The organism is Paenibacillus sp. LRG-1, from assembly GCF_057220305.1.
In genome coordinates, this window is sequence record NZ_CM170126.1 from 1,079,388 (window position 1) to 1,310,073 (window position 230,686).

Here is a 230,686-nt window from a genome sequence, read left to right on the forward strand (position 1 = left end):
CTTGCATTGAAAAAACAACAGGCAGAGGGCTATCAGTATATCAGCATCAGCTCGGAGGATATCCAGAGCATTGCGGATGAAGAACGATTATTCATGGACCTCTGATTTTTAAAGCATTAGCCCGGATTTTTGAACAAAAAGGACGTATTCGTCCCTTTACATTTATGTAAGCGCTATCATAAAATTTAAATAACAATAACTTATCAGTAACATAAAATAAATCTATTGAAAATACAAACCATGAAAGGAGCTAATGATTCAGATGAACAAAAGGTTTCGGTATACTGCGTTGCTCTGTCTCGGTGTAATGTTGAGTGGAGTGGTCACCCCGATGGATAGCCAGGTCTCTGCTGCCTCTACGAGGCAAATGGAAAAGCTAAGCCGGGGAGCTGTCGCTGTAAAGGTGCCTGAGGGTGTACTGGTGAGCTGGCGCTTGCTGGGCACGGAAGCGGATTCGGTCGGCTTTAATTTGTACAGAGGGACAAGTAAGGTAAACGATGCGCCGATTACATCGAGAACCAACTTTTTGGACAAGGCAGGTACGACCTCATCTTCGTATACCGTTCGTGCCGTGGTCAATGGAGCAGAGCAGGCTGCTTCTCCTGCGGTGAAGGTATGGAACAACAACTACCTGGATGTTCCGATCCAGCAGCCCGCAGGAGGCACAACTCCGGATAATGTGAACTACACATACCATGCCAATGATGCCAGCGTAGGGGATCTGGATGGGGATGGCGAGTATGAGATTGTGTTAAAATGGGACCCTTCCAATGCCAAGGATAATTCGCAATCCGGTTATACGGGAAATGTATTTTTGGATGGCTACGAGCTGGATGGAACACGCAAATGGCGGATCGACCTGGGACGGAACATACGGGCTGGAGCTCACTACACGCAATTTCTCGTCTACGATTTTGATGGAGATGGTAAAGCAGAGATCGTATGTAAAACAGCAGACGGCACGGTAGATGGTGTAGGTGTAAAGATTGGGGACGCTTCGGCTGATCATCGAAACACGAGCGGATATATTTTGAAAGGTCCTGAGTTTCTAACTGTGTTCTCAGGTGATACAGGCAAGGCTCTTAGTACGATTGACTACGTGCCACCGCGCGGAACGGTATCGAGCTGGGGAGATAATTATGGTAACCGTGTGGATCGTTTTCTCGCCGGGGTTGCTTATCTGGATGGCGTGAGACCCAGCATAGTGATGGCACGTGGTTATTACACCCGCACCGTTCTGGTCGCATATGATTGGCGGAACGGTAACCTGAGCCGACGCTGGACCTTTGACAGCAACAGCTCCACCAATGCGGGGACGGCTGGACAGGGGAACCACAGTTTGAGCGTGGCGGATGTGGATGGAGATGATAAGGATGAGATCGTGTATGGCTCGCTGGTTGTAGACGATAACGGAGCGAAGCTGGCTAACACGGGGATGGGACATGGAGATGCACTTCATGTTGGCGATCTGGACCCCGACCGTTCAGGTTATGAAGTGTTCAAGGTGAACGAGGACAAAAATGCCACCTACGGAGCTGCCATGTACGACCCGCGTAATGGAAATATTTTATGGGGCGTAAAAACAGGCAAGGATACCGGAAGAGGCATGTCAGCAGACATTGACCCGCGGACCAAAGGGAACGAGCAGTGGGCACCGGGTATTGGTTTGCGTTCAGCCAAGGGGCAGCTCATCACCAACACGCTACCGTCTTCCATTAATTTTGGCATCTGGTGGGATGGGGATCTCCTCCGTGAACTGCTGGATCATACCTCATCAAGCGCTGGGAAAATAGACAAGTGGAACTATACGAACTCGACTACTTCCAACTTGCTTACGGCAACAGGAACGAGTTCCAATAACGGAACCAAAGGAACGCCGTCCTTGCAGGCCGATCTGTTCGGTGACTGGCGTGAGGAAGTCATTTGGCGCAAAAGTGATAATTCGGCGCTGCGGATCTACACAACACCATACGAGTCAGAACATCGATTCTATACGCTTATGCATGATCCAGTGTATCGCCTGAGTGTTGCCTGGCAGAACGTAGCTTATAATCAGCCGCCGCACACCGGGTTTTATCTCGGAGAAGGGATGTCCAAGCCCCAGCAGCCGAATATATATACTCCTTGATATGTCGTTCGACAGTGGTCTGAAAGCAGGTAGAATGAACAAAAACAGAGAGGGCTCCTGGCTAATTGGAGCTCTTTTTGTCATGAGAGCCCAAAAGATAACGTATGATTTTCATAAAAATGGGAACATTAGTTCTTATCGATGGAACATATGTATGAAAAAGGAGGCAGAATCTGTGAGTTCTTTAACGACTGAAGGCATGATCGAGCTCGTAACTAATGTCGGATTCCCTGCTGCATTGAGTCTGATTCTGTTAAAATACATCCTCGTCACTTTGAGTCGCAGATTGGAGGAGCTGGACCGATCTGTTAAGCAACTGTCGCTATCCTTGGAAGAGATGGAGGCAAAGCAGTTGAAACAATCAGAACAGCCGTCCCCGGCAAATACGGACAAACTTCGTGCAGAATGAACAAAAAAAGGCAAATAGAAACAATTTAGCAACCCAATCGAGAAGCGAAATTCTTATAATAGAAACGTGTGCAGTTTATGCAGACATATGATTATGGAGGTGTATATGAGTATGAAAATAAATACGAAGCTATCCGCGCTGTGCATTGCGGCCACACTTATGAGCGTGGCACAGGCCGCCGCTGCCGCGCCCGCCGTGACCGCTCCAGCGGAAGCGACGCAACCGAGCGTGGCCAATCCGGCTGCAGCCGTCCCAGCCCAGGTGCCAGCACCAGCAGCGTCTGCATCGGCTACGATGCCAGCCCCGGCGCAAGCGCCATCGGTTCCAGCAGCCTCGACCCCGGCTGCAGCCGCAGGTTCTGCTAAAGCCGCTACACCAGTAGCTCCGTCTGCACCAGCACAGCGTCCATCTACATCGGTAGCACCAGCGGCTGCTCCGTCCGTACCGTCGACTGTGAAGCCGTCTAAGCCGCAACAGCCGTCCACTTCGGCGCCAGCAGCCGCGGCTACCAGCGTGAAACCGACGCAGCTGGACAAGCTGAACCACGAGAGTGCGGTTCCGCTAGTGCTGGAGGCGCAGTCTCGTTATCAGTATGCGATTAGTGGTGGCAGCCCGGTAGGTGAGTCGTTCCAGTTGAACGGTAAAAGCTACCGCTATCTGTCCGAGGACATCGGCACGAAGACCAAATTGATCAGCTATCTGACGCAGGCTTACACAAAGCAGGCCAGTGAGCAATTTGTCGGTAAATTTTTCGTTGAAGTTAACGGCAGATTAGCTCAGTTGAACGCAGATGGTGGCAATTTGCTAGAGTTCAGCCGGGCTACGGCGAAAATGGTAACCATGACTCCGGTGAAGCGCAGCTACCTGCTAACCGTGCCTTATCCGGCAGAAACCAAGCAGCCGAATGCGAAAATCACCGTGAATTTTGAAAAGGTCGGCAGCTACTGGAAAATCAGCTCCGCGCCGCATGTCATTTTCTAAATTAGGATTTTGCAACAGGCTTCATATGGGGTAAAGTGATGTTAAGGCTTGTTTCGTAAGCCCCAATTCAATACAGGGGAGTGCTGTGCAATGATGACACCCATCAAGGTAAAAGACGTGAAGGATATTGAAAAAATCAATCAAATCGTTTCGAATTATACCTATGACATCTGGATTCATGGCAAAAGCGGCATGGCAGATGCCAAATCCATTTTAGGCATGTATGTGCTGAAGCTGGATGAGCCGCTAACTCTGGTTGTACCTGACAATGTTAATCCCAAGAAGCTGTTCAAGGAGTTGGAGGAGTTTATCCATTTTCCTGCTCAAGAAGGATAAAAGGCAAGAAAGCATCTGCTCTATTACTAAAATAACGCAAAGAAGCCGTGGAACCTAAGTCCCACGGCTTCTTTTTTTAGTGTTCTTCCTCGTCCAAAAACGGGAGATTCACCGAATAGTACATAACCCCCATAAGCAGCACGCCACCAACCAGATTTCCGAGCGTAACCGGAACGAGATTATGGATCACACCAGCGATAGAAACCGTACCCGGATGATCCAACACGAGCGCAATGGCGAAAGTACACATATTAGCCACACTATGCTCATATCCCGAAATGAAAAAGCAGAACACAAACAGCATCATGGCAAACATCTTTGCGCCATTTTCCTTCATAAACATTGGAACAAAAAAGGCAAGACAGACCAGCCAATTACACAAAATAGCTCGGAAGAATAGCTGCATTGCAGGCGCTTCCATTTTATGCTCAACCACGTTCAGTAGAAAGCTGTTCACGCTGGAGGAGTCAAACAGCCCGGTCAAGTAAATAAGGAGTGCAAATACCCCTGCACCCAGCAAATTACCTCCATAGCTGGCAGCCCATAATCGAAGCACCTGCCCCCAGCGCAGCTTTTTACGGAGAGCAGCATACGTGTAATAGAAGGTGTTACCTGTAAACAAATCCCCGCCGCCGTAAGCGATCAGAATGATGGCCGCTCCGAACGTGAGTGCCGCCATGGGATAAGTGAATGGAGAATGCTCCATGTAAAAAAAGTTGCCCGTCTTGAAGGCTACAATAACGCCGAACCCGATGAACATACTCGCCAGCATGGAACGTGCCAAATACCGGAGTAGGCTCTGCTTATAAATTTTGTACTTCTTCATGGCTAGCTGTTCGACATTGCGTAAGCCTTCCGTCTCCATATTTAAGGACAACCTCCTATTTTCTCATATGTAAGTCTTTAAACAGACTTTATTTTTCCCGAAACATGCCCAGTCTATCAGCAATCCTACTAGCTTAACAAGCCAAGCTTTTGCAGTCCGTACAAAATACCGTCTTCATCTGCGCGTTTTGTGACCATTTTAGCTGCGGCTTTGGCTTCATCACAGCCGTTGCCCATCGCGACGCTGTTATGTATAGCTGTCAGCATCTCCACATCATTTAAGCCATCGCCAAAGGCGTATTGATTTTCATCGGCAATGCCCAGTCTGGATGTAATTTCGCGAATGCCCTTCGCTTTGGAGCCAGCATGAGGAACAACGTCCACAGAACTCGGATGCCAGCGCACAAAGTCAAACGCCTTGAATACCGCTTCATAGAAAGGCTCTTCTTCTGCTGTACACATCAACAGCGTCTGATAAATATCTCTTCCCTGGAAATAGAGCGGGTCGTATCCAACTGAAATCTTGGCCTTAAGCGTTTGGACTGATCTCTCCACAAGCTCATCGTTAGGAATATTGGCCTTCATGTCCATATGATCCATATATACGAGAGCATGATTATGTGTGAGGGCCAGATCGGTCATCGCTTGCAAGGCTTCTCTGTTCAACGGATTGGTAGCGACCACTTCCCCGCGAAGCACGACATATTGCCCATTAAAGCTGACGTAGGAGTCAATTTCCAACTGCTCGCGGATATCTTTGAACATAAAAGGCGCACGGCCTGTTGCGATGGCCACCTCATGTCCCAGCTCTTTCAAAGCAAAGACGGCCTTTTCTGCCGTTAACGGCATTTTCTTGTCATCGTCCAGTAATGTACCGTCGATATCGAAAAAGATAATTTTTTTGTCTGACATGTCCCTACACCTGACTTTCAATAATGTATTGTCGAAATAAACTCATATGGATTCATTATATCAAAGGAACTGCTTCTGAATACACAAATACGTATAAATCCTCATGAATGTCCGACCTCTATAGCTTACAATATGAAATAAGGATTACTGTAAAATATAATTTCTATCTCCTATTTTCATAGATGGGATGTGATCACCATGACAAAAATCCAAGTCACACCGGAGCAGCTGGACAGCGTGGCCTCCCAATTTGCCAATGCCCACGGCACACTGTATAACCAGTTAAACGGCCTGGATAGCACAATGAACCGCCTTCACAGCCAGTGGGATGGTATGGAGAGGAATCGTTTTTATAATGACTATCGTACGGCTAAATATACACTTTCTTCTGTATTAAATAAGGTTCAATCCATTGAAATTGAGCTGAAAAGCATCGCTTCGAAGTTTAGAAATGCGGATGGTGAAAGCACACGTGGCTTCTGGACAGCCCTAGCAGCGGCAATGAACGCTAGTGCAGCGCTGGCAGGCAGTGGAGAGGCTGGAGATGCTGGTGGAGAAATTGCCAAGCAGCCCAAAAACATAGATGAATGGGATCAGGCAGACGCGGATAAATATCATCAATATGAGGAACTGCTGAAAAACGCCGAGGCCATCGGCGACAAGCAGGTTATGCAGAAAATTCACGACCAGATGAATGTCCTGCGGCTGCAATATGAGGACTCAGTTCCCCGTACAGATTACAATACAGGAGAGACCTCCAAGATCACATCCGATTCCCTTGTCGCCGTCACCGAACTGACAGGTAAAGACGGAAGCAAAACGGATATATCTATCGATAAAAAAGGGAATGTTGTGAGTTATGAGCAAAATACGGATAAATACGATTACTGGGTCCAAAAGCATACCCAATCAGCCGGAGAGCACGCTCTAGGTAAAACGGCCCAGACCGTCACCGGATATGGAATAGGTCTTATTTTGTCGCGCGGGGCTGGAGTTAGTGGGGCAGGTTCGGGCATCGGTTCTGGCGCAGCCTCCGGGTGGGGGGAACACGTCGTCGGCATTGGTGGCGGCATGCTCAGTGACAAAGTACTCTTCTCTGTACCCGATGAGGGCGAAACCCGTACCATGATCTACCGAACGAATAAAGAAACCGGACATATTGAAAATATGATCATCGTCACCAAAGGTGAGAATGAAATGGAGTATCGCTATTGGGAGGATTATAACTAGGTCTTGAGCTGTGAACGATAATAGCGTGAATAGGAGTATCTATAAAATCTACAGTCTTTTTTTCTGGAACAGGTGAGCAGCAGGTGGAAACTGTAAACTCGCTAGCTGGAGAAGTCTGTAGATTTTTTGGTTACCAATTTTTTCGGAAAACCGATATATTAAATAGATAGAATACATATCCAAAGAGAAGTGAAAATTAAGTAGAACTAAATTTATAGATGGATAAACCGTGGATTATGGTCAAAGGCACAGTGCTTCTGTTGAAATTGGAAGGCTGTGCCTTTCTATCAACTCTACCATTTCACAGACTTGCAATTGGGGTACCAAATGATGGATGATGGAAGAGAGGGTTTTATGTAGAAATAGGGCTAAAGATAGAGAGGATACCAATAATAAATAGATCGGATTTACCGTATTTTTGTATATTATTGTAGAAAAAGATCGTAATTCAGGTTATAGTAAAGGAAGAAATTAACTAGGATACCTTTACCCAAATACGTAATTGTGGAGGGAAACATGAGTACATTTAAAAATTGGTTGAATACAACTAAAAAAGGACTTGGAGACCAAGTTAAGAAGTTTAAGAATAAAGATTTTATGGAAGCTGTTGTTGCAGGCTGTGCGTTAGTAGCATTTGCTGACGGTACGATTAGTCCGGAAGAGAAAACAAAAATGGCCGGATACATAAATATCAGTGAAGAGTTGAAAGTGTTTGATATGGGTGAGGTCATCAACCGTTTCAATCACTATGTAGCGAACTTTGAATTTTCACCTGAAATCGGTAAACAGGAAGCACTGAAGGCGATTGGTAAATTGAAAGGTAAGCCTGAAGTAGGCCGAATCGTCGTTGGCGTATGTAGCGCTATTGGCGCAGCTGATGGTGACTTTGATGCAAATGAGCAGCGAATTGTGGCTGAGATTTGCGGCGCGCTTGGTTTGAATCCGTCTGAATTTAGTCTGTAAATTTTACGGAAGGGAGGTGTGTTAATCAGTGGCTGTAATTAATCTGGTCAAGGGCCAGAAAATTGATTTGACCAAGGGAAACACAGGACTAACCAAGGTTATAGCAGGATTGGGATGGGACCCTGTACAGTCCAAAGGATTTTTTGGCTTCAAGAAGCAACCCAATATTGATTGTGACGCTTCTGCCATTTTGCTGGACGCCAACGGAAAACTGACTCAGTCAGATAACGTAGTGTGTTTCCACAATAAAAAAAGTCCATGTGGCTCTGTCGTGCATTCCGGTGATAATTTGACCGGACAAGGCGACGGTGATGATGAACAAATTGCGATTGACCTGGCACGTATTCCTGCCAATGTCGACAAAGTGCTTGTTGTTGTGAATATATATGATTGCGTAAACCGGAAACAGGACTTCGGCATGATCGAGAAAGCGTATATCCGCATTCTGGACGGTGCTAATTCCAAGGAACTGGTGACGTTTAATTTATCTGATAATTATGAAGGGCTGACCGCACTGGTCTGTGGAGAACTCTATCGTCATAACAACGAATGGAAGTTTGCTGCAATCGGTGAAGGAACCCATGCCGTACATATTGATGTGCTGGCTCAGCGTTATATGTAATTTTAGGTTGCTCATACAAAACTTAATGTGAAAAGGGGTTCTTACTCATGGCAATTAACTTATCCAAAGGTCAAAAAATCGATTTGACGAAAACAAATCCAGGTTTGTCCAAAATCACAGTTGGTCTCGGTTGGGACACAAACAAATACGATGGCGGTAAAGATTTTGACTTGGACGTATCCGTATTTTTGGCTAATGCGGAAGGTAAAGTAGAATCCGATAAGAACTTTGTCTTTTTTAATAACCCACAAAATGAGAACGGCTCTGTCGTTCATACAGGGGATAACCGCACAGGTGATGGCGACGGAGATGACGAGCAAATTAAAATTGATCTGGGTAGCGTGCCAGCTAACGTTGAAAAGATCGCTTTTACGATTACAATCTATGAAGCACAAGAACGCAGCCAAAACTTTGGACAAGTGTCCCGTGCTTACGCTCGTATCGTAAACGAAGCAAACAATGAAGAATTGGTCCGCTTTGATCTGGGAGAAGATTTCTCGATCGAAACAGGCGTTGTTGTAGGCGAACTGTATCGTCATAGCGGTGAGTGGAAGTTCAATGCCATTGGTAGCGGCTACCAAGATGGTCTTGCAGGATTGACGCGCGATTACGGTTTGGCGTAAAAAATCTATACAAAGAAAGCAGGTATGCGGAATGACCATTAGCCTTTCCAAAGGACAGCGTATTGATCTGACCAAAACGAATCCCGGCTTGACTCGTGTCGTTGTAGGTCTTGGATGGGATACGAATAAATACAGTGGTGGCGCGGACTTTGACCTGGATGCTTCGGCTTTCCTACTTTATGAAGACGGTAAAGCCAAAGCTGCGGATGATTTTGTATTTTACAACAACCCGACAGGCGGAGCAGGATCGGTTACTCATACAGGCGATAACCGTACAGGTGAGGGCGATGGGGATGACGAGCAAATCATCGTTGATTTCTCGAAGATTCCTGCGAACATCCACCGTATCGGGATCACGGTTACCATTTATGATTACGAGGCACGCGCGCAAAACTTTGGTCAAGTGTCCAATGCTTTTGTACGTGTGGTAGATGCGGCAACGGATCGTGAAGTGCTGCGCTACGATTTGGGAGAAGATTTTTCTACCGAAACGGCCGTCGTATTCTGTGAATTTTACCGTCAGAATGCAGACTGGAAATTCCAGGCTATCGGTAGTGGCTTTGCTGGTGGATTGGGTGCGCTTGCTAAAAACTATGGCTTGGACGCTCAATAATATCCACTTGGGGTGGTGTCCATAGGGCGCTACCCTTTCTTTTTAAGCTATTACATTAGCGTACGCTGACACATGACAAACGGACAGAAAGGTGACACAATCATGGCTGTTATCGTAGTAAAGGGACAGAAGGCGGATTTGACGAAAACAAATCCGGGCCTGACCCATGTCAACGTAGGGATTGGCTGGGAGTCGCCAGCGTCTCTGGAGCTGGATACTTCGGCATTTTTGCTGGGTCCTGGAGGAAAAGTATCGGGCGATGAGGACTTAATTTTTTATAACAATCCGACCACGCCCTTTATCACCTATTCAGACGGACAACAGTCCGGTGACAAAAAGCAATTTGCCCTTGATCTGACGCGAATTCCTGCAAACATCGAGAAGATTGCGTTTACGCTGACGATTTATGATGCGGATCAGAAACGGCAAAATTTTGGACAGGTTCAAGGTGGGTTCATTCGTTTTGCTCATCCGGTTAGCGGAGAGGTTTTGCGGTTTAATTTGGACAGTGGATTTACAGTGGAAACGGCGATTGTCATTGGGGAACTGTATCGTCATAACGGGGAATGGAAATTCAACGCGATTGGCGCAGGTTTTTCCGGTGGATTGGATGCGTTGTGCGTTAATTTTGGGATTGAAGTGGAAAACAATCCGGCTCCTCCCACGCCAGTGCCTACACCTCCGTCTCCAGCGCCTCGACCAGCACCAACGCCGCCACCAGTACCACCTGCTCCGAAGCCAGAGCCATCTGCAACACCGGTGAATCTGAATCTGCGGAAAATTGAGCTGAAGAAGAAGGGCGACACCATCAACCTGAAAAAAGGCTCAGGCGGATTGGGTGAAATCCTGATCAATCTGAACTGGAATCAGGTGCAGCAAAGCAAGGGCTTTTTCAATCGCGGCTCCAAGGGTGTCGATCTGGATCTGGGCTGCTTGTATGAGATGAAGAACGGAGATAAAGGCGTTGTGCAGGCGCTCGGGGAAGTTTTCGGTTCTCTAAATCGCTTCCCGTACATTGCTCTGGATGGCGACGACCGTACAGGCTCTGTGAAAACAGGGGAAAATCTTCGCATTAATGGTGCTAAAATTTCTGAAATTAAGCGAATTTTGGTGTTCACCTTCATCTATGAAGGAGTCACGAACTGGTCACAAGCGGACGGGGTAGTCACGCTGTACCAGAAGGATGGGCCGGACATTATCGTTCACATGAATGAACATGACAATCGCAAAGGGATGTGTGCGATTGCCATGATTCAAAATGTAAACGATGAAACGTTCAGCATTGAAAGACTCGTGCAGTTCTATGGCGGTCATCGTGAGTTGGATCGGGCCTATAACTGGGGCATGCGCTGGTCGCAGGGTAGCAAATAAATTGAATTATCGGAGGCACTCTTTTCATGTTGAATGATTTGTTTAAAAATATCAGCGAAAACTATGGCCATTTCTTTTCATGGAGTGATGTTGTAGCTACGCTTACTGATCCAGTGAGTTGGGGGATTATAGGAACTCTCATTTTGCTGGAAGGACTTTTATCGGCGGATAACGCCTTGGTTCTCGCAGTTATGGTTAAACACTTACCCAAGGAACAACAGAAGAGAGCCTTATTTTACGGGATTTTGGGTGCGTATATATTCAGGTTCCTGGCTATCGGCTTGGGTACATTCCTGATTAAGTTCACACTGATTAAGGTACTGGGTGCGGCTTATCTGCTCTATATCGCTTATAAGGGCTTATTCAAGTCCGAAGGTGATGGAGAAGTGAAAAACAAACCTACTTCTTTTTGGAAAACCGTATTAATGGTCGAACTAATGGATATTGCCTTCAGTATTGACAGCGTCATTGCTGCTTTCGGTGTGAGCGAGAAAGTATGGGTTCTGTTCCTGGGTGGTATTCTCGGCGTTCTGATGATGCGTGGTGTTGCTCAAGTGTTCCTCAAGCTCATTGATAAATTTCCGGAACTGGAACAGACAGCCTTTATTATGATCGCCATTATCGGGGGTAAAATGCTGGCTGCTGCTTTTGGCTTTCATATGTCGCAGGTTTTATTCTTCGGCATTTTGATTGCTGTCTTTGTAGGCACAATGGTTATCAGCTCGGCGAAAAGAAAGAAAAAGGCCGACAAAGAGGCTTAATGTACAAAGTATAGCGAAATCCCTCCTGAAACTAAGGGGGGATTTCTTTTATACCCGAAGCACAGGGCTTCAGTCAGGCAAGAAAGAGCAAGAGGAGGGGAAGGGCCCTGAAATATTTTAATGATTTAACCTCTGAGGAAGTAGAAGCGATCTTTTATACTCCACCGTTGGAGTTTCATAACCGTTCTCCCAAAAGTATATTGGCTTATGCAATAGGAGCAGCTTTGTACATGCCTGCTACCCGCTCGGAGGTAGCGGAAGAGATCAAAAATGGAAAACATGAAGGACTAACAACGGTCATTTTGGATTTGGAGGATGCTATAGGGGATCACCAGGTCGGACAGGCAGAACAATCGCTGGCACAGCAGCTGCTTCAACTACTATCCTATGTACGGACGGGGATGATGAGTGAACAGCAATTACCTTTGTTATTTGTGCGTGTGCGCTCTGTAGAGCAGTTGGAACGACTACTGAACGGTTTGGGTGAATCTTTGTCGCTACTCACGGGCTTTGTCTTACCTAAGTTCTCTTCTGATAATGGACGGGCGTATTTTTCACTCATTGCTGAATTTAATCGAAATATGCATACAGGGGCAGGAAACGCAAGCGACATGCCTGTGCTGTACGGATTACCGATTCTTGAAAGCTCCAAAATCATATATCGGGAAACTCGCTGGAAAGAGCTGCTGTCGATTAAAGAAATTTTAGACGAGTACCAGGAATATGTGCTGAATGTACGAATTGGGGCAACCGATTTCTCCAGTCTATATGGCTTGAGACGCAGCCCGGATATTACGATTTATGAAATTGCCGTCATTCGGGATTGCATCGCAGATATTATTAACTTGTTTGGACGCGTGGGCTCAAATTATGTCATTTCCGGTCCTGTATGGGAATATTTCTCTCACCGAGAACGTGTCTTTAAACCTCAATTAAGAGTGTCTCCTTTCGAAGATGCACTTGGAAAGCCGGGAAGACACTTGCGGATGGACTTCATCTCAGATGCCGTAGACGGACTGATTCGAGAAGTCATGATGGACAAAGAGAATGGGATTATCGGCAAAACAATTATTCATCCCTCCCATATTAAACCGGTACAGGCCATGTATGCGGTGACACATGAAGAGTATATGGATGCACTTGAAATCGTTGAGCGTAACGACGGTAGTCTGGGTGTATTCAAAAGTACCTATGCCAACAAAATGAATGAAATTAAGCCGCATTTGAATTGGGCTCATCGTATTATCAATAGATCAAAAGTATACGGGGTGTTACATGAACAACAACATTTTGTCAGTCTCTTACCCAACCACGAAAACACATCTGCTGCCAATCCTGGAGCAGTTCAGCGTTAAAATTACGGAGACGCATAATCCATTCCGCCTTCCTGTGGACAAGCTGTTTGCGATGGCGGCACGGGTCAATAAAAAGCGTTCGTTTTTGTTTGTCAGCAAGGTGCTGGGTAAGCATATTCCGGTAAACCCATACACTTCTCTGCTCAGTGGTGCGGCGCTGGCGATTCTACTATATAAGGAGCTTGTCCCGCAGGCAGGACAACAAATGGATGAACTGATTGGAGAGGCCGTGAGAGGACTTCTTGACCCGGACTATGCGAAAGAGGCCTACCGAAAGCTGATGGATGAACGTTTAGCTTTTGCTTTTACGGAGCCGATCAAGTTTGTTGGTTTTGCCGAGACGGCTACAGCATTGGGACACAGCATGTATCGGTTGTTTGACGACGGAGCCTCGTATATTCATACGACGCGCGAGGATATTCCGGGCCTTCGGCCTATTATTCGGTTTGAAGAAGAGCATTCGCACGCTGTTGATCATCGTTGCTATGCACTGGATGAAGATGCTTTTGCGGGAGATGGCCCGATTGTGCTGGTAGATGATGAAATTACGACGGGAAAAACAACCCTTAATATCATACGGGATATTCAGGAGCATTTTCCGCGTAAACAGTATGTGATTGCTTCGTTACTGGATTGGCGGACAGACAGCGATGAGCAGGCTTTCACTGATCTGGAGGCAGAGCTAGGCATTACGATTACGCCTTTAAGCTTGCTCAAAGGAAAGATTGAGGTACAGGGAGTACCCATATTGGATCACGCAGAATATGCTGGACAGGCTGGGCACCCAGAACATGCAGCCACTAGCATGGCAGAGGTTAATAAAGACGCTTCTGGGATAATTGACCACCGTTTTGAAAAGGATACTTCCGGTTTTGAGCGGGTAGTACACAGTTCCATGTCAACGGACGGATACGCCAATACAGCTCCTTATCTAAAATATACAGGCCGTTTTGGTCTACAATCCGCTGACAATTCAGCGTTGGATGAAGAAATCACGCGTACAGCTGAACGACTGAACCAACTTCGTTCTGGGCAACGCACGCTGGTTATGGGCACAGGCGAATTCATGTACATTCCAATGCGGATTGCAGCAGAGTTAGGCCCGGATGTATATTTTCAATCGACGACACGCAGTCCAGTGTATCCCCACCGAGAAGAAGGGTATGGTGTCGCCTATGGTGTGACATACCCATCACCTGAGGATAGTACGGTACGCAATTTTATTTATAATGTAGATCCCGGTCAGTATGACGAAATATTCGTTTTGATGGAAAGGGAGTCAGACCCAGAGCGGATGAACCCCATGCTGGAGGCTTTGGCCCGTCTGGGTTGCGATAAAGTGCATGTTGTTTATTTTAATGGTTTAACTAGACAGGAGAGTAAAGGAGCGCGGATATGAAGCAAGCACTCATGGAGCAAATACAGCAGAAGAACATTCATCCGCCCGAACCGCTGGGCAGTTATCCTGCCTCGGATGTCACTTTTTTATTGAAGGATTTGAGCCGGGTTACGTTGGAAAAAGGGACGGAGGATCGTGAAGAGGCGATTCAGTCGGGAGTCCATTATTCAGAAATGCTGCCAGTGGAATACGAGCCCACAGCAGAGTATATTGCACTGTTTCACGAAACGCTTGCCCAATCTGCCAAAAAGGTTGCATTAGCGGCAGCTTCTGTGGCTGAGATGATTGTGAGAAAAAGAGGCCTGAACACGGCGATTGTTTCTCTTGCCAGAGCAGGGACGCCCATTGGTATCCTGATCAAGCGTTATATTGATTGGAAGTATGGCGTATCCTTGCCGCATTACAGCATTTCTATTATTCGTGGCAAAGGCATTGACCGGAATGCGATTTTATACATTTTACAGCAGCATGGACTGGAGATTGAACTTCAGTTTGTCGATGGCTGGACGGGGAAAGGGGCGATTCGCCAGGTATTGATTGAGGCCTGTCGTGAGATGAACGCGGATTACGGGTTGCGTCTAAATGATGATCTGGCGGTGCTGGCCGATCCGGGCAGATGTTCGGAAACCTTTGGTACACGAGAAGATTATTTGATTCCAAGTGCTTGTCTGAATTCGACTGTATCAGGTTTGATGAGTCGGACGGTATTACGCGACGATCTCATAGGCCCTGACGATTTCCATGGGGCCAAATTTTATGAATCCTGGCGGTCAGTGGATCAGTCCAATACGTTTGTGGATACGGTATCCGGGTACTTTCAAGACGTGGCTGAAACGGCCGTTGCATACGCTGAACAAATGACATTGAATCCGCCTGCGGTGACATGGCAGGGCTTACGGGATATTGAGGCGATTCAGCAGGCATTTGGTATTCGGGATATCAATTTGGTCAAGCCCGGAGTGGGGGAGACGACTCGTGTACTGCTGCGCAGAGTGCCGTGGAAAATTCTGATTGACCGCGAAGATAATCCGAATCTTCAGCATATTATGCTGCTGGCAAAGGATCGTGGAGTGCCTGTAGAGGTATTTGAAGGATTGACTTATTCCTGCTGCGGAATTATCAAGCCGCTCAAGGGGGGACAAGAATGATCTACGCAAGTGATCTGGATCAGACACTGATTTACTCCAAACGTTCGCTTGGCGTACCGCTGGAATCCCCTGGTCTGTTGCCTGCGGAACAGATAGACGGGGCGACGTCGGCTTTTATTTCTGAACAAGCCCTGCAATTGCTAAGGACACTGCCTGAAGATGTGATGTTTATGCCCGTGACGACTCGGACGATAGAACAGTATAGACGAATCACTGTGTTTCAGACGGAGTTGGTTCCCGCATATGCCGTGACGAGTAATGGTGGAAACATCATCGTCGGAGGCGAGGTGGATCGAGAGTGGAATCGGCGTATTCATGAACAAGTACGCCGTGATGGTGCTCATGCGGAAGAAGCTCGTCAGGTGTTCGGACAGGTGCTGGATGAAGACTGGGTCGTAAACGAACGCTTTTGCGACGAGTTATTCTATGCTTTCATGATTGAACGGGATCGTATGCCGCTGGAACAGGTGCTGGAGAAGGCACGAATCATGCGTGAAATGGGCTGGGAGGTATCCATTCAAGGTCGTAAGATATATCTGGTGCCTGCGGCTGTGAATAAACAGGCAGCCGTGGAGCATATCCGTAATCTCACGAATGGAGGGGCTGTGGTTGCGTCCGGTGACTCTTTGCTGGACCGTTGTCTGCTGGACTATGCCGATTATGCGATTGCTCCCCGTCATGGTGAATTGTATCGGGAACAGCTGCGGGATAAGCTGGAGGTCAATTACCGTTTTACAGAAGTGTCGGGGGTGTATGCAGCGGACGAAATCATGGCGTATGTTCATGCAATACACCGGAGTGTATTCGCAGCTCAAACTTCATTTTCAGAATAGATAGGGGACGTGGCTCTGTGAAGAAGGTTAAGGTGTATTTTAACCGCTGGTTTTCAGTGGCGTATCATTATATGAATGCTATTCGTAACAATGAGGACGGTATTCCGTTCGAGATCTATGCGACACACTCAGATCCGCAGCACATGGCGCTACAGGCCAGTGATGTGGCTGAAGTAGAGCCTCGCACCAATGGTGTGGAGTACGCACAATTTTGCGCTGATTTTTGCAAGCGGCACGGAATTGATGTCTTTATCCCACGGTGGAATATGCTTGATATTAGCAAGCATCTTTATTTGTTCGATGATATTGGGACAAAAGTGATGGTATGCCAAGATACCGAACTGCTGGAGCAACTGATGGAAAAGGATTTGTTTTATGAATCCATTCGTCAAAAGGACATTGTCACGATTCCCGATTATGCCATTGCCAGCAATGCCGAGCAGTTTAAACAGGCATATGAGTCGTTAATAGCACGTGGGCATAAGGTATGCTTCAAGCCATGTAATGCAGAAGGCGGAATGGGCTTTCGTATCATCGACAATGAACGTAATCCGCTGGAGGAACTGTTCGGTCATGCGCTGAATCATATTTCGTTCGAGGAAGCACACCGAGTATTGTCATCCACAGAATCATTTCCCAATCTGATGGTGATGGAGCTGCTGGAGGGATACGAATACAGTATTGACTGCCTGGCTGACCGGAACGGAAAGCTGCTAGCGGCAGTTCCGCGTAGGAAGGCAGGAGGACGATTACGGCTGCTGGAGCAGCATCCCGAGCTGTTGGAGGTGGCACAGAAGGTCGCTGAGGCGTATCACATTCCGTACAATTATAACATTCAGGTAAAATATAACGGCGAGCATGCCAAGCTGCTAGAGATCAATCCGCGGATGTCCGGAGGACTTCATGTATCATGTTTGTCTGGTATCAATTTTCCTTATCTAGCGGTGAAATCGGCTTTGGGTCATGAGATCGGTTCACTTCATCCGCAATACGACATTTTAGCCAGTCATATCGAGCAGCCAATCACCATACGTAAATCCGTACATTGACACACATAAATATTGTTTTCTACAATATGGTAAGGGTTTACGTCAGGAGGTACAAGCTATGACGTCAAAAATGTGGGGTGCCACGATTGCTGTGGTTAGCTACCTGATTGCGCTTTTACTAAGTTTTTGGTTGCCACTGTTTGTGTGTTTGGCGATTCCGATCATTGGTTTGGGAGGATACAGCGCCATCATGGCTGTTCGCCATCCTCGCCCCAATCTGACCGGTTCCGTGATTCCGGTGGTGCAGGAGCAGGTCGCTGAGACACATCAGCATGAAAAGGAAGCTGCTGTTCGACCGGAGTCTATGACAGGACAAGTACGTCAACCAGATCAGGTGAGCAGTGAATTTGCTCAGGTGATGGAGTATTTGGAGGTACTGGAGGATATGGTGATCTCCGAGGGACAGAAGGATGCGCTTGATAACGAGATTGTCGAGAAGGCGCTGGCTCTATTTGCACGTTTGCAGCGGGTCATTCCACTTTTGCATGAACTGAACAACAGCGAAGTGAATCATACGGTTCGGAGATTGATTTTGAAGGATTTGAACGGACTGATTAATCCGTTTCTTCGGCTCAGCGGCGATGCGAAGCGGACTAACCGGAGGACGTTATTAAACGGATTACGGGATGTGGACAGCAAAATATCGGTAATTGTATCTACGGTGGAGCATAAGGATCTGTTGGAATTACAGAGCAAAGCGGAGCTTATTCACCAGCGATATAGCAGTTCCGAATTGTAGGCGATTTTTTGGGAAAATAAAAAAAGTAGCAGTATAGCTGCTCTGAATAACAACGATTAGACTTGGGTAACAGTTGTTTTCAGAATAGGAGGTAGCGTATGGCGACCCCATGGGCTGAATTGAAAAAAGAAGATGAACAAAAGGTGACTGAGGAGGCTTCACAGCTGATTCAGAAGGTATCACAAAGCGATGTCATGAGCCTGGATACCTTAATGGATGATATCGGTAAGTTGGGGGTTAAAACGCAGGAACGTGCGGGGCAGACCCTTAAAATGCTGGATCGTCCGGTAAACGACCTCATGTCCGGTGATCGGGCTGAGGTATCCAATATGATCTTAAAGCTGCGTGATGAATGCGAAACGCTCCAGCAGAGCAAAAATATGAGCTTTTTTGGCAAGCTCCTGCGTAAAAGCCCGTTAAAGAACTACATTTACAAGTATCAGTCGGTGAAGATGAACATCGAGAAAATCATTACTGCCTTGAGAGATGGTAAGGATAATCTGGAAGAAAACATCGTCAGCATGAGACAGTTGAAGAAGGCTTCCATTGAAGAAATCTACAATTTACAGACGAAGATTGCCTTTGGTAATCGCTTGAAAGAACTGTTTGAGACCGAGATTGCCAAGCCGGAAAACGAAAACCGTAAGCCACATCTGGAGCGGGGATTGCGCAAGGTGGTTACTCGTACACAGTCGATGACAGAAATGATTTTGTTATACAATCAGGCGATTGCGGCAACGGATATTATTAATGATAACAATGATAAACTGATTGATTCTGTAAATAACGCGATTGATAAAACATCGAATCTGATCACTGTATCGGCTATGATCGCGATGGCGCTGGCGGATCAGGATAAAATCATTTCAGCCGTCGATGCGACCAACCGTACCATTGAAGATCAATTCAAGGAAAATGCGAAGCTTCTCAAAACGACGACCGAGAGAACGACAGATCTGCTTAGCAAGCCTTCTATGTCACTGGAAGCTGTGAATCAGGCGATTGGTGATTTGGTATCTGCTTTGGATCTGTCTGAAAAATCGAATCGCCAAATTATTGAAAGTTGTCATGATTATACAAGTAAAATGACAGCAATCAATGCCAACCTAAGCCAACGTTTGGGGATCGAAGGGAAAGAATCATCCAAACCGCTGAAGGATAGCAATTCTTCTGAGGGTCTAAGTTCGTTTTTGAACTGATGACAGTGTAGAATAATAGACCCAATCTATGAAAAAGACGCCGGAGTGACTCCAAAAGGCGTCTTTTTTGGTTTGGCAGCAGCCAATAAAGGACATGATGAACATACATAGCATTCTCGTGCATAAACTCTTAAAAAGCGAATGACAAAAGGAGAGAGCGAGCGTATGATGTCCTTTATTTTAGGGTGTGTGATTGTCTATTTACTCGTGGCTGTCAGCAGCGAAAAAGCAGATTCAATTGTGGAGTTAAATGATTCTGTGAAATAAAATTTTTTATTGAAAATCATGCATTTTCTGATAGGATAGAGTTAAATATTGGAATCCCAAAGGAGAATGCATGCTGGAATTTTCATTTGAAATCATCGACGAATCGAAAATCAACATTGTATATCAGTATGGAAGCAGCAACTTCAATTTTAATTTATTTTTTAACTACGGTGTGTGGACGCTGCATCCTTTTGACGGGATTCTGCTGCAGAACAAGGAAATGTGCCGTCTGATCGTTACGGATCTGTTTAAGAACAAAGATTTTCATGTCATGCTGGCGCGCGAAAATATTTTATTGTCAACCCTGCGTACCTCTATTGATCTCAATCCCGAAACTCGGGGAGAGCGATATCAGGAACAGGAGTTTGATGAGCTGTCTGATTTTGCTGAGACACACAGCTTTGAAGAGGTACTGCAAATCGAGCAGGATTCTGTCCGCGAGCGTATGGATTTCTTCCAAAACATCATTCAAAAAATGTATATGGAAGGATTCGGTCCGGAAGACAATGATTTTAACAAGGTACAAGCTATTCTTCGCATTTATAAGGCTGCACATGACCAACTCGGAGAATTGAGCGACTTTCCCCTGAGAGGCGACGAACGACGCAGATGGTAGAGTAGGCGTACAAACGCAAACATCATAGAGGAGCGTGGGGAACATGAGCGGTATTTCTTTACTTAAAAAGAATGCGCAACTGGTACTGACTAAAAAGAATCTAACAAATGTGACTGCGAGAGTTGGATTGGTGCTCGATATTTCAGGATCTATGAGAAGTTTGTACAAAAATGGTACCGTTCAAAAGGTGTTGGAACGAATTGTTGCAGTAGCGAGTTCTTTGGATGATGATGGTGTACTGGACGTATGGGTGTATGATCACCGTTTTTCACGTTTGCCGTCCGTTACCGAAAATGACGTTGACAACTATGTTGAAAGACATATTCTGTCCAATGATTATTTGCCCAAGTTCGGTCGCAATGATGAGCCGCCTGTGATGCGCGATGTCATCGCCAAATACACCAAGGAAGAACCCTCTTCTGATCCGGCCTTTGTTATTTTTATTAATGATGGCGGTGTGAAGCGTGGAAAAGGAGATAATATCGATAACGCAGTCATTGATTCGTCAGGAGAGCCGATTTTCTGGCAATTTATCGGTGTGGGTGAGTCCGATTTTGGCGTATTAAAGAAGCTGGACAACATAGAAGGCCGTGTGGTAGATAACGCTAACTTCTTTCAAATTCAAGATATCGAATCTATGGAAGACAATGAATTGTACGAACTATTGCTTAACGAGTTCCCGTTATGGCTGCAAGAAGCCAAGGAAAAGCATATTTATTAAGGCTACTAAGTATTGTAATATGCGATCCTATAAAGCTTCATATAAAAAATACAAAAAGAGAGAGTTACGCTAGCAAAAGCTTTGCGAAACTCTCTTTTTTCTTTACACACCTCTAAAACGTGTAGAAGCTCTACGGCGGTTTGCCAGCGGAGCGGGCAGAATTGTTCTGAAGAAGCGAAGCGTTCGCCTTTATCCCCGGATTTTACCCTTACAGGTTCTATTCAATAGAAATCCGGGGATAACAGCGATCGGAAGAACAATCTGCACGCGCAGCGCCCACCAACCAACCAAAGGCTTCTAATCGTTTTAACCTAACTCATCCCCATTAATATCATCGAGCAAAGTATAAGCCCTGTCCCGCACCCCGAAGTGTATACCTTGAGATGGCGGAACATGGATGTTTTCCAGGCTGACAGAGATTCATCGGAACGCAAACGCTCATTTTCCTCTCGTAATGCCTTGGATTGACGAATGAACAACTGTCTGATGTCGGCAAATCCCCGCAGGAAGAGGGTTAGAAAACCGCTTTGCAGAACGTGGAAGATTGCACCGATCACCAAGCCCAGCAACCCCAACAGGAATAGCAGATTTGCAGTAGCCATGTTTTCACGACCATACAAGAGATGGGGTGTGGCGTACAGAATTCCTAAAGTACCGACAATCAGGGCAGAGATCCCGAAACGTAAAATCATTATTTTTCGACCCGTTTCGCAAAGCGCAGGTCTGGGTTCGAACGAGCATCAAATACGATACCTTGAATCTTAGGACTGATTAATGCCGTGTCCGCAGAGAACTGGATCGGAATAATCGGCAGATCTTCCATCAATACGTCTTCTGCCTGATGGAGCTGTTCAAAGCGTTTTGCCGGATCAAGCTCAAAGGTTGAGGATTCGATCAGTTTGTCATACTCCGGGTTGCTCCAGTTGGTAAAGTTGTTCGAATTTTTGGAAGTATAATGCCCCAATACGCCGAGTGGATCCAGGAAGTTTCCTTCCCAGCCCATACGGGCGATCTGGAAGTTCTTTTGTTTAAAGGTATCAATGTACGTTTTCCACTCCTGATTCTCCAGCGTCACTTCAACACCCAGGTTTGTTTTCAGCATTTCCTGAATCGCTTCAGCTACTTTTTTATGCTTGTCCGAAGTGTTGTATTTGAAGGTGATCGGTGGTAGCTTGGTCAAACCTTCTTCTTTCAGACCTTCGGCCAGCAATTGTTTCGCTTTCGCAGCGTCAAACTCATAGTATTTTTTCGGTGCTTCATCACGGAAGTCCTTGCCGGATGGCGTTGTTGTTCCGTATGGAACATAACCGTAAGCCGGAGTTTCGCCACCTTTGGTTACGCTGGTAGCCAGTGCTTCGCGGTCAATCGCGTAGGCGATGGCCTGTCTGATTTTTTTATTGTCAAACGGCTTTTGTTTTACGTTAAAAGAATAGGTGTACACACTGAAAGATGGATGCGACAGGAATTCCTTGTTGCTCTTTTCCTGATCCAGTGTATCCACGGGAAGGCTCAAAATCAGATCCAGATCGCCCGTTTTATACATTTGATAATAAGTTGTGGAGTCTTGAACCATTTTAAAATTAATCGTTGCCATCGTAATGGCATCTTTGTTCCAGAATTGATCGTTTTTAGCCAGCGTAATTTGCTCGTTATGTTTCCATTCCTTGGCTACATACGCACCGTTGCCGACAATTGTGCCCGCTTCTGCTGCCCATTTGTCATTTTTCTCAACAACCGATTGGTTTACCGGCAGATAGGCATGACCCACAGCGATCGTTGGGAAAAAGCTCAGCGGTGATTTCAGCTCAACTACAAGAGTTTTATCATCTTTGGCTGTAACACCCACGTCTTCAATTTTACCTTTGCCTGTGTTGTACGCTTCGGCACCTTTGATGTAGTAGAGGGCAGAAGGATCGTAGGCAGCTGTTTTCGGATTCAGTACCCGTTTCCAAGAGTATTCAAAATCCTTAGCTGTCAGTGGGTCACCATTCGACCATTTTGCACCATCACGGATAGTAAAGGTGTAGGTTTTGCCGTCAGGAGATACATCTACTTTGCTGGCAGCGCCTTCTACGATTTTACCGGCCTTATCGTATGTATACAGCCCTTCATACAAGTTATCAATCACAAAGTAGGACGTTGTATCTGATGCGAAAGCAGGGTCTAGCGTATAAGGCTCCCCACCTGCCAGATTGGCAGTAATTTCTTGCGGGATATCTGCTTGAGGCGTAGCGGACGGGTCGTTGCTTGCTGTTTTGTCCGAAGTACCCGAGCATCCAGCTAAAGCCGTTACGGCCAAAAGTAAGATGATCGTCATCCAATGCATTTTTTTCATCGTGGTTTTCCTCCATTACTGTGATTAGTTATGCCAAAAATAAGGTACACCGTACCGGGATTTATTCATCCTCCTTTCCCGCAGGTATGCCGCGTGTGCGCACTTCGATAAAGGAACTGCCGTTTTTCCTGCGGTTAGGCGAGAAGCTGCGGATCATGGTGACACCCCTCCTTGTCCAATTTGGATCTCTCTGTTGTTAATGTTGTGAGCGCGGGTCAAGTGCATCTTGAAGCCCGTCTCCAAGTGTATTGAACGCCAGCATGGTGAGCGATATCATCAGCCCGGGGAAAAATAGGCGCCACCATTGACCGCTTAAAATAACGCCAAGTGAATCGTTAGCCATCGTCCCCCAGCTGGCCGAAGGAGACTGAATCCCCAGACCGAGAAAGCTCAGGAACGATTCGGCAAAAATAGCCGACGGAATAGTGAACGTCAAATTTACAATAATGATTGCCGCTGCGTTCGGTAGCAAATGTCTGAAGATAATACGCGAATGAGATGTCCCCAAGCTACGGGCTGCTAACACATATTCCTGCTGCTTCAGCTGTAAGATTTGCCCACGCACTACACGGGCCATACCGACCCAGCCAGTAATAGATAATGCAATAATCATCGTGAGTAGGCCTGGCTTCATAATGACGAGCAGCAGAATGATGACCAGCAGATAAGGAATACTATACAAAATTTCAATAATACGCATGAGAATGCTGTCGATCCGGTCGCCCGTTTTACCGTGCCCAGCACAATAGCCAGCAACACAGCCGACGAGAATGCCAAGCACCAAATCAATGGCGGCAGCGGCAAAGCCGATCATGAGTGAAATTCTAGCCCCGGCCCATGTCCGTGCCCATACGTCCCTCCCCAGATCATCCGTGCCAAACCAGTGCTCTCCCGAAGGAGAAAGATTCGTCTTCAAAAGGGATTGATCACTGGGTGCATAAGGAACCATGGAAGGTCCAACAATCGCCAGCACAATAATAATGATAAGTAGGGAAAGCCCCAACAGAGCAAGCTTGTTGTTAAAAAGTCTGCGTAGCCGATCCCGCCAGGGTGATTCTTTGGGTCTGGTCAACGTGGGGGTGGGGATCTGGCTACGGTCTACAAGACTAAACAGGCTGTCCTTTTCGACAGTAGGTGCTGCTTTCATGTTAATCTCCTTTGCTGTCTAATTTGATTCGCGGATCGACAAGGCGATAGGATATATCAATTAAAAATAAAGTAACGACCAGAATGGCACTATAGAAAATGGTCGTCCCCATAATCACTGGATAATCCCGGTTAAAGATACTGTCTACGAAGTATTTACCGATGCCGGGAATGGCGAATATTTTTTCAACGACAAAGGTACCTGTAATAACGGAAGCGAATAACGGTCCGATAAAGGACAGCACCGGAATCAACGCGTTGCGTAATCCGTGACGAATGACTACTGCCCAAGAGGACAACCCTTTTGCTTTGGCAGTGCGTATGTACTCCTCATGCATAACTTCCAGCATACTCGTCCGCATAAAGCGGGCGATAACGGCAAGCGGTGAAACAGCGAGAGCCAGCGACGGAAGCACCGTATGCTGCCAGGTTCCCCATGAGGCGACCGGAAGCAGGTGCCATTGGACGGCAACATACTTGATTAACAGCGGTGCCAATATGAAGCTGGGTACGGAAATACCAACAATGGCGATAAACATCGAGATATAATCCAGTGGTCGATTATGGTGTAGAGCAGCCAGCGTTCCGAGCGAAATACCGGCAATAATCGCGACCACGATGGATTGAATACCCAGCAATGCAGAAGGTGGAAAACCTCGGGCGATAAGCATATTGACGTCCGTCGTTTTCGATTGAATAGACGGGCCCATATCCAGCACTAGCAGATTTTTTAGATACAGCACATACTGCACAGCGAGCGGCTTGTCCAGATTGTACCTGGCACGCATGTTTTGCAATACCGCTTCCGGAATCGTTTTGGAATCGTTCGAGAATGGATCACCCGGAATGATGTGCATGATGATAAACGTTAAAGTGACGATAATCCACAACGTTATGAACATCGTAAAAAGACGCTTTAAAATGTACATGGGGCTTTATTTCTCCTGTCTATCAAGCTGATTTACATACTATTGCTGCTGAAATTTTAAAATAAATAAAAGTATATAAGAATACTAGGAAATAATAAGACGGTTTAGGTGACATGTCAAGGTAAGGTTTTACATTATAGAACACAGGTCAAATTTTCGTCACAGGTTTTCCATTTATATGAGGCTAAGATTCCGCTCATTCCTCTCGACGAGTATCCTGCGGTGTGTTATGATGATACTCTGATAACGTGTTAACGAACTAAAGCGTTTGCCACCTGTTCTTGGATACGGGGGTCACCATTGTTGGAGGGGAATAAGATGAGAAAAGCAGCCATGTTTACGATGTTAATTGGATTGATGATGATCGTGTTGGCCGGATGTTCCGGCGGTAAGGATGACAGTAAATTGATTATTGGAATTGATGATAAATTCGCCCCGATGGGCTTTAGAGATGAAAATAACGAGCTGACCGGCTTTGATATTGATTATGCGAAAGCGGCCGGGGAACAAATGGGTAAACAGGTGGAATTTCAGCCGATTGACTGGTCTGCCAAAGAATCCGAGCTGAACAGCGGACGTATTGATCTCATTTGGAATGGATACACCATTACGGATGAGCGTAAGGAAAAAGTGCTGTTCACGAAGCCATATCTGAAAAACAGTCAGGTGATTGTCATTCCGACTACTTCCAGTCTTTCCAAGCTGGCTGATCTGACGGGCAAAACGGTCGGACTCCAGACGCTGTCTTCAGCAGCCGATGCATTGGATGCAAATCCGATCAAAAGTAAATTGAAGCAAGTGTCCGAGTTCCCGGATAATGTTCTCGCTTTGACAGACTTGAAAACCGGACGTCTGGATGCGGTGGTCATTGATGAAGTTGTTGCCAAGTACTATATGTCGAAGGAACAAGGGACGTATAAGCTGCTTGATGAATCACTGGCCCCTGAGGAATACGGCATCGGTGTGAAAAAAGGGAATGAAGAGCTGTTGACGCAGCTGCAATCCGCTTTGGATGAGCTGCACAAGAACGGAAAAGCTGCTGAAATTTCGAAAAAGTGGTTTGGTGAAGATAAAGTATTAAATTAATACGTAGTGTATCGAACTAAGGGTTTAGGAGTCGAAGGTTATGAGTATGGAATATATTTTACGAATTATGAAGCCTATGCTTGAAGGGGCACAGATGACGGTTATTTTATTTTTCATCACGCTCATCTTGTCTATTCCATTGGGTTTTATCGTTACTTTACTGGCCAAAAGCCGGATTAAGCCAATCGCCTGGCTGATGCATACGTACATTTATGTTATACGCGGCACGCCGCTTTTGCTGCAATTATTGTTCTTTTGTTTTGGTCTGCCGATGTTGCCTGTCATTGGGGAGTATCTGGTATTGGACCGGACAACGGCTGCGGTACTGGCATTTGTACTGAATTATGCAGCTTATTTTGCAGAAATTTTCAGAGGCGGGATGTTGTCGATTGATAAAGGGCAATACGAGGCTTCGCAAGTGCTTGGCTTGAGCAAGTCGCAGACGCTGATTAGAGTCATTGTGCCGCAAATGGTACGGATTGCTTTGCCTGCGGTAACGAATGAGGCGACAACACTGGTAAAAGATACGGCACTACTGTATGCAGTAGCGGTACCGGAACTGCTGCATTTTGCCAATACGGCTGTAAACCGTGATTTCTCGATTGTACCTTATGTTGTAGCGGCGGTTATTTATTTGTTATTAGCTTTGGTGCTGACGCTATTCTTCAGGGCGCTGGAAAAACGTTTTAAATTCGAGTAAAAGGAATGTCGAGATATGAATACTAATGCAATAGAAGTTACCGATTTGAAAAAATCGTTCGGCAAGCTCGACGTTCTGAAAAGAGTGAGCTTTAACGTTAAAGCGGGCGAGGTTGTAGCCGTCATCGGTCCTTCAGGTTCAGGAAAAAGTACCATGCTCCGTAGTTTGGTGCACCTGGAAGATGTGACGGGCGGGACGATCCGCATTCATGATAAAGCACTGGTGGAAAACGGTCAGTACGCTCCAGCAGGTGATATTAAGGGCATTACCACCGGGATGGGCATGGTGTTCCAGCATTTTAATCTGTTCCCTCACTTGACGGTGCAGGATAATCTGGAGCTGGCTCCGAAGCTGGTGAAAAAGGTGAGCAAGGCTGAACTGCGTCGCCAAAGCGCTGAGTTGCTGGCTAAAGTCGGATTGGCAGATAAAGCAGATGCGTATCCATCCCGACTGTCGGGGGGACAGAAGCAGCGTGTGGCGATTGCCCGGGCAATGATGATGAACCCTGATATTTTACTGTTCGACGAGCCGACCTCGGCCCTTGATCCCGAGCTGACGGGTGAGGTGCTGCGAGTTATCAAAAAGCTGGCTGAGGAACATATGACGATGGTCATCGTGACCCACGAGATGAATTTTGCGAGAGATGTGGCGGATCGTGTCATTTTTATGGATAATGGAGAAATCGCGGAATCCGGTACACCAGAGCAGATTTTTGGAAATCCGCAGCTGGAGCGGACGAAGGTATTTTTGAATCGGGTGGAGGCTTAAAAAAATAGTTGCTTGTTAGAGTGTGTGTCGGGGAGGCGCTGCGCGTGCAGATTGTTCTTTCGAACGCACATGCTTCTTCAGAACAATTCTGCCCGCTCCGCTCACCGACCACCTTTGCCGCAACAAGTTTTTAAGCAGGAAGTGTGGGAGAAGAATAAAAGCAAGGGAGATGGCAAGCGCCATCTCCTTTTTTTTGTAGTTGTAGGGTATGCGAAACGTGTAGCAACATGAGGAAATATAGAATGTAAGCTCTCAAAAAGCTGGTTTAACAAGGAGTAAAAAACCTTAATGATTCTTATGTAAAAAGTCATGACGTTAGGTATTATTATTTTTTAATCTTTACATACCTACCGAAGGTATGTAAAATAAAAGATACCTACCGAAGGTAGGTTTTAAATGATGAGAGGATGAGTCGATCATGAATAAATCTCGCAACGAAATCATCTTTACGTTAATCATCAATCTTGTATTGCCTTATTTGACTTATCGCCTGCTAATTCCGTATACGAGCAGTGTGGTGGCTCTGTCTATCGCTGCTCTTGTACCACTATGCGACTCGATCTACAGCCTTATACGGACCCGTAAAGCAGATGTGTTCTCTGGCTTTATTTTTCTTGGTCTGATTCTTGGCGTCGTGGCCGTTCTCTTGGGCGGTGATGAACGCTTTATTTTGCTACGGGAGTCTTATGTGACCGGTATTATGGGGGTGGTGTTTCTAGGTTCGCTGCTCTTTGGTCGACCATTAATTTATTATTTTGCGGAAAGATTCACAGGCCATAATCCTCAGATGAACGATAAATGGGAGAAACTTCCCCGCTATCGCTTTAATTTCCGCCTGATAACGGCGGTGTGGGGACTCAGCCTGCTGCTGGAAGCCTTCATCAAAGTAGTGCTGGTATACTCGTTGTCCATACCGACCTTTCTGGCCGTATCCTCGTTCTTCACTTACGTGATTATTGGTTTGACGATCTGGTGGAATATTGGTTTCATTAAACGAATAAAAAGACAGACAACCGGGAGGTAAAAGATTATGCAAGACAAAGCGATGAACGACAGTCTAAAAAAGCTGCTTGAGATTGCCGAAGAGATGATTATGGAGAAAGGCTGTCGGGCGACGACACTACAGGATATTGCGGATCGCAGCGGACTGACTAAAGGAGCCATTTACCATTATGTCAAAAGCAAAGATGAATTGTTCGGTATGATTCTGGAGGCGGGAATGGAGAAAACCAATCAGCGTTTTTTTGAATCTGTCGCCCGGACTCCCGCAGGACCAGAAGGAATCAAGTCCCCGCTTAACACCTTAACTGAACGGCTTCGTAACATCGGCAGTGGGGACAGCGCTACCAGCCTGATTTTTATCTATCTACTCAGCCAACAGGATAAGCCCGCCGTGGCAGGAATTCTGAAACGTTATCATGAAGCATCTATCCTCACTGCCAAAACGTGGATCGAAGTCGGACAGCAGAATGGAGCTATCCCTATTTCAATCGATGCGGACAGGACAGCTCGGATGTTCACCGTGTTCAAGAACGGACTGCAAGTTCAGCATAACATAGTGACCGATGGCGATAAAATCAACGAACTGGAAATTTACGAGTTCTTGATGAATGCGCTGGGGGGCGCAGGCAGAGGCTAGTGAGCCCCTCCATTCGTTTTGTTATCCCCGGATATTACCTTTAAATTTATATTTATTGAGGAAAAATCTAGGGATAACAGCGATCGGAACGGGTAATTTGCATGCGTAGCGGGTTCACCACCATAACTCCTCCATCATCTATCTATTACGATCAACAATTTCTTTGTCCTCGCTAAATACTTCAATCATCGTTAATGCCCCCGCCCGGTACCCGTGAATGAATGCTGCTGCGGAGTGCAGGGAAGTTGACTCGCTTAATAAATCAAACATGACTTCAATTGACTCAAACTCGACTGCTGGTAATTTGCTTTTCAACATCTCCATGAGATCACTAATTTTTTGATTCACTTTTTGAGATTCAGGGTCGGTTGAATTTATCTGTTCACTGGGACGCCAATTCCCATAATACATATCCTCCAAAATCATTTTCATCATGCCTCCTTATGAATACTGATTATTTATATAAGTTGAGCTAAAGATGTACATACGGCGCCACTACGCGGTCGGATGGTGCTTCCCATCGCTGTTGTGCCCGGATTTCTTAATCAAGCTAAGAAGGTTGAAATCCGGCCACAAAGGCGAACGCTATCGCTTGTACAGCACCATTCCGCCCACTCCGTTCTTATTCCACTTGTTATACTCTTTAAATAAATTTATGCGAAAAACGCATAAAAATCAATATGCAGTTTTCGCATGGAGTAAACTTTGCTTGGGTGATGAGCAATGTATAAGAGAATTCGCGATTTACGTGAGGACAAAGACTTAACACAACAGACCATGGCTGAATTATTACATATCTCACAAACGACCTACTCTCGATATGAAAATGGGACCTTGGACGTTCCCAGTGTCGTCTTAATCAAATTGGCAGATTTCCACAAGGTAAGTATCGACTTTATTCTTGGTCAGACAGATGATCCTGAACGTTGTACCGGTAAAAAGAATAGCATGCAAAATAAAGCTCTATGATGACCGCAGGAGCTATATTTCAATATTCTGTTATATGCTTCGTTGGGAAATATACACTTTAATAAAACGAATTTAGGAGAATCCGTCTGTCCCCATTAAGAGCTTTTGCATATGAAGGGACAACTCAAGATTTCAAGGTAAAGTTGAAGATAAATAAATTTTATGCGAAAAACGCATAAAAATCAATATGCAGTTTTCGCATGGAGTAAACTTTGCTTGGGTGATGAGCAGTGTATAAGAGAATTCGCAATTTACGTGAGGACAAAGACTTAACACAACAGAGCATGGCCGACTTTTTAGGTATCTCACAAACAACCTATTCCCGATATGAAAATGGGAATCTGGACGTCCCAAGTGTGGTCTTAATCAAATTGGCAGATTTCCACAAGGTGAGTATCGACTTTATTCTTGATCAGACAGATAATCCTAAACGTTACAGGTAAAAAGGCATAACATGCACAGCAAAAAAAGCTCCCGTGATGATTCACAGGAGGTTTTTTGCTGGAATTATTCATTAAGTCGTCCCATCATAACTGTGTTGAGGTAATTACCATCGGACAGAATTTTGTCCTTTTTTAATATGCCTTCGCTCTCAAACCCCAGTTTTTTTATACTGAATTGCACTCCTTAAAATTGACATTGGAAAAACTCCATATGGGAAACCGACGGGACTGACCCCAGTTGCCATTGGCAGCTTTTTGGTTTTAACGATATAAGTTCTTGTCTTCAGCTTGGGACAAGAACTTATATTGTTTCCGATTAGATGAATATCTAAAAAATCCGACATAAAAATAGATTCGCATATTGCTCGAATAATTAAAAGCAGCGAAGACCTTCTTCCAACGTTACGAAACTCGATTACCCTTCAACGGCTTCTATAAAATTCAAAGAGAGCTAAACATAATAGAGTTAAAGCTTTAATTTGCTAGGTTTATATGCAAACGCTATCATTCTATAATTTACACATAAGGGAGGTAAAAGTAAAAAAACGGGATATGCACAGATAAGAGATGTGTTACAAACAGAATCAACTAACAAGCAGGTGTATGGGACAAACACAAAAATTTTAGGAGGTAGATTATGTTTAATTTTAGTAAGAAAATGATGACAGTAGTTCTTGCAGCTTCCATGAGTTTTGGGTTGTTTGCAACAACCTCAAGTGCAGCGACAGACTATTGGCAAAATTGGACCGATGGCGGTGGGACGGTCAATGCTGTTAATGGATCAGGCGGTAATTACAGCGTAACATGGAAGGATACCGGGAATTTTGTTGTCGGGAAAGGCTGGACTACTGGATCACCAAACAGAACGATTAACTACAATGCCGGTGTCTGGGCGCCGTCCGGTAATGGATACTTGGCTCTCTACGGGTGGACGAAAAACTCACTCATCGAATATTATGTCGTTGATAGCTGGGGGACTTATCGACCTACCGGAACGTATAAAGGTACGGTGACCAGTGATGGGGGCACATATGACATCTACACAACAATGCGATACGACGCCCCTTCCATTGAAGGCGAAAAAACGACGTTTATTCAGTACTGGAGTGTTCGACAGTCGAAGAGACCGACCGGGGGTAACTCCACGATCACTTTCAGCAACCACGTGAAAGCATGGGCGAGCAAAGGAATGAATCTGGGGAATAGCTGGTCTTACCAGGTGTTAGCAACAGAGGGGTATCAAAGTAGTGGGAGTTCTGACGTAACGGTGTGGTAATCACTCAACCACAAGCTGTTCAACGAACAGGCGCGGTTGGGACTGTCTCACGGGATAAGCGGGTTTTGAGAGCTGTCTGATAGATAGGGTTTAAATGAATCGATCATAAGTGATTTGACTTGGTAAATTAAGCGCAAAAAAGGCACGTTTTCAGTTTTGAAAATGTGCCTTTTTTGCCATTAATTTAAAGTCGAAATGGCAAACGTAACAATGCGTGTCATCTGCTTAATTTGCGCCCTTCTTTGTCGAGAAACAACAGTTCGTAGTATTTTTTTGGTCGCCCTTTACTGTTGTCTCGTTTTTCAAATACCGTTTGTACGTATTTACTTTCTTCAATTTTGTTAAGGATACGGTTTGCACCTCTGACGGTCATGGACAGGCATTGAGCAACATCCTCAGAGGATAATTTATTTGTTCTCATGATTTCTGCGTAGGACATGATTTTTTGCAAGTTAATGTTGTTTATTCCGATAGTTTTGGCTAACGCGATGATTTCCGGGTCCCCCTGTTCAGAGAACTGTATGACATTCATGCTCCGCATTGGGCCGATAACCTTCTGATCCTCGTTTATAAAAAAGCTGCAGCTGCCCGTAAAGGCTTCCGCCTGTCTGTGAGCTTTGGTGGCGTTAATGTTAGCTTGAAAATATTCATGCCCTGAGCCCCACCCGATCTTCACCTTGTCGCTTATGCGCTCTTCCAGATACTCCAGCAGGGTGCAGTTATGCGCGTTAGAGGTGATTTTCATGAAATTTCCATAGGTGGTGTATAGTCTGACAAAGCCTTCCGAAATTTGGGCCGTGTCTGCCAGATTCACGCTGCGCAGAAATCTGCCGACAAGGACCTTTAGCTCATGAAGCTGCTCTTCAGATGGCGGTTCCGCCGTTTTGGTCGATAAGCATGCGACAACTGCCCTCTGACTCTTAAGCTTGAGGATGGTAATCTCGTTGATGATCTCTCTTATGGTCTCTTTAACGTTTTCCAAAGTGGGCCGGATTAAGATATATCTGACTCCGTGCTTTTTGAGTTCTGGAACAAAGTGGCCGAACGCCGTGATGGACAGGTCTATTTTCTTATCTTCCCACAGAGTGATATGGTTTTCGAGCATTGTTTCCACCCGTTCGAGCAGATCGTCGTTGTTAATGGGCTTTCCCTCATGAGTCAGGTATTGTTGGAATTCACTGAAAGAATCGATAATATACGCATAATCCACATAGATCCTAGATATATCAAGCTCAGGATATGTAACCAGTAGCCGGAAAAGTTCCCTATATAGAAGGTTTTCATTATCCTGCAAAATGTGAATAGGTACTTTTTCATCCAAGCATTCCTTATCAATTGACTCGTAAAGCATCCTGCCACTGATAACAAATCCATCTACCGAACCTAAGTTTTTAAGATATATGTCTTTTGTTTCCCGGAAGTTGTTGATCGTAAGAAAACGGAACTGACATACCGACCGCATTTCTTCTTCAATGGCGCGGAAATAGTCCATATGGGTCTCAGGCGTGATAATACCCAGCTTGATTTTCATGGTAGATTCCTTTCATAAACAGTTCAATCAAAAGAGTTATATCACAATAAATGTGATATTTCAATGTTCCGGTAGCCTCCAAAAAAAAGCGTTCTTAAAATGTCTTATTTTCTCTTTACATTTAATAAATTTAAAAGTACGATAAAATTGTTCTTAAAAAGTCTTAAAATAAGAAGGGGGGGATGTTTACTCTGTTCTTACGTTCATTCAATTTGTGTTTTGGGAGATGTTCATTGTGATTGAAGAAGCTGGAGACTTTTTGAGTATGGCCCATCAGCTGCAGGAAAAATTGGTCATGTACAGGCATCATCTGCATGCGATTCCGGAACTTGATTTAAGTTTGCCCAGGACAACTGCCTACGTAAAAGAGGTGTTGGAGTCGATGAGTCTTAAGCCCACTCCCGTAGGAGAATCAGGTCTAACGGTTACGATCGGCGGACAACATGCCGGGAAGGTGATTCTTATTCGTGCGGATATGGATGGGCTGCCCATTCAAGAAGAAACGGATATTTCTTTTGCGTCGTTGAATGGAAACATGCATGCATGCGGTCATGACTTGCATACTTCCATGCTGTTGGGAGCTGCGGAGATCCTGAAGGCAAACGAAGAGCAGCTTCGCGGGACGGTTAAGCTTATGTTTCAGCCGGGTGAAGAGACTCTGCACGGGGCAAAGATGATGCTTGAGAATGGGATTCTCGAAAATCCTAAAGTGGATGCAGCCATGATGCTTCACGTGTTGACTGGAATGCCAATTCATGCCGGGCAATTTGTAGTGCCTGAGGCCGGAGAAGCGATTTCAGCTTCTTCTGATTGGTTCGAAGTAATCATCCGCGGAAGGGGCGCACATGGAGCGATGCCTAGTGCCGCAGTAGACCCATTAAATGTAGCTGCTCATCTTCATCTGGCGCTGCAGGGGATCGTAAGCCGTGAAATTTCGCCAATGGAGAGTGCAGTTCTTACAATTGGAGTGATGGAAGGTGGAAGTACAAACAACGTGATTCCCGATACTGCCAGAATGAAAGGCAGCGTACGCACATTTAACGCCGCATTGCGGGATGAAATGGAAACCCGTATCCACGAAATTTCTGCAGGTATTGGAGTAACTTTTCATGCAAAGGTGGATGTGATTTATACCAGGGGCTGTCCTGAGGTGAAAACGGAAAGCGGGCTGAACCATCAAATGAGAACTACTATTGCCAACACTTTTGGCGCCAGTTCCTTTATCGGTATAACACAATTGATACCCGGTGGTAAATTAATGGGATCAGAAGACTTCGCATTTGTATCACAAGCGGTGCCAAGTACCTCAGTGTTTATTAACGCAGGCAATACCGAAGAAGGTTATGGTTACCCTATGCACCATCCAAAGACGATGTTCTCGGATGAGGTACTTTATAAAGGGGCTGCGGCATACGCTGCTTTCGCCAGAGATTGGCTTGAAAGTAATAGATAATATCTAAACAAAACTAGGAGGAATTGAAATGACTGAGCGACGTATGATTGGACCAACAAAATTTGAAGAGTACTCGGTGAAGTACAAAGACTTTCTATTAATGACCCGTCGTGACGGAATAATTGAAGTGCGGTTGCACACCGACGGAGGGCCGTATCAACATTCTTGGGAAGCCCATACTGCATGGTCCCATGCATGGTCAGATATTGGCCGTGACCCTGAAAACGAGGTAATGATCATTTCTGGAACAGGGGATAAATGGGTAATAGGGAACCCTGATGTCTGGAATACAAAATTTATGGACTGGCCGAAGCAAAAGAAGCTCGAACAGTATCATGAATCGCTGAGACTGCTTGAAAATTTGATATTCTGCATTGACATCCCCACAATAGGGGCGATCAATGGGCCGGGAACGCATTGTGAACTCGCAACTCTCTGTGATATTACTATTTGTACAGAAGACGCGGACTTTTTTGATCCTCATTTTCTGGGAGGCACACCTCCCGGAGATGGAATGTTACTCACGCTGCAGAACATGATAGGTTTCAAGAAAGCAGCATATTACGCTTACACTGGCAAGAATATCAATGGTCAAACCGCATTGGACCTAGGCATAGTTAGTGAAGTCCTCCCCCGCGAAAAGCTCCTTCCACGTGCTTGGGAACTTGCGGAGATGATCATGCAGGCACCACGTTCAACGAGACATCTCTCACATTCAATTATATCCCGTCCATGGAAACAAGCCTTGGTCAGTGATCAAGGGTTCCAGCTTGCTCACCAAATGTTCGATATGGCTATTGATGAAGAAGGTGCTCTTGAGAGACTGATGAAGATGCAAGGACGTCTAATGGGCAACGAAGTTCAATAGAGATATGGCGGGACCTACAAGATTCGAAAAATATTCGGAGAAGTACAAGGACTTGTTCTTCATGACTCGCCGTGACGGCATACTCGAAGTGCGTATGCACACTCGCGGGGGACCTCTTCAATTTGACTGGGCGACCCAAACTGCATATGGCAATGTATGGTCAGATGTTGGCCGTGACCCTGAAAATGAGGTGATGATCCTTACAGGGACAGGAGATTTGTGGCAAATAGGCAATCCTGAAGTCTGGACAACAAAATTCATGGATTGGCCGAATAACCGGAAACTGGAATTATATCATGAATCGTTGAGAATGATTGAAAATATGATCTATTGCATCGACATCCCCACAATTGGGGTGATCAATGGTACAGGCTCACACTGGCAAATGGGAACGCTTTGTGATATTACCATTTGTGCTGAAGGCACAGAGTTTTTCGATGCTCATTACCTAGGCGGTGTACCGCCTGGAGATGGAATCGTCTTAGCACTTCAAAATATACTGGGAATCAAGAAAGCGGCATTTTGCGCATACACGGGTATGAATATTAATGCACAAGCGGCATTAGACCTCGGTCTGGTTAGTGAGGTACTGCCTCGTGAAAAGCTTCTTCCACGTGCGTGGGAACTGGCAGAGATGATCATGCAGGCACCTCGCTTTGTAAGACATCTTACTCATTCGATTGTGTCGCACACATGGAAAAAAGCCCTTGCCAACGATCAAGGTCTCCAGCTTACTCACCAATTGTATGACATGGCCATTGATGAAGAGGGTGTTCTTGAGAGGCTGATGAAAATCAAGGAACGTTTTCAGAGGAACGAGCGATAGTTTAAACGATGCCGAACGTTTATATTGGTCAAGCAGTAGGAAGATCTTATGCCAAAGAAAACTGAAAACTGAGAAAGGATGTAAGGGTGCTATGAAATCTTTGACAGAACTCTATAAGGTTGGCAGTGGACCATTCAGCCCCCATACAATGGGGCCGGAGAAAGCCGCCAGAATCTTCAAATCAGAAAATGAGGATGCCGAACGATTCAAGGCATTGATTTATGGTTCCCTTGCAAAAACAGGCAAAGGCCATATGACGGACAAGGCCATTATTAAAGCACTGTCACCATTTCCAACGGAGATTGAATTTGTTCCACACGCAGATTTTATTCTGCCCCATCCCAATACCATTGATTTTTTTGCTTACAAAGACGGGCGGCAAACAACATCCATGCGTGCTGTAAGTATCGGCGGCGGGGACATCGTTATTGAGGGACGGGAGGAGATGCTGGCGCCCGATGTCTATAGGGAGAATAGTTTTGTATAAATTAGTAAAATTTGTAAAGATAACAATATCCGCCTAAGCGATTACGTCGAGCAGTGTGAAGGCAAACAGATATGGGATTTTTTCTATGGGATTTGGGAAGCGATGAAGCATTCGGTCAACGAGGGGCTTTCAGTCACAGGTATTCTGGAAGGCGGTCTCCATGAGAACGCAAGGCGCAATTTCTTTATAATCAGCGGCATATTGATGAGAGCCCGGAGACGCGGGAAAACAGGATTGTCAGCGCATATGCTTTCGCGGTCAGCGAACAAAATGCCGCCGCCGGTGCAATCGTAACGGCCCCGACCTGTGGGGCCAGTGGTGTCATGCCGGCCGCGCTCCTTTATATGCAGCAAAAGAAGCATGTCTCGGACGAACAGATCCCCCGGGCTCTGGCAGTAGGCGGGCTCATTGGCAATCTGGTCAAGCAGAACGCCTCCATCAGCGGTGCTAAATGCGGCTGCCAGGGGGAGGTTGGCACTGCTTGCTCTATGGCATCGGCTGCACTGGCAGATCTGTCTGATATGGGTATCGACCAGATTGAGTATGCAGCGGAGGTTGCGTTGGAGCACCATTTGAGGTTGACCTGTGATCCTATTAGCGGACTTGTTCAGATCCCTTGCATCGAGCGGAACGCCGTGTGGCTGAAAAGCCTGTGCAAACATTGGGCCGCAAGCGAGATCACACGCGGGATGATAAAATCCTTGAGGCGACAATCGACATCCTCGCCGATACGAGTTTCGATGGTATGACAATGGACATGGTCGCGGCTCGAGCAAAGGCTGGGAAGGCGACGGTTTACCGCCGCTGGTCTTCCAAGGCGGAGTTAGTCCGAAACGCCTTGGCCTGGATGAATCGAAATCATCTTGAGCTCGAAAGCTTGCCTGATACAGGAACCTTGCGCGAAGATCTCCTCGTGCTTTTGAAGCCGCAATCGATCGCGGAAGAAGAACGAAAATTTCGAGTCTTAGCGGGTCTAGGCTCCTTTTTGCAGCATCCGGAATTTGCCGAAGCAGGAACAGCCGGGATTTTCGAGCCATGGGTTGTTGTGAACCGCGAGCTTATGAACCGAGCCGTCGTCCGCGGTGAAATTCCCGCTCACGCGGACATTGAGATGGCTTGCCAGGTCATTACTTCAATGGCTTCCTTTCGCGGACTCATCCAGCGCAAACCGTTCGACAAGCCTTTCTTCACAGCGCTAATCGATGGCATTCTACTGCCTGCACTCAAAAACCCGCAAACAGCTCCAAATATCATGGACAGATGATGACGAGGCGCTTACCAGAAGAATCTACAAGGTGGATCAATCACAGAAATGATTCAACTAACGGGAAACAATATTTGAATTTAGAACAGGGTTTGAAAAGTGAAATATAAGGGATTAGGAGGCACGGGTTTGCTCGTTTCGAAGTTTGCGCTGGGAACGATGATCTTCAGAGGTAAGAACTTTCCGATGAGTGTGGCGATGGGGGCGCTGAATAAGCAAGATCGTGCAGGTAGGGGGCATTTTCCTTTTTTAAATGACAATTGCCCTTATTCCCCGTCCACGTACCTAAAAAAGGCAGGATCGGGGAGTGTCCTTATCCTGCCTTCTTGGGTGTTATATGTTTTCTACTGTACTAACTTATCCAATTCTGGCTGCAATTTGGTCCGCAAAACATACAACATGATGGCACCAACAAGGAATGCGACCGCATCCGCAATGACAAGCGACCAGACCACCCCGTGGAAGCCGTTCATTTGATTGGCGATAAACAACACAGGAATCAGAGTAATCCCTTGAATAATTGACATAATAAACGCGGCAGTTCCTTGCGCTGATGCTTGGAAGATCCCGGTAAACAATGTGGTCATTCCTGTAATGAACAAGGATAGGAACGTCACATGTAGAATGTAGCTGCCCATTCCAATTAATTGCGAGTCATTTGTAAATAAACCAATTAAGTGGTCGGAAATCAAATAGACGATAATGCCGAATACGACTGCTAACGCCACAATCACTTTGATCGTAAATCCAATGGTATTCTTCATGCGTAATTTATTCGCTGTGAAAGAGAAGGCAATCAACGGCACGACTCCCTCGCATAAGCCCATCAGAATAAACTCAGGAAATTGCAATAAACGTGATGAAATTCCGTAAGCCGCTACGGCCTGATCCCCGTATTCGACAAGAAAATGGTTAAAGATGAGCGACATTGCACCCAAAAAGATACTCATAATAAAGACGGGAACTCCGATTTTGAATACATTGCTCAGAATGTCCTTGGTAGCCTTGAACCATTTTACGGAGACGGTTAAGAATTGGCTCTTATATCCCATATGGAAGGCGTAGAATGCACTCGCAACCAAGTTAGAAATGACCGTAGCAGACGCAACGCCGATCACATCCCAATGGAGCACGAAGATGACTAACGCGTCGAGAATAATATTTATAACAACACTGAGAATCATACCGATCATCGACGTGATTGCTGCACCCTCCGAACGCACGATATTCTCCAGTGTGAAGAATAATACGACGAATGGTGAGCCAATAAGCATAATCGTGACATAGTCCTTCGTGAATCCGAAGGAGCCAGACGTTGCTCCCAGGCCATGAACGATTGGATTGATCAACGGGAGACCTACGGCCATCACGATAAGACCGAGAACTAAACTGCTGTAAAAGGCGAATGAAGACACATGCTTTACCTCATCATATTTTTTCTCACCTAGCAAACGGGAGATGAATGTACCGCTACCCATGCCAATCAAATTGCCTAGCGCCATAATGATTGCGAATAACGGCAGGGTTAGTGCAAGTGCGGTTAACATAGCAGTATTGTGAAGTGTACCAAGAAAATAGGCATTCAAGATGGAATAAATGACGCTCATTGACGTGCCTAGCATCATTGGTATAGCGAAATGAGCTACGGCTTTTGCGATCGGTGCTTTTTCAAAGTAATGGAGGTTTTCTGCATCCATGCGGATCACTACTTTCTTTATTTATTTTGCCTTTCAGTCTAACACTGTTAGGTTGTACCTTACAGTGTTAGATGGTATCATGAACCAATGAACCTGTAAAGCATAAACTTACACTGTTAGATAAAAGGGCGGATGACATGAAAAAGCAGCAACCTCAGATTTCGGAGGATAAGATTTTGGAAACCTCGTGGGAGCTTCTTGGAGAGGAGGGCATCGAGAAATTAAGCATGAGACGATTGGCCGACAGGTTAGGGATTCAGGCTCCCTCTCTGTACTGGTACTTCAAGAGCAAACAGCATCTCTACCAGCGTCTGGCCAACCAGGTATCGAAAATGATTCTGGAAGAGTTCCACTCCGAGGGGGAATGGAAGGAGCAGCTGACGGGGCTTGCGGTAACGGTACGGAGCGTGCTCAGCCGATATCCCTGCTCCACGCAGCTCATGATGATGACGCTGCCCCACGAACCGGACATCATCCGGTTCACCAACCGTATGCTGCTCTGCGTGGAATCGACGCCGCTTGAGCAAGAGCAGAAAATGCAAGTGGTTACTACGCTTGTGAACTATGTCTTCTATTTCGTTCTAGACGATTATCAGCATGAGCGTAATGTCTCCGCTATCTTTAAGGACCAGAAAGCGCATCCGGGTGAGGAGATGATTCGCCTTCTGGACTCCATGAGCGAGACGGATGTGGGACTGTTTCGGAGGATGTTCACGAACGGGCTGTTCAATCTGATGGGAACCGACGGGGCGTTTGAGTTCGGCTTGAAGCTGATTCTGTTGGGGATTGAGCAGGTGATAAAGGAGCAGGAAAGTAGTATGTAAAAACCGCCCATCCGGTTATTGGATGGGCGGTTTCAATTAGGTTATGTTTACCCTAAATTGTTAGTGAATTTATAATCTTCTGCCTGTCTTTTTTCCTTTGTAAACGTGATTTACTTGTATTAATCATCAAGACAGGAAATATGTATCTTCAACTCAATTACTAAGCATAAAACCAAACGAGTACGTTATTTATACAAGGAACCATAGAATGGCCGGATATGTATAATATCGCCGAGCACTTCAAGCGTGTACCTGCGATTAGGTTTGCCGAAATCAAAGGAGCTGATCATATGCTTGTCCTTACTCATGCGGAAGAACTAGCAACTAGCATCCGACAGTTTTGTCACAGGTGAGAACCATCCGTGAATAGATTGGGTATCTCTTGAATCAAAGTATTATAATGAGGTGATAAGAAGTTTTGAACCTTAAGAGCAACCCGGAAGAAACATCTTGGTGCTTGGAAGCGGCGGATGAGTGAAAAGCGTTTGTTTACAGATAACATCAACACGATGTCTCTTAAGCATGTCTATACCAAGACCTTACATTCGGAGCAGTTGAATTGACGTACCGCCCATCAAAAGAAGATTAACGCTTTTCACCAAAAATCAGGAAGTGTTTATTGAATTAAAGGGACACGTTAGTTCAATAAAACAGCGGCAGGCTCAGACTGATAAAAATAAAGTCCGAGCCTGCCGCTGTTTTATATTGGAGCCAGTCATATAATTATAATCCGGAGCCTGACGGTAAACTATACCCAGCTACCTTGTATCCCACAGACGGTTCTTGCGAGCTGTTACTCTGAAAATAAAGCATCCGTTGCAACCGGATGAAGGATAGGCAGTGGCTGAAGGGAGATGGTCCGGTCGAGATGAACAAACGCATCATAACGATCCGTCATGCTGGAAGGCACATAATTGCCGAAGCTTTATTGGCTTACTAACACAATCGGGTCGTCAACGCGGATATATTATGAAAATTCACATTCTCTGCCACCATTAGGCTATATAAAAGTACCAACTGGGGTTGCACTATTCCGTGTTTCCTTTTAAAAGATATCCGTCGACAATGAAACCCGAACCAGGGAAATTATCTTTAGGAAAGGTCACGATCGCGCATGTTTGATCTTCATCATAATTTTGCGTTACTCTCGCCCAGAAGGTTGACGATCCTGTACGTAAGAGAATGGAGGCCTCCTTCTGTTTTCACATATAAGCAGATAACATACGAATGGTTGGCATTGTACTTATAACGTCTGGCCGGCCACCGTGAGATTCAACCATTTCTACTTCAATGATTTCTCCGGTTTGTACAAGAGATTTGATGACGTTTCCGCAAGTCGCCACGCTTAAACCGGTAATGTTAGAGACCGATGAAGTTGTTCCATGCTGCATCGACTTTAACTTGTTTTTACCAATTATACATTAAATTGTTAACTCTAATCGAGTTGCGTGGTAGATTTGGCAACTTGATCCTCATTTTTATATAAGTTATTATAAGTCATATAATATTAGATAATAAAAAGAATGTTAGGTATAAAGTCAGACGAAAGGGAGTGCTTGAGTGACTTTAAAAGAGCAATTGAGAAGCGGAGAAATGTACAACGATTATTCGGAGGCGTGTAGTGCTGCAAGACACAAAGCGTCTAAATTAACCAAGCTGTACAATAACAGCGATGATAAGCAGGAAAGAAAAGAAATCTTAGACAAGCTGCTAGAGAAATGCGGAGAAGACGTCCATTTTGCGAATGATTTTCGCTGTGAATTTGGGTTCAACATTACGATTGGCAATCACTTTTTCGCAAATTATGATTGCGTGATTTTGGATTGCGCGGAAGTTATGATTGGTAATGATGTTTTGTTCGGGCCTCGAGTTGGAATCTATTGCGCGAATCATGCAAAAGATGCCGTTGAACGCAGAAATGGTGGTTGTTATGCGAAACCAGTAACCATAGGAGACGATGTATGGATCGGCGCCGGTGTTCATATTAATCCTGGAGTCTCAATCGGTAGCAATTCGATCATTGGTTCCGGGAGTGTCGTAACTAAAAACATCCCGGCTAATGTTATAGCTGCCGGTAATCCCTGCCGAGTGATTCGAGCTATTACCGAAGCCGATAAAACCGGATTTATGGATGCATGACAAAACCGATAGGTGGGATCATAAAAGAAGACTGCTGAAGTAAGCTTCAGGCAGTCTTCTTTGTGTTTTCTTTTCGAGGCGGCCCAAGGATATTTAAAAATAAGGAGAGGAATGCGAGTTTTTTCTACTTAAAATGATACCCGCTAAAATTTCGCATAACGTCGTTATGCCTTCACGAAGCAATTCCTGACTGACGAACGAAAAACTTAATCGGATATGATGATTCTCATGTTCAACAGAGAAGCAGGAGGATCCCGGCAAAAAGGAAATTCCCTTTTTATTGGCTTCTGCTAGAACAAGATGCGATTGTACCCATTCCGGAAGGCTAAGCCATAGATTAAGTCCTCCTTGTGGCACCATCCAAGACACTTCTTTCGGGCAGCGCTCTGACAGAATTTCAAGCGCTAAATCGCGTCTTATTTTCAGTGTCGTTCTTAAGTTTTGCATATGACTTTCTACAATCGAAGGCTCGAGAAAAGGAAGCAGTATTTTTTGAGTCACCAATGGAGTACCTAAATCCGCGTTAGCTTTTGCAGCTAACAGTCGCTTGAAAATAGAACCTGAAGCCGATAAAACGCCGATCCTACAGCCGGGTGCTAATATTTTACTCAATCCTTTTAAATAAATAACATGTCCATATTCATCCATGCTTTTAATTGGAGCAGGGGGGTGCTGATCATAATAGATTTCGGCCCAAGGATCGTCTTCGATAATAAGTGTTTGTGTATTTTGCGCCATTTCCAGAAGTTTCCTTCTTCGCTTATGGCTCATTAAGACACCGGTCGGATTATGAAAATTTGGAATCGTATAAATAAGTTTAGGATGATGCTTATCAAATAATTGCTGCAAAATATCCAAACGCATTCCTTCTTGGTCGAGAGGAACGGTTAGAATCGTAACGCCTCGATTTCGGAAAATATCGATGGCTCCGGGATATGTCGGAGCTTCAAGAATCACAACGTCCCCAGGACCTACGAATGTTCGAGCAATTAAGTCAATTCCTTGCTGCGAACCGTTCGTGACCAACAAATTTTCAATTTGCGTGTAAACGCCTAGACCGCTTAAATATTGCTGCATAGCGAGCCTAAGTTGTTGATCGCCCTGAGTATGACCGTATCGCGATAAAAAGGTTCCATCTTCTTGAATCAAGTGTTCAAACGCCGTTTTCAAATGTCGGTTAGGAAGCAATTCGGGATCGACCATGGAAGAAGCCAAGTGAATTTTTTGCGGCACATGATGAAATTGAGCGAGTTGGGAGCGCGGTAAATAATCCGGAACCGACAATTGCCAGTCCTGAGTTAATGGTTCTTCGATGCAGGCAGTCTCAATATCATTGTTTTTTTTACGGACAAATGTCCCGCTGCCTTGTACGGAATAAAGAAAATTTTGCTGCTCTAATTCGCGATATGCTTTGACTACTGTTAATAAACTGACATTAAGCTGCTTGGAGAGTACTCGAACAGAAGGCAATTTTTCACCTTCCTGCAGGAAACCGGATAAAATTTGATCAATCACAGCCAGCACAATTTGCCGAGTAATTGAAATCCCATTGTTTCGCTGAATATAGATGTGCATACGAAACCACCTCAAGTGTTATATCATCTAGTTGATTGTTATACATATAAGTCCTTTATAATGTCTACATTGTTTCATCATAACATAACACTTTAAGTGTTATTAGCGAAAAAAGGAGGAGAAGGATGAGATACTATGTAGTAGATGCTTTTGCGGAAAAGGTATTCGAAGGGAACCCTGCGGGCGTATGTATTTTGGAAGAATGGCTTCCGGAAGCAACGATGCAAAGCATCGCAACCGAAAATAATCTTTCTGAAACAGCATTCGCTGTTAAAGAAGGTGAAGATTATCGGTTAAGATGGTTCACACCGGCAGCAGAGATTGAGCTATGTGGACATGGGACTTTGGCTACTGCTTTTATTCTCGCTCAGTTTTATGAGCCAAACAGCAACAGGTTTGTTTTTCATACGTTAAGCGGGATCCTGACTGTTTTGAAAAAACAAAATCTGTTTGAATTGGATTTCCCGAATCGGCTTCCGGAATCTTTTGCTTTGACTCAGGATATGGTCGATGCGCTCGGAGTCACTCCTATAGAAACCTATTTAGGTCGTGATCTGATGTTTCTATTAGAAAACGAGGATCAAGTTCGTCAGTTAACCCCGGATTTTTCGAAGCTTAAACAGCTGCCAGATGGGCTAGGGGTCAATGTGACATCTCAAGGCAGTCAGTTCGACTTTGTCTCGCGAAGCTTTTTCCCAAAACTTAATGTCAACGAAGATCCGGTATGCGGTTCGGCTCATTGTAATTTGATTCCATTCTGGGCAGGACGATTAGGGAAGAACGAATTGGTGGCTCGGCAGGCGTCCCCTAGACGAGGCACTTTGTATTGTCGTCTGGAAGGCGACAGAGTCGTGATGGGCGGTACAGCAGTTCTCTATGCTACATCTGAACTGCATCTCGATCACCTATAAAAAAGCCTGAACGGACTAAAATAGCAGTTCAGACCTTTTTTATTCGTATGTATTGAGTAAAGGAGTATCCTGAAATGAAATTGCATTATGGATGGATTGTACTATTTGCCACGTTCTTTGCGCTGTTTGCTGTCCAAGGCGTGCGATTGGCTTTTGGCGCATTTATTATTCCTTGGGAGAACGAATTTTCCCTGGACCGAAGTATGACTTCTTTGATTTCGACCGTCAGTTTTATCGTGTATGGCCTTTCTCAACCTGTTGTGGGACGACTAATCGATCGATATGGCGCGAGAATGATTGTGATAGGGAGCACGGCTTTAGTCGGAGTAAGCGTCATATTGACTGCTATGACTCAGCAATCATGGCAGTTATTTTTATTGTATGGTTTCTTTGTTTCCTTAGGCGTAGGGGGAGCTTCCAATGTAGCAGCTGCAGCAATCGTGACGAAATGGTTTACAGCTAAGCGCGGTTTTGCTTTGGGGATCGTGGAAGCGGGTTTCGGAGTCGGGCAAATGATCATGGTTCCGGGCTCTCTTTTGCTCATTCAAGTTATGGGCTGGCGAGGGACGGTTGTCGTACTGGGATTGTTTTTATTGCTTTTAGTCGTGCCGGTGGTTGTTTTTTTATTACGAAATCAACCTGCTGATAAAAATCTTTCGCCGTATGGCGGCGTCAATGAACAAGGCGATACCGTAGCTGAAAACAAAAATTCTTCCCTATGGAGTGTTTTTGCCGATTATAAGTTTTGGTTCATTATTATGCCATTCGTCATCTGCGGTTTTACAACTACGGGATTAATGGATACCCACTTGATTCCTTTCGCACATGACCATGGGTTCTCAACTCAAGTCACCGGGAGTGCGGTCAGTATCTTAGCCGCTTTTAACATTGCCGGCATCATACTGTCAGGATATTTGGCCGATCGCTGGAGCAGTCGTCGAATGCTGATTTTCTTTTATAGTGTTCGCAGTCTGTCTTTAATTCTTTTACTGGTCAGTCACGAACCGGTATTGCTGCTTATATTCGCGGCAGTATTTGGATTAGTCGATTTTGCAACAGTAGCGCCTACTCAACTGCTGGTTACCAAGCATTTCAACAAACATCGGGTAGGATTTATTATTGGATGGTTATTTTTGGGGCATCAGGTAGGTTCAGCTTTAGGGTCGTATATTCCAGGGTTACTATATTCTCATCATAACAGCTATTCCAGCGCATTTTACGCGGCTATTTTTCTTCTGGTTTTGGCCGTTATAATGACTTATCTATTACCCAAGAAAGAACTTGCTTCCTAACTTCAATACTTCATTTTCAGGAGAATATTCATGAAGCAAACCGTGGATTTTATAAACATGAAGCAGCGCGAAGAAAAAATCGTTGTGCTGACTGCCTATGATTATCCTTCTGCTAAGCACGCAGAACAGGGTAGCGTAGATATCATTTTGGTTGGCGATTCTCTCGAGATGGTGGTACTGGGTTACGATTCCACCGTCCCGGTTACGCTTGAAGATATGATTCATCATACTAAAGCAGTTAAACGAGGGGCAAAGAACACATTTATTATGGCGGACATGCCCTTTCTAAGTTATCACCTTACGGTGAAGGACACCTTAATCCATGCCGGCCAATTGGTCCAAGAAGCCGGTGCCCATGCTGTAAAACTGGAAGGAGCCGGTGAGGTTATCGAACATATTGCTGCATTGACGAGAGCCGGAATTCCTGTCTGTGCCCATTTGGGCCTGACGCCGCAGTCTGTCGGTGTCTTAGGTGGCTATAAAGTGCAGGGGAAAGATGCCCGATCTGCTCAACGTCTTCTGGAAGATGCGAGAAAGTGCGAAGCTGCCGGTGCCTTTGCTTTATTGTTGGAATGCGTGCCGAAGCAGCTGGCTGAAAAGGTTGCCAAGTCCTTGACTATACCTGTAATCGGGATCGGAGCTGGCTTGAATGTGGATGCTCAAGTTCTCGTTTACCATGATATTTTAGGCTACGGTGTTGAACGTGTGGCCAAGTTTGTGAAGTCTTATCAAAAACTAGATGCTTCTATATCAGAATCCATTCAGGCCTATGCAGCAGATGTGCGAACCAAACAATTTCCTGAAGAAATCCATTCGTTCAACATGAAGGAAGAGGAATTAAAAAGAGTTTATGGAGGCAAGGAATAAAACAAGCAGTGATTTGTGAAGGGTAACCGGTTTTGAAATTGAAAAATGAGAAGTTAAGGAACAGCAGTGCCAAACAGGCACTGCTGTTGTTAGTTTCACCTGTTCTAAAAAGTATACTTTTAGGAACGGTTCTAAATTAGTTTATTTCACGTTCCAAAATGTTTGTAAATTATTATTGGAACGTTTCAATATTAATCCCCCCTTTTGGAACTGAAAGGGGGAGGCATCATAGAGTAGAAATGAAGAATAGCAAATTCGAAAGTATGAGCAGTAAAGTAATAGAACTGATTTTGATAACTTGGTTATTAATTGGTGTAATTTTCATGTAGTAATCAGCAAATCTAAATGATATATTATTTATCCGGCCGTAAGATAGGCTGTGATGTAATATTTAGATGGACTTCAAAAATTCAAAGGATCACCTGTAAGGTATTATTTACCAGTAGTATGAATCGCCAAAGTATGATATATTAATATTCCGGGTGTTGATATGTCCGGAAATGCTTGATCTTTGAAAACTGAACAACGAGTGAGTAAAACGATTTTGTTCGCAAAATCAAACAAGAGATATTTTTATCTCGTCAGTTTCAAAATGAGCTTATCGCTCTTTCTATAAACCAGCTTCGGTTGGTCTTTAATGGAGAGTTTGATCCTGGCTCAGGACGAACGCTGGCGGCGTGCCTAATACATGCAAGTCGAGCGGGGTTGTTTAGAAGCTTGCTTCTAAACAACCTAGCGGCGGACGGGTGAGTAACACGTAGGCAACCTGCCCACAAGACAGGGATAACTACCGGAAACGGTAGCTAATACCCGATACATCCTTTTCCTGCATGGGAGAAGGAGGAAAGACGGAGCAATCTGTCACTTGTGGATGGGCCTGCGGCGCATTAGCTAGTTGGTGGGGTAAAGGCCTACCAAGGCGACGATGCGTAGCCGACCTGAGAGGGTGATCGGCCACACTGGGACTGAGACACGGCCCAGACTCCTACGGGAGGCAGCAGTAGGGAATCTTCCGCAATGGGCGAAAGCCTGACGGAGCAACGCCGCGTGAGTGATGAAGGTTTTCGGATCGTAAAGCTCTGTTGCCAGGGAAGAACGTCTTGTAGAGTAACTGCTACAAGAGTGACGGTACCTGAGAAGAAAGCCCCGGCTAACTACGTGCCAGCAGCCGCGGTAATACGTAGGGGGCAAGCGTTGTCCGGAATTATTGGGCGTAAAGCGCGCGCAGGCGGCTCTTTAAGTCTGGTGTTTAATCCCGAGGCTCAACTTCGGGTCGCACTGGAAACTGGGGAGCTTGAGTGCAGAAGAGGAGAGTGGAATTCCACGTGTAGCGGTGAAATGCGTAGATATGTGGAGGAACACCAGTGGCGAAGGCGACTCTCTGGGCTGTAACTGACGCTGAGGCGCGAAAGCGTGGGGAGCAAACAGGATTAGATACCCTGGTAGTCCACGCCGTAAACGATGAATGCTAGGTGTTAGGGGTTTCGATACCCTTGGTGCCGAAGTTAACACATTAAGCATTCCGCCTGGGGAGTACGGTCGCAAGACTGAAACTCAAAGGAATTGACGGGGACCCGCACAAGCAGTGGAGTATGTGGTTTAATTCGAAGCAACGCGAAGAACCTTACCAGGTCTTGACATCCCTCTGACCGGTCTAGAGATAGACCTTTCCTTCGGGACAGAGGAGACAGGTGGTGCATGGTTGTCGTCAGCTCGTGTCGTGAGATGTTGGGTTAAGTCCCGCAACGAGCGCAACCCTTATGCTTAGTTGCCAGCAGGTCAAGCTGGGCACTCTAAGCAGACTGCCGGTGACAAACCGGAGGAAGGTGGGGATGACGTCAAATCATCATGCCCCTTATGACCTGGGCTACACACGTACTACAATGGCCGGTACAACGGGAAGCGAAATCGCGAGGTGGAGCCAATCCTAGAAAAGCCGGTCTCAGTTCGGATTGTAGGCTGCAACTCGCCTACATGAAGTCGGAATTGCTAGTAATCGCGGATCAGCATGCCGCGGTGAATACGTTCCCGGGTCTTGTACACACCGCCCGTCACACCACGAGAGTTTACAACACCCGAAGTCGGTGGGGTAACCCGCAAGGGAGCCAGCCGCCGAAGGTGGGGTAGATGATTGGGGTGAAGTCGTAACAAGGTAGCCGTATCGGAAGGTGCGGCTGGATCACCTCCTTTCTATGGAGAATCGTTTCCTGCAATGGAAACATTCAAATCAGCAGGTACATGTACCTGCGACCGGGTATTCAATTTGGTTCATCACGTTCGTGTGAATGAAATGAATATCCTTAACTTACTCACTCGTTGCTCAGTTTTGAGAGCTCAAACTCTCAACATACTGCATGAATATCATCTACTCGTTTGAGTTAGACCGATATTCACACAGGCTACAGTTTCGATGAAACTGTATTGCACCTTGAAAACTGGATACCGAAACGAAATTGCGTTTTAGAATATTCCTTTAAGCTGATCTTGTGTAAACAAGTGAAATAAAGGTAGCTGCCTTGAATTTCATTCACACGTAAGTGTTGAACCGAAATTCAAAGCGAATCGTATTTACGATGTAAATACTAGGTTAAGCTACAAAGAGCACACGGAGGATGCCTAGGCGCCAGGAGCCGACGAAGGACGTGGCGAACAACGATAAAGCCTCGGGGAGCTGTAAGCAAGCTTTGATCCGGGGATGTCCGAATGGGGAAACCCGGCTGTCTTCATCGACAGTCACTTTCTGCTGAATACATAGGCAGAATAGAGGCAGACCAGGGGAACTGAAACATCTAAGTACCCTGAGGAAGAGAAAACAATAGTGATTCCGTCAGTAGCGGCGAGCGAACGCGGATTAGCCCAAACCAAGGAGCTTGCTCCTTGGGGTTGTGGGACGTCTCACATGGAGTTACAAAGGAACCGGTTAGATGAAGAGGTCTGGAAAGGCCCGCCAGAGAAGGTAAAAGCCCTGTAGTTCAAAACTTGTTCTCTCCGAGACGGATCCCGAGTAGTGCGGGGCACGTGAAACCCCGTATGAATCCGGCAGGACCATCTGCCAAGGCTAAATACTCCCTGGCGACCGATAGTGAAGCAGTACCGTGAGGGAAAGGTGAAAAGCACCCCGGAAGGGGAGTGAAATAGATCCTGAAACCGTGTGCTTACAAGAAGTCAGAGCCCGATCTATGGGTGATGGCGTGCCTTTTGTAGAATGAACCGGCGAGTTACGTTCCCGTGCAAGGTTAAGGTGAAGAGCTGAAGCCGCAGCGAAAGCGAGTCTGAATAGGGCGACTTGAGTACGTGGACGTAGACCCGAAACCGGGTGATCTACCCCTGTCCAGGGTGAAGGTGCGGTAACACGCACTGGAGGCCCGAACCCACGCATGTTGAAAAATGCGGGGATGAGGTGGGGGTAGCGGAGAAATTCCAATCGAACCCGGAGATAGCTGGTTCTCCCCGAAATAGCTTTAGGGCTAGCCTCGGAAAAAAGAATCGTGGAGGTAGAGCACTGATTGGGTGCGGGGCCCGCAAGGGTTACCAAGCTCAGTCAAACTCCGAATGCCATAGATTTAGTTCCGGGAGTCAGACAGTGAGTGCTAAGATCCATTGTCGAAAGGGAAACAGCCCAGACCATCAGCTAAGGTCCCCAAGTGTGTGTTAAGTGGGAAAGGATGTGGAGTTGCACAGACAACCAGGATGTTGGCTTAGAAGCAGCCACCATTGAAAGAGTGCGTAATAGCTCACTGGTCGAGTGACTCTGCGCCGAAAATGTAACGGGGCTAAACACACCACCGAAGCTATGGCTTGATGCTTGCATCAGGGGTAGGGGAGCGTTGAATGCGGGTTGAAGGTGTACCGTAAGGAGCGCTGGACTGCATTCAAGTGAGAATGCCGGTATGAGTAACGAAAAGATCTGTGAGAATCAGATCCGCCGAAAGCCTAAGGGTTCCTGAGGAAGGTTCGTCCGCTCAGGGTAAGTCGGGACCTAAGGCGAGGCCGATAGGCGTAGTCGAAGGACAACAGGTCGAAATTCCTGTACCACCGTAATCCGTTATGAGCGATGGGGTGACGCAGTAGGGTAGTGACGCGGACTGATGGATGTCCGTCTAAGCAGTGAGGCTGGTGTGTAGGCAAATCCGCACATCGTAAGGCTGGGCTGTGATGGGGAGCGAAAATTGTAGTAGCGAAGGTCATGATCTCAGACTGCCAAGAAAAGCCTCTAGCCAGGAGAAGGTGCCCGTACCGCAAACCGACACAGGTAGGCGAGAAGAGAATTCTAAGGCGCGCGGAAGAACTCTCGTTAAGGAACTCGGCAAAATGACCCCGTAACTTCGGGAGAAGGGGTGCCTCGGTAGGGTGAATAGCCCGAGGGGGCCGCAGTGAAAAGGCCCAAGCGACTGTTTAGCAAAAACACAGGTCTGTGCGAAGCCGCAAGGCGAAGTATACGGGCTGACGCCTGCCCGGTGCTGGAAGGTTAAGGGGAGTGGTAAGCCTTCGGGCGAAGCTATGAACCGAAGCCCCAGTAAACGGCGGCCGTAACTATAACGGTCCTAAGGTAGCGAAATTCCTTGTCAGGTAAATTCTGACCCGCACGAATGGCGTAACGACTTGGGCGCTGTCTCAACGAGAGATCCGGTGAAATTTTAATACCTGTGAAGATGCAGGTTACCCGCGACAAGACGGAAAGACCCCATGGAGCTTTACTGCAGCTTGATATTGAATTTGGGTACGATCTGTACAGGATAGGTGGGAGCCGTAGAACTTTGAGCGCCAGCTTGAAGGGAGGCATCCTTGGGATACCACCCTGATCGTATCTAGGTTCTAACTTGGTACCGTAATCCGGTGCGAGGACAGTGTCAGGTGGGCAGTTTGACTGGGGCGGTCGCCTCCTAAAGAGTAACGGAGGCGCCCCAAGGTTCCCTCAGAATGGTTGGAAATCATTCGAAGAGTGCAAAGGCAGAAGGGAGCTTGACTGCGAGACCTACAAGTCGAGCAGGGACGAAAGTCGGGCTTAGTGATCCGGTGGTACCGCATGGAAGGGCCATCGCTCAACGGATAAAAGCTACCCTGGGGATAACAGGCTTATCTCCCCCAAGAGTCCACATCGACGGGGAGGTTTGGCACCTCGATGTCGGCTCATCGCATCCTGGGGCTGAAGTAGGTCCCAAGGGTTGGGCTGTTCGCCCATTAAAGCGGTACGCGAGCTGGGTTCAGAACGTCGTGAGACAGTTCGGTCCCTATCTGTCGTGGGCGTAGGAAATTTGAGAGGAGCTGTCCTTAGTACGAGAGGACCGGGATGGACGTACCGCTGGTGTACCAGTTGTTCCGCCAGGAGCACCGCTGGGTAGCTATGTACGGAAGGGATAAGCGCTGAAAGCATCTAAGCGTGAAGCCCCCCTCAAGATGAGATTTCCCAGTATGTAAGACCCCTTGAAGACGACGAGGTAGATAGGTTGGGGGTGGAAGTGCAGTAATGCATGGAGCTGACCAATACTAATCGGTCGAGGGCTTATCCTAAGAATAAAACGCAATGAGTTTCGGATCCAGTTTTCAGGGTGTAACCTTGAAGGTGTGTAGAAATACATACATACAAGCGCGTGGCTATTCATTCACACAAAAGTGATGAACCGAATAACCACACGGTAGAATTTACGATGTGAATTCATGTTTGGTGGCGATAGCGGAGGGGTACCACACGTACCCATCCCGAACACGACCGTTAAGCCCTCCAGCGCCGATGGTACTTGGACCGCAGGGTCCTGGGAGAGTAGGACGCCGCCAAGCAACCCCATAATGGGGATTTTTTTTCGCCTATCAGGCTATTGATTATACATACAAAATTAAATTTTTAGATGGGGCTATAGCTCAGTCGGTAGAGCACCTGACTTTTAATCAGGGTGTCGAAGGTTCGAGTCCTTCATGGCTCCCATTGTATTCATGCGCGTGTGGCGGAATTGGCAGACGCACTAGACTTAGGATCTAGCGTCATTGACGTGGGGGTTCAAGTCCCTCCACGCGCATCTTGTTTTTGCGGACGTGGCTCAGCGGTAGAGCATCGCCTTGCCAAGGCGAGGGTCGCGGGTTCGATTCCCGTCGTCCGCTCCACTTATTAGTCCCCTTAGCTCAGCTGGATAGAGCGTTTGACTACGAATCAAAAGGTCGGGAGTTCGAATCTCTCAGGGGACGCCATTAACTTCATAAGCCGGTGTGGCGGAATTGGCAGACGCGCGCGACTCAAAATCGTGAGGGAAACCGTGGAGGTTCGAGTCCTCTCACCGGCATCTATTTCGGGATGTAGCTCAGCTTGGTAGAGCACCTGGTTTGGGACCAGGGGGTCGTGTATTCAAATCGTGTCGTCCCGATAAATTAATGGCGGGTGTAGTTCAATGTAGAACTCCAGCCTTCCAAGCTGGTAGCGTGGGTTCGATTCCCATAACCCGCTTTATATAGATGAAAAAGAAGAGATGGCTTATTTTTATGCCATCTCTTCTTTTTTACTTTTAAACTATTCCTATCCACATGACAATCAGTAGAAACTCCAAGGCAATCTCCTCCGTTCCTTTGCGTTATTAACATACATAGGCAACTTCCAGAATTCTTATTTTCTGATCTCCTCCATATACTTAAGTTTCAGTTCGCAGTTCAGTTCTTGAAGGAAATATCAGCATGCAGACAGAAAATCTCATCAGAAATTGCCCCACCTCCTGCACCCCGCAACCTAACTTTGTTATCGGCGAGAGAAGCAACCGCTCCAGATCCAGACCTTCAATCTGCTTAACTATCGGTCAATGGGCTTTGAGCGAAGCGCTGACCGAGTCATCTTCGTCTGAGAAGCAGCCAGTACACCCCGCTCTGATCCCGGACCTCGAACAGGGTCACTACTTCAACAGTTGAAGATATCCGATCCGGGTAACGAAGAAGTCTGTCGGGTGGTGCCGAGCACATAGGCTTCGTACTCATTTGGTTTACGTATGCGGGTATTCCCCTTCCATGCAGAGGGGCTTTCCCAAACAAACATGGCCTAACGGCCACCATCATGAATGAAAATGTCTTGGCTTGTGAATCTGAACCTCCTTAATGGAAGTACAGGGCACAGGCCGAGATTTTTTTGGTAGGACATACTCTGAGTCCTTAATTTCCCGACCTCAAGGAACTATAGGCAGCATCGTATTGTCTCGCTGGTCGAATATTTAAAGCGGTGTTGGTGAATACCAGTCTATGTGAACACTATTTAACAAACTAACTAACAAATTCGCCATTCAAATCTTCTCTTGAATCGATTTTGGTGAAATGTGGACTCCTGCTGTTAGGGCGTAAAGAGAGAAGAGGAGGAATAGAAATTGTCGTATCTGGTTGATTTTAAAGATGTGTCTACGGTTGGTTTAGAGTCTTCACCTGTAGCAGAAGCGCTTGCGGGTTTACGTGCTAATGAAGCCCGTTATTTTATGAATAAATACAAGTATGAATTTACGGTTGTACCCGCTAGCGAAAGCCAGGAGAGCCTTGATTATGTGAACCGAATTTTGATAGAAGAACGTGATAATGCGTTTGCGGCTAAACCTTTAGAAACGTCGCGTTTTCAAGTGGAAAATATCCAATTCACCTACGTTTTTTATGAGGATGGTCTTGCAATCAATGTCATGTATACGGTGGATGACTCTAAAAAGCGGGCCGTTGGTTTTAAGCTTTCTGAGGGGATGGAGGTACCAAAAGAGTTAGAAGAGAAGTTTAAGTTTGCTAGGCAGGAGTCTAAACTAGCTGGAACAATCCGGGGCTTCTTTTGTAATTAAAGGACAATATTAAAGTAAGCAAAAGCGCAAACGGAGGAATCCATCCCCTTATTCTCTTTGCAAAAAAATGTGAAATCAAAGAAAGGGCTATCCCGCAAAAGGATGGCCCTTTCTTTGAAGGAATGATGAAAAGCAATTTTGATTGAGAAAATGCTAGAAATAATAGGGAAAGATACCGCTTATCATATGATTATCATACAGGAAGATCGCGGGTAGTCTCTGATAAGGAGGCTATTTTTCGAGAACTTGCCCTTCAGCCAACGTGGTGAACCATACCATAAGTAAAGACGAAAAATTTTCTTGGGGGAAGTGACCTAACAATACGATTAGCCAGAATAGTTCGATGCGAATGAAGATAACAACACTCAGTGTGGTATACATTCGTGTTGATCTCGTGTTTTAATATCCAAACTTCTATTTCATACATGTTGTTGCTAGTCTATGTCTTGCTTCGCTTTTCTCAAGTGCTTTATTAAGCGGCCCATGATCGATTCTCGGTCTCGCCTCCAATCAGTTGTTGAAGTAGTGAGACTGTTCGAGGTCGTGGATTAGTGCAGGCTGCACAGGCCGCCATCCCAGAAGTTCCTGAGTTGCAACGCTTGATCTTGGGATATCGAGCGCTGCAAGTGTACTGAGGAAGCCGAAGTGGATGTCTGCTTCTTCACGGGAAATGCTGACTACAGGCACGTTCAGGTGTTTACCGATAACACTTGCGATGTCGCGAAATGGCACTCCTTCATCTGCGACCCCATTTAGTCGTGAACCTGCGGGCGCCTTTTCTAACGCAAGGCGGTATATTACCACGCGATGGGTCCATCCTCATCTGAGAACGTTCCTGTTGGACCGTCCGCACCAATCATCGCAAGCCGGACCGCTTCACGCGCCCCTTGTTCAACACTACGAGTGCCAGCAAAATTATTGAGCGCAGTCGATGTAAAGCCTGGACATGCCGCATTGACCTTGATGTTTGTCGATTCAAGCGCAAAGGCAAAGGCAAGTGTCACCGCATGAACAGCCGATTTTGACGCCGAATAGGCCCCAAACATCGCACGATGTGAGTTTTCCGGAATGGAGTTCCAGCTAAGGGAGCCGCCGGTGCTGCCCATGTTGACGATGCGTGCTGCCGGAGCCTCACGTAAAAGTGGCAACATGGCCTGGGTGACAGCAATGACACCAAAAACATTAGTTTCATAAACCGAACGAATGTCTTCGAGCGAAGCAACGGTCAAAAGACCGCTCGTCGCGCCACTGCTCGGAAACGGATCGCTCGGTTTACCTGCGTGTGATATGGCCGCATTGTTCACAAGGACATCGAGACGACCAAATTCGTTCCGAATACGCTCTGCTGCAGCAACAATGGAGTCCTGATCGGTAACGTCGAGCTGTAGAGCGTGCGCATCCGAACCGATGCTTTTGGAGGCAGTTTCTCCTTTCTCGAGGCTGCGTGATCCGACGAGCACGGTGAAGCCGTTTTCCGCTAGATCCTTGGCAATTTGTAAACCTATTCCTTTATTGGCGCCGGTGATCAAGGCTACGGGTTTGTCCTGCATGGTCGTAATCTCCTTTTTGGTATGGGATACCACCTATATATTTCCGGTTGGATGTGGGATAATGATATTAAATCACACAAAAACGAAACTGTAAAGTTCCGGAACTAAGCAGTTTCTTAATATATATTTTAAAAGGAGCTAAGTTTATGAGTAAAATAAAAAAGGAAATGTCTGAGAGGGCCGAATTATCTGAGGTTGTGGCAGAAAAGCCTGCACAAAAATTGGGCCGCAAGCGAGATCACACGCGGGATGATAAAATCCTTGAGGCGACAATCGACATCCTCGCCGATACGAGTTTCGATGGTATGACAATGGACATGGTCGCGGCTCGAGCAAAGGCTGGGAAGGCGACGGTTTACCGCCGCTGGTCTTCCAAGGCGGAGTTAGTCCGAGACGCCTTGGCCTGGATGAATCGAAATCATCTTGAGCTCGAAAGCTTGCCTGATACAGGAACCTTGCGCGAAGATCTCCTCGTGCTTTTGAAGCCGCAATCGATCGCGGAAGAAGAACGAAAATTTCGAGTCCTAGCGGGCCTAGGCTCCTTTTTGCAGCATCCGGAATTTGCCGAAGCAGGAACAGCCGGGATTTTCGAGCCATGGGTTGTTGTGAACCGCGAGCTTATGAACCGAGCCGTCGTCCGCGGTGAAATTCCCGCTCACGCGGACATTGAGATGGCTTGTCAGGTCATTACTTCAATGGCTTCCTTTCGCGGACTCATCCAGCGCAAACCGTTCGACAAGCCTTTCTTCACAGTGCTAATCGATGGCATTCTACTGCCTGCACTCAAAAACCCGCAAACAGCTCCAAATATCATGGACAGATGATGACCAGGCGCTTACCAGAAGAATCTACAAGGTGGATCAATCACAGAAATGATTCAACTAACGGGAAACGATATTTGAATTTAGAACAGGGAGCACACTGCCACTGTGAGGTACAAAAAGAGACCCAAATGTGATTTTGGTTGACGCAGTGAAGGATGATTAAATTTTGTAATCATACTGAAAGAGTGTTGTGGTTTGTGAAATAACAGCACCCTACTAAACACCCAATATTCTAAAAATGGTTTTTAGTCTAGCGAATAACCGGCTATTCGTCCATGCCTAAAATAAACAACTCACGTACACTAAACTATCTTTATAGGGAGGTGTCGTTGTTGAGTTGTCCGGATAAAAAAAATCGTGCAAAAAGAAAACCGCAATTGTTTGCCATCCAAAAGAAAAGAAAAAAGAAACTGTTGAGTTTTCTGTATAAAAAAAAATCGTGCAAAAAGAAAACCGCAATTGTTTGCCATCCAAAAGGGAAAAAAAAGAAACGACGTCTTCTAGTTATTAAAAAAATAGTGCGGGTACCGTGTCCCCCACCTAAAGGTCAGCAATTACTTCAAGGACTTGCGGGAGCAATTGCAGAAGCAGGACCTCAAGGACTTGCAGGAGCACTTGGCCCCCAAGGATTGGCAGGACTTGCAGGAGCGATAGGAGCACTTGGTCCCGAAGGACTTGCAGGAGCACTTGGCCCCCAAGGATTGGCAGGGATTGCAGGAGCGATAGGCGCACTTGGCCCCGAAGGACTTGCAGGAGCACTTGGCCCCCAAGGATTGGCAGGGATTGCAGGAGCGATAGGCGCACTTGGCCCCGAAGGACTTGCAGGAGCACTTGGTCCCCAAGGACTGGCAGGGATTGCAGGAGCACTTGGGGCGCTTGGCCCTCAAGGACTTGCAGGAGCACTTGGTCCCCAAGGACTTGCAGGGATTGCAGGAGCGATAGGTGCACTTGGCCCCGAAGGACTTGCAGGAGCACTTGGCCCACAGGGACTTGCAGGGATTGCAGGAGCAATTGGCGCAGCTGGATTGGCAGGACCAGCAGGACCAGCAGGGCCAGCAGGGCCAGCGGGACCAGCAGGAGCAGCAGGACCAGCAGGACCAGCAGGGCCAGCGGGACCAGCAGGAGCAGCAGGGCTAACAGGTCCAGCAGGAGCAACAGGAGCAACAGGAGCAGCAGGAGCAACAGGAGCAGCAGGACCAGCAGGTGGAGTATTAGGCTTTGCAGATTTCTTTGCCTTGATGCCTCCTGATAATGCAGCAACTGTTGCTCCCGACACGGACGTGAGTTTTCCGCAAGATGGTCCAATCAGTGGGACTGCAATTACCCGTATAAATGCGAGTTCTTTTAACTTGGCTACAATTGGCACTTATCAGGTTTTGTTTCAGGTAGGTGTAAACGAACCGGGTCAACTCATTTTAACACTCAACGGCGCTGACCTGGCTTATACGGTGGTCGGGCGTGCAACAGGTACTTCTCAAATAGTAGGAATGGCTCTTGTACAAACAACGGTCATTAATTCAGTACTCACAGTGCGAAATCCTGCTGGCAATGCCGCGGCACTCACGATCACTCCATTAGCTGGAGGAACAAGACCAGTTTCCGCGCACCTTGTTATTACGCAGGTTGCATAGAGGGAAAGAAATGCAGTATTTTTCGATAATAATGCCAATATCAAATAGAGGCCGCCCTCAATATTTCTGCGGTGCAATAATTTGGTAAGGGGACATTGTGCTCCTACGACATAAATGTATTGCTTTGTAGCGATCACCGCCGACAGGCGAACAGGAGCGGAAATTGTGGAATGAGCAAGGAATCAGGCACATCCGTCCGGCCGCCATATGCACCAGACGGAAAGGCAAGAGATAGGGGCGTTTCTCCAGACATCTGTGATGGGGGACGTCCCTTCTTTGATAAATGTATTAAACTAAGCGTACACGATAGTTCAATAAATACATTGATACCGTAAACGAAAAAAGAGGAGTAGATTTCCTTAGGGCATCTACTCCATACTTCTAACGGTTATTGTTAAATTGTTGGTTCTTTTGGCGTAATCAAAACCTACGGGTGATCTTTTGAAAGAGGGTTAGATATCGAGTTTACGGCTACCGATCCATTTCACCATGTCAGGATCGCGATGTGAAAAGAACAGGCTCTGTTTCGTATCTAACGTAGTAATCGACTCCATATCCTCTTGGCTTAACTCAAAGTCAAAGATATCGAAGTTTTCGATAATTCTTTCTTTACGAACAGACTTTGGAATCACAACAACTTCTCTTTGTGTCAACCAGCGTAAAACCACCTGAGCAACGGATTTATTATACTTTTCAGCTATGGCTGCCAATATCTCATGCTGGAACAAGTTATTTTTCCCTTCAGCAAAAGGCGCCCAGGATTCGATCTGAACGTTATTCTCTTTCATGAATTTTGCATTTTCAATTTGCTGATTGAATGGGTGCGTTTCAACCTGGTTTACGGCAGGAACTACTTCATTATGAATAATCAAATCGATCAGGCGATCCTCATGGAAGTTACTAACGCCGATTGCACGGACCTTTCCTTCACGATACAATTCCTCCATAGCGCGCCAAGAACCAAATACATCTCCATATGGCTGGTGAATTAAATACAAATCCAAATAATCCAACTGCAATCTTTCCAGTGATTTTTCAAATGCCTTTTTTGTACGCTCATAACCAGTATCCTGAACCCAAAGTTTCGTAGTGATAAATAACTCCTCTCTTGTCACGCCACTTCGATTAATCGCTCTGCCAACTGCTTCTTCATTTAAATAAGAGGCAGCGGTATCTATCAACCGATAGCCTGCCATAATAGCGTCATAAACACTTTGTTCACATTCATTTGCATCTTGGATCTGATAAACACCAAAACCGAGTATAGGCATCTCAACACCATTGTTCAAAGTTACTTTTTGCATATAAAATCCTCCAGTATTTTTAATTATTATGTGTAAATCAACTACAATCCATATTCATAACAGACACCCACTTCACATCCTTATTATGCACCAGATGACAAAGCGATCGTTATCCCGTTCGTGCCAAATGTTTGCCTAATCCTCTCACTACCACCTACAACTTAATTTAATTCGGGGTTCAACTAACGGAAAACGATAGTTAAATTTAGAACAGGGAGCACACTGCCGCGGCGAATGCTCCCTCTTTCATTGAAGTAACAGGCAGATTGGTGCAATATCCGTCAAAATTAAATACACAAAAAAATTGACTTCGAGTGTACTCGAAGCCGTAGACTATCTTCTAAGATCAAGCATGAACTTTTGACGCTGATTTGATATGTTCCGGTATATCGTACTTTTCTCCACATTCTGGGTTATTGTTAACTGGATTCCAGGTATCGTCTAATTGACCAGCCAAAACACTTTCGTAGTAAGCCTTCTTCTCTTTTATGTGCATTAATTGAAGGTTGTACTCATGGATCTTCGCTTCTAGTTCTTTTTCTTGTTTTACAACAAGCTCAGCCCTTTCAGGGATCGTCTCATCACCTTGCAAACACATAGCAATGTAATGTTTGACTTCTGAAATCGGCAATCCTGAAATACGAAAGCAATGCACCATTCGCAACCAATCCAGATCATGTTCAGAGAATAAGCGATTGTTTCTGCCGTCTCTCGAAACGAAAGGTATTAATTGTTGGTCATCATAGTAACGGATCGTATGTTTTGTAAGGCCAGTTATTTCAGATACATCTTTTACCGTATATTTTGGTTCATGTAATGTCTGATTCAAAATTTCGAACCTCCTTGCTATTGACTTCGAGTTACTCGAATACTTTATGATGTCATTGTACCAATGTTGTGAGCGCTCATCAACTGGTAATCTCCTCTGGGAATGCGAATAAATGCTTTAACTTAAGACAACAATTACTACAGTTTATAAATGAATAACTAGAAAGAGGTTAGAAAATGAACGCAAAATATAACAAACTATTTGAATCCTTTACACTCAAAAATGGAATCGACCTTAGAAATCGAGTCATTATGGCGCCTATGACAACTTGGGCCAGTAATGACGATTACACGATTTCAGATGAAGAAGTAAATTATTATAAAAAAAGAGTGAACGGTGTAGGTTTGGTTATAACAGGCTGTACGCATGTCCAACCAAACGGTATAGGTTTTACGCATGAATTTGCAGGCTATGACGATACATTTATTCCAAGTTTACGAAAATTAGCCGATGCGGCGAAAAGTGGAGGAGCTCCTGCGGTACTTCAAGTTTTCCACGCAGGCAACAAAGCACTTCCGACCTTAACTCCAAATGGAGATGTGGTAAGTTCCAGTGCTGTACAGACTGAAGCTACGGCATTTGCTCCTTCTGTTTTGCCGAGAGCACTTTCACATCATGAGATCATGGAAGTAATTCGTGCATTTGGAGAAACAACAAGACGAGCCATTGAAGCAGGATTTGATGGCGTTGAAATTCATGGTGCACATGGATTTTTGCTGCAAAACTTCTTTTCTCCATTCTTCAACAGACGTGAGGATCAATGGGGAGGTTCTTTAGAAAATCGCTTGCGCTTTCCGTTGGCGGTTATTCAAGAAATGAAAAATGTGATTCGAAAATTTGCTACAAAACCGTTTATATTGGGTTACAGGCTTTCTCCTGATGAACCAATTGAAGGTGGTCTGCGAATGAAAGATACCTATACATTAATTGATCACCTGATTGAAGAAGGTGTCGATTATGTGCATGCTTCACTCGTAAATGCGCTCTCGTTAAAGCCGTTCGATAGTCAGGATGAAAAAACATATCTTGAATTAATTATAGAACATGTAAATGGCAGATTGTCTGTAATGGCAGCTGGTGCTATGGACACTCCGGATGACGTTGTAACGGCTTTAGATAAGGGGCTGTCCTTAGCGGCTATTGGTCATACGTTAATCATGAATCCAGACTGGGTAGAAAAGGTTCAAAGTGGACAAGAGTCTGAAATCCAAACAGCGATAAAGGCTTCAAAAGTTAGTGAGCTTGAGCTTCCGGAAAAACTTTGGGGTGTCATCCAAGCTTCAGGTCCATGGTTTCATATCGAAGAATAACATTTTTATCGTTATCACGTATTCATTAAGAAAGGATGTCAATTATATGTCAAATATTCAAGGTAAGGTTGTCATTATTACAGGTGCCTCAAGTGGAATTGGAGAAGCGACTGCAAAAGAACTTGCCTCTAAAGGTGCGAAGCTGGTACTGGCCGCTCGTCGTGAAGCTCGTTTGCAAAAGCTGCAAGAAGCAATTCAAAATAATGGCGGGCAAGCTGTTTATAAAGTGACGGATGTTTCCTCACATGAGCAGATGGAAGAGTTAGCGGATTATGCGCTTAAAGAGTTTGGAAAAATAGACGTAATGGTCAATAATGCAGGAGTCATGCCGTTATCCCCTGTTCATGAAAAGAAAATCAAAGAATGGGATTTGATGGTGGATGTTAACATAAAGGGTGTACTTTATGGTATTGCTGCCGTTCTTCCATCCATGAGAGAAAGAAGAGAAGGGCATATCATTAACGTTTCCTCTATAGCAGGGCACTTAGTATTCCCTGCTAGTTCAGTTTATAGTGGTACAAAGTTTGCTGTGCGTGCCATTACAGAAGGCCTTCGTAGAGAAGAGTGTATCAACAATATTCGAACGACTATTGTCTCGCCAGGATCGATTGATACAGAATTAACAGCAGCAATTTCAAACTCAGAGTTAAAAACAGCAATTAATGAGGATATGAGAATTGCTATCGAGCCTTCTAACATTGCTCGTGCCATAGCATTTGCAATTGAACAGCCAGCCGATGTAGCAATTAATGAGATGATTATTCGTCCAACAATTCAAGAACTATAAAAATAGAAAAATAATGAGATATGTTGATACTGCCCTAAAAATAGATTTTGGGGCAGTATTTATATTTGTACGGTTTACATGCCTCTTGCTATTGCTATGGGATAGATATGATTTGTTAGCTCTATAAAATGGGGGTTGACCAATACAAAGCATACCATTGGAATCAGCCCAGTTTATAGATGCTTTCAGCAGATTTTTCCCCATACCCTATCCCCAAAATTCTTTACATACGCAGACTCCAAATTCTACCTTAGGAGCGAAACTATCTTAATAAATACCCTCGCATCTGAAAACCCAACGTATCGATTCCCCACTACAGCAGCTCAAAATAAATTCTCGATTTTATAGTGTCCGTTTGTATAATCTGATCACACCCCGATATATCTAAAAATGCCTCCTTGCTCCCTATCTAAATTTCTTTCTCTCCATCATCAGTAATCTTAATTCAGATAAATCTGTCGTAGCTTGGTTGATTGCCGATCTAACAGTATCCCTCTATTAGGTTGAAATCCTATATAAATCGGTTGAAAATGTTGATTTTACCAATGGACAAGGATTTGTACAATAGAGTTGTAACGCTTACATTTCCAAGGAGGTTGCGGCGAAATGAAGAGACTTCAGGTGATTGGCAAGCAAATCAGGACCCCGAGATCCAAAAGGAGGCCGTGTTGATGAAATTTAAGGGAATATTGGCGGCATTTTTGTTTTTAACCACAGCGTCTGTGTTGTTTGGGACGCATACGGCAGAGGCCCATGAACTATCCAATGACAAGCTGACGATTCAGACAGGTGAGCACGGTGAAATTTCATCCATACGTATCAAGGGAGATGCTTTCCCGACAGAGTACGTGATGAACACAACGGTTACACCTGAGCAGAACACCGCAGATCATCAGTGGCTAGGGGAGCTGATGTTCACGTACCGCTTGGATGGAGGCAGCTGGACGAAGGCATGGACGAACAAGTCGGCAGACGCACGTAAGATCACAACCAGTGGTAACCGTGTCACTGTCACGTACGAGAATTCTACTGACGCAGAAGGCATACGCAATTTTAAAGTCATTGAAACGTATTCGGCAGAGTCGAATGGTTCGGTGCTGTGGAATATACAGGTGCAGAATACAAGTGGAAAAAAATTGGAGATTGGCGATTTCGGTTTGCCTCTGCCTTTTAATGAGCAGTGGACCAACGGTGATGCGATCTACGAAACTAGAGTGGTGACGCATTCCTTTGTCGGCAATAACAGCTCCTATATTACAGCTGGGCGTCCCAGCGGCATTGGTTCTTCCCTGCTGCTGATTCCTGATTCCACAACAGGTGCGGGTTTTGAATATCAGGATCACTGGCGGGATGAGGAGCATCCGGGCAGCAAATGGGCCTGGAACCCGGCCAACGAAGGCAAATGGCTGGAAGGACTCAATGTATTTTATATTCATTCCAATGTCATCAAGTCCACGAATCGGGGGTATTTGCCCAATACAAGCCTGATCCTGAATCCTGGTCAAAGCAAAAACTATGGCTTCAAGTTTCTGGCGGTGAAGGACGAGCATGATGTAAAAGATACGTTGTACCAAGAAAACTTGGTGGATACAACAGTCGTACCCGGCATGATCGTGCCTACGAATCAAAAAGCGAAGGTGGACCTGCGCTCCAAGCAGGCGATCAGCAAAGTAACCTATCCAGACGGAACCGTTATTCCGCAGACAGATAGCAAGGCCGGAGGACATTACATTTATGAACTGAAATTTACTAAGCTGGGCCCGAACTTCATAACGGTAGAATACGGCAACGGCAACAAAACGGTGTTACAGTTCTATGCCATCGAGCCGATTGATCAGGCGTTGCAACGGCATGCTACATTTATGGTCGACAAAACCCAATGGAATGTACCGGGTGATCTGCGCGACAAGGTATTTGACGATTGGATGATGCATACCAAATCCAAACGCAACATTTTTAACGGCTATTGGGGTTGGGGAGACGATTGGGGTCTGACCCACGGACAGTTCCTGGCTGAGAAAAACACACTGTCTCCAGTCGCCAAAGAGGTGCGGGCAGTAGACGATTATTTGGAGACGGCGATCTGGACAAATCTGATGAACGGACATCATGAGGATTATTTAATTCATGATTTCTTGATGCCAGAGCCTAATGATACACCGACCTATCGAGGGTATGCGTATCCGCACGTATACAACACGTATTTCAGCATGTACAAGATTGCCAAGGAATACCCGGATCTTGTCACTTACAAGCATCCAAAGGAAACCTATTTGCTGCGGGCGTATAACATTTTCAAAGCATTGTATGAAGGGCCAGTCGCGTACAACTGGGAAACAGGTTTGATGGGCGAACTGACCACACCGGATATTATTCAGGCACTTCATGATGAAGGCTATGATGATGAAGCGAATGATCTCAAGGAAAAAATGGATCGTAAATATAACAATTTTAAAAATACAAAGTATCCTTACGGTTCTGAATATAGCTATGACAATACAGGGGAAGAGGCTGTATATACGTTAGCCAAGCAGAATATAGATACAGAGGGCGAGCAAAGTAAAGCCCTGGAAATGATGAGTAAAATTAATGCCAAAACCCGTGCGGCACGCGGTCATATGCCCGTATGGTACTACTACACCGATCCGGTGACGATTACCGGGGAGAACTGGTTTAACTTCCAGTACACGACTTCGCTTGCCGGATATGCGATGGATGACTGGATTCGCCATCATGAGGACAATCACCGTGAGGAACAACAGCGGTTGTCCTATGCAGCTAAAATTGCCAATGTTGGAGCGATTAACTCCGGGCAAATCAGCTCGGACGCTGAAAACATCGGGGCGGTCGCATGGACGTATCAAGCGGAAAAAGGCAATAACGGCACGAACGGCACTGGCGGCGGTAAAAATGTTCCGCTCTTTAACGGCTGGCGCGGCATGAGCGGTGAGGCTGATCTCGGATTGTTTGGTGCGCTCAAAACATTAAGTGCTGATATCGCGATTGATCCTATTTTTGGATTGACGGGCTACGGTGCAGAGGTGAGCAAAAGCGGCAACGTGTATACGATCAAGCCACTGGACGGCCTGTTCAAGCGGGTCAATCTGATCACGGAAAAGCTGTATATCGAGCTGGAAAAGGACCAATATACAGAAGCCAAGTTGGCAACATCCAAGGATTATGTATGGTTCCAACTGAAAAATCAAACGCCGGGCCAAGCCCATTCCACGTACGTTACATTTGACGGTTTGAAGAAAGGAACGTATCTGGTTAAAGTGGGCGGTCAATCGCAAGGAAAGTTTAATGCGTATGCGACCACCAACAAACTTAAATTGGAGATTGGTACAGCATCCTCCTATACGATAGAGCTGACACCGACCACACCTGATCCGAACAAAGCACCTATCGTGGATGCTGGCAAAGATTCGAAGGTAAAGCTGCCGGATCAGATCATTCTGAAAGGCACGGCTACGGATGATGGACTTCCACAAGGTAAGGTGACGAGCGAGTGGAGTCTGGTCGAAGGACCACAGGACGCGAAGGTCACATTCAGTAACAAAACATCGCTGCGCACGAAGGTGGACGTTTCCGAGCCAGGAACGTATGTGTTCAAGCTGACAGCCAGCGATTCTCAGTTGTCAGCTGAGGCTAAAGTAACGGTGGTAGCTGAAGCGGCGGCTCCGTTACTTGAACAGCTTGCAGTTTACAAGTTTGATGAAACAAGCGGTTCTATAGTTGCGGATTCATCGGACAGTGGCAATGATGCTGCCGTGAAGGGAACGGCTGCATGGGCTGCGGGTAAAACAGGCAATGCTGTCAGCCTGAACGGCAAGGACAGCTATGTGCAGCTTCCGGCGGGTATTGTCAGTCGGACACAGCAATTGACCGTATCCGGCTGGGTCAAAGCGAACAGCCTGAGCGATTATGTGCGGATTTTTGACTTCGGCTCCGGGACGAATGAATATATGTTCCTGACGCCTAAAGCAGGAAACACCATGCTGTTTGCTATTACCAACCAAGGCAACGGGCAGGGACAGGAGCAGACGATTGAAGGCCCTGTACTGCCGACAGGCGTATGGAAGCATGTTGCGGTCACGCTTTCGGGTTCCACAGGTATTTTGTACGTGGATGGTAAAGAAGTGGGACGCAATACCAACCTGACCTTGAATCCTACCAGTCTGGGTCAGACCAAAAATAATTTCATCGGCAAATCTCAGTACCCTGATCCGTACTTCAATGGTCTGGTGGATGAATTCCGTATCTACAGCCGTGCTTTGAATGCAACCGAGGTGGCAGGACTGGCCTCTGGTACAGCACAGAATCTGGCGGCAACTGAGAAAATCACCGCGTTAAAAGAAGTAAACGTGACGACTCGTGCGGGTGAAAAACCCGAACTGCCAAGCGTCGTGGAAGCTACGTATGGAGAAGGCTTCACCAAATGGGTGGCTGTGGAATGGGAGGATATAGACCCTGCACAATATGCTGCTCCAGGTTCGTTTGAGTTGAAGGGTAAAGTAGAAGGGACAGAGTTAAAGGCAATTGCGAAGGTAACTGTGATTGAGGCTGGGGCTGCGGATTCATCGGTAACACCGGTTAGTCCGGAGAATTCAGTAACCCCGCCAACTACGACACCCTCGGTAACATCTGCCTTACCGCTTCGGCCTGTTAGCTCCGCTAAATCAGCGGGGGTATCCTGAATGGGAGGCAACAACGCATAGTTATGAGTAACCTTTCCCATCGTCACTTTCCTCCTGTAAAGGGGAGAGTGGCGGTGGGTATCCTTGCATTTGGAGTGCAAAGCTGCGAACAAAAATGTGAATGGGGGGAAAAAGTATGAGCAAGATTACATTTCTGGGTGCAGGCAGTACGGTATTTGCTAAAAATGTGCTTGGCGATTGTATGTTGACGCCTGCTTTGCAGGGCTTTGAGTTGGCGTTGTTCGATATTGACCCCGTAAGGCTGAAAGATTCGGAAAATATTTTATCCAATTTGAAAAAAACAACAGGGAGCACCTGTGTGATTCGCTCCTACACTGACCGCAAGGAAGCACTGCGTGGGGCGACCTATGTGGTGAACGCCATCCAGGTAGGGGGCTATGATCCGTGTACAATTACGGATTTTGAAATTCCTAAAAAATACGGCCTGCGCCAAACGATTGCCGATACGGTTGGTATTGGCGGTATTTTCCGCAATTTACGTACGATTCCGGTGATGCTCGATTTTGCGGCAGATGTACGCGAGGTTTGCCCGGATGCATGGTTTCTCAACTACACGAATCCGATGGCAGTGCTAACGAATGTGATGAACGTTTATGGCGGTGTCCGTACGGTAGGGCTGTGTCATAGCGTGCAGGCGTGTATACCGGAACTGTTTAAAAGCCTCGGGCTGGAGCAGGAAGGTGTAAAGGCAAAAATCGCAGGCATTAATCATATGGCGTGGCTGCTCGAAGTGAGCAAGGACGGTGTGGATTTGTATCCTGAGATTAAAAAACGAGCCGCCGCTAAGCAGCAGGAAAAGCATCATGATATGGTGCGCTTTGAAATGATGCTAAAATTCGGCTATTACATTACGGAATCGTCCGAGCATAATGCGGAGTATCATCCGTATTTTATCAAACGGGCATACCCTGAGCTGATCGAGCGCTTCAATATTCCTTTGGATGAATACCCGCGTCGCTGTGTGAGCCAGATTGCACGATGGGAAACGATGCGTGAAGAGCTTTTGGGTAATCAGGATCTGCGTCATGAACGGTCAAACGAGTATGCCTCTTATATATTTGAGGCGATCGAAACGAATCAGCCTTTTGCCATTGGCGGCAATGTGATGAACACAGGCTTAATTACCAATCTGCCGAAGGAAGCCTGTGTGGAGGTACCTTGTCTGGTGAATCGTAACGGGGTTACGCCAACCTTTGTCGGGGATTTGCCACCCCAATGCGCTGCGCTGAACCGGACGAATATTAATACCCAGCTGTTAACGATTGAAGCTGCAATCACCGGGAAAAAGGAGCACATTTATCATGCTGCTATGTTGGACCCGCACACGTCCGCAGAGTTGTCCATGGATGATATCGTTTCTCTGTGTGATGACCTAATTGCAGCCCACGGGACATGGCTCCCAGCCTATGTGTAAGTGAGGCAGATGAATGGGAGGCCGTGGTCGTCAAAAGTTCGCCGGGATTCCTACAATCCGTGGGAAATTCATTGTACTGACGCTGGTACTCACCGTCATTCCGATGGTGGTGCTGACCTTTACCTTTTACCGGATCGCGGCCCATTCCCTTGGTGAGAAGTCGGAAGCGCTGGCTATGCAGTCCCGGCAAATGAGTGAAAATTACGTCAATGCGACGCTCTCCGATTTGAATGATCTAACCAATGCCATTCTCAGCAATCCTGATGTGCAGTCCACACTGGAGACCAAGCCGGAAGATGATTATGAATATTTACGGAACGATGAAACCCTCAGTATGGTTGTCCGTACGCAAACCCAGACCAAGCCGTATATCACGTCCTCTCTCATATATGCCGCCAATGGCGGGCTCAAGCATTCTCTCTATCAGGGGAATGTTTCGGTCCGTTTTGGCGGCCTTCCTACATTAGAGGAAGCACGTGTGTACTATCGCCGCCTACTCGCCGAGCGGCCCATGATGTGGATGGCTCATTCGCCGTTTGAATCCGGACGCGGGATGGCGGAGGATCGCATCTATGTGGGGAAACTGCTCCGAAAAACGACTGGAGATTATGCACCACTCGGATTTTTGCTGCTGGAAATCGACAAGGCCAGTCTATTTCGGGGGCTTGCTTTTCATGAAACAGATGGCAATACCCAGATGTGGGTGCTGGATCAGGAGGGCGAGCCTGTATACCGATTGCCGGAGCAGGGTGTTGCGGATCAAGCGCTATTGCGGCAGATTGCCAAATCGGCTGTGGATAGGCCTGTGCTTACGAAGGACTGGAGAACATGGAACGGCCGCCAGACGATGATCTCTTACGGCCCGTTAAATGAAGGACAATGGACGCTGCTGCAAAAAGTCGATCAGTCTGTGCTGTTCGAGGATGCGCGGAAAATTGGTGCCTGGACCATCTGGACTTTTTTGATTGCACTGATGTTGGGCTGGATGCTGTCTTATCGGCTGAGTGACACGATTCGTCGCCCCCTGCTTCAATTGAGCCGATTAATGGCGGTCGATGGGAGTGTGAGCGCTACAGGCTCAGCCCAAGCTTTCGAAGCTCCTACTTCCGTTGTTTTTAATCCTAAGGATGAGGTAGGGCAGATCGGGGAGCGTTTTCTTCATATGATGCAAAAAAATCATGAACTGTACGGTCAGGTCTACGAAGCGTTGCTGTCGCGTAAGCAGGCTGAGTTCCGCGCGCTTCAGGCGCAGATTAATCCGCATTTTTTGTACAACACGCTAGAATCCCTGAAGGGAATGGCCTTGGCGAATGGGCAACGGGATATGGCAGAGGTAATCGGTGCCTTCGGAAAATGCTTTCGCATTTCGCTAAGTTATGGCCGAGAGCAAATCAGTTTGGGACAGGAAGTCGAGCATGTAAGCGCCTATGTGAAGGTGCAGCAGTTCAGGTTTAGGAATTCGTTCGAGTGGATTTGCGAGGTCGAGGAGGATATTTGCGGATTTTATGTACCCAAACTAATCCTCCAGCCGCTCGTTGAAAATGCCATTTACCACGGCTTAAAAGGGCGCACCGACCGTGGCTATATCATGTTATCCGGTACAAGGGAAGGGGATATGTTGCGTTTGACGGTCAGTGATGATGGGGGCGGTATTGGAGCCGAGCGTCTGAACGATATCCGGAAGTCGCTGGATGCGGAACGGGGGAGTGCTATTGGCTTTGGGCTGCGCAATGTGCATGAACGTCTTCGGCATTATGGTCCGCAATATGGACTGTCCGTGACAAGCGAGCCGGGTCAATACACCTCGGTTACTTTACTGGCACCCATTCGAACCGAATAAGAAAGGGGAGGATGGCATGTACCGGCTGCTGATTGTGGACGACGAATATCATATTCGGGAAGGACTGAAGCTGATGGTGGCGGAAAGTGGTCTGTCAGTGGAAGTCAGTGATGTGGCGGAGGACGGCGCGACGGCATTACGTTTGTATACGGAGCAGCGACCGGACATGATTTTACTGGATATTAATTTACCGGATATGAGTGGACTGGACGTAGCAAAAATCATTCGGGAAAAGGATCAGCAGACTCCGTTATTATTCCTGACAGGGTACGAATCTATGACATATATTCGTCAGGCAGTTTCGCTTCAAGCGGTCGATTATTTGCTCAAGCCGGTGACCAGCGAGGATTTCGAAGCGGCATTGAGCCGGGCAGAGGATCGCATTGCGCAATGGCGAAGAAGCGAGGAGGAAGCCATTCACCGCCATCGTTCATTGGAGCCATTGTACAGGGAGCATCTACTGCTGGATTTGCTCCAGCAGCGGCGTCCTGCAGCCGAGGTCATTCGGGAGATGGACGGGCTGGGATTTTTCGGCGAGACGAATGGGCCGCCTTATACCGTGCTGTGCTGCGAGCTGGAGGAGGCGTCGCAGCAGGAGGCAACCGCCACTAGCAAGCCACACGGTTCCATGCATAAAAGCAGCCATGTATTCGCCGGACTGGCTGGGGAGGCTGCGGCAGCAGCCGGGGCGAAGGCGCATGGTGCGGCGGTTTCCCGCGATCGGCATGTTGTGCTGCTGGCGACGGCATCTTGCAGGGCGGCGGAACGGACGGCACAGCAGATTCGGCAGGCCGTGCAGGAACGATTGAGCCAGGGCGTGTCCATCGGGATTAGCCGTCCCGTACAACGGATGGAGCAACTTCCCGAAGCGTATGAGGAAGCTGTGCAAGCGGCAGAGCATCGGGGGTGGGTGGGCTATAGCCAGATCATCCCCTATGAGAGTATTCAGGCGGCCGAGCCGAACAGCAGTCAATTACTGGAGAAGGAACTGCTAATGATTACGGAAATTCGAGCAGGCAATGATGCTGCCGTACATGCGATTTTACAGGAATGGTCAGGACAGTTGGCAGGGTTGCCCGTCAAGCAGGTGAAAATGATTGTCACTCAGCTCGTGCTGTTCGTCATGCGGATCGTTCAGAGTGATGCATCTGTAGGACAAACGTCCATGCAGGAGCAGGACCCGTTGTTGGAGCTGTCCCGATTACGGCATGGGCCCGAGATGATTGATTATGTATCGCGCTATTTTGTCCGGGTGGGTCGTCATGTCCGAGAATCACGTGAGAAGGGGATTCCACGCAAATTCCAACGGGCCAAGGAATGGATTCGGGAGCACCTTCAGGAGGATGGCGGGCTGAACCGTCTTGCAGAGTACATGAATATGAGCCCCAAATATTTGAGTGCCCGTTTCAAGCAAGTTACAGGTGAAAGCTTCGCCGACTACCAGACGCGTGTTCGCTTTGAGCGAGCCCGAGAACTGCTGCTGGACGCGAATCGCAAGGTGGCGGAGGTAGCGGAGGTTGTGGGATTCACAGATACCAACTATTTTAGCATTGCCTTTAAAAAGCATACCGGACTGACCCCGACGGAGTTTCGTAAAACATTTTTGTAAACGCGCTGTTAAAAAAATCATACCAAAACAAAGAGAGTCTGGAGTCGTTGGGTGGTCGGCTCTGGGCTCTCGGCGCATAATAGGCTTGTAAGGAGAAACCAGTTCAGGAAGGGGCCGGTTGATTTGCTGAAACGAAGGTTACGGACATGGATGGCTCTCGTGATGACGGCGATGTTGACAGGGCTGACGGCTTGCAGTGGTAACGCTGGCGAACCGGCTAATCCCAATGCGGTCGAACTCAAGTTCATGTACTGGGGAAGCAATGACGAGAAGCAGGCGATGGAAAAAATGATTCAAAGCTTTAATGCATCCCATCCGAACATCCGGGTGAAGGGCGAGCATGTCCCTGGTGACTACACGACGAAAATTAACACGTTAATGGCTGCCAATCAGCTTCCTGATATCGCCTACCTGGGCGATTCCCTCACGATGAAATGGGCAAGTGAAGGTAGACTCCTGGATTTATCCTCTTATTATGACGAATATCCCGAATTAAAAAACAAGCTCAAATCCTCTTATCTCTACAGCGAACCCGGCAAGTCTATCGGCAATTACACCGCATTGGAAGTGATGCAGTTATTTTACAACAAGGAGTTGTTTACAGAAGCAGGGGTACCCGTCCCTCCGGCTGATCCTCAAAAAGCGTGGACATGGGATGAATTTCTGGAAATTGCCAAAAAGCTGACCAAGGATCAGAGCGGCAAGCATCCGGGAGACAGTGGATTTGATCCGAAAAATATTGTGCAATACGGCTTTGCCTTTGGCAATGACCGCAGCTCCTGGGGGCCGCTTTTAGCGAGCAACGGTGGAGGTTTGACTGACAAAACGGGCAAGAAGTACACCCTGAACAGTCCTGAGTCGGTGGAGGTTTTTCAGAAGTTGCAGGATCTGGTTTTCAAGGAGCATGTTTCTCCTGATTTGATCCAGCAGCAGGACATGCCGTCCAATACGATTCGGCTTCAGACAAGAAAGGTCGCAATGGTTGTGGACGGGACATGGTCCCTGCTCGATTTTTCGAACAACAAGCAGCTGCAATGGAGTATCGGCGTCTTACCGAAGCTAAAAGAGCCCAAAACGATGATTGTTGCGGGAGCCACGGTCATTTTCCAGAGCACCAAGCACCCGAAGGAAGCGCTCGAATTTTATTTGTATCATAACAATCCCGAAAAGGTGGATTTGTTCAAGTCCGGTCTTTGGATGCCTATCGAGGAAAAATATTATACCGATGAGCAGGCCATCCAGTCATGGACAAATAATGCCGCACATCCACCGGAATTTCAAAAGGCTGGCATTGAGTATGCCAGAGATTATGCGATCAAGCCGTCAACTTCGACCCTTCGCAACTGGCCTGATATCGGTTCCAAGCTGACCCCAGGGCTGGATCTGATTTGGACGAACAAGAAGACGCCGAAGCAGGCACTGGATGAACTGGAACCTATCATTCAGCCATTGCTTCAAGGAGTATACCCGGATGAATAATGCGGCGGGACAGCTGCGAAAGGAGAACGGCCCATGAAGCGACCAAAATCAGGAATGATGCGTATGGAGCGAAACTGGGGTCTGCTATTCGCGCTTCCTGCCATCCTCGGATTAATGATATTTACAATTGGACCGATCGCGGCCTCGTTCGTATTCAGCTTAACCGATTGGACGATTGGTGGACAGATGACCTTTATTGGATTGGACAATTACCGAACCATTTTGACTGAGGACGCTACCTTTTCCCAATCCATGTTCGTGACCACATATTATGCACTGGGTAGCGTACCTCTAGGCTTGGCGGCAGCTTTTATCATTGCGCTGTTATTAAATCAAAAGGTGAAGGGTTTGTCGGTGTTCCGTACGATTTATTATTTACCTACCATTGTACCGAGTATTGCCAACACGATGCTGTGGCTATGGATGTTCAACCCGGATTTTGGTCTGTTAAATTCGCTGCTGGAGGGTGTTGGACTGCCGGGGAGCAAATGGATTTATGACGAGAACACTGCAATACCCTCGCTAATCATGATGAGCACCTGGGGGATCGGGAACACGGTCATTATCTTTTTGGCGGGACTTCAGTCGGTTCCCACCCATCTGTATGAAGCAGCTGAGGTAGACGGCGGCAATAGGTGGCACAAATTTTTTCACATTACCATTCCTTCGATGACACCAACTATTTTCTTCAATCTGGTCATGTCTTTAATCAGCACCTTTCAGGCATTCAATCAGGCGTATGTTATGACCAACGGAGGGCCTAACAATTCAACCCTGTTCTATGTGTTCTACTTGTGGCGTACGGCCTTTACGGAGACTAAAATCGGCTACGCCTCAGCGCTGGCCTGGATCTTATTTTTCGTCATCTTGGTCCTAACGGTTCTGATTTTCTCCACATCCAAAAAGTGGGTCCACTATGAAGGAGGGGAACGTTCATGAATCAGGTCACTTCTTCTGTCAATCCTTCAGAAACACCACAACATCCGCTTCCACAGCCTGAACGCTCCCGAAGTCCTGCTACCGCCACCCGTTCCAAACCATTCCCAATCAGCCGTGTTGTACTGTATGTCGTTTTAATTATAGGTAGTGTTTTAATGCTGTTGCCATTTGCATGGCTCATTCGTAGCTCTCTGATGGGGACATCTCAAATTTTCGTGTTCCCGCCAGAGTGGATACCCACTCCTTTTCAATGGAGCAATTACCCGGAAGCGCTGACTTCAGTACCGTTCGGCAGGTATTTTATGAATACGTTCATCATTGAGGTATGTGTGCTGGCAGGAGTGATGTTGACCTCGATTGTATCGGCGTTTACTTTTGCCCGCCTACGCTGGCCTGGACGTAATCTGATCTTTTCTCTGCTGATCGGGTCGATGATGCTGCCTTACGCGGTGACGCTAATTCCCACTTTCGTGATGTGGCGTGAGCTGGGCGGTCTGAATACATTTCTGCCGCTGATTGTTCCTGCATGGTTCGGTGGAGGGGCGTTTAACATCTTTTTGATGCGACAATTCATGCTGACGATTCCACGCGATTTGGACGAAGCGGCTTATATGGACGGAGGTACGCCTCTGACTGTACTATGGCGCGTCATTATTCCTTTATCTTCGCCTGCATTGATCGTGATCGGAATATTTACATTTATTGATGTGTGGAATGATTTTTTGGGCCCGATTATTTACTTAAGTGACGAAAAGCATTTTACGCTAGCGCTGGGGCTAGCGACTTTTCGGGGATTGAACAATACCAACTGGCCTTACCTGATGGCGGCTTCCAGCACAATTTTGGCTCCCATCGTCCTGATATTTTTTATCGGACAGCGCTATTTTATCGAAGGCATCACATTGACAGGGATAAAAGGCTAAAAGGAAGCTGAGACGCGCTGGTGTGCTTGAAAAAGAGACGGAGAATTGGGTGCAGGACTTACGGGAAAGCGGCAGCGAGAAGAGCATACATGTGTTCAAAAGCAAGTGGAGAGTATGTTCTAAGGCATATGCCCTGAAAAGAGATGTGGAATAAGGAGGCGTACGAGTGAAAGAGGAAGAGAGTCAAAAGACAAAACCGTTACAGGGTGTTCCAGGCAGACTGGCCCGGTTACGCTCGGAATTCCCGGCTCTAGGGATAGATGCACTGCTTATTACACATGGGCCTAATCGAAGATATATGACCGGATTTACAGGCTCCGCTGGAATTGCACTTGTTACGCAGGAAGAGGCTTTTTTAGTGACGGATTTCCGCTATATGATGCAGGCAACAGATCAGGCAGTGGAATATTCAGTGATTCGGCATGAGGCGCAAATCTTCCAAACCGTGGCCGATCTCACAAGTAAATTGGGTGTCCACAGACTGGGTTTGGAGAGCAGGCATGTTTCACTTCAACAGTCGGGACAGCTACAAGCCGCGCTGGGCTCGTTGGAGTACGTACAAACGGAGGATGTCATTGAACGGCTGCGCGATGTGAAAGACGAAGAAGAGATTCGCACCATTAGCGAAGCTGCGCGTATTACCGATGCCGCCTTCACGGAGGTGCTGAATTGTATTCAGCCTGGAGTTACAGAGCGGCGGATTGCGGCGGAACTGGAATATCAGCTTCGGCTCGCAGGCGCGGAATCAGGCGGTTTTGCGTTCATTGTCGCTTCAGGTGAGCGTTCGGCGCTGCCGCACGGACTGGCCAGTGACAAGGAAATTGGTCAGAACGAGTTCGTCACAATGGATTTTGGCGCAAATGTGCGTGGTTATCTATCCGATATCACGCGTACCGTATTCGTAGGCCAGCCCTCAGAACGACATGAGAAATTGTATGCCATTGTGCTGGAAGCAAATATGAAGACGATTGCAGGACTTCGTCCCGGCTTAAGCGGTCGGGAGGGAGACAGTCTGGGGCGGGATGTGATTGCTTCTTACGGCTATGGGGAGCAGTTTGGTCATGGGCTGGGCCACGGCTTTGGTCTCGAAATTCATGAGCAGGTACGGCTGTCCCGCGAAAGTAAGTCGATGCTTGTACCGGGTCATGTCATTACCGTGGAACCGGGCATTTATATCCCAGGCTTCGGCGGGGTTCGGATTGAGGACGATGTGCTGATCACAGATGACGGTGTCAAGGTACTGACCTCTTCGCCTAAGGAACTGCTTTTATTATAAAACTAAGTGGCGTTATAGGTAACTGTCCATAGTTTGCAAGTCATTCAAAAATGAGATGGAGGGGATCAAATGAACACGCATAAAAGGCACACCAAAATATGGCTGACTGCGCTGGCGGCTTCTCTCATTGTGGCTTTGACACCAGCTATTCCGGGTCAACAGGCTTATGCCGAGGCGGAGTCGGATGTAAAAGTCATCGACATCTTTAGTCGGACGGTGAACGATTATGGTATAGATCTGGTTGATTGGCAAGGATATCTGGCGAACCCGTATGTGAAGCTAAAAGTGAAGCCGCCAGCGGATGCCGCTTTTCCGTTAACGGTTACGTTAAATGCGCAGGGCACGTCCCGGCTGATGATGGATTTGCCTAGTACGTTGTCGGCGCAAGGTGCAAGCAAAACGCTGACTTTTGCCAATGCACAGGAGGAAAAAGATTTTCGGCTAGCCATCCATCCTGACCGGATTGGAGGAAACGGTGAAATAGAGAACTATACGCTGTCTATGTCCGTTGCCGGAAATGATGGTCACACGACCACTCAGTCCATTCCAATTCGCGTGTTGGATCAGGACGATAATGAAGAGCCCACAGTCCCTCTCCATTTTGATTACCGCTTCGATACGATCAAGCCTTATTTCAATGATGCGGCTACCAAAAAAGCCGCAGAACTGGCGGTAAAGGACTGGTTCTATTTCTTTGATCTGGCTCCTTTCGATGAGGTTCCTGCCAACGCGGAGGTAAACCATCTGCCAGGAGACGATTGGCAAAATGAAATACAGGTGACAAATGACAAACCCTACAAAGGCATGTGGGTGTTTATGAGAGGGCTGAACGGGCCTTATTCTACGGGCTTTCCAGCCACGAACGGCAATTATCATACACGTAACGGTGTGACCGTCCCGGGGAACCTGAACCGTTCCTATAGTCTGATTCTGGATTTCTATGATGATGCGATTCCATTTACATCCGTGGACGATGAAGAATGGTATCAATCCGATCTGTCCAAAGTGACGGATGTGCATGGGCTGATCATGCATGAATTCGGTCATGCGATTGTATTCAGCGACACATTCCCGGGTGTCAAAGCGCTGAAGGAAGCGGCGGGCAATGACCCGGATATTATGGCTTATCAGCACAGACCAGCCGCGCTGGACGACAGCTATCATCTCTCCGGAGAGCTTGCAGAAGTCGACCGATTGAGCGGTCAAAATGGAGGCTGGCGCCATCTGTTTCCGACCCGGCGTTGGATGAACACGAAGCTTTCGCTGCTGGTAGCAGAAAAAGCAGGCTGGCCGCTGCGTAAGGACCTGACTCCTTTCCTCGCGCCAGAAATCATGACGAAGGAATTGCCTGCACCCGTCAAAGGTAAAACGTACACGGCCAAGCTGGAGGCCAAGGGAGGCGTTCCGTTTTACGATTGGACGGTGACAGGTGGTCAACTGCCCGCAGGCTTCACACTGGACCGTTTTACAGGAACGATTAGCGGAACAGCAGGCAGCGGAGCAGGCAACAAGACGTATACGTTCACCGTACAGTTACGGGATTATGATGAGCTGAGCAAGCCTGTGACACAAAGCTTTACGCTTAAGCTGTAAAAAATACCTCTCAAACAGATTAAAACGGTCGAAGGGAGGGGAAGCGAATGAAACATGATGCCGCGGATCTGGTCATTGTAGGCGGTGGAATCATCGGTACAGCCATTGCTTATTATGCGGCTAAGTCTGGTATGAAGGTCGTGCTGGCTGAGCGAGGGGAGATTGCTGGAGGCACTTCGTCCCGTTGTGATGGAAATATATTGGCAATCGATAAAGAGCCCGGGTTTGACAGTCGAATGTCGTTGGTATCGCAGGAGCTGGTGGCAGAGCTGGCTAGGGAACTGGAGGATGAGTTTGAGTATCGTGCGCCTGGCAGTATTCTGGTCTGTGAAAACGATCAGGAGATGCAAGCGGCTGAGCAATGGGTAACCCGTCAAGAGCAGGAAGGACTTCCATTTCGCATGCTGGATCAGCAGGATTTGCGAGAGGAATGGCCGCATTTAGCCAAAGATTTGCCGGGCGGGCTGGAGTGTGCGACAGATTCCACTGTAAATCCGGTGTTGATGACGTATGCACTGGCCAGGGCCGCGCGTCGGATGGGGGCCAAGTTATTACCGCGCATGCCGATACAGTCCATCCTTCAGGACGAAAGGGGGAACGTCCGCGGGGTAGAGACGCCCAATGGCGTTATCCATGCAGGTGCAGTGGTATTGGCGACAGGTGTGTGGACACGCAGCATCGGTCATTCACTCGGTTTGGACCTTCCGATCATGCCGCGCAAAGGGCATATACTGGTGTCTGCCCGAATGCCTTCCATTGGGAACCGCAAGGTAATGGAGTTTGGCTATCTGATGAGCAAGTTTGGCGGTCAGCGGAGTGTGGATGAGCTTTATGAAAAATACGGTGTAGCGCTGGTGTTCGAGCCAACCGCATCCCAAAATATTCTGATCGGCAGCAGCCGTCAGTTTGTCGGTATGGACACAGGTGTCGATCAGCAAGTGATTCGCTTAATCGCCCGCAGAGCCATTCGCTTTTTCCCTGCTTTAGCCAATATACCGCTGATGCGGGCGTATACCGGCTTGCGTCCATGGACACCTGATCATTTGCCAATTGTATCGGCAGTGGACGAAGTACCGGGGCTGTATATCGCTTCTGGTCATGAGGGGGATGGCATTAGTCTTGCGGCGGTTACGGGTAAGCTGGTGACCGAAATGGTACGAGGTGAATCCACTTGTATTCCGGTGGAGCCGCTGCGATATGACCGATTTGGGGAGGCTTTTACCAGCCACGAGGTTCACGGGGAGGTAACCGGATGAGTGTACCGAGAATTACTACCATTGATACCCATACGGGAGGCAATCCGACGCGGACGGTCATTCACGGCGCGCCTAAGCTGGTAGGTCATACGATGCTAGAAAAAATGACTTATATGGCAGCACATCATGATGATTTTCGCCGTTTGCTGATGTTCGAGCCGCGAGGGCATGAGGTGATGTCGGGCTGCATTTTAACAGAACCTTGTCATCCAGATGCAGATATCGGTGTGGTTTTTATAGAGACTGGCGGCTATTTACCGATGTGCGGTCACGATACGATTGGAGTATGTACAGCGCTGATGGAAGGCGGGCTGATTGCTGCGGATAAAAAATCAATATTGCTGGACACTCCGGCAGGCCCGGTTCATGTGCGGCTGAAGGTGGATGCGGGCAAGGTGCGACAAGTAACGTTCACGAACATCCCTTCTTTTGTGTACCGCCGTGAGGTTGAGGTCCAGGTAGAGGATATCGGTCAAGTCACGCTGGATATTGCGTATGGAGGCAACTTTTACGGCATTGTAGAGGCGGCTTCCATCGGTCTTGCACTGGAGCAGAGCAATGGGGCAAAAATTGTACGAACAGCAGTGCAGATTCGGGAGGCAGTGAATGCTGTTGTTGAGGTAGTACATCCTGAAAATCCGGTTATTCAAGGATTGACGCATATTGAATTCTACGGGGAGCCTGTGGCTCCACAGGCCGATTGCCGCAATGTCGTCGTCATCCCACCGGGAGGTATCGATCGTTCCCCTTGTGGCACAGGAACCTCGGCCAAGGTAGCGGTGCTGCACGCCAAGGGAAAACTGGGCTTAAATGAGCCGTTTGTACATGAAAGTATCACAGGTTCCATGTTTCGGGCTGAAATCGTGGGCGAGACGCAGATAGGTCCATATCCGGCAGTCATTCCACAAATTACAGGCTCGGCTTGGGTGACGGGACATCATCAATTTGTGTTGGACCCCGAGGACCCGCTTAAAGAAGGTTTTTTGCTGATGTGAGCATTTTGCATCATTCCCGAATGCTGAAGTATGAAAATAAAGATGGGAAAGGGTTGGTAAGCATATGGCACGTTTTGAAGGTGTATATGTGGCCTTGGTTACACCGTTCACGGCAGAGCTGGAGGTAGACCATAAGCGTCTGACCGAGCTGTGCGAGCATCTGATTGCAAGCGGCATTAGCGGACTGGTTCCTACGGGATCGCTGGGAGAATATGCGGCTTTGTCCCCGGAGGAACGGTCGCAGGTTGTGCACACCGTAATTGACGCTGCGGCAGGGCGTGTCCCGGTTGTTGTCGGCTCGGCGGCTCCGTCCACCAAACAGGCGGTGCATTGGATTCAGCATGCGAAGGATGCCGGGGCAGCGGGTGTTATGGCACTGCCGCCCATTAATTACAATCCACTGCCTCACGAAGTAACGGCCCATTATGAAGCATTGTCGGAGGTGGGCTTGCCGATCATTGCGTATAACAACCCCCATGATTACAAGGTTGACTTGACTCCAGATATTCTTGCGGACTTGTCGCGAATTGAAAATATCGTAGCAGTCAAGGAATTTTCGGGTGATGTACGGCGTATTCACGCTATTTTGGATCAGACAGAGCTGGAGGTCATGGTCGGAGTAGATAATCTGGCGATGGAGGGGGCATTATTCGGCGCGACAGGCTGGATTTCGGGGGTACCTAATGCGCTGCCCAAGGAAGGGGTAGAGCTGTTCCGACTTGCGCAGGCGGGAAACATGGCGGAAGCGTCCGCGTTGTATCGCAGGCTGCTGCCGCTGTTCCACTATGATGCCAGCCCGCAATTGGTACAGTCCATCAAATATATGATGGAGCTGGCTGGATTTCCGGTCGGTCCGACACGTCCGCCCAGACTTGCGCTGCCGCAGGCGGATTATGACCGCATTCGGGAAGCATTTGAGGTGGCGGTTCGTCCAAGCGAAGTTTCATCCTGAACGGAGGTGAAGACGATGGAGAGCCGAAATTGGATCGGCGGTGAGTGGCTGAACCCTTCAGGTGAGGAAATGGTGGTTCACAATCCTTCGTCCTTGAAGGAGGAGGTCGGAGTCGTCCATTTTTCAGAAACGGGCGATATTACACAGGCCGGGGATGCGGCACGGCTGGCTCAGGCAGGTTGGGCCGCGTTAAGTCCCGCAGCACGGGGAGTTTATCTGTTCAAAGCAGCCGGGTTACTAGAGGCAGCATTACCTGAATTGGCTGAGCTGGCTAGCCGTGAGATGGGCAAGCCGATTACCGAGATGCGCGGAGAGGTCATGCGAGGTGTCCATCTGCTCCGATACTACGCGGCAGAGGGCGTACGATCCATCGGTACAGTCATTCCTTCGAATGAGCCGGGAGTGCTCCAATACACGAAGCGCATTCCGCTGGGTGTAACGGCAGTCATTACGCCGTGGAATTTTCCGGTAGCTATTCCGCTATGGAAAATCGCCCCTGCACTCTTGTGCGGAAACACGGTCATCTGGAAGCCTGCCGAACATGCTTCATTAACTGCAGTGCGGGTCGCCGAGCTATTCGAGGCGGTGCAGCTTCCGCCCGGAGTGCTGAACTTAGTCATTGGGCAAGGTAACCGTATTGGCGATGCCTTACTGGAGCATCCGGTACTGGATGCGGTCAGCTTCACGGGTTCTACTGCTACAGGTTTGGGCATTGCCGAGCGATGCGCGCGCCGTAACATGAAGTACCAGACCGAGATGGGCGGTAAAAATGCCGCCATTGTGCTGAAGGACGCGGATGTAGCACAGGCGGTGGCGATGATTGTTAGCGGAGCTTTCCGTTCAGCCGGGCAAAAATGCACGGCCACCAGCCGGGTGATTGTGGAACAGTCTGTCTATGAGACATTCACGGAAGCCTTACGCCAAGCGGTGGAAAAAATACAGATCGCTCCGGCGCTTGACCCCAGTGCGTATCTTGGACCTGTGGCATCGGCAGGTCAGTATGAGAAGGTCATGTCCTATGTATCACTCGCCCGCCGGGAAGCCGATATTTTAGCCGAAGGTGGAGCCGCCGCCGGGACGGATAACGGATATTATGTGCGTCCGATGGTGGCGACTGGACTTGATTCGTCCCATCCATTGATCCAGGAGGAGATTTTTGGACCTGTGATGGGGGTAATGCAGGCGGACGACTTCGAGGATGCGATTCGACTGTGCAATGATTCTATTTATGGATTAAGCGCCTCTCTATTTACCAGCGATTTGCGGCGGGCTCACCGGTTTCTGGATGAGGCGAACGCCGGTATGGTCCGGGTTAATCAGGAGACGGCTGGTGTCGAATACCAGGCTCCGTTCGGCGGTCTGAAGCAATCCAGTTCACATACCCGGGAACAGGGCCAGGCGGCGCTGGATTTTTATTCAGCGATTAAAACCTGCGCGATCAGCTATGAGTAAGCGGGCGACGGGACGAAGTGAGACGGTTGAGAGCGCATCAGGTCATTTGCTCGTATGTCGCTGTGAAGAAGTGAGTATCGCACAGATGGAGCAGGCCTGCCGCATGGGCGTGGACACCGTGCGCCAGCTTAAAATGGCTACGCGGGTGACGATGGGGGCATGTCAGGGCAGGGTATGCCGACAATTGGTGGAGTCATGGTTTTACAATCAGGTTCCTGCCGCCCGCCGGGAGGCGGAGCTGTTATCCCAAAGGCCTCCCGTGCGTCCCGTAACGTTCGGGCAGCTGGCAGAGGGAGGTTCCTTATGAGCCGCATGCGTATTGTAAATCACCCTATTTTGGGACCAAAGCCGGAACGGCGGCAGGTATCTTTTATTTTTGACGGTCGTCCTATGCAGGGATTGGCCGGAGAGCCATTGGCAGCAACGCTGCTGGCCAGCGGTGTCCGTTTGCTGAGAAGGCATGAGGAATCCGGTACGGCTAGAGGTGTATACTGCGCCATTGGGCATTGTAACGAATGCCGCCTGACGGTTCATCCGTTCGGTACCGTCCGTTCCTGCCTGACCAAGCTGGAGGAAGGTATGGTGGTGGAAACCGGACGGCAACTTTCGAATGAAATCACAGGGAGAATTGTGACATGAATGAAATGGCGCATCTCATCGTCATTGGGGCGGGTCCCGCCGGATTGTCCGCAGCGGTATCGGCTGCTGAGCAAGGATTGCCAGTCACGGTACTGGATGAGTTTACAGAGCCGGGTGGACGCATGCCCGGGCAATATCATGAGGAAGGCAGTCAAGGCTGGTGGGTTGGAAAACACGTTTCGGATGAGCTGATTACCCGTTGCAGGGAACTTGGGGTGGACATTCGCTGCGGCGTTTCCGTACATGGTATGGAATATACAACGACGTGGGAAATTTCCACTTCCTGTGGATTGTTCACTGCGGATTACGTATTGCTGGCGACTGGAGCTGCTGAAATTCCCGTTCCGCTGGATGGCTGGACGCTGCCGGGCGTGATGTCCATCGGGGCCGCGCAGGTGATGACCAACGTTCATTACGTTAAGCCAGGAGAGCGAGGCATCATAGTGGGCATGAACGTATTGTCGATGGCGATTGCTCGCGAGCTGTCCGTCGCCGGAGTGAAGGTGGCGGCGATTACACTGCCGTGCGCTAATCCGCTGGCTGGTGCGGCGGCAGATCCGACAGCCTCCGCGAAGCTGCTGCTTCAGCTGTCGGGGCTGGCCCCTGCCGCCTGGATGCGTGCAGGCGGCAGGCTCGCAGCTGCGATGCGGATGGAGAAACTCATCGCGTGCTGCTATCCCCACAGAGGCTTCCGTCTGTGGGATATCCCGATCCGGTTGCGGACAGCAGTGCTGTCCGTCAACGGGCAGGACCGGGTCGAATCCGTGACCCTGGTCCACGTTAAACCGGACGGCTCGCCTATTCCCGGCAGCGAGCGCGTCGAACCCGCCGACTTCGTGGCGCTGAGCGGCGGCTTGTACCCGCTCGCCGAGCTGGCGGCGGTAGCCGGGTGCAAATTCGTGTACAGCCCTGAGCTAGGCGGGCATGTTCCACTGCATGGTGAGCGAATGGAAACCTCGCTCAAAGGGCTGTACGTTGCCGGCAATATTACCGGCATCGAAAGCGGGCTGGTCGCGATGGCCCAAGGTCGATTAGCCGCCGCTTCCATGCTCCATGCCGCTGGACTCGGCGGAGCAGGCGGGGAACAGCGGGTACAGGAGGCGATCCGTGAGGTCCATTTTGCACGCAAGCATGCGCTGATTCAGTTTCATCCCGGCATTACAGAGGCGAGAACGCAGCTGTACCAGCAGTGGGGGCAAACCTCTGGCAGCGGCGCGTAACGGCTCATTGTGTTTGATATGCATTTTTTTATCCCAAATTCGCCTTAAAGGAGGAACGGAAAGTGACTCTTAAAGCAAAAGCCCATATGAAAGCAAGGCCGTTCGCACTGAATGAGGTGGTATTGGCTGAAGGTCTCTTCAAACAGGCGATGGAGCTGAACCGATCTTATCTGTTGGAGCTTCAACCAGACCGCCTGCTGGCGCGTTTTCGGGAATATGCCGGACTTACGCCCAAAGCGCCTCAGTATGAAGGCTGGGAAGCGATGACTATTTCCGGTCATACACTGGGACATTACTTGTCCGCTTGCTCCATGATGTATGCTTCAACGGGCGATGAGCGTTTTAAAGAAACTGCACATTACATTACGGATGAACTAGCCGTTTGTCAGGCGGCGCATGGTGACGGATATGTATCCGGTATTCCAGGGGGGAAGGAACTTTTTGAAGAGGTGTCTGCTGGAAATATTCGCTCGAAGGGCTTTGACCTGAACGGTGCCTGGGCACCCTTGTATACACTGCACAAGTTATTCGCTGGCCTGCGGGATGCATACCATTTGACAGGCTGTGACAAGGCATTAGGTGTAGAGCGCAAGCTGGCGGACTGGCTCGGAGGAATTTTGAAGCCGATGAGCGATGAGCAGATACAGCAGATGATGTTTTGTGAATATGGAGGCATGAACGAGGTATTGGCAGACTTGTATGCGGATACCGGGGAAGAGCGCTACTTGCGGCTGGCTGAGTGCTTCTGGCACAAGCTGGTGCTGGACCCGCTTAGCTCGCAGGAAGACTGTTTGCAGGGCATTCACGCCAATACACAGATTCCGAAGCTGATCGGGCTTGCCAAGGAATATGAGCTGACCAATGATACGAAACGCCGGGCAACGGTGGAGTTTTTTTGGGAGCGGGTGGTGGATCATCATTCGTATGTCATTGGCGGGAATAGCTTTGGAGAATATTTTGGCGCGCCAGATGGCTTGAATGATCGCATCGGGCCTCATACGACGGAGACGTGCAATACCTATAACATGCTTAAGCTGACCAATCATCTGTTTCAATGGAATGCTTCCGCCAAGGAAGCGGACTTTTATGAGCGAGGTCTATTCAATCATATTTTGGCTTCGCAGGACCCGGTTCACGGGGGCGTAACGTATTTTCTGTCGCTGGCGATGGGCGGGCACAAGCATTTTGAAAGCAAATTTGACGATTTTACGTGCTGTGTCGGCACAGGAATGGAAAACCATGCGAGCTACGGCAGCGGCATTTATTTTCACGATCACGATAAGCTATATGTCAATCAGTTCATTGCCTCCACGCTGGAATGGAAGGACACAGGCGTTACGCTAAAACAAAATACTTCCTATCCAGATACAGATCATACGACGCTGGAGATTCAATGCGATCAACCTGCCTCATTTATGCTACTCATCCGCTATCCATATTGGGCTGAACAAGGAATTACCATTCGTGTAAATGGCAAGGAGCAATCGGTTGTATCGGAACCGGGCAGCTTTGTCTCTATCGCCAGAACGTGGATTGACGGTGACGTTGTAGAGGTGACGATTCCGATGTCGCTGAGACTGGAGCAGATGCCAGATAACCCGGATCGGGCGGCTATCATGTATGGACCGTTGGTGCTGGCAGGCGACCTTGGACCCTTAGAAGATCCTAAAGCCAAGGATTTCCTGTACACACCAGTATTCATCCCCCAAACGGAAAAGCTGGATGCCTGGATTCAGCCCGTGGAGGGCAAGACCAATACGTTTCGTACCTTGAATGCAGGGCATCCCCGGGATGTGGAATTATCTCCTCTGTATAAAATGCATGACCGTACGTATTCCGTATACTGGGACATTTTTACCAAGGAAGCGTGGCAGGAGGCGGAACAGGAATATACAGCGGCACGCGAAAAGCTGGCGATTCTGGAGCAGTGCACGATTGATTTTGCCCAACCCGGAGAAATGCAGCCGGAGCGAGATCATAACTTCCAGGGAGATGCTTCGACTCGCACCGGATATGTGAATAACCGACCTTACCGGAATGCGGGAATTGACGGCTGGTTTTCTTTTGATCTGAATACAGATCCGTCTGCTCCGATGCTGTTGGTCATTACCTACACAGCTACACTGGAAATGCCTAACTGCGGTTTTGATATTTTGATTAACGGTCATCCGCTTGAGCATTTTAGTGAAGGCTTTGATGAGGCCGATAAGTTTTACAACGTTAATGCTGCTATTCCGGCTGCATATCTGGAGGGGAAGGATCAAGCGACAGTGACCTTCAAGGCCAAGCCGGGACAGCGTATCCGCAGATTGTTTGGGCTGAGGATGGTCAACAAGGACGTATATGAGCAACTCTATCAAGCTGGAAGTTCAGGTATACATGAATGATCTTTGAAATGTTTCGTGAGAGAAAAGTAACGTTTGATTTTTAGTCCGGTATGATTTATGATGTAAGAAATATTGGATGATGCTGGAATAATCCATATGGTGGTATGAGCTGATATATTCATAGTTTTGTTGCGCGTGAAGCACACGGGCTGTTTCTTCCTTCATAGGGGAGAGGCAGCCCTTTTTTGTTGATATTTTGCGAAATATAAACTTTTTTAAAGAGTCAGTTCTATGATTTAGGGGGAGGGATTGCTCAATAGAGTCTATTTGTTTGGAATGCTTTGTATTTAGAAGTTTTTCTTATAGATTTTGTAATAGGGAAACTCTATAATATATAAGTTGTATCCAGTATTTTCCGAAAGTGGGGGTGCGATAAGTTTATGAGATTAGAGATGATATACATAGTTTAAAGTTTAAGTTGACAAAGGGGATAGAGAGATGAGTATGAAAAAATGGATGTTGAGTTTGGTCGCAGTCACGTTGCTATGGGGCGCGACAAGTACGATTCCAACGACGGAGGCAGCAAGCAGCACCAAACCGATTGAAGTCTTGTTAAACGCGAAAAAAATACAGTTTCCAGATGCTAAACCTTTTCAGGATAGCAACGATTATGTGATGGTTCCGATTCGTTTTGTATCCGAGGCATTGGGGGCTAAGGTTGGCTGGGAGAAAACAGGCGGTCAATTGGCTGTGTCGATTAAAAATGATGCACATGCTGTTAACATGACAGTGGGTCAAAACACCGCTACCGTGGATGGGCAGACCAAAACGTATGAAACGAAGATTATTTTGAAGCAAAACCGTACTTTTGTGCCGCTGCGGTTGGTAAGTGAAGGCCTGGGGCAAACGGTGGAGTGGGATAAGGTCAGCCGCTGGGTCTGGATTGGGAAGAAGGAAATTGCTGCGCTGGAGGATACAGGGCATAAGGCGGTGAGTATTGAGCCGTATAAGAAGGCCATTAGTACAATTCCCAACCTCATGAAGAACGTTGTTGATGGTACGACATACGAGAAAGTGGTTATTTTCAAACAATCTGATCTGCCTACTAAGTTACTACGAGAAATTTATTCTGTTGAGCCTTATACGACACCTAAAGGTGTTCCTTACCTACGGGTGAGAGTAAAAACAAGTTCGAGTACAGCGGCCAGTATTTTTTACCTGACCAAGAACAAGGATGCACGCCTCCGTCCTCCACTGGATGAGTTGACGCAGGACAATGGTGATGGTACAAAAATGATTTATTACCCGATCTATTCGTCTGCTGATGAGCTTTTCCAGGGAATTAGAAATTATAAGTCTTTCAAGCTGGCAGACATTCAGTACATTGGATTTCGCTTGCAAGGCGATGGTTATATTCCAATGATGGTCAACCCGTGGAAGGGTAATTAAGCACATGAAGAACACCAAACGAATTCTGGCCGTATTGCTGGTGGGGGTACTGCTTTTGTTGCAGCTCTCACCTTTTTCTTTTCCCACCGATAAGGTGGCAGCCGATTCAGAAGAAATCACACCGCTGTCCTACTATCCAGACAAGAATGCCCGCTATTTTGTTGGGATGATGTACTTCGATATGTGGATGAACACCGCTGGTAAATGGGTAACCGACGGTGGAAAAGAGCCAGGAAAAGGGATGCACGGTGAGGCGAAGTTCACGTACAAATTTAATTTTCCTGGTCGTAAGATTAAGAGCGTTGAAGCAAAGTTGTATAATCCAGCAGCGGAGGTCAACAAAAATAATCCTGATTATAAAAAGTATTTTTCAAAATCTCGGTTTGATGATTACATTGAGTATGTAGATTATGTAAGTGATGGTACGAAGGAAGACGACATTCTTCCCTATCAAATAAAGGGGGTTGGAACGGATACAACCATTATTCCAATCACCGTAAATATAAAACTGGATGCGATAACTCAACCTAAAAACATCAAGGAAGAGAGCTGCCCGAACTGTGCCAAAGAGGTCAAAGCGTACCGTATCTACCAGCCCATCCTGTTCAAGATCGAACTGGAGAGCAGTCTAATCGTCAAGCATTTTACAACTGATGGAAAATCACTTAACAACGTATTTACACCAATAGAAGATGAACTAAAAGCTGATCAACTGTATGATTTTACCCCGCCAACCAACCCGAAATATGAGTATGTGGGTTATAAGAAAAGCACGACCGGTAAACCGCCAAGCGGAGATATTTTGCCGGGAATTGTACCCGGATTTACCTATGACGGTTCTTTTGAGCAGTTTACCGCTTATTTGTATTACAAAGAAGCTCAGGGCTGTCCTAAGCCTGGAGAAAGCCAAGAGGGAGCACCCTCAGATTGCCAAGATAATGAACAACCAACAAAAGGTGTTGTCTGCTCCCGCCCCGTTCCAGGTCTGCGCTTGGAAACTGCCGAACTGGACCCGACAGTATCTGCCGTTATCAAAGCGGACCAGCGTGGTTGGGAACGATTTGACGTATCCAAAGGTATTCCTACATCTGAAAGCCTATACGGTCATGTGCAAGCGAAGAGATACCTTTTTCAACATAAGTTTGTGAACATGACAGGCCAGTGTACATATACAGTGAACGTAAAACGGGAATATCGATTGACCTGGCGGCCTAAGAAAAAATCTCGACGGAGTGAGACCGTGAAGCGAACCTATACTTACCAAATCGTCCGTCCATACTCATATTGGACGATAGATAATTTGGAGGTGTACGGCATTAAGGAGGCTACGCTCCGAAATTATGCGTTACCTAATGAAACAATCACTTTGCGTCCGCAATCCTATACACCCCCTTCCTATATTGCAGCGACTCAGGGCAATTTTTATCCGCCCCCTGCACCCGGGACAGTGGATGGCGGTAGCCGTAGCAAAAACGGTGGCAGCAGCAAGCCGAGTGTACCTGATGACCGTAGTGCACTGAAATCCAAGGCAGAGGGGGCTGTTAAGGAAATCGAAGTGGAAAACGACACTCTAACCTTTGAAAACAAGATCATTATGAATCCGGAGCGCGTTAAGGTGAATGGCCCTAGGCCAGGCGTTATACCCTCTTCCGGAGCGATTGGGCCGGATGTGCTGTACAGTCCGGATCATGTGATTGATAAGTATAAGATAAATAAGTCCAATACGCCCAGCAGCGGTGACATCACTTACGCTATTCTCAAAGGGAATATCAATGGAGGTGCGGATAAAACGTTTCCGATACAGGGAATTAATACGGTGACTGTTCACACTCCCGTAGTGAATCTGTCTAAAGTGTCGGACGATGCTGCTCATAACCAGAAAACCCAACCTACGAAAGGACGATCCGCGCTTATTTTGGAGCGCCCTTTCCGGGTGACGATCTCGACAGCAGGCCCACATTTAAATATTCCTGGCTATGGTGATCGGGAGTATGCCAAATATGTACGAACCAAGCAGGTGCGATTTCCGTTCGATGTCTACGACAAAGGGAAGACACAATTTTATCCGCGGGGTACCTGGATCGACATTCCGGTGCAGCAGCTCGACACAGACTTTTATTTGCCCGTATGGGTGGATGAAGGCAACTATACAGTTGAGTTCCGTACCATTGCCGAAAATGCACCGGACGGGTTCACCGAACAACGCCATGCCAACACGGATATCGCCCATCATGTTGCCAATGATGTGGTGAATATTGAGGTCATCGGACGGATGTACGATTTTCATATCACGGATATTGCCGATTACCATTGGGAGCGGGTGTTTCGGCAGCGAAAAGGAAGCTCGATGCATAGTGGCCTGTCCTATTGGACGGGGCTTGGCAATATTGACGGGTTGCCTAGAGGGAACCCGGAGCCATTCACCTTGCCTGTTCGTCCCGGCAGTCACCCATATGAAGGTTATGCAAATGTGGCGGTCAAGACAGGCTATCATTTCAAGTTTGACCTCAAAACCAAAGGCAATATGTTTAGCGCCAAGGACGGTATTCGCATCACGCCATCGTTCTATTGGGTGAGCAAAGATGGGCGACAGCGGGAAGAGGTGGATCTGTATACACATTCCGGCAGTCGAAAATTTATCCGTTTGGGATCGGCGGAGGACCGGGAAAAGCGATATGTTATTTTGAATGAACGGCTACGCAATGTGCCGATGGAGGAAATGCAGGACACGTCAGCCTACCAATACAAGCATGAGCTGAGTGAAGCACAGCAAAGCCAGTTGACACTGGAACGTTATGTTTCCCTGTATGCCCACCGTATTGCACGCAGCAAGACCTGGATTGGACGTTACGACTGGCTGGTACTGCCTGCGGCTGTGCGTACCTTGATTGGTCCGAAGACAGACCTGCCAGATGGGGTCAACGTGGATCGCGCTAATGCGTCGATTCAGCGCTGGTATGGTGAATATAGCCTGCCTGCTGATGTATACGCAGTCACCAAAGGCACGGATTTGCGCGAGGTCAGTCGCCGTCAGGAGCTAAACGAGCATACAGATATATTCAAGAAAACGGGCTTTATCGTCGTCAACTTTAATGTGGAGTCACTGCGTCAGGGGGACACCGAGCATCCGCATTTACAGTATATAAATGGTCCGCTATTGAACCAGTGGCAACTGGAGGGTTACCGCCGAGAGATAAAAGACCCGTACGGGCATATCTTTCATTTACAGGACGGGGATGTAGTATTTTATCATGCGGATCAGTCCAGTCGGGACGATTTCAGTTCATTTGTCCCTCACTAGCTTGCAGTAATCAAGACGAATCCTAATCCATAACTAGCGCGAAAAATACGAAAACGGACAATGGAACAATCCACTGTCCGTTTTTTTATGCCTAAGTTTTTCATACGTTATAATAGACCGATATATCTGGGCTTTTTTTACGGAGAACAAAGGAACGGCTAAACAAAGGAATGATTGAATTGAAGGAGTGATCATGGTGGATGAAAAGGATTGTTTAATGTTGTGCTACATTGCAGAAGAACAGAGCATGAAACGTGCCGCCGAACGTCTATATATTACACAGCCTGCCTTGACCTACCGTCTGAACCAATTGGAAAAGGAGTTCGCTGTACCTCTCATTGTACGCGGGAACAGAGGAACGAAGCTGACCATGGAAGGGGAGCGACTGGTGGAGTATGCCAAACGGAATTTGAGGGAACTGACCGAATTAAAAGAAGCTGTCATTCACCTGAGAGGGGAAGTAAAAGGTACGCTGCGCTTGGGAATTTCAAGCTATTACGGACATTATCGGCTACCGCCGATTCTTAAAAGCTTTAAAGATATTTATCCTGACGTGCAATTTTCAGTCACCTGCGGACTCAGTGCGGAAATCTATGAGATGCTGCGCGGGGATGAAATTCATCTGGGTGTTATCCGCAATGATTATCCTTGGTCTGAGGGAAAGCATCTTCTTCATGAGGAGCATATCTGCGTGATCTCGAAAGAAGCTGTAGAGCTTGAGCAATTGCCGGAGCTTCCAATGATTCGTTATAAGGACCCGGGGAAGCCGCAACTTTCCGGTCATATGTATTCCTCGTTCAACGAATCGGTACAGGCATGGTGGAGTGAGAGAATAGGCCGTGCACCACGAGTTTCTATGGAGGTGGATAGCTACGAAACCTGCAAGGAAATGGTTCGGCACGGACTGGGATATTCAATCGTACCCGAAATATTTATCTCTCCCAAGGATGAACTGTATGCATTTAATTTGATTCGTAAAAATGGAGATCCTGTCCTGCGTAGAACATGGATGTTGTATAAAAATAAATCCAGCCGTCCTATGGCAGTGGAAAGATTTGTAGAATGGATGCTCCAGTCTTGAGGCTGTAAATACATTGAATATACGTAATTAATGGTGAAAAATAGCGTATATCAAGGACAAACATGTCATATATAAAATAATTTTAAGGATAAAGCCAAAAAATATTAAATTTACTTCACTGGTCTTCGCTTATACAATGTTGAATATTGGTTGTATAATTATTCGTTATTGCGAATGAAAGGCGGTATTCCATTGATGGATTTAACAACGAACGGACATAATGGCAGAACGTCATCCCATGAAGAGATTTTGAAGGCTGTAGATGCAAAGGATCATGAGTTGCGGGAGCTTGCCCGAACAATACATACCCATCCTGAATTGAGCTTTCATGAATATCAGGCTCAGGGATGGCTCACGAGTACACTGGAGCAAGCTGGTTTTGCTGTGGAAAAGGGGATTGCAGGACTGGAAACCTCCTTCCGCGCCGAATGGGAAGGGAAGCCCGGCGGACCGACAATTGCTTTGCTGGCAGAGTATGACGCACTTCCGGTGATCGGACATGCCTGCGGTCACAATCTGATCTGTACCGCATCGGTCGGAGCAGCCATAGCCCTAAAAGAAGCGATATCGGACCTACCCGGACGTATTGTGGTATTGGGCACACCCGCCGAGGAGGAGGGCGGCGGCAAAATCATGATGTGCGAGCATGGTGTGTTCGACGGCGTGGACGCCGTGATGATGGTGCATCCACAGAATAAAACGATGGTTTTACGCGGGGGACTGGCCTGCGTGGACGCCACCTTCACGTTTCATGGCAAGCAGGCTCATGCTGCATCCTCCCCGGAGAAAGGCATTAGCGCGCTGGATGCTATGATCAATGCCTTTGTGGCGATTAATTCGGTTCGCCAGTTCGTTACCAGCGACGTACGTATCCACGGCATTATTACCAAAGGCGGGGATGCTCCCAATGTCGTGCCGGAGCTGTGCGAGGCTGTGTTTATTTTACGGGCGCAAACCGTCGTCGGTCTGGCTGAGGTGAGGGACAAGGTGTATCGTGCTGTTCGTGCGGCGGCAGAAGGTATGGGCGCGACGGTGGATATTGTCGAGGGGCTTATTTATGCGGAGCGCAATACCAACAAGAAGCTGGCGGCTTTGTTCCAGAGCAAGTTGGAGCAGCTGGGTTTGGAGGTTCACGAGCCGCCTGCGCAGGGAGGGATCGGCTCGTCGGATATCGGCAATGTCAGCCAGATTACTGCAGCGATTCATCCTTATATCCGATTGGGTGACGCGTCCACGCATACGCCGGAATTTGCCCGGCTTGCTGGAGCAGAGGAAGGCATGATTGAAATGAATTATGCCGCCAAAGCGCTGGCACTGACCGCTTATGATCTGGTAACCGATCCGGTGGCTTTGAGAGAGGTACGGACTGAATTTGAACAATGGCAAGCGTTGAGAAACGGGGGAGCATCCGAATGAGTAGCAACACGACCGTACCGAGCGGTCCGAAGAAATGGCTGAAAATGCCGCACACCTTTGTCATTCTTATTTTCCTGACCTTAGTGGCTGGAATATTGACTTATGTCGTTCCCGCTGGAGAGTTTGAACGGGTTAAAAATGAAACGACCGGCAAAACGCTGCTCGTTCCCGGTTCGTACGCTCATGTCGATCCGAATCCGGTTACGCTGTGGGACATCCCAAAATCCATCGTATCCGGTCTAGTCGATTCGGCTGATGTTGTCTTTTTCATTCTAATCATTGGCGGTGTCTTTCAGATTATTACTTCCTCGGGCACAATTGAGGCGGTGACCGGAAGAGTTGCGAGGTCTTTTTCCAACAAGGGGTTATGGGTCATTCCCGTGTTTATCACCTTGTTTTCCGTAGGTGGTTTTACCATGGGAATGTCCACTGAGGTGATGGTATTCGTGCCGATTGGTATTGCCATCGCCCGGGCGTTGAAATTTGATGCGTTGACGGGTACAGCCATGATTTCGCTGGGAGCCTCCTGCGGGTTTACCGCCGGGCTGCTGAACCCGTTTAATGTCGGATTGGCACAGGCGATTGCGCAAATTCCTATTTTTTCAGGGCTGTGGCTTCGTGCCATCCTGTTGGTCATCCTGATCGTTATTACGAGCTTATATATTATGCGTTATGCCAGTAAAGTGAAGAAAAGCCCGGAAAGCAGCCTCGTTTACGAATTGGAAAAGAGCGCTGAAGACAAGCCGGTGGATCTATCCAATCTGCCTTCCATACAGCTTAAGCATATCCTGATCATTTTGACCGTTATAGTAAGCTTCGCGATGTTAATCTGGGGAGTGTCCAAAAAAGATTGGTGGATGGAGGAACTGGCTGCCCTGTTTCTTTCGATGGGAGTCATTTCCGGCTTTTGTGCAGGCTATGGGCCAAGTCGCATTGCGACAGAGTTTGCCAAAGGGGCCAAAGATATCACTTATGGTGCCCTGATCATTGGTTTTGCACGTTCCATCGTCGTCGTGCTGGATCACGGCAATGTGATTGATTCGATCGTTAACAGCCTTGCTATCATGGTGGGACATCTGCCGGAATCCGTGCAAGTGCTGGGTATGTATGTGTTCCAAAATGTCATGAATGTATTTATTACCTCCGGTTCGGGGATGGCAGCGACGACGATGCCCATTATGGTGCCGCTGTCCGATCTGTTGGGTATTACACGGCAGACCACAGTCCTTGCATTCCAGTTGGGAGATGGATTTTCGAATATGATTTTGCCTACTTCCTCTGCCTTAATGGGGAGTTTGGCGGTGTCGGGTATTCCATATCAGAAATGGGTTCGCTTCTTTTGGCCGTTACTGGCCGCTTGGTTCGTACTGGGTGCAGTATTCGTGGTTGTAGCTCAAATTATTGGGTATCACTAAAATATAAAAGGAAAATTAGATATATATTGAGTCCTCAGTATGCCGTTAACAGGCTTGGTGAGGGCTGTTTTATTTGGAATGAGTAAACAACACGGTTTTGTGTAGAGAAATCCTCGGATATTTAAACGCGTTTGGGGGAACGGCAAAACTATAATAATAGGGAATTTAATTTATGTAAGCGCAATCATTTCAGGTATTTGCTTGTCATCACAATACATTCGAGGAGGACGACCTGGATGACTCAAGGGAAAGGCGCATGGCGAAAGGGAAGCTTGACCGCCGCGTTGGTAGCGATGCTGGCGATGACGGGGACGACTGGAGGAGTGGCTGCGGAAGACTTGTCGGAACCGACGCTGCAGGCGGAATCGGCAATCGCAGTTGAACAGAACCGTAGCGGCAGCATTCAGCTGGAAAAGCTGGATCGAGGACTGGTAGCTGCGGTGACGCAGGAGGGGGTATTTTTAAGCTGGCGGTTATTGGCTCAAGAAGTGAACGGTTACGGTTCAACGGGGCTGACAGGAGCGGACTTTAACGTATATCGTGACGGTAAGAAGATCGCGACAGTGACCGACAGTACCAACTATGTAGATAAGGAAGGGAATGGGAAATCGGTATACAGAGTAGCTTCAGTCGTTAATGGACGGGAAAAGGATCGTAGCGCCAAAGTGAAGCCATGGCAACAGGGTTACTATGAACTTCCTCTCCAAAAGCCTGCTGATGGCGTAACACCAGCAGGTGAATCCTATACTTATTCGGCCAACGATATGAGTGTGGGGGATGTGGATGGAGACGGACAATATGAATTTTTTGTAAAATGGGACCCGTCGAACTCCAAAGATGTATCTCAGAAGGGGTATACCGGAAATACGTATGTCGATGCGTATACGGCCGAAGGCAAGCTGTTGTATCGGATCGATCTGGGCGTGAATATTCGATCAGGTGCGCATTATACACAAATGATGGTGTACGATTTTGACGGCGATGGTAAAGCCGAGCTGATGTTCAAAACGGCTCCAGGGACCAAAACGATTTCTTTTGATAAGAAGGGCAAGCCGAAAAAAGAAAAGTATATTACTCTTCCACGTGAGGATCGCAAAGCAGGGATTACACATGAGGACGATTACCGTTTGAGTCGCTCGGATTATTATGAGCATGTGGTGAACATGTTTATGAACTGGACGAAGCATGAAGAAGTGGTCAAGGGACAATGGCCTGCTACGCTGGAGGAATGCTTTGGTATCGCTCCGAAGTACAATTATCCGTTATCCCGAAAGGATGCGGAAAGCCTGACAGACTACTTTATGGATGTATACGCGCCTTCACGGAGCGACAAAAACAAGCTTAGAGAGTTCGAGGGCTTCATCGTCGATGGACCGGAGTATTTGACGATTTTCAAAGGGAAAACGGGAGCTGAGCTGGATACCATCCGCTATGAGCCGGAGCGTCATGACGATGGCCTCATGTGGGGAGACTACGCCATGGCCCGAATTGAACCCGCCAATCGTGTAGACCGCTTCCTGGCAGGTGTGGCTTACTTGGACGGACGCAAGCCGTACGCCGTATTCGCACGCGGCTATTATACGCGTTCCACTTTGGCCACCTACACATGGGATGGTCGCCATCTCCAAAAACATTGGATGGTGGACAGTGGCTGGACACCGATGACCAATCCATTTAACGATAGTCCGCACGGGCGTGATGGAACGGACCCGAAATTTGGCACCTTGACCACACAGGGAGCGCATTCTTTGAGCGTGGTGGATGTGGACGGTGACGGCAAGGACGAAATCGTATACGGTTCCGCCACGATTGACCATGATGGCAGCCTGTTGTACAGCTCATTTGATGTCATGCCTCCTGAAAGCGCAACTCCAGGTCAAACCGCCAGATTGGGACATGGCGATGCGCTGCATGTGACCGATATTGACCCGGATCGCCCCGGCAAAGAAATCTTTATGGTACATGAAGGTGGCACCTACGCTCCATATGGCTATTCTTTGCGGGATGCCAAAACGGGTGAAATCATTTACGGCGCATATTCCGGCAAGGATACAGGTCGGGGAATGGTCGGTGACATAGATCCGGATCAGCGAGGTCTGGAGACGTGGGCCATAGGCCTGTGGACCGCAGCGGGTAAACAGCTGGATACGAAGATGCCAGGTACCAATATGAGTATCAAATGGGCAGCTGATATGACCACACAAATCGTAAACGGTGCAATTGATGTAACCCCAACCATTGAGGATTGGAAACGAGGTACATTGATGACCGCCACTGGAACCAAAACGAACAACTATACGAAAGGAACTCCATCGCTGGTAGCCGACATTTTCGGAGATTGGCGGGAGGAAATGCTCGTCCGCACAGCGGATAGCTCGGCAATCCGTATCTATCTGAGCACAGAGCCTACGACGCATAAATTGTACACGTTGATGCATGATCCGCAATATCGCACGGATGTGGCGCGTCAAAATACCGGGTATAACCAACCTTCCTATACGAGCTTTTACTTTGCGTCCGATATGGATTGGGCGAATGTACCGATTCCCAAGCTCTACACGCCAAAAGCCTTGATGGAGGAAGAGAGCAGTGATGAGGTGGATGAGGCAAAGACAGCGGAGGTAGATGAAAAAGAAGTCGATGAAACGAAAATCGATGGGGCGGAAATAGATGCGAAGGAAATAGAGGGAGAGCCAGTAGTTCCAGTAGTTCCAGCAGAGGATTTATAAACCAATAGCTGAAGACTAAGATCTATTTCGGCGTATAAATTAGTTAATGGATTTAGAAAAATGGCAAGTCTCTGAATGATTTAGAGTCTTGCCATTTTTGCGTTCTTAATGCTTAAGAGTGTAGGTAGCTCTATTCAGGGTCTGTATTGATGGTTAGAAAAGCCTTAATAGTGAGGGAAACGCTGAAAGCAGCGGAGAGGACGGAACGATTGCGAAAAAGCGTCAGCGGTCGCCTTTGTATCCGGATTTTTACCACTAGGCTATTTAATAAAATCCGGATACAACAGCGATTGGAGCAACGTTCCGTTCGCGGAGCGTCGTCAGAACATCTCTTTTACTCTCACCATCTATTGCAATGTCGGAGTTGACTCTCTAAATATCGGCTCTGTTCTGATATGCGTGATCTGATAAGGTCTAGAAGGATTTTTGACCCGCGCCAATAGCATCTCAGCCGCCGTAATGCCCATTTCGTTGTTGTAGATATGCACGGTGGATAAATGAGGTTCCACAATCCGGGATTCAGGAGCGTTATCAAACCCAAACACGGCAATATCGTCAGGAATTTTCAAGTTTTTATTTTTGAGCGCTTTCATGACACTGACGGCAATAAAATCATTGGCGCACACGAACGCAGACGGTAGCACGTTCATGCCTTCCAATTGTTTATCCATCCAATCCGACTCGGAGAAAAAATTCCGGTCCTGATCGACGATACAGCAAGATAAATCCACATGTAGACCTGCTTCGATTAAAGCTCTGTTATATCCAACCCACCGCTCGTTGAAGCTTTTGCAATGCTTATAATCCCCAGCAAACCCGATCCGCGTAAATCCACGATGAATCAGGCTTTTGGTGACAGAATAAACGCTATGTTCATTTTCCATCAGCAATAAATCCGCTTTCAAATCAGGATAAGAAATGTCCACAGAACAATCAATAAAGATCGTGGGCAGTCCCAAATCCGTAATAAGCTCACTATATTGTGGATCAAACATTTCAATACAAATAATTCCATCCACCTTGGAGGCTTCAAAATTATTAGGAAGCGTTCCTGCATGGATTTCATTTTCCCGCACAATATGAATCGACAGATTATACCCTTCTGCGCTTATTCTTTTCTCCAAACCACTGATGAGTAAGGAGCCAAAATGTGAGCTGTTCGGCAGATTGCATGTGACCAGGGCAATGTTACCTTGATTTTTCGGGATGATGCTCTCCGTTTCCACATAGGCAAATTGCTTATATTTAAGTTCTATCGCTTTTTTAATGACCTTGTTCCGAGTATCAACCGGGATGCTATCATTACCGTTAATCGCTTTGGACGCGGTATTTCGAGAGATTCCCAAAGCGTCAGCAATGTCTTGAATGGTGACTTTTTCTTTCTTCATAGACAGGTTCCACCTTCACTAATAATGGATTGCCTGAGAGGTACAGTTGCCTCTTACAGCTCTCCGTTTAGACCTTAAATGTATCTTAAATGTATAATAGTTCGCATGAAATAGCAATGTTTGCATTGCAAATGAACAAATAATATTTACATTTGTAAAGTTTATTTGATAACTTATATTTATCTCCATCGGATCGACAAATAAATTTAAATCCAATCTTATATAAGCTGGACAAAAAAAGTGCGCATGGGAAACAGAGAGGACAGATCCATGCTGTATAAGTAAAGCGGTCATTGTTTATGGTTAACTTTTAAAGTTGGATTATATACTATGACTGTTATCATTTCTTCTTACAAAAGAATAATTTATTAATGCTATATTTAGTCAAATGTCAATTATTTTTTTACAAAAAACATTGACGAATGACATTTCGATTTGGTAAATTGAAGATGGGAAATGTAAGCCTTTTCAAATTTGTTGTATAGGCGATTTATTACAGATTGGGGGAATTGCGAGTATCAAAAGAACAGGAGATGCTCGTCGGTTATGCTTCTGATACGCAGGAAGTATATGTAGACCGGGCACGGTCAGGCTGTTCGGATTTACATGAGGACTTTGCGGGAAGACACGCAGCCCCACTGGAAACAGTAGAAAACCGATTGGACATTCATATCTATGTGGATCGTTCGCCGCTGAAATGAGACGTTCTCCATGACGATCTAAACAGCTGATTTTCCAATTATTTTGTAGTGGATGCGCGGTGTTGATCCGTACTAGAAGGTAGGGGATTGGGGATGAAGGTGGAGTTTACTAACACGCGAACGAACCTGACCGGCTGGCAGATTAAAGGACAGGGGCACATAGAAGATAACATCCAGGGACTTTTGCTGAGGTCGGAGCCGCAGGAAAATGTGATGGCTATGTCCGGAACAACGTCTCAGAATTTTACTTTTGAGGCGGATGTGATGGTCACTGACACACAGGCGGATGCTACGCTAGTATTCCGTTCCAGTGAGGACGGGTGGTCTTCCTATATGCTCCAAATCGTGCCGGCTGCCGGATTGTTGCGGTTGCGGGATGCTACCGGGGATATTGGAAGACTGAAAGAGGAACGTCAGGTCAATTTAAAAAAAGGAGCTATTTATCATCTTAAGGTGAGCGTAGAGGGCTCCCATCTTAAAGTGTTCTGGGATGAGGGATATAAGCCGATTATAGATGTGGTCGATACGACTTATACATCAGGATATTTGGGGCTGAATGTCTGGAATGGATCGGCGTTATTTCAGAACATTCAAGTCAGTGATATGGATACGAATCTAAGCGGACCGCTCCTGATCCGTGGAAAATGGCAACCTGACCTGAAAGGGCAAAGGGCTGAGGGAACAAGTGCAGAAGATGCATTGAAAATATATGGCTCCGCAGCTACAGACCTGGTGCTGGAAGGCGGTGTGACGCTGAATCCTTCTGAACCGGGAATGGAAGCAGGACTATTTTTCAGAGGGAGTCAGGATGGGAAAAATGGATATGTTGCTTCTGTGCAAGGCGAAGGCAATCAGGTTCGCGTACAACTGAAGAAGGCGGACGGAACGTTGATTACAAAGTCGGCGCAGACATATCAGGGTGGGTTCAGCAGCAAACACCACTTGGAAATCATCGCTCATGGAGAGCGGATTCAGGTATTTATAGATGGATATACTCCTGCGGCAATTGATATCATGGATAGCAGCAATACCAACGTCTTTGCAGGCTTGAAAGTGACCGGGGGAACTGCTTATTTTCAGGATATCTACCTTACCTCTGTCTCGAATTACTATACAGAAAAATATCGCCCGCAGTATCATTATTCTCCTGCCAGAGGCTCGGCGAGCGATCCGAACGGATTGGTTTATTTCGAGGGGGAGTATCACCTGTTCCATCAGGATGGTGGACAATGGGCGCATGCGGTCAGCCAGAATTTGCTGGATTGGAAAAGGCTTCCGTTTGCATTGAAGTGGAATGATCTTGGTCATATCTGGTCAGGCTCGGCTGTAGCCGATCTAACCAATACTTCCAGCTTGTTCGGTGACTACGGAGGAGCAGGGCTGATTGCCTATTACACTTCCTTCAATCCCGATCAGCTCAAGGGCAACCAGAGAATCGGCCTTGCTTACAGCACAGACCGGGGACGTACATGGCAATACCCGAAAGACCGCCCAATTGTAATAGAGAACCCGGGCCAAAGTGAAAACGATCCTGGCAATTGGGATTTCCGTGATCCTAAAGTAGTGTGGGATGAAGTCTATCAGCGCTGGATTATGGTAGTGTCGGGAGGCGATCATATCCGTTTTTTTACCTCCACCAACCTAATAGATTGGCGCTGGACGGATAACTTTGGTTATGGTGATTATATACGTGGTGGAGTATGGGAATGCCCGGATCTATTTCAGCTTCCGGTAGACGATGGTAATACTTCTAAATGGGTGCTGATGATTAGCACTGGAGCCAGCACAAACACTCAAGGCTCGGATGCGGAATATTTTATCGGTGAACTGACGTCTGATGGCAAATTTCAAAACGATCATTCACCGGGGAAGGTGTTGAAAACCGATTGGGGCAAGGAATTCTACGCCTCAATGTCCTTCTCCGATGTACCCGACGGGCGGCGTATCATGCTGGCATGGATGACGAATTGGGACTATCCGTTCAGCTTTCCGACTTCTCCCTGGAAGGGACAGTTTAGCATCCCGAGAGAGTTATCGCTAAAAACAACTCGTGAAGGCATCCGTTTGATACAGCATCCGATATCCGAGCTGACTTCGCTGCGTTCCCGTTTATTTGCGATAGAAAATCAAAGTGTCACGGAATCTTCTCCGAATATACTGGAAGGTTTGGATGCAGGTGCCTATGAGATTGAAGCGGTGTTCGAACTGCCTTCTGTTGGGGCTGCTTCAGCATTCGGGTTTTACGTGCGGGATGGCGGTGAGCAAAGAACGGCGGTCGGCTATACAACAGACATACAACAAATGTTTGTAAACCGTGCTGATTCAGGGCTTACAGATTTCTCTACTCTATTTTCAACGCTTCATAAAGCATTACTTGCACCTATCGGAAATCGAATCCAAATGCGTATATTTGTGGACGAATCCTCGGTTGAGGTGTTTGGAAATGATGGAGAGGTCGTATTTTCGGAGATTATTTTGCCCGATTCGGCGCGAAGAGGGATGGGCTTTTACACCCAGGGTGGTGAGGTGAAGGTTGTTTCCCTCCATGTTTATGCCTTGCGGAACAGCTGGAGGCTACCAGATGCTTCGTCTGCCAGTGTGATCATGGATCACACTTATGTGGAGCTTGCGAGGGAGCAGACGAAGCGTCTGTACGCGAGTGTGGGGGATGAGTCTGGAGAAAAAGAAATCTCGCTGATTTGGGTTTCTAACAATCCTGAGATTGTAAAGATCAATGCGTCCGAGGACGGGAGTGCGTTAATGGAGGCGGTTGCCCCGGGAGAAGCTGTTGTTACGGCTTCCGATTCGGAGGATAAGGTCCGCGGTAGTACCTTGGTTAAGGTGCACGGTGGGGTGTTTCATACCAACCTTACAGGTTGGAAGCCGGATGTTTCCGCATCGCGGTGGATCGTGACAACGGATGGGATACGAGGAAGCTATATCAGCGATGCGAATTATATGGCTGCTGAGCAGGCGGAAGATTTTACGTACGAGGCTGATATGAAGCTGCATGGAAATGGAAGTGCTGGATCCATGATTTTCCGCGCCAATGCTGACGGATCGAGTGGCTATTATCTGAATTTGGACCCCAATCTGAAATCGATTCGCCTATTTTTTAAAAAAGAGGGTCGATTTGAGGAGCGACAGGTGCTTGCTAAGGTGCCAAGATTCGTTTTGCCGGAAATGTTTCATCATATTAAAATCGTGGCGGAGGGCCTGCGCATTCGCATTGATGTAGACGGTGAGCAGGTCATCGACCTGGAAGATAGTACGTTCACCGAGGGACTTGTGGGTGTGAATGTATTTGGAGGGCAGGCGTTTTACCAACATGTAAGGATCAAGCCAATTTGAATTTCTTATTTCAAAAGGAGAGCCGTCTTAACGGACTCTCTTTTTTTACGTCTTGATGTTATTGAGAATATGAAATGTAACCGCGCACATGTGAAGGATGTGATATCTTACCTAACGTAAAATTTGACACATATGTGAAATGAGGATAAATGTCAGAGATTTCATGGAGAAGCGAATTGACTGGATTTGTCCCTGTCTCTAAGATGTAATTATATTCCAGACAAAAACAGAGATTTGTGTAAGGGAATATAACGTGGAGAGGAGGGAATGAATGGACTCTTTAGCTGATCTCTCGGAAACCCCCTTAGCATTGGAAACCCTCAGACGACATCCCTGTTATAACGAAGAGGCACATCGCTATTTTGCGCGCATTCATCTTCCAGTAGCCCCGGCATGCAATATTCAATGCCATTATTGCAACCGCAAATTCGATTGCGTCAATGAAAGCCGTCCCGGCGTTGTTAGTGAACTGCTCACGCCGGAGCAGGCGGCGAGCAAGACCTATGGCGTAGCGGCACAGCTGATGCAGCTGTCCGTTGTCGGCATTGCGGGACCTGGAGATCCGCTGGCCAATGCGGAGGCAACCTTCGATACCTTCCGCCGGGTCCGTGAGACAGTTAAGGATGTCATATTCTGTCTCAGCACGAATGGCCTTACCTTGATCAGGCATATCGACAGGATTGTAGAGCTGGGTATTTCGCATGTCACGATCACGATCAATGCTGTAGATCCAGTGGTGGGGAGCCGCATTTATGGATGGGTCTACGATGAAGGAAAACGCTATGCAGGAGAGGAGGCCGCGCGGCTGTTGATTGACCGCCAGCTGGCAGGCTTGAAGATGCTGGCTTCGAGAGGCGTATTGTGCAAGGTGAACTCGGTGCTGATTCCCGAAGTCAATGATGCCCATCTGCCGGAGGTAGCCAGGGTGGTCAAGGAGCACGGCGCAGTGCTGCACAACATTATGCCGCTCATCATCGCACCTGGTAGCCGGTATGAGCAGGAAGGGATGCGGGCTCCCCGTCCCCGTCTGGTCCGGCAGCTGCAGGAGCAATGTGCTGAAGCGGGGGCTGTCATTATGCGCCATTGCCGTCAATGCAGGGCGGATGCGATTGGACTGCTGGGCGAGGATCGCAATCAGGATTTTACATGGGAGAACATAGCGGCTGCTCCTCCCATGGATGAAGGGGCAAGGGCACAATTTCAGAAAGAACTGGATGAGAAGGTGAGAGTGAGAATGGAACGCAAGGAGGGACAATCACACCACAAACAACCGTCAACCGGGGCTGGCTGTAGCTGCCCGTTATCGGGAGATAAGCCTGAAGCGAGCTTCACCTCAAAGCCAGTCCTAATCGCAGTGGCCAGTCGTGGCGGAGGGAAGGTGAATCAGCATTTCGGCCGTGCCAAGGAATTTATGATCTATGAAAGCGACGGGACCATCGTAAATTTCATAGGCATTCGTAAGGTGCAATCCTACTGCCACGGGAAAGCCGATTGCAATGGGGACAAGGTCGAGACGATGAAGGAGATCCTTTCCATGGTGCATGACTGTGCATTGCTGCTGTCGTCCGGCATAGGCGAAGTCCCCAAAGAGGCATTGCAGGAAGCTGGCGTGCTGCCTATTGTATGCGGCGGGGATATTGAGGAATCGGTTCTGGAATATGTGAAATTTCTGCGTTATATGTATCCTGTGCAGAGCAATAAAGGAAGTAAGCGCAATAAGGGAGTTAAGGGCAATCGTTCGGATTTACCCATTAAACATTTTGGAGGCTGAGAAAATATGAGACAAATTGCGTTTTACGGTAAGGGCGGTATCGGCAAATCGACAACCTCGCAGAATACACTGGCTCAGCTCGCGACCAAATTCAAACAAAAAATTATGATCGTAGGCTGTGATCCCAAGGCAGACTCCACCCGTCTTATTCTGAATACGAAGGCCCAACAGACAGTGCTACATCTGGCTGCTGAAAGGGGCACGGTAGAGGATTTGGAGCTGGAGGATGTTGTCCAGAGGGGCTTCGGTGACATTCTGAACGTGGAATGCGGCGGGCCAGAGCCCGGTGTCGGCTGTGCAGGACGCGGCATCATCACAGCCATTAATTTTCTGGAGGAAGAGGGCGCCTACGAAGGGCTGGATTTCGTATCCTACGATGTACTTGGGGACGTTGTGTGCGGGGGCTTCGCCATGCCGATCCGGGAGAAGAAGGCGCAGGAAATCTACATCGTATGCTCAGGCGAGATGATGGCTATGTACGCTGCCAACAATATTGCGCGCGGGATATTGAAGTATGCCAACAGCGGCGGGGTACGTTTGGGCGGCTTAATCTGCAACAGCCGGAATACGGACCTGGAAGCGGAATTGATTACAGAGCTTGCGAGAAGACTGAACACGCAGATGATCCACTTTTTGCCGCGTGACAATGTTGTACAGCACGCTGAGCTGCGCCGTATGACCGTTACCCAATATAACCCGGAACATAAGCAGGCTGCGGAGTATGAAGAGCTGGCAGGTAAGATTTTGAATAACGATATGCTAACGGTTCCCACTCCCATTTCCATGGAAGATCTGGAGGATCTGTTGATGGAATTCGGCATTATTGAGGATGAAGAAACCGCAATTAACAAAGCTGAGGCGTCCGGGCAGTAGGCTCCAGCTAGAAGGCTTAATGACGGAACCAACGTGTGATGATGGAGGGAGCTGAACGCGTAGCTCGCAGGAGGGAGGAATAGGCCAAATGAGCAATATTGTGGATAAGGGAAAGCAGATCGTAGAGGAGATACTGGAGGTATATCCCAAGAAGGCCAAGAAGGACCGGACCAAGCATTTTGAGATCGCGGATGAGGAGCTTGTGAACTGCGGAACCTGTTCCATTAAGTCCAACATGAAATCACGGCCCGGCGTCATGACAGCAAGGGGCTGTGCTTATGCAGGCTCCAAGGGTGTGGTATGGGGCCCGATTAAAGACATGGTGCACATTAGCCATGGTCCCATCGGCTGCGGGCAATACAGTTGGGGTACCCGACGCAATTATGCGAATGGGGTATTGGGAATCGATAATTTTACCGCCATGCAGATTACAAGCAATTTTCAGGAAAAGGATATCGTGTTCGGCGGAGATAAGAAGCTGGAGGTGATCTGCAGGGAAATTAAGGAGATGTTCCCGCTGGCTAAGGGCATCTCCGTGCAATCTGAATGTCCGGTCGGACTGATTGGTGATGATATCGGGGCCGTGGCTAAGAAGATGACAGAGGAGCTGGGCATTCCGGTCATTCCTGTACGCTGTGAGGGCTTTCGCGGGGTGAGTCAGTCTCTGGGCCATCACATTGCCAATGATGCTATCCGCGATTTTCTGATGGGGCGCCGCGAGCTAAAGGAGTCCGGGCCTTATGATGTCTCCATTATCGGGGACTACAATATCGGCGGTGATGCCTGGGCTTCGCGCATTTTGCTGGAGGAAATGGGACTGCGGGTTATAGCGCAGTGGTCGGGTGACGGTACGATCAATGAGCTGGGGATTGCGCATAAATCCAAGCTCAATCTAATCCATTGTCATCGTTCCATGAATTATATGTGCACAACGATGGAGCAGGAATACGGAATTCCCTGGATGGAATATAACTTCTTCGGCCCGACCAAGACGATGGAGAGCCTTAGAGCGATTGCTGCCCGCTTTGACGAGACGATTCAGGAAAAATGTGAGCAGGTCATTGCCCAATATATGCCGCAGATGGAGGCGGTCATCCGTAAATACCGCCCACGTCTGGAAGGCAAAAAGGTGATGCTTCTGATTGGCGGACTGCGGGCAAGGCATACTATCGGTGCCTATGAGGACCTGGGTATGGAAATTGTGGCTACAGGCTATGAATTTGCCCATAAGGATGATTACGAAAAGACGTTTCCCGATGTAAAAGAAGGCACCATTCTGTACGATGACCCAACTGCCTATGAGCTGGAGGAATTGGCCCAGCGGCTGAATATTGACTTAATGGGCGCCGGAGTCAAGGAGAAATACGTGTATCACAAAATGGGCATTCCCTTCCGTCAAATGCACTCCTGGGATTACAGCGGGCCTTATCATGGTTTTGACGGCTTCAAGATTTTTGCACGTGATATGGATATGACCATAAACAGTCCAGTATGGAGCCTGCTGCCGTCCCGGCAGACTGCGGAGGTGCCGGTATGAACGAGCGTCTGAACATTGTCGATCACAATCAGCTGTTTCGGCAGGATAAATATGTGCGCCAGCGTGAGGAGAAACGGGCCTTCGAGGCCCCTTGCTCGCCAGAGGAGGTTACCGCCACCCTAGAGTACACCAAGACCAAGGAATACAAGGATAAGAATTTCGCTCGTACAGCTGTAGTCGTGAACCCGGCCAAGGCTTGTCAGCCGCTGGGAGCAGTTATGGCTGCGCTGGGCTTTGAAAAAACGCTCCCGTTCATTCATGGCTCACAGGGCTGTACGGCTTATTTCCGTAGCCATCTTGCCCGCCACTTCAAAGAGCCTGTTCCTGCCGTCTCCACCTCGATGACCGAGGATGCCGCCGTATTCGGCGGCATGCGCAACCTCATTGACGGTATAGAGAACTGTATTGCCTTGTATCAGCCGGAGATGATTGCGGTATGCACGACCTGTATGGCAGAGGTGATCGGAGATGATCTGTCTGCCTTCTTGGCTAATGCCCGTCAGGAGGGAGCCCTTCCCGAGGATATGCCGGTTCCTTTTGCCAATACCCCCAGCTTCTCCGGTTCACATATTACAGGCTATGACGCCATGCTGCGCTCTGTACTGGAGACGCTGTATAACAAGTCAGGCCGGACGCCGCAGCCTGGTCATGAATTGAAGCTGAATGTACTGCTCGGGTTTGACGGGTATACGGGCAATTTTGCGGAAATGCGGCGCATACTGGGGATGTTCGGCGCTACGTATACCATTCTGGGTGACCACAGCAGTAATTTTGATTCAGGGGCCACTGGAGAGTACAGCTACTATTACGGGGGAACGCCGCTTAAGGATGTGCCCGAGGCCGCAGATGCTGCCGGCACGTTGGCGATCCAGCAGTACTCTCTTCGTAAAACATTAGGCTATATGAAGCGAACCTGGGGGCAGCAGGTGTCTTCCATCTCCACGCCGCTGGGCATCCGCGCTACTGATTGCTTGCTTGAAGAGATCAGCCGTCTGTCCGGAAAGGAAATTCCCGAGGCATTGAAGCAGGAGCGCGCCCGAATTGTGGATGCCATGATGGATTCGCATGCTTATCTGCACGGCAAACGAGTGGCTATGGCGGGAGACCCGGATATGCTCATCGGCCTGATTGGCTTTTGTCTGGAGTTGGGCATGGAGCCGGTGCATATTGTTTGCTCCAATGGGGACCGGAAATTTGAGAAGGAAGCAGAGCTTCTGCTGAAGTCCAGCCCTTACGGTGCAGAAGCCACAGTTCATTCCGGTCAGGATTTGTGGCATATGCGTTCGCTGCTGTTCCAGGACCCGGTGGACCTGGCTATTGGCAGCTCCCACCTGAAGTTCGCGGCCAAAGAGGCGAAAATTCCTTTGCTCCGTGTGGGCTTTCCGATCTTCGACAGGCATCATCTGCATCGTTATCCGATTATCGGCTACCAGGGTGCGCTGAATCTGCTTACCCAATTCGTGAATACCGTACTGGATGTCATGGAAGAGCAGGCTCCGGATCATAGCTTTGATCTGGTGCGCTAATTGCTGTACCGCGTAGATGGAAGTTGGCAGCTATTTCAATGGATTCTATCTGAAATTAGGGGGGTGTGCGGATGGAGCCGGCTGTGTCTAACGGAAGGCTGGAGGTATCCTGCGGCAACAAAATTCCCAAAAGCACGCCCTGTCCCCGGCCTGTGCCGGGGGAGGCTTCGGGTGGCTGCTCCTTTGACGGGGCCCAGATTACACTGATCCCCATTGCAGATGCGGCTCATCTGGTGCACGGGCCGATTGCCTGTCTCGGCAATAGCTGGGAGAGCAGAGGCAGCCTGTCCAGCGGCCCAGAGCTGTCGGCGTATGGCTTCACTACTGATCTTGGAGAACAGGACATCATTTTTGGTAGTGAACAGAAGCTGCATGAATCGATTCGCTACATTGTCAGCCGCTTTGCTCCTCCCGCTGTGTTTGTCTATACAACATGTGTCACAGCCCTCACCGGTGAAGATATCGAGGGGGTCTGCAAGGCTGAATCGGAGCGGATGGGGACGCCGATCATTCCGGTGAACAGTCCGGGATTTGTGGGCAGCAAGAATCTCGGGACCCGGCTGGCCGGAGACGTGCTGTTCCAGCATATTATCGGCAGCACCGAGCCGGAACAGACAACCTCCCATGATATCAATCTCATTGGGGAATACAATATTGCGGGCGAGATGTGGCATATCGAGCGGCTGATGCAGCAGGCGGGAATGAGTATCCTGTCCCGAATTACCGGGGACGGTCGGTTCCGTGAGGTGGGATGGGCGCATCGTGCCAAGGCCAATATGGTCGTATGCAGCCGGGCTTTGCTGGGCCTGGCAGTCCAAATGGAGCGTAAATACGGCATTCCTTATTTTGAAGGTTCATTTTATGGAGCAAAGGAGACGAGTTATTCCTTGCGGCAGATGGCTTACCTGACTGGAGATCGTGATGTAGAGCGACGGGTGGATAAGCTGGCCGCACGGGAGGAAATGAGGCTATCGCTGGAGCTGGAACCCTACCGCAAGCAACTGAAAGGAAAGCGGGCAGTGCTCTATACCGGAGGGGTAAAGAGCTGGTCTGTCATTACGGCTTTGCAAGAGCTGGGCATTAAGGTAGTTGGTGTAGGCACGAACAAGAGTACTGCCGAGGATGTATCCCGGATTGCTGACCGTATCGGAGATGATGCGGAATACATCCCGGAAGGCGGCGCCCGGCAGATTCTCAAGACCGTACGGAGCCGCAAGGCAGACATGGTCATTGCCGGGGGCCGGAACATGTATATGGCGCTTAAGGAACAGATTCCTTTTGTGGACATCAATCAAGAACGGCACAAAGCCTATGCGGGCTATGACGGGCTGTTGTCTCTAGCGAAACAGCTTGTGCATACGCTGCAGCATCCGGTATGGGAGCTGACCGCCAAATTGGCTCCATGGGAGGAGGAGACGGAATTTGCCGATTAAATCCGCCACGAAGCCTGTCAGTGTCAACCCGCTCAAGGTAGGACAGCCTCTGGGCGGCGTGTTGGCTCTGCAAGGGATGTATCGCTCAATGCCTTTGCTGCACGGCGCTCAGGGCTGCTCGGCCTTCTCCAAGGCGCTGCTGACTCGCCATTTTCGAGAGCCGATTGCCGTTCAGACCTCTGCGCTGCAAGAGATGGACGTTATATTTGATGCAGACCGGAATCTGGAGGAGGCGCTGGATCATATCTGGTCTAAGCATCATCCAGATGTCATCGGCGTTATCAGCACGGCCCTCACTGAGGTGGCAGGTGTTGATTTTCAGTCCAGGGTAAAAGCGTTCAAGCGAGAACGGGCCTTGAAGGAAAGTCTGCTGTTTTCTGTATCGCTGCCTGATTTTCACGGCTCTCTGGAGACGGGCTACAGCAGTACAGTAGAGTCGCTAATGGATGCCGTACTCGGGTTAGCCGGAGGCAAGTCCCCCAAAAAACAGCGCCGGACGCAGGTCAATCTGCTGCCGGCTTCTTATCTGACTGCCGGAGATGTCATGGAAATCAAGGATATTATCGCTTCCTTCGGCCTGGAGGTTATCACACTTCCCGATATCTCCACTTCCTTGTCCGGTCACCTGCTGACAGGTTTTTCCCCTTTGACGAGAGGGGGGACTCCGCTGGATTCAGCCTGCCAGATGCTGGAGTCTTCCTGCACCATTGCCATTGGCGCGAGCATGGAGCGTCCGGCGCGCAGGCTGACTCATGCCGCAGGCATTCCCTACCACTTGTTCACGGGTCTGTCTGGCTTGGCCGCGAGCGATGCGTTCATACATTTTCTGCAGAAAATCAGCCGCGAGCCAGCCCCTGTTCGCTTCCGCTGGCAGCGTGAAAATCTGTTGGACAGCATGCTGGATGCCCATTTCTATTATTCCGGCGCTTCCGCTGTAGTGGCGCTAGAACCGGATCATATGCTGTCGACCGCAGCCTGGCTGGAGGAGATGGGAGTGGAACTGAAACGGCTAATTACACCCTGCAGCACGCCCGCACTGCAAAAGACAGAACGGGAAGTCTGGATCGGTGATCTGGATGATGCAGAGGAGAGCGCGCAGGGCGTTGATTTGTGGATCAGCAATTCACATGGAAGAAAGGGAGCGGCACGGGCCGGGGCCTCATTCGTACCGGCAGGCTTGCCGGTGTATGACGAGCTGGGCGCCCACACATCGGTAAGCGTCGGATACCGTGGAACCATGGAGTGGGTGAACAAGGTGGGTAATGTATTGCTTACCGAGAGGGGGAGGGGAGGATGAAGGTTGCATTTGCGACGGAAGACGGTGTGCATGTGAATGCTCATTTTGGGCAGAGTCCCATGTTCACTGTATTCGAAATCCGGCACTCAGGCGTCCAGTTCCTGGAGCATCGGCGGATAGCCCTGGGGAGCGATGAGAACGAGGCGGGCAAGATCGCCAGCCGCATTGGCCTGATCGAGGATTGTGCCTTGATCTTCCTGGTACAGATTGGCGCTTCGGCCGCCGCACAGGTTACCAAACGGACCATTATGCCTGTGAAGGTGGCCTTCGGTAGCACCATTGAGGAGCAGGTCCAGCGTCTCCAGAATATGCTGGCTCGTAATCCGCCCATGTGGCTTGCCAAAATCCTGCACGCTGAGGAGGGCAGCGGCAAAGCCGAATCATGAGCCTTCTGTAAGGAAGAGCAACCGTATATGATGTCAAGATCCTGCGGACCGAATATCTTAAAGGCGGGAGCCGCACATGGAGGGGTGGACGAATGGTACAGCTGCTGGAAGACAGTAGATACGGACGCCAGTTGAAGCTGCTGGGAGTGGAAGGTCAGAACAGGCTAAAGCAGGCTACTGTTATGGTTGCAGGCATCGGAGGATTGGGAGGGACAGCGGCCATGTACCTGGCCGCTGCTGGAGTGGGAAAGCTGATATTGGCCCATGAGGGTGTAATCCATCTGCCCGATATGAACCGGCAGGTGCTGATGGACAGCGGACGAATCGGGGAGGAACGGATGGAAACGGCATTGCAGCATTTGCACCGTATCAATCCGGAGACCCAGCTTGAGGGCCACGCCGACAGAATCACGGAAGAATCCTCTCGACCATGGGTAGAAGCGGCAGATATCGTGATTGATGCACGATATGACTTTCCGGAAAGATATGCGCTGAACAGACTATGTGTTCGACATGGCAGACCGATGATAGAGGCGGCCATGTACGCCTATGAAGTATCATTGATGACCATTGATCCCGGTAGGACGGCGTGCCTGGAATGTCTCTACCCAGAAGGCGGACAGCCTTGGGAGCCTCTGGGATTCCCGGTCCTGGGAGCCACCTCTGGCTTGATTGGCTGTATGGCTGCACTGGAAGCGGTCAAATGGATTACAGATGCGGGCAATCTGTTCACTGACCGCATGTACCGTATGAATGTGCTGGATATGAGCAGCTGCACCATAGCGGTCAAACGCAATCCGCGTTGTCCGTGCTGCGGAACGGGAGGGAATACAGATGAGTCGATTGCATATTTGTGATACGACACTTCGTGACGGAGAACAGGCTCCGGGCGTTGCCTTTTCGGCCGAGGAGAAAACTGAAATTGCCATCATGCTGGACTCGGCGGGGGTGGAGCAGGCTGAGATCGGAATTCCGGCAATGGGAGAGGCGGAGTGCAGGTCTATTGCCAGGATTGCTGCTCTCGGACTTCAGATGAAGCTAATGACCTGGAATCGCGCGGTGTTCACGGATATTGATGCAGCTGAATCGACAGGTGTCGGCTGGGCCCATATTTCGGTTCCCGTGTCGACGGTGCAGATGAAGGCCAAGCTGGGTATGAATCCTGAGCAGGTGACGGAGCTGATCCGCAAGTCAGTCGATTACGGTCTGTGTAAAGGATTGACTGTTTCCGTAGGCTTTGAGGATGCTTCAAGGGCAGATGACCTGTTCCTTGAGCAGTTGGCGAATCAGCTCTATAGGGATGGTATCCGGCGCTTCAGATATGCCGACACGCTGTCCGTTCACCATCCCGCTGCCATAGCTGCCCGTATAGACAGATTTGTATCGCGCGTGCCGCAGGATGTGGAGCTTGAGATTCACTGTCATAATGATTATGGCCTAGCGCTTGCCAATACTTTGGCAGCTTTGCAGGCGGGAGCTGTCTGGGCCAGTACCACAGTGTCGGGCCTTGGGGAAAGGGCAGGTAATACGGCGTTGGAGGAAGTGGTGATGTCGTGGAGGGATCTATATCAAGGAACCTGCAGTGTCCGCCCCGAACTGCTGAACCCGCTGGCTGCACTGGTCTCCAAAGCCTCCAACCGAATCATTCCCGAAGGTAAGCCAATTGTGGGAGACATGGTATTCGCCCATGAATCCGGCATACATATCAACGGTCTGCTAAAGGAGCGCGCCGCCTATCAGGCCCTTGATCCGACTGAGCTGGGTGCTGACCATTCGTTTGTACTCGGCAAGCATTCGGGCAGAAGTGCAGTTCAATATATGCTGGAGCAGGAAGGAATCGAGGCGGGCTCCGGTGAAATCAAGTTCCTGCTGGAGCGACTTCGCCTAGTCGGTGAAGATCCCAAGCGTGTCATTCATAGCGCGGATTTAAGGCGCTGGCTGCAGTATTATCCGGCAGAGCTGCCGAAATAATCGAAAAAGCGTTCCCGTCCGGTAAGTGTGACCGTGACTGGAACGCTTTCTTGCATATCTTTTAATTTCACAACCGGAGTCTCCAATTTGCTGGTTAAACGAAGCCGTTCAGAAGGGTATAATAAAATATAGTGCTGTATAAAGTGCGTATATATGGTTTTACAGCAGACAGGTTCGAATCTTATAACCATTACACGCTGATCTGGAAGGACGGCTATGGGCAATTGGAGGAATGCTTGTGGGAATGATGTTTTCTTTTCTAAAAAAATATCGGGTTCCAGCCATCGCAGCGCTCGTGATGATGTTGCTGGAATTGACGGTAGAGCTATCACAGCCATATTTGATCTCTAAAATCATTGATGAGGGCATCCGACAGCAGGATTTGTCCGTCGTCTGGTTATGGGGCAGTGTATTGGTGGGGAGTGCCGTTATCGCTTTTATGGCGGGGATATCCAGCTCTTTTTTTGCTTCACATGCAAGTCAGGGCTTCGGCTATGATTTGCGGGAAAAGCTGTACCGTAAAGTGCAATCCTTTTCGTATCCTGTGTTTAAACGTTTTGCCACTTCGTCGCTGATTACGCGCCTGACCGGGGATGTCACGCAAGTACAGGATACGGTGTTTATGAGCCTGCGTTTTATGACACGGGTTCCGCTTGTAGTCATCGGCAGTATTGTGATGGCACTGGTTGTACATTTCAGGCTTGGACTGCTATTGGCGGTTATGGCCCCAGTGCTGTTCGTGTTTGTGTTGGTGATGATGCGGAGGACGGTCACTTTGTTTAAAGGTGTCCAGCGACGCTTGGATGACGTTAACGGAGTAATTCAGGAGAATCTGACAGGTATCCGTCTCATCCGGGTTTTTGTGCGGATGCGGCATGAAATCGAACGTTTTGCCCATTACGGAGGCGAGTTGATGAAAGGGACGGTGTCCGCTCTACGCTGGACAGAAACGACGATGCCGTTCATTTTGTTTACGATGAATGCAGGGATTATTGCAGTACTTTGGTTCGGACGCGGCCAAATTTCCACTGGGGATGCCAGTGTAGGACAGGTGGTCGCAGTCGTCAATTATTCACTGCGGACAATTGGAGCCCTGTCTGCCTTATCAGGTATCGTTGTTGTATTTTCCCGGGCAACTGCATCTACGGGGCGGATTCGAGAGATATTGGAAACATCTAATGAAGATGGGCAAGAGCTGGAGCCTGTTTCAACACATCATACACAGATTGAGGGACAGGTGGAAATGGACCGGGTAAGCTTTCATTATCCGGGCAGTGATCTGGCTGTCCTAAAGGATATATCTTTTAAGGCGCAATCGGGCGAGCGGATAGCTATTATGGGGGCCACTGGCTCGGGCAAATCCTCACTTGTGCAGTTGATTACACGTCTGTATGAAGAAGATGAAGGTTATGTGCGCTTTGACGGAAAGGACGCTCGTGAACTGGATGCGTCCATATTGCGAGAGGCTATTGGCTATGTGCCTCAGGAGGTACTGCTATTCACCGGCTCGATTCGGGATAATATTGCTTGGGGGCTGGAGAATGCCAGCCTGGAGCAAATTAAGGAAGCTGCACGGATAGCGCAAATCCATAATATGATTGAACGCTTGCCGCAAGGCTATGACACGATGCTCGGGCAGCGTGGTGTCAATCTGTCTGGCGGACAGAAACAGCGGCTTTCGATTGCCCGCGCACTGGTGCGCCAGCCGACAGTGCTGATTTTGGACGACAGCACAAGTGCATTGGATGTAGGGACAGAAGCAGCACTACTGAATGCACTCGATGGCCTGTCCTGCACGACATTTCTCATTACGCAAAAAATCAGCTCGACGGCCTCAGCAGATCAGATTTTACTGCTGGATGAGGGTCGCCTGATGGCAAGTGGAAGTCATGAGCATCTCATGGATAGCTCGGATCTGTATCGGCGTATCTATGAATCACAATACGGAAAGGAGGAGTCGCATGTTCAAGGAACTCATTGAACCGTTCCGTCAGCCTACACCGCCGTCCGGTGTGCTGCGAAATCCGGTGGGAGCGGAAGGACGCCGCAAGGCCAAAGCGAAGAACTGGTCTGGCACGTTAGGACGGATATGGGCTTATCTGGCCCGCCGTAAGGCCAAACTGATGCTGGTGCTGTTCATGGTACTGCTCAGCTCCGGGCTGGCTCTGCTGGGTCCATATCTGGTCGGCGTAGCGGTGGATGATTTTCTCGAAGGTCCGGGTGGACGCACGTGGATTTATTTTCTCATCGGATTAGGAGCTGTATATCTGCTCAACTCGCTGACCTCCTGGTTGCAAAATATCTGGATGATTGAGATTGCCCAAGAGACGGTGTACCGCATGCGTTTCGATCTGTTTTCACATTTGCATCGACTACCGATTCCTTTCTACGGCAAACGTCAGCAGGGAGAGATTATGAGCCGTCTGACCAATGATATTGAAAATGTCAGTTCTACGCTTAACAGTTCCGCCATTCAGATTTTTTCGAGTATATTGACGCTAATCGGTACACTCACGGTGATGCTGTGGTTAAGCCCGCTGATGACCCTGCTGACCTTTATCGTGGTGCCGTTAATGGCTGCCGGGATGCGCTGGATTACACGTCGCACCGGGCCTTTATATAAGGAACGCCAGAAGAATTTGGGCGAACTGAACGGATACATCGAAGAAACACTGTCTGGGCAGCAGATTATTAAAGCATTTTCGCAGGAAAAGAGAGTCATCCGTGGTTTTGGCGAGCGTAATGACCGTATTCGGCTATCGGGCTTCTGGGCACAAACGATTTCAGGCTTTATACCGAAGCTGATGAACGGACTGAATAATCTCAGCTTTGCTATTGTAGCGGGGATCGGTGGGATTTTGGCCATTCGCGGCTCCATCACTATAGGTACAATTATTGTATTCGTAGAATATGCCCGCCAGTTCACCAGACCGCTGAACGATTTGGCTAACCAGTGGAACACTCTGCTGTCCGCCATTGCCGGAGCTGAGCGTGTATTTGAAATATTGGATGAAGATGAAGAGTCCAAGGATGAACGCGGCGCAGTGGAGGTAGAGCATGTGGAGGGGGCGGTGCGGTTTACGGATGTTTCCTTCGGTTATGATGAGGGAAGCGCTACGCTGGAAGGTATTTCTTTTGAAGCCAAACCGGGTGAAATGATCGCACTAGTCGGCCCGACCGGGGCAGGAAAAACGACACTGATCCAGCTCCTTTCCAGATTCTATAGCCCCGACCAGGGAACGATTACGCTGGACGGGCGCGATATCACCACCATACAGCGTGAAAGCTTGCGCTCCCGCATGGCATTTGTGCTACAGGATTCCTTCCTGTTTCAGGGGACGATTCGTGAAAATATCCGCTTCGGCAGACTGGACGCCACCGATGAGGAGGTTGAACAAGCATCGAAACTGGCTAACGCCCATTCCTTTATCATGCGGATGAAGGACGGATACGACAAGGTGTTGGAAGCGAACGGCAGCGGCATCAGTCAAGGGCAAAAACAACTGCTGGCTATTGCCCGTGCTATTTTGGCCAACCCTTCCATCCTTGTACTCGACGAGGCAACAAGCAGCATCGACACCATTACCGAGATGAAGATACAAGAAGGACTGGAGCGGCTCATGCAGGGGCGAACAAGTTTCGTCATCGCGCATCGGCTGAATACCATTCGTCTGGCTGATCGGATTCTGGTCTTAAAGGATGGCCGTTTGGAGGAGAAGGGTTCTCATGATGAACTGCTGGCTCACAAAGGCTTTTACAGTGATTTATATTATGGTCAATTGAGTAAGCAAAGCTCCTAAGCCGGCTCGCGATTAACAGATTTACAGGCATACTTAAAAGGACTACCTCGGGGGTGGCCCTTTTTAAGTATGCCTTTTTACAGGTACGTACTCTTAAAGAGGCGTTTGAAATGAAGATACTGCTTTCACACCATTAAATATACCCATACCCCGTATATGTATGTTAGTATGGATGTGCAAGAATAAAATCCCACTTCAAAGGAGAGATCATCATGAAAATCGCAATCATGCTTTTCGATGGAATTACGGCATTAGATGCAATGGGTCCATACGATGTATTTGCTGCTACACTGAAATGTGAAGTGAAGTTTGTCGCTAAGAAAAAAGGGTTAATCAAGCTGGACTCAAATATGGGTTATTTGCATGCCGATTACAGCTTTTCTGAAGTTAGTTCAGCTGATATTCTTGTTGTTCCAGGTTGCAGTCCGCCAAATTATAAAACTCCAATGAATGACGAAGAAACGTTAAATTGGATTCGCCAAATACATGAAACTACGAAATGGACCACGTCGGTTTGTAACGGCTCTTTGATTTTGAGCGCCGCAGGCTTGTTAAATGGAACCGTAGCCACCAGTCATTGGGGTTCCTTAGACCTGCTCCAATCTCTTGGAGCCATTCCAACAGATGAGAGAGTGGTTCGTCAGGGCAAAATCGTTACAGCAGCCGGTGTCTCCTCTGGTATTGATATGGCACTCCAGCTATTGGCATGGGAATTGGGAGAAGATATGAGTAAAGGAGTTCAGCTGATTTTGGAATACGATCCTCAGCCTCCGTTTGACACGGGTTCACCAAAGAAAGCACCTGCTATATTGGTAGAACAAATAAGAGGTATGTTACAAGAGTTTGCAAAACAGGAGCCTAATGTGTAAAGCAAGAATAAAAAGATCTCTTTCTGGTATTAGCTTGGCATAATAGGTTTGTAATTTTATTTACAAGGGTCCCTATTTCAACTAATATAGTTTACACATAGTAAAGGGTTACATAGTGTAAATGGTTGAAGGGGGTTACAAACATGAGCAGCTTACCTAAGTCTGCTACATTTCCACTTTTCATTCTGATGCTGAATTTGTTTATTGCTTTATTGGGTCAAGGTATGGTGATTCCCATTCTGCCTGAATATCTGAAACAATTTAATGCGGCAGGAGCTGCTGCGGGGTATCTTATTGCCGCTTTTGGAGCAGCACAGTTTATTTTTTCGCCCCTAGGTGGGCAGCTTTCGGATAGATGGGGGCGGAAATCCATGATCATCACCGGTCTGTTTTTAACCGTCATCTCGGATCTTATGTTTGCTGTTTCTACGACATTGCCTCTTCTATATATTGCCCGATTTATCGGGGGGATAGGTATTGGCTTAATGGTTCCTTCCAATATGGCCTACGTCGCTGATATTACCACTTCTGAAACCCGAGCTAAAGGAATGGGATACTTGGGTGCCTCCATGAATTTGGGTATGGTGCTTGGTCCGGGGTTAGGCGGTATGATCGCTGAGTTTGGCATAAGGGTGCCCTATTTTTTTGCTGGTGGACTTGGACTTGTAGCTACGCTGCTTAGCTTGTATATGCCAGAGACACTACCTAAGGAAAAACGAAAACCCGCTAGCCAATGGGTCCGCCGGGAGCCAAACCAAATCCTAAATTCATTTCGGACATCTTATTTTCGTTATCTTCTCCTCATTCTGATCATGACATTAGGTTTGATGAATTATGAAACGGTGTATGCTCTTTTTGTGGAACGAAAATATGGTTTTGATGCCACTAAAATCTCAATGATCATTACGGTCGGTGCAATTATAGGCATCGTTGTGCAGATATGGCTACTTGATTATCTCATCAAGAGACTTGGTGAGATAAAGCTTATACGTCTCTCTTTGATCATGACAGCCATCGCTTTACTGTTAATGATAATTAAGGTCAATTTAGGTTATCTTCTGGCGGTATCGGCGCTGTTTTTTGCTTTTAATGCCTTCCTAAGGCCAACCGTAAGTACAATGATCGCGAACTCAGCTCGTGATCGTCAAGGATATGCCGCCGGATTGAATACGACGTATACCAGCCTAGGCAACATATTGGGACCCATTTTGGCGGGTTTGATGTTTGACAAACACATTCATATTCCTTATATTTTTGGTGCCCTTATCCTTGCATCTGCCCTTTTCTTAACCTTACAAAAATCGAAAAATGAGAAACGGATGGTTGTTAATGACTGAGAACTGGCACCAGAATTTGAAAAATAAAAATCGGGAAGAACTCATTGCGGCTGCCAAGGAACTTTTTATGAAGCAAAGCTTTCTCAAAGTTAATATTAAGGATGTATGCAACGTGGCTGGTGTAAGTCGGGTCACATTCTATAAGCACTTTCAGTCCATGAACGAACTGATCTTTGAGGTTCAGATGGAAATCCTTGAGAGCATGACCGAATTTGTTAGAAGGGCACCTTCAGCCGAAATGAGCGGTAAGGAGATGCTTACTTCGATGCTTGATGCATGGATTGATTACGCTCGGCAACATCCAGAATACATCAAGTTTATTCTTCTATTCGATCTGCATTACGAAGCTTATGATTCAAATCAAGAACTCAAAGAACAGTACAAAAATTTTGTTAGCCGGGAAAAGGAACGACATTTCCTGATGGATGCTCTGGAAGTTGGATTCCAAGATGGATCATTAAAGTCCGACACAGAACCCTTGAAGACCGCTCATTTTATCTTCACGTCTATGATGGGTATACTACAGAAAATGAGTCTGACGTCCAAGGACGATTGGAATAATGAACTTGATGATATAGAAATTGCTAACCGATTTGCGGGAATGTTGATTCAGTATTTAAGTCCAAAAAGTGATAAATCCCCAACCTTTTAGGCAAGAGTCGCCTGCCGTATTCCAAAGGATTTCAGATCGTCCGATGGAGTGAAATAGAAGTACAGGACTCAGTCTGTTAAACTGTGAAAATAGAGCGGTTGCAGATACGTTGTCGTGTTAGCCTTATCTATTTTTGTGGAGGTGCGGGGATGAACGGAAGTCTGTTTGAGCCACGGCTGCGTGACGGGGATTATATTCCCCGTTTTTTTGCTTACTATTACAAGCAATGGCATGACTACACCATGTCTTACCACGATCATCATTCTACCGAAATTATGTACATGATTTCCGGCTTTTGCAGGGTAGATGTACAAACGGGAGAGAATGTGGAAGAAAGCATCACGCTGCGTAAAGGCGAGTTTATTATGCTGGACGCAGGTGTACCTCATCGACTAGTGGTGGAAGGAGAACAACCGTGCCGGATGCTAAATGTAGAGTTTGGTTTTACGGAGGGAGTGAGGGTAGGGCCGTCTATCCGACAAATGGCAGCAGAGGAGCAGGAGGTCACGACTCTCATGTCACGTCCGTTCCCGTATCTGGTACTATCGGACCCGGAAGAGGTATATTATGCGCTGAAAAGTCTCGTGCTGGAGCTGGACCAACGAAAAGAACAGCCGGGTGCAATGGCAGAGATGCTTTTTATGCAATTGCTAGTACGAATTGCACGTCTACGGGAAGAGGCAGAGCGCAGCAACACGCAGCAAACGGATATGTACATCAAACGATGCATTGAATTTCTCCATCTGAACTATGACCGAGATATTGTGGTTAAGGACATGGCGGCAGCCGTGAATCTGCACCCAGGTTATTTGCACCGTATTTTCAAAAAGCATACTGGGATAACCCTCACCGCGTATTTAACGATGCTGCGAATGGACAAGGCCCGTATGCTTCTTCAGCAAACGGACATTCCCATTCAAGAAATTGCCGATTATGTAGGCGTGGCCAGCAGGCAGTATTTTCATATGTTGTTCAAAAAGCACACAGGCAAGACGCCTGTTGAATACCGCTCTGCTGTGGAGCGCAATGTGAGGAACTATGCGGAGGAGGATGGGAACTGATAATAAGAAGCCTCTGAACCATTGCCGATTTAGGTCGGTATGACTCAGAGGACGTGTGTTTTGAAGCATTATAACATGTGTCCGGGCTTCTTGAGAGCTAAAGTTGGGTCATTTCCCAAGCCACATATTTTCCATCTGTTCAAGTGATCTCCCCTTGGTTTCGGGAACCTTGCGCCATAAAAAGACTACGACGAACAACGAGATGGCTCCGAATAACCAGAAGGTATTGGACGGGCCGGCTGAACTCAGCAGAGGAGGGAATGCCTGCGATACCAGATAATCGCCGGCCCACAATGCCATCGAAGCGATGGCGACCGCTTTGCCGCGAATGCGGTTCGGAAAGATCTCCGAGATCATAACCCATACGATCGGCCCAAGTGATATAGCATAGGAGGCCACGTAGATCAATATCATGATGAGCACAAGCGGTCCGGTGGTCAAACCCATTTTGAATGCGGCTCCAATAATGACCAAACAGAGGGTCATCAACGAGGTGCCAATTATCAGCAGGACTTTTCGTCCCGCTTTGTCGATCAGCCATACAGATACGATGGTGAACAACACATTGATCAACCCGATCCAAATGGTCTGGGTCAAAGAAGCGTCCGTACCGAGTCCCATTCCCTTAAAAATAACCGGCGCGTAGTACAAAATGGCATTGATGCCGGTAATATGCTGCATAATGGCGAGCATAACACCGATAAAGAGAGCGACCCGAATACCAGGAGCGAACAATTGTTTCAATGAGTTGTTCTCATTTTTGAATGATTCCTTGATATCAAGCACTTCCTGCTTAGCGGCTTCTTCACCGTGAATTTTCAGCAAAATCGGCAGCGCTTCATAAGGCCGATTCTGTTTAATAAGCCATCTCGGGCTTTCGGGTATGAAGAGCATCAAGAGCATAAAGATCAGTCCTGGAACGGCTCCCACTCCGAACATCCAGCGCCAGGCTGTTGAGACACCCCAGGCTTCATCCCCCATGCTGACGATCCACGAATTCTGAAAATAAACCAGGAAAATCCCTGTTACGATCGCCAACTGATTTAAAGCAACCAAACGACCTCGGTATTTGGCGGGAGCGATCTCCGCGTTGTACACCGGACAAACGGTGGAAGTGATTCCTATGCCAATGCCGCCGATCATGCGAAAGATAACATACCCGGTGAACGTGTCTTGAAGCGCAGAGCAGATCGAGCCGACGACGAATAAAAATCCGGCGGCCAGTAATACCTTTTTTCTGCCGATCTTTTCACTCATGTAGCCGGAGAGAGCCGCTCCGGTGACACTCCCGACAATCAGACTTGACACCGCCCAACCAACCTGAAATTCGCTCAGCGAAAAACGCTGCTGCAGGAATTCGACTGCTCCCGAAACAACCGCGATATCAAAACCGAACAGGATACCTCCGAGCGCAGCTACGATGGATACCAACGTCACAAAAAGCATATTGGGTTTTTCTGATTGAAGCGCTTTCTGTTGAGCGCTTTCATTATTGATGATTACTGCCATATGATCATCTCCCCTCCAGATCTCTGGAACCTCATTCCGTTCTTCGAGGAGAAGTATAACATGCGCTTATAAAAGAAAGGCCGGTTATCGTCTTCATTAAACGGACCTTTTCCTGCACGATTTTGGCTTCGATTCCCGAATTGGAGACGGAGGGGCTGAACCTAGCATTACCTTGTCATTCGAGCTTAAAAAAATCCATGCCGATAGTCGACATGGATGAATCTCTACTATTTTTGGCCTTTGAACTCAGTGGGAGGAACACCCGTTATCTTCTTAAAGACTCGGCTAAAATAGTTCGGGTCCTTATAACCCACTTCAAAGCTGATTTCCTTAAGAGTAAGGTTGCCGGCCTTAATCAGAGAGATGGCTTTATCAATCCGCAGCCGGGTTACGAAGTCGATGAATGTTTCTCCGTATTCCTGTTTGAAAATTTTGCTGAAGTAGTGAGGATTCAAATGGACAAAATCAGCCACTTCTTCCAGCGAAAGATCATCGTTGAACCGTTCCTCGATATACATTTTCGCCCTACCCAGCATAGTCAGTGTTTGAACCTCTCGCTGTTCGCGTATCCGTTGCAGTGCTGACATGACGTACGTCTGCTGAAGCATTCCATTCTCCGCTTTGACGGCAAGCAAAGAAGCGTTTCCAGCCTCTGATGACTTCAGTTCGTCAAAGTGGCAGTAACCTCCATCCCGTTTGCGTAGGGTGGAGGCAAAAACGGCTTCGAAATAGGACTTGCGAAGTCCTTCCTCGCCGCTATGCAGCGACCCGATTCCAATGGCCGTCTTTATACCAAGTTGCTCCTGGGCAAGCTCGGAGAGCTGCTGAACAAGGTGTTTAACCAACTGCCGCCAGTCGTTTTCGCCGGTGACAGGCGGCTTGCGTAAAAAAGTGGCTACATGATGGTCGATCAAGGAGCTTACAATGGAATTCGGGCCATGCGTTTTTACATAGCTTCGGAAATGATCGTAAATTTTCTTTTTATCCTGCTCGTCCGTATATCCGTCAAAGGCGGCAATGATGGCGCTTCCCTGATCAAGAGGAAAGTCCAGCCATTCTGATAGCTGGGAAGCGCTCGAATCCACGGTCTGGTCAACCATAAGCATTAAAGCCAGCTCATTTTCTGCGAGCGGCATCAGCTGTGAGATTTTGTGCCTAAGCTCCAATTCTTCCGTACGTGCCCGCTTCTCGTACTCAATTTCTTCAATCAGTCGTTTCAGTGTACCGATGATCAGTTCTCGCTTCGCTGGCTTCAGAATATATTCTTTCACACCCAAAGAGAGCGCCTCCCGGGCATAGGCAAAATAATCATAGGCAGTGACGAGCACGAATCGGGTATCGGGAAGCCGCTCCTTTAATTCACGAAGCGCCGCAAGCCCGTCGATTCCAGGCATATTGATATCCAGAATGGCAATATGGGGACGGTGCTCTTCCGCACATTCAATCGCCATGCGGCCGTTGCCGGCATGAATAAACCGGAATATCCCCGGCATCGCCCGTTCCACTGTCAATTCCAGTCCTTCTCTCTCCAAAGCCTCGTCATCCGCGATCAACAACCGATACATCAGTCTGCTCACTCTCCTTCTTGACTGGAATTCGTATTGTTATGGTAGTACCTCGTCCGATATTGCTATTGATTTCAACCATTCCTTCCTTTCCGTAGAACAACTGCAGCCGCCTAAACACATTTTGCATTCCAAGTCCTGTTGAACTGCCGCTTTCGACTTCGCCTTTAAGATGGAGTACGGACAGTCGGGTTTCCTCCGTCATGCCCTTTCCGTTGTCCGAAATTTCAATTTGTACATCTTCGTTTGCTCTCGACAGCGTTAACATGATAATGGCTCCGTCTTCCATATCTGCCACACCATGAAGAAAAGCGTTTTCAATAAATGGCTGGATCGTCAGGGCCGGAATTTGCTGCTGAAGTACGGAAGCGTCAAAGTGAAGATCGAAGCGAATTCTGTCCCTGAAACGCGCCTGCTGGATGGTTACGTATTCGCGGATATGATCCAGTTCCTCCTGGAGAGTTACGGGTTTGTCCAGCTTCTGCAGGCTGTACCGTAGCAGATTGGACAGCGAAACGATCAGGTCGCTGGTTTTCTCCGCCCCTTCCAGAATCGCCAGCTTGGAGAGCACATTTAAGGTATTAAATAAAAAGTGCGGGTTAATTTGATTTTGCAGAGCCAGAAGCTCCAGTTCCTTCACAAGCCGCCGCATTTCCAGACTCTGTTTATCCTTCTCGATGAGGATACTCAAATCGGCGGACATTTGCGAAATGGCGTCCGACAGTACGCCTAGCTCGTCATCCCGTCGCGGTTGGGGCTTGATATTCAGATCACCTGTGGCGATTCGCTTCGCCAGTCCGACAAGTCTGCCGACAGGGCCAGTAATGCTGCGCGAGACCCAGATTGCAAGCAAAACCCCCATCAGCGCGTTCATGCCGAACAACGCCACTCCCCATCCGTTCATTCGCTCATTCTTGTTCCGGATGTTCTCAATGATTGGCCGGTAATAAGCCAGTTCATCATCGATCAGTTGCTGACCCTCCTCATGAATATAGCTGACGGTTTTCTCCGCTTCAATATAATGTTCAAAAGCCGATTGAGGATCTTGTGCCTTTGCATCCAGAACTGCGGCTTGTTTCTCTTTAAGAAATGTAGCCAACAGATTCACGTAGTCCTCCTCGGCGAAAGAAGGGTCGGTCGAGTTGGAGACTTCCTGAATTCTGCCTTTCAACTGCATCAATTGGTATTCTGTCGGACCCTGCACAGCCTTATCGCCTCTTGGATTAAGCAGATAGGCATATAGGAGATTTAAGTTGCTCTCCGCCGATTCGGAGGTTTGCTCGATGAGAAGAATGCGGCCAAGCATTTCATCGTAGCTCTGTTGTACGACCTTTCCGCTTTGGAATACAAAATAAGCGATGATATTGGCGAACACAACTAGAAGAGGGATGAACAGAAGCAGCTTCGTTCTGATCGTCATCGTCTGTCATCTCCGGTCATGTTGTCGGGAGTGTCCGCATGCATCTCATATATCCTGGTGTATGTTAATTCCTGGGGGGGATTCCCCTTTAGATAATCATTCAGTAATTTTATGGACTTAGCCCCCATTTCCTCTGGCTGTTGAACAATGGTCAGTTCGATTTTGCAATCTCTGATGGCTTTCAACGTCTCGGCCATATCGTCAAAAGCGAAAATCTGCAAATTCCGCGCTCCGCGTCGCTCCGAGGCTTCCAGAATACCAAGGCCGTCCAGCGCACTGAATCCGACCATGTAGCGGATCTGCGGATACCGGGTGAGCATGTTCTGAGCTTGCTGTGCTGCCTGAAGCCGTGAAATATTTGAGGAGCGAATCTCCACAATGCGGAGCTTGGGATAGCGACCGATCACGGAACGAAATCCAGCAAGCCTGAGTCGCTGATTCTCGACGCGCTCGCTACTGATCATAACTCCAATGTCGCCACGCTCTCCAGAGGCTTTCGCTAACAGCGCGCCCATCCGTTTTCCTGCTCCTTCGTTATCCGTTCCCACGTAAGCTAGTCTACGGGAATCTGGTTCATCCGTATCGATCGTGATGACGGGGATGCCAAGTCCGGCTGCTTTGTCGATTAATCGGCGATACTCTGGATCATTTATCCCTTGAACCAGAATTGCATCCGCCTTACTGGCAATCGCTTTATCCAGCAGTTTGACCTGCTCGGACGGATTAATGCGGTCCGGCCCGATATAATCGAGCCGCATACCGTACTGTTCCGCTTCCTTTCGGGCTCCTTGTTCGATTGACCGCCAGTAATAATTATCCAACTCCTGGGATATCATTACGACTTTTGTAGCGGAAACCCCGTCTTTTGGAGAAACCGTCTTCAATAACTCTGCAAATTGGTGAATTTGAAAAGAAGACAGAGTGAACTGGAAGAGCAGCCAGGCAAATAGCAGGAAGACTGGGATAAGGATAAATGTCCATTTACGGTTTGACATGTCTTGCTCCTTTGTAAATATTTACAGACTCACTCATTATACAGCAACAAAACAACCGCACGCAGCTATCGTCAGCATAAGCGCGGTTATTGAGGAGGAATTCCATATTTTAATCAAGGTACATGACCAAAGTAGAAATCTTGAAGGGTAAGCAACAACAGATATTTGAAGAATGGTTTGCCCATCTTACAAGTAGTGAGGAGATAGAAGCCGAGCAAGCACTAAGTGAATTCCGTGGAAAGATAGCATTGGAGATAGGCCCCTACCAGTAGAATTAGGACATTTTTAAGTCCAGAAACTACTGCAGGGGCTTAAGTATAAAAAAATAACCTCACTAAATCAGACCATGCTTTTTAAAGCTGTGAAACAGTCCATCTTCATCGACAGCATCCGTAATGTCATCTGCAATGGCTTTGAGGCCCGGTTTGGCATTTCCCATAGCAATTCCTAGCGCACAATATTCAATCATTTCAGCATCGTTCATCCCGTCTCCGATAGCAATGGTGTCTTCTTGGGATCTTCCCAAATGCTCAATAAGCTTTTCAATAGCTACGGCTTTGTGAATACCGGGAACCATTAGCTCGCCGCTGTCTTGCCCGAAAGCAGATACAGTACATTGAATAACCTCAAATTTCCCTGCAAATTCCTTTTTGATCTGTTCGAAAGGAACATTTTTGTTTTCCAAAAAGCATGCTTTGTTCACGTCACTACGGTACAGGTTGTCCTCTCCTATAGTTAGACCAGTGATAAAAGGATGCGGGCGTTGTTCTTTTTTTTCTCTGGCTACGGGATCATTGTCCACATCACCATAGATAAGCCGTTCCACATGGGGCAAAAAGTTTTTACTCGCAAACAGTCCCCCGTTCGATTCCAAATAAAAGTCCAAATCATGTTCATCAAAGTAATCGACCATATGTTTAACATCTTCATCCGATACTTTGTGGTGATATAACATCTCGCCTTCGATTTCTACAAAGCCCCCGCCAGCTCCGATGATCCCGTCAAAACCGACCTCCATGATAAAATCATAAATCTCCGCTTTGGATCGGCCAGTGCATAAATAAATCAGATGTCCGTTCTTTCTCGCTTCGATACATGCTGTTTTTGCAGATTCGGGAATCATACCATCATCATCCACTAGCGTTCCATCTATATCTAAAAAGATAATCTTTTTGTTCATCTTAGGCTGCTCCTTGCTCTCCAATGTTTTCTTTTATGTTACTACATTTACCGCACTTAAAGTACATATTGAACTGAAAAAACACTAGATAGAAAGAGAGAAACGGATGGAGCAAAATGGAAATGGGCAACCCTCTGCTAAAGCGAAAGTTAGGATTTTTGACACCTAAATACGAAACTGGTCATGATTTTGATAACGTTTTCCGCAGAGCTATTGCTACAATGACGGTATATACCAATTCTAATTACCGGAGGTTGAATGCCGTGTCATTTAAAGTAGCTTTTATTGGAGCAGGAAGCATCGGTTTTACCCGTGGAATTTTGCGAGATCTGTTATCGGTGCCGGAATTTAACGATATTGAAGTGGCTTTTACGGATATCAGTCAGCACAATCTGGATATGGTTACTGAGCTGTGCCAGCGGGATATTCGTGAGAATGGTTTGTCCATACAAATACAGTCCTCTACGGACCGAAAGATAGCTCTAAAGGATGCCAAATACGTCATTTGTACCATCCGGGTAGGAGGGCTAGAGGGCTTTGCAACCGATGTGGATATTCCGCTGAAATATGGCGTGGATCAATGCGTGGGCGATACACTGTGTGCAGGAGGGATTATGTACGGTCAGCGTGGTATTGCTGAAATGCTGGCCATCTGCAAGGATATCCGCGAGCTAAGTGCACCGGATGTATTGTTGCTGAACTACTCGAACCCGATGGCGATGATTACGTGGGCCTGCAATAAATACAGCGGTGTGCGTACAATCGGCCTATGCCACGGCGTCCAGCATGGGCATCACCAAATTGCCGAGGTGTATGGTCTGGAGAAGCAGGATGTGGACATTGTGTGCGCCGGAATCAATCACCAGACGTGGTACATTCAGGCGTCACATGAAGGCAAGGATCTGACAGCTGGACTGCTGGAGGCTTTTGAAAAACATCCCGAATATAGCCGCACCGAAAAGGTACGCATCGACATGCTTCGTCGTTTTGGCTATTACAGCACAGAGTCGAATGGCCATCTAAGTGAATATGTACCTTGGTACCGGAAGCGTCCGAATGAAATTCTGGACTGGATTGATCTAGGCAGCTGGATCAACGGAGAAACAGGCGGCTATCTGCGTGTATGTACAGAAGGACGTAATTGGTTTGAAACAGATTTCCCCAACTGGATGAAAGAAGACCCATTGGAGTACAAGGCGGAAAATCGCGGTGAAGAGCATGGTTCATACATTATCGAAGGTCTAGAAACCGGACGTGTATACCGGGGGCATTTTAATGTCGTAAATAACGGTGTGATTTCCAATTTGCCGGACGATGCGATTATTGAAGCGCCTGGATATGTGGATCGGAATGGTATCTCCATGCCACATGTAGGAGACCTTCCGCTCGGTCTTGCTGCCGTCTGCAATGTAAGTATTTCCGTCCAGCGTTTGGCTGTTGAAGCGGCTGTGCACGGAGATGATAAGTTGCTGCGGCAAGCGTTTATGATGGATCCGCTAGTGGGCGCGGTGTGTAATCCGAAAGAAATTTGGCAGATGGTCGATGAAATGCTGGTGGCCCAGGAAGCATGGTTGCCGCAATACGGAGCAGCAATTGTCGAGGCGCGTCAACGTCTGGCTGCAGGCGATCTGATTCCAACCCGACCTTATGAGGGAGCAGCGCGACTTAAGGTGAAGACGGTTGAAGAAATGCAGCTGGATCGGGATGCCGCCAATAAAAATGCAGGGCAATCCGATAAGGGCAAGGATCGCGAAAAAGTGTAGAACAACAAGAGCATAGATTGACTTCACAACAATAAAAGGGTGTTTTCACGGTCATGTGGCCTGAAAACACCCTTTTGCTGTCGATAGATATAACGATTTGGCATAGTTGGCGTTCTGGAGTTTATCATTGTCGATTTGAGCTGACGGAAATTAAAGAATGCGGTCTTGCTTTTTTTGAATTCGCTTTTTTGCTGTCGATCCTAAATCTCCTGAGAGCTTGTCATAGCAGGGATGTTCAACAAATGAAGGAACCGGTTTCAGAAAAAGAGGTGCCACAACGAACCGTTAGAGTGGCAATTCATATGCCTAATTAATAATGTAGTCCTTAATTTATTCAATTTACAGCAGATTTCCAGCTCACTATAATCTAACATAGGAGGTGACAAAAAGGGGAAAATGTGAGCGCATGGACAAATAGAAAGCGCTTACCTTTCGCAACTATGAACGCCGCTTTTTTTTGGAGAGAGTAGGCGTAACTCACATTTAATCATGTAACAATCAGGTGCCGACATAGGAAGATTCAACAAAATCCACGGAAAGATAGGTGAAGCAATTGAAAACAAAGCAAGTGCTTCGTAAAAGCATGAAGTATGCTTTTGCGCTATCACTCGTCGCAAGCAGCTTTCTACCAGGTGCAGGATTTACGGATAAAATACATGCAGAATCCCATGTGGACAATCCTTACCAAGGGGCGACAAAATATGTTAGTCCTGATTATGCGGCTAGTGTTGATACATCGATTGCCAAGATTACGGATGCCAATCTGAAAGCAAAAATGCAAACGGTCAAAACATTCCCGACAGCCGTATGGCTTGATCGTATCGCTGCTATTAACGGCGGTGGAGGCAAGCTTGGCCTGGAAGCGCATTTGGACCAAGTATTGGCGCAAAAGAAAGGCAGCACACCGATTACGGCGGAATTTATTGTGTATGATCTGCCCGGACGGGATTGTCATGCCTTGGCTTCCAATGGTGAATTACCGCTGACTCAGGCAGGGCTGGAAACATATAAAAAGGATTATGTTGACAAAATTGCTTCTATTTTTGCAAATCCCAAATATAAGGATATTCGTATCGTAGCGATCATTGAACCAGATAGTTTGCCAAACCTGGTAACCAATCTGGATGATCCTAAATGTGCGCAAGCCAAGTCTACAGGGATTTATGAAGCTGGTGTTAAGTACACAATGAATAAGCTGAACGAGATTCCGAATGTGTACAAATACGTAGATATCGGTCACTCTGGCTGGTTAGGTTGGGATAACAACCGTGCAGCAACGGTATCCCTGTTTACAACTATCTTCAAAGACACTAGTAAAGGTCTGTCCAGTGTAGATGGCTTTATCACGAATACAGCCAATACTTCACCGCTGACAGAACCTAATTTGCCTGATCCAAATCTGAATGTCGGCGGACAACCGATCAAATCGTCCAAGTACTATGAATGGAATCCTAATTTCGATGAATCGGATTTCGCAGAGTCATTGCATAGAGATTTTGTCAGCGCAGGCTGGCCGAGCTCACTCGGTATGTTAATTGATACAGGCCGTAACGGATGGGGCGGACCTAACCGTCCGACTTCCGCAGTCGGCAATGATATTAACTCCTATGTAAACTCAGGCCGTGTTGACAAACGCTCGCACCGTGGTAACTGGTGTAATAACAGCGGAGCAGGTATGGGAACACCGCCACAAACGGCTCCAGCTGGCCATATTGATGCCTATGTATGGGCGAAACCTCCGGGTGATTCCGATGGTTCCAGCTCACTCATTCCGAACGATGAGGGTAAAGGCTTTGACCGTATGTGTGATCCTACCTATACAACCAAGGATGGCACATTAACAGATGCTTTACCGAATGCACCTATTTCAGGAGCATGGTTCCATGATCAGTTTGTGATGCTGGTACAAAATGCGTACCCTGCAATCGTGCCTTCCACTGGTGGTGTGGACCCAGCGCCTACAGCTCCAGCTGTACCGTCAGGCTTAAAGGCTGTTGTGGGCAATGCTCAAGTAACGCTGACTTGGAATGCGTCTACTGGTGCCGATAGCTACACGGTAAAACGTGCCACTAGCGAAGCAGGTCCTTTTACAGCCGTTGCGCCTCTTGTAACGGAAAGAGAGTACACGGATAAGGGGCTGACGAACGGAACAACTTACTTCTATGTTGTAAGTGCTACGAATGCGAAAGGAACAAGTAAGGATTCCGCAACGGTAAGCGCTGAACCTAAAGGTACACCGACTGATCCAACCGACCCTACAGAACCAGCGGGTGATCTGGTTGTAATGTACCGGGCTGGTGACACCGACCCAGCTAATAACGCAGTCAAGCCTTTCCTTAACCTGAAAAATAAAGGTACAACACCCGTGAAGCTGAGTGAGCTGAAAATCCGCTATTACTTCACGAAGGATGGCAGCCAAGAGCTGCAATCTGCAGTAGACTATGCGCAAGTAGGCAATGATAACGTGCTGCGTACCATTACAGACAACTATATTGAAATTGGTTTCAGTGCTGCTGCCGGCTCGCTTGCTGCTGGAGCGCAAACAGGTGATATTCAGATCCGCATGAACAATAGCGACTGGTCTAACCTGAACGAATCCAATGATTACTCCTTCGATCCAACGAAAACCTCTTATGCAGAATGGAACAAAGTAACGTTGTTCCACAATGATAAGCTGGTGTGGGGAATCGAGCCTTAGGATTTAGCCAGAACAAGTGCCCTTGAGTGATTGAAAAGTATTAAAAGAAGGCTACGGCATAGCTGTCGTAGTCTTTTTTTACGTCTTCGAATAAAGAATTTGATGACCAAGGGAATAAGCATTGAAATTGTGTATAATGAAAAAAAGAATGCTGTTCTACTGTGGAGGGTCATCATGAGCAAAAAGTTAATCTTAGATGTAGATACTGGCATTGACGACGCGCTTGCTATTGCGTATGCGGTCCATTCGCCGGAATTGGAGCTACTCGGTATTACAACCACCTTTGGTAATATCTCGGTGGAGGAGGCAACACGTAACTCACTGATTCTGCTGGAAAAACTGGGGGTAGAGGCTCCGGTCGTGTCTGGCGCTCACAAGCCGTATGCTCGGGAGTTGTTCAAACCTTATTCCCGGCATATTCACGGTGAAGACGGTATTGGCAATCAGTTGAAAGGAGCTCCCTCCCGTCAGGCTGCGTCTGGGGATGCCGCTGATTTTATAATCGGACAGGCTCGTCGCTATGAAGGCAAACTTACCCTGGTAGCTGTGGGACCGCTGACCAATCTTGCGATTGCATTGGATCGCTGCCCCGAATTGCCCCAATTGCTTGACCGCCTGATCATCATGGGCGGCGCGGTTACAGTGAAAGGGAATGTAACTCCGACGGCTGAAGCGAATATTTATGCCGATCCAGAAGCCGCAGCCTATGTGCTGGGAGCGGGCTTTCCGCTTACGCTGGTTGGGCTGGACGTCACGATGCAAACACTGCTTCCCCAGCAGGATGTGGACAAATGGCGTGAGCAAGGGACCGAGCTGGGCGCGTTTATGGCAGATATGACAGACTTTTATATGGAAGCCTATCGCAATTTCAGACCTGGTATTGCAGGCTGTGCTTTGCATGATCCACTGGCTGTAGGATTAGCGATAGATTCCAGTTTTGTGGAGACGCGTCCAATGCACATTGCCGTTGAGGTGGGGGATTCCGCCGAGGTTGGTCGCACCCGTGAGGTGCAAAATGAGAACGAAGCTCAAGCCCTGACTACGGTTGATGTGGCACTTAAAGTCGATGCGGAGCGATTTTTGCGTCATTTTCTTAGCCGGGTGGTATAAAAAAATAATTCGAAGATTGCCGATGAACCTGCATCGGCAATCTTTTGTGCATACATGTTTTAAGGGCCTTTATCTAAAGGTGGACTCACTGCTATAAAATCCCATATCATGTTAGAATAGGTGTAGTTAGAAAAACTGCCGGACCACAAAGGAGGAGATTCATTGTGTTTTCTGCTGCTCGACGACTGCCTTTGCTGGAACATATGTATAATCATGCCCCGACAGGAATCGTGATTTTGTCGAGGGAGGGGAAGTGCCTGTACGTCAATCCCGCCTTTTGCAAAATGGTCGGATATGAGCAGGAGGAATTACTGGATATCCGATATTACCATCTCTTGTATAAAGAGGCTCAGGATCAGCGAGGGTTGAGGGAGGCTTACGCAGGTTGGCTAAAGGCTACGGATCAAGTCTATAAGACAGAGCTGCGTTTGAAACATAAAAGGGGAACATCCGTCTGGCTATCGCTGGAATTAACCATATTTGATGATGAGGCTACCGAACAATCTTATTTGATTGCGTATGCAATGGATATCACGGAGAAAAAAGATATGGAGCAGGTGCTCTCGGATAATGAGGATTTGTACATGCTGATTACGGAAAATACGCCGGATGTTATCTCATATAGCACGGCGGACGGCATACTCCAATATATTTCTCCTTCGGTGGAAAAACTCCTAGGCTATACAAAGCAGGAAATGCTCGGCAAAAAGCGGCTCCAATTCTACCATGTTGAAGATGCCGATTATATGCGTGTACATGGACTCTTCAAGGAAACAGGCATCATGAAGCGGCGTGTTCGTCATAAGGACGGGCACTATTTGTGGCTGGAAGTATCGTACCGGATTATTCGGGATGAACAGGGCAGAATCAAGCGAGTACTGTCCATCGGACGCAACATCACAGAGCGCCAGAAGAGCGAGGAGAATTTGGCAAAAGCTCAAAGGTTGGCGATGTTCGGCTCATGGGACTGGGATCTGGTCAACAATGTTATGCATTTCTCCAAGGAATTTCGCAGCATTTTTGGTTATCGTGTCAAGTCGGTTGAAACAAGTATTGACGCGTTCATGGCGGCTGTTCATCCAGAAGATACAGAGCGCATGAAACAGATTATCACCAACGTTATATTAAAGGGAGTTCACGAAGAAACCTTTTACCGGATTGTATTGCCGAATGGGGAACAAAAGGTACTGCGTTCAATCTGGGAAGCTGAAATGGACGAGCATGCAGGCAAGCCCGTTCAAGTGGTTGGAATGATCCAGGATGTTACAGAGCACCGGGAAATGGAGCAGCGTCTGCGCGAAAGTGAAAACCGTTATAGGTCACTGTTTCAGCATAATCCACTCGGGATATGCGCCGTGAATATGGAAGGTCATATCTTGAGCGTGAATCCGAGCTTGGAGGAGCTTACGGGTTATACGAAGGATAAGCTGCTTGGGGCTGACATACTCATCATGGCTTCCTCTGAGGAACAGGACAAAATCAAGCGTCACATGGAGCTGGCCAAGCAGGGTGAGACGCAAACCTATGAATCGGAATTTATACATAAGGAGGGGGAGCGTCTATTCATCAAGATGACGAATATCCCGATTTTCGTGCAAGAGGAAATTGTAGGCTGCTACGGGATTATAGAAAATGTTACCCCTCTTAAAAGCTACATTGCTCAAATTGAAAAGCTCAGTAATGAGCATTCGCTTATTTTGAATGCCGTATCCGAAGGAATTGTAGGTTTAAGTACCGAAGGACATGTCCGCTTTATGAACCCGGCAGCTGTTGAGATGTTTGGCGTAGGATCTGCCAATCCGCTGAATGGCGCTTGCATAGACATGATCCTCCATGCTGACGAAATTGGCAGTCATTTTCCGGACGAACAGTCCTCTATTCTTCAAGCGATTCGAAGCGGAGCCTCTTATCAGGCAGAGGAAGCTGTATTTTGGAAAAAAGGCGGGTCCAGCTTTCTGGCCTCCTATCGAATCAGCCCTTTGATGGATAATGGCGAGCGAAAAGGGGCTGTGATGGTTTTTGTAGACAGGACGAATGAAAAGGAGATCATTCGGGCCAAGGAGTCTGCCGAACGCGCCGATCGGGCCAAGTCAGAGTTTCTTTCTGTGATGAGTCATGAGCTCCGTACACCGATGAACGGCATTATAGGCATGGCGGGGTTACTGGCAGATACTGAATTGGATGAGGAGCAGCGTAGCTATATAGACATTATTACCAGTAGCAGCGGTGCTTTAATGCAGATATTGAACGAGATACTGGATTTGAGCAAAATCGAAGCTGGCAAAATGTCTTTGCTGCACGAGTCCTTTGTGCTAGATGATGTGGTGGGCAGTGTGGCTGACCTATTCATGACGCAGGCTATGGAAAAAGGCATTGAGCTGGAATGGCATGTGGATCAGGAAATCCCGGGGATGCTGGTCGGCGATCATGTGCGTATTCGACAGGTGCTGGTGAATTTGGTGAGCAATGCGATCAAATTTACGGAGCGAGGGCGTGTAAATATCTTTGTGGAGAGAAAGGCTTACAGCCGTCGTAAAAATAGATGCCTGATTGAGTTCAGTGTAACGGATACTGGAATCGGTATCCCAGCAGACCGCCAGCATCTATTGTTTCAGCCTTTTTCCCAGCTTCATCCGGCACTGAACCGAAAATATGGAGGGACGGGACTAGGATTGTCCATCTGTAAAAACTTGGTCAAGCTGATGGGGGGGGCTATTGGTGTAGATAGCGATGAGGCCAGAGGAGCGACGTTCCGGTTCCAGCTGGATCTTAAGCTGCCGGAAGGTTCAACGCTTGCGAATATAAGCCGTGATGAACCTTATGAGTCAAAGGAAGGCTAAAAAGAGATAGCCGTGATGCGTGATGCATCACGGCTATTTTTGTAAGGAATAACCAAAGAAAAGATTGACAAACTGTTCTAACTGTACTATTAATGATAGTACAGTTAGAACAGTTCAGTATATACAAGTGAATCAGAATAAGTCTTGAAAGGAGGAAGTCCATGTTCGAGCTGGATATCCGCAGCCGCAAGCCGATCTACGAACAGCTTATGGACAGGGTAAAGGAAATGATCGTGTACGGATCACTTCAGCCGGATGAGCAATTGCCTTCCGTACGGACATTGTCCGCTCAGCTTACGGTGAATCCGAATACGATTCAGAAGGCGTATCGAGAGTTGGAACGAGAAGGATACATTTATTCCGTTCAAGGCAAAGGCAGCTTTGTCACACCTGCCGAGCATCAGCCGCAGCAAATAAAGCGGGATGAGATTCGGGCGGCATTGTTAAAACAGATGATCGAAGCCGTCCATTTCGGTTTTACGCAGCAGGAAGTGGACGACATATACGTGGAAGCTATACAAACAAAGGAAAGGGGGATGTCCCTTGATTGAATTAAGGGAAGTCACAAAGACATTTACAGAAGAAAAGGCTGTCGATCAGCTCGCCCTTACGGTGAAGAAGGGCTCTATTTTTGGGTTGCTGGGCTCGAACGGGGCAGGGAAAACGACACTGCTCAAAATCATCGCCGGGATTTACCGACCGGATACTGGCAAGGTATTAATCGGTGGGCAGTCGGTGTATGAGCAGCCTGAAGTCAAGCAGCGTATTCTGTTTATGCCAGACACCCCCTATTTTTTTCCGCAAGCGACAATTCGTCAGATGGCCCGGTTTTACCGCTCCATTTATCCGAGCTGGAGCGAGGAACGCTACATACAGCTTACGGAGGTTTTTAAGCTAGATCCTAAACGAAAGCTTCACCGTTTTTCCAAGGGGATGAAGCGTCAGGCTGCTTTTTTGCTTGCCTTGAGCTGTATGCCTGAGCTGCTCATTTTGGATGAACCGATTGATGGGCTGGACCCGGTGATGCGTAGAATGATCAAAAATTTACTGTTTCAGGAAACCGCTGCACGCGAGATGACCGTCGTGATCTCATCTCATAACTTGCGTGAAATAGAAGACATGTGTGATCACGTCGGCATTATGCACCAGGGTCGGATGCTGCTGGAAAAAGAGGTCGACGACCTCAAGTCTGATACGCATAAGGTACAGGTTGCCTTTCGTGACAGCACGCATGAGGAAGCCGTATGTGGACAACTTTCGGTTGTACATAAGGAGCGGAGGGGCAGTATTCTGCTGCTTATTATCCGGGGTGAACGAGAGCGGATTGCAGAGACGATTGAAGCGTATGAGCCGCATGTGTTCGATTTGCTGCCGTTGACGCTTGAAGAAATTTTCATTTATGAAATGGAGGACGCAGGTTATGACATCCAACCGATTCTTCTGTAGCGGCGGCGTAATTCGCCAAAGCCTGAGACAGCATGGCTGGATCGGTCTGTTGTACTTGGTGGGATTGCTATTTACAGTACTGCTGCCATTGTTTATGAGCATTGGTGATGAACAACCACGAGTGGTTTTAAAAAGCTTGTTCGATAGCACAAGCTCAGGTAATGAATTGCAAAAATTAATTTTAGTGACCGTACCGGTGCTGGCAGGTGTGATGCTGCTTCGTTTTATTCAGCGACAGGGGCCATCCGATTTGTATCATAGCCTACCTTTGCGTAGAGAGCATCTATTAACGGCACATTTGATTAGCGGTCTTATTCTTTTACTTGTACCTGTATGGCTGACTGCGGGAGTAACTGCCTGGGTTAACACGTCAGTCGAACTGCCTTATATTTTTCATATCCATGATATTGGTTCATGGGCACTGGTCGTATCCGTCCTTACGATTTTCTTTTTTACCTTTACCGTGTTTGTAGGTATTTGTGTGGGACAATCGTTGCTACAGACCGTAGTAGTGTATGTTTTATTGCTATTGCCTCAGTTTCTATTCATGATGATGGGGCGTTTTCTGGAGCGTAATTTATACGGATATGTGCGGGTGCAAGAAACCATTGTCCAATATATTAACGGTTCGGAGTTTCGCAGCAATAATAATATTTGGGAAAACTTATCGCCGTTTGTACGCATTATGGACAACTTGCCGAATCGCGCCTTTTCCTACATGGAGCTGCTTGCCTATATAGGTATCTCCCTGCTGTTTGTCGCCTTGAGTTATGGTTTGTATCGTAAACGCTTGGTCGAGAAGGCGACTCAGGCAATGGCTTTCTCTTTCTTTCAACCTTTGTTCAAGGCAGGGGTTATACTATGCGCTATGCTTGTACTAGGCGATTATTTTTATAATGCAGGTACAAGAGGAGCTAATTGGTCGATTTTTGGGTATGCACTTGGAGCTATTTTAGGCTATATCATTGTAGAGATGGTCATCCGCAAAACGTGGCAAATTGTGCGCGTTCGCGCTTTGATAGAAATGGTCGTTTACGGTGTGGTCATGGGGCTAGTACTATATATCCCGATTTCAGGTTGGTTGGGTTATGAGGGACGGATTCCAACAGCACACTCCGTAGAAAAAGTTTATGTGGGGCAAGAGGAGCCTTTAGGGGGAGATGCAGAAAAAGAAGCTTATTACTCCCAAGACAGGGCCTATATCGCCTCTGTGCTGAATTTACATCGTGAACTCGTACGTGCACATGCAGCTGGCGAGAAATCGTTGTCCAAAAACCTGGCCGTTGAAAGGGCAGTCATAGTCTATCGTTTGGATGATGGTTCCACCATGACTAGGCGTTATACATTCCCAGAAAAGCCTTTCAGGACAGAACTGACTAAGGTGATGGAAGCAGAGCCTTATAAAACGGTAAGATACGAGCTGGATAAGCTGCAAGGAAAAGCAGAGACGATTAATATCCAATCCATAGATGATAATGAAAGACGAGTGGTTTTGACCAATCCCAAAGAAACTCGTGAATTTGAAGATATACTCAAAGAAGAAGTATTAAATATGAGTTATAGCGAAATGCAATCACATCGATATCCTCTGGGGAATGTTTCTATTACAAATAAAGAGTCATCCTCTACCAATAAAGAACCGAGCTGGAAGCGTGAAATTTCATTTAGTTGGCCGGCCTCATATCACAAGCTTACAGGTTGGCTAGAGCAAAAGGGGTATGCGGATAAGGTGATCATTGATTCCAAGGATATTTTCTCAATACGGGCTGTTCCTATTATTTCTCAGGAAATGGAGCCTTATCAGCCTAATCAGTATATTGAAGACTATAAACTATTTAAAAGCATTCAACAGAAGCACAAAGCAACAACCATTGAAGATTCGAAGCTTTGGAGCACTGTACTGGAAAAGCGCAGACCTTATAACCTTACTCCAAATATAGAAAAAGGCACTTATATGTTTCAAGTTAAGGTTAAGCCTCTATACAGTTCAGATGCCCACACAGGCTATTACTTATTAACTCCAAAAGATATGACACCGGAGCTTGCAAAGGCTTTACCGACAGTTCCTTAAAATCCGATACCAAAAAGGCCTTTCCCGTGGGGGGAGGCCTTTTTGCCATATGTAGCTTGAGTGCCTCCTCGTTCGGATGATCGGATAAGGACATTTTTATCCTCCTCTCGTATACTAATCTTTACCATAATTGTACAATGAAGAAGCAATGGCTTACAGTCTCATTTCATTCATTAGATATAGGGGGATGTACATGTCTGATCCAAAGGGAGTTATAACCAAGCCGGAAAAGGACGAGTCTGTGCGGATAGCATGGTTTTGGCCATGGCTGGGCGGTACGTTTATGTTTGGATTGTTTTCAGTCATGTTTAATGTAGTTTGGAGTATGGTTGTGGCACCCCAAGTGCAGCTTTTGCTGAGGCATGAAGGTGTGACGGATACAACTGTGATTGTAATACTGCTTCTATATGCATGGATTATCGGTCTCATCTTTGCAGCTTATGGTGCCTTGAGTGCGCGTATGTCCAGCATGGGCAAGCTTTCGCTGATGCTGACCGGGCTATTATCATTATTATGTGGGCTGTGGTTGTGGATTATAGGAATACAAGGGTCTGGTGGTCAACCTGCTGAAGTGTGGGGAGGGGCGTGGGAACTTTTTTCACTCTATCACGCCTGGGCAGAGCCTGTATTGGAGGTACTGGGGCCATATACACAGCATGGTGAAATCTGGTTTCTACTGGCAGCACTGCTGCCGATAGTTGGCATGGTAGTAGGAGTTGAGGTGAATCGTTATCCAGCGCTAACCGACAAGAATGGTAAGGTGGATCATAGATGGCAATGGATTGTTGCCGCGATATCTGCTGCGCTCGTCATTGTGCTGACGATTACACTGATGCTTCCTCAACGCCCGTACATTGCAGAGAAGGATTTTCCGGTAGTTGACGGGGCTACGGCGGCCATTCCGTTTGCGCAGGATATGCTGCATGAACTGACTGGAATGAGCAAGGCGCGAGCGGCGCACGAGCTGAGATTCAACACGACCCATCAGGCATATGTCAATTTGATCGAAAAGAAGGCGGATCTGATTCTGGTGGCCGGTCCTTCCGATGAGGAACTGCGTCTGGCGAAAAGTCGGGGAATACAAATGAAGCTCACACCCATTGGGTGGGATGCGTTTATTTTTCTCGTGCATCAAGACAATCCGGTTAAGGGACTTTCTTCGGAGCAGGTTCGTCGCATATATGAAGGAGCTATCCATAATTGGAATGAAGTAGGGGGCAAGGATCAGCCGATCATTGCTTATCAGCGAGAAGAAAATTCAGGCAGTCAGACATACATGCAAAAGAAAGTGATGGCAGGCCATGAGATGGCTGACCCGCCACGTGAACTACAAATTGGCATTATGGGTGGTATGATTAATGCAGTCGCAGATTTTAACAAGGATCACAACGCGCTCGGATATTCATTTTATTATTTTGCAAATGTGATGCATAATCGTCAAGAGGTCAAATTTTTGTCTATTGATGGAGTAGAGCCGAACAAAGAACACATTCGCTCGAAGCAATATCCATTCACAGCTCAACTGTTCGTGGTCACACGGGAAGGCGAGAAACCAAGCCCTTCGATGCAACGATTACTCGAATGGCTGCAAAGTGAAGAAGGAACTCGGGCCATCGAAAAAGGCGGCTTTGTTCCTGTAAACTCGTAAACCTGAAACGATGGTTCGCATACAGTCACCCGTATATTCACCTTAAGAGTGAAACGAAGACAGCAGGGTAATACATAGAATATGCTTTGCTGTGAATACAATACCCGCACAGCATGTATATCACCAACATAAGGGGATGAACGAAAATGAAGAAAAAAACATCGGTATGGGTGCTTTTGCTCGCCGTAGCCATAGTGACAGCGGGGTGTGAAACAGGCTCGCAAACAGGACAAACGGCTCAAAATGAGCAAAAGGGTGCCGCCTCGGCACAAGCGAATGGTTCGGGAACAACTGTAGATACACCGAAAACAGGAGGACAAGCAACCACAGACTCTACTATAGCGAAGGTCCGCATGGACAATATTACCGCGCTGCGTTTGATCGACGGTCAATCCGGCTGGATCGGCGGAAATGGCTGGATTGCCCGAACGGACGCGACTGCATCCGGTTCAGTCGGATCGACGTGGAATGTGCAATATCAGGGCCAAGGTACGGTTCAGCAGATTTTTGCCTTGAACGGACAGCAGGCCTGGGCTGTTATGGCAGACAGCGGATCGCTGCTGGCCACTCGCGATGGCGGTAAACGCTGGGAGGTTGTCGGGACTGTACCTGAGCAAGGGCAAACGGGCTTTTTACACTTTGTATCATCCAAGGAAGGGTTCAGTGGCAGCCAATATACGAAGGATGGCGGGCATAGCTGGTCTTCGCTCCCCATGCCTGGCCACATGGTAGGACAGCCATATTACCATGATCGGCAAAACGGCTGGGCGGTTACGCAGGACACAGACCGTTCGTTTCAGATTTTACACACTGTTAACGGGGGCCAAAAGTGGACTACTGTCATGTCACGCACAACGGAGGCGCCTCTAAATGGAGCCATTATTCGTTCGGTAGAACGTGGCAACGCATGGATCGAGCTGGTTGGAGATACGGGGATGAATCAGACGTCGTATTCGCTTTGGCATACTGCCGATAGTGGACAAAGCTGGCGTGCTGTGCTGGCGAATGCCACCGCTGGCGGCGGTCCGGCACCAGGTATTAGCCAGCAAGAGAACCAGGTTGCCAAAAATGAAGGGACGGCACCAGGTATGCTCTATCCGGTTAATAGCAGTACCGCATGGATGGGTGGCTACTGCGCACCGTGCGACAAGCCTAATACGATCGGCTGGACGACTGACGGCGGCAAGACGTGGAACAATGGCAAGCAAGGCTTTGACGGTTATGGCGGACAGCAAATCGGGATGGCAAATGCCAAGGAAGGCTGGGCTATTTTCTCAGATTCAGAGCAGGCCCCAGTTATGTATACCACCTCGGATGGTGGACAGCATTGGACGCAGAGCCATGTATTTGACAAGCCTGTGGCATCAGGATCCTAAGGAGGGATGAATATGAGCCATCATAAGAAAAGTGTGATTAGATGGACTGACGGTCGTGAAGTACCGTTAATCGGGCAGGGTACGTGGAATATGGGTGAAAAAGCGTCACTCCGGCAGGAAGAGGTGCGCGCGCTTCAACTAGGCTTGGAGCTGGGTATGACGCTGGTGGACACGGCTGAAATGTATGCGGAGGGCGGCGCAGAAGAGATCGTCGGAGAGGCCATTCGGGGTCGCCGGGACGATGTCTATCTTGTTAGCAAGGCGTATCCTCATCATGCGGACCGCCAAGGACTGGCTCAAGCGTGCGAAGCGAGCCTAACACGAATGGGAACAGAGTACATGGACATGTATCTGTTGCATTGGCGCGGGAATATTCCGCTGGAAGAAACGGTACAAGGCATGGAAAAACTGCGTGAGCAGGGCAAAATCCGTAGCTGGGGAGTGTCCAATCTGGACAAATCCGACATGGAGGAGCTATGGAGCCTGGGTGGAGGCGAAGCCTGCGCTGTCAATCAAGTGCTGTATCACGCGGCTTCGCGGGGCATCGAATATGATCTGCTACCTTGGAGCCGTACGCATGGAGTGCCTGTGATGGCCTATTGCCCGATTGCCCAAGGTGGCCGCTTGCGACGGGGTCTGCTGGAGCATCCTGTTATGGTAGACATTGCTGCCAGCCACGGGGTAACTCCATCCCAAATTGCGCTCGCGTGGGTCATACGGGACGGTGATGTCTGGGCAATTCCGAAGGCGGTGCAGGAATCGCATGTACGAGAAAATGCAGCGGCAGCAAGTATTCGGCTCACTCCTGAACAACTTCAACAAATAGACGAAGCTTTTTCTCCGCCAACGCGGAAGCAGCCACTGGATATTGTTTGAGGAAGGAGGAGCCCATGACAGAGCGAGAGACAGAACTGCATGAGGTAGATGATCATCTGGATTATGGATTATCCGTTGTATTCATCGGCTTTAATCCCAGCTTGAAATCAGGCGAGGTAGGACATCATTATGCGAATCCGCGCAACCGCTTTTGGCGCATACTGGAGGGAGCAGGCTTGACACCTCGCTTGTACGATCCATCAGAAGATCGGGAGCTGCTGAAGCTGGGCTTCGGATTTACGAACATTGTTTCCCGTCCCACGAGGGGAGTAGAGGACATTGCACGCGAGGAATACGCCGAAGGACGTCTGAAGCTATACGAGAAGCTAAAGGAATACCGTCCGAAGGTTGCTTGCTTTGTCGGCAAAGGCGTATACACCGAATACAGTAAAAAATCCAAAGTAGATTGGGGATTTCAGCCTGAACCGCTAATTCCCGAGATGCATGAATTTGTGGCACCTTCGTCTAGCGGACTGGTGCGCATGTCGCTGGAAGAAATCACAGATATTTATCGCCATCTTCAAACGTTCCTTTCGTCAGAGATCGTCTGAAATGCAGTAAGTATGGTGAATACAGCTAGCACAAAAAGAACCACACGCTCCAGTCCCTGCTGGGAAGAGTGTGTGGTTCTTTGAGCTGTTTCTATTGTAAGGCTTTCGCCTGCCATGCCTGTTCCACGGGAACATAAGGATATCCCAGATCACGTGCGACCGCTTCGTAGGTAATATGTCCGTTCAGGACATTGGTGCCGCTAAGCAGTGGCTTGCTTCTGCGAAGCGCCTCCTGCACACCCAAATCTGCGAGCTGGAGAGCAAAGGGGAGCGTCGCGTTCGTCAGAGCGAGCGTCGAGGTTTGCGGTACCGCGCCCGGCATGTTTGCTACCGCATAGTGAATGACGCCATGCTTCACATAGGTAGGCTGGTCGTGTGTCGTGATGTGGTCAATCGTCTCGACTATGCCGCCTTGGTCGATGGCGACATCCACAATCACAGAGCCGGGCTGCATCGTCTGTACCATCGCTTCCGTTACGAGCCGCGGGGCTTTGGCACCAGTGATCAGGACAGCACCGATCAGCAAATCACTTTGCGCCACGGCTTCAGCAATGTTGGACGGGGTGGACACCAGCGTATGGAGCTGATTGCCAAAAATATCGTCCAGTTGGCGCAGTCTTTGCAGGCTCAGGTCGATCAGTGTCACATCTGCCCCGAGACCGATGGCGACCTTGGCAGCATTGGTGCCGACCACCCCTCCGCCAATAATGGTCACTTTACCGCGTTTGACCCCCGGCACACCTGCCAGCAGGATGCCTTTGCCACCCTTTGGTTTTTCCAGCAGTTGTGCTCCAATTTGTACAGCCATTCGTCCGGCAACCTCACTCATCGGGGTAAGCAGCGGGAGGCTGCCTTCAACATCTAGCGTCTCATAGGAAATGGCGGCTACGCCGTTGTCTGTTAAAGCGCGGGCCAGTGCTGGCTCGGCAGCCAAATGCAGATAGGTGAATAAAATCAATCCTGGTCGAAAATACCCGTATTCAGAGAGGAGCGGCTCTTTTACCTTGATAATCAGATCCGCCTGGGACCACACGTCCGCAGCTTGCTGCACAAGAGTCGCACCCGCAGTGGCATAATCTCCATCCGTAAAGCCGCTTTCAACACCTGCATGGCTTTCCACAAATACGTGATGTCCGTGTTGAATCAATTGAGCTGCACCTGCTGGCGTTAGAGCGACACGATTTTCGTTGTTTTTAATCTCTTTCGGAATCCCAATTTTCATTTCATTCACCTCTCCTAAAAATAATTGTTAAGAAAATTACACTATCATTTTTGTGCAGTTTGCCGATTAGTTACATGGACTCAAGCCGATAAATGCAATTCATGTTAGATTAGGTACAGTTTACAAGGGGGGAAGCTCCTTGACATCATACATTTTGTCGGATTATCTGACTTAAAGGCTCGACTTTTTGATGAATATATGTCATATAAAATGACATAAAGACATATACATAAGGAGAATGCCGATGAACGGTAAAAAAACATTTACCATTGCGGATGTGCTGGAACGTCCCGTTTTCCGGCGGGCAAAACTGGCGGCGGGGGAACAGGGCGTAAATCGCCGTGTGGGTTGGGTCCATGTACTAGAAATCACAAATGTTTCTCCGTTTGTGAGCCGTCATGACTTGATTTTGACGACCGGCCTGTGGCTCACACGGAAGGGGGAAGAGCGTGCCGAGTATATGGAGCAACTGATCCGCTCGGAAGCTGCGGGATTGTGCGTGGAGCTGGGCACGAGCATTCATGAAATCCCCTCTGAAATTCTGGAGTTGGCGGAACGACATCACTTCCCGGTCATCGTATTTGAGCAGCCAGTGCGTTTTGTTGAAATTACACAAGATATTCATTCCCTACTTATTAACCGACATCATGAACTCCTAAAAGATCTGGAGCGATTTTCACGTCAGCTTCAGCAGGAGACCCTGCGCAGCACTGATATGAACGCCCTCTTGCGTGTGCTTCATGACTATGCAGCCCGGCAGGTCATCTACATGTCTTCCATTGACACCAATCGATTCGTACCTTCCGTCCAGCCGGATTTGGCGGACCGTATTGCAGATTTTTATGCCAATGAAGTGGAATCTAGTATGACCGCCGATCGGGAGGGGCACCTGCTGTTTCACCTGAATGAATCCACTGCCGTCTTGTTCCAGCCCGTTGTATGCTTCGGTCAGGTGTTTTCCGCAGTAGGTTTGGTGCTGCATAGTGAAATGCCAACGGAAGAAATGTCGCTGTTACTCGATTACACTGCCAAGGCAGCCGCTACATTGGTGCTGAGAACACAGTTTCTTGAAGACCGATTGCTGCGTAATCAAAATGAATTGATTCAGGATGTATTGAGCGGACAGCTTCCCAGTGAAGAACAGGCCCAGACCCGAATGGGCCTGCGATTGTTATCGAAGGGGCAGTATTTATTTTGGGCAGGGGTCATCGAGGTGGAACATCAGGACAAGGATGCCAGTCAGGTACGCAAGGAATCCATCAATCAGGATGTGCTGGTGCTGCTTCGTTCATTGTTGAAAAAAGAAACGTTGCACAATCTGCTGATGATGAAGGGGAGTCAATGCTACATCCTTTGTGCCAAGGAGGAATTAACACTGCGTTCCGCAGCGCAAATGAAAAAAGTGCTTGCCCATACTGTTCAATATATTCAGAATTATGCCGCAGGACAGCTTGATAAGGTGCGCATTCATGCAGGCTTTGGTAAAGTAAGGCATCGCATGACGGGGACGGATCGCAGTTTTGAAGAGGCATATGAGGTCATTGAAGTGGCACGAAGCGTCCCAGTCATGAAGGATCGGTTATTTTACGACAGCATCGGAATCTATCAGTTGTTGAAGGCGGTGCCCCGCATTCCTTTTCTACAAGAGTTCGTAGAGGACCATTTGGGCGGGCTGATTGCGCATGATCGTGAGCACCATATGCAGCTTCTGGATACACTGGATGCCTATTTTCAATCCCATGGCTCCAAGCGTGATACCGCCGGAATTTTGTACATTCACAGACAGACCCTTTATAATCGGCTGGATAAAATTAATGAAATCATAGAGGGAAATCTGGCAGACCCTGACAAACGTCGTTGCCTAGAGATGGCGCTACTGGCTTACCGAATGCTTCAGGCTGAAAATTGATCCTAAATAACTAGTTCTATTTTCCATTCTACTCATTTACAATGCGTGTTAACACTGAGATAATAGAAGAGATAACGGAAATATCTTGAAAGGGGATTAATATGAATATAAAAAAATGGATCGCCGTCCCTCTTATTCTGTTAATGGTAGCTTTGACAGGTTGCCAGGCAGTAGGTGGATTTGATGTAAGTAAAAATTTATTGGGAACACTTGATGTGAAATCCCAGCAAACAACGGAGAAAATCTCTCTTAAATTGACTCCAAAAGAAGGAATCACGCAAGGAGATAAAGAAATCGTAGATTTGATTAATTCGATTTCCGTCACTGTGGATGAAGCCAAGGTACAATCGGAGGAACTTGCTTCTGCCAAAGGTACATTGCACATCGATAAGTATAATTTGCCGTTTGAACTTGCTTTAGACCGCCAAGGTTTGGCTATTCAACTGGAAGGTGCCAAAAAACCTTATTACATATCTTTGAACTCGCAAGAGAGTTTGAGCGGTCTGCCTGCTGGATTTGATCCATATGTATATTCCAAAGACGTGAGAGAACTGACGAAAACAGCCGCTGCACTTATGCTCAAGCATGCGCCTAACCCTTCTACCATTTCTGCAACGTCTGTAACCGAGGAAGTATACGGTGAAAAAGACAAAGTGAAACTGACCCATCTGCATGCTGAACTTCGTGGTGATGAGCTGGTAACATTGGTAAAACCGTTCCTGGCGAATCTGGCGAAGGACGAAGCAGGCTTGAAAGAGCTGATCGGGCAAGCCATTGATATGACTAAAACGATTGCTTCCGGCATGAATATTGAAGGTAGTGATAAAGTAACAACGGAACTGAGTGCTAACAAAGAAAAAATGGTCAATGAGGCTTATACCGAAGTTAAAAAGTATTTGGATCTGGCCGTTGATCAGTATGATGTAGGCGTTAGCACCATGTATGCACAGTCCCCTGAAATCAAAACGGTTCTGAGTGCTAACACGGTTCTGAAAAGCGACATGTATTTTGATGAAAAAGGAAATGTTCGCAAAGCGGCGACAGACCTGACGGTTGCTTTGCCAGATGTGGACGGTCTTCCAGTGAAGTCCTTCACAATTCTGACCGAAACTCAATCTTGGAACGTCAATGGTAGTGTGACGGCTGATAAAGTGGATATTTCTAACGGTGTTATTGATTTGAATAAACAAGCTGAATTAACTCCGGGAGCGACGCTGCGCAATTTTGAAGCGAATTCTCCGATCTACAACATTTTAAAAAATGATTTGGAAATTACAAAAGTAGAAACCATTTTCGATCCTAAAGACGATTACTACGTCTTGGAGAATCGTGGTGGCACTGCCTTTATTCCATTGCGTGAACTGACGAGCGAACTGAACTCCGAGTTAAAATGGGATGCAGCTGCTAAACAAACTACTGTAATTGATGATATTACAGGTAAGACGATTAAGCTGAAAAGTGGCTCCAAACAGGCTGTATTGGAAGGAAGCACATTGACGCTGCCACAAGCTCCATATACGGATGAATATGGCACATTGTATGTTCCTTTCAAATCAGTTGCCGAGGCGCTTGGCGCCACAGTAACTCGTAACAATGATGGGGAATATGTACTGAAACGCGACTAAAAAAGATATTCAAGGAACCGGCCCAATTAGGGCTGGTTCTTTTTTAGTTAAATTGGTAAAATGCTCAGTAAAGCGATTAAAATAAGCGCTTACAAATTTTAAAAGTGCCATACTTTTATACAGGGAAAATTGAGATAATTATAGTATCATTCCAGCATAGGAAAACACATACAATTAGGGGGATATACGATGAAAGATATGGAACTATTGAATTCCAGAGAGGGACAAATGGTGCTTGCCCGAATGTACGGTCAACAGCAAATCTCTGAGCAAACGACTCGATATGAATCACTTATACAGGCGTATCGGGAGCATTTTGGTGTAGGGGATATTGAACTGTTTAGTGCTCCGGGACGTTGCGAAATTGGTGGAAATCATACAGACCACAATCACGGGAAGGTGCTGGCAGGCAGTATAACACTCGATACCATCGCTGCAGCTTCTAAAGTGGAGGAGTCTGTAATTACATTCTTTTCTGAAGGCTATAAGACGAAGTACGTCATCGATTTAACCGACTTGTCGCCAAAACCGGAGGATGACAGTACGATGCTGCTGGTTCGTGGTATTGCCGCTGGTCTACTTGAATTCGGATACCGTATCGGGGGATTCCAAGCTTATATATCAAGTAATGTATTCTCTGCTTCAGGTTTAAGCTCTTCCGCTTCTTTTGAAATGTTGATATGCACGATATTAAATCATTTTTATAACGAGGGAGTGTTAGATGCTGTTGCTAAATCCAAAATTGGTCAGTATGCAGAAAATGGTTATTGGAATAAGCCGTCGGGACTGCTCGATCAGATGGCTTGCGCATATGGCGGCTTGATTTCCATTGACTTTAAAAATCCCAAGGAACCGATCATAAATCCTGTTCATTGGAATTTTGAACAAAACGGATATTCCCTCGTTATTGTAAATACAGGCGGAAATCATGCTGATTTAACGGACGATTACGCGGCGGTGCCCAACGAAATGTTTGCAGTGGCTCAGTCTTTAGACGCTTCGGTTTGCCGCGACTTATTGCCAGAGGATCTATATGCCAACCTTAAAATGGTCAGGGAAAAAGCAGGAGACCGTGCAGTACTGCGGGCGTTGCATTTTTTTGAAGAAAATAGGCGTGTGGATGAACAGGTGAAATCACTGGAGGAGGGGCGCTTTACTGATTTCCTGAGGCTCATTACCGAATCTGGTAATTCCTCATGGAAATGGCTCCAAAACGTATATAGAAGTGGGGTTGCGCGGGAACAAGACGTATCGGTTGCACTGGCTTTAACCGAAATGTATTTACAATCAATAGATAACAGCGCATGCAGGGTACATGGTGGTGGCTTTGCTGGTGTCATCTTGACGATTCTTCCGAATGATCATGTGGATAATTATAAGGAGTGGATCAGCGGAATGCTGGGAACTCCGGTACTTGTTGTCAACGTCCGTGAGGACGGTGCCGTTAATGTTAGTGATTTGATAAATGTTGAACGGACTCATTGAGAGTTTACAAACTAGTCAGTCAGTAGAAGACTTTAACCCATGGGTTAAAGTCTTTGTCCTTTTTATCGCCGATACAGCTTAGGTTTGCGTTATAATAAAGAGATGATAGTTTTAATGAAGGAGGGCCTGTCATGGCTATATACCCGTCCTGGTCCTATTCGCAATCGAGGGCTCAAACGTTCGATGAATGCTTACGCAAATACTATTATCATTATTACGGCTCGCATAATGGCTGGAATTCGGCACAGGGCACTGAAGAGCAAGTTACGTTGTATCGGCTCAAGCAACTGAGCAACTTATATATTTTATTCGGGAATATCACGCATCAAATGTGTGAATCAGTCATACGTGGATGGATGGAAAAAGGGGCTATCCCGCGTACAGCATACCTCGAGACAGCTATGAAGAACATGTTGAATGACAGCTACAAGGAATCGCTACACCGTGAGCTATGGCTACAAGATCCGAAAAATCGCGTCATGCTGGCGGAGGTTTATTACGACGACGAGGTGCTTCCGGAACGGATCGCCCTTATTAAGGAGCGACAGCACGCGGTGATACACAATTTATACCGTACTGCGGTTTGGCGTGAACTGCAACAGGGAAAGGCCCGAATTGTAGAAGTGGAGAAGTGGGATACGATGCTCCTTCACGAGACGAAAGTGTATGTCAAAATGGATTTGCTCTACCGTAGAGACAATGGAGACTTGGTCATCGTGGATTGGAAAACAGGCAAGGAAGGCGATTTTTCCGACCAACTTTTTTTGTATGCTTCCTATGTGCAGGAGCACTATCAGCTTCCATTGGAGAAGATCGAGGTACGTGTGGAGTATCTGATGACAGGAGAGCATGAGGTGTATCGTCCCGCGCAAGAGGATATCGACAAAGTGGTTGGTAATGTCGGACGATACATCGAGGAAATGAAGTCCTGTCTCGATGACGATTACTATAATCGCCCCAAGCCTGAATCTTTCTTCACTCCGATGCCTTCACGCAGAGCGTGCGGAGGCTGTAATTTTCGTGAGGTGTGTAAGTACCGAGCGGTGTGAGGGGAATAGAGTAAAATAAAGACACTCCTTTTAATTAAAATGGGTGTCTTTCTTTTACTCTATTGAGTTAATGTCCAATTTATATTAAAAATCCTGCATATATTACAAATAGAATTAGTAGTCTTTTAAGACTGGAATTTAACTGTAATATTTGAATATAGGAGGTTTCATTTAAATGGCCATTCTGTCAACTGGACCTATTAATAATAGTGCTGTCAGTGGTATAAGACCCACTCAAGAGGTGACGATCAAAATCGAAAACCAGGATTCTGTCAATTTTTCGACTCTAATGATAGAAGGCTATATATTAAACGGATCGAGAACGTCATATGTACTTGAGTCTTTCTCAGTCGCTCCGAATCAAGTCATTACTAAAAATTATTCTGCAAATTTTGATGCATATTCATTCGTTTTTACAACGGGAGGTGTTGCCGCAAGTCAGACTGAAATTTCCGTTTGGGGAAAAAATGCAGCTGGAGAGTTGGTTACGGCTCATCGGCTTGTATCGTCTGAGCTGTTAGGGGCTGGGGCAGAGTCCGGCCCCCTATCAATCAATCGCATTTTTGTAGCCAATTTTGATAGTAATGATGTTTCTGTGATTGATGGATTGACCAATGAGGTGATCGTGTCCATTCCTGTTGGCATTAATCCCGCGGGAGTAGGAGTTAATCCATTAACCAACCGAATCTATGTAGGAAATTTGAACAGTGATGACGTTTCCGTAATTGATGGATTAACCGATACGGTGATTGCTACCGTTCCTACTGGAGATGGAGCAAGCTCAATTGGGGTCAATACTGCAACCAATGCTATATATGTAGCAAATTTTAATGATAGCACAGTTTCCGTAATTAACGGTTTGACCAATACAGTGATTGCTACGATTATTCCTGTCGGAGGTCTGTCTCTTCCAACGGGGATAGGTGTCAATTCATTAACCAATCGCATTTATGTAGCAAATTTTAATTTTGATGTCGTTACGGTCATTGATGGAGAAACAAATACCGTGATTACCCAGATTCCAGTTGGGGTGAATCCATTTAGAATAGGTGTCAATTCACAAACTAATCGTATTTATGTGTCAAATTTCACGGGTAACAGCGTTTCTGTAATTGATGGAGTAACGAATACGGTGATTGCTACCGTACCAGTTGGGACGACTCCAGGTGAAGTGGGGATTAATCTTTCTACAAATGCTATATATGTAGCAAATCGCGATACGGATAATGTTTCCATAATTAGTGGGTTGACGAATACAGTGCTTGCTACGATCTCGGTCGGGAATAATCCGAATGGAGTAGGTGTCAATCCAATAACTAATCGTATCTATGTAACAAATCAGGATGATAACAACGTTTCTGTAATTGATGGAGTCACCCAAACTACGATTACTACCATTCCGGTGGGAGCTCGTCCATTCGCAGTAGGAGTAAATCCTTGAATTGGAAAGGGGTCTTGGGAAGAACTCAACCTAGGAGCGGAGGAAGGAGCATAAGTGATAGCCCGCGTGACGACGGGCTTTTTACTTGCGACTACAGGTAGCGAGGTGAACAGAAATGTATATCATAATGCAAATCTGTAATTCTTCTATGTTTTGAAACCGCTTTATAATTTAGAAGCTGCGAGGTATGATAAGGGTATTATTGGAAAATGCGAAGGAGGAAGTTAGGAAGATGACGAGTATAGAACACGCACGTATTCTTTTTCAGGGAGATTCTATAACAGACGGAGGAAGGGGACGAAATGAGGACGCGAACCATTGGCTGGGTCAGAGCTATGTGTATCTGATCGCAGGTGCGTTGGGGAGCCGTTTGACTACCACGCAGCCAGAGTTTGTGAACCGGGGAATTTCGGGGGATCGAGTTTCGGATTTGTATGCACGTTGGAATGAGGACATGTTTAGCCTGAAGCCGGACCTACTCAGTATTCTAATCGGAGTGAACGATGCCTGGCGGATCGTGGAGCAGGAGCCGTCCGGGGTGACGGACCGATTTGAACGAGCCTATCGCCACCTTCTGGAAGAAACGCGTGAAGTGATGCCTGATCTGGGACTCGTGCTGTGCGAGCCGTTTATTTTGAAAACGGGAGCTACCGAGGCGCGATGGGACATTTGGCAAGAAAAAATAACGGGATACCAGCGTATTGTACGTCAGCTTGCGGACGAATTTGGGACCGTATTTGTGCCGCTCCAGAGCATGTTGAACGAAGCCGCTACCCAGGCGGACGCCTCCTATTGGCTGCATGACGGGGTTCATCCGACAGCGGTTGGGCATCAGTTGATAGCTGATCAATGGATAGATATTGTGCAAAAGAGTCCGCTGGCGATTCGCTAACAGGGTCATACATAGTCTACTCCTTGTCATTTTTGGGTAATACACGATTATGGACATCATTGCTTATGTTATGGTTCCATCCAAAAATGAATGTCAAAGGGGGTGCTTCTTGCTTCGTCATGAACGGAGCAAGAGAGGGCTATGGAAACGATAAATATCATTCTGGTTATATTGCTTATCGCATTAACTGCTTTTTTTGTGGCCTCGGAGTATTCCATTATTCGTGTGCGGGTATCTCGCATCAATCAATTGGCCTCTGAAGGCAACAAAAATGCGAAAGCCGTTAAAAACATTTTGTCTCGGCTGGACGAGTATTTATCTGCTTGTCAGCTCGGAACCACATTAACCTCAATGGCGCTAGGCTGGCTAGGGGAATCTACTGTTGAACATCTGCTACATCCCCTGTTTGTGTTGGCTCATATTCCAGCAGGCCTGACGGGAGTGCTCTCCTTTTTGCTGGCTTTTCTAATCTTGACCTATTTCGAGGTGGTCATTGGGGAGCTGGTACCCAAAACATTCGCCATACAGATTGCGGAACCGATGGCATTGTTTTTTGCCCGTCCGATCACGATATTCTATAAAATGACCTATCCCCTGAATTGGGTGCTCAGTCGTTCATCGCGTGTCATTACGGGTCTCTTCGGGCTCAAAAGGGTATCTGAAGAAGATGCGGCACTCAGTGAAGCCGAGCTTCGCTTGGCGTTATCTGAAGGCTTTCGTAGTGGTGAAATTACACCGACAGAATATCGATATCTAAACAATGTATTTGATTTTGACGACCGTGCGGCGCAGGAAATTATGGTACCGCGCATCCACATCCGTTCCATCTCCCACCAGGCAACAGTGGCCGAGTTTATGGAGCTGATCGAGGACAAGGTTTATAATTTTCTACCTGTAGCTGAACATGGCGACCGGGATCGTATTATCGGGATGATTCGCGTCAAGGAAGCCCTGCATGATTTGGCACGTGGGCACAGCACAGGGAATACGACGATGGCTTCTTATATTCACCCGGTGCTTCAGGTTATCGAGACGGTTCAGGCTCGGGATCTGCTGATTCAGATGCAAAAACGACGCATTCCTGTAGCGGTGCTGGTGGATGAATATGGTGGAACGTCAGGACTTGTCACACTAGAGGATATTATGGAGGAGATTGTTGGAGACATTCCTTCCTATACCGACACCGAAACCCCCGCAGCGTTAACTCCACTCATTACAAAAACAGATGATCATCGTTACATACTCAAATCACAGGCGCTCATTCATGAGGTCAATCGACGCTTGGAGACGGATATTGAGGCCGGGGACGTATATACAATTGGGGGATGGATGCTTTCAGAGCGTTTTGATATCCAGCAAGGAGAGAAGCTGACCATCGGTTTATGGGAGTTTACCGTACTGGAAAAGAACAGTCACCAAATAGACACAATTGAAGCGATTAAGAAAGCAGTCGTTGAACGGAAAAATGACAATGATTCTTAATAATGGAAAATGACTTTGTCGAATAACAGCTCGCTTAAAATGTGACGAATGGCCTGTAAAGCTTGTAGCAGCGCGATTCGTCCATTTTAAGATGCAAGCTGCTGCCTGATAACATATTGTTTTTGGTAATTAGCGTAGGGGACTTAAGACTCTGTATCTTTATGCTCATGAATATATCTGTCTATGAAAAATACTACTAGAAATGTAGCAATTTTATGGTAAAATGGAATCAAATTTGAGTTTTTTGGGGTGGGCTACAGTACATGAAGATGTCACTAGGTACGAAAATGGTTACTGCATTTGTCTCAATTTCTGCAATAACCTATGGAACAAGCGCTTTTTTTATTTTTGTACTCAAGGACTGGCTTGCTCAAGGTACACAAGAATGGGTGTACACTTCGATCATTCTGTTATTGGGTGTTCTGTGGAGTGGCATTTTGGGCTGGTTGATCTCAAAATTACTCACACGGCCAATTGTTAGGTTGGCAAAGGCGGCAGAGGAAGCTTCGGCGGGGAACCTGTCTGTTGTGATTCCTGAACGTCGTTCGGAGGATGAAATTAAAGTTCTGTATGATGCATTTCGGCATATGATGCTGAACATTAAAGATATGTTCAATGAGATCTCGTACAGCACCAGAACAACTTCGCAAAGTGCGGAAAATCTGAGCTTGGCTATTGTGCAGGCTACCACACAAATTGAGTCCATGTCTTCGGTGGTAGAAGATATTTTGAATGGCGTGGAGCAGCAAAAGCAAGCATCTGCCCAATCTATTAAAACAGCAGACCGAATGCTGGGCGATTTTAAAATGATGCGTAGCAAATCGGGGCATATGCTGGAACTGTCAGGCCATATGGAGCATTCAGTAGATTCGACGCAGACCGTATTTTCATCCCTGATGGATGGAATGGGAGAGCTGACAGCATCACATGGTCGTTCGCAGCAGGTAATTGCCCGACTGGAAAAAGAAGCTTCCCAAATTGAAGCGATTACAAGCACCGTGAAGGATATTGCGGAACAGACCCATTTGCTGGCGTTAAATGCTTCCATAGAAGCGGCGCGTGCGGGAGAAGAAGGGAACGGGTTTGCTGTAGTGGCTCACCAAATTCGCGCACTTGCTGCCCAAAGTACGGAGTCTGTGCAGCAAATAAATGCCATCGTTAGCCGTGTCCAGTCACAAATCGTAGAGACAGTGCAGTTGATGCATCAGCAGACGTCATTGGTCAGTGCTGAGGCGGAACGGACAAGCTCTGTGGATCAGACGCTGAACCGTTTGAACGCTATTGTACGTGAATTTGTCGAGAGCATCCGTTTAATGGAAGAAGCCGTGACGGAGCAGACGAACCGGGTAGATCAAACCTTTGAGCAGATCCATCGTATTCAGCAAATGTCAGGGGCCTTCTCTGAAGGAGCTCACAAAATTTATACAGCTGCTCATGAGGAGACAGCAATTATGCAGGAAATTTCGTCTTCTTCCGAGGATTTGAAAGTGCTTACGAATAAACTCATGATGAAAACACGGGGAATGCAACTATAACAGAAACCGTCATGTGAGGCATGATATATACAAACAAAATATAGCCGCTACACACCGGAAAACGAAGCAAAATGGTTCCCCGGTGTGTAGTGGCTATTTTTTAATTTCAAAAAACTCACATTGTTTTCTGGGGTGGTAAGCCAGATCACTGACGCTGGATTGCACGACGATGGTTTGATCGTCGAAACGGATTATGATTCCGCCAGAGCCAATCAATTGGTCATCCTGAAATACTCGGACACGAAGATGACGTTCCAGTGCCTCATTGAAATCCTGATCTGTAATTAATCGGCGATTAATGGCCATGAGGGTTCTCCTTTAAATATAATATCTTTTATCATAAAGGTAAGGTATTGAACAAGCAAGAAACACGGCTAGAACATAATCGGCTATTGGGTATAAAATAGAATGCAACGAAGAGAGAAAGAGATCAAAGGGGGCTAGCTATGGATAGGTCGTGGTCAGGGCCTTGGTTTGATGCCAATGCGCCAGAAGGGTTCGAGGCTTTTACTCCGTCACATGGGTTGGCTATATTGGGACTCATTGTATGCGCTTTGATGCTGTGGCTGACTCGGGGATGGATTCGATCGAACAAGCCTGTAAGCGAGGGAATTCGCTGGTTGTTAATTACATTCCTCATTCTGTCAGAGGTGACTCTGAATATTTGGTATGTGATGCAGCATATTTGGGATGTCCAGACCTCATTGCCATTAGAACTGTGCAGTGTGACACTGCTGCTGTCTATCCTGATGCTTATTTTTCGAAGCCGCTGGTTATATCCGATCATCCTTTTTGCCGGAATTGGAGGGGCGCTCCAAGCCGTACTGACGCCTAATTTGGCATACGCATTTCCGCATTATCGTTTTATCCATTTTTTCGTAGCTCATAGTGCTATTATTTTGGCAGCCTTGTATATGACCTGGATAGAAGAACTCCGACCGACGTGGAAGAGTGTGGGAGGAGTGATGCTTTTTCTGAATGGCTTGGCGCTGATGGTGTGGATCGTAGACGATGCTCTTGGTGCTAACTACATGTTTCTAGCTGGAAAGCCGTCGACACCGTCGATATTGGATGTTTTGGGGCCATATCCTCTGTACATTCTGGCAGAAGAAGCCATTGCACTGCTGTTCTTTTCGCTTCTGATGCTGTTGTTCGAGGTGCTTCCAGGAGGCAGGCTGTATGTCCGCTTTCGCAAAGGAGCTCTGCATGGTGCTGACAGGTCGATATAAAGCCGTTGTAAAGCGATATAAAAGCAGCCTATTCCACAAGTATATGACCAGGGATAAGGCTGCTAAGAATGCCTAAACAGTAGTACACATGGGTATAACGTTCCCCATTCTAATACTTAACGCAGTAGTGATTCTGCTCCGTCTACATAAATTTCCGTACCCGATACATGAGATGACTCGTCTGAGGCGAGAAACAGGACCAGATTGGCAACCTGCTCTGGCTCACCAGGGACATCCTCTAGCGGATGCTCTCCGCCCTTCGGAAATTCGACTGGAATTTGTACCTGCTTCAAGTCTTCCGAAGGGTACGTGTTATCGTCAATTTCCGTGTCGATAGCTCCCGGGCATATCGCGTTGACCCGAATTTTGTAACGTGCCAGCTCCAGCGCTGCCATTTTCATAAAAGCAACCTGAGCTGCCTTGGTGGAGGCGTAGGCTGAGAATCCAATACCTGAAAAGGTTCGATTACCGTTGATGGAGCTGGTAATGATAATGCTGCCGCCGCGTTCTTTCAGGTAAGGGACGGCATATTTAACGGTAGCAAAGGTGCCGCGAAGATTGATGTTCATCGTGCGGTCCCATTCCTCCAGTTCCAGTGTCTCAATAGGGGCCATGGTGCCGTTAATGCCTGCGTTGGCGAATACTATGTCCAGCTTTCCGTACGTTTCCACGACTTTAGCGAACCCCTGCTGAATCATGTCCGGCTTGGAAATATCACATTCCAGTACAAGCGCCTCGCCGCCGGCCTGCTCGATGATTGCTTTGGTCTCCTCTGCATGCTTGGGTGTCCGATCCAGCATGATCACCTTGGCGCCTTGTTCTGCAAAACGGATCGCGGTCGCCTTTCCGATCCCTGAACCTCCACCACTGACCACTGCTATCTTCCCTTGCAATCTCTGCTCTGCCATTGACTATTCCTCCCATTCCGTTCATAAACTAAACCTGACTCGTTATTCCATACCTCTGTACGTTGATGGTGAAACAGTCACAGCTGGATTTCATCCCATTTGCGAAATATGGTAACATAGGCGAACCAGCAGGAACTTGTAGCAAAAATATACAGCAGGAACAAGTATGGAGAAGACCGAGTGACGGAGGTGGATCGAATTGAGCTATAACGCAAATGACCGACCCGAATCGACAGACGCTATAGCACTGACCGGAAAAATGAAACCGTGGGCACTGAGCGGCCCCAGTATTCAAATCGATCCGTTGTTTCCCTATTACGCCAACCGTTCGCGGGACAGTATAGCAGATGAGATCGCCCTTGCGGGCTACCAGACCGTTCATTATTTTGTCGTGCGTGAAAATGAAGTGGATGGAGCGCTTGTTGCTGCTTTTCAACGCAGAGGCATAGCGGTGTGGGCAATGGTGCTAGGCAACGGTTCTTTTGGCGTGTCCCAGCTGCCGCCGGAGTGGAGAGAATGGCGCATGGAGCTGCTGCGCGAACCGAACGACGGATTTCAGCGGCTTTCGCATTTTGCTCAGGAGTATGTGGAATGGAAAAAGAAAGCCGCTGCCCGGCTCGTCACCGACATTCCGTTCGACGGGTTCGAGGTGGCGGAGCCTTATTTCCCCGAATGGAACGGGCTGCGCAGTGGAGTGTACGGGGATGTTGGGCCGCATGCACAGCGTGCCTTTCGCGAGCGTAGCGGTGAGGACATTCCGGATTTCCGCGACAAGCATGCGCGGAATTATTACCGGAAGGTTCCGAAGCTGTACGCGCAGTGGGTTGATCTGCGTGTGGACGCCGTGAACGGCCTGATCAGCGAGCTGGTGAACGGCGCGGGCGGTGTACGTGATGTCCGGCCGGACATCTGCGTGGCGACATGGTCGCTTGCTGTGAGCGGACGCGGCGATGTCCCAGGCCAGCTGCGGGAATGGCAGGGTCTGGACGCGGTAGCTATGATCGGGTGCGTCGCCCCGGATATGCACGTACTCCAGACCCATTGGCCGGACTGGATGCGCCGCCGTCTACCGCCACAGTATACCCGGGGCTATGCTCGCATCGCGCAGTCGATACGGGCCGCTTATCCGGGCCTGCCCCTCGGGGTGCAGGCGGATATTGGCTCCCTCGCGCGTATGGTACGTGACCGCGAGTGGACGCAGCGGTTTGGGGCTACCGCCCTTGAGGGCGGCTACGACGCCTGGACCGCCTATGAATACCATTTGGGTGGTTACATGTACGATGAGCCGCCCAAACCGCTTAAGGCGGAACGTTCAGCCGAAGATGAGGTAGTTATTTCTTTCAGCAAGCGGATTGCCACACCGTCTGTAGATGAGCTGCGTATTTGGAGCCGGGAGGACAGAGCAGGTACAACACGCGAGGTGAGCCGCCACCTAAGAAACGATTCACTAACGTTGCTGGAGCTTGTGGATGCCGTAGCAGACGGAAACCGTCTATTGCTGCGTATACACAATTTACCAGCAGAGGCGTTCAGCTTGCGCCTTGATGGTGTACAGGATACACCGGAGCTGTGGTTGCTCAAGGGGAGGAAGCTACATCGCAATCTGCCAGAGGATGAAGTGAGGGTTCCTTAAAATTTGGGTAATAACAAAATAACAGCTGTATAAACGGCTCATTTGCCATAGCATTTTAGAATTGTATATTTTTGAGGAGCAGCATCTTTTCAAAACATAAACGATAGTGGAGTGAAAAAAGTATGTGGGATTGGGATTACCTGATTCGGGTCATGTTTGCCGGACTATGCGGCGCCTTAATTGGCTATGAGCGCAAAAGTCGCATGAAAGAAGCGGGCATTCGCACCCATTTCATTGTCGGTATTGGCGCAGCGCTCATGATGGTGGTATCCAAATATGGTTTTCAGGATCAAACCGTCTGGTCGAACCTGTCGCTGGACCCTTCCAGAATAGCAGCACAGGTTATAAGTGGAGTCGGCTTTATCGGCGCAGGGATGATTTTTACACAAAAAAATAGAATTAAAGGACTGACCACTGCCGCAGGCATCTGGACTACCGCCGGAATCGGTATTGCCGTAGGTGCAGGGATGTATGGGCTTGGTGCAGGTGTAACGCTGTTTATTTTAGCGGCTCAGTCCTTGCTCCATAGTCGTTTTTATCAGATGGCTACCCCGTCTACGCGACAAGTAGTTGTTCAGGTCGACAATGAGCCGGGCGTACTGAATCGGATCAAAGAACTGCTGGAGCACAAGAAGCTGACGATTCACAGCTTTCACGCCGAGCGCATCAATAACGGTGAGCAGTTGGTTATTCATATGCTTGTAAAGCTGTCCCGGTCAGAGGGAGTGGAGGAACTGCTGTCACTGCTGCAAGAGATGGAAGGTATTCGTTCAGTCGAGACTAAGTCCAATTAGACGAATTTACTGCTTATTTAGTAGCTTTTTGTCGAACGCTGACAGACCCATTTAACAGTAAAAAACTTTAAAAATAATGATTGAAAACGCTTCCTTTTGTGTATATACTCTTACTACATCACAGAGACAGCAGCTTAGAAAGCATCAGGGGATAAGCAAAAACGACCTCATGCGTATGCACAAGGTCGTTGCTGTTATCCCGTTTTGAAAGACTGATTTGATGTCTTACTTTACTTTGACTGGAGCTGGATATTTTTTACCCAGCGTATCCACAGTGACTTTTTTCATCGTAGCCGGTTTGATCGGTTTGTCATTGCTATCTCGTTTGGAATTGACGATAGCATCGACCACATCCAACCCGGACGTTACTTTACCGAAAGCGGCATATTGACCGTCGAGGTAGTCCGCATCGGCAACCATGATGAAAAATTGCGATCCGGCCGAATCCAGATCCGCTGAGCGGGCCATGGATAATACGCCACGTGTATGTTTGAGTGTATTGTTAACACCATTGCTCTTGAATTCGCCTTTGATACTGTAGCCGGGGCCACCTGTACCGTTACCTTGCGGATCACCACCCTGAATCATAAAGCCTGGGATGACACGGTGGAAAATGGTACCGTTATAGGCTCCCTTTTGCACCAAAGAAATGAAGTTGTTAACCGTGTTCGGTGCTACTTCCGGATACAGCTCAAGCTTAATTTTCTTGCCATCATTCATGACAATCGTGACAATCGGATGGGAAACAGCCTTGCTTTTGTCTTTAGTCGCAGCAGGAGTTGTAGTGCTTGTCCGGCTGGCAGCTTCCACATCGGCCGCTTTTGTGCCGCATCCAGCAACCAGCACGAGCATGATGGCCAGCAGGCACAGCGTGTACCATGGGCGTATCGTTTTTCGGTTCATTGATATTCCTCCTGAAAGGTTGGATGGTGTAACATCCTAAATTATAGTTTGGGGGCAGCGCAGAACACTTTTCCATTTTCTATCATACCTTTTTTGCTGGGGATAAGGAAATACGGGTTTGAAAGCCGTATTCTTGACCCATACTGCTGCTATTCCCAAGGAAAGGGGCAGGATCATGATGGAGGTAGACAAAAAGCTGGCGAAAGGTCTCATATGGGGTATGGCGTTCAGTCTGCCGGTTTGGGTAGGGGTGCTGTACTCAGTACAACATATTCGTGACTGGCTATAACATAAAGCGTAAAGATAGGCCAAAACCGTTGTGGTTTTGGCTTATTTATATTTGTGCCAGTCCAAATTGCTGTTATTCAGTAGATGCTCGAAGTTGTTATCCAGCTTCTTCTGTTCAGCTTTTTTTGCTTCGACGGCACGCTGCCGTTCGTCTTCTTTACGCTTGTCCTGTTCTGCTTGGGCTTCATTGGCTTGAGCCTTAAGCTTATTCAGCACATCCTGACTCAACAGATCTTTTAACGTAGCAGGTTTGTCCTGAGCCGCAGGAGCAGGGGAAGACGAATTTCTCTTCTTAGCCATGTCATCATCTCCATTCCATTCGATTATATCAGCTTCTGCACGGTTGTTCCACGATTGAAGGATGAGCTGGGCGGTAGACTTTTCTAATTTAGAGGGTAATAATGGAATGAGCAGAAGGGACGTGTGGCATCATGCATCTATATTGGAAGCGAAACCTGGTCATTTTGTGGATTGGAGTATTGTTTTGCAGCATGGCCTATTCCGTGTCTATTCCGTTTTTACCTATTTTTCTGAATACGGAAATGGGCGTAAATGATCATCTGGAACTGTGGTCGGGGATTGCCTTTGGAGTCACTTTTTTAGCCAGCGCGCTGATTGCCCCATTTTGGGGTTCGCTTGCAGATAAGTATGGACGTAAGCCGATGTTGATTCGTTCAGGCTTTAGCCTGGCGGTGTTGTACCTGATATGTGCTTTTGTGACAGATCCGTATGTGTTCGTAGGAGTACGGTTGTTTCAAGGCCTTCTATCCGGGTTTATTCCTGCTGCGATTGCGCTGGTCGGAACGGGCTCGCCTGAGGAGAAAACCGGCTATGCACTCGGTATTATGGCGACCGCTGGGGCGACAGGCAGCATTATAGGTCCGCTGATTGGCGGTGTAGTGAGCCATTATTATGGCAATCGAAATGCCTTTTTTTTCTCTGCAGCTCTTGTGCTGGTATCTGCGTTAATCGCGACTTTTGGCGCTAGAGAGGACAGCTTCAAGGGAACCAGTACCCGCTCGCATGTTCGTGATGATATCAAGGAGGCTATTGCTAATCGGCCTTTGTGCTTTTTGCTTATTCTGGCGGGATTAAGTACCTTTTCCGTCATGATATTGGAACCGTTAATTACGGTATATGTGCTTGAAATGGGAGTTGACCGTAGTCGGGCGTCTTTAAGTTCCGGGATTGTATTCTCAGCCGTTGGTATTGCGGCGGTGCTCATGGCTCCCCGATGGGGACGGATTGGAGGCCGGACCGGATTTGCACACGTGCTGCTGATTGGACTGATCGGTTCGGGAATCGGGAACATCTTACAATTTTTTGTAACCAACTTTGTTGGTTTTGGTGCGCTTCGGTTTGGATATGGATTGTTTTATGCGTCCGTCATGCCGGCTATCAACGCAATGACTGTGGAGGTCACCAAGCCGGAGTTTCGCGGACGAGCCTTTAGCTTGAGCCAATCAGCTACTCAACTCGCGACCATGGCGGGGCCGTTGATTGGCGGTATGCTTGGCAGCTGGATGCCAATCCGCTGGATCTTTGTGTTAAACGGTGGCATACTGCTGCTTGCAGCGTTGTTGCTATGGGCGAAGGGAAAAAACGTGTTCCCGGTTTCAGCCAGGAAGAACGTAACGGATCAGGATATTCATTCTGCCGGATAAGCGAATCACACAGGATTGTCTAAGAGGACAACCTTAGAGCTCATAGAGCAGGTCTTTTTTTGTGCTATTAGATAATTATCCCAAACCTTTACTTTTAGTATACTTATTCATAACCCTCTACACTGATAATATGACAAGGAGGGATATATTATGATAAGAGACGACATTTTGCGTCAACAGCTTGAGAAAGCTCGTCAAAAGCTGTATATTTTGCAAGCAAAACATGGCTTTAATCATGCCAGTGTGCTCAGACAGTCTGTAATTATGGATAACCTCATCAATCAATATAACCACCTTTTTTATATAAAAGAAAAAAAGCCGACTGCATAAATGCAACCGACTGGGCGAGAAACTTTTGGTGAGGTCACTCGCCCTTGTACTGTAGCGCTAATACCTATACAACGATGCTTATCTTAACTTTTATAACTAGTGTGCAATCTATCATTTTAGGTACGGTTCGTTTGATGAGCACTCAGTAGGACACCTATAATGACGACCAAACCACCAATGATTTGGCGCCATGTAATCGTTTCTTGCAAAAGCAACACAGAAAATAAGACTCCAAATATCGGAACCAAATTCATCAGAGAAACGGAACTGCTCGGTGACAGCTTGATTAATCCGTAATTGTAAAGCAAAAATGCGATAACGGAGCAGAATACGCCCAGATATACTAACAACATAAACGATCCTGTTGTCGGAGCCTGCCAACTATCCTTTTCTAATAGAGCCAACGGTATAAAAAAGATACTTCCTGCAACAGTTTGATAAAAAGATAACGTCACAGGCGGATATTTGTCCACTACCTTGCGCGTCATGAAAGTGTAAAACGCCCACGCAAAACCCGTTCCAATCAATATTAAATTTCCGATTAGTTGATTCTTACTATCCGAGCTTTCGCCAACTGAAGTCAAGAAATATACCCCGATCATGGCCAATGCTATACCGCAAATTTTATATTTGGATATTTTCACTTTATACAAAATAAGTTCAAGCAGCGATGTAATTGCGGGATATGATGCAACAATTAATGCTGCGTTGGAAGCGGTAGTCAAGCTAACCCCTATATTCTCCATTGAAAAATAGAGAGTGATTCCCAAAACACCACTAAACGAAATCGTAACCAAATCTTTTGGCTTTACTTTGATATGTTCTTTTTTAATCAGCAAAACGATGCCTAGCACAACGGAAGCTATAATAAATCTGGATAGACCCAAGGTAAGAGGGGGGAACGTCGTGTAGGCTGCTTTGGTGGCAATAAACGATGTACTCCAGATCAATAGGGCCAGAATCGTAGAACCGTAGTAAATCCGGCTGCTTTCGCTGTGATGAGCTATGACTTTGTTCAAGTTAAATCCTCCCTGAGGTAATCCCCTGTGAAATGATAATAGTAGCTACTAAAGTGACTACTATAAAAACGTTACTAAAAAGATAGTGTGTATATCAGTTTTTGTCAAGGGGAAGTGATATAGTAAGGATGAACACGAATTGAGGAGAAGACGTCATGAAACCAAAACCAAATATATTAGAAATTCTACGGGATTTGAATTTTAGTGAATATGAAGCTAAGGCTTATGTGACCTTATTGGAAAGCTCTCCACTTTCGGGATACGCCGTTTCATTGAATTCCGGGGTACCGAGATCCAAAATTTACGAGGTTTTGTCTGGAATGGTCAACCGTGGGGATATCATGGTCAGTCAAGAAAATACGCCTCTGTATGTGCCGCTCCCGCCACATGAATTGATTGCCCAGAGAAAACGCAAAGCAGAGCAGATTTTCAATGTGGCGCAAGAGAGTTTGGAGCAGTACACAGCATCATTTCAAAATAGAGAGAATATTTGGAATATCTCGGGGTATGAAGCCATTATCAATCGCATAAATGAAGGGGTAAAGGGAGCAAAACACCGAATTTTATTGGAAATTTGGAAAGAGGATGCCGAGGTGTTCCGAGATGCCTTAGAGCAAGTCGCTCAGCAAGGAATTGAAGTGATCATTGTAGCGTATGGGGAGCTTAATTTTGATTTCGCTACTGTTTACCGCCATGATATGAGTGAGGAGATTACGTCTGAAATTGGTGGTCGGTGGATTGTACTTAGCGTAGACGACCGGGAGGTCGTAGCTGGCATACTTTCACTTGGTGATGACAGCCGCGCTGCATGGACGTTGCATCCGGGTCTGGTGATGCCGATTACAGAAGTGATTATTCATGATATTTATATCATGGAGATCCTATATGAGTTCCGTGAACAATTAGAGGCGAAATTCGGCCCTAATCTAATTCATCTTCGCAATAAATTTGCTATGGGTCCGAATGGCAAAGGATATTATGTTCCTTTGACTGAAAAAAGCATTAAACGTGTATAGAGATTGTCTGAGTTCCGATGTGCAAAAATAAACAGGCCCATGGAGTGTTATTCCATGAGCCTAATTTTATTGGATGTTGTGTTCAATTATTTTACGGTTACAATCACACGTTGATAATGCTTTAAAGGATGTTTTCCATTGTCCTGTACTTCTGCAATGATATGAAGCGTATTCCCTGACTTAGCATCTGCAGGAACTGTGAAACTAACTGCATTCGTATCACTACCTTGCAAGTCAATCGTGTTTACTTTCTCGCCTTTAGCTACTTCTCGATGAAGCCCAAGCTGCATTTCCCCCAGCAATTCAGGTTTAACTTGTGCTGGTTTTACTTTAGAATCCTCATACGTGTCTGCTTCAAAATATCTCCACCATTTATAGGTCAATTGATTACCGTCGGGATCTGAACCTTCTGCATGCAGGGTTATTTTCTCCCCTGGACTAGCGGTTAGGTCTAATCCTTCTTTAATGGTCAACGTTGGATTGTGGTTGGCATCTTTGTAGTCGGATGCAATAGCCCAATCTGCACGAGCAGCAAAGTCATTTTGAATATCATCAAACCAACGCATCAGAGAATACTCTGCTTCGAATTTTTTCGTATGCACATCATAATCTAACACGGTATTTCTAAATAATTTATCGTTAACGACACCGAAACGACCTCCCCAGCCACCATAGGTTGGGTTTTCCATACTCCGCAATCCGTTATCAATTAAATAGAAGAAGGATGGAGAATCACCTTCAGAAATAAAGTCATACTTGTCGTATTGTGGATTTTTCTTTAAGTAGGCTTCACTGCCTCTTTGTTCTTCATCCAACTCGCCTTTGATGATATTGCCATCGCCCATCAAGGCATACATATTGAGCAACTTGCCATGACCATCTTTAATATTTTTGAAGTTCCATTCCCCGTGCAACTTGCTGTTTACTTCTTCTGTGTGCATTTTCCAAGCATAAGCGAAATGCCAGAAGTTAGATTGATCATTAATAATTCTGATGTCAGGCCAATTTTTAGCGATGTAATTATTGTAGCTATCGTCCTGGTCCAGAATGATGTACAGTACGAGTTTATCACTTACTTTTTTTCGAATCGTTTCCCATTGATCTGTATTTTTATATTCGTCTTCAATGGACTTTAAAGCTCTGGCCGTGGTATTGGTTCCACCCCAAGTTTGTACGTACAAATCTCTTTTGTCATCGTCCAGGAAAAGTGTTTTAAGGAAATTGGAGCCTTCCGTTTCTTTGTCCATTTCACCTTTATTTGAAATGTTACCTATTTTGGTAACGCTCTTGATATATTCAGGCTTTGGATATCCCTCGGCATGTTTGATTAAGTTGGGGTAAATCTCTCCGTAGGCATCAATCATGTCCGTTACCCATTGCGTTCCGGTCCATCTAAATGGCTTGATGCCAGCCTTTTCATCACCTGCATAATGATATACGGAGCTAGTCAGTACAATCCCCGACAAATCCATTTCATTGGAGTAAAGAAGAAAGCGAATGACAGAGTTCATATCATCTACTTCTCCATCGGTAGTGATTACCGTTCTGGCCTTGGTTGCTTTATTTTCTACTTTATTTTCCGTTTGTTTTTCTGTTGGAGCAGCGCTTTCATCCTTCACAACGGCGGGAGCCTTACTACTACAGCCACTGATGATCAAAATACAAATCATGGCTAATAAAAAAATGCTTAACCCTTTTCTTTCTCTCATTTCTGTTCCCCTCTCTGAACGTTCCTATGATGTTTTTTTAGGATTATAACCATGTAGGTATTCTTTTTATTCAAGAATTAGGCATAAAAAAAACCTAAACATATATATGCCTCAACAAAAGTCGAGCATACATACATTTAGGTTTTGCCTGCATGATCAGTCACAATCCTGATTCAATTTTACATCATTGTCCGAGAAAATGAAAGCGGTTTATGAATCCCGGCATAAAATTAGTTTTACGCTTTGAATAAACCAGATTCTTTAACTTCAGACAGGAAGTTGTGGAACTCAGGAATGTTCAGCTGTTGCTGAGCATCGGACAAAGCGACTGCCGGGTTCGGGTGAACTTCCACCATGATACCGTCAGCTCCAGCAGCCAGGGCAGCTTTGGCGCAAGGGGCCAGGATGTCCTTGCGTCCTGTGGAGTGAGTCACGTCCACCAATACAGGCAGATGGCTTTCCTTTTTCAAAATCGGAACAGCGGAAATATCCAGCGTGTTACGCGTCCATTTTTCGTACGTACGGATACCGCGTTCAATCAGCATGACTTGCGTGTTACCACGGGAAACGATGTATTCAGCAGCATGAAGGAACTCTTCCATTGTGGCAGCCAGTCCGCGTTTGAGCAGAACCGGAGTTCTGGTTTCACCCGCAGCTTTGAGCAATTCAAAGTTGTGCATGTTGCGCGCGCCAATTTGGATAATGTCGATGTATTGGATCGCTTCCTCCAAATGTCTTGGATCGACGATTTCACTGATTGTAGCCAGCCCGAACTCGTCGCCTACACGTTTGAGAATTTGCAGTCCTTCCACGCCCAGTCCTTGGAAATCGTACGGAGACGTACGTGGTTTGAACGCGCCACCACGAAGAATCGGCACACCGGCTTCCTTGAGAGCCGCACCTACTTCGCGAGTTTGCTGGTAGCTTTCCACCGAGCAGGGACCTGCGACCATAATGGAAGCTTTGCCGCCCACCAGCGTATCTTTAACCTTGATAACTGTGCTATCCGGTTGATTTTTGCGGCTGACGATCAGATGTTTTTTGTGTTCTTCTTTTTGATAGTTCAAAGAAGCCTTGAAAATATTTTTGAACAGCTGGCGAATCGTAGCATCGTCAAAAGGCCCACGGTTAGCCGCGATCAGCTTGTCCAACATTTGTTGCTCACGTACCGGATCAAAGTCAGGTACCCCTTGAGCTTCCTTCAATTTTCCAAGTTGTCCCGCCAGTTCAGCGCGTTGGGACAGCAACTCCAGCAATTGCAAATTTGTAGCATCGAGCTGTTCACGCAGCAGCTCCAAAGAATTTTCATTTGTAGACATACAGTACACCCTTCCCGAATTTAAATTTGTTTTTACTGCTAGCCCATGGACTTTTTTGCAGAAAATAACACAAAAAGGCACTCGTCGCAAGGGACGAATGCCGTGGTACCACCCTAATTACAGAAGTATACATACGAATCGTCAACGTCGTTCAGTCGACGGCAGTAACTTCTGAGCTTGATGCCCGTAACGGGGGCTTCCGGAAACCTCTACTGCGGACAAAGGAATGAATCCTTCTGTCGGTTCAAGGCTCGACTCGGGAGTGAATTTCAACGCGGGATTGCGGTACGCTCTCAGCAATTCGTACCTTTCTGTGGGAATCCGTTAGACGTTTACTTGTCTCCGTCGCTGTCTTTGTTCATGGTATTCAAAAGATTTGACCTTATTTTAAACAAAGTAGGTGCAGAAGGCAAGCCCTGATTATCAGGTTCAGTTTTCGCACCGTTTTGAATCGGTTATAATGTGAACAGCAACGGGCCCCCCTTGCAATCTAAAAGACGTGATGTCCGAGGAGGAATTATGAGCAAAATCAGAGTATCGGCGGTTCAATATCATCTGCATACGATTGACTCATTCGAGCAATTTGCCCTGCAATCGGAGCATTATATCAAAACAGCGGAGGAATTTGGCGCGGAATTTGTTCTGTTTCCCGAGTTTTTTACGACCCAGCTTATGTCGATTGGTGATAGTGAAGGCAAAGCTCTGACGATCAACTACCTGCCGGATTTTACGGACCGGTACCTTGAATTATTCACTTCGTTCGCACGTCGAACCGGGATGCATATTATCGGTGGCACTCATGTAGTTAGGAGAAACGAACGTTTATATAATACGGCACATTTGTTTTACCCGGACGGGCGTGTGGCCACTCAGGACAAAATTCACATTACACCGACAGAGGTGCATGAATGGAATATGGCTCCCGGTGAGGGGCTGAATGTGTTTGAGACGTCCAAGGGCACCATAGCGATGCTGACCTGCTATGATATTGAATTTCCCGAAATCGTTCGCATGGCGAAGGCCAAGGGAGCAGATATTATTTTCTGTCCTTCCTGTACGGACGATCGTCACGGATTTTACCGGGTACGATATACAAGCCACGCCAGAGCGGTTGAAAATCAGGTGTATGTCGTTTTAACGGGAACTGTCGGCGCTTTGCCTACGGTTGATTTTATGCGTGCCAATTATGGACAAGCCGCAGTCATTACACCCAATGACATTCCTTTTCCGCCACGCGGCATTATGGTGGAGGGTGAACTGAACAACGATATGATTGTGACAGCAGATCTCGATTTGCAGCTGTTGTACGATGTGCGCGAGCGGGGCTCGGTTACAACCTGGCGTGACCGTAGAACAGATTTATACACAGACTGGAGCTAATGAAAGGAAATAAGCCATGTATCGCAAAGAATGGTTCATCTTTGACGGCGATCGGCCGCTACGGGCGGTGATTCGTAATTATTCTACAGCCGATTATGAGGGATTGCTGCGTATTCAGCAGGAGAGCTTCCCCCCACCTTATCCGCAGGAGCTGTTATGGAGCCGGGAGCAGATTGCTAGCCAGACAGAGCATTTTGCAGATGGAGCGCTGTGTGTGGAAATTGAGGGGGAACTGGCGGGTTCGGTAACCAGCCTACTGATGCATTATAACCCCGAACATCCCCAGCATACATGGGAGGAAGTAGCAGATGACGGTTATATTCGTACGCACTGTGAGGACGGCAAGGCGCTGTATGTGATTGATTTGGCGGTACGTCCTGCTTACCGCAGATTGGGTCTGGGCAAATGGCTGATTTTTTCCTTATATCATCTTGTGATTGAACGGAGACTGGATCGTTTGCTGGGCGCGGGGCGTATGCCTAGTTATCAGCATCATGCCGACCAATTGAGCGCAGAAGCGTATGTGGATGCCGTAGTGTCTGGTGAGCTGAAGGACCCGGTATTAACTTTTCTGCTTCGTTGCGGACGGGTGCCTGTTTGTATCCTGCCGAATTATTTGGATGATGAACAATCGCGTAATTATGCTGCCCTCATGGAATGGCGAAATCCGTTTCATACCCATCACTAATTGTAGAGGAGCGTGTCCTATCCTATGGAATATCATCGCATTACTCATATTGAAGACCCCTTGTTTGCGAGCATGCATCAACTAATGCAGGAAGTATTTCCACCAGAGGAAGTGCTGGAGTACAGTCTGTGGAAGGAACCGCTGGAAGACCCGGGTATTCGTGTCTTTGTTGCGGTACAGGATGATAAGGTAGTTGGTGCAACAGAGTATCGTTATTATGAGGACTTTAATGTAGCTATGACAGATTTTACGATCATCGGACAACCGGGACTGGGCATTGGCCGTTTTCTTTGGACACGACGCCAGAATGACTTGCACGCGCTTGCTCAGGCCAGCGGACAGCAGTTACAGGGGATGTTTGCTGAAATCTATGACCCTTACCGTGGCAACGAGCATTCCTTTGGTGGTGTCAAGCCAATGGACCCGTACGTGCGACGTGAGGTGCTATCTCATCTGGGCTATAAGCGTTTGGATCTGGACTACGTACATCCGTCCTGGAATAACGATGGTGTAGCAGTAGAAGGGCTGAATTTAGGCTTTATGCCTGAGGATGATAGCGTGGAAGAAGTGAGCGCCAAATTGGTGGCAGCTTTTATACGTCGGTACTATACAGTATTGCCGAACAAGCCTGCTGTCTGGAACGAAATGGTAGATGGATTGGAAGCTAAATCGACAGTAGCATTGCTGCCATTGTAAACATATGAAGTACAAAAAGGGTGCACTCAAGCCATGTATCATCTGCGTGGCTTAGGTTGCACCCTTTTTGCATTCTCTAATTGACCCTTTCATTTTCCTTGATCCCTGGGTTCGGGCTTCGCAGATGCGACTCCTCGTGGGTTATCTTCGGCCGAAATATCATCTGTAGTTGTCTTGTCCGCGGTCCTACGTTCGTCTGCTTCCACAGGATTCAAGGTTTTGTAGCGCTTATACTCCATATCGGCCTGAGACATCGGATCTTTATACATAGGAGATCAGTCAACTCCTTTCTGTTATACACTTCATTACCCGCACAGCAGAATGGGTAACCGTTTTCTTTCACCCGATAAAATGAAGTGGTTAATCCAGCATATCGTCGCTGTCCAGTTGCTCTTCTTCGTCTCCATCCGTACCGTTCAGCAAATCGGTACCATGCAGGAATTCAGCAGGAGCAGAAGGATCGACAGGACTGTTCGGTGTCAGTTCATCGGCATCTGGGACGTCCTCCAGAGGAGTATCCGGCCCTTCCGTCAGATTCTCCCAGTTGGTTTCTGCATTTTGCAGAGAAGGCTCAAAATCATTGTCATGTAGCTCATTAGCTCGATCATCACGATTGGCCATGTTGCTCAGCTCCTTTATTTTTTGTTGCTTATTCCGACCTTACCCAAACAGCAGAACGGCTAAACCTTGAGTTAGTGTGTCTGTAGGAAGTTAAAATCATGCGAATAGGGATATGCCCATTCTCAATTAGCGTTTTTTTGGTAACTGCTGTGATATGATAAAGAAGATAGGGAGGGATATGAATTGGAATGGTACATGTTTGGTCCGATGATTAGTCGTATCCGAGTAGGTCAAAAGGCATCTACCCCGGGATTTTCCCGCACCCTCATTCGGCGCCCGGAAGGCTTATACTGGACAGATGGCGGACAAGCGGGAAAAATAGTAGAAATACGCGATTATTTATTTTCCGATATTTGGACGATCTATGAAGATGAAGATTGTGAACCGTGGTTGGGGCTTAGAGAGCAGAAGGAGCGGCGCGAACAGGAAATGATCATTAATCAATATGAAGATTTTACAAAAAATGAGTAAAAAGAACATGATACCCTTCTTATGAAGAAGGTATGCACATCATCGTATAGAATAATATAATTTCAGGACGTAAAAAATGTTAAAACGTATACAAACTTGTAAATCCTACTATGTAACTTTGAGGTGCTTAACATGAGGCATGTGCCCAAAGCTGTCGCCACCCTGCTAGCGGTCATTGTGTTGCTGTTGTCGCTGGGCCACTCCGCCTATGCGGCCAAAATGACCCCGGAAAGGGATTATAAAATACCCTCCTGGGATATGAGATGGGGAGCGGTAGACGAGGATGGCTCTTTAGATGAGGTAAAGGATCGCAGCAAGGTCTGGATGCATATTGAAGATGATACACAACTGCTTAGGCAGCCCGGTAATATAGGCTCCGCCTGGATTCGTATTAAGTTACCTTCGTTAAATGATGAAACGCCAGCGGTACTATTTGAAAATATTTATGGCAGGCATATTACGCTGTATAAAGATGGGACCAATTTTTACGAATCCTACCGTGGGTACAATTATGAGAATAATCGTATTCTGATTCCGCTGAAGCCGGAAGACAGCGGTAAAACATTATACATATGGACGGAAAGCAGTAAGAATAGACTGGGCATTATCGGCAATGTGATGACCGGTGATTATCGTGATTTATTGGGAACCTTGGTCAGAATGGATGTTTTAGATATTGTACTGGGCAGTACGTTTATCTTTATCGCCCTGGTACTACTGATCTGCTCGTTTTTTCTGTTCCGTCCGAGTATGGCTATGTGGTTGTCCCTAAGTGCGATTGTATTGTCTATTGGTCTGATGATCGTAACGTATTCACCATTCTTGTATACATTCTATCGCGGCTATGGCAAGCTGTACTTACAACTTTTTGATGTGGCACTATTTATTCTGCTACCTTCATTAGCCTACTTTTTTGAGCAAAATATCAATTCGATTATACTGATTCGCAAATTCAGAAAGGTGTTAACCGCCTACTCTTTGTTCTGCTTTACCATGATGATTGTTAATTTAGGAGCACAGGAGCGGTTGAACGATATATATTATTTTTTTAGTGTAGTCATCCTGGGTATATTACTCGTCGCCTTAATGATACTGCTGGTATTTGCTTCGGTTCGCATGGCACTTAAGGGTGATCACGAAGCGATCATTTTATCGACAGGCTTTGCATTTTTTGCAGTCATCTCTATCGGGGAACTGAGCTGGTTCTTTATTCTGGACGGACACTACAATATGTTTTTGTGGAAATGGGGCGTGTTCGGTTTTGTACTGGCGTTGATCGCGATTTTGGGCAGAAGACTGGCAGAAAAGCACAAGCAGGTGGTTCGGTATTCCAGAGAACTCGAGATGTTCAATAATGAGCTTCAACGTTCGGAGAAAATGGAGATTATTAGCGATCTGGCTGCATCTGTAGCTCATGAGGTACGTAATCCCCTTCAGGTTACACGTGGATTTCTTCAGTTGATGAGCAAGCAGGAGGATGGTAAAAACAAAGACTATCTACATATCGCTCTGGAGGAGCTGGATCGAGCTTCCGCGATTATTACTGATTTTTTGACTTTTGCCAAGCCAGAGTTTGACCAAACCAAAACGTTGACCATATTGGACGAATTCAAACATATTGAAGGAATCATCAGTCCAATGGCTAATTTGCAAGGTGGAAAAATTTCACTGGATATTCCCCAGGAAATCAAAGTACGCGGGAATTCCTCCAAGTTCAAGCAGGCGTTCATCAATATTATCAAAAACAGCATTGAAGCGCTGCGAGACCAGGGTCATATTCATATATGGGCTTATGTGGACAACGGAGAAGCTGTCATTCATATTCGGGATAATGGTGAAGGGATGGATGCTCAGACTTTATCCAGACTAGGTGAGCCTTATTTCTCGAATAAGACAAAAGGCACGGGTTTGGGGATGATGGTGACTTTTCGGATTATTGAAACGATGAATGGAAAAATAACTTTTACAAGTGCAAAAGGGGTGGGAACGGAAGCGACCATCCGCTTCCCCGTAGCCGGATAATATCCGGCTTTTTTGCATTCGGAGAAAACGGAGGGAAGCTTGCTGAGCCCACCCACATGAGATTAAGGAATATAGATTAAATAAGCATTAACAACCAATTTACCACATCGAGCGAGGTTTCTGGGATGCAGCGAGTACACCGGAGGGGTCTGGAGGAATTACCAGAAAAAACTGATCAGGCGTTTCCTCTAACGTTTTGATTTGGATATGATCGGGGATCACGACTCCTAACACATCACGAATTGCAGATTTGGGATCTGTCATCAGTTTCTCTCTGAAACTGGCATCCTCCCAAGCTTTTTGAATGACTTGTGTTTGAAGAACTTCAGTAGCCATCAAAAATCACCCTCTCATTCAATTGGTTATATTTACCTAGTCAGTATACCACGAAAGACTCAGAAAAATCTAGCATTATTTCATATTTTTGGAGAGCCAGTAATCAAGTCCGCCTCTTCTCAAATGCGAGCGTCCGCCTTCAATTTCCGCCGCCACTTCGCCCAGCTCCGCTGCGATAGAATGTGCAAAGCTACGTAGGCCGTGGATAGAAGGCTCCAGGGTCTCTAACTGTTGGACTGCTTGATCGGCAATGTTCACATAGTTGGCGAGCGCACCGCGTACATAAATCGCTTCCTGAATCTGTTTGGGTCCCAATCCTTCACAGTAAGCCGTCTTCTGCTCGGCACTGATATGGGACAAAAGACAGTTATAGCTATGTTCGACCAAATCTTCTGACCAATCCGCCCAATCATCCGACATTTGAAGCACGAGTAGCGCCAAGTCCGTCATATCTGTAATGATCTGGATCAGATCGGCACGGCCTGCAAGCAGTAAAGTACCCGTTCCGGCCATTTTTAATGGACTTGCTTTCAGCGCGACCTTATTTCTTTCCCCTTGAAAATAGTCCTCTGTTCCTTCGGATGTCACACTAACGGCCCATTCATCAATATACGTTCGGGCATATGACCAAAAAGGAGAGGTTGCCGGAAAAAGGTCCCGATATACGCTTAGACACTCGGTATAGAATAGCTGGCTTAACGCGAGTTGCGTTTTACGGTTGTCTGCTGCTGTGTCCATCACATCATCTTGAATTAAATAGTGAGCCATGACGAACACGTTGCCAAGTGACAGCTTGCGGCATGTTTCGGGGGGGAGTCCGGTGAGTTCTTGCAGCCAAAATGGAAGCAAATAGCATATGTAATTACGCGTGCTGTCTTCCCTCAACGGATTAAAACGCGCCAGATAGTCCAAACCCTCTTGCTGAAAGGGAGCTGGAAACGTGGACGTCCGTTCCTCCGCTTGACGAAATACTTTTTCCAATTCGTCTTTGTATGCAAAATACCATTCCATCGCTATCACCTGCATCTCTTATGAATATTTTTATAGCGATTTCTAGTTGTTAACCGCCATTATACAACAGATTGCAATTTTCAAGATTTTGTTATTTTTACATTGAGAATGTTGTAAAAAGGATATCGACAAAAATCCCGGCTGGGAAGATCCCGCCGGGATTTTGTTTTTTTAAAATTAGATGATCTCTAAATAGTCAATATAAGCATCCCATGTCCCATCATCGGCTGTTACAACAAGCTCAATCTCTTGATTTCCGGTTCCATGGCTGACATTGTTTAAAGTATAGACCGCAGGACTGCTCCCGCCGAAATAGAAGGTACCCTTCGTTTGTCCACCAATTTTCAAGTCAACTTTGGCCATGTTGGAATTATTTGAAGCACCACGGAGTGAAAAACTATGGGTGCCACTGGTAAAATTCTGTGTGAATTTCACTGAATCATTGTTGGAGTATAAAGCCACTCCGTTGAACGGCGAGCTGATATTTGAAGTGTACTGACCGCCTTTGGTCATATTCTCTGCTTCCACTTTTGTGCCTTTGTTTGGCGGCGTTTCGCCGTTTCCGCCATCAGGCGCTACCGCCCGGCCATTGCTTGGTGAGATCATACCAGAGCAAAGGTTACGGTTTTTGAGGTTCTGTGCAATTTGTGGAATAGCTTGGAGTGTAGTCTGGTACTGATCATGCATCAGGATCACATCGCCGTTTTTAAGTTTGCCCGCAGCAGCTACGATCTGTGCGGTGGAGGCGCCGTTCCAGTCTTGGGAGTCAACGTTCCACAATACTTCGGTAAGACCGTTTTGGGTCTCAATGGATTTGAGGGTTGCGTTGGTCTCGCCATACGGAGGACGGAATAACTTTGGTACCGTGCCAGTAATGGACTGTATCGTTTGCTGCGTGCGTGTAATTTCCGATGACATCTGCGATGTGCTCAGTTGTGTCATATGCGGATGTGACCATGAATGGTTACCGATCCACATGCCTGCTGCTTGCTGGTCACGTACAAGCGAAGGATTATTCTGCACGTTTTGTCCAAGATTAAAGAGCGTCGCCCGTAAACCGTTTTGCTTCAAAGCACTAAGCAGCGATTTGGTGTTAGAGGGATTGGGACCATCGTCGAAGGTTAACGCTACATAACCGCTCGAGCAATCAGCCGCAAGCGCCTGGTTGCTCGAGATCACCAGGGAGCCTGTGAATAAAGACAAGGTGATTGACATAATCGCCGTCCATTTTCCTGCTTTAGCTATAAACATGGATCTACCTCCTAGCTATTTTAATATAGTATGGATGTTCCGATACTCCGAACCGATTCAACTCTTTACTAGATTTGAAATTTTAGTCGATCTCCAAATAGTCAATATAATCATCCCATGTCCCGTCATCGGCTGTTACAACGAGCTCGATCTCTTGGTTTCTGGTGCCATTATTGCCGCCAATCGTAATTGTATTACTAGTTACATTGGCACTCCGACTGCTTTGGTATCCCTCTACAGTAAGTAAAAATTCATACATCTTGTCCATGTCTTCCCACTTTTTGAAGTGCTCGCTGACCGATATGGTTTTGCTCGTGCGTTTGGATGTCCATAAAAATAACCTTATTTTTTTGTTTCATTGGACTTTCCTCCTGAGCCTCACTATGATGCAGTGCATTCTGTAGTAGCTTGATGCAACATGTCTTTCCAAAAATCAAATTGTAAACGTTTACAATTTGATTTTATCATATTTTCCTTAATATATAACTTGAAAAATTTCAAGTTATATTGTAGAAAGTATAGTTATTCATTCTTGCTCACTCTACAGGATAGGGTTCCCAAGGAGCGCGTGTAGATCGAAGGTTGGGTGTAATTGTGATAGCAATGTTCATAATTTCTTTTTCCCGTCTTATGGTTACTTAACAGGCGAAAATATGAATAAAAATAGCGGGAAAAGAAAATATTATTTTAAAAAGGATGAAAGAAGGGTCTGCAACATGAAAAAACAATGGAAATTGACCGCTGCTATTCTGTATGGAGGAGTGATGATGTATGGCACTGCGGGTGCAGCTGGAGCTTCCGGGACGGAACCGAGTAATTCGTTGCAAACTCTCACTCCCAACGACTCTATCCAAGGGGCAGCCCGCCAATGGAATGCTGAACCACAGGACGACCACGGGCATGGGCATGTTCACAGACATAGACACGGCAAACGGCCTGGCGGCTTGAATCACCATCTCAACGAGAAAGTAGCCAAGCTGCTGGGCATCACTCCTGTCCAATTAGAGAAAGAACTGGGACAAGGGAAGTCATTGGCCGAGGTTGCTAAAAGCAAAGGCATCCAAGAAGACCAGCTCATTGATAAATTGAAGAATGAAATGACCGTGGATTTGAAACGGCTTGTGAACCGTAAAGGCCCGATTACATTCGATCGTAAGTCCGGGGCTTCGAATGAAGCTCAATTAAAACATGAGGCAGGGACGCCCTCAACCTCGACTAACGAAAACTAAATGTATCTTTTTGCACTAAAAAACCTTGAGAATGGCGGTCCTCAAGGTTTCCATATTCACCGGGCGGTCCGCATCGGATTCCTGCTCTCGCAGGGCACCTTGGTCTGGCACAGTCCGCAGCCGGCACCTGATTTGGCCTCGCCGCCGTTTAGAACCGCAAAGTCCCGTGATGCCTGGCCGTACACAAATTTCATGCAGGCAATCTTGTCATGTCCGCCTTCCTTGCTGATGGCTTGCACAGGGCAGCGGGTAATGCACACACCGCAGATGCCCTTGCTACACAGCAGGCAGTTTCCGGTATGGCCTGTGACTGAAGATGCTCTGGCATCAGGCGGCACCTTGAGATCGGTCACCACGGACAGCAGGCGGATGGCAATTCCTTTTTCGGTGATGAAGCCGTCGTTGATACTGAAGGTGCCAAGACCCGCAGCATATGCAATGTGGCGCTCCGACCAGTTGGAGATCGGCCCCCCTGTGGCACCATAGATGCTGTACCAATCCGTATCCAGCGGTGCAACTGCACGGTAACCAAGGCCTGTTAAGTATCCCGCCAAATGCCGCCTTGCAGACTGTACAAAATATTCATCGCCAAAGGTCCGCAGCAGCGCCCATTCCCTTGAGGCTCTATCTTTTTGCGCACGATTAGCCTTGCGGATCGTCTCGCTGATCGGCAGCACAACGCTGATAACGGTACCTCCATCAAAACTCCCCATTCCAAAGGAACGTTCAAATGCTTCCTGCGGCGTGGCGTGGTCGGGCCCGACCACTCTTTTGTACTCCTCAAACAAAGGATCATTGCCCGCGGCAAATTGAATAATCGGCTCCTCGTAATAAGGACTCTGTAGTTCTTCACAAACATTGCCTTTGTCTTCGCTCACATAGGTTTTCATCTCGGCTACGATGTTTTCTCTCATATCCGGTACGGATTCAACCATCCTATCCACATCCCTCTCCGTGGTTATTGTTCACAGCAAAGCTTCCTTTCAGAAGTCTTGTGGCGGGCTAACATATATTACTGACCAGCCTTGATACCGCGAAACATTTCTTTTTTTCGTGTATATACACGAATTGAGTAACACTTCATGTATGAGTAGGCGGCTAATCACAAACCCAAATGTTCAATTTTGGATAAGAGTGAGGTCAGTATCTGCAGATTCCCGTTTCCCAATGACTCCTGCAAAAAACGTTGCGCCTCCTCCCAAAGCTCTGCTGCGTCGTTGTATACCGTTCTTCCACTCTCCGTCAGAGTAAGGCAGCGGTTGCGACTGCCCTCAGCAGATGTATCCTCCACATATCCGCTATGCTCCAGCGCCTTCAAATTGCGCACAATCGTTGTCCGGTCGAGCCGCATCTCCAGCGCCAATTCGCTTACACTTGCCGGTCCCAGCGCAGTTAAGTGTTTGAGCAGCGAGAATTGGCTAATATTGAGTCCGCTCGGGGCCAGATACCGGTCATACAGTCCCGTAACAGCCATCGAGGAACGGCGCAGATTAATGCAGGTACAGACTGAGGCTGGTTGCTCCTGCGAAGATTTCTTATTCTTCCTTGTCGTTGTCATAAGTTCCCCATTCTTTGTACTGTTTCGTGTATCTACACTATCTCAAAAAATAACAGGTTTTGTCAGAGATGTTTGTCACAGCAGTCAGCTCTGTCGGTCTATCATGATTTATCCCCTGTAGTCCTTCCTACTAATGAAAAGTTTAAATAACCAGTCGCACGAAATCAACCGGCGACTGGTTATTTAGCTTTGCTAGAATATGAGTTGAGCGATACCTATAATAGCTTTTTAAGCTGGGAAATACGCCCTTGGGATACGCCGAGCCATTCAGCATATTCGCCTTGCTTGGCTGTTGGATGCTCGCGCATGAGTTTTCTTAGATTTTCAACTAAATGTTGTGAAGACGACCGATGGTTACTTTTTTCTTTGTATGCAGGTTTCTTTACGACAGGAACAGGTAATTGACTCACACCTATGTTTCCCTTCAGATCATTTATGCATTTTTTACACAAAAATGAATCCCTGAAATAGCTTAAATCCTGAACCGAATAACATAAGTGACAGCAGACTCCAATATACTTCCGCATACTCAATAATCCTGTTTCAACATCTAAATAAAATTCTAAAGACTCACCAGCTTGAATACCCATAGAGGTTCGCAACTCCTTAGGGATAACAATCCGGCCTAACGTATCCAAGGGACGTGTCATACCTGTATTTTTCAAATGAGCTTCTCCTTCCATTGTCCAACATCCAATGATCTCCTAATAAAAATATAAAAATCAATAAAGTAAAAGCATTTATGTTTGTTCCAAAAGATGGTATTATCGTGAAGGAAAATCAATAATTATACTATTAGTTTCCAAACTATATTGTTTATTGAAATTGAAATTCTATGAAAATGCTGAAAGGGTGGTTTATCCATGGAAATCACACCTACGATACAGGCAGAAATTCAAACCTATTTGAAACGAAAAGGCTTAACGATGACCAAGTTTGGTCACACGATTGATTTGAATGTAGGTACAGTTAGTAGCATTGTGACCGGTAACCGATCTATTTCTGTTCACCAACTGGATAGTATTACTGCGGGAATGAATTTACCACCGGATTATTTTTACGAGCGTTATATTGAAGAATGTATTGAAGAATCTCCGCTCAACTGGAAAAAAATCAGCCCTTTCCTATACCGATGCATTGAGCTAGGACGACTGGACTGCTTGCAGCGAGTGGTAATTCTGTTATTGGATAACCCTAGTTATCCGCCATCACTCTTTGAAGTTGCCGAAAATGTATACAAAGACGGTTATAATGAAGCAGCGGCTTACCTTTACAAAAAGGTGGCTGAAAGTGAGAAGCAGCAGCATTCAGAGCGATTGGCGATCTGCCAGTATCGTTTGTTCCAAATCAATATTGGACAAGATAGAGCTGTAAATCTTCAGGCTGCCATTGAATTTGCCCCTTTTGTTGATCGTTTAGACGAGATAGAGCAATTAGATGCATTAAAAGATTTAGCGAACGTGTATAGGTCATTAAGTATGTGGGACAAGGTGTATGAATTTTCATCTCAAATGGGTCAAATGGGAAAGATCCAATATAATTTGGTTCATAACTCTAAGCGAAAAGGAACAGAGCCACGAAAAAAGCTAAGCAGGCCACTGTTTGTATACATAGTTTACTCCGAGTTGCTGTGTGCTAATGCTTGCGATGCAAAAGGTGATCATGAACAGGCATTAGAACATATTCGAGGTTATGCCGATCTAAGTTGGGTGAAGGAGAAGGATCCTGATTCACTTTATTGGAAGAAGCAATATCAACAATGGGCGAAAATTAATACGTACGTCAACAGGCTTATGTCCGGGGATATTAGTGTTCTCCCCGATTACGTAGAACATATTGCTGCCGAAAAAGAGATTTTGGCCGAGCTATTGAACGTCCTTGAAGTAGCTAATCGATATAATGTAGATGTAGATCATGTCCTCCGACGTTTTGAATCCCAAATTGCAGCATATCAGGAACCATCATCTTCTGACATGTATACACAACAAGTTTTACCAGAAGAATACGTAAGGTTCTGGTACAAGATGGCTAAGTATAGCCTAAATAAAGGCAGATATTCATATGGTTTCAAATGTTTAATAAACGCGTTTAAAAAAGCTGTTACAATTAATCATGTACTACTTATTGCCAATTGTTTTGGATTATTTTCTCATTTCAAAACACATGCGGCTCCTGAAACACAGACACAATTCCAATCCATTTATGAGGAGGTGTGGGAAAAAAATGATCAAAAGGATGGCTTTCTACTTGGCGGTAACTAGCTTATTGCTGGTATTCACAGTACCAGTGCAAGCCGGAAATCCAAGCTCCGGCACGATCCAAACTCAAGGACACATTGGTGGATCTTGAACGAGCAACAATTCTTACCACTGGGCCAGCTTATTGCTGGTCTATTTTTGTATTATTTTGTAATTTTTTGGTTCAAAAAAGATTATGACGTATTTGTACATCCCTCCTTAAAATAAAATTCATTAGGAGGTATGCAGGATGAACAGGTATGAAACGGTGCCGTTAATTCAACAGATGGAACACGCCAGACAACATTTGCATGATCTTTACGAAGAGTATGGCTTCGGACATGCTTGTGTACTTGAGCAGTCTATGCTTTTGGATGAACTTATTAATCAGTACAACCGTATGTTTCAGACCAAGAAGCTGCCTCACTATGTTTAGAGCTAGATCATTAACAACGACGATGTTATGTTCGGTTCATTCCCCCTTCTTTTTATGCAAAACTATGACTTCTCCCGCGTAATGTTTATTATTATTCTATATAATGACTTATTTTAAAATAAAATACATATTCATGTCATAAAATGTTAATCGCTTTTTTGAGGGGACGGCATACTAAGGCAACAAAAAAAAGCAGAGCTCAATAAGTGAGCCCTGCCAAAGTCCATTGGAATTATAACCCCATGCTGAAACACAGACACAGATTAGCCAAGCTCCTGCGTGCTTTTGGAAGCACGTTTGGAGGAAAGGAACTGGAAGCGAAACGAGTGCCACTTCAACCGCTGTCTGCCTTTGGAACCAACAATCCAGTTGCCTCCAGGCAGATGGGCAAACAGCCAGCTTATGCCTAGAGAAACACTTGCTACGACGATAAACGTAATGAGCGTAGCTGTAAAATGATGATCGCCCAGTGCAAGCGGGCGGGTGTAGTAGGATATGAAGGCTAGTACGAGTGCATGGGCCAGATATCCTCCAAAAGAATAACGTCCGATCCAGTTCAGCATACGGCGAAACGGCTCGGATCGCGTATCTTTTTGCAAATGGAGCAGCAGTCCGTACAATAAAAGCAACTGCGACACAATGAGAACAAAGGTACTTGGCTTCAAATAGGTCGAAATATTAAGATTGATCGTATCGCCCGACTGGATCAGCATCGTGTGACCCATGAGCATGAACAAACCAATAAAGACAAATACATTCCACGGCAACGTCTGTTTGGCCAGTCCACGCCAGGTGTCTGTCATGTAAGCACATACTGCGCCCAGCATAAAATAGAAAAAGTACATGACAAAGTTATAGGTGCGATAATCCAGCAGAGTCTGCCAAAAGGACGGTAACCCGGTGCTCCATGCCGACATGTCATAGTAGGACCATTGTAACAGCAAAGCATAAACCACAGCGGCAATCAGCATAATAGCCAAAACAAGCTGTTTGCGTCTTTTCGCGCTGTAACGACGTAGAAACGCTTGAACCTGGCCGGCTGCTTTTGAAAATAAAGGAAACAAAATATAAAACTGAAAGATCATCACTACAAACCATAGATGATATCCGCTGACGGGGATGATCATTTCCTCGAACATACCTTTGTAAAAATAAATATTTCCCCACTGCGCCGTTGACCAGTTTTGAGTGCATACCCAATAAATAACAGTCCAGCAAAGGAAAGGAACATAAATATCTCGAAACCGCCTGCCAATATAGCGAGGATAGCCAATCGGTTTGTTGCCGTTATAAAAAAGTAGCGCCGCAGACAGGAAAACGAACGTCGGTGTGCCAAAACGTGTCAAATGATACAGCATCGCGAGCATAACAGAATCTGGCTGTTGGATGTCGCTGCGATAAATATATTCGCCAATGCAATGCTGAAGCACGACAGCGAGGTAGGCAAGGCCCCGTAGTTCTGTCCACTCCGCGATACGCGGCTTGCTCATCCATATCACTCCTTTTCCTCAAGATACGCACATGTTTTCCCTAGCACAATTGTAGGTATTGTAACGTAGAAACATTAGTGCAGGATTAACGCCACCTGAAAGTAAGAAGAGTGAAGTAGTTCCAATTTGATATGATTGCGTTTACAATCTAAGTAAAACCAGAATAAATTAAAGTGAATTTATAACTTAAGGATATACACAGGAAGAGGAGAGGAAGGATGAAAAAAACGCTGCTGGTATATATGCTGTTGATTGCGGCCTTTGCTCTCTATGTGTTCAGGTATGAACAAACGGGCCCGTTGAATGGCACTTGGGAGGATAAGGGGCTACGAGGCAGCATCGGAGAAACCTATATGATGATTACCTTCCAGTCTGGTTTGGAGTATTGGAAAAGCGGGCTCAAGGGCTTCGAGGATGCCGGGGATGCGCTGGGGGTGACTGTGGAGTATCGGGGAGCAACCCGTTATGATGCGCAGGAGCAGACGACCGTTATTGAGCAGGCGATTGCTCGTAAGCCCGCAGGGATTGCCATATCAGCGATTGATCCTCACTCCCTGATTCCGGTGATTAATAAGGCGCTGGATGCGGGCATTCCTGTAGTACTGTTTGATGCCGGAGCGCCGGGGAGTCGTGCGTATTCCTTTTTGGGCACGGATAATTATAAGGCGGGCGTGACCGCTGCGGATAAGATGGCAGAGCTGTTGGGACGAGAAGGTCAGGTCGCTGTTCTGACGCTGCCTGGACAGCAAAATCATGAAGAACGCTCGCGTGGCTTTCGCGATACCATTCAGCGGCAGTATCCTGCGATGAAGGTGGTGGAAGTCGCAGATGGCCGTGCAGACGCGATGGTCTCCCGGGATGAGTCGCAAAGGCTGATGAAAGCTTATCCGAAACTGGCGGGCATTTTTGTGACCGATGCAACGGGAGGAACAGGTGTGGGTGAAGCGGTACTGAGTCAAAAAAACAGCCATCCGCTGAAAATCATTTCTTTTGATACAAATAAAGCGACACTGGATATGATTCGTGGTGGGACGATCTCGGCAACGATTGCCCAGGGAACATGGAATATGGGCTATTGGTCGCTTCAATATCTGTTCCATCTGCATCATCATTTAACGATTCCTGCACCTTCTTCCTCTGGCGACAACACTCCGCTGCCCGTGCGGGTAGATACTGGGATTTCCGTGGTCACCCGGGCGAATGTAGATGATTATTATGCGAAATAAATTTTGGAAGCGTATCCACTTAAGGGTGCACCAAACGATGCCTCGCTTACGCTTGCGCAATATGCCTTTACGCTTTCAGCTCATGCTGCTGTTCCTGTTGTTTGGCATTGTGCCTTCGCTGGGATTAGGTCTGCTGGTCAATTGGACGGTGGAACGGATTATTGAGCGGCAGGTGGAAGACCATACGATGCAATTGATTGGCAAGGTAAACGAAGCACTGGACACCAAAATGGAAAATTTGCAAAACATGACGTATCTGATTGCTTTTAACCCCGATATCGGGGAGTTCTGGAAAGGGCGGACGCTGGCAGACGGCCACGCGGGTCATGCGAGTATAGTAACGCCGGAAAACCAGGGGGAGCGGACACAGAACTCGGTGCAAAATCAGGCTCTCAGCTCCAAGCAGGCATTAAGTTCTGTACAGGAGCAGGATACGCTATATGAAATGAAGCAATTTTTGCAGGGATATACTACGTTATATCCTGAGATTGCAGGGATTCTGATCGTAAACGAAAAAGGCGACTATATCAGCAATGAAATGTATGCTCGAAGCACGCGTAGCCTGACGGAAGAAGGCTGGTACCAACAGGCGGCGCAGCATGCAGGCATATTCACTGTGCTAGGACAGCCGAGCCACCGTAATGTGACTACTCATGTCCGGTACAAGGACAGCGAAATTGTCTCCGTCGTTCGTTCGGTTACGGATCCGGAAACCGGACACGTGTTAGGCGTGATTATGATTGACCTCAAGCTACGGGCTGTGTCGCAGGCTGCCAGAGATGTAACCCTGGGCAAAAGCGGGTATTTAATGGTGACAGACGCTGAGGGGCGCAGCGTGTACAGGCCGGATATGCCTTTGATTGAGCGCATTCCGTCGCAATGGTTCGGGGCAGGTGACAGCGGGATGTTTACCCGTGAAGCTGGGGGCAGAGAATTGCTGTTCATGTTCAGGGCTTCCGAATTCACGGGCTGGAGAACAGTGGGGGTATTCCCGGCACGCGAATCTACACTGGAAGTTCGGCAAATTAAGTTCTATGTCGTCTGTTTTGTTTTTATTGTATGTCTATTTGGCTTAACGGCATCCTTGCGATTGTCGAGTTCCATTGCGCAGCCGATTTTCCGGCTGATGTCCTATATGCGGGCAGCAGAGACAGGAGATCTTACAGTTCGCCAATGGAGTGACCGTGGGGATGAAGTTGGGATGCTGGGGCGGAGTTTTAACCGGATGCTGGAGCAAATTCGCCGTCTCATGTCACTTAGCGAACTGAGGGAACGGCAAAAGCGGGATGCCGAGCTGCGCAGCCTTCAGGAGCATATTAAGCCGCATTTTTTATACAATACGCTAGATACCATTCACTGGATGGCTCGAAAAAATGGAGCAGACGACGTGTCCGACATGGTGGGGGCGCTATCGAGATTGTTCCGTCTCGGGCTGAGCAAGGGGGATGACTTTATTCCGCTGCGCTCCGAGATTGAGCATATATCGAGCTATATGCAAATCCAGCAAACCCGCTATCGTGACCGACTTCGCTGGGAATTGAATGTACCCGACGAGCTAAAGGATCTGTTCGTGTTGAAGTTAATGCTTCAGCCTGTAGTGGAAAATGCGATTTATCACGGCATCAAGGCTAGACGTGGTCCAGGCACGATTTGGGTAGAAGCTAAAGCCGAGGGCGACAAGCTGCTGCTGACGGTACGTGACGATGGCGCAGGGATGACGACGGACCGGCTGCGTGAACTGCGTGAATGGCTGGAAATACCCCTGGAGGCGATGGAAGGAAAGCAGAAGCAAAAGGGAGTTAGTACCCATGGCAGAAGCTATGGCATGCTGAATGTACAAGCGCGTATCCGGTTGTCTTTTGGCGAGGAATATGGAATTGTACTGGAGAGCAAAGAAGGGACAGGTACCTGCGTTACGATCACTCAACCGTTGCTGCTGGATATGGCGCAACTGAAGAAGCCTTATGAAAAAGGAGAGGGTCAGGATGACGAAATCACAGGCCACAGACAACTCGACAACGGTGAGTCTGATTGACCAGGCCATAACGGAAGTGACCATAGGGACGGCAAAACGTTACCAAGTATTGATCGCAGATGATGAGCCGATCATCCGAGAGGGGATACGAGATTGCATAGACTGGGCGGCTCTGGGCATGGAGGTTGCAGCAGAGGCGGAGGACGGAGAAGAAGCGCTGGAGCTGGTGGGTCAGCTTCATATCGACATCGTGCTGGTCGATATGAATATGCCGTTCATGGACGGGATTGAACTGATTCGGCGGCTGCGGGAAGAGCGTCCGGAATGCCGTTGTCTGATCATTTCCGGGCATGATGAATTTGCTTATGCGCAGGAGGCTGTCCGACTTGGCGTGGAGGATTATATTTTAAAGCCGGTAGATGCGGATCAGCTTCATGCTGCGTTGTTGCGGCTTCGTCAGCGAATGGACGAAGAGTACAAGCGTGCTGCCTATGTAGAACAAGCCGCCGGACAGATTGAACGGAATATTCCGCTGCTGCGCCAGCGGTTTTGCCTGGAATGGCTGGAAGGGCAACACACGGGAAAAGATGTCATGGAGCAACTGGCGTTTTTACGGCTTCCATCGCGGCCGCCTGCTCAGATCGGTGTCGTACGGTGGCCTGCGGCAGAGGCCCGGCAGACGATTATGCGCGAGAATGACCGCCAGCTATTTCTTTTTGCCGCTGAAAATATTATTGGCGAACTGCTGGAGGACTGCCCGCATGTGTTGTTCCGCGATGCGAACGGACTGATCGGCATATGCCTATGGCAGGAGGCACCCGAGACGATAGGCGCTTCCATGGAGCAGGCGATTGGACGCTACCTGAATATAGCGGTTCATACGCATGTGGAGTCCAACGCGGGTGGACTGGAAGGCGCAATTGACGCGTACCGGGTGAGTCGGGATCGAGTGTATGGCGAATCGCAGCTGTCCCCCATCGTACGTCGGGCCCGGCAGCTCATTCAGGAAGGTTACGCCGATCGGGAGCTGACGTTGGAAGCCCTTGCTTCGCGGCTACAAGTATCCGCCGTATATCTCAGCCGTGTGCTCAAAAAGGAGCTCAACGACAGCTTCGTGACCCTCGTCACGCGTGCCCGTATCCGTAAAGCGGTGCAACTGCTGGATTCCACCACGTTGTCTATCTATGATATAGCAGAACGTACGGGTTACGACAGTCAGCACTATTTTAGCACCGCTTTTAAAAAGACTATGGGCGTGTCCCCTGTGCAGTACCGTAAAGGCGGGGGCATTCAAGAAAGCACGGTGGAGTAGGAAGGATTGAAATGGGGGATGAGTCCCACACTGTCTCATAATAAACTGTAAGAAAAAATGTGTGTGTAATCACACCTACGCATTCAGGGGTTTGTTACGCTGGGGATAACGAACAAATATCTATCAATATTTGGAGGAAAACGATATGTTTTGTTATCAGTGTGAACAGACGCCGAGTGGCGGGTGTAAAGTAGTTGGGGTGTGCGGGAAGGATGAGACGATAGCAAGCTTGCAGGATACGATGATTTTTGCATTAAAAGGGATTGCTGCCTATGCGACACATGCTCGCCAGTTGGGCTATACCGATCCTGAGGTAGATCGGATCACGCATGAAGCGTTATATATGACCTTAACCAATTCTAACTTTAATGTACAAGAGCATTTGGAAATGGCGATGAAGGTCGGAAATGCGGCTGTACGGATCATGGATGTGCTGGATCGTGCGCATACGGATCGTTTTGGCATTCCGCAGCCGATTACTGTCAGCCAAAATAAAATCGAAGGCCAATGCATCGTCGTGACCGGACATAATTTATATGCGCTGGAGGAATTGCTGCGGCAGACGGAGGGTAAAGGAATAAACATCTATACCCACTCGGAAATGCTGCCTGCTCACGGTTATCCAGCATTGAAGAAATATGCACATCTCAAAGGGAATATCGGTAAAGCCTGGTACGATCAGCGCCGACTGTTCGAGGAGTTCCCAGGTGCGATTCTCGCCACGACGAATTGTGTTATGCCGATTAAAGGCACGTATGCAGACCGCTTCTTCTCTTATGAAGTAGCCGGGCTGGAGGGAGTAGCCAAGATCATGGACGACGACTTTTCACCATTGATCGAGCGTGCGTTAGCCCTGCCAGCCGCAGATGTAGATTCGGAGCAGGTGCTTACGACGGGATATCATCATGAGACGGTTATTGGGCTGGCTCCTGAGATTATTCAGGCCGTTAAAGACGGACATATCCGTCGTTTCTTCGTCATTGCAGGCTGCGACGCACCAGGCAAAGGCGGTAACTATTACCGCGAGCTGGCTACATCCTTGCCGAACGATACGGTTATTCTGACCACTTCCTGTGGTAAATTCCGCTTTAATGACGTGGATTATGGCACCGTTGGAGATACCGGCATTCCGCGTTATATTGATTTGGGACAATGCAACAATTCGGGTTCTACTGTTAAAATCGCTCTGGCATTAGCGGATGCTTTCGGCTGTACGGTGAACGAGCTACCTGTCAGCATTGTTCTGTCCTGGTTTGAGCAAAAAGCGGTCGCCATCCTGCTAGGCTTGTTCAGCCTTGGCATCCAAGATATTCGCATTGGGCCGAAGCCGCCTGAGTTCATTTCTTCTGGCGTATTGGATGTACTGGTGGAGATGTTTGGCTTGAAGCTAATTACTACCGCAGAGGAAGATATGAAAGCGATGTTGGCGTTGTCGTAAGGGGTTGGTGGGGAACTGCAAAGCGCAGTTCCTTTTTTGTTTCATCGTTCATCGATTCTTATAAAGATGTCCGTAAGAATCTTTAATGCCAGCTCAGTATCTTTGGATTCACGAGTCCTTAGGAGAGTCAAAATGGTTTTTATACTCGAATCTTCTTCGGTAAGCTCATCATTGTCCTTCACATATGTAAGCAACTGATAGACGCCCACGTTCAATGCCTTCGCTATTTTCTCCAGATTTTTCAAAGATATATTTCTCTCCGCTCGCTCAATGAAACCAATATAACTCGAATTGAATCCTGCTTTTTCGGCTAAAGCTTCTTGGGAAAGCCCTTTAGACTTTCGAATATCTCGAATACGTGTACCGACTAATTCTAAAAGTTCTGACATGATTACACCTCTCTATAGTAAGAATTTCACAAAATTCGATTCCAATTGCTCCAAAATGTAATATATAGACGAACGAGATCATCTCAATCTATATATTATTAATTGGAAGTCGCTTATTGGATTTTGCAAAATCCTCTAGTTAGAAGTGTAGAGAAAGAGTTACATCTAATTAATAAGTGTTAGTAAGTAAATTGAATTAAAAACTACTATATAGTAATATTTATTATGAAGCTTGTCCCGTAGCTAGAAAATTATACATCTTGATGGTTACATAATTGTGCTATGTTGCTCACATTTGTTTCAGGATTTTGCAAAATTCGATACCAGTCGCTCCGAAGTGCAAGGATATAGACGAACTAAACCATTTCGATCTATATCTTGTTCATTGGAAGTCGCTTATGGGATTTTTGCAAAATCCTCGTTTATGAAATTTTAATTCAGGAGTTGATTCCCCTTGAAACATTACTCCTTAAGTCCCCTACATAGTGATTCCGATTTCAAATTGCCTAAGTACAGCGATACCTACATATTCAATTGCATGATGGATTTTCAAAAGCTTGCCGAATACCAGATCAAGCTTGCACAGATGATGCGCGACCATCATCAGTTTCAAAACTGCCTCATTCTTTGTGATCAAGCGATGTTTTCTATGGCTAAGGCCATTTATGTTCATCGAAATCAAATCATTCCATTGTATATCCGTTTATCCGTGACTGACCTGTTCCCTTTAATTCACACAGAGGCTGAGCCCAATTTAGATACCGTGCTGTTTATCGGTACGGTACATTATCTGGTTTCGGGTGAAGATGATGTATCTAAAGAGCCGATGAAGCTGGGGGAAGTAGACAAGTTGCTTTATAAAACGGACTCTATTCTAGAGTCTCTGTCACAGCGGATCGTAGCTGATCCGTCTAAGCGGTATCCATCTATTTATAAAGAAAGTCCGTTCAATGAATCGATAGATCTTTTATCAATAATACCCGGTTCTTTTTGAGCTAATGATATAATGAGGAAAAGGAAGATGTTGGATTACGACTTAAAGTTCTATAACAGAAAGGGTGTATTCATATGCCTACATACAACAAGCTGGTACGAGATCGGATTCCGCATATCATTATGTCTCAAGGCAAGGAGTGTCGGACACGCATTTTGGACCCAGAGGAATATAAGCAGGAGCTGAGAACCAAGCTTCGTGAAGAGGCTGAGGAATATTTTGAAGCGGACAAAGATCAGGATGCGCTGGAAGAGCTGGCGGATATGCTGGAAGTCATCCGAGCGTTGGCAGAAGAATATGGGGCGAATGCAGAAGAGCTGGACAAGCTGCGGGCAGACAAAGCCGAGGCACGGGGCGGATTCCAGGAGCGAGTGTTTTTAATTGATGTCGATGAAGGTAAAAGTTAACTAAAATACTTTTAAGATAAGCACATTCAAAAAGGGAGCTTGATAACTGGAGCTGCCTTTTTTTTGTCTCTTTTTAAGCACCCAGTATAGCGGAAAATTATAAAGTGGAAGTTATTTTAATTTATTTACAAGCCATATGACTATTTAGTCAACGAGTTTCATGTTATCTCCTCCAACTTCCCCCTCCCCCCTCACAAAGGTTAAAATTTTATAAAAAAAGTTCAAAACCAGCAAAGACCTTTCCCGGCCTGGAATGATACCATGTGTTTGCACATAAAAAAAGGAGAGGTACTCGTTGCCTCACTTATGTAAGCGCTATCTAATTTCAACTCTAATCAGCACTTACCTTCAAATGACCCGCATCACATGAGGAAAGGGGAACTTCATATGAAAAAAGGAGCTGTTGTCGTATGGCTTCTGGTTTTGGCCCTGATGCTTTCGGCCTGTAATTTGGCGGAGAGTGGAACGGGCAGCAAGGAAAAAGGCTATGTGGGCATTTCCATGCCGACCAAATCGTCCGAGCGTTGGGTAGGGGACGGGGAGAATATGGTTCGGTTGTTTCAGGAGCAAGGCTATAAAACGGATTTACAGTACGCCGAGGACGTGGTGGAAAACCAAATCTCCCAAATCGAAAATATGATCACCAAGGGTGTCAATGTTATGGTGATCGCTTCGGTCGACGGAAACACGCTGACGGATGTGATTCAGAAGGCACACGACCGAGGCATTCAGGTCATTTCTTACGACCGGCTGATTCGCAACACACCGTATCTGACGTATTATGCGACCTTCGATAACTTTAAGGTGGGCGTGCTACAGGCGGCATATATTGAGAAAAAGTTGGGACTCAAGGAAGGCAAAGGCCCTTTCAATATCGAACTGTTCGGCGGTTCACCGGATGATAATAACGCATATTTCTTCTTTAATGGTGCGATGTCTATACTTAAACCGTACATGGATTCCGGCAAACTGGTCGTGCGCAGCAAGCAGATGACGATGGCGCAGATCGCTACACTGCGGTGGGACGGAGCATTGGCCCAGTCGAGAATGGATAACCTGCTGAGTGCGTACTATTCGGGGGCCAATCTGGACGCGGTACTATCCCCTTATGACGGAATCAGTATCGGTATCATTTCATCCCTAAAAGGGGTCGGATATGGATCAGCGAACAAGCCGCTGCCGATCATTACAGGGCAGGATGCGGAGCTGGCTTCCATCAAGTCCATTGTGGCTGGGGAGCAGACGCAAACTGTATTTAAGGATACTCGCAAGCTGGCTGAGCAAACGGTCGTGATGGCCAACAGTATTTTACAGGGCAAACAAGCGGAAGTGAATGACACCGAATCCTATAACAACGGTAAAAAGATCATTCCTGCTTACTTGCTTGATCCGATCTCGGTGGATCGGACGAATGTGGAAAAGGATATTGTCGGCAGTCACTATTACACCAAAGAGCAAATCGGACTGAAATAAGAGCAGGAATCCAACCGAAAGGAGCGTATCCCATGACTGGAATCATTTTGGAAATGAAGGGAATTACCAAAACCTTTCCCGGCGTGAAGGCTTTGGAAAATGTAAATCTCAAGGTCAAGGAAGGCGAAATCCATTCCCTGTGCGGTGAGAACGGTGCGGGTAAATCGACGCTAATGAAGGTACTAAGCGGTGTATATCCGCATGGAACCTATGAAGGGGATATTGTTTTCCAGGGCAAAACGTGTGAGTTCAAGGATATCAAGCAGAGCGAGGAATTGGGCATTGTCATTATCCATCAGGAGCTGGCGCTGATCCCGTATCTCTCGATTGCGGAAAATATTTATCTGGGCAACGAACGCGCCAGTGGCGGCGTGATTGATTGGAAAGAGACTTTTGTAGGGACACGCGAGCTGCTGTCCAAGGTCGGTTTGAGTGAAAATCCCAATACATTAGTTACGAACATCGGGGTCGGAAAGCAACAACTAGTTGAAATTGCGAAAGCGCTCTCAAAAAAGGTGAAGCTGCTTATTCTCGATGAACCGACAGCGGCGTTGAATGAGGATGATAGTGAAAATCTGCTTAATTTGATGCTGGAATTTAAAAAACAGGGCATTTCCTGCATTCTCATCTCCCACAAGCTGAATGAAGTCGCAAAGGTGTCGGATTCAATTACGATTTTGCGGGACGGAAAGACGATTGAGACACTGGATATGAAAAAGGATGAGGTCACGGAGGATCGGATCATTAGCGGCATGGTTGGACGTGATCTGACCAGCCGTTATCCAGAGCGTCATGCCGAGATTGGCAAAGTCGTTTTGGAAGTGAAGGATTGGACGGTGTATCACGAGCACCATGCAGACCGCAAGGTGCTGGATCAGGTGAATTTGAACATTCGGCGTGGTGAAATTGTCGGTATTGCCGGGCTGATGGGAGCGGGACGGACCGAGCTGGCGATGAGCATTTTTGGCAAGTCGTATGGACGCAACATTTCCGGTCAGCTGATTAAAGACGGCAAGCCGATCCAGAACAACACGGTTACGGACGCGATCAACAACGGCTTTGCCTATGTGACAGAGGATCGCAAGGAGTATGGCCTCATTCTGATGGATGATATCAAGCGTAATATTTCGCTGACTGGCCTGAACAAGCTGACGAAGGGCGCTGTCGTCAATGAACAGGAGGAAGTCGTCGTTGCAGAGGAAATGAAAAAAAGCATGAACATCAAAGCGCCGAGCATTTTACAGAAAACGGGTAATCTGAGTGGCGGCAATCAGCAGAAGGTGGTGCTGAGCAAATGGATTTTTGCCGGGCCGGATATTCTGATTCTGGATGAGCCGACACGCGGCATTGATGTGGGCGCCAAATATGAAATTTATACGATTATTCATCGACTTGCCGCTGAAGGCAAGGGAGTGCTGGTCATTTCGTCCGAGCTACCAGAGGTACTAGGCTTGTGTGACCGGATTTATGTCATGAATGCTGGGCGGATCACTGGAGAGGTTAGCCGTGAGGACGCGTCGCAGGAAACATTGATGAGATATATGACCAAGTCAGGAGGCGTGAAGCATGGAAACCATAACTAAACTATTTAAAAATAACATCCGCCAATATGGCATGATGATTGCACTGGTCGTCATTATGATTTTGTTCGAGGTGCTGACGGGCGGCCTGCTGTTGAAGCCGATTAATATTACCAATCTGATTCTGCAAAACAGCTATATTCTCGTACTGGCTATCGGGATGGTGCTGGTCATCATCACTGGACATATTGATTTGTCCGTCGGCTCCATAGCCGCTTTTGTCGGTGCGGTTGCCGCCATAATGATGGTCGATTGGCAGCTTCCAGCATGGATCGCTGTGATTGCATCCTTGCTGGTCGGGGCGTTAATCGGCGCATGGCAAGGGTTCTGGGTCGCTTATGTACGGATTCCGGCATTTATCGTTACATTGGCGGGAATGCTGCTCTTTCGCGGATTGACAATGATCGTGTTGGAAGGCCAATCTATCTCTCCATTTCCAGGGGGATTCCAGAAAATCAGTTCAGGCTTCCTGCCGGATTTTTCATCTACCGGGTATAACCTGGTATCCATCATTGTCGGTATTGCACTCACGGTATGGTTTATCGTGAACGAACTTCGCGAACGCCGTTCTCAGCTTAAATATGGATTCGAGGTTCCGTCACAGACTTTATTTGTACTCAAGTTGATTGTGGTAGCTGCGGTTATCAATCTGTTCACCTTCATGCTCGCGAGCTACGTGGGGATACCTAACATTCTCGTGCTGCTGTTCATACTGATCGTTGTATACTCCTTCGTCATGAACCGCACGATTATGGGCCGTCATGTGTATGCGTTGGGTGGAAATGAAAAGGCAGCGGGTCTGTCCGGTGTCAAAACGAAAAAAGTAACGTTCTGGGTATTCGTCAACATGGGCGTGCTGGCCGCCATTTCCGGTCTGATCTTTGCTGCACGTCTGAACGCGGCTACGCCGAGAGCAGGTACGAACTTTGAGCTGGATGCCATCGCAGCTTGCTTTATCGGCGGTGCTTCGGCATCCGGCGGGATCGGAACCGTTTTTGGAGCCATTATCGGTGGTTTGGTCATGGGCGTACTGAATAACGGAATGTCTCTGATCGGTCTGGGTATTGACTGGCAGCAAGGCATCAAGGGCTTGGTGCTGCTGCTGGCGGTTGCCTTCGATATTTACAACAAAAACAAAAGATCAGCTTAAGCTCAGATTCGATATCGTAAAACAAGACACCTCCAGTCCCACTTGAAATGTGGATGCTGGAGGTGTCTTGTTTGTTTGGCCTGGAATGTAGGAACCGTCATCAGATGCCAGAACACATATTATCCCGAAACCGTTGCTCCATCTGCCGGAATATGGACGCGTCCCTCCAAACCTTCACGGTTGATGTGTTCTGTAAGCTCAGAGCGAGTTAGTAGACAATGGTTGATTGCCTCTATGTGGACAGCCACGATTTGTGTATAAGAGGCATGCTGTGCAACAGCTGTTACATCTTGGGCAGTCATAATAATAGGATCACCTACCGTAAACCGTGCTCCTCCAGCGTTCACAATTGTCCACTCAGGACGGTATTTATCTAGTGCTTCCGCGACTTCACTGCACCAGATCGTATCCCCGGCCAAATAGACGACAGGTTCACCTGGAGCCTGAAACACAAAGCCGGACACGGGTCCCATCTGTTCCCCGATTTCTCCGGTGCCGTGATGCCCGGCTGTACGGATAATCTCAATTTCTCCCACAGAACCAGCCACCCAAATCGGAGTAACCCGTGTAAAACCATCAGCAGTGATTTGTTCTTCATTTCCGGGCTGACAGAAGACGGGAATTTGTTTGTCCAACCAGTGTACTGCTGCCGGGTCCCAATGATCCGGATGTAAATGTGTGACGATCACAACGTCAGGCTGTCCGAGTGCCTGCCATTGCGGCGGCAAGGGAACCAGCGGATTACGGCGGGCATTTTCCGTATTGGGAACTGGCGGATTTGCGCCAGCATCGCTTAACATCGGATCAATCAGAAATTTTACTCCAGCGTATTCCAACCATAAGGTTGCGTTGCGGATTAGTGTGATTTTCATATATGGAAGCTCCTTTGGTAGTGAATGTTTTTGGACCGAGTATATTTTCGGTGGTTCTTTGTTTCTGTTACAATCATATCTGACGCAAGGAGCTACAGGCTACAGCCTGCTGAAAGGAAAACCAGCATACTCGTTTCATCATGAAAGGAAAAATAACTATGGAACTATTCGTACCTGATGACACCGATCTGCGCATTCTTCATCATTTAATTGAAGACAGCTCTTTATCGAACAAGGAGATCGGCCAGCTTGTTCATTTGACAGGCCAAGCCGTAGGGGCACGTGTTCGAAAAATGCAGGATGCGGGCATTATCGAGGGCTATACGCTGCGCTGGAACCCTGAAAAAATTGGCCAGACGATTCATGCCTTTATTACGGTTTTTTTGAATTCAGGAACGACTCACAGTGCTTTCCAGGCTTTTGCACGGGAGCATCCCTATATTGTCGAAATCCATCGGGTGAGTGGGGAAGGCTGTTATTGGATGCGCTTGCGCATGTCATCACAGGCAGAGTTAAATACCATGCTGGATGAGCTTACGAAGTTTGGTAATTACAAATTGAGTTTTTCCATTGGTGAGATTTAACGATAAAAGCTTTCGGCGTTTGTGCCGAAAGCTTTTTTATTTGGGCGAAGGCTATGAGCTCAACGTTATAGGCTCATTTTAAAAATATGCTGCAAGCCGTGTTGTCCCATTTTAGTGTTGCCTTCATCGATAAAGCCGCATTTGCGATACAGATTTTGGGCAGGCAGATTACGGGCATTGACGCCCAGTACAATCTCGCGAATATGTGGGAAGTGTCTGGCGATGAACTGTGGTAGTAAAAGCAGCCCTTTTTTAGCGAATCCTTGTCCCTGATCTGCGTAATGAATAGAGAACGCGCGCAGCAGCAGTGCCTCAGCAGTATTCGTATAGTCCGCTAATTCTTCCCCATCGTATAAAATGAAAAATCCAACGGGTCTTCTAGTAGCCGTAATCACGACAGGATGGCGGTGCGGATCTTCCTTGGCCAGTGTCAGCATTTCATCCGGCATTCCAGTAAACTGCTTCTGCTCCTCAGGTAAGTAGAAGGTATGTAAAATGGCATCATGCCCACAATGGTAAGGGACAAGCTCTACATTATTCATCATTACACTCCGATCTGTACGGATTTTAACTTTCTATATCATCTAGTTTGCTAAAAAAAGAAACCTGAACTCGCCTTGCTTACGTATTACCCATACATAAACTAGCATAGTCAAAAGGAGACGTCTACGGTTATGAAGCAGCTTGCAGAATATCGGGAAAGCCAGGACGTATTGCGTCATGAGCTGAAGAATATTGAAAAATGGGAAAAGGAACAGAAGGACATTTTTTTCTGGGAAAAAATCGGCAGATGGCCTTTTATGCTGCTGGATCGGCTGACGCCCAAAATCATTAAAGACAAGCTAGAGCAACTGCTTAATGAGATGGGCAGTTTCATTCAGAACGGCGGCAAATATTTGGTGAAGGAAGAAACGGTTCTGAACAGGCTGAAAAAGACGGCCCATGAACATGTAATTCAGCAAAATGGCACAGATTCCGTGTCGGATACGCAGGACCTGCCTCGTGCCGGGGAAAACGCTGATTCGGAACATAGTGCCGAACCTAGGTGGGAGTTGAAGCAGGCGGCTGAGCTCCCGCTAACAATCATGGATCGGACTGCCGACGAGATGACGGCGGGTCGCATTACCTTTGCCACCGCTCAGGGAGCAACAACGGGGATTGGGGGTGTGTTTACGATTGCGGCGGATATTCCTCTTTTGCTCGGCTTGTCACTCAAAGTGCTTCAGGAAATAGCCTTGTGTTATGGCTTTAATCCCCATGATAAGCAGGAACGCATTTTTATTATTAAATGTATGCAATTTGCTTCATCTGATATTGTGGGTAAAAAGGCTGTTTTAGAGGAGCTGGCTTTGTTTGATGATCCTTCACGTCAGGCACAGGTTTTTTCCCAGATGCAGGGATGGAGAGAGGTCATTAACACCTATCGTGATCAGTTTGGATGGAAAAAGCTGCTTCAAATGGTCCCGATTGCGGGCATTTTGTTCGGCTCCATCGCGAATCGAAGCGCTATTAGTGACGTAGCAGAAGCAGGGAAAATGTTGTATCGGAAGCGTCGTATTTTGATGCGTTTGGCAGAAGTAGAGAACTGATTGCAACACTTAGGCGTAAAAGGGGATATTTTTTTCGTGAGGAAACACGTGAGTTGGCTATAAAGTTGTGCAGCGGCCAAGATGGCCGCCACACGTTTGCCTGTTACACTTCGGCTCCATTTTCTTCCGCCCAGCGGTTCAGGGTTTTATCTGTAGGAAGCAGGAAGGTTAAGATGCCGAGCAGTGGCAAAAAGCCGCACAGGAACATGATGTGAGTGATGCCTACCTTGTCGATCCAGTTGCCGAGCACGAGTGCGCCCACACCCCCAAGGCCAAAAGCGAGGCCCGTAATGAGACCGGACACGGTTCCGATTTTGCCGGGCACAAGCATCTGTGCATATACGACTGTGACCGAAAAGCTAGACAGCATAATAAACCCGATAATTGCCAGCAGGATCGCCGTCCAGAATTGGTTGGCATAAGGTAGTGCCAGCGCGAGTGGTGCAGCTAATACCATGGACAGAAAAATCATGTTGCGTTTACCAAAACGGTCCGCGAGAGGACCGCCAAAGAAGGTGCCCAGCGCTCCAGCCCCGAGGAACAGGAAAATGTAGAGCTGTGCATCAGCCAATGGCATTTTAAATACTTCCATCAGGTAAAACGAATAGTAGCTTCCGACCGAGGTTGAGTACCACGAACGGACGAATACCAGTAGAATGAGGACAATCATGGCAAACATAACGCGGTTACGCACTTCGGGCTTCATGCGGCGTGCCACCGCTTTTTTGCGTGCAATGCCTTCTGTACGCAGGACGTTACCGTACCAGCGGGCGATGAACGATTGCACCACAATTCCCGCTGCTGCAATACCTGTGAACCAGATCGCACCGAATTGTCCTAACGGGATAAAAATCCAGCTCGTGAGCATCGGCGCCAGCGATTGGCCCGCATTGCCGCCAACTTGAAAAATGGATTGTGCCAATCCCCGGCGTGATCCTGCCGCCATATGGGATACGCGCGAGCCTTCAGGGTGAAAGGCAGCCGAGCCCAGACCCACAAAGATGACTGCGATCAGCACCGCTTTATAATCGGCAGCATAGGCGAGCAGCAGCATGCCAGTCAGCGTAAAGCCCATACCGATGGGAAGAATAGCTGGCGTAGGTCGTTTGTCCGAAAACAAGCCAATCACGGGCTGCATGATTGAAGCTGTAAAATTGATCGCGAATGAAATCCAGCCGATCTGCGTGTAGCTCAGGCTCATAGATTCCTTTAAGATCGGAAAGATCGCTGGAATGACCGATTGAATCGAGTCATTGAACAGATGGACGAAACTGATCGCAATCAGAATCGCAAAAACGGTGCTTTTCGCTTGCGGCCCCGGGAGGGGAAGCGATTGGCCCGTTTCATTTTTTGTAGCAGATTTACTAGTCATGGCAACCTCCGAATATGTATGTATATTTTAAGATATAGGAAGCGATCCGTTTGCAGCAAATGGCTGAAAGTGGGATAAAGTCCCCCTTTACTCATCGCTGCTTGCCCATTCTGCTGGATACTCTTTATTACTCGATTTAGTTGGTTTCTAAAATGGTACATCGAAATTCAAACGTTTATCATCCTCAAAACCGATATATATGTGAGTATTTTGCATAAGTCCCAAGAGCGCTTTTCAAATCAGCAAAATAGAGATCGAAGTGATCCAGTTCGTCTATATATTATATTTTTGAGCTTTGGGAATGGAATTATGCAAAATACTGATATGGAAATATAGATAGAAAAGGGGAACCACGATGAGAAAAGCAGCGAAGATTTTGCTGGCAGTATCCATGGTATGTGGAGCGGTGGTGGGAACTACGTTAAACACTGGAGAAACAGCAGTAGCGGCAAATGTAACGACGAACAACACTTGGAAAAACGCTAAAATTATAGACGTGATCGACCGGAATAACTACATACTGGATGACGGTTCTTTATGGAGAAAGAGTATAGATGGCCCGGTTATTGAGAAATTGAATTTGAAAGGCATTACAGGCAGCAAAAACGAGAGCCAAGGTTATTATGGCTGGACTGAGGACGGGAAGGTAGCCATCTGGGATGATAACTCCGACCCAAAAGTGACGGCTCAATCCTCAGGAGTTAAAGAAATTACAGGTGAGGGTTTGGCTATTAAAACCGATGGGACGATCTCCTGGGGAAGAGAACAGGTTGAGGGAATATCGGATGCTATAGATGGTGATAAGGTAAGTACCTATTTTACGGTTCTTACTCGATCCGGTGATGTATGGTATTCCACAGGGTACGCAGAATCTAAGCCCCGCAAGATAGGTCATGTAGATGGTGCGCTTGATATCAAAATGAGTACGGCGTATGCTGCAGTACTTAAGGAAGATGGCCATGTCACGATGCTGGATATGCTGACCAATGAACCACCGCGCGAAGTGGGAAGTGATATTGCTTCAATTTTATGGAAAAAAGGTACACATGTCTTGATTACTGTACATCATGACGGGACTGTATGGAGCTATGACCGAATGAAGAAATATCCAGCTGTGCAGCTTAGCGGGTTATCTAATGTTGCACGGTTGGTTGATTCGCCTGACGAGCTTTTTGCACAATTAAAGGATGGCTCTTGGGTCGGCTATAAGGATGGGATCACGACTGCGCTGAGCTTGCCTACATTAACGGGTATGTCCTTGTTGACGACCTCCAAAGAGGCTGCCATCGGCGATACGATTCAATTAAATGTACAAGAGACGTATTCGAACGGTTATCGACTAACACGTCATCCCGAAGCTAGTGAGATTGAAGTAGAGAAACCGCAGGTTGCCGAGCTACAGCAGAATGGTTCGGGTATACTCAAAGTAAGGGGCATTGGAAGCACATCCGTAGCTCTGCAGACCGAAGGAATACCATCTTCTTTTACACTAAAGGTATCGTCCGATCAAACCTTGACCGGGGCGGCTATACTGAACGGCAATGTGTATTTACCTGTGCAGTCTGTGTTCAAGACGCTGGGTGGATCTGTTACCGTGGCGAACCAGACCTTTACGATCAAGCTGGGTAAAAACAATATCGTACTCCAAAAAGGGAGTTCCACCGCGATGGTGAATGGTAAACCTGTTGCACTGAAGGGCAAGGTTCAAACGGTTAACGGACAGGTTGTATTCCCGGGAACATTACTGACCGATCTGAAGTTGGGCGGATTCAAATGGAATCGTGACCGCCAGCAAGGAGAATTATCTGTGGGCGCTACCAAGCTGGTCATTGAGACGCCGGAAACGGCAAAAATTATCAGAGCCATTGATCTGGGCAGTCTGTCCAAATTAATTGGCAAAACCTATTGGGTCAATAACTTCTATAGCGCTGGAGATCGATTTGGCAAGGTAACAGTTAAAGATATCGAAGTCAGCACGGACCCGAACGGTGTTAAATCTTACGAAGTTATTTTCCAGGGGGCCAATGGCGAAACTTATGACACGTTTTCCATCATCGGAGCTTCACGCATTCCACAAATGCTGTCTGATTCCGATCAATTTCTGACTTACGATCCGTACAAGAAATACCAATGGTCGCAAGCCATCTGGAACAAGATTAAAAATAATGAGGTAAGCTTAGGCATGAATACGACGCAGGTGCAGTTCGCATGGGGAAACCCAACAGTCAGAGAAAAGGGGGCTGCTTCAAACGGAACTCAAGTCGAAGCCTGGGTATACGGCAACCGTAGTCTTTATTTCAAGGCGGTAGCTTTCGTGAATGGCAAAGTCATAGAAGTATGGCTGTAGGGTAGCTGGTTTTTCTATAACGCTTTGAACGAGGTGTCTCCAGAGTCGTATATACGGCTCTTGGGATGCCTTTTTTTCATTTAACAAAACTAAGCTCTTTATTTAACAAACTTAAGATATGATTCTTTATATCATACATCTTGTTATTTAGATAATAGCTCCGTAGAGAAAGTACGAAGAGCACAAGAGAAGAGAGGATCTGATTTGAGAATGAAATCGCTAAGGAAACCATTATCAGTTGCATTACTATCTTTACCATTACTTCTAGGTTCCCTGGGTGGAAGTTATGCGAGTGCGGCAACCCTACCAACAACGGTAACTCCAACAGAACCATCGTGGGGATATTTCGTAGATCATTATAAAAATAATAGTTCTGCCAATAAGACGGAAAGCTCTAATCCGACCCTCGGGTTGCTCTCCGAATTTAATAAGCTTTGGACTCCCGGCGCTACCTGGGATACAGGTACCAAGCTAAACAGCAGCGTGCTGGACGCCAATATTCAAAAAGTGATTGATATAGCTGCCCGTCGCACTTCCAGTGAGGCCGATGCGGCTTATTTGGATGATCGCAGAAACCAGAGCTACAGTGTGATCGACGGTCTGGGTTCGCTCACTGATGTATATCGAAAGAATGCAGGTGCCACGACAACGATCAACGACATTCCGGCAGATGCCCTGACTAAGAAATACGAAGATGAGGGAACGAATGCAGGGAGTACAAGCTCCAATCTCGGCAACATTGTAAATCTGGTAAATACCTTGCGCGGGGAATACTCTACGACGAACCCGGCTAAGTCTTACTTTAGCTATCCTCGTCCGTTTCGCTGGAGCGATAACTCAGTGGTTGTTCCGAGCCTTATTCCTGCTCTCAAAGCTGATGCTACTAGCGATGGCGGCTTTCCTAGCGGTCATACCAATGCTGCGTATCTCAGTTCTATTGCTATGGCCTATGCCGTGCCGGAGCGTTATCAGGAACTGCTGACACGAGCTTCGGAGCTGGGCAATAACCGTGTTGTTGCCGGTATGCACTCCCCGCTTGATGTTATGGGAGGACGTGTCATGGCAACGGCGATGGCTGCTGCTATCCTGTCTGATCCGGCCAATAGCAGTTTGAAGAAAGCGGCTTATCAGGATGCTCGTAAACAACTGCTGTCTCAGAAAGGCACAGCTCCAGATCGATTCAGCAATTATGCCACAAACAAAAAAAATTATAATCAACGATTAACATACGGATTCAGTCAGGTTAATCCAACTACGACGCCAATGACAGTGCCTAAGGGAGCTGAGGTACTGTTGGAGACACGCTTGCCTTACCTGGATAGCACACAACGTCGTTGGGTTTTGGCTACTACAGGGATTCCTTCCGGCTATCCTGTACTTGATGATGCTGAGGGATGGGGACGATTGAACCTGTTTTCCGCCGCGGATGGCTACGGTGCTTTCACCAATAATGTTGCGGTAAATATGGACGCTTCCAAAGGCGGTTTCAATGCACTGGATCGCTGGCGCAACAATATCTCCGGCGTTGGAAAGCTGACTAAAAAGGGAACAGGTACGTTGAAGCTAATGGGCAACAATACGTATTCCGGCGGTACACAGATCGAACAAGGTACTCTGGAGGGAACTTCGGAAACGGCTTTCGGAAGTGGTGGAATTACGAATAACGGGGGAACTCTGCTTAAAAATGCTTCTGGAAAGCTGATTATTGGCGGAAATTACAGACAATCTGCCAAGGGAACACTTGAGCTTAACCTGCGCAGTAAAAATGATGTGCTCAAAATGAAGGGAACAGCCATACTCAACGGAAAATTACGTCTGAATTTTTCTAACAAATATGTACCGGCTAATGGTGCTACGATCTTAACTTATGGTAAACGGAATGGAGCATTTTCTTCGATTGAAACAGTAGGTTTACCAAGCAATTATAAAGTGAAGGTTATCTATACAGCTGACAGTGCTCAGTTGAAAGTCACTAAGTAAAACGTAATTAACTCTCTATACAACAATTGAAGTGCACCTTTAAAATACATGGGGATAAACCAGAAGGTTATTCCAGTATGTATTCTAGGGTGCACTTTATTGTTTCATCATAATTAATCAAAAGTATAAAAAGGTCAAAATTTGACCTTAATGTAGTAAAATAATCCCGCTGTTTGAAAGCGCAGTCCTGATATTCTTAAGAAGCATATTTGATCAAATTTTCAAATGATTCAGACTAACTAAGAGGAACAGAGGAAAGGAAGAGACTGATGAGTCTTGAAAAGGAATACGTTAAAATAGCCCAAGATGTCATTAAAGGGCTTGGCGGAGAAGACAATATTATTTCCATGGCACATTGTGCCACACGGCTGAGGCTGATTGTAAAAGATAGAGAAATTATTGATGATGAATTTATTGAGAATATTGATAAGGCCAAAGGCGTTTTCTTTACCTCTGGGCAATATCAAATTATTTTTGGAACCGGTACTGTAAATAAAGTATACGATGCCATGGTTGGTCAAAGCATATCTGCTACATCAAAGGCTGATTTGAAAGAAATGGCCTCCACCCAAGATGATAATCGGTTCAAAAGAATGATCCGAGTTTTCGGGGATGTATTTGTTCCGATTATGCCCGCATTGGTAGCTACAGGATTATTCATGGGAGTTAGAGGCTTAGTAACTCAGCCTGCACTGCTCCAGTTATTTGGACTTACGCCTGATCATATTTCTGCGAATTTCATATTGTTTACACAAATATTGACCGATACGGCTTTTGCATTTTTACCCGTGTTGGTATGTTGGTCGGCCTTCCGGGTGTTTGGCGGATCGCCGCTATTGGGGATTTTGATTGGATTAATGTTAGTGAGTCCTTCGTTGCCTACATCCTGGGATGTCGCCCAAAAAGTTCAGGAACCACTAGTGTTTTTCGGATTCATTAAAATTGCAGGCTATCAGGGCTCGGTTCTGCCTGCTTTCATAATAGGTGTCGTGGGGGCGATGCTGGAGAAGAAGATCAGGAAGTCAGTCCCCGATGCATTGGACTTAATTCTAACACCGTTTCTAACATTATTAATAACACTGGTACTGGGATTGTTCGTAATTGGTCCCATTTTTCACGAGGTGGAAGCTTTAATATTAATGGCTGTTACCGCCATTTTGAAATTACCATACGGCATCGGCGGATTTATTTACGGTGGCATCAATCAGATTATTGTAGTTACCGGACTACACCATGCCTTAAACCTGATTGAAATACAGATGTTAGTGGGCAATGGTTGGAATATGGTGAACCCGATCAGTTCGGCGTCGATTTGCGCACAAGCGGGTGCTGCGCTAGCTGTTGGTCTAAAATCCAAAAATGTAAAAACCAAATCCATTGCTTATCCTTCTACCTTGTCAGCGTTGTTGGGCATTACAGAACCCGCTATCTTTGGGGTGAACATTCGATATGGCAAACCGTTCATGATGGGCTTGATTGGAGGAGCGGTTGGTGGTTTCTTCGCACGTATATTTAATATTCAAGCAACGGGGATGTCGATTACAGCCCTACCTGGAATGTTATTGTACCTGAACAATCAGATATTTCTTTACATTTTAGTTTGTGTAATCGGCTTTGCTGTAGCATTTTCGCTAACGTGGATCTTTGGGTTTAAAGAAAAAACAGATAACAAATAAAATGATGTGGGGAGAATCATGGACAACAACACACTACTTAAGAAATTGGACAGCCTTTCAATAGAAGAGAAAATAGGCCAGCTCATCCAACTGACCGGTGATTTTTTTGAAGGGGATATAGACACTGTTGTGACGGGGCCTTTAAAAAAATTAGGGTTAAACGCCGGCTACAATATATATAACACAGGATCGATATTGAACATCACTAACCCAGAAAAAATTATCCAGTTGCAAACGGATTATTTAGAAAAATCGATTCATAAAATTCCGCTGCTGTTCATGGCAGATATTATCTATGGGTATCGAACTATCTTCCCGATTCCGATTGCACAAGCATGTAGTTGGAATTATGAGGGAATAGAACATGCGGGTTCGATTGCTGCCCAGGAATGTTACGACGAAGGTGTTCACGTGACCTTTTCCCCCATGGTAGATATCGTTAGAGATCCCCGTTGGGGGCGGGTGATGGAATCGCCTGGAGAGGATACTTTGCTAGCGAAGAAATACGCTGAAAGCATGGTTCAGGGGATTCAGGGAAGAAGCTTGGAAGGGATCATACCAGCCAATAAAATTGCCGCTTGCGTCAAGCATTTTGCCGCTTATGGGGCACCTGTCGCTGGACGTGAGTATAACGCCGTGGATATGTCGGAGCATACGCTGCGAGAATATTATTTGCCAGGGTATCAAGCTGCAATCGAAGCGGGGGCAAAGCTTGTTATGACGGCCTTTAATACCTTGAACGGCGTCCCTGCGACAGGAAACGAGTGGCTTAACCGCGACGTGCTAAGACAAGAAATGAATTTTAATGGTGTGTTGATCTCGGATTACGCCGCTATAGAAGAACTGATCATGCACGGTTATGCTGAAGACGAGGCTTCAGCCGCAAGGATTGCGTTATTGGCTGGTGTTGATGTGGATATGAAGACAGCGATATATGCCAATCAATTGGAGAAAGTAGTATCGGATAACGAGCATATGCTGGAGCTTTTGAATGAAGCTGTATACCGTGTTTTAAAGCTAAAAAATGATTTGGGGCTTTTTGAGGACCCGTTCCGCGGATTACAGGAAACCGTTCAGCGGTCGAGAAACAGTATTCTGTCAGATGAACATAAAAAAGCCGCGCTGTCCTTGGCCGAAGAATCCGTAGTCTTGCTGAAAAATGAAGATGAACTGCTGCCATTGTCTAAACATACCAAAGTAGCTTTAATCGGTCCTTACGCAGATGAAAACTCTACCCTGGGCATGTGGGCCATTAAGGGGGATGAGGCGGATACCGTCAATTTGAAAATGGGATTATTAAAGCATGTTGATCCCGGCAATCTCTCGGTTTGCAAAGGGGCGTATATGCTCCCCGCTAATGCGAGAGAAGCCCTAGGCAAATATGCGGACAAGCTGGCTGCTGAAACAGTCGATGAGGAGGCCCTACTGCGCGAAGCGATCCGGAATGCTAACGAAGCGGATGTCATTGTCCTCGCCTTGGGAGAAAGTATTTATCAGAGCGGAGAAGGGGGATCGCGAACGAACCCGACGCTTCCTAAGCCGCAAATGAAACTGCTCCATGAATTAAGTTTACTGGGCAAAAAGATGGTTCTGATCGTTTATAGCGGAAGACCTTTGATTCTTACCGAAGTAGCCGGAAAAGTTGATGCTATTGTCCAAGCCTGGTATCCAGGAACGATGGGCGGAGAAGCACTGGCCAATATACTGTATGGGGAAGTCAATCCATCGGGGAAATTAGCCATGACCTTTCCACGAAGCGTTGGACAAATTCCGATATCCTACAATGAGTTGAATACAGGAAGACCAAATTTAAAGGAAAATGGTTCTTATCGGTTTGCATCCCGATATATTGATGAAGTGAATGAACCCTTGTATCCGTTTGGCTATGGTAAATCCTATACCTCATTTGAATACAGCCTATTAACAGTTAGCCAAAAAGAAATGAAAAAAAATGAGTCAGTTGATATCTGTATTTCTGTCACCAACACTGGAATTTATGATGGAAAGGAAACGATCCAATTATATATTCGCGATAAATTTGCAAGTGTTGCAAGACCAGTGAAAGAATTAAAAGACTTTAAAAAAGTTTTTTTGCAAAGTGGCGAGACCCAAAATGTCGAATTTTCAATTCATGAAGAGATGCTTAAATTTTATGATCGTGAAATGCAATACAAAAGTGAACCCGGCGAATTTGATATTTATATCGGGTCAAGCTCGCAGGAAATTTTGCTGAGTTTTAGTTTTGTTTTTTTACCGGAGGATGAGCATGAATAAAAGCGACGCGTATAACCTGAAATATCATATTACTCCTCCTTACGGTTTGCTCAATGACCCTAATGGACTTGCCTATTTCAATCATCAATATCATGTGTTCTATCAGTGGAATCCAAAAGGAACGGAGCATAAAAATAAATGCTGGGGCCATGTTGTTTCTAGCGATCTGGTGCACTGGCAAAGGAAAAGTGTCGCGCTGGAGCCTTCAGAATGGTATGACAAGGATGGCATTTATTCGGGCGGAGGCATTGTTCATAATGAAAAGCTGTATCTGTTTTATACAGGAAATGTAATCCGAGATGATGGAGTAAAAGAAAGCTATCAATGCGCCGCGATTTCGGAGGATGGCGAGTATTTCCAAAAAATAGGTCCCTTGTTTGAGCACCCCAAAGGTTATACCCGGCATGTTCGAGATCCGAAAGTATGGAGAGACCAACACGGGAACTGGTGGTTGATTGTTGGTGCTCAGAGAGAAGATTTGACTGGAGATACGCTTATCTACAAATCTAAAAATTTGTCCGAATGGGAATGCCAAGGATCATTTGTTGATCACGATCATCAATTTGGATATATGTGGGAATGTCCGGATGTACTTCATTTTGCCGAAAATGATGTTTTTATTTTCTCTCCTCAGGGTTTACTGGAGAAAGGCGAATATTATAAAAATCCTAATCAATCGGGTTATATTGTTGGCAAATTATCGGATACAGGCAAATTTAACGGCAACCTTTCCGATTTTAAAGAGCTTGATCGAGGATTTGATTTTTACGCGCCACAATCATTTAAGGTTAATGACAGAACCATTATGTTCGGATGGATGAGCGCCATGAATGAGGAAGCGGAGAGGGCTGTCCCGACCATTCAGGAGGGCTGGATTCATGCATTGACTCTTCCTAGAGAAGTGGTATTGATGAACGGTGTGTTGTACCAGAAACCATTGCCGGAATTACAATTGTTAAGACTGGATGACATGCATTACAAAGGGGAAATTCAAAATAACAGTGAGTGGTTACTGCCTTCTACACAAACGGAGCTCATTGTTCATTTTTCCTTACTCACAGAAAACTTTAAAATGATCATTAGGGATGCTGTGCAATTTGACTATGATTGGGAACAAAATAGTCTGACAGTTTGGAGAACAAACTGGTTGACTGGCGAGAGGGAGTACAGAAAAGCAACATTAAATAATAAGCTTGCAGAAATGCAAATATTCATTGAAAGCTCAAGCTTGGAAATATTTGTTAACGAGGGTGAAGAAGTGTTTTCCCTGCGTTATTTCATAGAAGATGCAGACCAACGCAATGTATTGCTTGAGGCAGGAGACAATGTAGGTGAAGTTAGAATGTATCAGTTGCAGGAATGTGTAGGTTAACATTTTTTTGCTTGCCGAGTTGCAAGTAGGCTAAGGAAGGCTGTTCATTATCCCGTTTACGGGAAGAACTGCCTTCTTTTTTATTTTGGTCCGTTGAATAGATTCTGCTTGTCCGGGCATTTTACTATCGGTATAGTATGAGTATTAGTATAAGAGTTTATTGCTTAATATAGAATACAGATGGATCACTCATGGCTGGCTGATGAGGTGTAGTGATGAAAAAAATATATGAACATATCGAAATAGACAGAAAAAAAATGATTAACCTTTTTATGTTCCAATCCAGAGATACAGAAAGAGTCATTCCTATGCATTTTCACAGCAATATGGAGTTGATCTACTGTACAAGTGGAAGTCTAAAGGTGTGGCATGAAGGAAAAATAACTATTTTGATGGAAAAGGATGCGCTATTCATTAACAGCAATGTCCCGCATTCCACGCAGAGTATTACGGAGAACCAAGTCATTGTGCTGCAATTTCCAGACACTTTCTTTGCCAATGAACAAGTAATCATCCAATTAAACACGCAAGAGAAACAAGTTGAAGATACTATAATCTCTAAATTAAGAGGATTGTTTATGGATATATATGATCTACATATTTCCAAAAGCAAATACGACTACATTTTAGAGCAAAGCCGAATTATTGAACTGAAATATTTGCTTGTCAATCATTTTAGTCAAGCAACAGACATTCCACCGGAAGTATTTAGTGAAAAGCAACGAAAGATAAAGACAATCATGGACTTTATTAAAGAGCATTATACTGAAAATATTAGCCTGGCCAAAACGGCCCGTATCTGCGGTTATTCGGAGGCTTATTTGTCGCGAATGTTTCATGAATATACAGGCCAGACGTTTACCGAATACAAGCAAATTCTTTGTTTGGAGAAGGCGATCGATTTACTGGATTCAACCAATAAGTCACTTACAGAAATTTCTTACGAGGTGGGGTTTCCAAACGAGAAATCTTTCAGAAAGGCTTTTAGAGAAGTTATGGGTAAAACACCGTATGAATATAAAAAATCAAGATTTGATCTGGATGTGTAACGCCACGAGCATGCACAGCATCCTTTCAGTACAACCAAGGGGCTGTCCCTTGTCATTTGATGACTTTAGGACAACCCCTTGATATTTACGCTATGTCAGAAGAGTTATTAGCTTAACGGTTATCGATCTTTTCCGGGTACATATCATGGTTCATCATGCGGTGCTCCGCTATCTGTTCGTACTTCGTTCCTGGCTTGCCGTAGTTGGTGTACGGGTCGATAGAGATGCCGCCGCGTGGTGTGAATTTGCCCCATACTTCAATGTAGCGAGGGTCCATCAGCTTAATCAAGTCATTCATGATGATATTGACGCAGTCTTCATGGAAATCGCCGTGGTTACGGAAGCTGAACAGGTACAGCTTAAGGGACTTGCTTTCTACCATTTTAATATCGGGAATGTAGCTGATGTAGATGGTTGCAAAATCAGGCTGTCCTGTAATCGGGCACAGGCTGGTGAACTCCGGGCAATTGAACTTTACAAAATAATCCCGATACGGATGTTTGTTATCAAAGCTTTCGAGAATGGCGGGATCATAGGCAAACGTGTATTGTGTGCCTTGATTGCCAAGCAGGGTAACGTCGGTCATTTCTTCGGGTGTTCTTCCGGTCATTGGATGGGGCTCCTTAAGTTTAGTTTGGTAAAAGAGAGAGGGAGTTATGATGATGGGGAGGTCGCTCCGCGAAGGATTTGAGCTTCCGATCGCTGTTGAAATGGGATTCTTTCTGATAAGATGAAAGATATAGGTTAGAATCCCATTTCAAAGGCGAACGCTAACGCTTCTACAGCTTCAAATCCTCCGCTTCGCTGCCGACCGCCGTCACCACCATAAAGTCCCTGCTCGTTTATCTGTAGGCTGGGATAGAAGAGAATAGTGCTCGCTCCTATATGAAAGGAGCGAGCTTGTTGAGAACCCCGTCCTCACGGACGAGGGTTTCTCTTGTTTTGTAACTTGGGTGTCGAGGGTATACTTCGACTAATTTGGCGTATCTTGTGTATCACATACAGCCTATACGGAATATATTACATATAAGTGTTATACGCCGCGTTTGTTGCCCCATACGAGGGTGTGGAGCTGTGGGAGTACTCTTACGTCGTTTAGTCGGGAATCGTCCATGACACGGTCGATAAGCCATTCATAACGATGGAGTAGGGACTCCGCAATCTGTCCGGTGTTCTCCGTGTTCACATCTGGATTACCCGTCTGGAGGAACAGCGGTACGTGTGGATAGCGCTCGTGAACGATGCGGGCATAGGCAAGATCGGTGTCATCGAAGATGACGACCTTCAAGCTGCAAGCTCCGGTATAGAGCCGCGCAGATTCATTAGCGGGTTCCTTCAAGCCTGGTGCGGTTGGGACGTTGGACGTAGCTCGGGACTCACTAGCCATCTTCCGGTTCGATAGACGGGCGACGATATCATCCAGCACGTCCCAGTTGGTCGTCATACCAGAGCTGGGCGGCTTCGGGGATAGGGTTACCTCATCGATATCGTATAGCCATTCCTGCCAACGGGAGCCTTGTGTTTCGACAGCGGTGGCAATGCCTTGGCTGCGCAGCAGGGTAATTAGCTCCCAAAGCTGCGGTAGCAGGGCAGGATTGCCTCCAGAAAGGGTCACATGCGAAAACCGTTCGCCACCGATGGCCTTCAGCTCCTGCCAAATGTCAGTGGCACTCAGACGACGGATCTGGTCCTTGGCGCTTCCGTCCCAGGTAAAGGCGGAGTCGCACCACGAGCAATGGTAATCGCAGCCTGCGGTGCGAACAAACATCGTTTTACGACCAATGACCATACCTTCGCCCTGAACAGTGGGACCAAACACCTCTAGTACGGGAATAGGGGCTAGTTTGGTGCCGTGGGAGGCTGTCATGGGTTGGTGAGTCGTCACGGCATTACTCATCGAGCATCCACTCCCGTCGGAACTCGGCGTAGCTGGTAGGTGTCTCGAACAACCGTACAAACTCGGTACGTCCACCTTCGACACGGTTGCAGTATGCATCCGAGGTCAAGGCTGACTCCATTTGTTCAAAGATCCAGACGACCATATTCTCCGCCGTTGTATTCATTGGAGGAAGCGTCTCATTCAAGTAACGGTGGTCCAGAAAAGGCTCAAGCCGCTCTTTCCAGATCGTTTTGATGTCACCAAAATCCAGCGTTAGACCCGTTTCGCCCGGTATACCGCTTATGCCAAACACGACGATATAGGTATGTCCGTGCAGATTTTTGCATTTGCCTTCGTAGCAGTGCAAATGATGTGCTGCATCGAATGTAAATTGTTTGCTGACTAGTACACGTTTGCGGTGATAACGCAGCTGAGAGTGCTCAATGTCTGTCCCGAACTGCTGGAGCTTGTCGACAATGCGAAAAGTACCTGGCTCACGCATGACCTTCAACTCCTTGGGATGAAGCTCCGCGCACCGCGAGATACTGCTCGAGTCCAGCACGGCGAAGTTTGCAAGCAGGGCATTCGCCACAGCCATCGCCAATGACGCCGTTATAGCACGTTAGTGTACGTGTTCTTACAAATTCAAAAGCTTTCAGCTCATCGGCCATGTGCCAGGTTTCGGCCTTGTTCAACCACATGAGCGGAGTATGAATCACAAAGGGATAGTCCATCGAAAGGTTCAGTGTGACGTTCAGCGATTTGATAAAGGAATCCCGGCAATCGGGATAGCCGCTGAAATCCGTCTCACAAACGCCTGTAATCAAGTGGCGCGCTCCTTTTTGCTTGGCGAGAACTCCCGCGAAGCTCAGGAACAGTAGGTTACGACCGTCTACAAAGGTGCTAGGCAGTTCGCCTTCCTGTTGAGTAATGTCAATGTCGGTGCGTGTGAGGGCATTAGGGGCTAGTTGATTAAGCAGGCTCATATCCAGTACCGTTTGCGGAACACCCAGTTCGCGGGCGATTCCAGCGGCTACTTCGATTTCCTGCTTGTGGCGTTGACCGTAATCGAACGTCACGGTTTCTACTTCAGCAAAATGTTTTTTTGCCCAGAATAAACAGGTTGTGCTGTCTTGGCCGCCGCTGAATACGACGACTGCTTTTTCGTTTGTAAACATAAAAAAACCTCTCGATCTTCTTGGAATGGTGCAAGACATGGAGTCTTGTCACTTGGAAGAAGGAGAGTTCTTGAACCGACTTCAACAAAAAACAGGCCTTGCCCCGCGAATTCATTTTTTTTGCGGAGGACAAAGCATCGTTAGTTTTTTATAGAGGGAGTTCGCGAACCTCTCCCATGCATGACGCATGGATTTTCTCCATTAGTATCTGCCATGAGGACAGACGGCTATAGCATTGTCATTATAGCATGGCAGGGCTATTTGATAAACACTCCACCAAATGGAATGACTTCCCGTAAAAATCGCTTGATCACGCCATCGTCGTTCATATCCTGTTGAAGCCGCCGATGATGTTCCCCAGCATGAAATAGTACGGTACCCTGTCCGGTCATTTTAAAATGATAGTTCATATGCTGGCTGGCCAGATGATTGCCGTACACGGTCAACTCCAGTTTAGCGTTTTCGGGATAGGCAATGACGCTGCTTGCATCCACATATATCGGCTCTGTCGGATGAAGCTGTTCTTGACATACCAATCCCTGCGTCAAAAGACCGATTTGACCAACACCATCGAATTTCATTTTTATAACATCGCGGCTAAACAACATGTTTTTCATGCTTAGCAGCTTGGTACGCATTTGAATACCGGAGCTGTACCAGAACAGGTTGCGAAAATCGTATAACAGATCATCGCTCCCTTCAAGCTTAATCATTTTTAGACTAAAGCCAGGCGGAAGTGCGGCAATTAGGCGACAAGCTCCTGTGAAATCGGCTTGAATCAGTTTGTGTTTGCGATACATGCCCTTAATATTCATCAGTTTATCACTACGGCCTGAGCTGGGTCCGCGGTATGCGATGATTTGCTGCGGATGCAGAACATGCAGCTTTTCTCCTTCCGCCAGATCGAGCGTTACGACCGAACCGACGCTTTCATCATGGTGTTGTCCTGCTTGTATGTCCATTCAGACCTTTCATCCTTTCAGACAGTTAGTACCTTCCCGAACGTCGACGCATCCCGTAACGCAACAGTCGGATACCGATAAAATAACCGGCCAGCAGAATTATAGCTGTGATGATGAGCATTTTATTTCGGTGTGAAGCCTGATCGCGCTGGGTTTGAAGATTTTTTAATTCTGTGACAGTGTCAGTCAGCTTGCGGTTTTGCTCCAGTAATTGGGCGTTTTGCTCCTGATAGGCCTCTAAGTTGTTACGAGCCTTTTCCAGATCTTCCTGTGTTTGTCGGTAGCTTTCCTTGAGCTGGTACACATCACCGGGCAACCGCGAAAATTGCTCGAAGCCTTGATACACATCATCCCAATAAGCAGCATGTACTTCGGGTACACGAGTTATCCCAAAAATAAACAAAAGTGCTATAGCAGTGCAGACAATGCGGCGGTACAAAGCAAAACGACAAGTTGGTCGTGCCAAGAGATGTTCCCCCTTTTGATAAACCAAGATGTTAGGTGATACAGATCATTACCCATATGACATGGTTACGTATAATATAACGATTCGGATGCAGATTTTAGAATAAATGGACGACAAATACGGAGAAAATGTTCTCAAAAAAAGTCGATATATTAGTTTAAGTGTACCTTAAAACGGGTATATCAAGGAAGCGGCAACATTCCGGCATTTTTTCCAGCATACGAGTAAAGAACGATCCGCACCTGATCAGGGCTTAAGTTGAATATATGAACTGAAATATATTAAAAATTGATATAGAAGGAGATTTTGCAAGATGAATGAGAGAGAACAAAACTATAAAACTTTAAAAATCACTGTAAATGGAAAGCCGTTATCAAAGGATCTCGTTGTAGATAGCACTACTTTTGCTCCTATATCTGATATTTGCACAAAAACGAAAGTTTCTTTAACAGAAACTACAATCTCATAAGTATAAATATAGAAGTAGACTATAAAATAGCCCGGCATATGCCGGGCTATTTTTGCGCATTTATGTAATTGAAATGGTTTAAAATGTTATTTACCAAACTAGGTCCCCCTTCATAAAGATTCCCATGTATAATTTTCACAATCAAACATACGTTCCCTGACAATATAGTGTCAGATAACACTGTTAATTTAGAGTTACATGTTCTTTTAGGGGGAATTTACCAGTGGTGAAGTCAATGCTCAATGTAACGTGCACATGGGACAAAGAGTCTATATCTGCGAATGGGTCCAAACAAGTAAATCTACTGATAGAATGGGGCTATGGAGCTATACGTAAAAGAAAAGGAAATCTAATACCGAAAGCAGCGGGATGTGACCTTCAACTCCAGTTCATTCCAGAAAACGGGGTAAGTCTATTAAAAGCTGAAGGGGTGAGGCTCGGTTTTAAACGCTCAGAAAACGGAGATAGCATGTTTGTTCACTGTGGTGATGTGCGGCGGGGAAAATATAGACAGGCTATTTTAACGTTTTCTATACCGGCTCACTCGTCCGGAAGACATACGATTGGAATGATGGAGTGGAGCTGGCGCAAGCCATCGCAGGAAAAGCGAACGCTGATCCGGACAGACCAGCTCTATATCCATTTCACGCATCATCTTGGTCTGCTGAGCATTCCATCCAACCCGAAGGTGGAAAAATACATAAAGCTGAATGAGACGTCCCCTATTGTAAAAAAAGCATTGCGTATGTACGAGAAAGGGGAATATGAGCGAGGGGCGTTCATCCTTACCAGACAAGCAGATGAATTACTTATACTTGCAGCAAGAAGCGATGACATGGACTACCTGCAGGAAGCCGAGTTAATTCTGGCCATACGCAATAAATGGAGTGGTACTTTTGTCTCATTCACAGCGTATAGTTCTAAGGTCATTTTTAATAAAGCAATATCGGTAGGAGATGTTCATTTTACTGAAAATGATATTTTAAGATAGGCAATTATGCTAGTTTATTTGTGTAATATAGTGAGTCTAATTTACTATCTTTTTGTAAAGGAGAGACTTCCTTGACTGATCGGTTGATACGTTTAATGCGGATTATTACTATTGTTCAGGCAAATCCGGGGATATTGGCAAGAGAGCTTGCCGAACGTTGTGAAACATCAGAACGTACTATATACCGGGATATGGAGGCGTTAAGCGCTATGCATATTCCGATTACGAATATGGGGCATGGAAAAGGGTACATTTTTATTAGTAATTTTGCTTTGTATCCTCTGAATTGGACGGAAGAAGAGGTAGAGGCTTTTACCAAGCTGGGAGAGATTATGGAAACGGTAAAGCCTCTTTTACCGCCAGCTTTTGAAAGTGCTTATGAGAAAGTGATGGCCTCTAGTCAGAAAAAAAAGATGGACCAGACGAGCTTCGCGCAGGAAATGAAAAATATCATCCGGCTCGGCTCGACACTTGATCGGGAAAACCAGCCCTATCTGCTCAGGCTGATTGTTTTGGCGAGTCTTACGCAGCAGACGATTGAAGCGGAATACAGCTCGCCTCAAAATGAAAATGTATCCCTAGTTCAGGTAGATCCTTATTGTTTGGTTCCGCAGGATCGGCGATTCTATATGCTTGGTTTTTGTCACAAGCACTCCGCTATGAGAACCTTTCGGATCAGCCGCTTTCGGAACATGAGAATTTTGCCGTATACGTTTCAAAAAAATACAACTGAAATGGAAATGTTTTTTAAAGGGACCTGGTCGGTGACCAAAGGAAATCAGAATATCCGGTTTGTGGTACGTTTTTCTGCCGAGTCTGTATATCGGGTCAAAGAAGAGGAGCTGTTCATCAAGCCTTTTCTTAAGGATTTGCCGGATGGAAGTTTGTTGTTTGAGGTGACGGTCAATCATGACCGTGAATTTTTGGATTGGCTCACTTCCTATGGAGCTGAGGCCGAGATCCTGGAGCCTTTACGGTACCGCAAACGAATGCAAGAAATGCTGCGGACCTGGGGAGCATTCTATTTCGATAAAAAGGCAGGAAATCAAGAATAACAGGGGGAGATCCCCCGGAACGGGCCGGGGAGCTATCCGTTTAACGGTCTTTAAACAGGTTGGCGAGATTGCCAAAAGGACTGTACTGCTCCTGTTCTTCTTCTGGTGAGGAGTAGACGAGCTTCGAGCCGCGGCTTTCCTCATCGTCAGCAGCATTATGAACTAATGTAATACGATCAAAATGGTACATGAAAACCTGTGCGGTGTTCACGGCATCATCCAGTGCCCGGTGTTGTTGACCGTCAAAGTCAATGTTGCACAATTCCAGCGCCTGAGACAGGCTCAACTGACGGTACTTTCCATTGGAACTAAACAGACGGGAAATCTGCTTCTGTATATCATTTGTATTATGAATCCATCCGAGATCTACATGATGGGTACGACAATGGGATACCAGCTTCTGACGGTCATCCGGGCCCCATGCGCATAAATAATAAGGGGAATCCGTACCGAGCCAGGCTATGAATTGCTTCACAGCTTCAGGGAATAGTGGGGCGGCATCAATGTCTCGTTGAGTAATACCCGTGAACTGAACGGTATCTGTAGAGAGTACAGGCCGATTCGAGGGCCTTACAAAACTGTGAAACGTATCCGCAACGTATAGGCCATCGTCTCCCTGAACAACTTTGACGGCACCGATATCAATGATTTCGGAGGAATATCTGGCGTTACGGCTAACGGTAAATTCAAGATCGTAAATAATGTATTGCATTTCTGGACTCCTTCCACACATATAACTGATCCCGATGGGTATCGGGACGAATGTTCTCTGCCCGAATGACTCTTCTCCATCATACCTCTCGGTTCACAACTTGTCAGCGGTTAAAAGGTTTGCTTTTAAAAAAAATATGCGATGTCCAAATGAGCTTGGACTATCGCATATCTAAAAACGCCTGACATACAGCAGCATCCGAAACCACTAGGATTCCGGACGCTGTTTTTGCTAGCTATTGAATTAGGCCGGGAGGTCTAACTTTTGTCCCGGATAAATGCGGTGAGGATTCTTCAACTTATTCAACTGCTGAAGCTGTTGCCAGGTGGTACCATGTTTGCGGGAAATGTCATACAGCGTATCCCCGGATTTCACAACATATACATGGCTATTTGTAACTTGTGCAGAGGCGGATGTCTGCTGTGGCTTGGCTGTTTGAGACTTTGCCGGTGCCGGTTTTGCGGGTGCTGGTTTCGCAGCCGGTGTAGGGACGGATTGCGGCTTTTCCTGCACAGGTGCGGGTGTTGCCGTTGAAGCAGATGGCGCAGCTTGTGTGGCAGGGACAGAAGTTTTACCATCAGCCTTGGCTTCTTGAATGCGACCGTCCGCTTGTACTTGCAGGCTAGCGGAGCCCACCTTTTGCATGTAGCGAATTAACGCTTCGTCAAGCGAGCCGAACATACCTGCCTGTGGATATTTAGCGAACATCGTATATTGGTCACCACCTACGGCAGTAAAATCATTGGTGGCCAGTGTGTATGTTGCCTCAGGATCAAGTGTCTTCCCGCCGATCAGGATGGAATGAACACGGCTCCCTTTGGCTGCTGATGTGTCTATTTTGAACGAGATACCTGATACCTGTGGGAAACCTCCGCTTGGCTCTGGATAGGAGGCTGTACCATTTTCCAGTGCGGCCTGAATGTCAGAGCCCTTCACTTTCAGGGTAACGATCTGGTTGCCGAAGGGCAGCACAGTGATGATGTCTCCCTTGGTTACTGTCCCCGTCTTGATGGAAGCCCGTATGCCGCCACCGTTCGTTAAAGCCACGTCTGCTCCCGAAACATCACGCATAGCATCGGTGAGCAGGTCGCCAAGATTGGTTTCACTTGCACGTACCTTTTCGCGTGCTCCTTCCAGATCCACACTTGTTTGCGTTACAACCTCTTTAAGAATAGGTTCCTGGTCCTTTTGAATGGAGGCGATCAATGCAGCAATTTCAGCGTTGGGCTGAACGTCGACTGCTTGAGTCGAATCAATCAGCTTGGCTTGCTTTTGCGTAACCTTACCGCCGTCGACCCATAAGTCCACAACACCCAGATACTTGGTGTATTCACCTGCGCTAGCGATCAATGTACCATTGTCACTAATCAAGCCTTTTTCCAGAACGGTATGGCTGTGTCCATCGATGAAAATATCAATGCCAGGCACTTCCTTAACTACCTTAAGGCTGGTGTCCTTACTAGACGCATCCTGCCCCAGGTGACCAAGAACAACAACGACATCTACTTTGCTGCGGATTTCATCAACAGCCGCTTTGGCCTCAGCCGCAGGGTCGGTGAATTGAATACCCTCAACATTTTTGGGATTAGTCTTATATGCTGTTTCTGGCGTAGTCAAACCGATAATACCGATTTTAACGCCGTCCACTTCTTTAATAACATAGGGTTTGAACAAACGTGTTCCGTCTGTTTGTTTAATATTGGCGCTGAGCACAGGGAACTGAATCTCCTTACTTAGCTTAACAAGATGCTTCCAACCATAATTAAACTCGTGGTTACCCGGAACCATAGCATCATAACGCAGCTTGTTAATCACTTTCACAATGCTCTCGCCGTTAACCAAAGTAGCGAAGGTCGTTCCATGAACGGTATCCCCGTCATCTAGCAGCAGTGTATTGGGATTGGAAGCCCGATACTGATCAATGATACCCGCCAGCTTGGCGAATCCCATTTCCTTGTCGTTTGCGACCACGTGGGCATGGGTATCGTTCGTATGTAGGATGGTGATGTGTTTACCGCTGACTGGAGCCGTTGCCGTTCCAGCTGTTCCCACATTGGTTGCTGGGTCTGCTGCTGCTGTACCGAGACAACCAAGTAGAAGCGCGGCAGTCGTCAGGATCGACGAGAGTTTTTTCCATGAGTTCATGTTGTTCCTTCAACCTCCCATAAAATAAATGAATTAGAGAAACCGCTTACGACCACATTTTATCAGATGATTGTAAAAATAACTTCTATTTTATATCAAAGCACTAAAATTTTTTGAGATATCGGTTGTTAAATCCACCGTCTAGTTACCTATATTGTAGAGGAAGTAATAAACAGTAACTCATGTAATGAGAACTAACGTTCTGTTTTGTAGTCAAAAAAAAGGGCAGTCTCTTTGGGCAGCCCGATACGGGGTAAATAGTGATCCAACGTTTCGTCAGCTAGTGGCGGTTTTCCTTCACTGAGCAAAAGCACGGCAAACCGATTGGCCTGTTGTTCAAATTTTCCTGGAGAAAAGTAGGAGTGCTCCTCCATAAAAAAGCGGCTAATGCCTTTATGCAGTCGGTCATGTCCCAATTCATGCGCACAGACGAACCGTTCCCATTCGGGTGTGAGGCCATTGTGGATAACGATAAATCTTCTACGCAGCTTGTGGTAATAAAGCCCTTTGGTTGTGGGGCCTAGATCGCAGTATCGGATATGGATACCCAAAGCTTTCGCAATATCGAAGGGGCAGTTGGTACGGTATTTTCGGACAAGTTTGTGAATGAGTTCGTTCATGCGCTCACCTACTATCCCTGATCTTTGCCCGCTTGGGGCTCTTTGGGCTTTTTATGTTTGTTCATCTGCTTGGCTTCCCAGAACAGACCTGTCAGCACGTCCTTGATCCGTTGACGGTCTTTTTCATCCAGCGGAATGCCATCGAACATTAATTCGTCGTCTTCCTCCAGCATTTTTTTAAAATCCCGGCGGTCTTTGGAGGTTGCCCATTCCGGCACAGTAGAACGATAAAGTTCATGTGGATTTTGCTCCATTGAATCATCATCTCCCCAATATCCGGCGGCCTTCATCATTTCGGTATAGGATACGCTAAGCGCGTCCGCTATTTTGCGGAGAGTGGAGGGTTTGGGGATTCCGCGCAGTCCATTTTCAATGCGGGAAATTTGTGAATTGCTTATACCTGCAGCATCTGCCAACTGGTTGATGCTCCATTGCTTGTGCTCACGCTGCTGTTTTAAGTAAGTTCCGAATGCTGGCTGTTCCACAATGGGGGCTCCTTTCTGCAAGAGAATCATAGATACTAGTTTTATTATACCATTAGGTAAATAGTAAAAGCACGTAATATGCCAAAAGGCATAGGAAAATAAAGCGAATATCCTGTTTTTAGAGCTATACTGCTTTTTTTGACGATGGATACCTATCCTAAATAATGTTATGTTATACTCAAGATACGAACAAAAGGGGAACACAATGTAAACACGAACGTTTTTCTATTTCAGGATTTTGCAAAATTCGATTCCAATCGCTTCGAAGTGCAAAATCCTCATTTAAAAATACATCATTGTCAAAAGGCATAAGATAAGGAGTGTTGCTTTACATGAGAAATAACTTACCCGAATTGGACCGTCGCAAAACGCAGAATGCATTGGAGGGTGTGTTTGAGAAATACCGAATTTATAAAACGATTACTTTTATGGATCGGGAGAGCTTTATTACGGCTGGCTATACGGATCGCCCGAACGGCCCAACGAATGTGACAAGCGATCCAACGGCCCGGACAGCCGTATATAATGTAGATGCTCCTGCCGCCCGCTTGGCCTACTGCGAAATGGTGGATGCCGTAGTGAGTCGCTTGAATGAACGCGAACAGCTGCTCATCCGTGAACGTTATTTAAAGGATGACGATGTGTTTGATTACAAGGTTTACAATTACGTACTGGACCCTCCGGTCAGCAAGGATACGTACACGAAGCTTCGTACGCGTGCTTTTTACAAAATGGCGCTTGCACTGGCGGACCAAGGCGTTTTAAATTTGGCAGGCTTGCAGAAGGGCGCGGATCGAAAACTGGGTTAATGTAATAATTATCCACTTGTTCTCATTTCTATTTTAAAATGGTTTCCTAAAAGGCCTTGATTTCCTGTAATAACAGGGATCAAGGCCTTTTTTTATAATAGGAACATATGTTCTCTAAAAACCTCCCAACATCATCCCTAGTCTCTGCTTTTATCGTCCATTTCCCCGGCAACGCATTCGTTATTAGGGTGTAAGATTATATCATCGGGAATCAAGACAAGAGGACATACCGAAGACACACACAGTCAAACGTTAGCCGGCCATTAGGGCCGGTTTTTTCATGCGGTGATCGTCTCTGTCGGTTCCCGGGAATTCGTTGTACAGAAAGGAGGAGTCGTGTTGCCTAAGCAAGGGATGCTGCAATGCATGAGTACGAGGCTGCGCCGGATGAGAACACGAAAGTGGAAAAAAGCCTGGCTGAATAGCCACAACATGCGAACGCAGGGGACGCAAAGGTGGCATGCCGCAGGATGAGACAAGCCTTTAAGCAAAAGCTCATTGAAATTATTCCAGCGCTGCAAGGGCGTGTATACGATGTTCAGCCACCGTCGCAGACGGCAGAGGAGCCGTATGCTGTTATGGCGCTGGGCGAGGAAATTTGGAAGTCTTCCTGGGCCGGCTATCGGCAGGTTGTTCGCATCAAACTGTACGCAGGACAAGCCGGGCTGGCGCAGGCTGATGTATGGGCGAATGCCCTGATTTCCGGGCTGCACCGGGAACCAGTGACAGGTGCAGGTGAGGACACATCGGCTTTTACCGCGCACTATTTGGGTGTGCGGGATGCAGAAAAGCTGGACACTGTTACGGGCAAGGCCTATAGAACGCTGCGTTTTGGCGTGTATGTGCCTGAGACGGAAGGTGGTTCGGCCGTTCCAGCAAACGGTGCTACACAGCCGGAAGAGTGGCTGGCCGCGCTGGTCCGCTGGACGCAGAAGCAACTGGGCGAAACGTGGTCGGTATACGCCGACGCTTGGCCCGCACAGCCGGGACGGCACGCGGTACTGTGGCGGATGAGCGGCTGCGAAACTAGGATGGCGGGAGCCTCCATGTATGAGCTGCGCAAACGGTTCATCGGGCATATTACCGCCCCAGACACCACTGAAGAAAACCGCGCAGCTTCCGCACTGATCGAGGGCTTTGCCGCTCAAATCCAGCTTCCTCTGGATCAGGACAAGGGCCGTTATATGTCTACAGCTGAAGCTTCAGCTGATTTGCAGGCAGATGCCATTTTAGACGGTCAGCTTCGGCTGATGCTGGTACAGCGGCGTATGCGCCCAGCCGAGGAAGCAGCGTTGATTCGCAGAGTGGAAATTCATCCTATTTTGAAATGAGGTGGTCCGAGTGACCTTGGAAAACCATGAGAAGGCCCCGGTATATGCCGGGCAGGAAGCAAGCGGCCCCCGCTATACGCTGGAGGAGCTAAAGGAGCACGCAGAACAATTGTTTTCCGTGAAAGAAGAAGTGCTGGCAGGCGCATTTTTTGGCACACAGGACAAGCTGTTTACGGTAGCAGAAGCACACACTAAAATCGAACAATTTATGAAAGCGAAGGTGGACTAATTATGGCAGGCGGAACATGGGAAAACACGAATAAACCGGTATTGCCGGGTTTGTATATGAATTTTCAGGCAGCAGCAGCTTCAGCAATTCAAGGTGGGTCACGTGGTACGGTCGTTGTACCCGTTAAGGCGAATTGGGGCCCTGTACGTGAGTTTGTAGAGATCGGCAGTGAAACGGCAATCAGCCAAATCTTTTCCGGTGACAGTCTGGACGGTGCGACCGCGTATTCGACGCTGTATCTGGCTTTGCTGGGCGGTCCGAAAAAGCTGCTAGCCTACCGTTTGGCAGATGATACAGCTGCTGAAGCATCTGTGACGCTGAAAAGCGGCGGTGCGACCCCGGCGGATGTGCTGCGCCTGAAGGCTTTGTACACAGGTAGCCGCGGTAATGGTTTCGCTGTAACTGTACAGCCAACTTTGGGTGATGAGCAAGCTCGTGAGGTGCGCCTCTATGAAGGAACCAAGCTACTCGGCACGTACAAAGGCAGTGACGGTACAGCAGCCTCTATTGCCAAGGCCATGAACGAGAACAGCGAAAACGTATGGGTGAAGGCCGAGGTTGTTGGCGACGGCGGCATTCCGGTGGATGTCAGCGGCGTACACCTCACTGGCGGCAACAGCGGCAATAGCAAGTTGGTTAATGCCGATTACATCGCGATGCAGGAGGCACTTGAAGGACAGGAATTTAATGTCTTGGCTCTGGATTATGCAGCTGATCTGGCATTGCTGCAAAGCTTTGCTGCCTGGATCAAGCGTGTCCGCAACGAAGGTAAAGGCGTAATCGCTGTATTCGGCGGTTCTGCGGCAGATGATGTGTCCAAAACAGCCGTCAGCTTGGCCTCTGCACGTTCCCTGGCGCTGAACCATGAAGGTATCGTGAACGTCGGTACAGGCGTACGTCTGGCAGGTACGGACTACAGTTCCGCCCAAACGGCTGCTTATGTAGCCGGGCTGATTGCAGGCCAACGTCTGAATCAATCGGCAACGTATGCGGTTACACCTTTTGAGGATGTGACCCGTCGCTGGACACGTTCCGAGCAGGAGCAGGCAGTCCGTAATGGTGTCTTCCTATTGTTCTTCGATGGTCGTCAGGTCAAAGCGCTGCGTGGCATCAACAGCTTGGTGAACCCGGCTGCTGGACAAAACAATGCATGGAAGAAAATTCGTTCCATCCGTGTCATGGATGCTATTAATGCTGACTTGCAGCGTGCAGCCGAAGAGACTTACATTGGCAAAATCAACAACACGGTGGAAGGTCGTCTGGCGCTTATCGGTGCGATCAAAGAATACCTGGCACAGCTGTCGCTGAGCAACGTCATCGAAGCAGACGGCTACGATGTCATTCTCGACCCAGCTTACTACGGAGATGCGCCAGTTATCAAACCGGAGCCGGATCAAGTGTTCCTGCAATGGAACGTGAAGCTCACCGACGTGATGGAACAACTGTTCGGCACATTTTACGTGCAATAAATAAGCATTTTACGTGTATAAGCAATTCGCAGGCAATCAGCAGAAATGGTGTAGCTTGTTAACAACGAGGATTTTGTGAAATCCCGAACTATATTATGAATCATTTTGAGGAGGAAAAAGAAATGTTGGATGCTTCAAGAGTCATTTTAGGTACGTATGGTCAGGCGCATGTGGACGGGGTGTGGCAGACGAATATCAACAAGCTGGAAGCCAGCGTGGAAATGGAAAAACGCGAGCTGAATCTCGTGGGCAATGAGTGGAAGGTGCACAAGCGCGGTATCAAAAAGGGAACGGGAACAATGAGTGGCTACAAGGTCACATCCGATATGATTCGTCGCGGTTTTAACCGTTTTGAGATTATTACTAAATTGGATGATCCAGAAGCCTTCGGACATGAAAGTATTCGTCTCATTCGTTGCACTGCTGACAAAATCCAACTGGCCAACTGGACAGCAGGAGAAGAAGTACAGGAAGAAACGACCTTCACCTTTGAAGGTTATGAGCTGCTTGATCCGATTGTAGCAAACTAAATTGGAAGACGGGGGATGGGATGCTGTCAAGCGTTCCGTTCCCCAAATACAAATGAACAATAAGGGAGAATGACTTATGAGCTTGAATGAGAATATGACAGAAGAACAAATTTTGGACAGCCTGTTTGAAGCTGCTGAAAAACTACCTGAGGAAACGGTCCGCATCAAGCGCCTCGACATGAAAATTGTGCTGCACGGCCTGACCTCCAGTAAGGTGGACAGCATTCGTGAACGCTGCACGATTCGACGGA

General features: G+C 47.1%; 192 protein-coding genes, 7 tRNA genes, 3 rRNA genes, 3 pseudogenes, 1 riboswitch and 1 other annotated feature (2 of these 207 only partly in view). Of the genes and pseudogenes, 154 read left to right on the forward strand and 51 right to left on the reverse strand.

What is annotated here, in order from left to right; translation table 11 throughout:
* The 5 genes from ACUUJN_RS04810 to ACUUJN_RS04830 form a co-directional block, all read left to right on the forward strand.
* Positions 1-105 carry the 3' end of an SLOG family protein gene (locus ACUUJN_RS04810; RefSeq protein ID WP_023987185.1) on the forward strand. Its footprint begins 453 nt before the window's first position, so only the last 105 of its 558 coding nucleotides appear in the window; its start codon lies beyond the left edge, outside the window; the stop codon is at positions 103-105.
* A 157-nt stretch (positions 106-262) separates the two neighbouring features.
* Positions 263-2,128, forward strand: a complete 1,866-nt coding sequence (locus ACUUJN_RS04815) for a rhamnogalacturonan lyase (protein WP_484669336.1) — start codon at positions 263-265, stop codon at positions 2,126-2,128.
* 175 nt (positions 2,129-2,303) lie between these two features.
* A complete protein-coding gene (locus ACUUJN_RS04820) occupies positions 2,304-2,537 on the forward strand; it encodes a hypothetical protein (RefSeq protein WP_023987187.1) in 234 nt (77 codons plus the stop codon).
* A 111-nt stretch (positions 2,538-2,648) separates the two neighbouring features.
* Positions 2,649-3,518: a DL-endopeptidase inhibitor IseA family protein gene (locus ACUUJN_RS04825; RefSeq protein ID WP_484669735.1), complete on the forward strand. Its 870-nt coding sequence runs from the start codon at positions 2,649-2,651 to the stop codon at positions 3,516-3,518.
* Between the two features lie 90 nt (positions 3,519-3,608).
* A complete protein-coding gene (locus ACUUJN_RS04830; RefSeq protein ID WP_023987189.1) occupies positions 3,609-3,854 on the forward strand; it encodes an HPr family phosphocarrier protein in 246 nt (81 codons plus the stop codon).
* Between the two features lie 76 nt (positions 3,855-3,930).
* Here the strand turns inward: ACUUJN_RS04830 and ACUUJN_RS04835 are convergent, their stop codons facing one another.
* On the reverse strand, positions 3,931-4,719 hold the full coding sequence (locus tag ACUUJN_RS04835; protein WP_071559145.1) for a formate/nitrite transporter family protein: 789 nt from the start codon (positions 4,717-4,719) through the stop codon (positions 3,931-3,933).
* An 89-nt stretch (positions 4,720-4,808) separates the two neighbouring features.
* The gene (locus ACUUJN_RS04840) at positions 4,809-5,591 is read right to left on the reverse strand and encodes a Cof-type HAD-IIB family hydrolase (protein ID WP_023987190.1); all 783 of its coding nucleotides are present in this window, start codon (positions 5,589-5,591) and stop codon (positions 4,809-4,811) included.
* A 198-nt stretch (positions 5,592-5,789) separates the two neighbouring features.
* Between ACUUJN_RS04840 and ACUUJN_RS04845 the strand changes: the two genes are divergently transcribed.
* The 16 genes from ACUUJN_RS04845 (at position 5,790) to ACUUJN_RS04920 (ending at position 21,100) form a co-directional block, all read left to right on the forward strand.
* Positions 5,790-6,821: a WXG100 family type VII secretion target gene (locus ACUUJN_RS04845; RefSeq protein WP_075153803.1), complete on the forward strand. Its 1,032-nt coding sequence runs from the start codon at positions 5,790-5,792 to the stop codon at positions 6,819-6,821.
* Positions 6,822-7,337: 516 nt separating this feature from the next.
* Positions 7,338-7,784 carry a tellurite resistance TerB family protein gene (locus ACUUJN_RS04850; protein WP_071559144.1) on the forward strand — a complete coding sequence of 149 codons (447 nt, stop codon included), beginning with the start codon at positions 7,338-7,340 and terminating at the stop codon, positions 7,782-7,784.
* Between the two features lie 28 nt (positions 7,785-7,812).
* Complete coding sequence (locus ACUUJN_RS04855) at positions 7,813-8,406, forward strand: TerD family protein (protein ID WP_013308969.1); 594 nt, start codon at positions 7,813-7,815, stop codon at positions 8,404-8,406.
* Positions 8,407-8,453: 47 nt separating this feature from the next.
* Complete coding sequence (locus tag ACUUJN_RS04860) at positions 8,454-9,029, forward strand: TerD family protein (RefSeq protein WP_013308970.1); 576 nt, start codon at positions 8,454-8,456, stop codon at positions 9,027-9,029.
* A gap of 31 nt (positions 9,030-9,060) precedes the next feature.
* Positions 9,061-9,642 (forward strand): TerD family protein, encoded by a 582-nt coding sequence (locus tag ACUUJN_RS04865; RefSeq protein ID WP_023987194.1) that lies wholly within the window; start codon positions 9,061-9,063, stop codon positions 9,640-9,642.
* 102 nt (positions 9,643-9,744) lie between these two features.
* The gene (locus ACUUJN_RS04870; RefSeq protein WP_029517566.1) at positions 9,745-11,013 is read left to right on the forward strand and encodes a TerD family protein; all 1,269 of its coding nucleotides are present in this window, start codon (positions 9,745-9,747) and stop codon (positions 11,011-11,013) included.
* A 26-nt stretch (positions 11,014-11,039) separates the two neighbouring features.
* Entirely contained in the window at positions 11,040-11,774 is a 735-nt protein-coding gene (locus ACUUJN_RS04875) for a TerC family protein (RefSeq protein ID WP_023987196.1), read from the forward strand.
* Between the two features lie 167 nt (positions 11,775-11,941).
* On the forward strand, positions 11,942-13,129 hold the full coding sequence (locus ACUUJN_RS04880; protein WP_071559143.1) for an HpcH/HpaI aldolase/citrate lyase family protein: 1,188 nt from the start codon (positions 11,942-11,944) through the stop codon (positions 13,127-13,129).
* Between the two features lie 52 nt (positions 13,130-13,181).
* The gene (locus tag ACUUJN_RS04885) at positions 13,182-14,528 is read left to right on the forward strand and encodes a phosphoribosyltransferase family protein (RefSeq protein WP_071559670.1); all 1,347 of its coding nucleotides are present in this window, start codon (positions 13,182-13,184) and stop codon (positions 14,526-14,528) included.
* Positions 14,525-15,676 (forward strand): cysteine protease StiP family protein, encoded by a 1,152-nt coding sequence (locus tag ACUUJN_RS04890; protein WP_023987199.1) that lies wholly within the window; start codon positions 14,525-14,527, stop codon positions 15,674-15,676. Before ACUUJN_RS04885 ends, ACUUJN_RS04890 begins: the two co-directional genes overlap by 4 nt.
* A complete protein-coding gene (locus tag ACUUJN_RS04895) occupies positions 15,673-16,509 on the forward strand; it encodes an HAD family hydrolase (protein ID WP_071559141.1) in 837 nt (278 codons plus the stop codon). The genes ACUUJN_RS04890 and ACUUJN_RS04895 overlap by 4 nt, the downstream gene beginning before the upstream one ends.
* Positions 16,510-16,526: 17 nt before the next feature.
* Positions 16,527-17,558, forward strand: a complete 1,032-nt coding sequence (locus tag ACUUJN_RS04900) for an ATP-grasp domain-containing protein (RefSeq protein ID WP_484669337.1) — start codon at positions 16,527-16,529, stop codon at positions 17,556-17,558.
* Positions 17,559-17,616: 58 nt separating this feature from the next.
* Positions 17,617-18,297: a hypothetical protein gene (locus tag ACUUJN_RS04905; protein WP_068938757.1), complete on the forward strand. Its 681-nt coding sequence runs from the start codon at positions 17,617-17,619 to the stop codon at positions 18,295-18,297.
* 98 nt (positions 18,298-18,395) lie between these two features.
* Entirely contained in the window at positions 18,396-19,496 is a 1,101-nt protein-coding gene (locus ACUUJN_RS04910; RefSeq protein ID WP_071559139.1) for a toxic anion resistance protein, read from the forward strand.
* A gap of 337 nt (positions 19,497-19,833) precedes the next feature.
* Positions 19,834-20,379 carry a hypothetical protein gene (locus tag ACUUJN_RS04915; protein WP_023987205.1) on the forward strand — a complete coding sequence of 182 codons (546 nt, stop codon included), beginning with the start codon at positions 19,834-19,836 and terminating at the stop codon, positions 20,377-20,379.
* A 43-nt stretch (positions 20,380-20,422) separates the two neighbouring features.
* Entirely contained in the window at positions 20,423-21,100 is a 678-nt protein-coding gene (locus tag ACUUJN_RS04920) for a vWA domain-containing protein (RefSeq protein WP_071559138.1), read from the forward strand.
* A gap of 311 nt (positions 21,101-21,411) precedes the next feature.
* Here ACUUJN_RS04920 and ACUUJN_RS04925 read toward each other — a convergent pair whose 3' ends face one another.
* From ACUUJN_RS04925 to ACUUJN_RS04940, 4 genes are all read right to left on the reverse strand, one after another.
* Positions 21,412-21,792: a DUF3899 domain-containing protein gene (locus ACUUJN_RS04925; RefSeq protein ID WP_071559137.1), complete on the reverse strand. Its 381-nt coding sequence runs from the start codon at positions 21,790-21,792 to the stop codon at positions 21,412-21,414.
* Positions 21,792-23,435: a peptide ABC transporter substrate-binding protein gene (locus ACUUJN_RS04930; RefSeq protein WP_071559136.1), complete on the reverse strand. Its 1,644-nt coding sequence runs from the start codon at positions 23,433-23,435 to the stop codon at positions 21,792-21,794. The genes ACUUJN_RS04925 and ACUUJN_RS04930 overlap by 1 nt, the downstream gene beginning before the upstream one ends.
* Positions 23,436-23,631: 196 nt before the next feature.
* Positions 23,632-24,582 carry an ABC transporter permease gene (locus ACUUJN_RS04935; protein WP_053324730.1) on the reverse strand — a complete coding sequence of 317 codons (951 nt, stop codon included), beginning with the start codon at positions 24,580-24,582 and terminating at the stop codon, positions 23,632-23,634.
* A 1-nt stretch (position 24,583) separates the two neighbouring features.
* The gene (locus tag ACUUJN_RS04940; RefSeq protein WP_023987210.1) at positions 24,584-25,510 is read right to left on the reverse strand and encodes an ABC transporter permease; all 927 of its coding nucleotides are present in this window, start codon (positions 25,508-25,510) and stop codon (positions 24,584-24,586) included.
* A gap of 318 nt (positions 25,511-25,828) precedes the next feature.
* On the opposite strand from ACUUJN_RS04940, the gene ACUUJN_RS04945 reads away from it, so the two are divergent.
* The 5 genes from ACUUJN_RS04945 (at position 25,829) to ACUUJN_RS04965 (ending at position 29,703) form a co-directional block, all read left to right on the forward strand.
* Entirely contained in the window at positions 25,829-26,596 is a 768-nt protein-coding gene (locus ACUUJN_RS04945; RefSeq protein ID WP_053324731.1) for an amino acid ABC transporter substrate-binding protein, read from the forward strand.
* Between the two features lie 40 nt (positions 26,597-26,636).
* A complete protein-coding gene (locus ACUUJN_RS04950) occupies positions 26,637-27,296 on the forward strand; it encodes an amino acid ABC transporter permease (protein ID WP_023987212.1) in 660 nt (219 codons plus the stop codon).
* A 15-nt stretch (positions 27,297-27,311) separates the two neighbouring features.
* Complete coding sequence (locus ACUUJN_RS04955) at positions 27,312-28,064, forward strand: amino acid ABC transporter ATP-binding protein (RefSeq protein ID WP_025683111.1); 753 nt, start codon at positions 27,312-27,314, stop codon at positions 28,062-28,064.
* Between the two features lie 418 nt (positions 28,065-28,482).
* Positions 28,483-29,088 carry a VC0807 family protein gene (locus tag ACUUJN_RS04960; protein WP_053324732.1) on the forward strand — a complete coding sequence of 202 codons (606 nt, stop codon included), beginning with the start codon at positions 28,483-28,485 and terminating at the stop codon, positions 29,086-29,088.
* Positions 29,089-29,094: 6 nt separating this feature from the next.
* Positions 29,095-29,703: a TetR/AcrR family transcriptional regulator gene (locus ACUUJN_RS04965; protein WP_023987215.1), complete on the forward strand. Its 609-nt coding sequence runs from the start codon at positions 29,095-29,097 to the stop codon at positions 29,701-29,703.
* Positions 29,704-29,841: 138 nt separating this feature from the next.
* Here the strand turns inward: ACUUJN_RS04965 and ACUUJN_RS04970 are convergent, their stop codons facing one another.
* Positions 29,842-30,129: a DUF6809 family protein gene (locus ACUUJN_RS04970; protein WP_023987216.1), complete on the reverse strand. Its 288-nt coding sequence runs from the start codon at positions 30,127-30,129 to the stop codon at positions 29,842-29,844.
* 297 nt (positions 30,130-30,426) lie between these two features.
* Here ACUUJN_RS04970 and ACUUJN_RS04975 point away from each other — a divergent pair, with 297 nt between their 5' ends.
* Positions 30,427-30,672: a helix-turn-helix domain-containing protein gene (locus ACUUJN_RS04975; protein ID WP_023987217.1), complete on the forward strand. Its 246-nt coding sequence runs from the start codon at positions 30,427-30,429 to the stop codon at positions 30,670-30,672.
* Positions 30,673-30,902: 230 nt separating this feature from the next.
* Positions 30,903-31,115 carry a helix-turn-helix domain-containing protein gene (locus ACUUJN_RS04980; protein WP_023987218.1) on the forward strand — a complete coding sequence of 71 codons (213 nt, stop codon included), beginning with the start codon at positions 30,903-30,905 and terminating at the stop codon, positions 31,113-31,115.
* A gap of 64 nt (positions 31,116-31,179) precedes the next feature.
* On the opposite strand, the pseudogene ACUUJN_RS04985 reads toward ACUUJN_RS04980, so the two are convergent.
* A pseudogene (locus tag ACUUJN_RS04985) lies at positions 31,180-31,281 on the reverse strand (GNAT family N-acetyltransferase); the annotation flags it as partial.
* 471 nt (positions 31,282-31,752) lie between these two features.
* Here ACUUJN_RS04985 and ACUUJN_RS04990 point away from each other — a divergent pair.
* Positions 31,753-32,391: a glycoside hydrolase family 11 protein gene (locus ACUUJN_RS04990; protein WP_023987219.1), complete on the forward strand. Its 639-nt coding sequence runs from the start codon at positions 31,753-31,755 to the stop codon at positions 32,389-32,391.
* Between the two features lie 217 nt (positions 32,392-32,608).
* Here ACUUJN_RS04990 and ACUUJN_RS04995 read toward each other — a convergent pair whose 3' ends face one another.
* Positions 32,609-33,922, reverse strand: coding sequence for a hypothetical protein (locus ACUUJN_RS04995; protein ID WP_023987220.1), 1,314 nt, complete (start codon positions 33,920-33,922; stop codon positions 32,609-32,611).
* A gap of 226 nt (positions 33,923-34,148) precedes the next feature.
* Between ACUUJN_RS04995 and ACUUJN_RS05000 the strand changes: the two genes are divergently transcribed.
* The 6 genes from ACUUJN_RS05000 to ACUUJN_RS05025 all read left to right on the forward strand — a co-directional run bounded on the left by ACUUJN_RS05000 (position 34,149) and on the right by ACUUJN_RS05025 (position 38,820).
* Positions 34,149-35,375 carry a M20 metallopeptidase family protein gene (locus ACUUJN_RS05000; RefSeq protein ID WP_484669338.1) on the forward strand — a complete coding sequence of 409 codons (1,227 nt, stop codon included), beginning with the start codon at positions 34,149-34,151 and terminating at the stop codon, positions 35,373-35,375.
* A 28-nt stretch (positions 35,376-35,403) separates the two neighbouring features.
* Positions 35,404-36,243 (forward strand): enoyl-CoA hydratase/isomerase family protein, encoded by an 840-nt coding sequence (locus tag ACUUJN_RS05005; protein WP_023987222.1) that lies wholly within the window; start codon positions 35,404-35,406, stop codon positions 36,241-36,243.
* 61 nt (positions 36,244-36,304) lie between these two features.
* Positions 36,305-37,069, forward strand: coding sequence for an enoyl-CoA hydratase/isomerase family protein (locus ACUUJN_RS05010; protein ID WP_226887840.1), 765 nt, complete (start codon positions 36,305-36,307; stop codon positions 37,067-37,069).
* Between the two features lie 91 nt (positions 37,070-37,160).
* Positions 37,161-37,556 carry a serine dehydratase beta chain gene (locus tag ACUUJN_RS05015; protein ID WP_023987224.1) on the forward strand — a complete coding sequence of 132 codons (396 nt, stop codon included), beginning with the start codon at positions 37,161-37,163 and terminating at the stop codon, positions 37,554-37,556.
* Between the two features lie 287 nt (positions 37,557-37,843).
* Complete coding sequence (locus ACUUJN_RS05020; protein ID WP_233903885.1) at positions 37,844-38,305, forward strand: L-serine ammonia-lyase, iron-sulfur-dependent, subunit alpha; 462 nt, start codon at positions 37,844-37,846, stop codon at positions 38,303-38,305.
* Positions 38,302-38,820 (forward strand): TetR/AcrR family transcriptional regulator, encoded by a 519-nt coding sequence (locus ACUUJN_RS05025; protein WP_196773809.1) that lies wholly within the window; start codon positions 38,302-38,304, stop codon positions 38,818-38,820. The genes ACUUJN_RS05020 and ACUUJN_RS05025 overlap by 4 nt, the downstream gene beginning before the upstream one ends.
* Positions 38,821-39,164: 344 nt before the next feature.
* On the opposite strand, the gene ACUUJN_RS05030 is transcribed toward ACUUJN_RS05025, so the two are convergent.
* On the reverse strand, positions 39,165-40,517 hold the full coding sequence (locus ACUUJN_RS05030) for an MATE family efflux transporter (RefSeq protein ID WP_023987228.1): 1,353 nt from the start codon (positions 40,515-40,517) through the stop codon (positions 39,165-39,167).
* Between the two features lie 137 nt (positions 40,518-40,654).
* Between ACUUJN_RS05030 and ACUUJN_RS05035 the strand changes: the two genes are divergently transcribed.
* Positions 40,655-41,341, forward strand: a complete 687-nt coding sequence (locus ACUUJN_RS05035) for a TetR/AcrR family transcriptional regulator (RefSeq protein ID WP_023987230.1) — start codon at positions 40,655-40,657, stop codon at positions 41,339-41,341.
* 1,560 nt (positions 41,342-42,901) lie between these two features.
* Positions 42,902-43,480, forward strand: a complete 579-nt coding sequence (locus ACUUJN_RS05040) for a sugar O-acetyltransferase (RefSeq protein ID WP_310169224.1) — start codon at positions 42,902-42,904, stop codon at positions 43,478-43,480.
* 93 nt (positions 43,481-43,573) lie between these two features.
* Here the strand turns inward: ACUUJN_RS05040 and pdxR are convergent, their stop codons facing one another.
* Positions 43,574-45,055, reverse strand: a complete 1,482-nt coding sequence (pdxR, locus tag ACUUJN_RS05045) for a MocR-like pyridoxine biosynthesis transcription factor PdxR (RefSeq protein ID WP_310169223.1) — start codon at positions 45,053-45,055, stop codon at positions 43,574-43,576.
* A gap of 125 nt (positions 45,056-45,180) precedes the next feature.
* Here pdxR and ACUUJN_RS05050 point away from each other — a divergent pair, with 125 nt between their 5' ends.
* The 14 genes and pseudogenes from ACUUJN_RS05050 to ACUUJN_RS05115 all read left to right on the forward strand — a co-directional run bounded on the left by ACUUJN_RS05050 (position 45,181) and on the right by ACUUJN_RS05115 (position 55,922).
* Positions 45,181-45,966 (forward strand): PhzF family phenazine biosynthesis protein, encoded by a 786-nt coding sequence (locus ACUUJN_RS05050; protein WP_310169222.1) that lies wholly within the window; start codon positions 45,181-45,183, stop codon positions 45,964-45,966.
* 74 nt (positions 45,967-46,040) lie between these two features.
* Positions 46,041-47,258 carry an MFS transporter gene (locus tag ACUUJN_RS05055; RefSeq protein WP_254349106.1) on the forward strand — a complete coding sequence of 406 codons (1,218 nt, stop codon included), beginning with the start codon at positions 46,041-46,043 and terminating at the stop codon, positions 47,256-47,258.
* Positions 47,259-47,288: 30 nt separating this feature from the next.
* Positions 47,289-48,125 carry a 3-methyl-2-oxobutanoate hydroxymethyltransferase gene (panB, locus tag ACUUJN_RS05060; protein ID WP_023987235.1) on the forward strand — a complete coding sequence of 279 codons (837 nt, stop codon included), beginning with the start codon at positions 47,289-47,291 and terminating at the stop codon, positions 48,123-48,125.
* Between the two features lie 634 nt (positions 48,126-48,759).
* Positions 48,760-50,315 (forward strand): 16S ribosomal RNA (locus ACUUJN_RS05065).
* 395 nt (positions 50,316-50,710) lie between these two features.
* Positions 50,711-53,636 (forward strand): 23S ribosomal RNA (locus ACUUJN_RS05070).
* Positions 53,637-53,786: 150 nt separating this feature from the next.
* Positions 53,787-53,903: ribosomal RNA gene (gene rrf / locus ACUUJN_RS05075) — 5S ribosomal RNA — on the forward strand.
* The 16S, 23S and 5S rRNA genes sit together here with 7 tRNA genes alongside, the layout of an rRNA operon.
* Positions 53,904-53,973: 70 nt before the next feature.
* Positions 53,974-54,047, forward strand: a tRNA-Lys gene (locus tag ACUUJN_RS05080).
* Positions 54,048-54,058: 11 nt separating this feature from the next.
* Positions 54,059-54,139 (forward strand) — tRNA-Leu (locus ACUUJN_RS05085).
* Between the two features lie 10 nt (positions 54,140-54,149).
* Positions 54,150-54,224 (forward strand) — tRNA-Gly (locus tag ACUUJN_RS05090).
* A 7-nt stretch (positions 54,225-54,231) separates the two neighbouring features.
* A tRNA-Arg gene (locus ACUUJN_RS05095) sits at positions 54,232-54,308 on the forward strand.
* 12 nt (positions 54,309-54,320) lie between these two features.
* Positions 54,321-54,400, forward strand: a tRNA-Leu gene (locus ACUUJN_RS05100).
* A 7-nt stretch (positions 54,401-54,407) separates the two neighbouring features.
* A tRNA-Pro gene (locus ACUUJN_RS05105) sits at positions 54,408-54,481 on the forward strand.
* Between the two features lie 10 nt (positions 54,482-54,491).
* Positions 54,492-54,561 (forward strand) — tRNA-Gly (locus tag ACUUJN_RS05110).
* An 898-nt stretch (positions 54,562-55,459) separates the two neighbouring features.
* A pseudogene (locus ACUUJN_RS05115) lies at positions 55,460-55,922 on the forward strand (phage tail protein).
* Positions 55,923-56,706: 784 nt separating this feature from the next.
* Here ACUUJN_RS05115 and ACUUJN_RS05120 read toward each other — a convergent pair.
* Positions 56,707-57,459 carry an SDR family oxidoreductase gene (locus tag ACUUJN_RS05120; protein ID WP_028542667.1) on the reverse strand — a complete coding sequence of 251 codons (753 nt, stop codon included), beginning with the start codon at positions 57,457-57,459 and terminating at the stop codon, positions 56,707-56,709.
* Between the two features lie 146 nt (positions 57,460-57,605).
* On the opposite strand from ACUUJN_RS05120, the gene ACUUJN_RS05125 reads away from it, so the two are divergent.
* Positions 57,606-58,283 carry a TetR/AcrR family transcriptional regulator gene (locus tag ACUUJN_RS05125; protein ID WP_484669339.1) on the forward strand — a complete coding sequence of 226 codons (678 nt, stop codon included), beginning with the start codon at positions 57,606-57,608 and terminating at the stop codon, positions 58,281-58,283.
* Positions 58,284-58,615: 332 nt separating this feature from the next.
* Positions 58,616-59,914 (forward strand): collagen-like protein, encoded by a 1,299-nt coding sequence (locus ACUUJN_RS05130; RefSeq protein ID WP_484669340.1) that lies wholly within the window; start codon positions 58,616-58,618, stop codon positions 59,912-59,914.
* 452 nt (positions 59,915-60,366) lie between these two features.
* Here ACUUJN_RS05130 and ACUUJN_RS05135 read toward each other — a convergent pair whose 3' ends face one another.
* Both ACUUJN_RS05135 and ACUUJN_RS05140 read right to left on the reverse strand, forming a co-directional pair.
* On the reverse strand, positions 60,367-61,218 hold the full coding sequence (locus ACUUJN_RS05135) for an aldo/keto reductase (protein ID WP_023987239.1): 852 nt from the start codon (positions 61,216-61,218) through the stop codon (positions 60,367-60,369).
* A 346-nt stretch (positions 61,219-61,564) separates the two neighbouring features.
* Positions 61,565-62,047, reverse strand: a complete 483-nt coding sequence (locus tag ACUUJN_RS05140) for a MerR family transcriptional regulator (RefSeq protein WP_023987240.1) — start codon at positions 62,045-62,047, stop codon at positions 61,565-61,567.
* Between the two features lie 176 nt (positions 62,048-62,223).
* On the opposite strand from ACUUJN_RS05140, the gene ACUUJN_RS05145 reads away from it, so the two are divergent.
* From ACUUJN_RS05145 to ACUUJN_RS05265, 25 genes are all read left to right on the forward strand, one after another.
* Positions 62,224-63,357 (forward strand): NADH-dependent flavin oxidoreductase, encoded by a 1,134-nt coding sequence (locus ACUUJN_RS05145; protein WP_484669341.1) that lies wholly within the window; start codon positions 62,224-62,226, stop codon positions 63,355-63,357.
* 46 nt (positions 63,358-63,403) lie between these two features.
* Complete coding sequence (locus ACUUJN_RS05150) at positions 63,404-64,144, forward strand: SDR family oxidoreductase (protein ID WP_484669342.1); 741 nt, start codon at positions 63,404-63,406, stop codon at positions 64,142-64,144.
* Between the two features lie 671 nt (positions 64,145-64,815).
* Positions 64,816-68,841, forward strand: coding sequence for a DUF5695 domain-containing protein (locus tag ACUUJN_RS05155; RefSeq protein WP_484669343.1), 4,026 nt, complete (start codon positions 64,816-64,818; stop codon positions 68,839-68,841).
* A 136-nt stretch (positions 68,842-68,977) separates the two neighbouring features.
* Positions 68,978-70,276: an alpha-glucosidase/alpha-galactosidase gene (melA, locus tag ACUUJN_RS05160; protein WP_069079686.1), complete on the forward strand. Its 1,299-nt coding sequence runs from the start codon at positions 68,978-68,980 to the stop codon at positions 70,274-70,276.
* A gap of 13 nt (positions 70,277-70,289) precedes the next feature.
* Positions 70,290-72,116 (forward strand): cache domain-containing sensor histidine kinase, encoded by a 1,827-nt coding sequence (locus ACUUJN_RS05165; RefSeq protein WP_068938451.1) that lies wholly within the window; start codon positions 70,290-70,292, stop codon positions 72,114-72,116.
* 16 nt (positions 72,117-72,132) lie between these two features.
* Positions 72,133-73,725 (forward strand): response regulator, encoded by a 1,593-nt coding sequence (locus ACUUJN_RS05170; RefSeq protein WP_069079688.1) that lies wholly within the window; start codon positions 72,133-72,135, stop codon positions 73,723-73,725.
* A gap of 123 nt (positions 73,726-73,848) precedes the next feature.
* Complete coding sequence (locus ACUUJN_RS05175) at positions 73,849-75,204, forward strand: ABC transporter substrate-binding protein (RefSeq protein ID WP_484669344.1); 1,356 nt, start codon at positions 73,849-73,851, stop codon at positions 75,202-75,204.
* A gap of 33 nt (positions 75,205-75,237) precedes the next feature.
* Positions 75,238-76,143, forward strand: a complete 906-nt coding sequence (locus tag ACUUJN_RS05180) for a carbohydrate ABC transporter permease (protein WP_053324749.1) — start codon at positions 75,238-75,240, stop codon at positions 76,141-76,143.
* Positions 76,140-77,066 (forward strand): carbohydrate ABC transporter permease, encoded by a 927-nt coding sequence (locus ACUUJN_RS05185; RefSeq protein WP_484669345.1) that lies wholly within the window; start codon positions 76,140-76,142, stop codon positions 77,064-77,066. The genes ACUUJN_RS05180 and ACUUJN_RS05185 overlap by 4 nt, the downstream gene beginning before the upstream one ends.
* A 166-nt stretch (positions 77,067-77,232) precedes the next feature.
* Complete coding sequence (locus ACUUJN_RS05190; protein ID WP_484669346.1) at positions 77,233-78,342, forward strand: M24 family metallopeptidase; 1,110 nt, start codon at positions 77,233-77,235, stop codon at positions 78,340-78,342.
* 69 nt (positions 78,343-78,411) lie between these two features.
* A complete protein-coding gene (locus ACUUJN_RS05195; protein WP_071559124.1) occupies positions 78,412-79,935 on the forward strand; it encodes an Ig domain-containing protein in 1,524 nt (507 codons plus the stop codon).
* A gap of 47 nt (positions 79,936-79,982) precedes the next feature.
* Entirely contained in the window at positions 79,983-81,191 is a 1,209-nt protein-coding gene (locus ACUUJN_RS05200; protein ID WP_484669347.1) for an NAD(P)/FAD-dependent oxidoreductase, read from the forward strand.
* Positions 81,188-82,186, forward strand: a complete 999-nt coding sequence (locus ACUUJN_RS05205; RefSeq protein WP_484669348.1) for a proline racemase family protein — start codon at positions 81,188-81,190, stop codon at positions 82,184-82,186. Before ACUUJN_RS05200 ends, ACUUJN_RS05205 begins: the two co-directional genes overlap by 4 nt.
* A gap of 64 nt (positions 82,187-82,250) precedes the next feature.
* Positions 82,251-83,138, forward strand: coding sequence for a dihydrodipicolinate synthase family protein (locus tag ACUUJN_RS05210; protein ID WP_028543234.1), 888 nt, complete (start codon positions 82,251-82,253; stop codon positions 83,136-83,138).
* Positions 83,139-83,153: 15 nt separating this feature from the next.
* Positions 83,154-84,590 (forward strand): aldehyde dehydrogenase family protein, encoded by a 1,437-nt coding sequence (locus ACUUJN_RS05215; RefSeq protein WP_484669349.1) that lies wholly within the window; start codon positions 83,154-83,156, stop codon positions 84,588-84,590.
* Positions 84,583-84,897, forward strand: coding sequence for a (2Fe-2S)-binding protein (locus ACUUJN_RS05220; protein ID WP_068938458.1), 315 nt, complete (start codon positions 84,583-84,585; stop codon positions 84,895-84,897). The genes ACUUJN_RS05215 and ACUUJN_RS05220 overlap by 8 nt, the downstream gene beginning before the upstream one ends.
* Positions 84,894-85,229, forward strand: a complete 336-nt coding sequence (locus ACUUJN_RS05225; RefSeq protein WP_028543232.1) for a (2Fe-2S)-binding protein — start codon at positions 84,894-84,896, stop codon at positions 85,227-85,229. Before ACUUJN_RS05220 ends, ACUUJN_RS05225 begins: the two co-directional genes overlap by 4 nt.
* Entirely contained in the window at positions 85,226-86,449 is a 1,224-nt protein-coding gene (locus tag ACUUJN_RS05230) for an NAD(P)/FAD-dependent oxidoreductase (RefSeq protein ID WP_484669350.1), read from the forward strand. The genes ACUUJN_RS05225 and ACUUJN_RS05230 overlap by 4 nt, the downstream gene beginning before the upstream one ends.
* An 86-nt stretch (positions 86,450-86,535) precedes the next feature.
* Positions 86,536-88,836 carry a glycoside hydrolase family 127 protein gene (locus ACUUJN_RS05235; RefSeq protein ID WP_484669736.1) on the forward strand — a complete coding sequence of 767 codons (2,301 nt, stop codon included), beginning with the start codon at positions 86,536-86,538 and terminating at the stop codon, positions 88,834-88,836.
* Between the two features lie 438 nt (positions 88,837-89,274).
* Entirely contained in the window at positions 89,275-90,225 is a 951-nt protein-coding gene (locus tag ACUUJN_RS05240) for a copper amine oxidase N-terminal domain-containing protein (protein ID WP_484669351.1), read from the forward strand.
* A 4-nt stretch (positions 90,226-90,229) separates the two neighbouring features.
* Entirely contained in the window at positions 90,230-93,526 is a 3,297-nt protein-coding gene (locus ACUUJN_RS05245; protein WP_484669352.1) for a DUF5704 domain-containing protein, read from the forward strand.
* Positions 93,527-93,719: 193 nt separating this feature from the next.
* Positions 93,720-94,607 carry a LysR family transcriptional regulator gene (locus ACUUJN_RS05250; RefSeq protein ID WP_048481493.1) on the forward strand — a complete coding sequence of 296 codons (888 nt, stop codon included), beginning with the start codon at positions 93,720-93,722 and terminating at the stop codon, positions 94,605-94,607.
* A gap of 195 nt (positions 94,608-94,802) precedes the next feature.
* Positions 94,803-96,023, forward strand: a complete 1,221-nt coding sequence (locus tag ACUUJN_RS05255; protein WP_071559118.1) for a M20 family metallopeptidase — start codon at positions 94,803-94,805, stop codon at positions 96,021-96,023.
* Complete coding sequence (locus ACUUJN_RS05260) at positions 96,020-97,438, forward strand: YfcC family protein (RefSeq protein ID WP_023987264.1); 1,419 nt, start codon at positions 96,020-96,022, stop codon at positions 97,436-97,438. Before ACUUJN_RS05255 ends, ACUUJN_RS05260 begins: the two co-directional genes overlap by 4 nt.
* Before the next feature lie 236 nt (positions 97,439-97,674).
* Positions 97,675-100,167: a rhamnogalacturonan lyase gene (locus ACUUJN_RS05265; RefSeq protein ID WP_484669353.1), complete on the forward strand. Its 2,493-nt coding sequence runs from the start codon at positions 97,675-97,677 to the stop codon at positions 100,165-100,167.
* A 347-nt stretch (positions 100,168-100,514) separates the two neighbouring features.
* Here ACUUJN_RS05265 and ACUUJN_RS05270 read toward each other — a convergent pair whose 3' ends face one another.
* On the reverse strand, positions 100,515-101,555 hold the full coding sequence (locus ACUUJN_RS05270) for a substrate-binding domain-containing protein (protein ID WP_071559113.1): 1,041 nt from the start codon (positions 101,553-101,555) through the stop codon (positions 100,515-100,517).
* Between the two features lie 500 nt (positions 101,556-102,055).
* On the opposite strand from ACUUJN_RS05270, the gene ACUUJN_RS05275 reads away from it, so the two are divergent.
* The 17 genes from ACUUJN_RS05275 (at position 102,056) to ACUUJN_RS05355 (ending at position 124,120) form a co-directional block, all read left to right on the forward strand.
* Entirely contained in the window at positions 102,056-102,256 is a 201-nt protein-coding gene (locus ACUUJN_RS05275) for a GH32 C-terminal domain-containing protein (RefSeq protein ID WP_068938463.1), read from the forward strand.
* Between the two features lie 93 nt (positions 102,257-102,349).
* Complete coding sequence (locus ACUUJN_RS05280; RefSeq protein ID WP_484669354.1) at positions 102,350-105,607, forward strand: glycoside hydrolase family 32 protein; 3,258 nt, start codon at positions 102,350-102,352, stop codon at positions 105,605-105,607.
* A 271-nt stretch (positions 105,608-105,878) separates the two neighbouring features.
* On the forward strand, positions 105,879-107,378 hold the full coding sequence (gene nifB, locus ACUUJN_RS05285; protein ID WP_053324759.1) for a nitrogenase cofactor biosynthesis protein NifB: 1,500 nt from the start codon (positions 105,879-105,881) through the stop codon (positions 107,376-107,378).
* 6 nt (positions 107,379-107,384) lie between these two features.
* The gene (gene nifH, locus ACUUJN_RS05290; protein ID WP_053324760.1) at positions 107,385-108,251 is read left to right on the forward strand and encodes a nitrogenase iron protein; all 867 of its coding nucleotides are present in this window, start codon (positions 107,385-107,387) and stop codon (positions 108,249-108,251) included.
* 88 nt (positions 108,252-108,339) lie between these two features.
* Entirely contained in the window at positions 108,340-109,788 is a 1,449-nt protein-coding gene (nifD, locus tag ACUUJN_RS05295; protein WP_484669355.1) for a nitrogenase molybdenum-iron protein alpha chain, read from the forward strand.
* Entirely contained in the window at positions 109,785-111,314 is a 1,530-nt protein-coding gene (gene nifK, locus ACUUJN_RS05300) for a nitrogenase molybdenum-iron protein subunit beta (RefSeq protein WP_028543223.1), read from the forward strand. Before nifD ends, nifK begins: the two co-directional genes overlap by 4 nt.
* 71 nt (positions 111,315-111,385) lie before the next feature.
* Positions 111,386-112,747, forward strand: coding sequence for a nitrogenase iron-molybdenum cofactor biosynthesis protein NifE (nifE, locus tag ACUUJN_RS05305; RefSeq protein ID WP_028543222.1), 1,362 nt, complete (start codon positions 111,386-111,388; stop codon positions 112,745-112,747).
* Entirely contained in the window at positions 112,737-114,044 is a 1,308-nt protein-coding gene (gene nifN / locus ACUUJN_RS05310; RefSeq protein WP_053324762.1) for a nitrogenase iron-molybdenum cofactor biosynthesis protein NifN, read from the forward strand. The genes nifE and nifN overlap by 11 nt, the downstream gene beginning before the upstream one ends.
* Positions 114,041-114,430 (forward strand): NifB/NifX family molybdenum-iron cluster-binding protein, encoded by a 390-nt coding sequence (locus ACUUJN_RS05315; protein WP_028543220.1) that lies wholly within the window; start codon positions 114,041-114,043, stop codon positions 114,428-114,430. The genes nifN and ACUUJN_RS05315 overlap by 4 nt, the downstream gene beginning before the upstream one ends.
* Positions 114,431-114,522: 92 nt before the next feature.
* Positions 114,523-115,287: a HesA/MoeB/ThiF family protein gene (locus ACUUJN_RS05320; RefSeq protein ID WP_023987276.1), complete on the forward strand. Its 765-nt coding sequence runs from the start codon at positions 114,523-114,525 to the stop codon at positions 115,285-115,287.
* Complete coding sequence (locus ACUUJN_RS05325) at positions 115,265-116,401, forward strand: homocitrate synthase/isopropylmalate synthase family protein (protein ID WP_076264452.1); 1,137 nt, start codon at positions 115,265-115,267, stop codon at positions 116,399-116,401. The genes ACUUJN_RS05320 and ACUUJN_RS05325 overlap by 23 nt, the downstream gene beginning before the upstream one ends.
* 244 nt (positions 116,402-116,645) lie before the next feature.
* Positions 116,646-118,382 (forward strand): ABC transporter ATP-binding protein, encoded by a 1,737-nt coding sequence (locus tag ACUUJN_RS05330; RefSeq protein ID WP_279832217.1) that lies wholly within the window; start codon positions 116,646-116,648, stop codon positions 118,380-118,382.
* Positions 118,363-120,201 carry an ABC transporter ATP-binding protein gene (locus tag ACUUJN_RS05335; protein WP_068938469.1) on the forward strand — a complete coding sequence of 613 codons (1,839 nt, stop codon included), beginning with the start codon at positions 118,363-118,365 and terminating at the stop codon, positions 120,199-120,201. The genes ACUUJN_RS05330 and ACUUJN_RS05335 overlap by 20 nt, the downstream gene beginning before the upstream one ends.
* Before the next feature lie 212 nt (positions 120,202-120,413).
* Positions 120,414-121,070 carry a DJ-1/PfpI family protein gene (locus ACUUJN_RS05340; protein ID WP_023987280.1) on the forward strand — a complete coding sequence of 219 codons (657 nt, stop codon included), beginning with the start codon at positions 120,414-120,416 and terminating at the stop codon, positions 121,068-121,070.
* Between the two features lie 143 nt (positions 121,071-121,213).
* Positions 121,214-122,407: an MFS transporter gene (locus ACUUJN_RS05345; RefSeq protein WP_484669356.1), complete on the forward strand. Its 1,194-nt coding sequence runs from the start codon at positions 121,214-121,216 to the stop codon at positions 122,405-122,407.
* Complete coding sequence (locus ACUUJN_RS05350; protein ID WP_053324767.1) at positions 122,400-123,059, forward strand: TetR/AcrR family transcriptional regulator; 660 nt, start codon at positions 122,400-122,402, stop codon at positions 123,057-123,059. Before ACUUJN_RS05345 ends, ACUUJN_RS05350 begins: the two co-directional genes overlap by 8 nt.
* Positions 123,060-123,208: 149 nt before the next feature.
* On the forward strand, positions 123,209-124,120 hold the full coding sequence (locus ACUUJN_RS05355) for an AraC family transcriptional regulator (protein WP_053324768.1): 912 nt from the start codon (positions 123,209-123,211) through the stop codon (positions 124,118-124,120).
* A 108-nt stretch (positions 124,121-124,228) separates the two neighbouring features.
* Here ACUUJN_RS05355 and ACUUJN_RS05360 read toward each other — a convergent pair whose 3' ends face one another.
* From ACUUJN_RS05360 to ACUUJN_RS05380, 5 genes are all read right to left on the reverse strand, one after another.
* The gene (locus tag ACUUJN_RS05360) at positions 124,229-125,629 is read right to left on the reverse strand and encodes a sugar porter family MFS transporter (protein WP_053324769.1); all 1,401 of its coding nucleotides are present in this window, start codon (positions 125,627-125,629) and stop codon (positions 124,229-124,231) included.
* Between the two features lie 227 nt (positions 125,630-125,856).
* Positions 125,857-127,194 (reverse strand): AraC family transcriptional regulator, encoded by a 1,338-nt coding sequence (locus ACUUJN_RS05365; RefSeq protein ID WP_069079698.1) that lies wholly within the window; start codon positions 127,192-127,194, stop codon positions 125,857-125,859.
* The gene (locus tag ACUUJN_RS05370) at positions 127,169-128,614 is read right to left on the reverse strand and encodes a sensor histidine kinase (RefSeq protein WP_484669357.1); all 1,446 of its coding nucleotides are present in this window, start codon (positions 128,612-128,614) and stop codon (positions 127,169-127,171) included. The genes ACUUJN_RS05365 and ACUUJN_RS05370 overlap by 26 nt, the downstream gene beginning before the upstream one ends.
* Positions 128,611-129,609: a sugar-binding protein gene (locus ACUUJN_RS05375; protein WP_484669358.1), complete on the reverse strand. Its 999-nt coding sequence runs from the start codon at positions 129,607-129,609 to the stop codon at positions 128,611-128,613. Before ACUUJN_RS05375 ends, ACUUJN_RS05370 begins: the two co-directional genes overlap by 4 nt.
* A gap of 334 nt (positions 129,610-129,943) precedes the next feature.
* The gene (locus tag ACUUJN_RS05380) at positions 129,944-130,789 is read right to left on the reverse strand and encodes a Cof-type HAD-IIB family hydrolase (protein ID WP_023987289.1); all 846 of its coding nucleotides are present in this window, start codon (positions 130,787-130,789) and stop codon (positions 129,944-129,946) included.
* 263 nt (positions 130,790-131,052) lie between these two features.
* On the opposite strand from ACUUJN_RS05380, the gene melA (ACUUJN_RS05385) reads away from it, so the two are divergent.
* The 11 genes from melA (ACUUJN_RS05385) to ACUUJN_RS05435 all read left to right on the forward strand — a co-directional run bounded on the left by melA (ACUUJN_RS05385) (position 131,053) and on the right by ACUUJN_RS05435 (position 147,168).
* Positions 131,053-132,552, forward strand: a complete 1,500-nt coding sequence (melA, locus tag ACUUJN_RS05385) for an alpha-glucosidase/alpha-galactosidase (protein ID WP_028543208.1) — start codon at positions 131,053-131,055, stop codon at positions 132,550-132,552.
* 544 nt (positions 132,553-133,096) lie between these two features.
* The gene (locus ACUUJN_RS05390; RefSeq protein WP_081327418.1) at positions 133,097-135,250 is read left to right on the forward strand and encodes a glycoside hydrolase family 6 protein; all 2,154 of its coding nucleotides are present in this window, start codon (positions 133,097-133,099) and stop codon (positions 135,248-135,250) included.
* Between the two features lie 174 nt (positions 135,251-135,424).
* A complete protein-coding gene (locus tag ACUUJN_RS05395; protein WP_028543206.1) occupies positions 135,425-136,360 on the forward strand; it encodes a nucleoside hydrolase in 936 nt (311 codons plus the stop codon).
* A 164-nt stretch (positions 136,361-136,524) separates the two neighbouring features.
* Positions 136,525-139,200, forward strand: coding sequence for a PAS domain S-box protein (locus tag ACUUJN_RS05400; RefSeq protein ID WP_484669359.1), 2,676 nt, complete (start codon positions 136,525-136,527; stop codon positions 139,198-139,200).
* Positions 139,201-139,361: 161 nt separating this feature from the next.
* Positions 139,362-139,751 (forward strand): GntR family transcriptional regulator, encoded by a 390-nt coding sequence (locus ACUUJN_RS05405; RefSeq protein WP_023987294.1) that lies wholly within the window; start codon positions 139,362-139,364, stop codon positions 139,749-139,751.
* A complete protein-coding gene (locus ACUUJN_RS05410) occupies positions 139,744-140,646 on the forward strand; it encodes an ABC transporter ATP-binding protein (RefSeq protein WP_430181508.1) in 903 nt (300 codons plus the stop codon). The genes ACUUJN_RS05405 and ACUUJN_RS05410 overlap by 8 nt, the downstream gene beginning before the upstream one ends.
* The gene (locus ACUUJN_RS05415) at positions 140,621-142,717 is read left to right on the forward strand and encodes a multidrug ABC transporter permease (RefSeq protein WP_484669360.1); all 2,097 of its coding nucleotides are present in this window, start codon (positions 140,621-140,623) and stop codon (positions 142,715-142,717) included. The genes ACUUJN_RS05410 and ACUUJN_RS05415 overlap by 26 nt, the downstream gene beginning before the upstream one ends.
* A 193-nt stretch (positions 142,718-142,910) precedes the next feature.
* Entirely contained in the window at positions 142,911-144,365 is a 1,455-nt protein-coding gene (locus ACUUJN_RS05420) for a PstS family phosphate ABC transporter substrate-binding protein (protein ID WP_484669361.1), read from the forward strand.
* Positions 144,366-144,511: 146 nt separating this feature from the next.
* Entirely contained in the window at positions 144,512-145,741 is a 1,230-nt protein-coding gene (locus ACUUJN_RS05425; RefSeq protein ID WP_484669362.1) for a hypothetical protein, read from the forward strand.
* Positions 145,742-145,753: 12 nt separating this feature from the next.
* On the forward strand, positions 145,754-146,617 hold the full coding sequence (locus ACUUJN_RS05430) for an aldo/keto reductase (RefSeq protein ID WP_023987301.1): 864 nt from the start codon (positions 145,754-145,756) through the stop codon (positions 146,615-146,617).
* 14 nt (positions 146,618-146,631) lie between these two features.
* Positions 146,632-147,168, forward strand: coding sequence for a mismatch-specific DNA-glycosylase (locus ACUUJN_RS05435; protein WP_250272880.1), 537 nt, complete (start codon positions 146,632-146,634; stop codon positions 147,166-147,168).
* 91 nt (positions 147,169-147,259) lie between these two features.
* Here the strand turns inward: ACUUJN_RS05435 and ald are convergent, their stop codons facing one another.
* Positions 147,260-148,390 carry an alanine dehydrogenase gene (gene ald, locus ACUUJN_RS05440; RefSeq protein ID WP_279832040.1) on the reverse strand — a complete coding sequence of 377 codons (1,131 nt, stop codon included), beginning with the start codon at positions 148,388-148,390 and terminating at the stop codon, positions 147,260-147,262.
* A gap of 244 nt (positions 148,391-148,634) precedes the next feature.
* Between ald and ACUUJN_RS05445 the strand changes: the two genes are divergently transcribed.
* The 8 genes from ACUUJN_RS05445 to ACUUJN_RS05480 all read left to right on the forward strand — a co-directional run bounded on the left by ACUUJN_RS05445 (position 148,635) and on the right by ACUUJN_RS05480 (position 159,808).
* A complete protein-coding gene (locus tag ACUUJN_RS05445; RefSeq protein ID WP_023987304.1) occupies positions 148,635-150,299 on the forward strand; it encodes a PucR family transcriptional regulator in 1,665 nt (554 codons plus the stop codon).
* A gap of 101 nt (positions 150,300-150,400) precedes the next feature.
* Complete coding sequence (locus tag ACUUJN_RS05450; RefSeq protein ID WP_023987305.1) at positions 150,401-151,924, forward strand: copper amine oxidase N-terminal domain-containing protein; 1,524 nt, start codon at positions 150,401-150,403, stop codon at positions 151,922-151,924.
* 189 nt (positions 151,925-152,113) lie between these two features.
* Entirely contained in the window at positions 152,114-153,409 is a 1,296-nt protein-coding gene (locus tag ACUUJN_RS05455) for a galactokinase (RefSeq protein WP_484669363.1), read from the forward strand.
* A 131-nt stretch (positions 153,410-153,540) separates the two neighbouring features.
* Positions 153,541-154,458: a PD-(D/E)XK nuclease family protein gene (locus tag ACUUJN_RS05460; protein ID WP_484669364.1), complete on the forward strand. Its 918-nt coding sequence runs from the start codon at positions 153,541-153,543 to the stop codon at positions 154,456-154,458.
* A gap of 175 nt (positions 154,459-154,633) precedes the next feature.
* Positions 154,634-155,899, forward strand: coding sequence for a beta-propeller fold lactonase family protein (locus tag ACUUJN_RS05465; protein ID WP_340858962.1), 1,266 nt, complete (start codon positions 154,634-154,636; stop codon positions 155,897-155,899).
* Positions 155,900-156,131: 232 nt separating this feature from the next.
* The gene (locus ACUUJN_RS05470; RefSeq protein WP_484669365.1) at positions 156,132-156,791 is read left to right on the forward strand and encodes an SGNH/GDSL hydrolase family protein; all 660 of its coding nucleotides are present in this window, start codon (positions 156,132-156,134) and stop codon (positions 156,789-156,791) included.
* 141 nt (positions 156,792-156,932) lie between these two features.
* Positions 156,933-158,273 carry a hemolysin family protein gene (locus ACUUJN_RS05475; RefSeq protein WP_484669366.1) on the forward strand — a complete coding sequence of 447 codons (1,341 nt, stop codon included), beginning with the start codon at positions 156,933-156,935 and terminating at the stop codon, positions 158,271-158,273.
* Positions 158,274-158,536: 263 nt separating this feature from the next.
* Complete coding sequence (locus ACUUJN_RS05480; protein ID WP_023987309.1) at positions 158,537-159,808, forward strand: methyl-accepting chemotaxis protein; 1,272 nt, start codon at positions 158,537-158,539, stop codon at positions 159,806-159,808.
* Positions 159,809-159,901: 93 nt separating this feature from the next.
* On the opposite strand, the gene ACUUJN_RS05485 is transcribed toward ACUUJN_RS05480, so the two are convergent.
* Complete coding sequence (locus ACUUJN_RS05485; RefSeq protein ID WP_013309048.1) at positions 159,902-160,114, reverse strand: hypothetical protein; 213 nt, start codon at positions 160,112-160,114, stop codon at positions 159,902-159,904.
* A 140-nt stretch (positions 160,115-160,254) separates the two neighbouring features.
* Between ACUUJN_RS05485 and ACUUJN_RS05490 the strand changes: the two genes are divergently transcribed.
* Entirely contained in the window at positions 160,255-161,037 is a 783-nt protein-coding gene (locus ACUUJN_RS05490; protein WP_028543194.1) for a YwaF family protein, read from the forward strand.
* A gap of 116 nt (positions 161,038-161,153) precedes the next feature.
* Here the strand turns inward: ACUUJN_RS05490 and ACUUJN_RS05495 are convergent, their stop codons facing one another.
* Positions 161,154-161,945 carry an SDR family oxidoreductase gene (locus tag ACUUJN_RS05495; protein ID WP_484669367.1) on the reverse strand — a complete coding sequence of 264 codons (792 nt, stop codon included), beginning with the start codon at positions 161,943-161,945 and terminating at the stop codon, positions 161,154-161,156.
* A 259-nt stretch (positions 161,946-162,204) separates the two neighbouring features.
* Here ACUUJN_RS05495 and ACUUJN_RS05500 point away from each other — a divergent pair, with 259 nt between their 5' ends.
* Together ACUUJN_RS05500 and ACUUJN_RS05505 are read left to right on the forward strand one after the other, a co-directional pair.
* The gene (locus ACUUJN_RS05500) at positions 162,205-163,578 is read left to right on the forward strand and encodes a hypothetical protein (RefSeq protein WP_048481526.1); all 1,374 of its coding nucleotides are present in this window, start codon (positions 162,205-162,207) and stop codon (positions 163,576-163,578) included.
* 122 nt (positions 163,579-163,700) lie between these two features.
* Positions 163,701-164,372, forward strand: coding sequence for an MgtC/SapB family protein (locus ACUUJN_RS05505; protein ID WP_023987314.1), 672 nt, complete (start codon positions 163,701-163,703; stop codon positions 164,370-164,372).
* Between the two features lie 225 nt (positions 164,373-164,597).
* Here ACUUJN_RS05505 and ACUUJN_RS05510 read toward each other — a convergent pair whose 3' ends face one another.
* Complete coding sequence (locus tag ACUUJN_RS05510) at positions 164,598-165,275, reverse strand: peptidylprolyl isomerase (RefSeq protein ID WP_023987315.1); 678 nt, start codon at positions 165,273-165,275, stop codon at positions 164,598-164,600.
* Positions 165,276-165,605: 330 nt separating this feature from the next.
* Positions 165,606-165,863 carry a YqkE family protein gene (locus ACUUJN_RS05515; RefSeq protein ID WP_023987317.1) on the reverse strand — a complete coding sequence of 86 codons (258 nt, stop codon included), beginning with the start codon at positions 165,861-165,863 and terminating at the stop codon, positions 165,606-165,608.
* A gap of 131 nt (positions 165,864-165,994) precedes the next feature.
* On the opposite strand from ACUUJN_RS05515, the gene ACUUJN_RS05520 reads away from it, so the two are divergent.
* Together ACUUJN_RS05520 and ACUUJN_RS05525 are read left to right on the forward strand one after the other, a co-directional pair.
* The gene (locus ACUUJN_RS05520) at positions 165,995-167,227 is read left to right on the forward strand and encodes an MFS transporter (protein ID WP_023987318.1); all 1,233 of its coding nucleotides are present in this window, start codon (positions 165,995-165,997) and stop codon (positions 167,225-167,227) included.
* 150 nt (positions 167,228-167,377) lie between these two features.
* The gene (locus tag ACUUJN_RS05525) at positions 167,378-167,557 is read left to right on the forward strand and encodes an aspartyl-phosphate phosphatase Spo0E family protein (RefSeq protein ID WP_025723205.1); all 180 of its coding nucleotides are present in this window, start codon (positions 167,378-167,380) and stop codon (positions 167,555-167,557) included.
* A 116-nt stretch (positions 167,558-167,673) separates the two neighbouring features.
* On the opposite strand, the gene ACUUJN_RS05530 is transcribed toward ACUUJN_RS05525, so the two are convergent.
* The gene (locus tag ACUUJN_RS05530; RefSeq protein ID WP_023987320.1) at positions 167,674-168,576 is read right to left on the reverse strand and encodes a DMT family transporter; all 903 of its coding nucleotides are present in this window, start codon (positions 168,574-168,576) and stop codon (positions 167,674-167,676) included.
* A 155-nt stretch (positions 168,577-168,731) separates the two neighbouring features.
* Here ACUUJN_RS05530 and ACUUJN_RS05535 point away from each other — a divergent pair, with 155 nt between their 5' ends.
* Positions 168,732-169,592 (forward strand): TrmB family transcriptional regulator, encoded by an 861-nt coding sequence (locus tag ACUUJN_RS05535; RefSeq protein WP_023987321.1) that lies wholly within the window; start codon positions 168,732-168,734, stop codon positions 169,590-169,592.
* An 86-nt stretch (positions 169,593-169,678) separates the two neighbouring features.
* Here the strand turns inward: ACUUJN_RS05535 and ACUUJN_RS05540 are convergent, their stop codons facing one another.
* Entirely contained in the window at positions 169,679-171,301 is a 1,623-nt protein-coding gene (locus ACUUJN_RS05540; protein ID WP_071559094.1) for a DUF1593 domain-containing protein, read from the reverse strand.
* A gap of 236 nt (positions 171,302-171,537) precedes the next feature.
* Positions 171,538-172,620: a bifunctional 3-deoxy-7-phosphoheptulonate synthase/chorismate mutase gene (locus ACUUJN_RS05545; protein ID WP_013309063.1), complete on the reverse strand. Its 1,083-nt coding sequence runs from the start codon at positions 172,618-172,620 to the stop codon at positions 171,538-171,540.
* A gap of 86 nt (positions 172,621-172,706) precedes the next feature.
* Positions 172,707-172,978: a binding site (T-box leader), on the reverse strand.
* Positions 172,979-173,139: 161 nt separating this feature from the next.
* On the opposite strand from ACUUJN_RS05545, the gene ACUUJN_RS05550 reads away from it, so the two are divergent.
* Genes ACUUJN_RS05550 through ACUUJN_RS05560 form a run of 3 tightly spaced genes read left to right on the forward strand, consistent with a single transcriptional unit; the run spans position 173,140 to position 175,384 of the window.
* Complete coding sequence (locus ACUUJN_RS05550) at positions 173,140-174,000, forward strand: carbon-nitrogen hydrolase family protein (protein WP_028543188.1); 861 nt, start codon at positions 173,140-173,142, stop codon at positions 173,998-174,000.
* A gap of 16 nt (positions 174,001-174,016) precedes the next feature.
* The gene (locus ACUUJN_RS05555; protein WP_023987324.1) at positions 174,017-174,688 is read left to right on the forward strand and encodes a GNAT family N-acetyltransferase; all 672 of its coding nucleotides are present in this window, start codon (positions 174,017-174,019) and stop codon (positions 174,686-174,688) included.
* Positions 174,689-174,712: 24 nt separating this feature from the next.
* Complete coding sequence (locus ACUUJN_RS05560) at positions 174,713-175,384, forward strand: hypothetical protein (protein WP_053324784.1); 672 nt, start codon at positions 174,713-174,715, stop codon at positions 175,382-175,384.
* A gap of 360 nt (positions 175,385-175,744) precedes the next feature.
* On the opposite strand, the gene ACUUJN_RS05565 is transcribed toward ACUUJN_RS05560, so the two are convergent.
* Complete coding sequence (locus ACUUJN_RS05565) at positions 175,745-176,005, reverse strand: hypothetical protein (RefSeq protein ID WP_023987327.1); 261 nt, start codon at positions 176,003-176,005, stop codon at positions 175,745-175,747.
* 183 nt (positions 176,006-176,188) lie between these two features.
* Here ACUUJN_RS05565 and ACUUJN_RS05570 point away from each other — a divergent pair, with 183 nt between their 5' ends.
* Positions 176,189-176,476, forward strand: coding sequence for a hypothetical protein (locus tag ACUUJN_RS05570; RefSeq protein ID WP_023987328.1), 288 nt, complete (start codon positions 176,189-176,191; stop codon positions 176,474-176,476).
* 132 nt (positions 176,477-176,608) lie between these two features.
* On the forward strand, positions 176,609-178,498 hold the full coding sequence (locus tag ACUUJN_RS05575; RefSeq protein WP_028543185.1) for a sensor histidine kinase: 1,890 nt from the start codon (positions 176,609-176,611) through the stop codon (positions 178,496-178,498).
* 99 nt (positions 178,499-178,597) lie between these two features.
* On the opposite strand, the gene ACUUJN_RS05580 is transcribed toward ACUUJN_RS05575, so the two are convergent.
* The 4 genes and pseudogenes from ACUUJN_RS05580 to ACUUJN_RS05595 form a co-directional block, all read right to left on the reverse strand.
* Positions 178,598-178,834, reverse strand: coding sequence for an NHLP leader peptide family RiPP precursor (locus tag ACUUJN_RS05580; RefSeq protein ID WP_013309068.1), 237 nt, complete (start codon positions 178,832-178,834; stop codon positions 178,598-178,600).
* A gap of 75 nt (positions 178,835-178,909) precedes the next feature.
* Positions 178,910-179,845, reverse strand: coding sequence for a hypothetical protein (locus ACUUJN_RS05585; RefSeq protein WP_418027230.1), 936 nt, complete (start codon positions 179,843-179,845; stop codon positions 178,910-178,912).
* A 177-nt stretch (positions 179,846-180,022) separates the two neighbouring features.
* Positions 180,023-181,096, reverse strand: a complete 1,074-nt coding sequence (locus ACUUJN_RS05590; RefSeq protein WP_418027232.1) for a polysaccharide deacetylase family protein — start codon at positions 181,094-181,096, stop codon at positions 180,023-180,025.
* Between the two features lie 82 nt (positions 181,097-181,178).
* A pseudogene (locus tag ACUUJN_RS05595) lies at positions 181,179-181,421 on the reverse strand (hypothetical protein); the annotation flags it as partial.
* 391 nt (positions 181,422-181,812) lie between these two features.
* On the opposite strand from ACUUJN_RS05595, the gene ACUUJN_RS05600 reads away from it, so the two are divergent.
* On the forward strand, positions 181,813-182,325 hold the full coding sequence (locus tag ACUUJN_RS05600; RefSeq protein WP_025723192.1) for a hypothetical protein: 513 nt from the start codon (positions 181,813-181,815) through the stop codon (positions 182,323-182,325).
* A 56-nt stretch (positions 182,326-182,381) separates the two neighbouring features.
* On the opposite strand, the gene ACUUJN_RS05605 is transcribed toward ACUUJN_RS05600, so the two are convergent.
* From ACUUJN_RS05605 to ACUUJN_RS05615, 3 genes are all read right to left on the reverse strand, one after another.
* Positions 182,382-183,260, reverse strand: coding sequence for a hypothetical protein (locus tag ACUUJN_RS05605; protein ID WP_028543180.1), 879 nt, complete (start codon positions 183,258-183,260; stop codon positions 182,382-182,384).
* A gap of 167 nt (positions 183,261-183,427) precedes the next feature.
* Complete coding sequence (locus ACUUJN_RS05610) at positions 183,428-183,883, reverse strand: MarR family winged helix-turn-helix transcriptional regulator (protein ID WP_418027234.1); 456 nt, start codon at positions 183,881-183,883, stop codon at positions 183,428-183,430.
* Between the two features lie 215 nt (positions 183,884-184,098).
* On the reverse strand, positions 184,099-184,548 hold the full coding sequence (locus tag ACUUJN_RS05615) for an AbrB/MazE/SpoVT family DNA-binding domain-containing protein (protein ID WP_484669368.1): 450 nt from the start codon (positions 184,546-184,548) through the stop codon (positions 184,099-184,101).
* A gap of 198 nt (positions 184,549-184,746) precedes the next feature.
* On the opposite strand from ACUUJN_RS05615, the gene ACUUJN_RS05620 reads away from it, so the two are divergent.
* Both ACUUJN_RS05620 and ACUUJN_RS05625 read left to right on the forward strand, forming a co-directional pair.
* Positions 184,747-186,144 (forward strand): helix-turn-helix domain-containing protein, encoded by a 1,398-nt coding sequence (locus ACUUJN_RS05620; RefSeq protein ID WP_484669369.1) that lies wholly within the window; start codon positions 184,747-184,749, stop codon positions 186,142-186,144.
* A gap of 226 nt (positions 186,145-186,370) precedes the next feature.
* Positions 186,371-186,556 carry a Spo0E family sporulation regulatory protein-aspartic acid phosphatase gene (locus tag ACUUJN_RS05625; protein ID WP_484669370.1) on the forward strand — a complete coding sequence of 62 codons (186 nt, stop codon included), beginning with the start codon at positions 186,371-186,373 and terminating at the stop codon, positions 186,554-186,556.
* Between the two features lie 263 nt (positions 186,557-186,819).
* On the opposite strand, the gene ACUUJN_RS05630 is transcribed toward ACUUJN_RS05625, so the two are convergent.
* Positions 186,820-188,046, reverse strand: coding sequence for an acyltransferase (locus tag ACUUJN_RS05630; protein WP_484669371.1), 1,227 nt, complete (start codon positions 188,044-188,046; stop codon positions 186,820-186,822).
* 218 nt (positions 188,047-188,264) lie between these two features.
* Here ACUUJN_RS05630 and ACUUJN_RS05635 point away from each other — a divergent pair, with 218 nt between their 5' ends.
* The 4 genes from ACUUJN_RS05635 to hcp all read left to right on the forward strand — a co-directional run bounded on the left by ACUUJN_RS05635 (position 188,265) and on the right by hcp (position 193,997).
* Positions 188,265-189,272, forward strand: coding sequence for a substrate-binding domain-containing protein (locus ACUUJN_RS05635; protein WP_023987342.1), 1,008 nt, complete (start codon positions 188,265-188,267; stop codon positions 189,270-189,272).
* A gap of 37 nt (positions 189,273-189,309) precedes the next feature.
* Complete coding sequence (locus tag ACUUJN_RS05640; protein ID WP_484669372.1) at positions 189,310-191,307, forward strand: cache domain-containing sensor histidine kinase; 1,998 nt, start codon at positions 189,310-189,312, stop codon at positions 191,305-191,307.
* Positions 191,258-192,559, forward strand: coding sequence for a response regulator (locus ACUUJN_RS05645; protein ID WP_076157784.1), 1,302 nt, complete (start codon positions 191,258-191,260; stop codon positions 192,557-192,559). The genes ACUUJN_RS05640 and ACUUJN_RS05645 overlap by 50 nt, the downstream gene beginning before the upstream one ends.
* Positions 192,560-192,704: 145 nt before the next feature.
* The gene (gene hcp / locus ACUUJN_RS05650) at positions 192,705-193,997 is read left to right on the forward strand and encodes a hydroxylamine reductase (protein ID WP_028543172.1); all 1,293 of its coding nucleotides are present in this window, start codon (positions 192,705-192,707) and stop codon (positions 193,995-193,997) included.
* 41 nt (positions 193,998-194,038) lie between these two features.
* Here hcp and ACUUJN_RS05655 read toward each other — a convergent pair whose 3' ends face one another.
* Positions 194,039-194,386: a helix-turn-helix domain-containing protein gene (locus ACUUJN_RS05655; protein WP_023987345.1), complete on the reverse strand. Its 348-nt coding sequence runs from the start codon at positions 194,384-194,386 to the stop codon at positions 194,039-194,041.
* 454 nt (positions 194,387-194,840) lie between these two features.
* Here ACUUJN_RS05655 and ACUUJN_RS05660 point away from each other — a divergent pair, with 454 nt between their 5' ends.
* The 5 genes from ACUUJN_RS05660 to mmsB all read left to right on the forward strand — a co-directional run bounded on the left by ACUUJN_RS05660 (position 194,841) and on the right by mmsB (position 199,990).
* On the forward strand, positions 194,841-195,380 hold the full coding sequence (locus ACUUJN_RS05660) for a hypothetical protein (protein ID WP_484669373.1): 540 nt from the start codon (positions 194,841-194,843) through the stop codon (positions 195,378-195,380).
* Positions 195,381-195,454: 74 nt separating this feature from the next.
* Entirely contained in the window at positions 195,455-195,787 is a 333-nt protein-coding gene (locus ACUUJN_RS05665; RefSeq protein WP_069081246.1) for a nucleoside triphosphate pyrophosphohydrolase, read from the forward strand.
* Positions 195,788-196,174: 387 nt separating this feature from the next.
* Positions 196,175-197,260 (forward strand): multiple monosaccharide ABC transporter substrate-binding protein, encoded by a 1,086-nt coding sequence (chvE, locus tag ACUUJN_RS05670; protein WP_076157792.1) that lies wholly within the window; start codon positions 196,175-196,177, stop codon positions 197,258-197,260.
* A 32-nt stretch (positions 197,261-197,292) separates the two neighbouring features.
* The gene (gene mmsA, locus ACUUJN_RS05675; RefSeq protein ID WP_025722458.1) at positions 197,293-198,843 is read left to right on the forward strand and encodes a multiple monosaccharide ABC transporter ATP-binding protein; all 1,551 of its coding nucleotides are present in this window, start codon (positions 197,293-197,295) and stop codon (positions 198,841-198,843) included.
* Positions 198,827-199,990 carry a multiple monosaccharide ABC transporter permease gene (gene mmsB, locus ACUUJN_RS05680; RefSeq protein ID WP_484669374.1) on the forward strand — a complete coding sequence of 388 codons (1,164 nt, stop codon included), beginning with the start codon at positions 198,827-198,829 and terminating at the stop codon, positions 199,988-199,990. The genes mmsA and mmsB overlap by 17 nt, the downstream gene beginning before the upstream one ends.
* Positions 199,991-200,109: 119 nt before the next feature.
* Here mmsB and ACUUJN_RS05685 read toward each other — a convergent pair whose 3' ends face one another.
* Positions 200,110-200,862, reverse strand: coding sequence for an MBL fold metallo-hydrolase (locus ACUUJN_RS05685; protein ID WP_076157796.1), 753 nt, complete (start codon positions 200,860-200,862; stop codon positions 200,110-200,112).
* A gap of 158 nt (positions 200,863-201,020) precedes the next feature.
* Between ACUUJN_RS05685 and ACUUJN_RS05690 the strand changes: the two genes are divergently transcribed.
* Positions 201,021-201,446 (forward strand): Lrp/AsnC family transcriptional regulator, encoded by a 426-nt coding sequence (locus tag ACUUJN_RS05690; RefSeq protein ID WP_023987353.1) that lies wholly within the window; start codon positions 201,021-201,023, stop codon positions 201,444-201,446.
* A 65-nt stretch (positions 201,447-201,511) separates the two neighbouring features.
* On the opposite strand, the gene ACUUJN_RS05695 is transcribed toward ACUUJN_RS05690, so the two are convergent.
* Positions 201,512-201,988, reverse strand: a complete 477-nt coding sequence (locus tag ACUUJN_RS05695; RefSeq protein ID WP_048481495.1) for a GNAT family N-acetyltransferase — start codon at positions 201,986-201,988, stop codon at positions 201,512-201,514.
* 132 nt (positions 201,989-202,120) lie between these two features.
* Between ACUUJN_RS05695 and ACUUJN_RS05700 the strand changes: the two genes are divergently transcribed.
* A complete protein-coding gene (locus ACUUJN_RS05700; protein WP_069081212.1) occupies positions 202,121-203,035 on the forward strand; it encodes an EcsC family protein in 915 nt (304 codons plus the stop codon).
* A 103-nt stretch (positions 203,036-203,138) separates the two neighbouring features.
* On the opposite strand, the gene ACUUJN_RS05705 is transcribed toward ACUUJN_RS05700, so the two are convergent.
* The gene (locus ACUUJN_RS05705) at positions 203,139-204,407 is read right to left on the reverse strand and encodes an MFS transporter (RefSeq protein ID WP_076264423.1); all 1,269 of its coding nucleotides are present in this window, start codon (positions 204,405-204,407) and stop codon (positions 203,139-203,141) included.
* A gap of 355 nt (positions 204,408-204,762) precedes the next feature.
* Between ACUUJN_RS05705 and ACUUJN_RS05710 the strand changes: the two genes are divergently transcribed.
* From ACUUJN_RS05710 to ACUUJN_RS05735, 6 genes are all read left to right on the forward strand, one after another.
* Positions 204,763-206,754, forward strand: a complete 1,992-nt coding sequence (locus ACUUJN_RS05710; RefSeq protein WP_279831976.1) for a stalk domain-containing protein — start codon at positions 204,763-204,765, stop codon at positions 206,752-206,754.
* 210 nt (positions 206,755-206,964) lie between these two features.
* Positions 206,965-208,734, forward strand: a complete 1,770-nt coding sequence (locus ACUUJN_RS05715; RefSeq protein WP_279831974.1) for an acid phosphatase — start codon at positions 206,965-206,967, stop codon at positions 208,732-208,734.
* Between the two features lie 269 nt (positions 208,735-209,003).
* The gene (locus ACUUJN_RS05720; protein WP_023987359.1) at positions 209,004-210,410 is read left to right on the forward strand and encodes a sucrose-specific PTS transporter subunit IIBC; all 1,407 of its coding nucleotides are present in this window, start codon (positions 209,004-209,006) and stop codon (positions 210,408-210,410) included.
* An 18-nt stretch (positions 210,411-210,428) separates the two neighbouring features.
* Positions 210,429-212,684, forward strand: a complete 2,256-nt coding sequence (bglX, locus tag ACUUJN_RS05725; protein WP_340858946.1) for a beta-glucosidase BglX — start codon at positions 210,429-210,431, stop codon at positions 212,682-212,684.
* Positions 212,677-214,056, forward strand: a complete 1,380-nt coding sequence (locus ACUUJN_RS05730) for a glycoside hydrolase family 32 protein (RefSeq protein WP_028543155.1) — start codon at positions 212,677-212,679, stop codon at positions 214,054-214,056. The genes bglX and ACUUJN_RS05730 overlap by 8 nt, the downstream gene beginning before the upstream one ends.
* A 215-nt stretch (positions 214,057-214,271) precedes the next feature.
* The gene (locus ACUUJN_RS05735; protein WP_023987362.1) at positions 214,272-215,105 is read left to right on the forward strand and encodes a helix-turn-helix domain-containing protein; all 834 of its coding nucleotides are present in this window, start codon (positions 214,272-214,274) and stop codon (positions 215,103-215,105) included.
* A gap of 112 nt (positions 215,106-215,217) precedes the next feature.
* On the opposite strand, the gene queF is transcribed toward ACUUJN_RS05735, so the two are convergent.
* The 6 genes from queF to ACUUJN_RS05765 all read right to left on the reverse strand — a co-directional run bounded on the left by queF (position 215,218) and on the right by ACUUJN_RS05765 (position 219,590).
* The gene (gene queF, locus ACUUJN_RS05740) at positions 215,218-215,715 is read right to left on the reverse strand and encodes a preQ(1) synthase (protein WP_013309106.1); all 498 of its coding nucleotides are present in this window, start codon (positions 215,713-215,715) and stop codon (positions 215,218-215,220) included.
* Positions 215,716-216,138: 423 nt separating this feature from the next.
* Positions 216,139-217,002, reverse strand: coding sequence for a 7-carboxy-7-deazaguanine synthase QueE (gene queE / locus ACUUJN_RS05745; protein WP_340858944.1), 864 nt, complete (start codon positions 217,000-217,002; stop codon positions 216,139-216,141).
* Entirely contained in the window at positions 216,995-217,486 is a 492-nt protein-coding gene (gene queD, locus ACUUJN_RS05750; RefSeq protein WP_053324813.1) for a 6-carboxytetrahydropterin synthase QueD, read from the reverse strand. The genes queE and queD overlap by 8 nt, the downstream gene beginning before the upstream one ends.
* A complete protein-coding gene (gene queC, locus ACUUJN_RS05755) occupies positions 217,479-218,162 on the reverse strand; it encodes a 7-cyano-7-deazaguanine synthase QueC (protein WP_068938506.1) in 684 nt (227 codons plus the stop codon). The genes queD and queC overlap by 8 nt, the downstream gene beginning before the upstream one ends.
* A gap of 134 nt (positions 218,163-218,296) precedes the next feature.
* Positions 218,297-218,340: riboswitch (PreQ1 riboswitch) on the reverse strand.
* Positions 218,341-218,419: 79 nt separating this feature from the next.
* Positions 218,420-219,124 (reverse strand): AIM24 family protein, encoded by a 705-nt coding sequence (locus ACUUJN_RS05760; RefSeq protein WP_013309110.1) that lies wholly within the window; start codon positions 219,122-219,124, stop codon positions 218,420-218,422.
* A gap of 25 nt (positions 219,125-219,149) precedes the next feature.
* Positions 219,150-219,590, reverse strand: a complete 441-nt coding sequence (locus ACUUJN_RS05765; RefSeq protein ID WP_340858943.1) for an SH3 domain-containing protein — start codon at positions 219,588-219,590, stop codon at positions 219,150-219,152.
* Between the two features lie 313 nt (positions 219,591-219,903).
* Between ACUUJN_RS05765 and ACUUJN_RS05770 the strand changes: the two genes are divergently transcribed.
* From ACUUJN_RS05770 to ACUUJN_RS05780, 3 genes are all read left to right on the forward strand, one after another.
* Positions 219,904-220,059: a hypothetical protein gene (locus tag ACUUJN_RS05770; protein ID WP_023987366.1), complete on the forward strand. Its 156-nt coding sequence runs from the start codon at positions 219,904-219,906 to the stop codon at positions 220,057-220,059.
* Between the two features lie 223 nt (positions 220,060-220,282).
* Positions 220,283-221,050: a hypothetical protein gene (locus ACUUJN_RS05775; RefSeq protein WP_069081218.1), complete on the forward strand. Its 768-nt coding sequence runs from the start codon at positions 220,283-220,285 to the stop codon at positions 221,048-221,050.
* Between the two features lie 71 nt (positions 221,051-221,121).
* Complete coding sequence (locus ACUUJN_RS05780) at positions 221,122-222,105, forward strand: helix-turn-helix transcriptional regulator (RefSeq protein ID WP_023987368.1); 984 nt, start codon at positions 221,122-221,124, stop codon at positions 222,103-222,105.
* A 40-nt stretch (positions 222,106-222,145) separates the two neighbouring features.
* On the opposite strand, the gene ACUUJN_RS05785 is transcribed toward ACUUJN_RS05780, so the two are convergent.
* The 4 genes from ACUUJN_RS05785 to ACUUJN_RS05800 all read right to left on the reverse strand — a co-directional run bounded on the left by ACUUJN_RS05785 (position 222,146) and on the right by ACUUJN_RS05800 (position 226,067).
* The gene (locus ACUUJN_RS05785) at positions 222,146-222,817 is read right to left on the reverse strand and encodes a 3'-5' exonuclease (protein WP_023987369.1); all 672 of its coding nucleotides are present in this window, start codon (positions 222,815-222,817) and stop codon (positions 222,146-222,148) included.
* Positions 222,818-223,060: 243 nt separating this feature from the next.
* On the reverse strand, positions 223,061-224,962 hold the full coding sequence (locus ACUUJN_RS05790; RefSeq protein WP_484669375.1) for a 5'-nucleotidase C-terminal domain-containing protein: 1,902 nt from the start codon (positions 224,960-224,962) through the stop codon (positions 223,061-223,063).
* 194 nt (positions 224,963-225,156) lie between these two features.
* Positions 225,157-225,582 (reverse strand): ImmA/IrrE family metallo-endopeptidase, encoded by a 426-nt coding sequence (locus ACUUJN_RS05795; RefSeq protein WP_013309116.1) that lies wholly within the window; start codon positions 225,580-225,582, stop codon positions 225,157-225,159.
* A gap of 11 nt (positions 225,583-225,593) precedes the next feature.
* Positions 225,594-226,067 (reverse strand): helix-turn-helix domain-containing protein, encoded by a 474-nt coding sequence (locus tag ACUUJN_RS05800; RefSeq protein WP_028543151.1) that lies wholly within the window; start codon positions 226,065-226,067, stop codon positions 225,594-225,596.
* A gap of 332 nt (positions 226,068-226,399) precedes the next feature.
* On the opposite strand from ACUUJN_RS05800, the gene ACUUJN_RS05805 reads away from it, so the two are divergent.
* The 6 genes from ACUUJN_RS05805 to ACUUJN_RS05830 all read left to right on the forward strand — a co-directional run.
* On the forward strand, positions 226,400-226,876 hold the full coding sequence (locus ACUUJN_RS05805) for an ArpU family phage packaging/lysis transcriptional regulator (RefSeq protein WP_013309118.1): 477 nt from the start codon (positions 226,400-226,402) through the stop codon (positions 226,874-226,876).
* A 470-nt stretch (positions 226,877-227,346) separates the two neighbouring features.
* Positions 227,347-228,207 carry a hypothetical protein gene (locus tag ACUUJN_RS05810; RefSeq protein WP_484669376.1) on the forward strand — a complete coding sequence of 287 codons (861 nt, stop codon included), beginning with the start codon at positions 227,347-227,349 and terminating at the stop codon, positions 228,205-228,207.
* Positions 228,208-228,217: 10 nt separating this feature from the next.
* On the forward strand, positions 228,218-228,436 hold the full coding sequence (locus ACUUJN_RS05815; protein ID WP_013309120.1) for a YqzN/YkzM domain-containing protein: 219 nt from the start codon (positions 228,218-228,220) through the stop codon (positions 228,434-228,436).
* A gap of 2 nt (positions 228,437-228,438) precedes the next feature.
* Entirely contained in the window at positions 228,439-229,905 is a 1,467-nt protein-coding gene (locus ACUUJN_RS05820; protein ID WP_023987375.1) for a phage tail sheath family protein, read from the forward strand.
* 122 nt (positions 229,906-230,027) lie between these two features.
* Positions 230,028-230,435, forward strand: coding sequence for a phage tail tube protein (locus ACUUJN_RS05825; RefSeq protein WP_013309122.1), 408 nt, complete (start codon positions 230,028-230,030; stop codon positions 230,433-230,435).
* A 76-nt stretch (positions 230,436-230,511) separates the two neighbouring features.
* On the forward strand, positions 230,512-230,686 hold the 5' end (the start) of the coding sequence (locus ACUUJN_RS05830; RefSeq protein WP_007429164.1) for a phage tail assembly chaperone. Its footprint extends 260 nt past the window's final position; only the first 175 of its 435 coding nucleotides appear in the window; the start codon lies at positions 230,512-230,514; its stop codon lies off the right edge, out of view.

Coding starts and splice junctions, on each gene's coding strand:
- ACUUJN_RS04815 (WP_484669336.1), top strand. CDS start 263: ATGAACAAAAGGTTTCGGTATACTGCGTTGCTCTGTCTCGGTGTAATG.
- ACUUJN_RS04825 (WP_484669735.1), top strand. CDS start 2,649: ATGAAAATAAATACGAAGCTATCCGCGCTGTGCATTGCGGCCACACTT.
- ACUUJN_RS04830 (WP_023987189.1), top strand. CDS start 3,609: ATGATGACACCCATCAAGGTAAAAGACGTGAAGGATATTGAAAAAATC.
- ACUUJN_RS04835 (WP_071559145.1), bottom strand. CDS start 4,719: ATGGAGACGGAAGGCTTACGCAATGTCGAACAGCTAGCCATGAAGAAG.
- ACUUJN_RS04840 (WP_023987190.1), bottom strand. CDS start 5,591: ATGTCAGACAAAAAAATTATCTTTTTCGATATCGACGGTACATTACTG.
- ACUUJN_RS04845 (WP_075153803.1), top strand. CDS start 5,790: ATGACAAAAATCCAAGTCACACCGGAGCAGCTGGACAGCGTGGCCTCC.
- ACUUJN_RS04850 (WP_071559144.1), top strand. CDS start 7,338: ATGAGTACATTTAAAAATTGGTTGAATACAACTAAAAAAGGACTTGGA.
- ACUUJN_RS04860 (WP_013308970.1), top strand. CDS start 8,454: ATGGCAATTAACTTATCCAAAGGTCAAAAAATCGATTTGACGAAAACA.
- ACUUJN_RS04865 (WP_023987194.1), top strand. CDS start 9,061: ATGACCATTAGCCTTTCCAAAGGACAGCGTATTGATCTGACCAAAACG.
- ACUUJN_RS04870 (WP_029517566.1), top strand. CDS start 9,745: ATGGCTGTTATCGTAGTAAAGGGACAGAAGGCGGATTTGACGAAAACA.
- ACUUJN_RS04875 (WP_023987196.1), top strand. CDS start 11,040: ATGTTGAATGATTTGTTTAAAAATATCAGCGAAAACTATGGCCATTTC.
- ACUUJN_RS04885 (WP_071559670.1), top strand. CDS start 13,182: ATGGCGGCACGGGTCAATAAAAAGCGTTCGTTTTTGTTTGTCAGCAAG.
- ACUUJN_RS04890 (WP_023987199.1), top strand. CDS start 14,525: ATGAAGCAAGCACTCATGGAGCAAATACAGCAGAAGAACATTCATCCG.
- ACUUJN_RS04895 (WP_071559141.1), top strand. CDS start 15,673: ATGATCTACGCAAGTGATCTGGATCAGACACTGATTTACTCCAAACGT.
- ACUUJN_RS04905 (WP_068938757.1), top strand. CDS start 17,617: ATGACGTCAAAAATGTGGGGTGCCACGATTGCTGTGGTTAGCTACCTG.
- ACUUJN_RS04910 (WP_071559139.1), top strand. CDS start 18,396: ATGGCGACCCCATGGGCTGAATTGAAAAAAGAAGATGAACAAAAGGTG.
- ACUUJN_RS04915 (WP_023987205.1), top strand. CDS start 19,834: ATGCTGGAATTTTCATTTGAAATCATCGACGAATCGAAAATCAACATT.
- ACUUJN_RS04920 (WP_071559138.1), top strand. CDS start 20,423: ATGAGCGGTATTTCTTTACTTAAAAAGAATGCGCAACTGGTACTGACT.
- ACUUJN_RS04925 (WP_071559137.1), bottom strand. CDS start 21,792: ATGATTTTACGTTTCGGGATCTCTGCCCTGATTGTCGGTACTTTAGGA.
- ACUUJN_RS04930 (WP_071559136.1), bottom strand. CDS start 23,435: ATGAAAAAAATGCATTGGATGACGATCATCTTACTTTTGGCCGTAACG.
- ACUUJN_RS04935 (WP_053324730.1), bottom strand. CDS start 24,582: ATGAAAGCAGCACCTACTGTCGAAAAGGACAGCCTGTTTAGTCTTGTA.
- ACUUJN_RS04940 (WP_023987210.1), bottom strand. CDS start 25,510: ATGTACATTTTAAAGCGTCTTTTTACGATGTTCATAACGTTGTGGATT.
- ACUUJN_RS04945 (WP_053324731.1), top strand. CDS start 25,829: ATGAGAAAAGCAGCCATGTTTACGATGTTAATTGGATTGATGATGATC.
- ACUUJN_RS04950 (WP_023987212.1), top strand. CDS start 26,637: ATGAGTATGGAATATATTTTACGAATTATGAAGCCTATGCTTGAAGGG.
- ACUUJN_RS04955 (WP_025683111.1), top strand. CDS start 27,312: ATGAATACTAATGCAATAGAAGTTACCGATTTGAAAAAATCGTTCGGC.
- ACUUJN_RS04960 (WP_053324732.1), top strand. CDS start 28,483: ATGAATAAATCTCGCAACGAAATCATCTTTACGTTAATCATCAATCTT.
- ACUUJN_RS04965 (WP_023987215.1), top strand. CDS start 29,095: ATGCAAGACAAAGCGATGAACGACAGTCTAAAAAAGCTGCTTGAGATT.
- ACUUJN_RS04970 (WP_023987216.1), bottom strand. CDS start 30,129: ATGATTTTGGAGGATATGTATTATGGGAATTGGCGTCCCAGTGAACAG.
- ACUUJN_RS04975 (WP_023987217.1), top strand. CDS start 30,427: ATGTATAAGAGAATTCGCGATTTACGTGAGGACAAAGACTTAACACAA.
- ACUUJN_RS04990 (WP_023987219.1), top strand. CDS start 31,753: ATGTTTAATTTTAGTAAGAAAATGATGACAGTAGTTCTTGCAGCTTCC.
- ACUUJN_RS04995 (WP_023987220.1), bottom strand. CDS start 33,922: ATGAAAATCAAGCTGGGTATTATCACGCCTGAGACCCATATGGACTAT.
- ACUUJN_RS05000 (WP_484669338.1), top strand. CDS start 34,149: ATGTTCATTGTGATTGAAGAAGCTGGAGACTTTTTGAGTATGGCCCAT.
- ACUUJN_RS05005 (WP_023987222.1), top strand. CDS start 35,404: ATGACTGAGCGACGTATGATTGGACCAACAAAATTTGAAGAGTACTCG.
- ACUUJN_RS05010 (WP_226887840.1), top strand. CDS start 36,305: ATGACTCGCCGTGACGGCATACTCGAAGTGCGTATGCACACTCGCGGG.
- ACUUJN_RS05015 (WP_023987224.1), top strand. CDS start 37,161: ATGAAATCTTTGACAGAACTCTATAAGGTTGGCAGTGGACCATTCAGC.
- ACUUJN_RS05025 (WP_196773809.1), top strand. CDS start 38,302: ATGACAATGGACATGGTCGCGGCTCGAGCAAAGGCTGGGAAGGCGACG.
- ACUUJN_RS05030 (WP_023987228.1), bottom strand. CDS start 40,517: ATGGATGCAGAAAACCTCCATTACTTTGAAAAAGCACCGATCGCAAAA.
- ACUUJN_RS05035 (WP_023987230.1), top strand. CDS start 40,655: ATGAAAAAGCAGCAACCTCAGATTTCGGAGGATAAGATTTTGGAAACC.
- pdxR (WP_310169223.1), bottom strand. CDS start 45,055: ATGCACATCTATATTCAGCGAAACAATGGGATTTCAATTACTCGGCAA.
- ACUUJN_RS05050 (WP_310169222.1), top strand. CDS start 45,181: ATGAGATACTATGTAGTAGATGCTTTTGCGGAAAAGGTATTCGAAGGG.
- ACUUJN_RS05055 (WP_254349106.1), top strand. CDS start 46,041: ATGAAATTGCATTATGGATGGATTGTACTATTTGCCACGTTCTTTGCG.
- panB (WP_023987235.1), top strand. CDS start 47,289: ATGAAGCAAACCGTGGATTTTATAAACATGAAGCAGCGCGAAGAAAAA.
- ACUUJN_RS05120 (WP_028542667.1), bottom strand. CDS start 57,459: ATGCAGGACAAACCCGTAGCCTTGATCACCGGCGCCAATAAAGGAATA.
- ACUUJN_RS05125 (WP_484669339.1), top strand. CDS start 57,606: ATGAGTAAAATAAAAAAGGAAATGTCTGAGAGGGCCGAATTATCTGAG.
- ACUUJN_RS05135 (WP_023987239.1), bottom strand. CDS start 61,218: ATGCAAAAAGTAACTTTGAACAATGGTGTTGAGATGCCTATACTCGGT.
- ACUUJN_RS05145 (WP_484669341.1), top strand. CDS start 62,224: ATGAACGCAAAATATAACAAACTATTTGAATCCTTTACACTCAAAAAT.
- ACUUJN_RS05150 (WP_484669342.1), top strand. CDS start 63,404: ATGTCAAATATTCAAGGTAAGGTTGTCATTATTACAGGTGCCTCAAGT.
- ACUUJN_RS05155 (WP_484669343.1), top strand. CDS start 64,816: ATGAAATTTAAGGGAATATTGGCGGCATTTTTGTTTTTAACCACAGCG.
- melA (WP_069079686.1), top strand. CDS start 68,978: ATGAGCAAGATTACATTTCTGGGTGCAGGCAGTACGGTATTTGCTAAA.
- ACUUJN_RS05165 (WP_068938451.1), top strand. CDS start 70,290: ATGGGAGGCCGTGGTCGTCAAAAGTTCGCCGGGATTCCTACAATCCGT.
- ACUUJN_RS05170 (WP_069079688.1), top strand. CDS start 72,133: ATGTACCGGCTGCTGATTGTGGACGACGAATATCATATTCGGGAAGGA.
- ACUUJN_RS05180 (WP_053324749.1), top strand. CDS start 75,238: ATGAAGCGACCAAAATCAGGAATGATGCGTATGGAGCGAAACTGGGGT.
- ACUUJN_RS05185 (WP_484669345.1), top strand. CDS start 76,140: ATGAATCAGGTCACTTCTTCTGTCAATCCTTCAGAAACACCACAACAT.
- ACUUJN_RS05195 (WP_071559124.1), top strand. CDS start 78,412: ATGAACACGCATAAAAGGCACACCAAAATATGGCTGACTGCGCTGGCG.
- ACUUJN_RS05200 (WP_484669347.1), top strand. CDS start 79,983: ATGAAACATGATGCCGCGGATCTGGTCATTGTAGGCGGTGGAATCATC.
- ACUUJN_RS05205 (WP_484669348.1), top strand. CDS start 81,188: ATGAGTGTACCGAGAATTACTACCATTGATACCCATACGGGAGGCAAT.
- ACUUJN_RS05210 (WP_028543234.1), top strand. CDS start 82,251: ATGGCACGTTTTGAAGGTGTATATGTGGCCTTGGTTACACCGTTCACG.
- ACUUJN_RS05215 (WP_484669349.1), top strand. CDS start 83,154: ATGGAGAGCCGAAATTGGATCGGCGGTGAGTGGCTGAACCCTTCAGGT.
- ACUUJN_RS05220 (WP_068938458.1), top strand. CDS start 84,583: ATGAGTAAGCGGGCGACGGGACGAAGTGAGACGGTTGAGAGCGCATCA.
- ACUUJN_RS05225 (WP_028543232.1), top strand. CDS start 84,894: ATGAGCCGCATGCGTATTGTAAATCACCCTATTTTGGGACCAAAGCCG.
- ACUUJN_RS05230 (WP_484669350.1), top strand. CDS start 85,226: ATGAATGAAATGGCGCATCTCATCGTCATTGGGGCGGGTCCCGCCGGA.
- ACUUJN_RS05235 (WP_484669736.1), top strand. CDS start 86,536: ATGAAAGCAAGGCCGTTCGCACTGAATGAGGTGGTATTGGCTGAAGGT.
- ACUUJN_RS05240 (WP_484669351.1), top strand. CDS start 89,275: ATGAGTATGAAAAAATGGATGTTGAGTTTGGTCGCAGTCACGTTGCTA.
- ACUUJN_RS05245 (WP_484669352.1), top strand. CDS start 90,230: ATGAAGAACACCAAACGAATTCTGGCCGTATTGCTGGTGGGGGTACTG.
- ACUUJN_RS05250 (WP_048481493.1), top strand. CDS start 93,720: ATGGTGGATGAAAAGGATTGTTTAATGTTGTGCTACATTGCAGAAGAA.
- ACUUJN_RS05255 (WP_071559118.1), top strand. CDS start 94,803: ATGGATTTAACAACGAACGGACATAATGGCAGAACGTCATCCCATGAA.
- ACUUJN_RS05260 (WP_023987264.1), top strand. CDS start 96,020: ATGAGTAGCAACACGACCGTACCGAGCGGTCCGAAGAAATGGCTGAAA.
- ACUUJN_RS05265 (WP_484669353.1), top strand. CDS start 97,675: ATGACTCAAGGGAAAGGCGCATGGCGAAAGGGAAGCTTGACCGCCGCG.
- ACUUJN_RS05270 (WP_071559113.1), bottom strand. CDS start 101,555: ATGAAGAAAGAAAAAGTCACCATTCAAGACATTGCTGACGCTTTGGGA.
- ACUUJN_RS05280 (WP_484669354.1), top strand. CDS start 102,350: ATGAAGGTGGAGTTTACTAACACGCGAACGAACCTGACCGGCTGGCAG.
- nifB (WP_053324759.1), top strand. CDS start 105,879: ATGGACTCTTTAGCTGATCTCTCGGAAACCCCCTTAGCATTGGAAACC.
- nifH (WP_053324760.1), top strand. CDS start 107,385: ATGAGACAAATTGCGTTTTACGGTAAGGGCGGTATCGGCAAATCGACA.
- nifD (WP_484669355.1), top strand. CDS start 108,340: ATGAGCAATATTGTGGATAAGGGAAAGCAGATCGTAGAGGAGATACTG.
- nifK (WP_028543223.1), top strand. CDS start 109,785: ATGAACGAGCGTCTGAACATTGTCGATCACAATCAGCTGTTTCGGCAG.
- nifE (WP_028543222.1), top strand. CDS start 111,386: ATGGAGCCGGCTGTGTCTAACGGAAGGCTGGAGGTATCCTGCGGCAAC.
- ACUUJN_RS05315 (WP_028543220.1), top strand. CDS start 114,041: ATGAAGGTTGCATTTGCGACGGAAGACGGTGTGCATGTGAATGCTCAT.
- ACUUJN_RS05320 (WP_023987276.1), top strand. CDS start 114,523: ATGGTACAGCTGCTGGAAGACAGTAGATACGGACGCCAGTTGAAGCTG.
- ACUUJN_RS05325 (WP_076264452.1), top strand. CDS start 115,265: ATGAGTCGATTGCATATTTGTGATACGACACTTCGTGACGGAGAACAG.
- ACUUJN_RS05330 (WP_279832217.1), top strand. CDS start 116,646: ATGATGTTTTCTTTTCTAAAAAAATATCGGGTTCCAGCCATCGCAGCG.
- ACUUJN_RS05335 (WP_068938469.1), top strand. CDS start 118,363: ATGTTCAAGGAACTCATTGAACCGTTCCGTCAGCCTACACCGCCGTCC.
- ACUUJN_RS05340 (WP_023987280.1), top strand. CDS start 120,414: ATGAAAATCGCAATCATGCTTTTCGATGGAATTACGGCATTAGATGCA.
- ACUUJN_RS05345 (WP_484669356.1), top strand. CDS start 121,214: ATGAGCAGCTTACCTAAGTCTGCTACATTTCCACTTTTCATTCTGATG.
- ACUUJN_RS05350 (WP_053324767.1), top strand. CDS start 122,400: ATGACTGAGAACTGGCACCAGAATTTGAAAAATAAAAATCGGGAAGAA.
- ACUUJN_RS05355 (WP_053324768.1), top strand. CDS start 123,209: ATGAACGGAAGTCTGTTTGAGCCACGGCTGCGTGACGGGGATTATATT.
- ACUUJN_RS05360 (WP_053324769.1), bottom strand. CDS start 125,629: ATGGCAGTAATCATCAATAATGAAAGCGCTCAACAGAAAGCGCTTCAA.
- ACUUJN_RS05365 (WP_069079698.1), bottom strand. CDS start 127,194: ATGTATCGGTTGTTGATCGCGGATGACGAGGCTTTGGAGAGAGAAGGA.
- ACUUJN_RS05370 (WP_484669357.1), bottom strand. CDS start 128,614: ATGACGATCAGAACGAAGCTGCTTCTGTTCATCCCTCTTCTAGTTGTG.
- ACUUJN_RS05375 (WP_484669358.1), bottom strand. CDS start 129,609: ATGTCAAACCGTAAATGGACATTTATCCTTATCCCAGTCTTCCTGCTA.
- ACUUJN_RS05380 (WP_023987289.1), bottom strand. CDS start 130,789: ATGAACAAAAAGATTATCTTTTTAGATATAGATGGAACGCTAGTGGAT.
- ACUUJN_RS05395 (WP_028543206.1), top strand. CDS start 135,425: ATGAGCAAAAAGTTAATCTTAGATGTAGATACTGGCATTGACGACGCG.
- ACUUJN_RS05405 (WP_023987294.1), top strand. CDS start 139,362: ATGTTCGAGCTGGATATCCGCAGCCGCAAGCCGATCTACGAACAGCTT.
- ACUUJN_RS05415 (WP_484669360.1), top strand. CDS start 140,621: ATGACATCCAACCGATTCTTCTGTAGCGGCGGCGTAATTCGCCAAAGC.
- ACUUJN_RS05420 (WP_484669361.1), top strand. CDS start 142,911: ATGTCTGATCCAAAGGGAGTTATAACCAAGCCGGAAAAGGACGAGTCT.
- ACUUJN_RS05425 (WP_484669362.1), top strand. CDS start 144,512: ATGAAGAAAAAAACATCGGTATGGGTGCTTTTGCTCGCCGTAGCCATA.
- ACUUJN_RS05430 (WP_023987301.1), top strand. CDS start 145,754: ATGAGCCATCATAAGAAAAGTGTGATTAGATGGACTGACGGTCGTGAA.
- ACUUJN_RS05435 (WP_250272880.1), top strand. CDS start 146,632: ATGACAGAGCGAGAGACAGAACTGCATGAGGTAGATGATCATCTGGAT.
- ald (WP_279832040.1), bottom strand. CDS start 148,390: ATGAAAATTGGGATTCCGAAAGAGATTAAAAACAACGAAAATCGTGTC.
- ACUUJN_RS05445 (WP_023987304.1), top strand. CDS start 148,635: ATGAACGGTAAAAAAACATTTACCATTGCGGATGTGCTGGAACGTCCC.
- ACUUJN_RS05450 (WP_023987305.1), top strand. CDS start 150,401: ATGAATATAAAAAAATGGATCGCCGTCCCTCTTATTCTGTTAATGGTA.
- ACUUJN_RS05455 (WP_484669363.1), top strand. CDS start 152,114: ATGAAAGATATGGAACTATTGAATTCCAGAGAGGGACAAATGGTGCTT.
- ACUUJN_RS05460 (WP_484669364.1), top strand. CDS start 153,541: ATGGCTATATACCCGTCCTGGTCCTATTCGCAATCGAGGGCTCAAACG.
- ACUUJN_RS05465 (WP_340858962.1), top strand. CDS start 154,634: ATGGCCATTCTGTCAACTGGACCTATTAATAATAGTGCTGTCAGTGGT.
- ACUUJN_RS05470 (WP_484669365.1), top strand. CDS start 156,132: ATGACGAGTATAGAACACGCACGTATTCTTTTTCAGGGAGATTCTATA.
- ACUUJN_RS05475 (WP_484669366.1), top strand. CDS start 156,933: ATGGAAACGATAAATATCATTCTGGTTATATTGCTTATCGCATTAACT.
- ACUUJN_RS05480 (WP_023987309.1), top strand. CDS start 158,537: ATGAAGATGTCACTAGGTACGAAAATGGTTACTGCATTTGTCTCAATT.
- ACUUJN_RS05485 (WP_013309048.1), bottom strand. CDS start 160,114: ATGGCCATTAATCGCCGATTAATTACAGATCAGGATTTCAATGAGGCA.
- ACUUJN_RS05490 (WP_028543194.1), top strand. CDS start 160,255: ATGGATAGGTCGTGGTCAGGGCCTTGGTTTGATGCCAATGCGCCAGAA.
- ACUUJN_RS05495 (WP_484669367.1), bottom strand. CDS start 161,945: ATGGCAGAGCAGAGATTGCAAGGGAAGATAGCAGTGGTCAGTGGTGGA.
- ACUUJN_RS05500 (WP_048481526.1), top strand. CDS start 162,205: ATGAAACCGTGGGCACTGAGCGGCCCCAGTATTCAAATCGATCCGTTG.
- ACUUJN_RS05505 (WP_023987314.1), top strand. CDS start 163,701: ATGTGGGATTGGGATTACCTGATTCGGGTCATGTTTGCCGGACTATGC.
- ACUUJN_RS05510 (WP_023987315.1), bottom strand. CDS start 165,275: ATGAACCGAAAAACGATACGCCCATGGTACACGCTGTGCCTGCTGGCC.
- ACUUJN_RS05515 (WP_023987317.1), bottom strand. CDS start 165,863: ATGGCTAAGAAGAGAAATTCGTCTTCCCCTGCTCCTGCGGCTCAGGAC.
- ACUUJN_RS05520 (WP_023987318.1), top strand. CDS start 165,995: ATGCATCTATATTGGAAGCGAAACCTGGTCATTTTGTGGATTGGAGTA.
- ACUUJN_RS05525 (WP_025723205.1), top strand. CDS start 167,378: ATGATAAGAGACGACATTTTGCGTCAACAGCTTGAGAAAGCTCGTCAA.
- ACUUJN_RS05535 (WP_023987321.1), top strand. CDS start 168,732: ATGAAACCAAAACCAAATATATTAGAAATTCTACGGGATTTGAATTTT.
- ACUUJN_RS05540 (WP_071559094.1), bottom strand. CDS start 171,301: ATGAGAGAAAGAAAAGGGTTAAGCATTTTTTTATTAGCCATGATTTGT.
- ACUUJN_RS05545 (WP_013309063.1), bottom strand. CDS start 172,620: ATGTCTACAAATGAAAATTCTTTGGAGCTGCTGCGTGAACAGCTCGAT.
- ACUUJN_RS05550 (WP_028543188.1), top strand. CDS start 173,140: ATGAGCAAAATCAGAGTATCGGCGGTTCAATATCATCTGCATACGATT.
- ACUUJN_RS05555 (WP_023987324.1), top strand. CDS start 174,017: ATGTATCGCAAAGAATGGTTCATCTTTGACGGCGATCGGCCGCTACGG.
- ACUUJN_RS05560 (WP_053324784.1), top strand. CDS start 174,713: ATGGAATATCATCGCATTACTCATATTGAAGACCCCTTGTTTGCGAGC.
- ACUUJN_RS05565 (WP_023987327.1), bottom strand. CDS start 176,005: ATGGCCAATCGTGATGATCGAGCTAATGAGCTACATGACAATGATTTT.
- ACUUJN_RS05575 (WP_028543185.1), top strand. CDS start 176,609: ATGAGGCATGTGCCCAAAGCTGTCGCCACCCTGCTAGCGGTCATTGTG.
- ACUUJN_RS05580 (WP_013309068.1), bottom strand. CDS start 178,834: ATGGCTACTGAAGTTCTTCAAACACAAGTCATTCAAAAAGCTTGGGAG.
- ACUUJN_RS05585 (WP_418027230.1), bottom strand. CDS start 179,845: ATGGAATGGTATTTTGCATACAAAGACGAATTGGAAAAAGTATTTCGT.
- ACUUJN_RS05590 (WP_418027232.1), bottom strand. CDS start 181,096: ATGTTTATAGCTAAAGCAGGAAAATGGACGGCGATTATGTCAATCACC.
- ACUUJN_RS05600 (WP_025723192.1), top strand. CDS start 181,813: ATGAAAAAACAATGGAAATTGACCGCTGCTATTCTGTATGGAGGAGTG.
- ACUUJN_RS05605 (WP_028543180.1), bottom strand. CDS start 183,260: ATGGTTGAATCCGTACCGGATATGAGAGAAAACATCGTAGCCGAGATG.
- ACUUJN_RS05610 (WP_418027234.1), bottom strand. CDS start 183,883: ATGACAACGACAAGGAAGAATAAGAAATCTTCGCAGGAGCAACCAGCC.
- ACUUJN_RS05620 (WP_484669369.1), top strand. CDS start 184,747: ATGGAAATCACACCTACGATACAGGCAGAAATTCAAACCTATTTGAAA.
- ACUUJN_RS05625 (WP_484669370.1), top strand. CDS start 186,371: ATGAACAGGTATGAAACGGTGCCGTTAATTCAACAGATGGAACACGCC.
- ACUUJN_RS05630 (WP_484669371.1), bottom strand. CDS start 188,046: ATGAGCAAGCCGCGTATCGCGGAGTGGACAGAACTACGGGGCCTTGCC.
- ACUUJN_RS05635 (WP_023987342.1), top strand. CDS start 188,265: ATGAAAAAAACGCTGCTGGTATATATGCTGTTGATTGCGGCCTTTGCT.
- ACUUJN_RS05640 (WP_484669372.1), top strand. CDS start 189,310: ATGCCTCGCTTACGCTTGCGCAATATGCCTTTACGCTTTCAGCTCATG.
- ACUUJN_RS05645 (WP_076157784.1), top strand. CDS start 191,258: ATGACGAAATCACAGGCCACAGACAACTCGACAACGGTGAGTCTGATT.
- hcp (WP_028543172.1), top strand. CDS start 192,705: ATGTTTTGTTATCAGTGTGAACAGACGCCGAGTGGCGGGTGTAAAGTA.
- ACUUJN_RS05655 (WP_023987345.1), bottom strand. CDS start 194,386: ATGTCAGAACTTTTAGAATTAGTCGGTACACGTATTCGAGATATTCGA.
- ACUUJN_RS05665 (WP_069081246.1), top strand. CDS start 195,455: ATGCCTACATACAACAAGCTGGTACGAGATCGGATTCCGCATATCATT.
- chvE (WP_076157792.1), top strand. CDS start 196,175: ATGAAAAAAGGAGCTGTTGTCGTATGGCTTCTGGTTTTGGCCCTGATG.
- mmsA (WP_025722458.1), top strand. CDS start 197,293: ATGACTGGAATCATTTTGGAAATGAAGGGAATTACCAAAACCTTTCCC.
- mmsB (WP_484669374.1), top strand. CDS start 198,827: ATGGAAACCATAACTAAACTATTTAAAAATAACATCCGCCAATATGGC.
- ACUUJN_RS05685 (WP_076157796.1), bottom strand. CDS start 200,862: ATGAAAATCACACTAATCCGCAACGCAACCTTATGGTTGGAATACGCT.
- ACUUJN_RS05690 (WP_023987353.1), top strand. CDS start 201,021: ATGGAACTATTCGTACCTGATGACACCGATCTGCGCATTCTTCATCAT.
- ACUUJN_RS05695 (WP_048481495.1), bottom strand. CDS start 201,988: ATGAATAATGTAGAGCTTGTCCCTTACCATTGTGGGCATGATGCCATT.
- ACUUJN_RS05700 (WP_069081212.1), top strand. CDS start 202,121: ATGAAGCAGCTTGCAGAATATCGGGAAAGCCAGGACGTATTGCGTCAT.
- ACUUJN_RS05705 (WP_076264423.1), bottom strand. CDS start 204,407: ATGACTAGTAAATCTGCTACAAAAAATGAAACGGGCCAATCGCTTCCC.
- ACUUJN_RS05710 (WP_279831976.1), top strand. CDS start 204,763: ATGAGAAAAGCAGCGAAGATTTTGCTGGCAGTATCCATGGTATGTGGA.
- ACUUJN_RS05715 (WP_279831974.1), top strand. CDS start 206,965: ATGAAATCGCTAAGGAAACCATTATCAGTTGCATTACTATCTTTACCA.
- ACUUJN_RS05720 (WP_023987359.1), top strand. CDS start 209,004: ATGAGTCTTGAAAAGGAATACGTTAAAATAGCCCAAGATGTCATTAAA.
- bglX (WP_340858946.1), top strand. CDS start 210,429: ATGGACAACAACACACTACTTAAGAAATTGGACAGCCTTTCAATAGAA.
- ACUUJN_RS05730 (WP_028543155.1), top strand. CDS start 212,677: ATGAATAAAAGCGACGCGTATAACCTGAAATATCATATTACTCCTCCT.
- ACUUJN_RS05735 (WP_023987362.1), top strand. CDS start 214,272: ATGAAAAAAATATATGAACATATCGAAATAGACAGAAAAAAAATGATT.
- queF (WP_013309106.1), bottom strand. CDS start 215,715: ATGACCGGAAGAACACCCGAAGAAATGACCGACGTTACCCTGCTTGGC.
- queE (WP_340858944.1), bottom strand. CDS start 217,002: ATGAGTAATGCCGTGACGACTCACCAACCCATGACAGCCTCCCACGGC.
- queD (WP_053324813.1), bottom strand. CDS start 217,486: ATGCGTGAGCCAGGTACTTTTCGCATTGTCGACAAGCTCCAGCAGTTC.
- queC (WP_068938506.1), bottom strand. CDS start 218,162: ATGTTTACAAACGAAAAAGCAGTCGTCGTATTCAGCGGCGGCCAAGAC.
- ACUUJN_RS05760 (WP_013309110.1), bottom strand. CDS start 219,124: ATGGACATACAAGCAGGACAACACCATGATGAAAGCGTCGGTTCGGTC.
- ACUUJN_RS05770 (WP_023987366.1), top strand. CDS start 219,904: ATGAATGAGAGAGAACAAAACTATAAAACTTTAAAAATCACTGTAAAT.
- ACUUJN_RS05785 (WP_023987369.1), bottom strand. CDS start 222,817: ATGCAATACATTATTTACGATCTTGAATTTACCGTTAGCCGTAACGCC.
- ACUUJN_RS05790 (WP_484669375.1), bottom strand. CDS start 224,962: ATGAACTCATGGAAAAAACTCTCGTCGATCCTGACGACTGCCGCGCTT.
- ACUUJN_RS05795 (WP_013309116.1), bottom strand. CDS start 225,582: ATGAACGAACTCATTCACAAACTTGTCCGAAAATACCGTACCAACTGC.
- ACUUJN_RS05805 (WP_013309118.1), top strand. CDS start 226,400: ATGAGAAATAACTTACCCGAATTGGACCGTCGCAAAACGCAGAATGCA.
- ACUUJN_RS05810 (WP_484669376.1), top strand. CDS start 227,347: ATGAGACAAGCCTTTAAGCAAAAGCTCATTGAAATTATTCCAGCGCTG.
- ACUUJN_RS05820 (WP_023987375.1), top strand. CDS start 228,439: ATGGCAGGCGGAACATGGGAAAACACGAATAAACCGGTATTGCCGGGT.
- ACUUJN_RS05825 (WP_013309122.1), top strand. CDS start 230,028: ATGTTGGATGCTTCAAGAGTCATTTTAGGTACGTATGGTCAGGCGCAT.